Origin of the sequence: Caproiciproducens lactatisolvens, from assembly GCF_052443335.1 — a bacterium.
Lineage (GTDB): Bacteria > Bacillota > Clostridia > Oscillospirales > Acutalibacteraceae > Caproiciproducens.
The window spans coordinates 2,929,052-3,157,638 of sequence record NZ_CP195750.1 but is presented as its reverse complement, the minus strand read 5'-3'; the positions used below and the strand labels follow the sequence as shown (position 1 = coordinate 3,157,638).

Genomic DNA, 228,587 nt, shown 5'->3' with positions numbered 1-228,587 from the left:
AACGGTGCGTCTGCGGAATCACCAACATGATGCTGTCGCAGTCCCTGAAGGAACTGGAAGGAAGCGGGCTGGTACGACGGGTTCAGTACATGGAAATACCGCCGCACGTGGAATATTCCCTGAGCCGGTCGGGAGAGAGCCTGATGCCGGCGCTGAACGAGCTGGCCGCCTGGGGAACGGAGCAAATGAATATTGCAGGGACAAAAAATTCACAGGAGTGAAGAAAACGAAATGATAAAAACGGAAGAACCAAAGCTCTCGGAGCAGTTGACGGAATCGGGAAATCTGAAAGAAGCCGTTTGGCAGGCACAGGAGGAAGAACGGGACGTGAAAGGCTACCACTTCCGGAACGCGGTGCAAAACGGCACGGCGGCCTGCGGCGCCGACATTCTGAAGTGTTTTTTCGAAAACTGCCGTCTGGCGGAAAGCGGGTTTGGCAACCAGTATTTTGCGGATGTTGTTTTCAGCGGCTGCGATCTTTCCAATGCCGACTTTTCCAGGTGCCTGCTGCGCAGGGTACGGTTTGAGAACTGCAAGATGCTGGGCGTCAATTTTTCAGAGTCGTCTTTTGAAAGCGTCACCATAGAAAAATGCATCTGTACCTATGGGAATTTATCCTCGGTGAAAATGAAAGGCTGCCTCTTTGCGGAAAGCGACTTTTCAAACGCGAGTTTTCAGCTGTGCGCCTTCAAGTCGGTCGGGTTCCAGAGATGCGATCTGACCCGGTCGGAATTTCTTCACGCGCCGCTCAAAGGGATCGATTTTACAACCTGTGAAATCGCGGGAATCCTGCTCTCCGGGCCGGAGCTGCAGGGGGCGGCCGTCACTGCGGTACAGGCCTGCGACCTGTCGAGATATTTAGGATTGATTGTACGGTAAAGGGGCTCCGGATGACCGGAGTCCTTTTTCATTATATATAGCATTTTTCCGGCAGAGTTCGCGCTCTTTTTGGACGGCCTTCATATACTATATATAGTGTGGTTGCGTTGTGTCTTTCGGCGCCGGATCCAGGCAGCGAAAATAAACGAAAACCGGTTTTTCAGGCCTGGACCGCTCCTCGGCGAAAAGGCGGAATTGTATCAAAAACGACAGGTTTTGAAACACTGTTCACAATAGCCAAAAACTCAGGCGCAGAGCCGCTGATTTTAACCGATCGTTCAGAAAAACGGTGAAAAAGCGGCGAAAAAACCCAATCCTTTACAGTGTAAACAATGCTGTAATATTTGTAACAAGTTTGTAACTTTGATTTTCTTGCATTTTGCACAGAAAAGAGTTTCTTTGAAAGCGCAAGAAAAGGAATATTTGTGCGGACGCAGAAAATTAAGGCGGAATTTCCGAATATTCGCTGGAAAGGCTTTGTGCAATATCTACAAATTTGCGACCGATGATAATTTGACAATTATGCATTAGGTGAATATAATTACGCCATTAGATAGATGCTCTAAAAACTGACGCTCGGCAAGGTGGTGGGCAAGGCCCATATTTACCCCGCCGAAGCAGGGAAAAGGGTGAACAAATGCAATTTTTCACACGAAATACGGCCTGGCTGCAAAACTCGATGAAAAGAGCAGCTGCTCTGGCTATGATGATTGTGATTACAGTCAGTTCCGTGATCACGGTGGCGGCGGTAACGCGCAACGCAGTGGTCGATTATAACGGAGAAAAGAGATCCGTACAGCTGTACAGTGATGGGACAGATGAAATTCTTGCCGCGGCAAATGTCAAGCCCGGCGAAAACGATATTGTTGAACGTAGCCCCGAACCGACCCCGGACGGGAAAATCCTCATCACTGTGAGAACCGCGTTTCAGGCGGATGTCAGCGCGGACGGCGATGTAAAAACCGTTACGCTGCACTACGGCGATACGGTGGCAAAGGCGCTTTCTACGGCGGCGGTAACGCTGAAAGCAAACGATGTGGTTACTCCGGAGCCGGCTGAAAAGCTTACGCCGGAAACGGACATCCAGGTAAAAAGAAAATTTACCGTCAGCATGACCGCGGACGGGCAGACGAAATCCGTGCTCGTCGGCGAAGGCACAGTCGCCCAGGCGCTTGAGGAAGCCGGGGTTTCGCTCGGCGCGGAAGACATTGTCAATGTGGAGAGGAACGCCCCGGTCAGCGAGGGAATGAAGATTTCCGTCTCAAGGGTGACCTATAAGGAAGTTACCAGCATCCAGCCGGTCGCGTTCAAAAACAAAAACGAAAGCAGCGCCGGCCTTTATAAAGGGCAGATCAAGGTCAAGACTTCCGGCAAAGCCGGCAGCCAGTCCGTGGTTACCCGCCAGAAGCTGGTGGAAGGAAAAGTTGCCGCCAGCGAGGTCGTCAGCGCCACCGTGCTGGAACAGCCGGTCGATCAGGTGACTCTGGTCGGGACAAAGAAAAAAGCGGCGGGCGCCGCTGTGATCAACGGCAACGGAACGATCACCGACCAGAACGGAAAGACCATTTCCTATAAGAAATGCGTTTCCGGAAAATGCACCGGCTACACCGGCGGGGGAAGAACCTCGACCGGGCGGGCGGCGGCGTTCGGCCTGGTTGCGGTCAATCCGAAGATCATCCCCTACGGCAGCAGGCTTTATATCTGTTCCCCGGACGGCAAGGTCGTTTACGGTTACGCCATTGCGGCGGATACCGGCGGCGGGGTAATGGACGGACGCATTGTCGCCGACCTGTACTTCAACACGGTCGGGCAGTGCCGGCAGTTCGGAAACCGTAAAATGAATATTTATGTTCTGTAATACAGGGAGCGGGGGAAACCCCGCTCCTTTTGCTGTCCCGCGGATGTCCCCGCGCAAAACTTTTTGAAAAAGAAAGCTTGCATTCAATAGAACATATGTGTTATTATAAGGACAACAAGTAGAACATATGAACGATTTTTGGGGCCGGGGGGATAAAACGATGAATCTTTTAACGGGAACGATCATGCTGCTGGCGGCGGGCATCATGGCCAAAAAATTCAGGCCGCGGACCGAGTCCGGCCGTGCGCTGCTGGGGATGACCGCGGCGATGGGGATGATTTCTCTTCTCTCCGGTGAGGGGAACTGGCTGTTCCAAACCGTCCAGTTTGTTCTGCAGGCCGTCGTGGCCTTCTGCTGCTTTTTGCAGCTCAGGCGGGAAGCCGCCGTGCGCCGCCGCCGGATGCACAGGCATCCCCAGCATGCACAGGGCCGGCTGCGCAGGGCCGAGAAAACCTGCGCGTAGCGATTGACAGAAGTCCCGATTCATATTATGATAGAATATCATAACAGCGGGGAGCGGTTGATTTGCCTTACGTATATGCGGCGATGTGGGTTGCTGCCGGCTTGATCCTGATTTTCCGGATGAGCCGGGAAAACCGTGTTTTTTACGCGCTGGGCGCGTTCTTTCTCCTGCTGGGCGGATGGTGGTTTGCGGACGCCGCCTTCGGGGTCAACCCGTTTGCCGGGGCCTGGGGCTGGGTGCTGCGCGGGCTTACCGCGGCGGCGCTGGTGCTTGCCTGTGTGGTCTATTACAGGGAAAGCAGGAAAAGCGGGGGAGACGTCCCCGGGGACGACCCTTCCGGCCACGATGAGAAATAGCGGAAAAAGCTTCGCGGACGCGGAGCTTTTTTACTGCCAAAATGCGAATTCATGCATACAATAGAGTGCGGGGCAAATATTGAAACCGCTTTATTATAGATCGTCTGCCGGGAATCCGTTCCCGGCAGGCACTATAAAGTTTGAGGGAACCGGTTCTGAAAACGTTGAAAAAACAATTTATTTAGGGTAGAATAAAGGAAAAAGCAATGGAGGAATCAATATGCTAATAGCACCTTCGGTGCTTTCCTCGGATTTTTCACAGCTTGGAAATGAAGTAAGGAGAATGGACCTCTGCGGCGCGGACTGGATCCATCTGGATGTAATGGATGGGCATTTTGTGCCAAACCTGACTTTCGGTGCGCCGGTGATCAGGGCCGTGCGCGGATTTACGGAGAAACCTTTTGACGTGCATCTGATGATCGATGAACCGCTCCGGTATGTCCCTGATTTTATAGACGCCGGAGCGGATATCATTACTTTTCATATAGAATCGCAGTCCGACACGGAAAAAACGCTGGAAGCCATCCGCGCGGGCGGCGCAAAGCCGGCGCTGTCCGTGAAGCCCGGCACTCCCGCGCAGGCGCTGTTCCCGTATCTGGACAAGCTGTACATGGTGCTTGTCATGACGGTGGAGCCGGGGTTCGGCGGCCAGAGCTTTATGGAGGACATGATGGAAAAGATCCGGGTCCTGAAAGCCCGCAGGCCGGAGCTGCTGATTCAGGTGGACGGCGGAATCAATCCTTCCACCATCCGGACGGCCGCACGGGCGGGCGCGGATGTGTGCGTGGCGGGGACAAGCGTATTCAAGGCGGAGGATGCCGCACAGGCGATCAGGGATCTGAAAGCGGCGGCCGGGCAAAAATAGAAACGGGGGTGGCGGCGTGATACTGCAGCGCGGCGTAAAGCTGGAGCAGCAAAAATCAGCTTCGCTGAGACATAAAATAAAGGATATTCCCGTTCCGGAGGGCATTGAGGAGCCGAGGCCGCTTCCGCCGCGGAAAGGGAAGCTTGACGCCGGCGGGATTATCGCCGCCGCCGAGGCCGCCGGGATCGTCGACGAGTTCGACGGCGCGGCGCTGGACAAGAAGCTGAGGCGGCTGCGCCGCCTGAAACCGGATATGCTCGTGGCCTGCTGCTTTGACGAGGACCCCTGTACGACAAGCGCCATGGCGGCGCTGCGGGAAAATACGCACGCGATGATCGCCGGGCTGGTGCTTGCCGCGCGGGCGTGCGGCGCGGCGGAGAACAAAATCGCCGTGGCGACTTCCCGGGAGGCGCGCGTGATCCGGAAAATCAACCCGCAGGCGGATCTGATCGTTGCGGGCGAACGGTACCCGGCGCGGGTGCTCTTGAAACGGAAGCTGTACGCCTCCGGGAAAAACGCCGCGTACGTCGGCGCGCAGGCGCTCCTGGCGCTGACCGCCGCCGTGGACGAAGACGAGCCCCAGGGCTTTACCGTGGTGACGGTGGCGGGCGACGGGGTGGACCGCTGGCGGAACCTGCGGGTGCGTATCGGCACGCCGCTGAAATTTCTGCTGGACGCCTGCGAAGCGAGCGAAAAGACGAAGGTGGTCATCACCGGTTCTTCCGTTACGGGAAAAGCCGTCACCGACCTGTCCGAGCCGGTCACGGCGGCAACGCGCTGTGTGATCGCGCTGAGAAAGCCCCCCAGGAACAAGACCTATCCCTGCATCGGCTGTGAGAAATGCGAGCGGGCGTGCCCGCGCGGCATTGTGCCGTGGAAGGTCCTGAGAGAGATACAAAGCGCCAGTCCGGACCCTGTCAGGATGCTGAACGTGCAGAAATGCATCGGCTGTTCGGCCTGCGCCGTCGCCTGCCCTTCCGGAATCGATCTGCGCGCCGCCATTTCGAAGGCGGCGGCCTATAAGAAAAGCGGTGACTTCGATTGACGTTAAATGAAGCGAGAGCTCCTTTTGTAAAAAGCGAAGCCTCCGTAGCATCCATGATGCGCGACGTGCTGTTCGCGCTTGCCATGCTGCTCGTTCTGCCCGTGGTGCACTACGGGCCGCGCCCGCTCATGATGGCGGGCGTGACCATGCTGGCCTGTGCGGTCTGCGAGATCGCGTTCAGCCTGATCCAGACAAAGAGCATCAGCCTTTCCGACGGGTCCTCCCTTGTCACGGGAATGATGATCACCATGCTGATGCCGCTCAGCGCTCCCCTGTGGCTGCCCTGTGCGGCGGCCGCCTTTGCGATTCTGGCCGCGAAGATGCCGTTCGGCTCCATCGGGCATACGCCGTTTAATCCGGCGGCGTCCGGCGTCGCCTTTGCCGTGCTGTGCTGGCCGAAGGAGATGTTTTCCTATTTCGATCCGGCGGCCGCTCAGACGATTCCTCCGTATCAGGATTTTACCGCGGTGCTGGCCCCTTCGCCAGCCGCCGTTTTAAAAAGCGGGCTGAAGCCGGGCATCCTGCCGCTCGACATGCTGTGGGGCGTGTTTCCTGGCCCGCTGGGAACGACCGGAATTCTGGTGATCTGCGCCTGCGGGCTTTTCCTGTTCCTGAAACGCACGGCAAGGTGGGAGATCACGGTTTCGTTTTTGGCCGCCGCCGTGCTGATCGCGGCGTTTTTTCCCAGAATTGCGTGCAGCCCGATGACCTCTGTGAAGTACGAACTGATGTCGGGATCCCTGCTTTTCTGTTCCGTGTTCATGGTCACCGACCCGGTGACCGCCCCGCACAGGATACCGGGACGCATTTTTTACGGCGCCTTTGCCGGTTTTCTGGTAATGATGTTCCGCCGCTTCGGCGCGTTTGAACAGGGGGCCGTCTTCGCCGTCATCATTGCCAACGCCGCCGCCCCGCAGATTGATTCTCTGCTGCTGGGGGCGCTGAGACTGGGGGAGGAACCGTATGACGAATAAGAAAACTCTGCTGCGCGAAACGGGCATGATCTTTTTGAACGGGGCGTTTTTCAAAAATCCCGTTCTGGTAGGCGCGCTCGGGCTTTACCCCGTTGTTGCGGGCGGCTACAATATGAGGAACGCCGTTGAGCTGTCCCTCCTGTTCCTTTTTCTGACCCTGCCGCTGTCCCTTTTGCTCTGTCTGGTGGGGGAAATGATGCCCCTGTGGATCCGTCCGGGGCTGGTCCTGACGGTTTCCGCGGTTCTGTATCTGCCCGCCGCGTGGCTGACGGAAAAGCTGCTCCCCGGGTCGGTGACCGCCCTGGGCATGTTCGCCGCTCTGATGATCGGCAACTCCATGATCCTTTCCCGCGCGAACGATTACGCGCCCACCCATATCGGCTGGGCGGTGGCCGCGGACGCCCTGGGGTGTTCCGCCGGCTTTGCCGCGGTCATCTGCCTGAGCGCCGCCATCCGGGAGCTCTGGCTCAAGGGAAGCCTGTGGCACACCAACATGGGGGTGTACGGCACCGCCGACGCGGGCGTTTCCCTGCCGTTTTTCGGCTTCATCCTGCTGGGTTTTTTCGCCGCGTTCGTCCAGTGGGTAAATGAAAAGCGCGGTAAAAAAGGCGGTAGAAGGAGGGTGCCCCGCATATGAACACCTTTGTACAGATGCTTTTGACCGCGCTTCTGGCGGTAAGCACGGAAAATATCCTGTTTGCCGGGGGCATCGGGTTCAGCCGCGTGCTCCGCGCGGGGCGCAGGCCGAAGATGCTCGGAATGTATTCTGCCTTCGTGGCGGTTTTTACGCTGATTTCCATGGCCGCGGCTTATTTTCTCAGCCCGCTGCTTGCGGGCAGCCAGACGCTGATTGTCCTACGGCCGGCCCTGCTGGCTTTTTGCAGCGCGGCCGCCTATCTGATCGTGGCGTTTGTCCTGAAAACCTTTTCCGTACGGTTTTACAGAAAATACGGGCAGATTCTGGCTCCGGCGGCAATGAATACGGTCGTGCTCTCCATGCCGTATGTGCTGAAAAGCCTGAAGCTCGCTTTGCCGGACGCCGTCGGCTTTGCCCTCGGCACGGGCGCGGCGTTCTTTCTGGCCGCCCTCGTTTTTTCCCATACGCCGGAAATCTGCAGGAACCCGGATATGCCCAAAGCGTTCAGCGGGCTGCCCGCCGTGCTGATCTACGTTGGGATTCTGTCCATGGCCTTCGCGGGCTTTACCGGCGGAAAGCTGTTTTAGATTTGTTATGTTCAACACATCAAAAAAGCTCCCCTGACAAGCGCTGTGTCCGCGTCTGTCAGGGGAGCCTTTTTAAAGCAGGTTCAGTATTTGATCGCGCTGAAAAAGTCGTCGATCTGGTTTTTATAGGTTGTGGTCGCCTTGCCGTACACAATGGTTTTATTCATCCGCACCAGAATGTGGTTCAGCTCGCCGTTTACAAGGGTGTATTTATTATAGGAGGAGGAGTCGACGTTCTTCGCGTCGCCGTCCGTGCCGGAGGTAATGCTCGACTTGAGGTTCGTGTACATCTCCGTCGCGGTGCTTTCCGAGGAGAAGGAAAGGAACGCCAGCTCCGTGCCGGTCTCGCTTTTGACCGCGCTCAGGTATTTTTCCGCGTTTGCATTCGCGGAGGAATCCGTCACCGTAAACCCGGCCGCTTCCGCCTGCTTTTTAAATTCGTCCGCCGTAACCGGCGTGCGCGCCGAACAGCCCGTGAGCGCGAACAGAGCCGCCGCCGCAAGAACCGCGGCACATAATTTTATCAGTTTTTTCAATGTAAAACCTCCATTTATTCAGGAAAACTTAATATGATTTATTATAGTACGGGTTCCTTCCGTTTACAAGTATTACCGTATTTTCCCGAAAGATAAACACAGGCCCGTCGATAAATCCGCGCAAGCGCGAATTTGCGGGAAGCAAAAGAATTTTATTTGACGCTGCCGCAGAGGAAAAAGTGGGGATTTCCAGCGGGCTGTGCGGCCCGCGGGAGCAAAAAGAAAAAATTTTCCCAAAATCATCCTTGTCAAATCCTGCATAGCAAAGAGATTCCTGCGGATAATAAGCACAGACAACACCGCACAGGAGGTAATAAAATTGAAAGCCACAGGAATAGTCAGAAGAATTGATGATTTAGGCCGCGTTGTCATCCCAAAGGAGATACGCCGCACGCTTCGCATACGCGAAGGCGACGCGCTTGAAATTTTTACCGATACGCAGGGAGGGGTCATTTTTAAGAAATACTCGCCCGTGGGCGAGCTCTCCACCTTCGCCGGGCAGTACGCGGATGTGCTGAGCAAAGCGATCAACGCGCCTGCCATTATCTGTGACCGCGACCATGTCGTCGCGGCGGCCGGCGTTTCGCGCAAGGAATTTCTGGAGCGCCGCGTAACCCCCGAGCTTGAGGAATGCATGCAGAGCCGCACGAACTTTATCAGCAAGGGAAAGTCCGCGTTCCGGCCCGTGGAGGGTGTGGACAGGACGGCGGAAGTCGTTTATCCCATCATCGCTTCCAGCGATGTGACCGGAGCGGTGGTCCTGCTCGGAAACGACGGAGACGAGGTTCCCACGGAAAGTGAAACCAAGCTCGCGCAGGTCGCGGCATCCTTCTTGGGAAAACAGATGGAGGAATAAGCGCATTATTCACTTTTCCCCTTGCATTCGCAGTTTTGTTGTGATATTATAAATAAGTAATATTATGAAGGATGAAAGAGTGGGGCGACCCGCTCTTTTGTTTGTATTATGAGGTGAACAGGGTTGGCTTATAAGAAAAAGAACGGAAATACCGTCGAAGCGGTATGGAAGCTTGCCGCGCCGATCGCGGCCGGGCTGGGGCTTTCCGTCTGGGACGTCCGCTTCCTGAAAGAGGGAGCCGACTGGTTTCTGAGGATTTTTATTGACAAAAAGGGTGGCGTGGGCATTGAGGACTGTGAAAAAATGAGCCGCGCGATCAACGGCCCGCTTGACGAACTTGACCCGATCGACCGGTCGTACTGTCTGGAGGTCTCCTCCCCGGGGATTGACCGGGAGCTTGTGCGCGAGGAGCATTTTCAGGCGTTCCTGGGTTCCGTGGTGCGTGTGAAGCTGATCCGTCCCCTGGAGGACGGGCGGCGCGAGCTGACCGCCGTACTGGAAGATTATCGGGAGAATACCATGGTCCTTCAAACGGAGGAAGGAGTAACGATTTCACTGGCCGCCAGGGATGCCTCGTCGGTGCGGCTGGTGGATGATGATATTGTTGGAGGTATTGAGGAATGAACAGCGAAGTTTTCGAGGCCCTTGCTCTGTTGGAAAAAGAAAGGGGCATTCCGGTCGACTTTATGCTCGACAGGATCAAAAAGGCGATTGTCACAGCCTGCAAAAACAGCTACGGCAACGAGGACTGTGTGATAAACATGGATCCGGCGAAAGGGACGTTCGAAGTTTATCTGCGCAAGACCGTCGTTGAGGACATAAGCGACCAGGGAAAAGAAATTCTGTTGGAGGACGCGCGCAAAATCGACCCGAAAACGGACATCGGCGAAGTGGTCGGCGTTCAGCTGAACACCAAGGAATTCGGGCGCATCGCGGCGCAGACCGCCCGCAACATCATCCGGCAGGGCATCCGCGACGGCGAGCGCGGCCAGATGATGCAGGAGTTCCAGAGCAAGCATCAGGAGCTGGTCAGCGCTTTGGTGGAGCGGGTCGACCCCCGCACGGGCGCGGCGACGCTGATGATCGGCAAGGCCGAAGCCATTCTGCCCAAGAGCGAACAGGTCGGCGACGAAAAGCTGACGGAGGGCGACCACATCAAGGTGTACGTGGTCGACGTCAAGGAAACCGAGAAGGGCCCGCGCGCTATGATCAGCCGCGTCCACCCCGATCTGGTCAAGAGATTGTTTGAAACCGAGGTGCCGGAGATCTACGACGGCACGGTGGAGATAAAAGCGGTTTCCCGCGAAGCGGGGTCCCGCACAAAAATCGCGGTCCTGAGCCATAATCCGGACGTCGACGCCGTCGGCGCCTGCATCGGCTCCCGCGGCGCGCGCGTTTCCAATATCGTAAACGAGCTGGGCGGCGAAAAGATCGACATTGTGGAGTACAGCGAGGACCCGGCGCAGTTTATCGCCTCCGCGCTGTCGCCCGCGGACGTCCTTTCCGTCACCCCGGCGCAGGACGGCTCCCACGCCTGCCGCGTGACCGTGCCGGACAGCCAGCTCTCCCTCGCGATCGGCAACAAGGGGCAGAACGCCCGCCTTGCCGCCAAGCTGACCGGCTGGAAGATAGATATCAAGCCGGAAAGCGGCTTCTTCGGCGAGGAAGAGCAGAAGTAAATTCTTTTTGAACAGGCGGTGTATGGGATGCATGAAAGAAAAGTACCGATGCGGATGTGCTCGGGGTGCGGAGAGATGAAACCGAAAAAAGAGCTTGTGCGGGTGGTAAAATCGCCCGAACAGGAAATATCTCTTGATTTGACAGGACGCAGGCCGGGGCGCGGCGCATATGTGTGCAGGAGCATAGACTGCCTGAAAGCGGCGCGAAAGGCGAGAAGATTTGAAAAAGCCTTCTCCTGCAAAATCCCCGACGAGGTATTTGACCGTATGGAGGAGGAAATCAGCCGGAATGAATGAAAAAATCTTACATCTTCTCGGCATTGCCCGCCGGGCCGGAAGGCTTTCGCTCGGCAATGACGCGGCGATCGAATCGCTGAGGAAGGGAAGCGCCGCGCTGATACTGCTGGCGGCGGACCTTTCCCCCCGAACCGCCGGAGGCGTCCGGCGGGCGGCCGAAGAAGAAGGAACCGCGGTGGTTATCTGCGGGGCGGTAATGGACGAAATCAGCATGGCTCTTGGGAAGCGAACCGGAGTTGTAGCGGTGAATGACGCAGGGTTCGCTAAAAAGCTGCTTGAGCTTTCCCGGGCACAGGCGGCCACAGAGTAATGAGGAGGAATTTGATATATGATGATGAAATACAGGGTCCATGAGGTGGCAAAGGATTTGAACGTCCCGAATAAGGATGTCATTGATACTTTGGAGAAGTATACCGGCGAAACAAAAAAACATATGACGGCTCTCAACGAAAGCGAACTCGATCTCGTTTTTGAAACGTTTACACAGAAGAACAGCAGCGAAAGCCTTGACACGTATTTCGCTCAGGCGAACCGGAACGAGACCATCGTGGAGCCGGAAAAGCCGGATGTCATCATCCAGCCGCAGAAGCCCGCGCCCCGTCCGCCCGTACAGCAGCAGGCCAGGGCTCCGCGTCCGGCGCAGGGAGCGCAGCAGCGGCCCGGAGCTCAGGCACGCCCCGCACAGAGTGCGCAGGGCTCTGTCCCGCCGACGCGCAAGGCCGTAAAGCCGGGCAAGATTACGCCGGTCGGACCCAAGGCCCCCCAGCAGCACAAGACCCCCGCGGCACCCAGACCGCAGCAGAGCACCATGCAGAGAAGACCGCAGCCGTCCGGCGACTCCGGCAGCGCGATCAAACGCACCGAGGGCAGGATTGTCGATACGAGATCGTCCCATGTGGAGCTTGATAAATACAACGAAAAATACGACCGTCTCGCTTCCGAGAAAATCAACACGAACAATACCGTGCAGAAACAGAAGCTGACCCAGCGCAGCTCCCAGTACCGCGGCAGGCCGAGGAATTCCCGCAAGGAGACCGAGGCCGAGCGTCTGCGCCGCATCGCGCTGGAGCGCAAGGCGAAACCGATCACCATCCAGATTCCGGAGGAGATTACGGTCGGCGAGCTGGCGCTCCGCCTGAAGGCCACCGCCGCCGAGGTCATCAAGAAGCTGATGGCTCTGGGCGTGTTTGCCGCCGTCAACGACACCGTCGACTTCGACACCGCTTCCCTCGCCGCCATGGAATTCCACGCGAAGGTGGAAAAGGAAGTCGTCGTCACCATTGAGGAACAGATCATCGACGACAGCGAGGACAAGGACGACAACCTCGTGCCGCGCGCGCCCGTTGTGGTCGTCATGGGCCACGTCGACCACGGCAAGACGTCCCTTCTGGACGCCATCCGCCACGCGAACGTCACCGCCTCCGAGGCCGGCGGCATTACCCAGCACATCGGCGCGTACCAGGTAAAGCTGGGCAAGCGCGACGTCACCTTCCTGGACACCCCGGGCCACGCAGCGTTTACCACCATGCGCGCCAGAGGCGCGCAGGTAACGGATATCGCCGTTCTGGTGGTCGCCGCGGACGACGGCATCATGCCGCAGACCGTGGAGGCGATCCATCACGCCAAGGCCGCGGAGGTTTCCATCATCGTCGCGATCAACAAAATGGATAAGCCGGGCGCAAACCCGCAGCATGTCATGGAACAGCTGACGGAGTACGACCTTGTTCCGGAGGAATGGGGCGGCGACACGCCGTGCATCCCGGTTTCCGCCGTGAAAAAGACCGGCATCAAGGACCTTCTGGAAATGATCATCCTGACAGCAGACATGAAGGAGCTGAAGGCCAACCCGGACCGCGCCGCAAAGGGCACCGTCATTGAGGCAAGGCTTGACAAGGGCCGCGGCCCGATTGCGACCATGCTGGTCCAGAACGGGACGCTCCGCACCGGCGATATCATTGTCGCCGGCACCACCGTGGGCCGCGTGCGCGCCATGACGAACGCGGACGGGCAGAAGATCGAGCAGGCGGGCCCGAGCGTCCCGGTGGAGATCACCGGCCTTGACGACGTGCCGACCGGCGGCGATATCTTCAACGCCGTGTCCGACGAACGCCTCGCGAGGGAGCTGGTGGAGCAGCGCCGCACCGAGCTGAAGGAAGAGCGTTTCAACTCCCGCACCAAGGTCACCCTTGACAATCTGTTCGACCAGATGAAGCAGGGCGACATGAAGGAGCTGCAGATCATTGTAAAGGCCGATGTGCAGGGCTCCGTGGAAGCGGTCCGCCAGTCGCTGGAGAAGCTGGGCAACGAGGAAGTCCGCGTAAACGTCATTCACGGCGGCGTGGGCGCGATCAGCGAATCCGACGTCATGCTCGCTTCCGCTTCCAACGCCATTATCGTCGGCTTTAACGTACGGCCCGACCCGGTCGCCGAGGAAAACGCCAAGCGCGACGGCGTGGATATGCGTTTGTACCGCATCATCTACGACTGTATCGACGAAATCGAGTCCGCCATGAAGGGTATGCTCGCACCGAAATTCCGCGAACTGCCCCTGGGCAAGGCCGAGTGCCGCGAGGTCTATAAAATCACCAATGTGGGTACCATTGCGGGCGCCCACGTTACGACGGGCAAAATCACCCGCGTCGCACAGATCCGCGTTGTGCGCGACGGGATTGTCATCACGGAGGATAAGATCGCTTCCCTGCGCCGTTTCAAGGACGACGTGAAAGAGGTCGCCGAGGGCTACGACTGCGGCATCGGTCTCGAGCGCTTCAACGACATCAAGGAAGGGGATATCCTGGAAGCCTTTGTGATGGAGGAATACAGGGACTGATCCCGAAAGGGTAAGATACGGAGGTAGAAAATGGCCAGCCACAGAATGGGACGGACGACTGAGGATATCAAAAGGGAGCTGACGGCAATCTTCCGCGAGCTGAAAGACCCGCGGGTACAGGGGCTGATCAGTATTGTCCGGGTGGACGTCACAAGCGATTTATCTTACTGCACGGTTTTTGTCAGCGCAATGGAGGGGATGGAGCGGGCGAAGCAGGCCATTACCGGCCTGAAATCGGCGTCCGGCTTTATCCGTCACGAGCTTGGCGCGCGGCTTGCGCTCAGGCATGTGCCGGAGCTTACCTTCAAAGCGACCGACTCCATCGAATACAGCGCGAATATTTCGCGGATGCTTAACGATTTAAGAGGTGATAAAAAATGATAACCCGAAGCGAGGCGGCCGATTTTCTGCGGGAAGCCGACCATATCCTGATTTTAAGCCACCAGTATCCGGACGGCGACACCCTGGGCTCCGCCACGGCGCTTTGCCGGGGCCTGCAGAAAATGGGAAGGCACGCCATGATCCGCTGCTCCGACGAGATCGTACCGAAATACCGGTACCTTTTCAGCGGCGTGAAAGAGGAGACGTTCTCCCCCGAAACGGTCGTCGCGGTGGACATTGCCGACCTGCAACTGATCGGCGAACCGAACCAGAGCCTATACGGGGACAGGGTTGACCTCTGTATCGATCATCACCCTTCCAATTCCGATTACGCGAAGCGCACCTGTCTGGACGCGAAAGCGGCCGCCACCTGCGAGATTATTTTCGACCTGCTCAATCTGCTGGGAGTGGAAATCGATTCCGTGATCGCGGACTGCCTTTATACGGGCATTACGACGGACACCGGCTGCTTCAAATACATCAACGTGACCCCGACCACCTACCGTATTGCCGCGGACCTTGTTGAAAAAGGCGCCGACGGGCACCGGATCAACCGTGCGATGTTCGACACGAAAAGCCGCGCGCGCATCGATATGGAGCGCTGTGTCATGGATACCATCCGCTATTTTTACGACGACCGCGTTGCGGTCATTCAAATTACCAATGAGATGATCAGGAGCACCGGCGCGACAGAGGGCGACATCGAGGGACTGGCCTCCATTCCCCGCGCGATCGAGGGCGTGGTCATCGGCGTGACCATCCGCGAAAAGGCGGACGGCGGGTACAAGATTTCCCTGCGGGCACAGCCGCCGCAGAACGCTTCCGAAATCTGCGCCGTTTTCGGCGGCGGCGGACACGCGGGAGCGGCGGGATGTACCTTTAACACCACCCTGGAGGAAGCCGAGGCGCAGATTCTTGCGGAGATCGGCAGGCATCTTTAAAATACGGCAGGCGACGGGAGGGAAGCCATGAACGGGGTCATCGTGATAGACAAGCCGCAGGACTTCACCTCGTTTGACGTGGTGGCGGTGATGCGCCGCCTTTGCGGACAGAAGAAAATCGGCCACACCGGCACCCTTGACCCGATGGCCACCGGGGTTCTGCCCCTGCTTTTGGGAAAGGCGACGCGGGCGGCTTCGCTTCTGGACGACACGGACAAGGAATACCGTGCCGGTTTTCAGCTTGGGTACCGCACCGACACACAGGACATTACCGGCAGAAAGCTGCAGGAATGCGGCAAAAGGGTCCAAAAGGCCCAAATAGAAGCCGTACTGCCTTATTTCCGCGGAAATATCTGGCAGATTCCGCCGATGTACTCTGCGGTGCAGAAGAACGGACAGCGGCTTTACACCCTTGCGCGGCAGGGGATAGAGGTGGAGCGCGACAAGCGCCCGGTTACGATTTATGAGCTGATTCTGAATGAATTTGACGAAAACACCCGGAGCGGCGCGCTGACCGTGCGCTGTTCCGCGGGAACCTATATACGGACTCTCTGCGCGGATATCGGCGAAAGGCTGGGGACGTTCGGCGTGATGTCCTCGCTGAGAAGGACGCGGGCCGCCGGATTTTCGCTGAAGGACGCGGTTTCGCTGGACGAGGCGAAGCGGCTTTCCGAACAGGGAACGCTGGAGCGGAAGGTCCGGCCGACCGAAAGCCTGTTTTCCGGCCGCCCCGCGCTGCGGGTGACGGGCGCGCAGGCGCGGCGGTTCTGCAACGGCGGCGCGCTCAGTCTGGAACGCCTTCCGGGCTTGCCGGGGGACGGAACGGACGGCGCCTTTCTGCGCGTGCTCTCCCCCGAAGGAAGCTTTTTAGGGCTGGGGACTGTCGACAGGGAAAAAGCGGAGCTTTCCGTGCTGCGGCTGTTCTTTGAGGAAGGGAACTGATTTTGGCAAAAGGGACCGCGGATTTTGCAAGTCTTGATACTGGAGAAGAATACATGATGAACGTTTACTACGATTTGACGCCCGCCTCTGGCGATTCCGCCGTCGCGCTGGGCAGCTTTGACGGTTTGCATATCGGCCACAGAAAGGTGATTTCCACGGCGGTGGAGGCGAAGAAGAAGGGTCTTGTCCCAACGGTGCTCACCTTCGCGCACAATCCGCTCACCGATCTGGGCGGAAGCGCGGGCGGGGAGATCATTACGCAGGAGCAGAAAATCCGCCTGCTGGAAGAATTCGGGGTGGAACAGCTGTACATCCTGAATTTTTCGGCGGTAAAGGATTTGTCCGCGGAGGAATTCGTCGGCCAGATTCTGCAAAAGGTCTGCCGCGCGAAAAAAGTCTGCTGCGGGTTCAACTTCACGTTCGGGCGCGGCGGAAAAGGGGACAGCAGGCTGCTTTCCCTCCTCTGCGGGGAGCGCGGAATGGAAACCGCCGTGACCCATGCCGTCCTGCTGGACGGCGAACCGGTCAGCTCCACACGCATCCGCTCCATGATCGCGAACGGCGACGTGGACGAGGCGGCAAGACTTCTGGGACGGCCCTACGGGTACATCCTGCCGGTCCTGCACGGGCGTCGGCTCGGGCGGGAGCTGGGCACCCCCACGCTGAACCAGGCGGTGCCGAAGGATTTTGTCCTTCCGCGTTTCGGCGTTTATATTTCCAGAGTGTATTTCGGCGGGGAGCGGTACTGCGGCGTTACCAATGTGGGAATCAAGCCGACGGTGGGGTCGCCCGCCGTGCTGGCGGAAACCTGGCTGACCGATTACCACGGGCCCGACATCTACGGCGAGACCGTGCGGGTGGACCTGATCCGGTTCCTCCGCCCGGAGCGCAAATTTGCCGGATTGGACGAGCTGAAAGCGGAAATACTGAAAAATGGGGAGCAGGCCAGGGAATATTTTCGGAAAAACGGCGGTTTTTCCTCTGACGCATCATAAAATGATTTACAAACCAAAATCGGCATGCTATAATAATACAGCATTATGCCCCTTTCCCGGATTCAGGAGTAAGCCCCTTCGGGGAATTCACCGGCCTTTTTCTGTGACTGAGGGTTAATTGATGAAAGGGTGGAAACACTATGTTAAAAGAAGAAAAAACAGCAATTATTAAAGAGTATGCCACGCATGAGGGCGACACGGGTTCCGCGGAGGTTCAGATCGCGGTTCTCACCAAGAGAATCAACGACCTGACCGAGCATCTGAAGAGCCATCAGAAGGATCACCACTCACGCCGCGGTCTGCTGAAAATGGTTGGCTCAAGAAGGAGCCTGCTTAACTATTTGCAGAAAGTTGATATCGAGCGCTATCGTGCGATTATTGCCAAGCTCGGTATCCGCAAGTAATTACAGTTTGTTTGGGCAGGCGGTGCAAACCGCCTGCCTTTAGGCTTTTTGTGAACAACCGTAAATTTTATGGGAAGACGCGGGACTTAGCAGTGAAACGAACAGCCGGGGTCCGGATGCTGGTTTTATTGCTAAACCTGTTGCCTCCCGTATCAAATAAAATGGAGGAACAATATGTTTGAAAATTTTAAGGTTTACGAGACTGACTTTGCCGGACGCCCGCTGGTGATCGAGACCGGAAAAATGGGGCAGCTTGCGAACGGCGAGTGCCTGGTCCGCTACGGCGAGACCGTCGTCCACGTTGCGGCGACCGCGTCCCCCAAGCCCCGCGAGGGCGTGGATTTCTTTCCGCTTTCCGTTGATTTTGAGGAAAAGCTCTATTCCGTCGGCCGGATCCCGGGCTCCTACATTAAGCGCGAGGGCCGCCCGAGCGACAAGGCGATTCTGACCTCCCGCGTGATTGACCGCCCGATCCGCCCGCTGTTCCCGAAGGATATGCGCAACGATGTTTCCGTCGTCGCTACGGTGATGTCGGTCGACCACGACTGCGCGCCGGAAATCGCCGCCATGGTGGGTACCTCCATCGCGCTCAGCATTTCCGATATCCCGTGGAAGGGCCCGATCTCCGGTGTTTCCGTCGGCTATGTGGACGGGCAGTACGTGATCAACCCGACCTCGGAGCAGCGCAAGGTTTCCAAAATGGCCGTCACCGTCGCCTCCACCGATTCCCGCATCGCCATGATCGAGGCGGGCGCGGACATCGTCAGCGACGAAGTGATGTACAACGGCATTATGGCCGGGCACGAGGCCAACCAGAAGATCATTACGTTTATCAAGGGCATTCAGGCCGAAATCGGCAAAGAGAAATTTTCCTATCCCAGCAACGAGCCGGATGAGGAAATGCTCAGCGCCGTCAAAGCGTTTGCGATGGAAGAGGTCAAAATTGCGCTGGACACCGACGACAAGACCGTGCGCGACGCAAGGCTGAAGCCGGTTTATGAAAAGGTACATGAGAAATTCGACGAGATTTACCCCGATCAGGCGGCCAAGATCGACGAGTGCATGTACAAAACGCAGAAATATATTGTCCGCCGCTGGCTGCTCGACGAGAAAAAGCGTGTGGACGGCAGAGGAATGGACGACATGCGCCCGCTCGCCGCAGAGGTTGACCTTCTGCCGCGCGTACACGGGTCCGGCATGTTTACCAGAGGGCAGACGCAGGTTCTGACCGTCGTCACCCTCGGCCCCGTCAGCGACAGCCAGATGCTGGACGGCATTGACGAGGAAACAAGCAAACGCTATATCCACCAGTATAATTTCCCGTCCTACTCCGTAGGCGAGACAAAACCGAGCCGCGGCCCGGGCCGCCGCGAAATCGGCCACGGCGCGCTTGCCGAAAGGGCGCTGGTCCCGGTCATCCCGTCCGTTGAAGAGTTCCCGTACGCCTACCGCCTTGTTTCCGAGGTGCTGTCCTCCAACGGCTCCACCTCCCAGGCTTCCATCTGCGGCTCCACGCTGGCCCTGATGGCCGCCGGCGTGCCGATCAAGGCGCCTGTCGCCGGTATTTCCTGCGGGCTGATCACCGAGGGCGACCGCTGGATGACCATGGTCGACATTCAGGGGCTTGAGGACTTCTTCGGCGACATGGACTTTAAGGTTGCCGGTACGCACGAAGGCATTACCGCGATTCAGATGGACCTGAAGATCGACGGCCTTACCCCCGAAATGGTCAAGGAAGCGCTGGAGAAAACCCACCACGCAAGGGACTATATCCTTGACGAGGTCATTCTCAAGGCGATTCCGGAGCCGCGCAAGGAGCTTTCCAAGTACGCCCCCAAAATGCTGTCCACCCTGATTCCGGTTGAAAAGATCCGCGAAGTGATCGGCACCGGCGGCAAGGTGATCCAGAAAATCTGCGCCGAGTGCGACGTGAAGGTCGATGTGGAAGAGGACGGACACGTGTTCGTTTCCGGTATCGACGCCGAAAACTGCCAGCGCGCAATGACCATTATTGATACGATCGTGAACGACCCCGAGCCGGGCGCGATTTACAACGGCAAGGTGACCCGTCTGATGGACTTCGGCGCGTTTGTGGAAATTGCGCCGGGCAAAGAGGGCCTTGTGCATATTTCCCGTCTGGACGTCAAGCGCACCGAGAAGGTGACCGACGTCGTCAATGTCGGCGACGAAATCATGGTCAAGGTGCTGGAAATAGACGACAAGGGCAGGCTGAACCTTTCCCGCCGCGACGCTCTGATCGAGGTGGAAGGCCTTACCCCGGAGAATGAGATTTCCGATTCACCGCGCCGTCCCGCGCCGCGCCGCGACGACCGCCGCCGCGATGACCGCCGTGACGACCGTCCCCGCGCAAGCAACGGCTTTATCGCAAACACCAACAAGCCGCGCGAACCGAAGGACTAAGCGGAATCAATTTCATTTTATAAAGAGAACTCCCGGAGAACAATTCCGGGAGTTTTTTATTTGCAAGCCAAAAATTTTCCCGCCTGGTTCCGGGGGGAGGGACGGCCTCCGCCCGGCCAAGCATATGTTAAACTCCTCCACCAAGTGGCGGCCCCTTCAAAAATGGGGGCCGGGTTACTTTCTTTTCTACTTGAACTTATATCGGACTCCCCCAGCCGCTTCGCGGCAGCCCCCTCGGGGAGGGGGCCGAATCCCCCGCCTCCCTCTGTGAGGGAGGTGGCGCGCCCGGCGCGACGAAGGGAGTTTCGGAGCATCAGACTTCGATTGAACGTAAACTGATTGGAAGCATCGCCGTAGGCGCCTGCCGACCGCATGGTCCCGTAGGCGAGTGCCGACCGCATGGTCCAGGCGCTTTCCCGACCGGCAGGTCCGGCGCGCCGGAAGGAGTAAGTTGTTTTTAAGAATTTAACACAAAAAGAACCGGCGGAAAAAGCCAAAAAGGGGGACTCTCGCCGCCGGCCTTCCTGCGGCAAGGCACAAAAAAACGCCGTACACGGATATTCTTATCCATATACAACGCCGTCAGGTGCAAACGGATACAAATCACCCCTGTACAAAACTGCAAAGAGGCGGTATAATAATATCCGCAGTGCGCCGATTATTCGGTTGCGTATGGAGCTCACTCTCCGTATGCAGGGGGCGGGGTGGTGAGACACCCCGGTCCTGCGCTGCACTTTTATTTGTGCCTTACAAAACCGATTATAGCGCGTTTTTTCTGTTTGTGCAATAGATAATGGAAAATTAGGGAAAAATATGGGGATTGATGGGCGCGCGCCGCTTCTGCCCGAAAAAAACCCCGGATTTTTGCGGAATTTACCGTTCGTTCAAAAGATATTCCTTCAAAACCCCGGCGGATTATGATATAATTTAGGGTATAAAAATTTTAGGAGAATGGAACATGTCGGCTGTAACACAGGCAAAAAGAATCGTCGTTAAAGTGGGTACCTCCACCCTTACTTACGAAAACGGGAAACTGAACCTGCGCAGGATGGAAACGCTGTGCAAGGTGCTGACCGATCTTCAGAACGCGGGCAGGGAAATCGTCCTTGTCACCTCCGGGGCAATCGGCGTCGGCGTCGGAAAGCTCGGGCTGCCGGAACGACCGCAGGAAACGGAGAAAAAACAGGCGATCGCCGCGGTGGGCCAGTGCGAGCTGATGTTCATGTACGACAAGCTGTTCGGCGAGTACAACCAGACGGTCGCTCAGGTGCTTTTGACCGGGGACGTGGTCGCGAACGAGCACAACAAACGGAACACCCAGAACACCTTTACCGAGTTGATCAAAATGGGAATTATCCCGGTCGTCAACGAAAACGATTCCGTCGCCATCGACGAGCTGGTCGGCAACAATTTCGGCGATAACGACACGCTTTCCGCAACGGTCGCCGTGCTGACGGACGCGGACCTGCTGGTCATCCTGACGGACATTGACGGCCTATACGACGCGAACCCCCGCGTGGACCCCGAAGCAAAGCGCATCCCCTATGTGGCGCAGGTCACGGACGGGGTCCGCGCGCTGGCGGGCGGGACCGGCTCCAACCGCGGGACGGGCGGAATGAGCACCAAAGTGAGCGCGGCCGCGATCGTGAACGAGGCGGGCATCCCCTGCTGCGTGATGAGCGGCGCGGACCCGAAGACGCTGTACCAGCTTTTCGACGGTGTACAAATAGGGACACTTTTCGGCACGGGAAAGCGGTAAGATAAGAAGGGGTGATACCATGACCGTGATAGAACAAATGGGAAAAAACGCGAAGGAAGCCGCCCGCGTCCTTGCCTCGGCGGGAGCGAAGAAAAACGCCGCGCTTTCCGCGATGGCGGCGGCGATTGAAAACGGGGAAAAGGAAATCCTTTCCGCCAACGGACTGGATTTAAAAGCCGCCCGGGAAAGCGGCATGAGCGAATCCCTGCTGGACCGGCTGACGCTGAACCCCGTTAGAATCAAAGGGATGGCGGAGGGAATCCGCGGCGTTGAGGCGCAGGCTGACCCGATCGGGACGGTTGTGGGCGGCGGCGTGCGGCCCAACGGCCTGAAAATCGAGCAGGTGCGCGTACCGCTCGGCGTCATCGGCGTTATTTACGAGGCAAGGCCCAATGTCACGGCGGACGCCGCGGCGCTCTGCCTGAAGGCGGGGAACGCGGTCATCCTGCGCGGCGGCAAGGAGGCCATCCGCTCCAACACCCGCATTGCCGAAATCATGCGCGCCGCAACGGAGGAAGCCGGGCTGCCGAAAAACAGCATCCAGCTGGTACAGGACACCAGCCGCGCGTCCTCTGTGGAAATGATGCGGCTTACCGGAGCGATCGACGTGCTGATCCCGCGCGGGGGCCGGGGGCTGATTCAGTCCGTGGTCCAGAATTCCCGCGTGCCGGTGATCGAGACCGGCTCGGGCAACTGCCACGTCTATGTGGACGACTCCGCCGACATCGATATGGCGGCGAATATTATTGATAACGCGAAGACCTCGCGCCCGTCCGTCTGCAACGCGATCGAAACCGTGCTTGTCCACCGGGATATCGCCGAAAAGGCGCTGCCGGTCATCAAGGCGCGGCTCGACGAGAAGAACGTGGAAATCCGCGGCTGCGAACGGACGAGGGAAATCCTCGGCCCCGGCGTGATTCCCGCGGTGGAAGAGGACTGGGCGACCGAATATCTGGATTATATCCTCGCGGTCAAGGTGGTAGGCGGCATCGACGAGGCGATCGAGCATATCGCGCGGTACTCCAGCGGCCACAGCGAGGCGATCGTAACAAAAAGCTATGAAAACGCGCAGAAATTCACGGAGCAGGTGGATTCCGCGGCGGTGTACGTCAACGCTTCCACCCGTTTTACCGACGGGGGCGAATTCGGGCTGGGCGCGGAAATCGGCATTTCCACGCAGAAGCTGCACGCGCGCGGGCCGATGGGCGCGAATGAACTGACGTCTACGAAGTTTATTATCAGCGGCAGCGGCCAAATAAGATAGAAAACGGAGTATTTTCAGATGAGTAAAAGACAGAGAAGGAAGATAGAGGGGTTCTCGGCCGACTATCGCGGCGTGTACGGCGACAAGCCGGCGGAACAGCCGGAGACCGCGGAGCCGCCGCAGGATATTGAAATCGACGATTTCCTGCCGGAGGAGCAGCAGGACGAAGGCGAGGAGCTCTTGACCAAATGGGACGACGGGCTGGAGCCGGAGCCGGAAGAGCCGGAGGTGCCGGAAAGACCCGCCAGGACGGTACGGCGCAGGCGGCACCGCTACGGAGTGGCGGTCGGCGCGCTGGTGCTGATCCTCGCGCTGGTCGGCGTCGGGTTCATTGCCGCCGCCATCGGGAAAAGCATCTATTTCGCGGCGACCGACGACAGCAAGCTGCGCGCCTACGATTCCTTCCTCACCACCGTCGTGATGCAGGACCCGAAGCCCTTTGCGTCCCCCGACAAGGCCGACGAGGAGTTTGTCCTGAACGCTTCCCTGTGGAAAACCATCACGGAAAACAACGGGACCAATTACAACAGCTACGACGACGCGGGCAGAATCCTGGTCCCGCTCGGCGACGTGGTGGATTCCTGCCGCGCGCTGTTCGGCCCGGACTGTCAGCTTCAGCCGAAAACGCCCGCCCAGGAAACCTTCTTTGAATACAATTCGGAGGAGAACCAGTTCCACGTGGCGCTGTACTCTTCGGACAGCAGCTTTCTGCCCTATACGGAGAGCGCAAAAAAACAGGGCGACAGCACCGTTCTGCATGTCGGCTACGTTTCGCCCAGCGATACGTGGCGCACGCAGACGACCAGCACCGTCGCCGCTCCTACCCCCACCAAATATATGGATTATGTACTGAAAACCGATCCCTCTACCGGTCAGGAATATGTTTACGCCATACAGGCCCCGGAGGGCTGACGGTCACAGAACCAGATACATCAGCGCGAAAATCAGCCCGATGTCCGCCTTTTCCTCCGTCAGCAGGAGAATCAGCACCAGAATCAGCGTGCGTTCGCTGTCGCTCATCAGGCTGTCGAAAATATCCTTGACGGGGGTAAGCGGGCCGAAGGACGGTTCGTGCCCATGCTGCTGCCCGGCTGCCGGCGCGGAAACATGCTGCGGGGCCGGAGCGCTGTGCTGCTGCGGCGGTGCCGGGGAAGGTTGCGCCGCGGGTGCGGCCGGCGGACCGGGCGCGCTTTGGTTCAGCGGCGGGGCGGGTACCCGGGCCCTCGCCTGCATTTCCCGCGCCCTGCGGATCGCGTCCTGCTGCAGGCGCTGAAAATCATAAGTATAATTGTCAGCCATGATTTACACCTCAGAATATTCCGCTGCTTTTGAAAAGAGGAAGGAGCCGCATCAACTGCAAAAGCTTGATGGCTTCATCAAGCTTTTTTTGACGCTCCTCGCTGAGAAGGGGCCGCAGGGCGTGCAGAAACCTTGTGCTGTCGTCTTCCTGCCGGAAGCTGGAAAGCAGCGGCGCGATTTTCGTCATCATTTGCAGAGCCTCGGCATCGATCCCGAGCGGAGGACCGCCGTCGGGCGGCTCCGGTGGGGGAGCGTCGCCGCCTGCCGCCGGCTCCGCCGCCGCGCCGCCCAACAGGCCGCTGGCAAGCCCTTTGAGCTTATCCATGGCGCCCGGACTCTTTAACAGCTCACTGAGCATAGCGGCAAGATCGTCCATTTATTTTCCTCCCGAAAATTTCTTTAAAAGTTCCTGAGCCTGTGGTGTGCTGAGTATTTTTTCCGTAGCGGTTTTGTCGGCAAGCACATCCTGCAGCTTCTTGCGGTCCGTCGGACTAAGCTGGTTGATCAGGCTTTCCAACAGCTGTTTTTGTGAATCATTGTTTGGCATACAATCACCCCGCTATCATTGTATGATGCGGGACTTTCATATATGACGGCGGAAAGCCGCCGCCATTCGGAGGTTTTTTTAAATGCGGATTTTAGTGGTTTCAGACACGCACAGGGATGCTTACGCCCTGCGCGAGGCAATTTTAAGACAGCCCGCCGCCGAGGTGGTCATCCACCTGGGGGACGGGGCGGAGGAAGCGCAGGAAATCCAGAGCAGCTTCCCCGAAAAAATGTTTCTTCTGGTGCGCGGGAACTGCGACTGGGGTTCCACGCTGCCGGTGGACGGGGACATCACCCTTTCTGGCAAGCACATTTTCTATACTCATGGTTATACTTATAATGTTAAATACGGATTGTATACGGCAATTGAGGCGGCGCGCGGCCGCAAGGCGGACATCCTTTTGTTCGGCCATACCCATTACGCGATGACGGATTACGAGGACGGGCTGTATATCATGAATCCCGGCAGCCTGAACGGGAGCCGGGGCACTTACGGAATCCTCGATATTACGGAGAATGGCGTTGTCACAAATATCGTGAAAATCTGATTGACACTTTTCGGAACAAATGGTAATCTTAATGAGAATTATGAAATGCTGAAAGCCCTGTTCCGGCCTGCCGGGAGCGACTCCCTCCGGTGCGCCGGGCGCGCCGCCTCCCTCACGGAAGGCGGCGGGGGATCAGCCGCTTCCCCGAGGGGGCTGCCGCAAAGGCAAGCGGTGGAGTTTCTATATTTGGAAAGGAATGTTTTTCATGACGGAATATGAAAGATGGCTCAATACGAAGCTGGACGACCCCGATTTAACCGAAGAACTGAAAAAAATTCAGAATCAGCCCGAAGAGATCAACGACCGTTTCTACCGTAATCTGGAATTCGGCACCGGCGGCCTGCGCGGCGTGATCGGCGCGGGCACCAACCGGATGAATGTTTATACCGTCCGCAAGGCGACGCAGGGCCTTGCCAATTATCTGAACAAGCACGGAAAGTCGCCGTCCGTGGCGATCGCGTACGACAGCCGCATCAAATCGGACGTCTTCGCGCGCGAAAGCGCCGCGGTGCTGGCCGCGAACGGGATCCAGGCGCATATTTATCCCTGGCTTTCCCCGACCCCGACGCTTTCTTACGCGGTGCGTTATCTGCACTGTGACGCGGGCATCTGCATTACCGCCAGCCACAACCCCGCCAAATACAACGGGTACAAGGCTTACGGCAGCGACGGCTGCCAGATCGCCCTTGAAATGGCGGACGAGGTTTTAAGCGAGATCAACAGCCTCGATATTTTCGACGACGTGAAGCGCGTAAATTTCGACGATGCCGTAAAAGCCGGGACTGTCAGCTATATTCCGGACGAAGTGATCGATTCCTTCCTGGAAGAAGTGATGAAACAGCGGGTCTTTACGGAAAAATGCGAGGGTCTGAAGGTGGTCTATACGCCGCTGAACGGGACGGGGCGCGTCTGCGTCACCCGGATTCTGGACAAAATCGGCGTGAAGGACGTTGCCGTCGTGCCGGAGCAGGAATTCCCGGACGGGACCTTTGCCACCTGCCCGTTCCCGAACCCGGAAATCAAAGAGGCGCTGCAGAAGGGGCTTGACCTTTGCGAGAAGGTACAGCCCGACCTGCTGCTTGCCACCGACCCGGACTGCGACCGCTGCGGGATCGCCGTCAACCAGCACGGTAAATTCATCCTGATGAGCGGCAATGAGGTGGGTGTGCTTCTGCTCGACTTTATCGCCCGCGGCCGCCTGCAGAACGGCACCATGCCGAAAAATCCCGTGGCGGTGACCACCATTGTCAGCACCGACATGACGGCGGCTGTCGCAAAGGACTACGGAATCGAGCTGCGGCACGTGCTGACCGGGTTCAAATACATCGGCGACCAGATTGCGCTACTGGAGGAGAACGGGGAAGCCGACCGCTATATTTTCGGCTTTGAGGAGAGCTACGGCTATCTTTCCGGCGGGTATGTCCGCGACAAGGACGCTGTGGACGCCAGTATGCTGATCTGCCAGATGGCTTACGATTACAGGAAAAAGGGCATGACCCTTGTGGACGCGATGGACGCGCTTTATCAAAAATACGGCTACTACGAAAACAGCCAGGTCAGCTTCGGCTTTGAGGGCGAGGACGGGATGATCCAGATGGACCGCATCATGGAGAACCTGCGCGCAAACGCGCCGAAGGAGGCCGCCGGATGCAGGGTGAGCGGATGGAGCGACTACAAAACCTCAAAGCGGTGTGACGGCGGTACCATGAGCGATATTTTGCTGCCGAAATCCAACGTGCTGGAGTACCGGCTGGAAAACGGGAGCAAGCTGACGGTACGCCCCAGCGGGACGGAACCGAAAATCAAAATCTATATCTCGGCTATGGGCGCGGATAAGGAAAAATCGACGGCGCTGGTGGAGAAGCTGAAGGACATGGCTCCCGGTGCTTTGGGAATTGGCTGAAAAATAAATTTGAAATAAACACGAAAAAGGGTTGACAAAATCAAAGTTTCGGGATATACTAAGTAATAGTTATACAGTACGAACAATCGTGGTTCGCGCGATATATTGGAATTAGCGCCATGCATCTTGCATACTGTCCATGTGGGCGGTAAGGTCTGTATATGTTGAGAGGTTAAGGATTTTTTCCTTAACCTCTTTTTTGACGTAAAAACACTGTGTTGCCTCCCTCCGTCGCGCCGGGAGGTGTTTCTGAGTGCTCCGAGACCGATTCAATATGCAACTATCTGAGAGCGCCGCCGTAGGCGAGTGCCGACCGCATGGTCCGCGCCCGGCGCGTCGAAAGGAGTCTCCGCCTGCTTCATTAGTGCATCGCCGCAAGTAGGAATTGATCGTTAGCTCTGCCCTCAGGCCGGGCAGGCCCCTACTTTCGGTTCTTGTACGAAAGTAGGCAAAGTACGCGCAGGGGGATTTTGAATTCCCGGCGGGAGGGTTCCATAAAATCCCCCTGCACCCCCGGGGTATCCCCAAAGTGTTTTTATGTGGCACATCATCTTCGCGGTTTTCATTGACGGGGGGTACGGAAAAGTTGGCAGCCTACTCTATGAGAGGGCTGACGCGAAGCGACTGAGGGAGTAGCCGGACGAGCAAATCTTCGGCCGAACCTCAAAAAAGCCCTTTCTCTAAAAAGAGAAAGGGCTTTTGGCAAACAGAATATCAGATTCTTGCCACGCCGGTTTTACGGGCGGCTTCCGCAACGGCCTTCGCAACAGCGGCGGCCACGCTGTGGTCGAGCGCGCTCGGGATGATATACTCCGCAGAAAGCTTATCGTCGGTGACGAAGCCTGCGATCGCGTAAGCCGCGGCAATCTTCATCTCATCGTTGATATCGCTTGCGCGGACATCCAGCGCTCCGCGGAAAATGCCGGGGAAAGCCAGAACGTTGTTGATCTGGTTCGGGAAATCGCTGCGGCCGGTACCGACCACCGCGGCGCCCGCTGCGAGAGCCAGGTCGGGCATGATTTCCGGAGTCGGGTTCGCCATCGGGAACAGGATGGGGTCTTTGTTCATGCTCCTGACCATTTCCTGGGTCACACAGCCCGGAGCGGAAACGCCGATGAACACGTCCGCGCCCTTGAGCACGTCCGCAAGGCTGCCGCTGCGCTTGCCGCGGTTGGTGATCGCGGCCATTTCCTTCTTTTCGGCGTTGAGGCCCTCGCGGCCCTCGTAAATGGCGCCGCTGCGGTCGCACATGATGACGTCCTTCAGGCCGAGCGCAATCAGCAGCTTGATGATGGCAATTCCCGCCGCGCCCGCGCCGCTGGTGACGACCCGGATTTCGTCAAGCTTCTTTCCGGTGAGCTTCAGCGCGTTGAGCATGGCGGCAAGGGTAACAACCGCGGTGCCGTGCTGGTCGTCGTGGAAAATCGGAATATCGCAGCACTCTTTCAATTTTCTTTCGATTTCAAAACAGCGGGGAGCGGAGATATCCTCCAGATTGACGCCGCCAAAGCTGCCCGCGAGCAGACGGACGGTGTTGACGATGTCGTCCACTTCCTTGGAACGGACGCAGAGCGGAATCGCGTCCACGTCGCCGAAAGCCTTAAATAGGGCGCATTTGCCTTCCATAACCGGCATGCCCGCTTCCGGGCCGATGTCGCCGAGTCCGAGCACCGCGGTGCCGTCGGTGACAACCGCCACAAGGTTGGAGCGGCGGGTCAGTTCGTAACTTTGGTTGACATCCTTTTGAATTTCAAGGCAGGGCTGGGCAACGCCGGGGGTGTAAGCGAGCGACAGATCGTCGCGCGTCTTCAGCGGCGCGCGGCAGACGACCTCGATCTTGCCCTTCCATTCACGGTGAAGTCTGAGCGATTCCTTTGCGTAATCCATTTATATACATCCTTTCAAATTAGATATCGAGAGAAGCGATGGTGCTCTTCAGAATATTGGCGCTGGCGAGCAGTTTTTCCTGCTCCTCGGCGGTCAGTTCGGGCGCCTTCATGCTACTGATGCCGTGGCAGTCAAGGACGAACGGAAGGCTGAGGCAGACGTCGTCAATGCCGTAGGCGCCGTGGATCATGCCGGAAAGAGTGGTGACGGTGTTCGTATCGCGGAGAATGCACTCGCAGATACGGCGCGCGGACAGCGCGATCGCGTAGTAGGTCGCGCCCTTCAGGCTGATGACCTGTGCGCCGGAGGTGTGGACTTCGGTTTCAATCGCCGCAAGGTCCAGCTCTTTGAAATCGGGGTTTCTGTCGCTCATGCTGTTGAGATAGGTTTTCAGCGGGATGCCGCCGATGCTGGTGAGGGACCACGGCACCATGGAAGAATCGCCGTGCTCGCCGAACATATAGGCATGGATATTTTTCGGGCTGATTCCGAGCGTATGCGCAAGGCTTTCGCGCAGACGGCTGGAATCAAGCAGTGTGCCGGAGCCGAAAACGTGCGATTCCGGAAGGCCCGTTGTTTTCAGGATCGTGTAGGTGATGATGTCCACCGGGTTGCTGACAACGACATAAATCGCGTCCGGCGCATAACGCACGGCCTGTGGCATGACGCTCTTGATGATGTTGACGTTGCCCTGCGCAAGGTCGATTCTGGACTGTCCGGGTTTGCGCGCGCAGCCCAGGGTCACGATGACGATGTCGGAATCCCTGATATCCGGGTAATCGCCGGCGTAGATGTTTACCGGCGGGCACAGCGCGGTCCCCTGGATAATGTCCATGGCCTCACCCTTCGCTTTGTTCTGGTTGATGTCCACCAGAACGATCTCGGACGCCATTCCGTCCAGAGTGAGCGTATATGCGATTGTGGCGCCCACGTTTCCTGCGCCGAGGATGCTGATCTTATTCCCTTTTTTCATGACAATCCCTCCAAATATAATATTAGAATTTACAAAATGAGGCGTTTATACTCACGGCTTCAAAGAGACTGGAAATCATTGCTAATTTCTCTTAGAGACGAAAATTCAGGCCAAGTGTTAAAAAAATAACGATAAAACTTATAAAACCCCCTGGGAAAAAGGGAAAGAACCGTTTTTTAGGGGCTACGGCTCGTCGCTCATGCGGTAGCCGACGCCGACTTCCGTCAATATGTACTTGGGCTCGGCGGGATTCTGTTCGATTTTGCGGCGGATATTTGCCATATTTACGCGCAGAATCTGCCGGTCGCTTTGCGCGAAATGCCCCCACACCTGGTTGATAATGAAAGCATAGGTCAGCACGCTGCCCGCATGCTTGGCCAGCAGAGCGACGATTTTGAACTCAATCTGCGTCAGATGGACGTCCGTTCCGTCCACGGTGACAATATGTTTGTCAAAGTCGATGGACAGGCCGCCTTTCGTGAACAGGCCGCCGGGGAAATCTTCGCCGGTTTCCATTTTGATGCTGTGGCGGATAGCGGTGCGGATGCGCGCCAGCAGCTCGGATGTGCCAAAAGGCTTGGTAATATAATCGTCCGCGCCCAGATCCAGCGCCTCGACCTTTTCCGTTTCGTTTCCGCGGGCGGAGACAACGATGATCGGAATACCCGACCAGTTTCTGACCGCCTTCAAAACCTCAAGACCGTCTATGTCCGGCAGTCCCAGGTCCAGAAGGATCACGTCGGGGCAGTGGGAAGAGACCATGGAAATGGCGCAGGCGCCGGTTTCCGCTTTCAGGGTACGGTAATCGTTTGCGGTCAGGATCGTGGAGATAAAATTGCAGATTGGCGCTTCGTCCTCCACAATCAGAACGGTCGCTTTGTTAATCATCGGACTCAGTTCCTCCCAACGGCAGCATAAAGGTAAACGCCGCTCCGCCGTCTTTCCGGTTTTCGGCGGTCATTTTTCCTCCATGCGCTTTCACAATGGACATGCATATCGTCAGACCGATGCCGTTTCCCCTTGAGGAATCGCTGCTTTTGTTTTTTGCGGGGGAAGTTCCCGTAAACAGGCAGGAAAGTTCTTCCGCCGGGATCCCCTTTCCCTTGTCGCTGACACGGAAGACGGCATGGTCTCCCTCAACGAACACCTCCAGCCTGATGGGGACCGCTTTTCCCGCGTGCCGGATGGAATTTTCAAGCAGGTTGATAATGACCTGTTCAATCAGGGTGGCGTCCATGGGAACCATCAGAAATTCAGAGGGGACGGAAACATGGATTTCCGCCCGGGGGTACCGGCGCCGGATGCGCCCTACGGCTTCGGCTACGATTTCCTCTGCGGCCTCCGGGTATTTCTTCAGCGTCGCCGGCTTCTGGCTGATGCGCGTTACTGTCAGCAGATTTTCCACAATCCGGATCAGCCATTCAGCCTCCTCGTGAATGTCGGAAATCAGCTTGTCGTGGGCGGCCGGATCGATGAGGTCCCTGTTTTCGGCAATGGCCGCGCTGGCGCCGAGGATGCTGGTGAGCGGCGTTCTTAAATCGTGAGAAACCGCGCGTAAAAGGTTGGTGCGCATGGTTTCTTTTTCCGCTTCCATCATGATGCGCTGCTGCTTTTCGGCCAGCTGCCGGTGTTCCAGCGCCAGCGCGGCCTGAGAAAGCAGAAGGTCAAAAAAGGTAAGCATACCGGGTTCCGGTTTTTCTTCGTTTTCATAGACAAGGCCGGCCACCCCCAGAATTTTTTCCTGAGAGGACAGGGGCAGATACAGGCAGTCCTTCGTGGACGTTTTTACATTGGTGGTAAAAGCCTGATGCGCCGCGGACTTTTCTTCCTTGGAATCCAGCAGAATCCGGTGTTGGTCGCAGGTGCTTTTTACGGTCCCCCGCGAGGAAAGCGGGTCCGTCAGGTAGAAAATCACGCTTTGACGGGTATATCTGCAGAGATATTCCAGCGTGAGGGCCACGACCTGGTCGGAATCGCCTGCCGCAACCAGTTTTTTGCTGAATTCATAAAGATTTTCCGTCCGCTTTTCCCGCTGTTCGGAAAGACGCGCCTGTTCCTTGATCCGGGCCGTCATCGCACTTGTGACAATGGACACGGCAAGCATGCTGATAAAGGTGACAGGATAGCCGGAGATAGTAAAGTTAAATGCGTGGTAAGGATAGGTGAAGTAGTAGTTTGTGCCGATCACACCGGTGATTGCCGCAAGGATTCCCCACAGATAGCCCGCGGTGAATCTTGAAACCAGCACAACCGCAAGAACATACACAACTGCCAAATGGTCGTAACTGCCGGATAACTTTACAATCAGAAAAGAAACGGAAGTGGCGGCACCCAGCACAAAGATGCTTTTTAAAGCGTCCTTCAAAAAGCTGGCGGAGGAAACCGCGGATGAACGGGCCAAACTCCCACTCTTATTTCTAATTATAAATCACTTCCCGATTTTAATAAATTTATTAAAAAATTACGGTATACGAGTACATTATAACATACACTATGATAAAAATAAAAGACCAAATAGATAAAAAATTTTTAAATAAAAATGATTTTTATTGGTGGATTGACACGAAAATCGGACTTTTCAGGAATAAAACCGGCGGGATGCTCACCCGGAGCGGCTAAGCATGTTATAATAGAACCAAACACAAAAATCTGAGGAGGAAATCAATTTTGGACATCAAACTGATCGCACTCGACATGGACGGAACCGTTCTGAAAACGGATAAAACCGTGTCGCCAAAAACCGTTCGGATCCTGAGGGCCGCCGCCGCGCGGGGAATTGAGCTTGTGCCGGCTACGGGCCGCATGCGTAAGATGATTCCGAAGGAAATGCTTGATGTCGGTTCCATCCGGTACGCCATTACGTCCAACGGCGCCTCCGCGGTGGATCTGGAAAAAGACAGGGTGATTTACGCGAACCAGATGACGGCTGAGGAAAGCGACTGGATCATTGATTTTCTGATGCCCTATCACGTGATGGTGGAAGCTTACGCGGAAGGACATTCCTATATCGATAAACAGCACTACAGTTTGCTTTCCACCTTTCGCGACTACCCGCCGGTCCTGCGGGATATGATCCTGAAATATCAGACTTTTGTGGAAGACCTTCCCGGGTTTCTAAAGAAAAACGGTTTGTGCCTTGAAAAGATCAATATTCCCTTTATGGAGGAGGACGTCCGCCGGGAGCTGGTGGAAAAGCTGACGCAAAAAAAGGAATACGCCATTACGGCTTCCTTCGGTAACAATCTGGAAATCAACGCCGCCGCCACCAGCAAGGGTGACGCGCTGAGCCACCTGAGCGCAATGCTGGGAATTTCCCCGGAGCAGGTCATGGCTTTCGGCGACGAGCGCAACGACCTGCAGATGCTGAAATTCGCCGGCTGCGGCGTGGCGATGGGCAACGGCCACGAATCCGTCCGCCAAATCGCCGATTACGTAACGCTGACCAATGAAGAGGACGGCGTGGCACACGCGATTGAAAAGCTGCTGGATATCCACTGAACAGAAAACCCCCCGGCGCTCCGTTTTGTACGAAGGCGCCGGGGGTGCTGTTTATTTTTCGCCGGTTTTCCGCTTCTGCATATGGTAGGCGATTCTGAGCATCGGTTTTTCGGGAAGGAATCTGCCGAAGAAACGGGTGCATTTCATCAGCGTGCCGGGGACGATCACGAGCTTTCCCGCAAACATTTTCCGGATGGCGTATTCCGCGACATACCGGCTTTCCAGTCCTTTTACGCTGAATTTCACGTCGGCGACCGAATCGAATTCCGTACGGACCGGCCCGGGGCAGAGCGCGCAGATATGAACACGGCTGCCGCTGCGGCGCAGTTCCTCGTAAACGGCTTCCGTCAGGCGCAGGACATACGCCTTGGAGGCGTAATAGGAGGAAAGCAGCGGGCCCGGCTGAAAGGCGGCGGAAGAGGCGACGTTCATGATGTAGCCCGCGTCTTTCGCCTTGAAATCCTTGAGGAAAAGCTTGGTCAGGATATGCACGGCGCGGATATTGGTGTCGATCATCCGCAGCTCCTTTTTCAGGTCGGTTTTGTCGAACGCGCCGAAAACGCCCAGTCCCGCGTTGTTGATCAGGATATCGATGTTTTCGCTCCTGACCTGCTCGTAAAGCGCTGTACACTCCGACTCCACGGAAAGGTCCGCGCAGATAATCCGCGCATGGGTTTTCAGCGAGGATGCGAGCTGTTCCAGCCGGTCCCTCCGGCGGGCGGCCAGAATCAGGTCGCAGCCCCTGTCGCTCAGAATTTTTGCCATATCCCGGCCCATGCCGGAACTGGCCCCGGTGATCAAAGCTTTCATCTGGTTCTCCTTTTTTAACACCAAATACGATTACGGCATTTCCAGTCCGATATCCCGCAATTCTGGGTAAAATTGCTGTAATTTGCAAAATACGAAGAAAAAGTCGAAATGTTCACAATTTATTCATTGTTAATTCAAAATAATTGTGCTATACTACAACCGTTATCGGATATTTTTTACGCAGTACAACTTACGAATAGGAAGACCGTCAGACCGGAGCCATCCGGATTGACGGCCTTTTCCGTTTTCCGGGGTTTTTCAGTTTCGGGAAAGAAACTGCCGCAGGCAGCTCTGGAAGGCGGTCGGCAGCGTATAGGTTTGGGCCAGTTCTTCGCGGTCCGCCCAGACGAGGCCGCCGTCCGGCGCGGCACCATCCGGCGCGGCGCTTTCTGCTGTAACGAGGTAATTTGCCATATGCCACTCCCTGTGGGTGAAAATATGCTTCGACGCGGGGAGGCGCTCTATTTTTACGGGAGAAACGCCCAAAGCTTTCAACCAGTCCGCCGCCTGCTGTGGAGAAAGTCTGCCGGGGGTGTTGGGAAATTCCCAAAGCCCTGCCAGAAGGCCCTTTTCCGGCCGCTTACGCAGCGCGGCTTTCTCACCGCAGAGGATCAGAAAGACGGTTTTTTCCTCAACGGTCCGCTTCTTTTTTTCCGCCTTTACCGGCAGCTCCTGCTCAATGCCCTGCGCGTGCGCCGCGCAGAGGGCGGACAGGGGGCATTCCCCGCATTTCGGCGCGGCGTTGGGCACGCAGACGATCGCGCCCAGCTCCATCAGCGACTGGGTAAAAGCGCCGGCGCGCCCGGCGGGATAAATTTCCCGCAGCCGGCCGGCGAACCCCCGCTTGACGGAAAGGTCGCCGACGGGTTCCCGGCTGGCGGTCACGCGCGACAGAACGCGCAGGACGTTGCCGTCCACCGCCGGGGCCGGTTTGCCGTAGGCAATGGACGCGACGGCGCCCGCGGTGTACTCCCCGATGCCGGGCAGGAGCAGAAGCTCCTCCGGCTGTTCGGGCAAAACGCCGCCGTACCGCCCCACAACGGCGCGCGCCGCCTTTTGCAGGTTGCGGGCGCGGCTGTAGTAACCCAGGCCCTCCCACAGCTTCATAAGCTGCTCCTCCGGCGCGGCGGCAAGCGCGGCGACAGTGGGAAGCTCCGAAGTAAAGCGTTCAAAGTAGGGCTTTACCGCCTCCACCCGCGTCTGCTGGAGCATGATTTCCGAAACCCAGACCCGGTAGGGCGTGGGGTTGTCGCGCCACGGCAGAACGCGCGCGTTCGCGTCGTACCATGAGAGCAGCGGCTGTACAATTTTTTGCAGTTGATCATCCATGAGTCGTTTTCAATTTCCTTATCGGTTTATTTTTCCTTGATGGTGCCGCTGCGGTAAGCCTGCAGCAGCGCGGTCAGCTCTTCGATCTGGCGGCTGAGCTCGGCGCCGTTGTCGGTGTCCGCCACGGTGACGCGCTGCTTGATCGCCTCCACCACCATGACCTTCGGGGAAGTCTCGCACACGCTGCAGCCGGATTTCAGCGGCTTGTGCTCCGCCAGCGCCAGATAGCGGGAATTCGCAATGAAGGTGTAGCCCCCGATCCCGGTCTGGGACTGGTAGGATTTGGAGATGCCGCCGTCGATCATAAACAGAAGGCCTTCGCCCTTGACCGGCACTTCTCCCGCTTTCACGGGGACGTGGCCGTTGATGATGTGCGACGAGGACGGGTCAAGGCCGAATTCCCTTAACAGCATTTCGCAGGTGGAGCGGTGCTCGATATGCGTATAGTAGGGATTCATTTTCTCCCGGTGCGTTTCGGGGGCGTCGATAAAATAGCGCTCGAACGTGGACATCTTTGCTTTCCCGAACAGGGGGGACCTCGCCCCGCTCCACAGGTACCACATCAGGTCGCGCGCGTTTTCGCGCTCCGGGGAACCGGACGGCGCGAAATAGGCGGTGCGCACCATACCGTCGAGAAATTCCAGATATTCGCGTCCGGAATGGTCATGGCCGTAAAGATGGACACAGTCAAGACTGCCGTCCTCCCGGAGCGGGATGCACCCGTGGTACAGCAGGTTGGAATTGATGCGCAGGTACATGCTGCCGTGGGAATACAGGAAACGGATGTGCTTTTCCAGCCGTTCGCTGTGGCTGAACGAGGACGCGATGGTTTTCATCAGCTCGGTTTCCGCGTGGGTCAGCTCCAGCGGATGTTTGGGGTCGACCGTGGGGAAGAGCTTGTCGCGCAGGGGGTATTCTTTGCCGCCGAGCGTGACCGTCCCTTTCTCGAAGTTGATTTTATCCAGAAGAATCCGGTCGTCCATATGATATTCCGGATGCTTTTTAATGAGCTGGGCCTCTACCTTGAACTGGATGACCGCCATGGCCTTGTGCATTTTCGCCGCCAGCGGGATATCCACCGGGTCGTACTGGTTTTCGTCCAGGATATGGGGGATGAAGGCCTCGCACGGGTCGTCGTGATAGGTCTGTTCCGCAAAGATGGACAGCGCGCGCAGGTTGATGCCGTAGCCGTCCTCCAGCAGGTCGAAATTGTTGTAGCTGATGCCCAGCCGCACTACGTTGGCAACGCACGCCCAGTTTCCGGCGGCGGCGCCCATCCAGGAGATATCGTGGTTGCCCCACTGGATGTCTACGTCGTGGCAGTTGATCAGCGCGTCCATAATCGCGTCGGCGCGCGGGCCGCGGTCGAAAATATCGCCGATGATATGTAATTTGTCGATCAAAAGCTGCTGGATCAGGTTGCACAGCGCGGTAATAAATTCCTCGCTCATGTGGGTCGACACAATGGAGCGGATGATTTCGCTGTGGTAATGCGGCTTGTTGCTGCCGCCGTCCGCGTGCAGGAGCTCGTCGATGATATAGGCGAAGCTTTCAGGCAGCTTTTTGCGGACCTTGGAACGGGTGTATTTGGAGGACGCCTCCTTGCAGACCTCTACCAGACGGTAAATGGTGATGCGGCACCAGTCGTCAAACGCCGGTTCCCGCTGCTTTGCGGCGCAGTACTCCGTTTCCGGGTAATAAATCAGCCGGGCGAGCGCCGTGCGCTCCCCTTCGGACAGGGACTGCTCAAACAGCTCGTCGACCTTTTTCCGGACGACGCCGGACGCGCTTTTTAACTGGTACAGGAAAGCTTCGTGTTCTCCGTGAAGATCGCTGAAAAAATATTCGGTGCCTTTCGGCAGGCTTAGAATCGCTCTGAGGTTGATAATTTCGGATGCGGCGGCCTGTGCGTTCGGATAATCCTTGGCCAGAAGCTTTAAATAGCGCTCGTCAATCATGAAATCTGCCTCCTCATTCTTATTCGTTGGCCCATGCGCAGCGCATTGAATTGTGATTATAGCATATATCAGATGAATATTCTTGATTTTGACGCTTACTTTTATAGGATAGTATAATTTCAACAAAAAATCAATCGTAACGGCGTAAAATAATAAAGAACAAAAATTAAATTTTATGTTGTATTGTGGATAATTATACGGTATAATAATCGGAAAGCCAAAAACCAATTGAATAAACGGAGGGATCGTCCTTGTCAACCAAACCCGCAGCGGGCTATTTGCCTGATGAAAAGCCACCCTTTCTGAAACTGCTGCTGTTCGCGTTTCAGCAGATCATCGTGATGTTTCCGGCAACGGTGCTGGTCGCGCTGCTTACCGGATTCCATGTTTCCACCACGATCTTTGCAAGCGGACTTGCAACCATCGGATTTATCCTGATTACAGGAAGAAAAATCCCGCTTTTCTACGGATCGAGTTTTTCGTACATCACGGCGATCTGCTCCATCACGGGCGCACAGGCGTTTGCCGGCCCGGTGGCCGACGACAAAATCGCCGCCGCGCAGTTCGGCATCGTCCTTTCCGGACTGGTTTCCATTGCGGCCGGGATTATCATCAAGCAGTTCGGGCAGGAGGCAATCGAAAAAGTGCTTCCTCCCACCATTACGGGCAGCATTGCCATGGTGATCGGTCTTTCCCTCGCGGGCACGGCCCTGAGCAATCCCACAAACCTGCCGAACGGCGTGACCGACGCGGCAAAGGCGCTTGCGCTGAACCTGTCGTGGACCATCTGCCTTGTGACCCTGCTCGTGACCGTCCTGTTCTCCGTTTACCTGAAAGGCACCTGGGGCCAGATCCCGATTCTGCTCGGCCTTCTGACCGGATATGTTCTGGCGCTGGTTCTTGGCGGCATCTATGGAATCGCCTTCTGCGACTTCAACAAAATTCCGGAAACCAGCTCCCTGTTTTCCATCCCGGCAATCGGCTTCGCGCTCCCGCACTTCACTTTGCCGCAGGCAAGCTGGGCGGCGGTCGGGGCGATTATGCCGATTGCGATTGCCACTATTCCGGAATCCACGGCCCACCTTTATCAGCTCGATATCTACGTAAACAATCTTGCCAGGAAAAAGGGCTCTGACAAGCGGTACAATATTTCGGACAAGCTGGGGCTGAACCTGATCGGCGACGGCCTTGGCGATATGATTTCCGGTGTGGTCGGCGGGCCGGCCGGCACCAATTACGGCGAAAACCTGAGCACCATGGCGATTACCAAGAACTTTTCCACGCCAATGCTGATTGCGGCGGCCATCATCACCATGGTTATTTCCTGCTTCACCCCGCTGACCGCGGCGGTCTACTCGATTCCCAACGCGGTGATCGGCGGCATTTCCATTTACCTGTTCGGGGTCATCGCGTCGCAGGGCGTAACCATTATGATCAGCAAAAAGGTCGACATGTTCGACTCGCGCAACCTCGCGATCATCGCCACCGTCCTGACCATCGGCATCGGCGGCAGCTTCGCGTTTTCCGACGGCATGATCCCCATGTTCGGCGCGAAATTCCCGGCCATTGCCACCGCGGCGATTTTCGGAATCCTGCTGAACCTGGTTCTGAATATCGGAAAGGAAAAACCGGCGTTGGAGGAATAATCCCCTCGATAGACAGAAATAAAAGAATACCGCACAGCGGCCATGAGTACACCCTGTACTCATGGCCGCTTTTTCAGTCGCAGTTCTGTTTCAGCGAAAAATGTTTTGCACATTGCCAACAGCTTGAAAATTGACTTAAAAGAATATTAAAAAATTTAGGAAAAAGTGTAACAAAACAGGGAGGTCGGTCGTTAATGCTATAGAAGGAAAAATAAAAGCCGTTAAATGCATGGCGCGCGACACGCATTTAGAATAAATTAACTGAGAAGAGATGATTCCGATGGGTAAGGTTTGGGGTGAAAATTCCCCCACTCATTTCCGCCACATACAGACAATGATAAAAATAAAGGAGAATGGCAAACAACTATTCCAAGTTCAAGTGGGAAAGTCACTGGCGGAGTGCGTTTTTATAACTTAAATACGAGTGATAAATATTTCTTCCGCATTTCTAAGCCATATCCAGACTATCCATTTCATTTAGATTTTAAAGTTTACAGATAGAGGAAAAAGCACAAATAAAAGCCAGTAATTGTTCTGTCTTCTGACTGGGGTTACTGAATTTGGTAATCCCAGTCTTTTCTAAATATTCATTTTATTGTGGTTAGTTTACTTTAAGACTCAATCGGAGGAGTAAAATTTGGGGATATGGAAGAACGTCTATCGTTACTTTTTATCGACAGATAAATTATATTGGCTTTTAATGTTGCTTATCTCGGCATATGGACTTTTAATATTGAAAACAATACCGACACCGCCAGATAATTCCCGTAGCTATTTTACAACTCAATTCATTGCAATGGTGATTGGATATTCCGGAGCCATATTCATCACATTCTTAGACTATAAGGAAATAAGTGCTTATTGGTATGTGGTGGCGGGCTTTTGCGTTTTCTTACTTATCTTTACTTTAAAATTCGGGAAACCGGTTACAGGGGCTGACGGGGTTAATGCGAAGGCATGGATAAGCATACCGGTTATAGGTACCTTTCAGCCCAGCGAATTGACGAAGATTGGCTTTTTGATCTCTTTTTCAAAGCATTTAAATGAATTAAAGATACGCGGAAAGCTTTCGTCTTTTTTACACGTAATTCTCTTGGCGCTGCATGCCCTTATTCCGATTGCCCTCGTCCATTTACAGGGGGATGATGGAGCGGCTATCATATTTTTCTGTATGTTTCTGTTCATGGCGTTTGGAGCAGGGATTCCATTGAGATATTTCTTTGGGCTGGCATTATCATTATTCATTCTGGTACCGGTAGCCTGGAAATACATTATGTCGGATTATCAAAAAAGCCGTATATTAATTACCTACAATTTAGATTCGGATCCTCTTCATTACGGCTATCAGCAAATTCAGGCGAGGACATCCATTGGCAGCGGTGGACTTTGGGGACGTGGTCTGTTCCAAAGTCCGCGGGTAAACAATTGCTTAGTATCCGTACAGCAGAGTGATTTTATATTTTCTGCAATTGGAGAACAATTAGGCTTAATAGGTTGTTCAGGCGCGGTGCTTTTGCTTTTTTTATTTCTGTTACATACGCTGCGCATTGCGAAAAACACCAAAGATTTATTGGGCAGTTCAATCTGTATAGGATTTTTTGGGATGATTACTTCACAAATGCTTTTTAACTTAGGGATGTGTTTGGATTTGCTTCCTGTAATGGGAATTACTTTACCGTTCTTCAGCGCAGGGGGGTCTTCTGCTGCCTGCTTATATTTTGGATTTGGATTGGTGCTCAGTGTTTACATGCATCACGATAGGTTTGATTATGGAGGCTTGGCCCTGAATACCAAATAATTTCAACAAATGATCACACCGATTCTGATAACAAAAATTATAATAGGGCATATAGCCAAAAGGAGTGTCAGAAGCATAATGTTAGATAAATATCTAAATATTATTTTTATGATTATTTGGGTTATCGTATTGGTCTTAACGAATATTATCGGCAGTTACTTTGAGAAAAAAGGAAATCATAAAATGGCCTTTATTACAAAAATTATCTACTGGATACTTTCTACTGTATATATTTTATCATTAATAATAATATACAACCGGAAATAACAATAAAAGAGCCAAAGGAAGGCCTTTAAAAGTGGGAATAAAACAGTCAGATCACACAACGGCACCATGAGTACAAAGTGTACTTACGGCCGCTTTTTGTTTGTCCTCCTGTGGAATTGTTTATAAAAAATTTTGGGAAAAAGTGTAACAAAACAAGGGGGTCAGTCGTTAATGTTGTAGAGAGAAAAAGAAAGGTTCCGTCATCCCGTAAAAGGAAGTGTTGTATGAAGAAAACACGAAAGCGATCAACGGTAATAGAAATCCTTGGAATCGTTGTCCTGGCCTTAGTCGTTTGCTTCCTTATAAAAAGTTCGCAGGGAAGAGTCACTACCTCCAGTTCCATACAAGTATATCCGGAGAATTCAAGAGCATCTGTTAGCTCACAGATGCATGAGATAGAACCTGTGGTCATTAAAAATGTTGCGGAAATCAACGGCAGGAAAAACAGGCTGCTCTGTACCTTCCAGGACCGGGAAAAGGCAATGCAGTCGGTGAAGAAGCGGGACAATGAATTATTGCGGTTGATGATGAAAAAATGGAAGCTGGACGAATTGAATTCATCCAACTGGAAGGTCTATAAACATAATTTGATTCCATACACCGCCAGTCGCTTACCTGACGATTTGGGAGGAGATCAATATGAAAACCAGCGTCAGGAAATAGAGGGATTCTTGGCCATCTATGAAGACGACGAAATCAACCAGGAAACGATAAAATATATTGGCCTAACTAATTTTCTGTTAGAAACGAGGCTCGTTCCACAGGTATCTTTAGATCCTATCATTGCCAATTTTCCTTTTGATGCACCGATCGTGGAAGAAGCGCACTGATTTTTCTGAATTAATGAAGTCTCATTTCTCTCAATGAAACACTTCAAGTTTCGCGGATTTCGAGGGGGAATTTGAAAAAAGTGTGCATCGAAATAAACGAAAGAAGAGGGTGGTCCAGTGGATTTTCTTGAAAGATTCCGTAATAAGCTGGTGCACTTTTTAGTTCCACTCGTTGAGCGATTTTATCTGTTCATAGCGTTTGTATTGATGATATTGATTTTGATTGTCTGGTCTTATCCCCAACCCTACTGGCAGACCAGAGCGGGTTTAATTTGGCTCATCGTTGTAACTGTTGAAATTAGCCAGGCAGGCATAACGGAAAACAACTATCTTCCCATACAGCCCGGGAGCGGCCCTTTTTATCATATTTACCGGTTTATCGATCGGGTTTTCTTCCTCTTTTTTCTCATCTGGCTGCTTTTCCTGCTGATTCCGGAGCCGCCGCTGTGGATTACGCGCGCTTTTTCCGGTGTGTTCATCGTGGCCCTGATCCTCCGCGCTGTCGGTGACTGGAAATACCGCCCGAAAAGGCCGGAGGAATAAACGGAAGGGAGGAATGGGTAAATCATGAAATTTACGAAACATTTTACCAGGCGGGAAACAGTACCGGGGGGCGTGATACTTTGCTGCCTTGTGCTCATGGCTGCCGTTTTCTTTTTCCCCGGCGGACGTCCGGAACCGGAAAACGCGCAGTACAGCGGAAAGAACGGCAGTGTTTGCGTACAGTTCACCCGTTACCGGGACTATGACACCTTTTTGGAGAAGAAATCTCCCTATATCTGGATTTATGATTCAAGAGAGGAGCTGAAGGATGTAAAAGGGTTTATTGTGGGAGAGGTATCCCTTGACGGCCATTGGGAAAATGTGTCGCGCTGCGATATTCAGCTTGTCAGGGGAAACGGGGAGTCTGCCAACACGATTTCGTTTGTTGATATACCTGATCGAAAAGTAAATCCGAATTTTCCTTTTACAATATACGACTATTACGATCCCGGGAGGAATCTTTACAAAACCGCAATTGTCCGGTTGGAAGAGAAAGATATTGAGATTCCTGTAAATCTTGAGTAAAAGAAAAGTACCGTGCGCCCGTCTACGCGGATATCACAAAATCAGTCAGGGGGAATGTGGGAATTGAAACGTATAGAAAAGATAATCGATCATCCGGCGCTTCCATTCATAGCTTCTGCAGCCGGCGTTTTCGCAATTTTGGCACCATTTGACTGGTATGCTTTTAAGGTGGCCGCTATAGCTGTATATTTTATGATTCTGTCCCGGGACAGTATTAAAAAGCTGGTGCTCAGGATTGCCGGAAAAAGAGACGGAGAAACGGAAAGCAGCTTTCAGCTGATCTGCCGGGCGTTCTGGGGAGTTCCTCTTATCCTGGCCTTTCTTTTCAGACGGTATTATTTCTTCTTCGCAATCGCGTCGTTTGTCGTCCTTTTGATTCCGGATATTATTAAAATTGTTCGGGAAAGCAAAGCACAAAATAAATTAATGATTCAAAAAGAACAGGTGATCAATCTGCTGGTCATCACCGCCGGTATCGCTTTCCTGACTATGCTTATTTTTTTTGAACGAAAATAAGCGGCTATGAATGGTTTCGGAGGAATGTAGAAGTTGAAAAATGCAAAGGGGTACATCCTTGCGGGTATTGGGTATATCATTTTTATCATTACGGTGTATTTGACAAATGACAGGTATATTTTGAAGATCATAGGCCTGATCATCCTGAATATGACCATATGGAGAGATAATATCGGGAGATTCCTGTCTAAGCATATCACAAAAGATCATAAGCCGGAGAAATAACATTCCGCGTATTCCTCCGGAAGGATATTCTTCTCTTAATAAAGGCCACGGATACCGCAGGGTGTCCGTGGTTTTGCTCTTATAATTTCCATTTTCTGGGTGAATTTCCTTTTTTATTTGTAAAATTGCGACTGAATTGTTATAATAACAATAACTTAATTCTTGTGAATAAGAAAGGGAATGAAAAGTGCTGATTATTATACAGGAAATTCAAAACGAGGCGGACCGAAGCTTCGTAGAGGAGCTTTACCAGAAGCACGGCAGCACCATGCTGTACATAGCGCAGGGCATTTTAAAGGATCAGGCCCGCGCGGAAGACGCGGTTTCACAGGCTTTTCTTAAAATTATTGACAATTTGCAAAAATTTCACTTTGAAAACTGTAACAAAACCAGGGGGTTAGTCGTTATCATAGTGAGACATATTTCTTACGACATGCTGAAAAGCGAAAAGCGCAGGCACAGTGTTCCGCTGGAGGAGCTGGAAACAGAAGTCCCCGCAGCGGAGGACGACGCCCCGCTGGAATCGATCGTTTCCGCGGAAAGCTATCATTTTGTTATGGACTGCCTTTCCTGCCTGAACGAACATTACAGGGATGTGTTAAGACTGAAGCTGATTTATGAGTATGAGGATGAAGAAATCGCAAAAATGCTGGCAATTTCTCAGGAAAATGTCCGCGTTCGGTTTCAGCGTGCCAGAAAGGCGCTTATGCAAGAGATGAGCAGGAGGGAGAAAGGCAATGAATGAATCGGAACTGAACGTCCGGCTGTTCGACACGCTTCTGAAAGCGGCGGCAGCGGAGGATTTCCAGCGTGAACTGGACGCTCTTCCATCCGGGCAGGAGCTGAGCGGGGAGTACGCGCTCCCGGAACGGCTTACAAAAAGGATACGGGACCTTATCAGGGAAAGCGACCGCCGGAGCAGGCGGAAGAAGTTTTTGCGGCTTGCGAAACGGGCGGCGGTCATTGCCGCCATCGTCATCCCGGTTTCCCTGGGAAGCCTGCTGAGCGTGGAAGCGAGCAGGAACGCCATTTTCAATTCCGTACTGGAGTGGAAAGCGGAGCATGTGGATATCTATTTTGAGGAAACGACAAGCGGCGCTCCCGCCGAAGAATCCCCCGCCGGGGAACAGCCGGAAGTTTGGGAGCCGCAGTATCTTCCGGAAGGATTCTTTATGGCGGAGGAAAAGAATGTCGGTCCCGTCCACATAACCACTTATGAAGACGGGAAGGGCGCTTCCGTGACCTTTACACAGACGCCTTTGGACAAGGCGGGGAAAATGTCGATCGACTCCGAGCATACCACTTACCATGAAATTACCATAAAAGGGGAAAAAGCGGTCCTGTTCGAGGCAAAAGGGGCTCAGGACAGGTCCTATGTCCTTTGGCAGAGTAAAAAAACCAGCCTCGTGCTCAGCTCCACGATTTCAAAGGACGAACTGATCCGGATCGCCGAAAGTGCGGAGCAGCAATAATATATTATAATATGGGGCGATAAAATGAAAAAGCTATTAAGTGCTGCACTGGTGCTGGTAATTGTTGCAGCCGGTGTTACTGTGTATGCTTTAGGATACACAGGTAAAAGTCCTGTGAGCTCGGACGATTCAGAAAGATTAGATAAAATCGTAATAACACTTTTAATTCCTAAAATTCAAAAATCTGTTGATGATTTTTACGAGCCGTATATATCTATTGAGCCGACAGTCGCCGCCTATTTGGGAGACTCTAAAATTACAAGTATTGTCGGAGATGCAGGCAGTTCAATTTATACCGTAACAGTCGAATTAGAACCTTATGTTGGTCCCCATATTTCTGTCGGACGAGATAAAATGACATTTGAGATATCAGCAGACGGGACTGTCAACATGAAAAAATATGAGCATTTGAAAAGTTATGATTTACCTCAAAATCTTCAATCATTAATCAAAAAACCATTGCCATGAGTTGGAAGGAGAGGGCCGGAACTCTCTCCTTTACTTTCCACGGAAATCGAATGGAAAAATTGTTGTTTCATGACGCCTGACCAGAAAGAGAATCCGCATCTTCCTTTTACGATATACGACTATTACGATTCCGGGAGAAGTCTTTACAAAACCGCAATTGTCCAATTGGAAGAAAAGAAGATCGAGATTCCTGTAAATCTCGAATAAGCGAAGGGGGCCTTCCCGCTGGGTATTAGGAGGGCTAATTCGTATTGAAATCGTATTTAAGAAAAGGGCTGGTTCCGGTGGACATTCTTGAGAAATTCCGCAATGAGCTGGTGCGCTTTTTATTTTATTTATGGATGATAAATACATTACATTTATCGCAATGATAGGCATATACTTTATTAAATTTTAAGATACTTGTTTTATTAAGGGGTATTCCAGTATTTTTAGATAACATTGTTGGCCTTTGTTTTTCCCCTTCTGGGATCCATTCAAGTTGATAACGAACTCCGCCCAAATAGCCTAACTTTATATTATTTCCACAATATGGGCAAATATTATTGTTAATCATTATGTCCCTCCTCATATATTTAACCAGAGTAATTGGTGTTATTATACATTAAAAATAAAATATGTAAATAGGGAAAACTGGATTTAAAGGCTGTTGCAAAACAGCCCGAAAAAAAGTCGGAGGAGCTGCGAGGCAGATAGATATTAATTGTTATTAAAGGTGATTTCATGAAAGAAAAATTAAAATTAATTAACTGGAAAAAATTCTTTCTGAATTGGTTTGTCTTTTTCCTCGTACTTGTTTTTGCATCAGACCCTGCCCTTTTTTCTACCGCTTTTTTTATAAGGGAGATGATTGGAAGTTGTATTATTTCTTTGATAATCGTTTTCTTTAATCATAAACCTGTTGAAAAAAAATAATTTATGTATGGCTTACTCTATCAATAAAAAGGGATAATCTCTTTAAAGCCAATTGATACACTCAACTCCACGATTTCAAAGGACGAACTGATTCGGATCGCCAAAATTTCAGAGCAGCAAAAATAAATTTAAAAAAGTTAGGAAAAAAGTGTAACAAAACAGGGGGGTCCGTCGTTAATGTAGTAGAAGGAAAAATAAATGGAAAAGGAAGGTAATCTTTATGAAAACAAAACTGATGGCCCTTGTCACTGCCCTTGTTCTGCTGATTACGGTGAATGTCCCCGCGTTTGCTACGGTAAAACCCGCTTCCTCTGATTCCGATATGCATATTATGTACACCAATACCGACAGCGCGGCGGCCTACCTCGACTTTTCCGGCACGCGGGCGGACTGTTCCGCAATCGTGGAGGGGAAAAGCGGCACGACTAAAATCACCGCGACCGTTTACCTGAAACGGGTGGTCGGGTCGACCAAAACAACCGTCAAAGCTTGGACGGGGCTAAGTACCAGCGGCGAGTCGTTCTATTTCGACAATTCCTATTATGTTTCCAGCGGATATACCTATGAAGTCGAAATAAAAGCGAAAGTTTACCGCAACGGCACAGTCGAAAGCATCAGCGTTTCCTGCCAGGATTACTGCGGATAAGCTTTTTCAATGATCGGATGACTTAGGCGAAGGAGCTGCCGGCAGGTGCCGATACCTTCATCTGCCGGCGGATTCAGAATCGGATGTTTCAAAAAAAGGATTCAGCAGTTCCGGTTGCTTATTGGCCCAGCCGGGTTTCTTAGACGAGGAGAAAACATGAAAAAGTATGGTTTGCAGTTCTTTTTGGGGTTAATAATTATTTTTTTCAGTACCCCTCTGGGTTATTTTTCGGTAAATATACTGGGCAGCCTGAAAGGGAATCTGTCAGGGGAATATGTTTCTTTGTTAAATGGGTTTATTGCTTCCTATCTTATTATCGGCATTTTGATATTTGCGGTAGGATTCATTAACAAAATAAAAGCAAACAAGTGAATTTGAGTCTCCTGAAAGGGCTTGTCAATCTGTAACATCCATCCCTACGGGAAGACATTCATAAGAAATGCCGCAATGATAACGCTTTCAACACCACACTTTCAATAGACCTCCCCATCAGGCGCCGTTTTTTGGGGGAAACGGCGCCTTTCGTTATGCCCTTTTCCGCCCGGGCCGGAAGAGAAAGCCCGCTCAACAAAAAACCCGGTCCGTTTCGGTAAACAGCGGATTATGTCTGTTTTTGTTGCTTTTTTAGTCGGTCACAAAAAATCTGTTAAATTTAAATAAAAATAATTTCAAAAGATTTATATGATTATTTGCATGTACCAAATTATTCTATTGAATTAAAAGGATTTTCTGTTATAATAAATTTACAGAATTTTACATTTGAAATCCACAATGAAAGAAGGCAGCCGGGTGAGAATCAGGAAGTATCTTACTGTTTTGCTGGCTGTCTTTTCCATATTGCCGATGGTTCTGGTGATGGTGTTCAGCGTTCTCTTCTTTCAGAGCAACACTTCGCAGCTTTTACAGGCAAACGTGAAATCCACCGCCATGCAGACGGCCAACAATCTGGACCAGTTTTTCAGCCAGCGGAAAATGGCGCTGGAAGTGGCTTCCGACCTGCCGGGGGTGAAGGAGCTTCTGATTTCGTCCAACGCGGGGGCGCCGGACAGGGACCTGGAGCAGTACCGGACGATTACGGTGAACACCTTCAAAACGATGACCGACAAACAGACCATCAACGGGCAGGGGGACTCCAAGGGGAATTTCGTCAGGCGTTCCAGCCTGATTAACCGGAAAGGCGTCATTATCGCGTCCGACGACAGCCGGCTGATCGGAAAGCCGTCCTTTCTCAAGGTGGACATGCGGACCATTCCGGCGTACGGGCTGTATATTTCCGACAGGATGCACGAACCGGATTTCATTGACAGCCAGAACTATTTTGTGATTGCCGTGCCGATTTATAAGGATGGGGTCTACGAAGGCTCCATCCAGTCCTCCATCGACATGATTTATCTGGACCTCATCACCCGCCAGACCTTTATGGAAACGGGCCGGACCGTCATTCTGGACTCCGTGGGCAGCGTTGTCAGCGGAAACATACTGGGCGTAGGACAGCGGATGGACAGCGCGGACCAGATCAAGCTGGAAGGGGATCTCAGCGGAAAAAAGCTTGAAAATATCGACCTGGACCGGAACCCCAACGGCGTCATCCGCTTTTGGGCGGGCGGAATGGAAAAATTCGGCTACTATTCCCGTGTCGCCGGGAAAAGCTGGATTATTTTGAGCGCGGTCGAGACGGATGAGCTGATGAGTCCGTTTCAGAGCATGTTAAAGGTTTATTTTGCGGCGCTTTTGGTGCTGGCGGCAGCGCTGATCAGCTGCGCCTACATAGCCGCCAACCGTTTTCTCAACCCGCTCAGGGATATGTCCGCGGAATTTGTCAGGGTGGAAAAAGGGGATTACCAGACCCGGCTGCCCGCCTGTTACAAAGGGGAGTTTGCCGAAATGGCATCCGCTTTTAACCATCTGATCGAAAAAATAAAGGAGGACACCGACGTGCTCAAGGTCAGCGAGGCGCGGTATGCGCTGATTATGGAAGAAACCAATCAGGTCGTTTTTGAATGGGACATCCGTCAGAACCACATTTATCATACCGTCTACTGGACAAATAAATTTGGTTTTTCCACCGCGGCACAGGTGCCCGGCTCCGATATCCCGAATTTTGAACAGGTCCACCCCGCCGACCAGGAGATCATGTCGCAGCTTTTCCGAAAGATCAGGGCCGGGGGCCAGCCCGGTCCGACCGACGTGCGGATGAAAAACGTCGACGGCAAATACATCTGGTGCACGGTAAACATCAAGATCCTGTACGACGAAAATAAGGAGCCTTACCGCGCGATCGGCTTGATCGTGGACACCGACCACCAGAAGAAAATGATCCAGAAGCTGGAAAGCAGGTCCAGAATGGATTTGCTGACGCAGCTTTACAACAAGGTCACCACCGAGTCCATGATTGAGGAGTGCCTGAAAAAATCGGAGAAAAATACCCTTCACGGCCTGATCATCGTGGATATTGACAATTTTAAGGATATCAACGACACGCTCGGGCATATTTTCGGCGACGCGGTCCTGAAAAAGGTTTCCACAGACATCAAGCGGCTGTTCCGCGCGTCGGATATTGTGGGCCGCACCGGGGGCGACGAGTTTATTATTTTTATCAGGGACATTGATTCGGCGGACCTGCTCCGGGATAAGATGAACGATATCTGTGAAATTTTCCACTGCGCCTATACGGGCGAGGACGAGATGTATAAAATTTCGGCAAGCGTGGGCGGGGCGTTCTACCCGTACGGCGGCACATGCTTTGAGGAGCTTTACCGCCACGCGGACGAGGCGCTGTACTGTTCCAAGAAAAGCGGAAAAGACAAGTGCAGCCTGTACGAAGCAGGCGGCCTTCAGGCCGCGCTGTAGGCGGCGCACAAACAGAAGATACCGCCATGCTTTCCGGCAGGGCGGTATTTGTATATTATCCATAGTTTCAATGTTGTTATCATAACAAATTTAGATGAATAACCAAAAAACAGAGGAAAACATTGTGGATTATAATTGCATCAAAAAATTAAAAAACAGTTGTGCCTGCCGATAATTATAATGGGGAAGATACTGCGGCACATGTCCGGCTCAGACCTGAATTTATTTGAGGAGTGAGTTTTTTGAAAAACAGAGGGAAAATTCGGAAAAACAGTTTGGGGACTCTCTTGTCCGTGTTTTTTATCGGGACGCTGGCGATTGCTCTGGCCGTTGTCGTATCCATCAATTCCCTGTTTACGGGCTGGATTTTCGAGGATACCTACGAGGAGCAAAATCAAACCGCCATGCAGGGGCTGGATAATATCCTTTCCAATTATGAGGCAAACCTGAGGCAGGCGGGACAGGAACTGTCCCAGGACGCCGATTTTTTGAACGCGGTGGCCGGCGGAAACCAGTACAGTATTGTGGAATCCATGAAAAACCGGGTGAAGGCCTACAACATCAGCTATGCCTTTCTGACGGACGCGCGGGGAAACCTGCTGTACTCCACAACCACCGATTTTGACCTTCCCGACTTTTCAAAGCTCCATCACGTGCAGGAAGCCATGAAAGGGAAAAGCGTGGTTGTAAACGAGGCGGTTTCCGGCAAGACGCTCGGTATCTGCTGCGGCACGCCGGTGCAGCGGTACGGGAACCTGATCGGCATGATTTCCACCGTACAGTCGCTGGAGGACCACAACGTCATCGACCAGCTCAAGCAGTACACGGGCTGTGACTTCACGGTGTTTTATGGGGACGAGCGGGTCAACACCACCCTGATGAAGGATCAGAAGCGCCAGACGGGAACGAAAATGGACGCGGCCGTCGCGCAGAAGGTCCTGACCGAAAAGCAGAATTATACGGGAAAAATGGACGTGATGGGTACGTCCATGATGGTGAATTATGTCCCGATTCTGGGATTTGACGGAAAGGCGATCGGCGCGATGTTTACCGGGAAGAGCATTGCGGTGACGGAACAGCGCTCCATGCAGACCGTGGCCGTTTCGATCGGCGCGGCGCTGGTGGTCATGGTGATTGCCACCGTCATTTTGGGCAGGATCGTCCGCAAGCGGGTCAAAAAGCCGCTCGGTCAGGTCGTGACGCTGGCCAACAACATGGAGCACGGGGAAATCGGTATCAGCAACAAGGACGCCGTGAAGCTGACGGTCGGCACAAAGGACGAGGTCGGTCAGGTGGCCAGGGCGCTTGAAAATACGCTCGGCAGCCTGCAGATGTATATCGGGGAGATTTCCGAGGTACTGAACGCAGTTTCCAGAGGGGATCTGACGGTAAAGACGCAGATGCAGTATCTGGGCGACTTCTCCGAGATCAGGAGCGCGCTTGACCAGATCGTCGATTCGCTGAACGGGGTGTTTTCCGATATTGACCACGCGGCGGAATCCGTTTCCCTCCGTTCGGAGCAGATTTCGAGCGGGGCGGCGGCGCTTTCGCAGGGCGCTTCAGAACAGGCGGGCGCCACGGAACAGCTTTCCGCCACCATTTCCGAAATTTCCGGCCAGATACAGAAAACCGCGAAAAACGCGGCGGTCGCCAGTACCATTGCGAAGGAATCCACCACGGCGGTGGAAAAGGGCAACCGCGATATCGAACAGATGCTGTCCGCCATGAACGACATCCATTCGGCCTCGGCGGAAATCCGGAAAATCATCAAAACGATTGAGGACATCGCGTTCCAGACCAATATTCTGGCGCTGAACGCCGCCGTCGAAGCGGCAAGGGCCGGGGCGGCGGGCAAGGGCTTCTCCGTTGTCGCGGACGAGGTGCGGAATCTGGCCGGGAAGAGCGCGCAGGCCGCGGGCCAGACCGCCAAGCTGATCGAGAACACGATTTCGATGGTCAACAACGGAATGACGGTCGCGAATTCCACCGCGGAGTCCTTCCAGCACATCAGGACCCGGACAAGTGAGTCCGCCGGACTGATTTCGGAAATTTCAGAGGCGACCGGCGACGAAGCCTCCGCCGTGGAGCAGGTCACGCAGGGGATTCAGCAGATCGCGCAGGTAGTGCAGACAAATTCCGCAACCTCGGAGGAAAACGCGGCGGTCAGCCAGGACCTGTCCGCACAGGCCCGGCGTCTGCGCGCGCTTGCGGCGAAATTCCGCCTGAGAGAGGGCGCGGCGAAAAAAAGCGGCGCGGCCGTCCCGCTGAAGGCCGTCCCACCGACGGTCACCCCGCCGGAGCCTAAAGAATCCGTTAAAAGCTTTCCCGCAGTAGTTGAAAAATACAGCTGAAAGACATTTCCCAGAACGAAAGGGCCGTCATGTTGAAACATGGCGGCCCTTTCTTGAAAATTTTGGAAAATATTTACGGTTGATATTGCGCATCCCTGAAAAACGCGCTATAATCTATGTGTAAGGCACAAATAAAAAGTGCAAAGCAGGCGGAAGGTACGGGAATACCAACCGCCCTGCATACGGAGTCCAAGCTCCATACACAGCTGAATACTCAGCGCTCTGCGGTTACTATTATACCGCCTGTTCTCCATTTTGTACAGGGGGTATCTTGAGTCCGCGGCACTTTGACGACGTTGTATATGGAAATTTTTCCTGTACGGCGTTTTTTTGTGCCTTGCGGAAAAAGGCGGCGGGCCCGCGCCCCGGGATTGAGTCCCCCAGGGTGGCGCGGCCCGCCGTCTTTTGTGTTATAAAAAATTCCGATTTTCCCGTCCTGTAAGGAACGGCCTTACAGGATAGGGGGATTTTCCGGATTGTAATACGGTCCGGCAGGGGGAACCAGCCCCAGCTCCGCCGGGTCGATCTGATGGGTCTGGATCGCGCGGTCGCGCAGGAAGATGTAAAGCTCCGCCATGGTGGCCTGATAATAGGGATTCACAAATAAAATCCCCACGCCGAAGCAGACGGCCCCGAGCAGGTACCACCCGATGAAGGAAAGGCCCAGCACGAAAATCGCGCCCTTTTCGCCGTTTGTCAGGATGCGGCTGAGTTCCCTTGCCCGGCTGCCCGGCAGGTTGGGGTTATCCGCAAGGAGATACCGCACCATGGAGTATTCGAGCTGTTTAATAATGCCGGGGATAATCAGCAGCAGCGTCCACAGACCGATAAAGATTTCCGTAATGAGCATGGCGGCGGCGCTGTTGAGCCAGCCGTAGCGGAAGCTGCTGAACAGCGTGCCGAAATCCGTTGTGCCGAAGTGGTTGTGCACGTAAAACCGGCTTTCGCCGATGGAGACCGGCAGAGAAACGAAGACGTAATAAAGAAAGCCGATCAGGGAAATCAGAATTGCGGACAGGCTGAGCGCTACGGCCGTAACGGACGCGATTCCTTCGTTCCACGGCAGGTCCTCAAACCTGACCGTGAACCGTCCTGTAGACCATGAAAACCCGCCGGAAATAACCGCGGCAAGAAGCGACACGCCGAACGCGGTCCAGTACCGCCCTCCCAGCGCGATTTTCGCATTGGATTTCAGAATCCCTCTGTCCCACATAACAATGGCTCCCTTCATTCGTTAAAATATTCCGCCGGTTTTTCGGGGCGGCATCGGAAACAGACTTTCGTATCGTAAGATGCCCCGGGAAAATGCGGCGGAATCAGTACCTTTTTGATTATATGTTTTAAATCGTGAAATTAGTCAATCGGATCGTCGTTCCACGCATACATTTTGCGCAGCTCTTTGCCGACTTCCTCCAGCTGATGGCTTGCGCCGATGCGGCGGCAGGCGTTGAAGTGCGAGCGGCCGTTCTTGTTTTCCGCAATCCACTTGGAAGCGAAGGTGCCGTCCTGAATTTCGCCGAGGACCTTCTTCATTTCCTTCTTGGTCTCGTCGGTGATCAGGCGCTTGCCGGTCTCGTAGTCGCCGAACTCCGCGGTGTCGCTGATGGAGTAGCGCATCAGGCCGAAGCCGCCGCGGTAGATCAGGTCGACGATCAGCTTCATTTCGTGGATGCACTCGAAGTAGGCGTTTTCCGGAGCGTAGCCCGCTTCCACAAGGGTTTCAAAGCCGGCCTGCATCAGGGCGGTCACGCCGCCGCAAAGCACGCACTGCTCGCCGAACAGGTCGGTTTCGGTCTCGATTTTAAAGGTGGTTTCCATGATGGCCGCTCTGGCCGCGCCGAGTCCCGCGCCGTAGGCAAGGCCGATGTCCTGCGCGTGGCCGGTGTAGTCCTGCTCGACGGCGATCAGGCAGGGAACACCCTTGCCCGCGACAAACTCGCTGCGCACGGTGTGGCCCGGGCCTTTCGGGGCGATCATGAATACGTCGACATCCTTCGGCGGCTTGATCTGGCCGTAGTGAATGTTAAAGCCATGGGCAAACGCAAGCGCTTTTCCCTCCGTAAGGTAAGGGGCAATGTCCTTTTTATACATTTCCGCCTGGCGCTCATCAGGAATTAAAATCATAATAATGTCCGCGGCTTTGGTGGCCTCCGGGACACTCAAAACCTTCAAACCGGCAGCCTCGGCTTTTTCCTTGCTCTTGCTGCCTTCATACAGGCCGACCACTACATTGACTCCGCTGTCGTGCAGGTTCAGCGCATGGGCGTGGCCCTGGCTGCCGTAGCCGATAATAGCGACGGTTTTACCTTTGAGCAGATTGATGTCGCAATCTGCCTGATAATAGATTTTTGGCATGATAAATTCCTCCTTGCCTGATGGCAAAATATTAACGAAACACTTAGACGGCGCTGCCGCATAAGGGTTGGTTGGCTTGGTTCAGCTGTTCTGTTTGCGGGCGGTGGTGGGGCCTTTTTCAATGGCCAGGGTGCCAGCGCGGACGATTTCCTTGATGCCGTAGGGCTTTAACAGGCTGATGAGCGTCTGGGTGTGCTCGTCGTTGTCCGTCAGCTGGATGGTCAGCGAGGTGGTGGCCACGTCCACGATCTGGGCGTGCATCAGCTCGACGATCTTCATGATTTCGGCGCGCTGCTTTGTCTGACAGTTCACCTTGATCAGCGACAGCTCGCAGCTGATGAACATGCCGGGCTGCAGCACCTTGACCTTGATGACGGGAATCAGCTTGTTGAGCTGCTTTTCCACCTGTTCCACAATATATTCGTCGCCGTTCACCACAATGGTGATGCGGGAAATGGCGGGATCCTCGGTAATGCCGACGGCGAGGCTGTCAATGTTGAAGCCGCGGCGGGAAAACAGGCCGGACACCTTTGAGAGGACGCCGGGCTGGTTTTCAACTAAAATCGAAAGGGTGTATTTCATTTTCCTGCCCTCCCTATATCGTGGGCGCGTCGGGGTTGACCCGGCACACCAGGATAAAAGCCCTGTCGGAAGCGAACATTTCTCTGGCGAGGCGCTCCGCTTCTTCGTTGGAGGTGGCCAGCGCCGCGGGAATGCCGTAAGCTTGTGCAATCTTCACGAAATCGGGGTTGCCCTGCAGCAAGGTCATCGCGTAGCGGCTGCCGTACTTGTTGTCCTGTATTTCCTTCACCATGCCCAGCCGGTCGTTCTGCATCACGATGATCTTGATGTTGACGCTGTTCTGGCAAAGCGTACCCAGCTCGCACATGGCCATCTGGAAGGAACCGTCGCCGCAGATGCACAGCACCTGTCGGCGGGGCTTGGCCAGCTTTGCGCCGATGGCGGCGGGGAGCGCGTAGCCCATGGTCCCCAGCCCGCCGGAGGTCAGGAACCGGCCTTCCTTTACGTTGAAATTACGTGCCGCCCAGATCTGGTTCTGGCCGACGTCGGCGGTCAGGATGGCGTCCTCCTCCATCAGTGAGGAAAGCACGCGCATAAAGGAGCGTGGCTCCACAAAACCGCTGCTGTTGTCCGGTTCTCCGCCCGGGACGAATTCTTTTTTATACCGCAGTACGGCGTCGATCCACTCTTTCGGAACGGAAACGGCGCTCTGCTCGATGAAATCGCGCAGCACCAGCCGGATGTCGCCGACGATGGGGATATGGGCGGTCACATTTTTGCCGATTTCGGCGGGGTCGATATCGATATGGATAATGGTTGCCTTTTCCCCCATCTGTTCCGGCGCGGACACCGCCCGGTCGCCGACCCTCGCGCCGCAGAGGATGATCAGATCGGCCTCATGCATGGCGCGGTTGGCGTTTTTGTGGCCGTGCATCCCGATCATGCCGAGGTACAGCGGGCTGTTCATGGGGACTACGCCGATGCCCATCATGGTGGAAACCACCGGGATCCCGCTGTTCTGCGCAAAGGCGACCAGCTCGTCCCGCGCCCCGGCAAGCACGACGCCGCCGCCGCAGACAAGGACGGGGCGCTTCGCTTCGGCCATGGCGGCGAGTGCCTTTTTGATCTGCATGGCATGTCCCGTGGTGCGGGGCTTGTACCCGATGATATTCGCCTTCTGCGGGTAGACGAATTCCGGCACCTCTTCCGCCTGAATGTCCACCGGAACGTCGATCAGGACCGGTCCCGGCCGGCCGGTGGAAGCGATATGAAAGGCTTCCTTGAAAATCCGCGGAAGGTCCGCGGCGCTTTTCACCAGATAGGAGTGCTTGGTGAACGGTTCGCAGGCGCCGGTGATGTCCGCCTCCTGGAACACGTCGCGGCCCAGAAGCTCGGAACTGACCTGCCCCGTGATGACGATCAGCGGGATGGAGTCCATATAGGCCGTCGCGATGCCGGTAATCAGGTTGGTCGCTCCCGGCCCGCTGGTCGCGACGCAGACGCCGGGTTTTCCGCTTGCGCGGGCGTAGCCGCTCGCCTCGTGGGCGGCGTTCTGCTCCTCGCGCACCAGAACGTTTTTGATCGGCGAGCGATATAGGTAATCCAGGAAAGGACAGATCGCTGCTCCGGGATATCCGAAGGCGATCTGCACGTTTTCGTTTTTCAGGCATTCCGCCATGATCTCTGCTCCGCTTATCAAAAACAGTCACCTCTTATCATTGATTCGTTATAGCGGTTCGGGCCGCCGTTTTCCTCTTGCTTGCGGTCGGCAACACCTTCGGCGATGCTCCCAGGCAGTTACTCCCGGAAACTCCCTCAGTCAGGCGGAGGAAGTTTGCGTATTGTTTCCTTGCTCTCATGAGAGCAAAAAGATGAATGGATCGCTAATCCCGTCGTTCTAAGGTAATGGCGGGAGGGTTCCATAAAATCCCCCTGCCCCCCCGGGGTATTCCCAAAGTACCTTTGTGTGGCACGATACTGCTGTGGTTTTCATTGACGGAGGATACGGGAAGGCAAGTCCATTACCCGGTCTTCCAACGTCCAATGTGTTTCTAATTATTATAAGTTTTTTGCCGGTATGAGTCAAGCATTTTAGCGATTTAATTGGATGAATTACCGTTCTTTCTTTTTCAGCACGGCGGAAGAGGGGAACGACGGGCTTTTCGGGGAAGAAAGCTCCTTCTTTTTATCAGGATGCTTCGCGACGGCGCGGTACAGCAGGTAGCCCGCGGCGCTCAAAGCGCCGGTCGCCGCAAAGAGGACGGCGGCCTGTGTGTAATTGCCGCTGAAGAGCGCCCAGCCCCCGAAGGAGCAGGCCAGCAGGGACGGGGTGCGCGCAAGAGTGGAAATCAGCAGGAATCTGCCGAAATCCTGCGGTACAAGGCCGGCGGAAAACACGAACAGGCGCTTGGGCATCCCGGGGATCAGGAAAACGATCCAGTAAAAGGTATCGCGCGATTTGGGGCTGCGCAGGTAGCGGATGTGTTTCCGCTGGGCGGGGGTGAAAAACAGGCCGATCAGCCGGTGGCCGAACATCCGGGTGAAATAAAAGATGATGGTGGTGGAGATCATCACCGAACAGAGGGTCAGCAGGCTGCCCTGTACCCGCCCGAAGGCGTAGCCGCCCGCGATGGTCGTCAGCTCCAGCGGGATGGGGAGAAAGCCCTGCAGAATCTGGATGCCCAGGAACGCGGCGCGGCCCATCGCGCCCCGGCTGCGGATAAAGCTTTCAAACCGGTCGGGGTCCCGGATCAGCGACAGAAGCGGTCTGCACAGAACGACCGTGAGCCAGAGGAACAGCCCCGTGGCCGCGAGAAGCACAGCCCCGCCCAAAAGCCGGTCGCGGAACGTCGGGCCCGCCGTTTCCGGCAGGTCGGCGGCGGTTATTTCCGGCGGGGAGCCGGTTTTTTTCTTTTTTGACCCTGTTCGAAGAATCGTCACCCGGCATAGCCTCGTTTCATGGGTTCTTATGGAATAGTATACCACAAAAATATGGTAAATAGATACTCACCCCCTGCCCCCTCCCGCACACAAAGCAAGCGAAAATCGAAAGCAATCCGAATGCGGAAGGGGGTTCCGGGACGGGAGGGGGAAAAACACTTGGAGCGATACAAAAAAGCATGAAGGACGGAACCTCCGCGCTTCATGCTTTCCTGTTAAGTTATGATTCCTGTTTCATGATGCGTTTCCGGGAGCACGGTGCTCCACGCGGTCAAGGACCCGGATTAAGATAACCGAGACAACGGCGGTGATGACCGCTTCGGGAAGCATGTAGCTGCCGTTGTAGGTCAAGGAATAAATCCAGACCGGCGTGCCCTCCGGCGCGTAGCCGCCCCAGATCAGGATGCCGGACAAAAAGCTGCAGAGAAACCGCAGAAACGCAACGGCAACGGAACCGACGGCAACGCTGGCGGCCCTGTTTTTAAACGGCTTGCCGAAGAAAGCGGCGGTGCCCAGAACGGTGAACGCCAGAACATAGTCCAGCAGAACGACGGCGACGAACGCCCCGAAGGTGTTTGCCGGCGGCGCGTTGAACTGAATGGTCATCTGCAGCAGGCTGTGCGTAAACGCGGTGGAAATGCCCCACTTCAGGCCGTGCCGGTAAGAGACCAGCACCAGCGGGACCATGCTCGCGCAGGTAACGGCGCCGCCCTGCGGCAGCTCAAAAATCTTGAACATGCTCAGTACGGTGGACATGGCGATCATCAGCGCGCATTCCACAAGGATAACGGTCGTGTTCTTTCTCATAATTACCCTCCAGTCAATTATATGGAACTGAAATTGAAAAATTACCTGAAGGAAAATAAAAACGCCCTGTGATGCCACAGAGCGTTAAAAAATCATCTTTCCTACGCTGGCATTATCCAGATCAGGTTTAAGGGACATAAACGTCAGTTCGCTTCATCTCAGCCGAGGTTACTCAGCGCCCCTGTATATTCAGTTCTTGTGTCCAGCATAACCCAACATTTCCGGTTTGTCAAGGGGATTTCCGTTGGATTCAGGAATCCTTCAGAAGCATGCCTCTCAGCTCGCCGATATCGCGGGCAAAAACTTTGCCGCCTTCCGCTTGCATGTCCTCCTTGGTGCCGAAGCCGTACAGAACGCCGATAAAGTTGGTGCCGGAATTCCGTGCGCCCACCGTGTCGTACACCGTGTCGCCGACCATGACGGCGCGGTCCGGCTTCACATGACAGGCGTCCAGACAGGAGTTGATCAGGATGCTCTTGTCGCCGCTGCGCTCCGAATCGTCCGGGCCGGAAACGTGGGCGAAATATTTTGTCATGTCAAAATAGTCCAGTACGCGGCCGGTGATTCTGGCCGGCTTGGTGGTGGCGACGGCAAGCGTGGCGCCGTTCGCCCGCAGCTCCTCCAGAAAATCGATCATGCCGGGGTAGGGCTTGTTCTGGAACGCTCCGGAGACCTCGTATACTTCGCGGTAATTTTTGACCGCCTGCGCGGTCTGCTCCTGTGTCAGTCCGCAGTAATGGACAAAGCTGTGCCACTGCGGCGGGCCGATGAATTTGCGCAGGATGGAAATGTCGGGCACCGGCTGCCCCATCTTTTCAAGGGCATATTTTACCGAGCTGGTAATGCCGGGCTCGGAATTGGTCAGTGTGCCGTCCAGGTCAAAAATAATCAGATCATAAATCGGTTTCATCGTTATCCTGCCTTACTTGTTTTTTCTTGCTTCCGCTTTGGCGGCGAAGCTTTCCTTTTTCACGCTGACGCGCTCGTGGGTCCCGGTCGCGATCAGGCCGGCGTTGTCGTAGGCTTCGAGCTGAAACCGGTAGACCCTGCCTTCCGCTTCGGTCAGTTCCGCGCTGACTGTTACCTTGCAGCCCGGCGCCGTGGGGTTCAGGTGGTTCACCGTGATGACGGAGCCGACGGTGGTGTAGATGTCTTCAAGATACGTCTGGGCCAGCTGCGCCGCCGTACCCTCAAAAAAAGCGGCGATCATCGGGGTGGCAAGAACACGGACGCTGCCGCTGCCGATATTCACCGCGAGCATATCTTCGGTAACCGTGTATTCGCGGGTCAATTTTGTCTCTTTCATTGAAATTACCTCCTGTACCATGATATAATAAAAAATAAGCGGTTTCACTAAGGCCCGCTTCCGTGCGGCCTGAAACAGGGCGCGCGACATTGTTTATATTATAACATGATCCGGGGGATTTATAAAGATAGAACTTTCAGCGGTTATCCCTTTCATTCCTATGCGAAACGCCGGTTTTGACCGTGCAAATCCGAAATCGGAGGGTGAACGAATGCCAAATCAAATCAAAGGGGCAGGGCGCAGGCGGATTTATTTTATGGATGAGCTGCGCGGTTTTGCGGTTTTCTGCATGGTGTTTTACCATGGCTTTTATACGCTTGCCTACCTGTACAACCTGAAAATCGGAATGCTCCTGCTGAACTTCTTTATGCCCGCGGAGCCTTTTTACGCCGGGCTGTTTATGCTGATTTCCGGCATTTCCTCGAACCTGTCGCACTCCAACCTTGCGCGCGGGTTCAAGCTGCTGGGGGTCGCGCTTGTGGTCACCCTGGCGACCTGGTTCGTCCTTCCGGATGAGCTGATCGTGTTCGGCATCCTGCATTTTCTGGCGGTCTGCATGATTCTTTACGGGCTGCTGAAACCGGTTGCCGACCGCTTTTGCTTCTCGTGGGCGGCGGTCGCCGTCTGCGCGCTGCTGTACCTTTTGACCATGGGCATTTCAAGGGGGTACCTCGGCCTTTCGTCGGAATGGGGGGTGACGCTGTCTCCTTCGCTGTACCATACCGACTGGCTGGCGCCGCTCGGCCTTTACAGCGATACGTTCCGCAGCGCGGACTATTTCCCGCTTTTCCCGTGGATGTTTGTGTTTGCGGCGGGCACTTTTTTAGGCAAGCTTGCCGCGCAGGAGCGGTTCCCGGCGTTTATGTACCGTTCCCGCGTGCCTTTTTTTTCCTGGCTGGGACGATACGCGCTGATCATTTATGTGATTCACCAGCCGGTGATTTACGGGGTGTGCTACGCCGTTTCCGCCGTTGTGCGGTGGGTTCGGGGATGAAGGTCCCGGAAACTCCCTCCGGCGCGCCGGGCGCTCTCTTTGAAGGGCTGGCAGGCGAAGCCCGACTGGGGGAGTTTCCGTATTTTGCTATGAATTTTAAATTTTCGGAAGATGTTGGAGGATATTTATGGATTTTGCGTTATTGATCGCGGAACAGTTTCATTTACAGCAGTGGCAGGTGCAGAAGGTCATTGAGCTGATCGACGAGGGGAACACCATCCCGTTTATCGCGCGTTACCGCAAGGAGGCGCACGGCTCGCTGGACGACCAGACGCTGCGCGAGATTTCGGAGCGGCTGGAGTACCTGCGCGCGCTGCAGAAGCGCCGGGAGGAGGTCACGGACCTGATTGCCGCCGCCGAGTGCATGACGGAGGAAATTGCCGCCGCGCTGGCCGCCGCGGCCACCCTTTCCGAAATCGACGATATTTACCGGCCGTTCCGTCCCAAGCGCAAAACGCGCGCGTCCGTGGCAAAGGCGAAGGGCCTTGAGCCGCTTGCGGACGCGATTTTTGAGCAGAAAAAAGACGGCGCGTACCCGATCGACATGGCGGAAAGCTATGTGAACGCGGAGCTGGGTGTGGAAACGCCTCAGGACGCGCTTGCCGGGGCGCTCGATATCATTGCGGAGCACATTTCCGACGACGCGGGGATCCGCAAACGGCTGCGCGTGGTCGCCATGGCGCAGGGCGAGGTGGTTTCCAAAGCGGCAAAGCCGGACGAGGACTCCGTTTACGCGCAATATTACGACTTCCGCCAGCCGGCGGCGAAGATCGCCGGGCACCGCGTGCTGGCCGTCGACCGCGGGGAGCGGGAGGGCTTCCTGAAGGTAAGCGTCGAGCTGGAGCGCCTGAAAGGGTTGAATATTGTTTCCTCCGCGAGCGTGAAGGGGAACGGCCCCTGTACACAGGCTGTGCGGGAGGCCGCGGAGGACGCCTACGACCGGCTGATTTTCCCGTCCATTGAGCGCGAAATCCGCAATGCCCTGACCGAGGCCGCGGCGGAGGCCGCGATCAAGGTCTTTTCCGTCAACCTGCGCCAGCTTCTGATGCAGCCGCCGGTCAAAAACCGGGTGGCCATGGGGCTGGACCCCGGGTACCGCACGGGCTGCAAGGTCGCCGTGGTGGACCCGACCGGCCGCGTGCTGGACACCGGCGTGATTTACCCCACCCACTCCCGGGCGAAGGTGGAGGAAGCAAAAAAAGTCATTACCGATTTTATTCTGAAATATAAAGTGGAAGTCATCGCAATCGGAAACGGAACGGCGTCGAAAGAGACGGAGATGTTTGCCGCCGACGTGATCAAAACGCTGCACAGCGGCGTTTCCTATATGGTAGTCAGCGAGGCGGGCGCGTCGGTGTACTCCGCAAGCAAGCTCGCCGCGCAGGAATTTCCCGAGTTCGACGTCACCCTGCGCAGCGCGGTCTCCATCGCGCGGCGGATGCAGGACCCGCTGGCCGAGCTGGTCAAAATCGACCCCAAGGCCATCGGCGTGGGGCAGTACCAGCACGATATGCCGAAAAAGAAGCTGGACGAGGCGCTCGGCGGCGTGGTCGAGGACTGTGTGAACACCGTGGGCGTGGACCTGAACACGGCATCGCCGTCCCTGCTGGAAAAAATCGCCGGGCTTTCCGCGGCGGTCTCCAAAAATATTGTGGCTTACCGGGAGGAAAACGGCGCGTTCCACTCGCGCAGCGAGCTGAAAAAGGTGCCGAAGCTGGGGCCGAAGGCCTTTGAGCAGTGCGCGGGCTTCCTGCGCGTGGCGGAGAGCAAAAACATTCTGGACAATACCGCCGTCCACCCCGAATCGTACGACGCGGCAAAGGCGCTGCTTTCTCTGTGCGACTACGACATGGACAGCCTGAAAAAGAACGGCATCGGCGACCTGAAAAACCGGGTGGAGAAAATCGGAGCGGACAGCGCGGCCCACAGGCTCGGCATCGGGGTGCCGACGCTCAGGGACATTGTGACCGAGCTGCTGCGTCCGGGCCGCGACCCGCGCGACGAGCTGCCCGCGCCCATGCTGCGCACCGACGTGCTGAGCATGGAGGATCTGAAGCCCGGCATGGAGCTTTCCGGCACGGTGCGCAACGTGATCGATTTCGGCGCGTTTGTGGATATCGGCGTGCATCAGGACGGCCTTGTTCATATTTCGCAGATCTGCGATAAATTCATCAAGCATCCGGCCGAGGTGCTGAAGGTCGGCGACGTGGTGAAGGTGCGCGTGCTGTCCGTGGATACCGCGAAAAAGCGCATCGCGCTGACCATGAAGAGCGGGGAAATCGGCTGACGGGGGAGAAACCGCCTTGCATCGGGGAATGGAAACCTTTATAATAGGGTCATGAATAACAGAGACAAAGAGGGAATTAAAATATGAAGCTTGGCATTGTGGGGCTGCCGAATGTCGGCAAAAGCACCCTGTTCAACGCGATCACAAACGCGGGCGCGCAGTCCGCGAACTATCCGTTCTGCACCATCGAGCCCAACGTGGGCGTGGTCGCGGTGCCGGACAAACGGCTGGACAAGCTGGCGGAAATGTACCATCCGGAAAAATACACCCCCGCCACCATCGAGTTTATGGATATCGCCGGGCTGGTGCGCGGCGCGAGCAAGGGCGAGGGGCTCGGCAATAAATTCCTTGCCAATATCCGCGAGTCCGACGCGATCGTGCATGTGGTGCGGTGCTTTGTCAACGACGACATCATCCATGTGGAGGGGAGCATCGACCCGAAAAGGGATATTGAGACCATCAATCTGGAACTGATCCTCTCCGATATGGAGGTCCTTGACCGCCGGATCGACAAAACGCAGAAGATGATCAAGGCCGACAAAAAATACCAGGCGGAATACGACTTTTTCCTGCGTGTCAGGGAAACGCTCGACGCCGGAAAATCCGCGCGCAGCGTGGAGTGCACAGAGGAAGAGGCGGAGCTGCTCAACTCCGTTTCCCTTCTGACCAACAAGCCGGTCATTTACGCCGCCAATGTGAGCGAGGACGACTTTAAGGGCGGAATCGAAAACAATGAGTATTTTAAGGTGGTAAAAGAGATCGCCGACAGCGAGCACGCGGGCGTTCTGCCCATCTGCGCGGAGATCGAGGCGGAGATCAGCGGCATGGACAAGGACGAAAAGGAGCTGTTCCTTTCCGACATGGGATTGAAGGAGTCCGGCCTTGACCGCCTGATCAACGCCTGCTACAGCCTGCTGGGGCTCATTTCCTACCTGACGGCGGGCCAGCCGGAGGTGCGCGCGTGGACGATCAAAAAAGGGACCAAGGCGCCGCAGGCGGCTGGAAAAATCCACACCGATTTTGAGCGCGGCTTTATCCGCGCCGAGGTGGTCGCGTTCGACGACCTGATGGCGTGCGGCACCATGGCCGCCGCAAAGGAAAAGGGCCTTGTCCGCAGCGAAGGGAAAGAGTATGTGATGAAGGACGGGGACATCGTATTGTTCCGGTTCAACGTCTGATAAACAAGGATTCCGGCCCTTTTCTAACCCCCGCCTCCCTCTAAGAGGGAGGTGTCGCGCTCGGCGCGACGGAAGGAGTTTCGGAGCGTCTCGCTCACGGTTTAAGGTAAACTGACTGGAAGCATCGCCGTAGGCGAGTGCACCCCCGGGGTATCCCCAAAGTACCTTTGTGTGGCACGATACTGCTGTGGTTTTCATTGACGGGAGGTACGGCAACTGGGATTAAACTTCCTCAGTCAGGCTACGCCTGCCAGCCCCCTCGGGGAGGGGGCCGAATCCCAGCCTCCCTCCGTGAGGGGTTTGTTTCGGGGTGTTCCGAGACCGATTCAACATGCAACTGTCTGAGAGCATCGCCGTAGGCGCGTGCCGACCGCAGGTCCCATTTTTGGAAGAAAAATCGGATGCTTTCTTGCGTGGGGCGGATTCCTGATGTATAATTGACTCAGGCAAACAAATTCTATTCTATATGGAAATTTATCTGAAGGAGGAACTTTATCATGGAATTAAAAGGAAGTAAAACAGAAGCGAATTTATTGGCTGCATTTGCGGGTGAATCCCAGGCAAGAAACAAGTATACCTTTTACGCGTCCAAGGCGAAAAAGGACGGATACGAGCAGATCGCGGCCATTTTTGAAGAGACTGCCAACAATGAAAAAGAACACGCGAAGCTGTGGTTTAAATATCTGCATGGCGGCGAGATAGGCCCGACAACGGACAACCTGGACGACGCGGCAAGCGGCGAGCGGTATGAATGGACGGAAATGTACAAGGAATTTGCCGATGTCGCCGAGCAGGAAGGCTTCACCGAGATCGCGCAGACCATGCGCCTGATCGCGACCGTGGAAAAGAGCCACGAGGAGCGTTACCGCAAGGTCCTGCAGAATATCAAGGAAGACATCGTATTTAAAGCAGGGGAAGAGACCGTCTGGGTCTGCCGCAACTGCGGTTATATCCATATCGGCAAGAACGCGCCGGAAAAATGCCCCGCCTGCAAGCATCCGCAATCCTACTTCGAGCGCAGAGCGGTCAATTATTAATCCAAGCTTTCGAAAGGAGCGGGCCGTATGGCCCGCCCTTCATTCAAAAAGGCAAAGCATCGGAAACGGTGCTTTGCCTTTTTGGGTTGACAGCGGAAAATACGGAGTCACATATTTTATCATTTTCTTTATGAAAACTTAATGGGTTTTAAAAATAAGATTATTAAATTTCTGTGGAATGAAACGATATAAATTATAAAACATAAAAATGAATTCAAGTAGATTTGAAGGGAAAAAGATGAGAAAACATGATCACTCCACCGCCTTTGGTTTGATTTGCGGAGCTATGGTAATCGCGATCAGCGCCATATGGGGGAAAAAGGACATCAGAAGCGCACTGCTGCTTTTTTACGATGTCCCGTCGATTTTTATTGTGCTGGGCGGGTCGCTGTGCGCCATTGTGGTCGCCTTCCAATGGGATACGCTGAAAAGCGTGCCGTCCATCCTGAAAAATGCTTTTCTGGACAAACAGCTTCCCAAAAAAAAGACTATCGAATTGTTTGTGGAGCTGTCCAAACAGGCGCGCAGAACGGGAATTTTATCGCTGGAAAACAATCTGGAGAAAATTACCGACAAATACACGAAATCGGGGATCATGCTGGTCATCGACGGCACGAATGAAGAGACGATCCGAAGGATCAAGACGCTGGAAATCGACAACACCATCGAAAGGCATAAAAAATGCATCCAGCTGTTCCGGCTTTGGGCGAACCTCGCGCCGTCGTTCGGGATGCTGGGCACCTTTATGGGCCTGATTCAGATGATGGGGAATTTTCAGGATATGAGCAAGTTTTCCGCCGCGTTCGCGACCGTGCTGGTCACTTCGTTCTACGGGGTCATTCTGGCCAACCTGGTATTTTCTCCGCTTGCCAATAAGCTGGATATCAAAAATTCCGAAGAGATCAACAGAATGCAGATGGTTCTGGAGGGCATCATAGGCATCCAGACGGGAATAAGCCCCAGAATTATGGAAGATAATTTGAAGGCTTTCCTGTCGCCGTCGGAAAAGCTGGGCTACGAGCTGGTGGATATCAAAAATCTCAAGAGCCGCGGCGACGAAAAGGTAAAGAACCATGTCGCTTAAAAACAGTCTGGAAAACTCGGAGGACAACTGGCTGATTTCCTATGCCGATATGATGACGCTGCTGCTGTTCCTGTTTATTATTCTGTACGCCATGGCGGTGCAGAAGGAAGGGGCAAACCAAATACCTGCCGCTTCCGCCGCCCCGGCCGCGTCTGCCGCCGGTCAGGCCGCGGACCAGAGCAGTACGGGGGAGACGGCCGCGTATTATTATATCGACAAAAACAGCTCCGCCGCGGGAACCGCGAGCAAAAGCAGTTCGAGCAGCAAAAGCGCCGCGGCAAAAACTGCGGCGGGCAAGAGCGCCGCAAGCAAAAGCAGCAGTACGAAAAAAGTCACTACCGCGGCCAAAAACAGCGCGGGAAAGAGCAGCACCGGCAAGAAGCCCACGTATAACGAGGTGGAGTCGTTTGTGGAAAACAACAGCCTGAAAGGCACGGTGAGCGTACAGCAGGTGGAGACCGGCATCGTGTTCGACATTCAGGCCGAGGTGCTTTTTGACGAGGGAAGCTCTCAGCTCCGGCCGGAGAGCTATACGGTTCTCAACAAAATCGGCAAATATATCGGATCGCTGTCAAACGACATCATTATTGCCGGACACACCGACAACCAGCCCGTCGACACGGGAAACTACCAGTCGAACTGGGAGCTTTCCTGCGACCGCGCAACCAAGGTGCTGAGGTATTTTACGGATACGGAAAAGCTGGCCCCGCAGAGGTTCCAGGCGGTGGGGTACGGCGGATACCGGCCGATCGCGGACAACGGCACCGCCGGCGGAAGACAGCAGAACCGCAGGGTAGAGGTGATCGTCGTCGAGGTCCCGTGAACGGAAAATCAGCGGTCCGCCCCTATTTCTGTTCCAGAATCAGCTCTTTGATATTGACCAGCATTTCACGGTAGTCCAGGCGGTGCCTGACCCCGTGGGTCAGCAGCAGGCTGCGGATATAATTTTTGCCGTACCCCGCGCAGAACTCGTTTTCCTCAAGCAGCTCCAGAAGGTAATTCCGGATATAGAGAATCCCCGTTACGCTCAGATCGTCGCTGAAAAGGGGATAGCTGATGTTTGCCATGGCGCTGAGTTCTGTGGTCTTTTGCGCCTGAAACCGGGGATCATAGCCCTTCAGAAGCAGACTGATTTCGGAATCGACCGTATGATTGTAGGCGATCAGCTCCGTCTGCACGCGGGTCGCCTTCACTTTCTTTAAAAGCTGTCTGCACTCGGTAACATACTGCCTGACAAGCTCCAGCCCGCTGAAAAAAATCTGCTGCAAATCAAACGCGCGCAGCGCGGCGTACGGGTCGGGCAGAGTATTGAGGTAGGCGGTCATACAGTACAGCATGGATTCAAAAAGGGACTGCGCCGTTTCCACCGGCACCGAATTGCTTTCGTAGCCCGTGTACCGCAGAATCTCCTCGCTGAGCATGTTCAGCAGGCGGGCCTGCACATCCTGAATTTCATCCGGATTTAAAAAAGCGGCGATCGCGGCGTTACTGTTCATCCAAATCCTCCTTTTCATCCTCATCCGGCTCGTCCGGCTCTGGGTCCATATTGGTATAGTCTGCCCGGCCGAAGCGCAGATTTTCAGCCAGCTTCTGCAGCTCCCGGTTCGCCAGCAGGTCCAGCGAACCGCCGCAGCGGTTTTCAAAGGCATCCTTCATAAAAGCGATTAGCTCGTTGTCCGGAATCAGGTCGAGCGTTTCATTTTTATAGTAGTAAAACAGCTCGATCAGCTCGTGCAGGACCGGGGAATAATTCTGCTGGCTGAGGTAGGCGGAGCCGCAGAAGGCTTCGACCAGACGGCCGATGGTGGCGCTGCCGATTTCAATGCGTCCGTTTGCGCTGAGCGCTTCGGTGCGCGACTGAATCAGCGCGGAAACGTCCGTGGGGGAAAGCGTCAGACCCAGAGACTCCGTTTTTTCATTCAGGCTTAAAAGCTGGGCGGCGGCGGTCGGGTCGGAAAACAGGTCGAGAGAAAAGACGGCGGATAGGCGGCTGTCCAATCAAAAATCCCCCTTAAAAAAATATTTTTGAAAAACCTATTGACAAACAAAAATGAATGTGCTAAACTATAAACAGTATTATGAGAATAGTATATATGTTCGCCATTCAACAGTATACCATTGATTCGTAAAAGAGTCAATGGTTTTTTTATGCTCATTTTTACTGATATAAACAAAAGGAAACGGCGGGGCAAGAGATCTATTAGGGGGATCCCGTCCCGCCGTTCCTTCGGCAAGACGCAAAAAAACGCCGCACACGGATGACTCACCCATATACAACGTTCTACATCAAAGCGCACGGATATTATCAACGAACCTCTGTACAAAAACCGAAAGAGGCGGTATAATAATAACCGCAATGTGCTGATTATTCAGTTGCCTATGGAGCCTGATTCTCCGTAAGCAGGGGGCGGGGTGCTGTAACACTCCGTTCCTGCATTGCGCTTTTTATTGCGCCTTACAAGGGCATTATAGCGCGTTTTTTCCCGTAACGCAAGAGGAAATGTAAAAATATGACAGTTTATCAATGGAAAACCGGCGCCGGGAGTGTCTTCCGGCGCCGGTTCTATTACAAACCCCCCTCCCGCTGAACTCCTCTTGCGCATCACCGATTGAACTTATTGAAGAGCAGGAATGCGAAAGGGGGCGGGGACGGGCTTAGCCGAAAATCCGGCAGCGCGGTCAGTAGCGGTCCAGATCGCGCTGCAGCCGTTCCACATATCTTCCGGCATGAACGCCGTCCATCAGCGCGTGGTTTGCCTGAATGGAAAAAGGCAGGAGCGTTTTTTCACCGTCCTTAAAATATTTTCCCCAGGCGATGCGCGGAATGGAATCGTCCCTGTCCAGCGCGATGGGATGCGTCACCTGCGTAAAGGAGAACCAGGGAACGCAGGTGATGTAGAGCACGTCGTCGCGCTCTTCCTGTTCCGGATCCATAAACGTCTTTTGCGCGGCGGATCTGCGCGACGCTTTTTCCGAAAAGGAGCAGATATCTTCCGTTAAATCGACTCCTACGCACTTGAACAGGTCGCTGTCCCTGTCAAGATCGGTAAAGGAGGGGTGTACTTTGTCGTGAAGAACTACCCGTCCCCCGCGGATGCGGCAGCGGAATTCGGGTATTTCGTTCGCCGCCCGGGTCGCGGCGAAGCCCATCGCGTAGTAGAAGGAAAGGCGGCGCTCCTTCACAAAGGGCAGAAATTTTGTGATATCTAAATTCAGGCTGACGCTGAACATGGGATATTCCATTTTATAAAAATGCCGGAAATGCTCTTTCCTGGGCCATGTTTCCATATTGATGTATTCCACTTTCATCCCTGCTTCCCTAAATCCTGTTTGAAAAAATCAGCAAACCGCAGTCCCGGCTAAGGGCTGTGCCGGCTGGCGTAAAAATGCCCGGAATACGGCAAAATTCAATCCTGCCGTAAAATCGCCCGGTAGATTTCGCCTTTTTTGAAACCGGTCCCGGCGGCGGCCTGTCTGGCGGCGTCCGAGGCCGAAAGGCCGTCTTCCATATATCTCTTCGCGAAGGCGACGCCGTCCTCCAGTGTAAACGATTCCTGCTCCTTTTGGGGCGCGCCCTCGATCACCAGCACAAATTCCCCCTTCGCGCCGCCGTCGGCATAGCGCGCGGCGGCTTCGGAAAGGGTGGTGCGGATGACCTCCTCGTGAATCTTCGTCAGTTCGCGCACCAGCGCGATGCGCCGGTCGCCCCACGCCGCGAGCATGTCGCTCAGGGTGGTGGAAAGCTTGTGCGGCGCTTCGTAAAAAATCATGGTGCGGGTCTCGCTTCTGACTTCCTCCAGATGCTCCCGGCGGCTTTTCCTGCCGACGCTCAGAAAGCCCTCGAACGTAAAGCGGCCGGTCGGCAGCCCGGAAACCGCCAGCGCCGAAACGACCGCGCTCGGGCCGGGCACAACGTAAACCGGGATTCCGCGCTCCGCGCACTGGGCGACCAGAAGCTCCCCCGGGTCGGAAATGGCGGGCATCCCCGCGTCCGAAACGAGCGCGCAGGTTTCCCCCGCCTCGATGCGCGCGCAGATCACGTCCCCGCGCTCGCGTTTGTTGTGCTCAAAATAGCTGACCATCGGCTTTTTGATGCCGAAATGGTTGAGCAGCTTCAGCGTGACACGCGTGTCCTCCGCGGCGATGAAATCGGCTTCCCGCAGGGTTTCCGCCGCGCGCGGGGAAAAATCGGAGAGATTGCCGATCGGCGTGCCGACCACCATTAATTTTCCGCTCATGTTGCTGCCGCTCCTTTATTCTGTGCGTATTCGCCGTAGATTGCGGCCATTTCCCCGGAATAGCCGCCGCCGTCCTCGATCAGCAGGACGGGGTCTATCACCATGCCGGGTTTTCCGCCCCGGTTTGCCTGTAACAGGAAAAGCGACGGGGGCTTGTCCGCGCGCTGCTGCACCAGGCGCAGGCGTTTGGGCTCGAGCCCCGCGCTTCTCAGGTCCAGCAGGACGCTGCAAAGGCGCTCCGGGCGCAGGCAGCAGCAGAAGCGGCCGCCGAACCGGAGCAGGTACGCCGCGCTTCGAGCGATTTCCGCAAAGCTGCACGCAACCTCGTGCCGCGCGACGCGGCGGGATTCCTCCGGGTTTTTCAGGCCCGCGCCCTCCTCCTTGTACGGCGGGTTGCAGGCGATGAGGTCGAGCCGGTTGGCGGGCAGGGCAGAATTTTGCCGGATCGCGGTCATGTCGCAGCAGAGCAGCCTGACCGTGCCGGTCAGGCGGTTCAGCGCCACGGAGCGGCGGGCCATTTCACAGGCCTCCCGCTGAATTTCCACGCCGTAAATTTTTTTCGGTTTTGCCTTCGCGCACCAGATCAGCGGGACGGCACCGCAGCCCGTGCCGAAATCCGCGCAGGTTTCGCCTGCTTTCGGCAGGGAAAACGACGCGAGCAGAATGGTGTCGGTATTAAAGCGGTGCGCCTGTGAAACGATCACCGAAATTTCGCGCGAAAGCGGTTCAAGGTGTTCATCGGGTAAAAGCATAAGGTCCCTCGGTTATCCCTGTTTTTATAAGATTCAAAGAATGACTGGCTTTCAAGAGTTTTGGCTGATTTCAGAGGTTTATTACATAAGAAAAAAGACGGCGCGCAACAACGCTCCGCCTTTCGTCCACATGTAAAATTATTCCTGTGCAGGAGCGCCTACGGGGCAAACATCCGCGCAAGCACCGCATTCTGTGCAAAGATCAGCGTCGATAACGTACTTGCCGTCACCTTCCGAAATTGCGTTTACAGGACAGCCTGCCGCACATGCGCCGCAGGAAATGCAGTCGTCACTAATTGCATATGCCATGGGAAAACACCTCCATATAAAATTACAACATAATTCTATCATAAATAACAAAAATTGCAACCGTAATCAGGCAAAAAATAAATTTAATCTTTTTCCAGTTTTTTCAGCTCTTCCAGCTCGCTGCGGTCAATATTGACCTGTCCGCCCTTGATCAGCTTTACCTGGCACACCTTAAAGGCCTGGGGTGCGGCGTCCGGCGCGGAGTCAAGGCGCACCTGCAAAACACCGGTCAGCATGTTCAGGTCGGTAACGGTGCCCTTGCCGGCCGGCGTGGTCACGATGGAGTTTACGCTTGGGGTGGAGCGGATCAGGTCCTGATAGGCCTCCTGCTCGTATTTCAGGCAGCACATCAGGCGCCCGCAGGTGCCGGAAATTTTGACCGGGTTCAGGGAAAGGCCCTGCTCCTTGGCCATCTTGATGGAAACCGGCTGAAACCCGCCCAAAAAGGTCGAGCAGCAGAACGGCCGGCCGCAGATGCCCAGCCCGCCGAGCATTTTCGCCTCGTCGCGCACGCCGATCTGGCGCAGCTCGATTCTGGTGCGGAAAACCGACGCCAGGTCCTTGACCAGCTCGCGGAAATCCACGCGCCCGTCGGCGGTAAAATAAAACAGGATTTTGGTGTTGTCAAAGGTGTATTCCACGTCCACCAGCTTCATTTCCAGCTTGTGGGCCGCTATTTTCTTCAGGCAGATCTGAAAAGCCGTTTTTTCCTTCGCGGCGTTTTCCTCCATCTTTTTCAGGTCGTCCCTGGTGGCGACGCGGATCAGCTTTTTCAGCGGCTGCACAATGCCTTCGTCGCTGATCCGGCGGTTTTCCATCGCGATTTCGCCGCATTCAATTCCGCGGGCGGTTTCCACGATGACCATATCGCCCTGCTTCAGTGTATTCCCGTCGGGGTCAAAATAGTATATCTTGCCTACATTTTTAAAACGAACGCCAATTACTTCGGCCATGGGAACCTCCAATATCATAAAATAGGGACTATCTTCCGGCGCCGGCGCGCAGATTCGCGCACAGAGCCGTTACCAGCAGCGCCGCGTTTGCGTTCAGGTCGAGCGCGCGCTGCGCTTTCTGCACTTCGTCCAGCAGGGAAAGAAGCTTTTCGCGGGTCAGTCCCGCGCCGAGAGCCGCCGCCGCTTCCCTTTGACCGGAAAGGCAGACGTTCCCGCCCGAACGAAGCACCGCTGCGTCGCGCAGAATCAGCCCGAGCTGGGGCAGGACGGCGCGCAGCCTGTCTTTATCTTTTGAAAGATCCGCCGTCAAATACAGCAGGTCCGTTTCGTTTGCGGCGGTGATCGCCGCCGCCAGTTTTTCCATATACGCGGGGTCGGCACCTGTTTCCGCGCGCGCGCCCTCCAGCGAAAAAATCTGCGCGCGCGAGCGCACGGTGGGCAGGAGCGCCGAAGCGCTCACGGCCGTCAGCAGGAACAGCACGTTTTCGGGCGGTTCCTCAAAAACCTTTAACAGGGCGTTTTGGGAGACCTCGCTCATATTCTGTACGCCGTAAAGGGCGTAAACCTTGGTCTGCGCTTCATGGGGCCGGATGTACGCGTCCGAGCGGATCCGGCGGATTGCGTCGATGGGAAAGGCGCGCGGGTTCGCGTCGCCGTCCAGCGTGAGAATATCGGGGTGGGAACCGGCCTGCGCTTTGACGCAGCCCGGACAGCCGCCGCAGGGACGGGTTTCGCCGGAGCACACGGCGGCCCGGGCCAGCATCGCGGCAAGGGCGTTGCGCTCCTGCGCGGGACCTTCCAGAATGATCGCGTGCGCAAGCCGGCCCTCGCCGAACGAGAGCGCAAGCTGCTTTATGATTTCCTCATTGCCGGAAAATCCGCCGATACGAAGACTGGTCATACCTTCTCAAATCGGTCCACGCTTAAAACGAAAATGGTCGACCCGCCGACGGTGACTTCGACGGGAAACGAAGAATACATGCCGACGTCCATGGTTGTCGTGCTCGGGACAAGCTGGGTGCGGCGGCTGCTCTGCTTTGCAATGATGGAGATGACCTGATCGACCTTGTCATCCTCCGTGCCTACGATGAAGGTGGTGTTGCCCGCCATTAAAAAACCGCCGGTCGTTGCAAGCTTGGTAACGGAAAAACCGTCCTTGGTCAGCGCCGCGGAAACCATGCCGCTGTCGTCGTTGCTCACAATCGCAAGTACCAGTTTCATAATGAATCCCTCCACTTTTATCATTCAACGGAAAGAACAGATATCCAAATCTGATTCCAACAGCAATATTCAAAATCCGCGAAAATGTTTTCCGTTTCGCTTTTCCGCTTAATTTGTTTGATTCCTGTTTTATTATTTTAGCACTTTTATTGAAAAAAAGCCATACCCCTGTAAAAACCGGAGAACATCTTTTGTAATTTCCTCCCCGGGCATCACGACGGGGACGCCCGGCGGGCAGGGGCACGCGGCCTGCGCCGCGACTCTGCCCAGCGCGTTTTCCAGCGGAACCGTCTCCGCGGCGGAAAAAACGGCCTCGCGCAGACCGGCTTTTACAGGGGGCAGGGGAGGAAGCTCCGGCGTTACGGGAAGCGGGGACCGCGCCGGAAGCAGCTCGATTGCGTCCCTTAGACGGGCGAAATCGCTTTCCGTGTTGAACGGAGTCGCAATGAACACCACATGGGCGCCGTCGGCGTACTCCGGCTCCACGCCTGCGCCGCGGAAAATCTCCGCCGCCGCGCTACCCGAAAGGCCGATGGAGGCGGTGTCCAGCGTGATGCGCGTCGGGTCCGACGGGCCCGACGGCAAGGAAAGACCGTGTTCGAGCGCGGCGAGCCTGATTTTCTGAACGCGCTGCTGCAGGGCGGCGTATTCGCCTTTGTGCGCTTCCAGCCACGCGCGTGCCAGATCGAGCGAAGCCATTACCGCGTAGTTGGGGCTGGTGGAGCCGAAAAGAGCCATGGCGTCCTTGGCCCCGTCCGCGAACCGGCTGTCCGCGATATGGAGCCACGCGCCGCCGGTCAGCACGTTCAGCGTTTTGTGCGCGGAGCAGGCGGTCATGCTCGCGCCGAGGGCGAGCGGATGGAGCACGGGGTCGGTGAACATCAGGTGCGCGCCGTGCGCGTTGTCCACAAGAAGCGGAATATCCGCCTGTCTGCAGGCCCGCGCGATCGCAGGAATGTCCAGCAGCTCCCCGTAGTAGTTGGGGCTGGTGACATAGACGGCCTTTGCGTCCGGATTGCGTTCCACGGCGGAGATGATTTCCCCGGGCAGAGCCCAGACCGGCTGAATGTCCAGCAGCGCCATGGCGTTGACCGCGCTGCGGTGCAGCACCCGGGAGCAGACGGCCTTTCCGCCGACCGGCGCGGCGAGCCGGAGCATAGCCTGGATGCACAGGGTGCAGCCGCCCGCGGAAATGCAGGTGCGCCCGGCGTGAAACAGCTTTGCGGCCAGACGCTCGGCCTCCAGGATCGGGCCGTCCGCCTCAAACAGGCTGTCCGTGTCCGGCAGCTCCGTAAAATCCAGGGAAAATAGATCCTGCGGCAGAGAGAGGGGGTTGTTTTTATGGCCCGGCGTGTGGAACGAGGCGCGGTTTAAGCTCCTGTGGTTCACAAGCGCGGTATAAAGCGGAGTCGGCATAGACTTTTCTCCTTTAACTGAAAGGCCGCACGGCGTAAGCCGTGCGGCCTTTCCTTATTTTCCCTGATAGGTTTTGCTCGGCAAATCCGTTTCATAGATAAAATCCGCGACGGTTTTCTGGCATTTTTCAAGGTCGGGCACCAGCACGTCCGCGGGGGAACCGCCGATGGAGACCCGCTGGGAGGTATATTCGTTGTTCGCCGGAATGCGGTTCTGGCTGACGGGGTAATTCAGGTAGGTCAGCGCGTTCGTTGCCATATTCAGCACTTCGTTTTTTGTCATATTGGTGGTAACAAGGGGAAGAATATCGTACAGCGCCTGGTTGATGGTGCCGAGGTTCGCTGTTTTGAATTTGTTGACGATGCTGGAAAAAACCTTGCGCTGGCGCTCGGTGCGCTCAAAGTCGTCGCCGATGGCGCGGATACGGGAATAGTAGAGCGCCTGCTTGCCGCTCAGCAGGAAGGTGCCGGCGGACAGGTTGCGCCGGGGATCGCCGGAGTTCTGGTTGATCAGCTTCGCTTCGCCGGAGGTGATGGTCATGGTCACGCCGCCGAGCTTGTTCACAATTTTGGAGAAGGACGCGTAATCGATCAGGACAAAGCGGTCGATATCGGTGCCGAAGTTCGCTTCAATGGTGGAGACGGAAAGCTGCGGGCCGCCCGTTGAATAAGCGACGTTCAGGCGCTGGCTGCCGTGGCCGGGGATCGCGACGTACATGTCGCGCATAAAGGAGGTCAGCTTCAGCTTCTTGTGGCGGGAATCGACCGAAACCATCATCATGCTGTCGCTGCGGCCGGGGTCGTTCGGCTGGTAATCGTCCACGCCCATGACCAGAATATTGGTGATGGCGTCGTCGTGGTACAGCCCGCCCAGAACGCCCGCCTGCGCGCTGGTGTCGCCGCTGGCGGTTCCCTCCTGGAAAATCGGGGCGGTTTCCACCTTGGAAACCGGGTCCTCCAGCGGGACAAAATTGATCCTTCCAAGCATCTGGTCGGCATAAACGCAGCCGACGCCGGAAATCAGAAGGACGACACTCAAAAATAAGATCGCTATATTTCGGATGAGAGCTTTTTTACTTTTGCCCTTATTCGGGCTTTTCTTTGTTTTATTCACAACATCAGTCCTCAATCGACATTTTTTAAAGTAATAACCGCTATATTATAACCCCTTGCGGAAAAAGAATAATTTTTTAAAAGAACAATTTTGTGAACAGAATATGGAAGTTCAGTCCTGTTCATCCAGCGTCAGAGCGTAAGAGGGCAGGAATTCCGCGACGAAGCAGTCGGCCTCCGGCAGGTGGAGATCGCTTACGGTCCGGCGCAGGGAGGCTTCTGCCTTGGTAAATTCGGAATTGCCCATCCCTTTTTCCTCCATGCATTTGATGACGGCGGAAAGCTTGTCCGCGGCTTTGACAAGCGGCAGAAGCTCCCGGTCGCCCTCCTGCGCCGCGGTGAAGATCGACTCGTAGCTCGGCTTCAGGTCGTCCGGCAGAAGGCTCAGAAGCTTTTTCTGCGCGACGGTTTCGACCTCGCGGTAGGCGGAGCGGATTTTCGGGTTGAAGTATTTGACCGGCGTGGGCAGGTCGCCGGTGATGATTTCCGCCGCGTCATGGTAGAGCGCAAGCAGAGCCGCGCGCTCCGGGCTGACGTGGCCGCCGAAGCGGGTGTTGCGCAGCACGGCCAGCGCGTGGGCGATGACCGCGGTTTCAAAGCTGTGTTCGCTCAGGGTTTCGCTGCGGGTGTTGCGCATCAGCCCCCAGCGGCAGATGTATTTCATGCGCGACAGCATCGCATAAAAATGAAACATGGTATTTTCCCCTTTCATGAGAGCAATCTGACTCCCCCGGTCAGGACCTGCCGGTCCGGGTTTCGCCTGCCCGGCTCAAGGGGAGAGCTCCCTCAGTCAGGCTTTGCCTGCCAGCTCCCTCAAAGAGGGAGCCTGAAAAAGCTGAGTCCCCGGCCTCCCTCCGTGAGGGAGGTGGCGCGCCCGGCGCGACGGAGGGAGTCTCCTCCTGCTACATTAACGCATCTCCGCAAATAAGAGTTGATCGTCAGCTTCGCCCTCAGGCCGGGCGGGCCCCTACTTTCGCTCTTGTCCGAAAGTAGGCAAAGGACGCGCAGGGGGATTTTTAATTCCCGGCGGGAGGGTTCCATAAAATCCCCCTGCACCCCCAGGTATCCCCAAAGTGTCTCTGTGCGACATGATACTTCTGTGGTTTTCATTGACGAGAGTACGGAAACGGGGACGAAACTCCCTCAGTCAGGCTACGCCTGCCAGCTCCCTCAAAGAGGGAGCCTGAAACGGCGGTCCTTCTTTACGACATTATAACCAATATAATAACAAACGGTAAATATTGCAAGAAACAGTCCTGTAATTTTTAAATTCGCTTTGTTCAGACAAAACCGTGTGATATAATATGTTAATCAGGAATATGGGGGCGACGGTTTGACAGGTGTGCTGACCCGCAAAGGGAGACAAAATTATTATTGGAAGGCCCTGCTTTACGGCATGGGAATAGCTTTTCTCTTTTTCATACCTTTTATTATTTTTGATAACGGTTATTTTTTGTTTTACGGCGACTTCAACGTACAGCAGGTTCCGTTTTACCAGATGTGCCACGACGCGGTGCGCAGCGGCAATATCGGCTGGAGCTGGACAACCGACCTGGGCGCCAATTTTATCGGCTCCTATTCGTTTTACCTGCTGGGCAGCCCGTTTTTCTGGCTGACCATCCCGTTTCCCAGCTGGATGGTGCCGCACCTGATGGGCCCACTGCTGATTTTGAAATTCGGCTGCGCTTCCCTGACGGGCTTTCTCTATCTGAAAAGGTACGTCAAAAATCCGGATTACGCGGTCATCGGCGGAATGCTGTACGCGTTTTCTGGCTTTTCGGTCTACAATATCTTTTTCAACCACTTTCACGAGGCGATTATCTTTTTCCCGGTGATGCTCTGGGCGCTGGACGAATATATCTACACCCGGCGGCGCGGCATCTTCGCGGTGACGGTGTTCGCCTGCTGCTTTGTCAATTACTATTTCTTTGTGGGACAGGTTGTTTTCACACTGCTTTACGGGTTTACCCGTCTTTTGACCGGCAACTGGAAAATCACGCTCAGGGATTTCCTGCTGATTATCTGCGAGGCCGTGATCGGCGTCCTGTGCGCCGCCGTCCTGCTGGTGCCGACCATCCTGGCGGTGATCCAGAACCCGCGGGTGGACAACCCGCCCGAGGGCTGGAACGCGCTGCTCTACGACTGGAACCAGCGCTATGTCCACATTTTGGAATGCTTCTTCTTCCCGCCGGATATTCCGGCCCGGCCCAACTTCACCCCGAAGTCGGAAGCGAAGTGGGCTTCGCTCGGCGCGTGGCTGCCGCTGTTCAGCATGACCGGGGTCATCGGCTTTTTGCGTATGCACAGGGAGCACTGGCTGAAAAAGCTGCTGGGGATCCTGTTCCTGATGGCCTTTATTCCGATCCTGAATTCCGCGTTCCAGCTTTTCAATGCGTCGTATTACGCGCGCTGGTTCTATATGCTGACCCTGATGATGAGCCTTGCGACGGTGATCTCGCTCGAGAGGGAGTGCGTCGACTGGAAAAGTTCCATCAAGTGGACGACCGGCATTACGCTGGGAATCGCGCTGCCCATCGGGCTGATGGTGACCACGACGCAGCAGGACGGGCAAAAGGTGACTTCCTTCGGACTGGAGGATTACCCCACCCGTTTCTGGACGTATGTGGCGATCGCGCTTTTAAGCCTGACCCTGCTGACGATTCTCTTTAAATGGTACCGCCGCGACAAAGAACTGTTTATCCGCCGCTGTATGGGCGGGGTGGCCCTGATTTCCGTTCTGTATTCGCTGTTTTTCATCGCGCTGGGGAAAACCCAGAGCGACGACGCCCACCGGGAGCTGATTCCTTATTCCCTCAACGGCGGGAAAGACATCCGGCTGCCCGACACCAAAAACTGCCGTATCGACATTTACGACGGCATGGACAATCAGGCCATGTACTGGCAGATTCCGACGATCCAGGCGTTCCACAGCATCGTGCCGGGTTCCATTATGGATTTCTACCCGTCCATCGGCGTCCAGCGCGACGTGGGTTCGCGGCCGGAGGCCAAGTATTACGGCCTGCGCGGGCTGACCAGCTGCCGCTGGCTGTTTGACCCGGTACAGAGCGGCAAGAATTTCGCGGGGGACGAGGGAGAGGATACCCCGGCGATGCCCGGCTGGACGTTCTATGCGGCGCAGAACGGCTTCAATATTTACGAGAACGACTATTATATCCCCATGGGGTTCAGCTACGATTCCTATATTACCCGCACGGAATACGAGCAGGTGGACAAGGAAAGCCGTCACCTGCTCCTGCTGAAAACGCTGGTGCTGGAAAACGACGACGTGCAGAAGTACGCCGGGATTCTTCCCCATGACGACGATTTCCAGTCCAGTGAATTCACGCAGAGCGCTTATTTCGAGGACTGCCTGAACCGGAAGTCGGAAGCCTGTTCCTCTTTTGAGCGGGACAACAGCGGCTTTACCGCAAAAATCACCGCGGACAAGGAACGGCTCGTATTTTTCAGCGTCCCCTGGGAAGGCGGCTGGAGCGCGCAGGTCAACGGCAAACCGGCGGAAATCGCCAAGGTAAACGTCGGGTTCATGGCGGTGAAGGTGCCGGCCGGGGAGTCGGTCGTCCGCTTCGACTACGCGACGCCGGGCCTGAAGCTGGGCGCGGCGGTATCCGCGGGCGGCGCGGCGCTGTATCTGGTGTTTTATCTTGTAACCCGGGCGTATGACAAAAGGAAGCCGCGCAAACGGAAGACGTACCGGATCAAATACGAAGAGCTCCCGGCGGAAGGGCAGACACCACCGCCCGAAGCGCCGGAAACCACACAATGACGACCTTATCGGAGGAAATTATGCCTACTGTATATTTGGTGATACCCTGCTATAACGAGGAAGAGGTTTTGCCGGAAACGGTGAAACGGCTGACAATCAAAATGAATTCCATGATCAAGGCCGGGCGCGCCGACGGAAAAAGCCGGATGCTCCTTGTGGATGACGGCAGCCGCGACCGCACCTGGGAGCTGATCAGCGGGTACTGCGAAGAAAACACGCTGGTCAGCGGGATCAAGCTCGCGCACAACCGCGGCCACCAGAACGCGCTTCTGGCGGGGCTGATGACCGCGAAGGAGTACTGCGACTGCGCAATCAGCCTGGACGCCGACCTGCAGGACGACATTGAGGTGCTGGACCAGTTTGTGGACAAGTTTACCGACGGCTGCGACGTGGTCTACGGAGTGCGCAACAAGCGCGAGACGGACACGGCTTTTAAGCGCACCACCGCGCAGGGCTTTTATAAATTCATGAAGGTGCTCGGGGTGGACGTCGTCTATAACCACGCGGATTACCGGCTGATGAGCCGCCGCGCGCTGGACGCGCTGAGCGAATACAAAGAGGTCAACCTGTTCCTGCGCGGGATCGTGCCGCTTATCGGCTACCGCAGCGACTACGTGTACTACGACCGGAACGAGCGCTTTGCGGGCGAGTCGAAGTATCCGCTGAAAAAAATGCTTTCTTTCGCACTGGACGGCATCACGTCCTTCAGCGTAAAGCCGCTGAAAATGATCTCCACCCTGGGGATCGTCCTGTCCCTGCTGAGCATTCTGGGACTGATCTACGCGCTGGTTTCGTATTTTATGGGCCTTGCGGTCGCGGGCTGGACGGCGATCGTCTGTTCCATCTGGCTGCTCGGCGGCATCCAGCTGCTGTGTCTTGGCGTGGTGGGCGGCTACGTCGGCAAGATCTACAGCGAAGTCAAGGCAAGGCCGCGTTTCCGGATCGAGGAATTTAAAAAATAGCCCGGATTATACGGAAAAAAGAAGAATTTGGCCGGTAAAAAAATTGCCCCGGAAAGGAACCGGCAGTATTACCCGGGAAATTTTCAGGATATCAGAAAGCGGACAGGGTTTCCTGCCCGCTTAATATTTTAGAAGAATGCGCGTTTCCCCGGGGTTCAGGCTGATGAGCTTGGCCGAAATGCGCGGGTGCTTGAGCTGCTTGCGCACCATGTCGCGCAGCACCTGGCCGCTGTTGTAGCCGTGAATGACGCGGATTTCCGAAATGCTTTTGTCCGCGCGGGTCAAAAGCTGCTCCAGGCTGCGCTTGGCCTCGCCGGCGGTCATGCCGTGAATATCCACTTCCAGTACGCTGCCGTGTTTTGTCTGACGCATTGCTTTTCCCAACCCGCTTTTCTTATGGAATCGTCTTTATGGCTATTATACCACAGCTGCGGCGCGCCGTTGTGGCGTATTTGTAAATTGGCGAACGGGTATCCTCATCGCGTGCGATTATGATCCCATCAATCTGAAAAAAGGAAGCGTCCGGAATGTCAAAAACAGGGATGGACGATCGGGCCCTTTATGCTATAATAAAGAGAACGGGAGGGATTCGGAGTGAAAGTTGTCGATCTGAGAAACGTCTTTGCAAGCTGTAACGACGTATTAATTGAAATCAGCGATCATTTCATTTATTATGCGGAAGAGAAGAGAGAGGAAGGCCACAACAACCTCTTTATTCTGGAATATAACCGCGTCACGCGCCGTGAGCGGATCATCGCGAACTATTTTCTGAGCAATCCGGCTTTTGTACAGCATTTCTTCAGCTTTCCCGAGGACATCATCGTCGTGATGGAAAGCGGGGAAAGCGAGGCCTGGATTTTACGGATCGACAAGCGCACGGGTGCGGAAAGGAACATGGCCACGCTGAACTTTATCGGCGGGTTTTCGGACTGCACCGCTCTGGATGAAAGCCACCTGATGATTTATACCAAAGAGAACGCGCGGCACCGGGCGCTGTTTGAGGACTACAAAAAGCTGACCGGTTTTGAAAAAGTGGCGTATCTTTACGATATTGACGACGAAAAGTACTACTACGTGCGCGACCCGCGCGTCTGTACCGCGGACAGCGCCGGGCTTATCACCTACGAAGCGGACGGGCAGAGGCAGCTTCTGGTTTTGCAGCCGCACGGCGACGAGGCGGAAAAGGAGCATTGCTACCGGAACATGCGCTGGCTGGGCGACAATATCAACGACAACGTCTGGCTTTGCCCGCTGTTCGACTTTATTGTCGCCGTCAAGACCGGGGAGGAGCGCGCCCCGCTGGAGCTGATCCTGAGCGCGGGGACCCCGGGGCTGGTGCGTTTTGCGGGAATGGACGGCGGCAGCCTGTATTTCCGGGTCAAGTATTTTCCGACCGGCGACCAGAGAATCTGTGCTTACGACAAGACGACGGGGAAAAAGTCGATTGTGGCGGAGCTGAACCTGAAGGAGGACGAGGCCCCCGCCATGTTCAGCATCGACGGCAACGGCGCGCGGGTCTACCGGATTACGGAGGAAGAGGACGGTTACCGGGTGGACGGCGTGCTGAATTCCGAAATCCACACGCGGTACAGCAAGGAGCTGGGGGAGTTTTTCGCCTGTGTGGACGACCGGTTTATCCTGGCCCGCTACGTTCTTGCGGACGACAGGGATTCCTTTGAGTTCAATTCGGTATTTGACGCGCAGACGGGAACCCAGAAAAGCTATGAGTGCAGCTGCGCCGTACAGGGCGGCACCGTGGTGCTGTATTGATAAAACATAATAATTTCGGGTGATGTTTACATGACAGTCTATGAGAGAATTCGGAATTTAAGGGAAGACAGGGATCTCAAACAAAAGGATTTGGCCGGGCTGCTTTCCATTGGGCAGACCACCTATTCGGATTATGAATTGGGAAAGCTGGGTATTCCCATATCGGTTCTGGTTCAGCTGGCAGAGTATTACGGAACCAGCATAGATTATCTTGTCGGTCTGACGGACGTCGAAACGCCGTATCCAAGAAGAAAACAGAGGGAATAAACCTCACATGAAAAGGGCGCGGACAGAAGTTTCTGTCCGCGCCCTTACTTTGTTTTGGCTGTTTATTTGGACGATGCGGCGCTTGCCGCTGAGGCGGCCGCCGAAGAGGCCGGAGCGGAAGATGCCGCCGCGGAGGAAGTCTTGGTCTCAAACATGGAAGGCTTATAGGAATCGATCGCCTTCTGGTTCAGGGTAACGCTGGTGTACGCCGCCGCTTCCTTTTCGATTTCGTCGGAGTATTCCTGACCCTTCAGCTGGGCCAGAATGGAGCTGCGGGTGCTTTCGGTACCGAGCTGCCCGGCGGTTTTCTTGGTGACGTCGTTCTTCATCGCGACCATATAGGTGCCGGAGATTTCCGCCGCCTTGACCTCGCCCGGCTTCATGGAAGAGAAGAGGGAAATGAAATCCGTCGGGAAACCGGAGTTGCTGTCCAGAATTTCAGTGCCGGACTGAAGCTGGTCGGTCGTCTGTTTGGAAGAGGTTTTATAGGCGTCGGCAGCCTGCTGCATGGTCATTTTTCCGGCCTTGATGTCCGCCGCGTAACCGTTGAACTCTTTTTCCAGCGCGGCCTGCTCGGCTTCCGTGATCATCACCGTGCTGCCGTTGGCGTCGGTACTGTAAAGAGGCTTGAGGAAATAGGAATAGTCGGTGTAGTTCTTCTCAAAATAGGCTTTCAGGTCGGCGTCGGAAACTTCCTTTTTGCCGCCCTTGCCGTAGAGAGCCGTAAACACCTTCTGGTATTTGGTGTAATAGTCCGAATACGCAAGGTTGAACGAATTCTTTGAGATGCCGTATTTTTCAAGGGTGGAGCTTGCCTGCGCCCACTGGGAATCCGTGCTGGAGCTGATGGACTTCGTCTCGTCCGCGGTCAGGGAAAGGCCGAGCTCCTTCATTTTATCGTTCATCACAAAGAGCGCCTTTGTGGAATTCAGCGCTTTTTCCTTTATATAGGCTTGTGCGTCCTTGCCGTCGATCTTCTGTTCCAGAAGCGGCTTCGACGAGTCCGTCGCCAGGGATTGCGCGTTCTGGTAAGCATAATACAGATTATAGATATATACTCCGATGGGAGCGGTCAGGCTGTCGTTTTTCATCGCCCAGCTTTTGTCGCTTTTACACGCGGTCATGCCCGCGATCATGGCGACGGCCAGCACTGCGGCGACCACCTTTTTCGACTTCTTTAACATAACTACCTCCATGCGCTTGTGCGCAGCCAAATTTGAACAGGCGCCGGGCCTCGTCCGTCGACAAGACCTGATTCAAGTTTCACCAGATTATTATACTCTTATCCGTCCGGCTTGTCCAGTACGCCGCCCGGCGATTTTGTGAAGGCTGTGTGAAACCTTGGTGGAAAACCGGTGAGTTTTTGCGCGGTATGACGTCATTCCCGGATCGTGTTGAGAATTTCGGTCAGGGTGTCCAGCGGAGTGGCGCCCGGAAGGATTTTGACGCTGATGTACGGTTTCGCTCCGGCGTTCAGCATCACGCGGGAACGCATGGAGGAAATGAGGGAACCGACCTGCTTCATGTCGATGCTTGTCTTATAAAGGAGCAGAACGTCGTTCTGCTGCTTGATCTCATAAATGCCCAGCTGGGAGGCGAGGTTGCGCAGGAGCGCGACCTCGATCAGGCCGTTCACGCTCTCCGGCGGGTCGCCGAAGCGGTCGATCAGCTCGTCGGTCACGTCGAGCGCGTCCTCGCGGGTGCGGATGTCCGCGATGCGGCGGTAAATCTCCAGCCGCTGGCTGAGGTTCGCAATATAACCTTCCGGGATATGGGCCTGAATCTGCATATCCACCAGGCATTCCCGGTCGTACTCGGGCGGGGCTTCGCCCTTCTCGCGGCTGATCGCCTCCGCCAGCAGGTGCAGGTACATGTCGTAGCCGACGGCTTCCATATGGCCGTGCTGCTCGCCGCCCAGAATGTTGCCGGCGCCGCGGATTTCAAGGTCGCGCATGGCGATTTTGAAGCCGGAGCCGAATTCCGTAAACTCGCGGATGGCGGAAAGCCGCTTCTGGGCGATTTCCGTCAGCACCTTGTTGGGCGTAAAGGTCAGGTAAGCGTAGGCGCGGCGGCTGGACCGCCCCACGCGGCCCCGGATCTGATGGAGCTGGGAAAGGCCCATCCGGTCCGCGTTTTCGATGATCAGCGTGTTGGCGTTGGGCACGTCCACGCCGGTTTCAATGATCGTCGTGCAGACGAGCACGTCGATTTCGTGCTCGATCAGGCGCCGCCAGACCTCGGAAAGCTCCTGCTCGTTCATCTTGCCGTGGCCGAAGCCGATGCGCGCCTCCGGAATCTGCGCCTGCAGGCGGGCGGCGGTGCGCTCAATGGTGGCGACGTCGTTGTGCAGGTAGTAAACCTGCCCGCCGCGCCGCAGCTCGCGCCGGATGGCTTCGCTGATCAGGCCGCTGTCGTGCTCCAGCACGTAGGTCTGCACCGGGTGGCGGTCGTGCGGCGCCTCCTCGATCAGGCTCATGTCGCGGATGCCGGAGAGCGCCATGTTCAGCGTGCGCGGGATCGGCGTGGCCGAAAGGGTGAGGACGTCCACATTTTTACACAGCGCTTTGAGCTTTTCCTTCTGCGCGACGCCGAAACGCTGTTCCTCGTCGATGATGACCAGTCCCAGATCGCGGAATTTCACGTCCTTGGAAACAAGGCGGTGCGTGCCGACCACCATGTCGATCTCCCCGCGCTTCAAACGCCGCAGGATTTCCTCCTGCTGCTTCGGCGTGCGGAAGCGGGAAAGCAGCTCGATCCGGACCGGGAAGCCCTCCATGCGCTTGGTGATGGTCTGGAAGTGCTGCCACGCGAGGATGGTGGTGGGCACGAGCATGGCGCACTGCTTGGAGTCCGTAACGCACTTGAACGCGGCGCGCAGGGCGACCTCCGTTTTCCCGAAGCCCACGTCCCCGCACAGAAGCCGGTCCATGGGGGCTTCCCGCTCCATATCGCTCTTGATCTCGTCGATACAGCGGAGCTGGGCCTCCGTTTCGTCGTATTCAAAATGCGCTTCAAAATCGCGCTGCCACTCGTTGTCCTGCGGGAAGGCGTGTCCCTGTGCCTGCATGCGTTCGGCGTAGAGCTTCATCAGCTCCTTCGCCATATCCTTGACCGCCGCGCGGACCCTCGCCTTGGCCTTTTGCCATTCCGCGCCGCCCAGGCGGTGCAGCTTGACGGTCGCGTCCTCGCGCGGGCCGATGTATTTGGAAACCATGTCCAGCTGGGTCACAGGAACGTACAGGGTGTCGTTTTTGGCGTACCGCAGCTTGATATAATCCTTGACAATGCCGTGCATGTCGAGCTTGTGGATGCCCTCGAACACGCCGATACCGTGGGACGCGTGCACCACGTAGTCGCCGGGGGTCAGCTCCGCAAGGCTGTAGATTTCCTGGCTGTTCTTGCTGCGCCTGGCCTTTTTGACGGGCGCGGTGATCAGGCGGCCGTGGGTGATCAGGCCGAAAAACGCGCCGGGGTATTCCAGCCCGGCGGAAAGCGCCCCGGTGGTGACCACAACGGTCCCGCGCTGGACGGTTTCCGGGTTTTCCACGTAACCCGCGGGCAGCCCGGCCGCCTGCAGGTCGGCGGCGGTGGTCCGCGCGCTGCGCTCGCTTCCGGCGAGCACCACACAGGCCCATCTGGTCGCCATCATGTTCTGCACGTCTTCGCTCAGAAGCTGGGTGCTGCCGCCCCAGACGGAAAGCTGCCGCGCGGTCATCCCGATCAGGGTGCGCACCGGCGTTTCGTAGCTGCCGCGCACAAAGGTGTCCAGATAGATCGCCCCGCGCCGCTCGCACAGATCGAGCGCGTACGGCCAGTCCCCGCTGAAGGTGTCCAGCCCGCGGCAGAGCGTGCCTTCCTGCAGAAGGTCCATGACGTCCTCGCCCCACTGCCACAGCGTGCTGCGCATCCGCTCCTTGGACTTGACCGGCTCGCTGACGAAAAGCAGGGTGCCGGGCTCCATATAGTCGAACAGGGTCGCCGCGGCGCCGTACAGCAGGGAGATATATTTGTCCGCGCATCCGATGCGGACGCCGTTTTTTAGCTTTTCCGCCTGCTCCGTCAAAACGGCTTTGGCGGCGGGCGCCGTCTTTCCGCGCAGGGTGGACGCGTGTTTCATGATCTTGTCCGCAAGCAGCCCCGGGTTGTCGATCAGCGCTTCCACCGCGGGGGCGATGACGAGCTGCTCCGCGGTTTCCGTGCGGCGCTGGGTTTCGAGGTCGAACAGGGAAATCGTGTCGATTTCGTCGCCCCAGAACTCCACGCGCGCCGGGCTGGGCGCGTCCGGGGTGAAGATGTCCAGGATGCCGCCGCGTTGGGAGAACTGGCCCGTGCCGTCCACCTGGACGGCGCGCTCATACCCGCAGGCGGTCAGGGCGGCAAGCACCCGCTCCATGGAGACGGTATCGCCCGCCTTCAGTGTGACGGTGCGTTTTTTCAGCTCGGCGGGGGGGATGGTGTACTGGAGCGCCGCGTCCATACAGCAGACGACCGCGTCGCACGCGCCGTTCAGCGTCTGCTCCAGCACCTGCAGGCGCTGATGCTCGTACTCGTGGCTGCTGCCCGCGGTGTCGCGGAAATTGAAGTCGCGCACGGGGTAAAACAGCGGCCTCATGCCCATGGCGGCAAGGTCGTCGCACAGGCGCTGGGCCTCGTTTTCGTCGCCGGCAACAACAAAAGCCCTGCGTTTTGATTTTACGCAGAGCGAGTAAATGATATTTGCTTTATGGATTCCGGAAAGCCCGGTGACCGCCGCCGGCAGCGCAGAGGTTTTGACGGCGGCTTCAAGCTCCTGAAACTCCTTGAGGCCGCTGATGGCGTTGGTGAGAAATTTCATGAAATCTCCCTTATTCTGAAGGAATCGGAAAATCGTGCTTTTCCATTCTCTTCCTTGCTTCTCTATTATATGCGTTCGTTATGAATTATATTTGTTCATCGCTTCGGCGGCGTCTCCCCGAACCATCAGCTCCACGGAGGAGCTGGCGTGGCCGATCGCCTCGTACAGCGCCTTTCTGTCCGCTTCCGTCAATTTGGAAAGCACCCAGTCGGCAAGATCCCACTGGGGGTTCGGCTTTGCGCCCGTGCCGAGCTTGATGCGCGGGAAGCGGTCGCTCCCGCTCAGGTAGATGATGTTTTTCATGCCGTTCTGGCCGCCGTCGCTGCCCTTCATGCGGATGCGCATGCGGCCCGGCTCCAGCGAAACGTCGTCGAAAAGGACGATCACCTTTTCCGGGGGCAGCTTGTAAAAGGCCATGGCCTCGGTGACGCTCTGCCCGCTCAGGTTCATATAGGTGGAGGGCTTGAGCAGAAGAACCTTTTTCCCGCCGATCACGGCGGTGCCGGTCAGCCCCTTGAACCGGACGCGGTCGACCCGCGCCCCGGCCTTCTCCGCAATATAGTCCAGCGCCATAAAGCCCGCGTTGTGGCGCGTGCCCTCGTATTTGCCGCCGGGGTTGCCCAGACCGGCGACAATGTATTCGACCGGGCCGGCCGGCTCGGCGCTTCTTGCAAAGATGTTTTTAAACATGTTCCGTAACCTCGATCTGATATTTGGACCTGTCGGTCGGCAAGCGGACCATGCGGTCGGCAGGCGCCTACGGCGAGGCTTCCAATTAGCTTACATTAAATCGGGAGTGGATTGCTCCGAGACTCCTTTCGACGCGCCGGGCGCACCACCTCCCTCACGGAGGGAGGCAGGGGCTTGGCCTCTTTTGGCTCCCTCTTTGAGGGATCTGGCAGGCGCAGCCTGACTGAGGGAGTTTACATTTTCTCCCTTTGGTTTTCATTAGCGCATCGCCGTAGGCGCTTGCCGACCGCATGGTCTGCGCGGGAGGGAGTTTCGGAAGCATAGTGCTTTTTTGGGTTTCTTTTTCTAATCGTCAGCTTTGCCCTCAGGCCGGGCAGGCCCCTACTTTCGCGTTTGTCCGAAAGTAGGCAAAGGACGCGCAGGGGGATTTTGAATTCCCGGCGGGAGGGTTCCATAAAATCCCCCTGCACCCCCAGGGTATTCCCAAAGGGTCTTTGTGTGGCACGATACTGCTGTGGTTTTCATTGACGGGGGATACGAAAAAGCAAGGACTGCCGCGAAGCGGCTGGGAAAGTTTGCTGTAAGCCCAAGTATAGGGATGGGCTTCTCCCATCAATTTCCATAATCTTCCGTTATTTTACAATTTCTATTGCACTAAGGGAAGAAACGCGCTATAATCGGTTTGTAAGGCACAATAAAAAGTGCAGAGCAGGAACGGGGTGCACCACCACCCCGCCCCCTGCATACGGAGTCGCACCTCCATACGCAACCGAATAATCGGCGCACTGCGGATATTATTATACCGCCTCTTTGCAGTTTTGTACAGGGGTGATTTGTATCTGTTTGCACCTGACGGCGTTGTATATGGATGAAGTCATCCGTGTACGACGTTTTTTTGTGCCCTGCCGCAGGAAGGCCGGCGGCGAGAGTCCCCCTTTTTGGCTTTTTCCGCCGGTCCTTTTTGTGTTAAATCCTAAAATGAATACAACCCGGCCCCGATTTTTGAAGGGGCCGCCACTATGGTGGGGGAGTTTAACATATGCCGGGGGAGGCCGTCCCTCCCTCCGGTGCCCCGCCCGATTCAGGGCAGGGGAAAGCAATATGGCGGGATAGATTGCTCTACCCCACCCGATATTGCGTTTTTTTATTTATCAGACAAACATGGGAGAAACGGGCTTGTCTTCGTAAATCCTCTCGATTGCCTCCGCGAACAGCGGGGCGACGGGCAGAATCGTAAAGTTGTCCAGATGCTTTTCGGGAGCGAGGGGGATGGTGTCGAGCAGGACGAGCTCCTTGATGGGGCTTTCCTTAATGCGCTCGATGGCCGGGCCGGAAAGGACCGCGTGGGTCGCGCAGGCGTTGACTTCCTTCGCGCCCTTGTCCATGATGGCGCTGGCCGCGTTGCAGAGGGTCCCGGCGGTGTCGATCATATCGTCGACGAGCACGACCTTCTTGCCCTTTACGTCGCCGATGATGTTCATAACCTCGCACACGTTGGCCTTCTGGCGGCGCTTGTCCACAATCGCGAGCGGGCAGCCGATGCGGGCGGCGAAATTGCGTGCGCGGGTAACGGAGCCCAGGTCGGGGGATACGATCACGTAATCGTCGGTTTCGTCGCCGATGCGCTCTTTCAGGAAAGAGGAGAGAATCGGCGCACCGAGAAGATGATCCACGGGAATATTGAAGAAGCCCTGAATCTGGGGTGCGTGAAGATCCATGGTCAGCACGCGGTCTGCGCCTGCGGTGGTGATCAGGTCGGCGCAGAGCTTTGCCGAAATCGGGTCGCGGGCTTTTGCCTTGCGGTCCTGACGGGCGTAGCCGAAGTACGGCATGACGGCGGTAATGCGCGCCGCGGAGGCGCGTTTCATCGCGTCGGTCATAATGAGCAGCTCCATCAGGTTGTTGTTGACCGGGGCGCAGGTCGACTGGACAATAAAACAGTCGGAACCGCGGACCGATTCAAAAAGAGATAGGGAAATTTCACCGTCGCTGAAAGTGGAAACCTCGCTCTTGCCCATCGGAAGGCCCAGACACTCCGAAATCTGTTTTGCTACGCGCTGGCTGGCGTTGGCAGCAAAAATTTTGATATCCTTGCCATGAAAGTTCATTTGCATATCCCCCTGTATTCTGTTGACTCAAACTATATTCTGGTTAATAACCGAAAAAGGCGCAACGGCCTTGTTTGATGGAATCACGCTGTTTTCGCACTGCACGGAAATCAGCTGCACGCCGTCCCCCACCCGGCAGTCCGATAAAAAAGAATGCGGCCCCACAGTGCAGTTGCAGCCGATGACGGTTGCTCCGCGCAAAATGGTGCCGGGTAAGATACAGGTATCGCTGCCGATGACCACGTCCGGACCGATCATCACGCCGTCGCGGCACGGAATTTCCACTCCGTTGCGCATATGGCGGGAGAGAATTTCGTCGCGGGCGACGGAGTTCAGCGCGTTGAGCTGCAGGCAGTCGTTCGCGCCCAGCACGGCGTTTGCGTCGCTGGTGGTATGGGCTCCGGCGTTTTTGCCGTTTTCAATCAGCAGTTTGACCGCGTCGGTCAGATAATATTCACCCTGCGCATTGTCGTTCCGGATTTTGGAAAGAATATCCAGAAGGTCGTCCACACGGAACCAGTATGCGCCGGAGTTGATTTCACAGATGGAAAGGGTAGCGAAGTCCGCGTCCTTCTGCTCCACAATCGCGCTGATCAGGTGGGTTTCCGGGTCGCGCACAATGCGGCCGTACCCGGTGGGGTCGTCCAGAACGGCGGAAATGACGGTAACCGCGTTGCCGTTCTCAACGTGGTCCTTCAGTGCCTCGCCGATGACAGAGGAACCGACAAACGGCGCGTCTCCATTTAAAATCAGGGCATTTTCCCCGCGGTGGTCGCGCAGAAAGCCCTCGGCCATCATGACGGCGTGGCCGGTGCCCTTGCGCTCGGGCTGAAGGACGTGGGAAATCGGGGCAAAGGCACCGCTCTCGTTCAGAAGGGAAAGGTACCGCTCGACCTCCTCATGCATATAGCCGGTGACTACACAGATACCGGAAACTCCCGCGCCGTGCGCGGAATCAATCACCCATTGCAGCATCGGCTTGAAAAGCACCGGTGAAAGCACTTTGGGGCGGTTGGACTTCATCCGTTTCCCCTCGCCGGCGGCAAGAATTACTGCACAGCATTCCTCTGGCATGTTGTTTCCTCCGTGATTATCTATAGCATTCGCGTTTGAGCATAAAAATACATTTTAGGTTATCTCTATTATCTCATAAGAATCAGAATTTTCAAGATATAAATCAACTTTTGAGGATGATTTGTGAAAGATACTCTGTTTTTACAAAATTTAATTTGAAATATCGGGCGGTTTTATAAAAAAACATATAGTAATTTCCAACTCTTTTTGCTATAATACGTTTTGAGCGACTATTTACAAAATTACAAATTAATATAGCTCGTCAAAACAAACAATTTAATAGGAGGTACTGTTAATGAGCCACAAGTACGTTTACCTTTTCTCCGAAGGCAATGGCAAAATGAGAGAGCTTCTCGGAGGCAAAGGCGCCAACTTAGCCGAGATGACCGTTCTTGGCATGCCTGTTCCGCAGGGCTTTACGATTTCCACCGAAGCCTGTACGCAATACTATACGGACGGCCGTGAAATCAACGCCGATATTCAGGCTGAAATTTATGAATACCTTGCAAAAATGGAAAAGATCTGCGGCAAAAAGTTCGCCGATCCGGAAAATCCGCTGCTGGTTTCCGTACGTTCCGGCGCCCGCGCTTCCATGCCGGGTATGATGGATACCATCCTGAACCTCGGTCTGAACGACACCGTTGTGGAAGGGCTTGCAAAGCTGACGAACAGTCCCCGCTTTGCTTATGACTCTTACCGCCGCTTTGTACAGATGTTCTCCGACGTTGTTATGGAGCTTTCCAAAACAGAGTTTGAAAAGATCATCGACGCCCAGAAAGCGAAGAAGGGCGTAAAGCAGGACGTAGAGCTTGACGCGGACGACATGAAAGAGCTCGTTCGGAAGTTCAAGGCTTTCTATAAGGAGCAGAAGGGCGAAGACTTCCCGACCGACCCGAAAGTTCAGCTGATGGAAGCCGTCAAGGCCGTATTCCGTTCTTGGGACAACCCCCGCGCGAACGTATACCGCCGTATGAACGAAATCCCCTACGACTGGGGCACCGCCGTCAACGTACAGGCGATGGTGTTCGGCAACTCCGGAGACAAGTCCGGCACGGGCGTTGCGTTTACCCGCAACCCGGCTACGGGCGAAAAGGCTCTCTTCGGCGAGTACCTCATTAACGCACAGGGCGAAGATGTTGTTGCCGGTATCCGCACCCCGTTCCCGATCAGCCACCTCCAGCAGGATATGCCGGAAGTTTACAACCAGTTCGCTGAGATTGCAAACAACCTTGAAAAACATTATACCGACATGCAGGACATGGAGTTCACCATTGAAAACGGCAAGCTCTACATGCTCCAGACCAGAAACGGCAAGAGGACCGCGGCCGCTGCCCTGAAAGTAGCCGTCGACCTAGTTGACGAAGGCATGATCACCGAAGAAGAGGCGGTTTTGAGAGTAGAGCCGAAGCAGCTCGACTCCCTGCTTCATCCGCAGTTCGACGCTGCCGCCATTAAAAAGGCAAAGGCAATCGGCAAGGGCCTTGCGGCTTCCCCGGGCGCTGCCTGCGGCAGAGTCGTATTCTCCGCGGAGGACGCGAAGGAATGGCACGATAGGGGCGAGAAGATCGTTCTTGTCCGTCTGGAGACCTCTCCGGAAGACATCGAAGGCATGGCGGTCGCACAGGGCATCCTCACCGTACGCGGCGGCATGACCTCCCACGCGGCGGTTGTTGCGCGCGGCATGGGTACCTGCTGTGTATCCGGCTGCGGCGAAATCGTTGTCGATTATGACGCAAAGCAATTTACCCTCGCGGGCCAGACCGTGAAAGAGGGCGACTATATTTCCATCGACGGTTCCACCGGCAATATCTACGCACAAGCGATTCCGACTGCCGCCGCCAAAATTTCCGGCGACTTCGACCGCTTCATGAAGTGGGCCGACGCTGCCCGTAAGCTGGAAGTTTACACCAACGCCGACACGCCGAAGGACGCAAAGCAGGGCCGTGATTTCGGCGCTCAGGGCATCGGCCTCTGCCGTACCGAGCACATGTTCTTTGAAGGTCAGCGTATTAAGGCAATGCGTGAAATGATCGTTGCCAAGACCACCGAAGAGCGCGAAAAGGCGCTTGTCAAGCTCACTCCGTTCCAGCAGGGTGACTTTGAGGGCATCTACGAAGTGATGGAAGGCCGTCCGGTCATCATCCGCTTCCTCGATCCGCCGCTCCACGAGTTCTTGCCGACCAAGGAAGAGGACATCAAGGAAATCGCCGGCGAGCTGAACATCACCGTCGCGGACCTGAAGAACGTCATTGCGAGCCTGCACGAGTTCAACCCGATGATGGGCCACCGCGGCTGCCGTCTTGCCGTTTCCTATCCGGAGATCGCCAGAATGCAGACAACGGCCGTCATCAACGCCGCTATCGCGGTCAACAGGAAGCATCCTGAGTTCAAGACCGAGCCGCGCATCATGATTCCGCTGGTGGGCGAGCAGAAAGAGCTCAAGTTTGTAAAGGATATCGTTACGGAGACCGCCGATAAAATCATCAAGGAAGCCGGCGTATCCCTCAGATATGAGGTCGGCACCATGATCGAGATTCCGCGCGCCGCTCTGACCGCGGACGACATTGCCAAGGAAGCGGAGTTCTTCAGCTTCGGCACCAACGACCTGACCCAGATGACCTTTGGTTTCAGCCGTGACGACGCCGGCAAGTTCCTGAACTACTACTATGAGAACAAGATTTACGAGTCCGATCCGTTCGCCCACCTTGACCAGAACGGCGTAGGCAAGCTGGTGAAGATGGCGGTTGAGCTTGGCCGCAAGACCAGACCCGAGATCCACCTCGGCATCTGCGGCGAGCACGGCGGCGACCCGACTTCCGTCGAGTTCTGCCACAATGTCGGCCTGAACTACGTATCCTGCTCACCGTTCCGCGTGCCGATCGCACGTCTGGCTGCCGCGCAGGCCGCTGTAAAGGAAAAGAGAGCAAAATAAATTTCCGCGCGCTTTGACAGACATTCCCCATGCTCTCAGGAGCATGGGGAATTGTATTCAAGGGATATTTACCGGAAGGAGGCGGGTACGGTTGAACAAGAGGCAGATTAAAATCATGGTGACACTGCTGCAGCTTTTTTTGATCGGGGCGCTGTTTTTACCGGCGGGGACCATTGTCGGGGATGCCGCCGCAGGAGACACTTCGCTGAGTGTTTTTCAGATGATTAACCGCTACGCGGGCATGGGCTTTTCCGACGACGCGCTTTTCTATATGGTGATGGCTTGCGTGTTCCCGGCCGCGATTATTATTTGTATGAGGGTGCTGAAGGAAAGAAAAAATTTCGGCGCTTCCGTGGTGCTCTGCGCGCTGTACGCGACGGCGTCGGCCTGTTTTTACAGCGCGGCAAAAAGGAAAATGGTGGATTACGCGACCATGACCTGGCTGCCGTATATCATTATTCTGATTTCCCTGACCTCCATGATGCTGCTGATCTTCGGTTTTTTCCAGGCGGCGCAGGACGGAGACGGGAAGGAATCCCCCAAAAAGGAGTAATTGACAAAGGCGCCGTGATATCCTATAATATAAAAGTTGTATGCGATTTCCGCTGAAAGAGAGCCGTTTGGAGGATGCCCGCGGAAACCCGCCTTACAGCTTTATTTGTCTCCGTAGCTCAGCTTAGATAGAGCGTTCGCCTCCTAAGGCGAACTCCGAGCGGTACACAAAATTGAATATGCGCCTGTAGCTCAGCTGGATAGAGCACCGCCCTCCTAAGGCGGGGGCCATGGGTTCAAATCCCCTCAGGCGTGCCATCAAACCCAGTCCGGACAAGGGTTTCCGGCCCGAATGCTTACTCACAAGTCATGTTGTGGGTAAGCATTTTTTTATATTCTGGGAACTCGTACAGCTAAGGAAATTAAGTCGCTGTGAAGTCGATTTCGGGCTGAAAAACAGCTCAGCTAAGGTTTTTTTGGAGATTAAACTGTTTTTAGCTAAGCAAACTGATTACTTGACGGAGGCCAACAGTTTGGCGAGCAAGTCCGGATTGTCCTGAATGATACGGAGCAGCGCTTCTGTATCCTGTGATGGCTTTTCGTCTCCAGTCTTCAGGTAGTCGTCTTCCATTTGGTTTACGATGTCAACCTGATCCTCATCATAGGCTCGCTGGCCTCAGCGCAAGCCATGGCCTGCCCGACGCGATTCTTTTTGGGGACGGGGAAATCGGCATTGCCTTTGCAAAAGCGTTTGCGGCCTCTGCCAACAAAATTTCGCGGCAAAAGAATGGAAAGCTTCTGGATATCCAATCGCCGGCAGACTGGTCGAACGATAAGTCTGTGAGGAATAGGCTTGGCTCTGACATATCATTCTCGTATTGATCGCAGTTGAATCAATGGCTCAAATAGTGGATAGGTCCATATCAAATTCAACAACTCCATGGGATCAAACTTTGAAAGTCTCGCAATCCATCTCTTTCTGAGATTATTTATTATATTGTTACGTTCCGATTGACGGTCTCGTTTCGGCCATATGCGCTGTGTTTTTATAGAGAAATTTGATCCAAGAAACCAGGTTTCCTTTTAATAGAAACAAATGGAACGGAAACTGCTTGCGCGGTAGTCTATACGAACTCCGAATTTATCCGCTTCTGGGAACAAAATCTGTAAAGATATTTGAAATGGACAAAATTACGCCTTTTCGGATGAATTTCTCTATACAGATATTATTGGAAAAATATAATATATAAACAGATAAAAAGAAAATTTTAAGCATATTGTAAAATATGCAGACCAAATAGAGATGTAAAAAAGCCTTCTTATTTACAAAAAATCCCTTTGAAAAAGATTATGGAATATCCAATTTAGAAACAAATTAATTACTATCTGTGTCAAACTTTTAGTAGACAGCCTGAAATATTCTTTTCCAAATCAATGAATGAGGCTTTTCCTAAAGCTGCGGCACGAGGTGAAGAAGAGGTTGAAACAATATGGAGAGCAGTATGGAACCAAAACTTGAAATCGTCCGCCTGTGGGACAAAAATCGCTTTTCGATTCGCTATGCATTGTTTGACTTTGACGGAACAGTCAGTCTGATCCGAGAGGGCTGGCAAGATATTATGATTCCTTATTTCTGTGAGGTTCTCCGCAGTACCGCCACGCCTGAAAGCGAGGAGGCCATCAGGAAAATTGTGCTCGATTTTGTCACGGATCTCACGGGGAAGCAGACGATTTTTCAGTGCATTAAGCTGAATGAGGAGGTCGTGAAACGTGGTGGTCCGAAGCGCGAGCCTATTGTCTACAAGAAGGAGTATCTGCGCCGCCTTGAACTGCGAATAGCTAAGCGAAAGGAGCGGCTTGCCGCGGGGGAAGCGGATCCGGAGGAGTGGCTTGTCCCCGGGGTCGGTCCGTTTCTGAAGCTTCTGCGGTCGAACGGCATCAAATGCTATCTGGCAAGCGGGACGGATGAAGAGGACGTTCTGTACGAGGCGAAGCTTCTGGGACTTCAAGGAGTGTTTGACGGGGGGATCCACGGTGCCCACGACGCAATGGTGGAATGTTCAAAAGAGCTGGTCATTAATGCTATGTTGAACCGTGAACATATTCGTCCTGACGAACTTATTTCGTTCGGGGATGGCTTTGTGGAGGTGAAACTCGTTGCAAAACACGGTGGACTTGCCGTCGGCGTGGCAACGGAGGAGAGTAAGCGCCGGGGCGTCAACCAGTGGAAACGCAGCCGCCTGATCGCGGCCGGAGCGCGCGTCATCATACCGGATTTTCGGGACACCGAGGGGATATACGGAATCATACGGTAGGATTGGACGATTTGGGCACTCGGCCCGCGGGACATTCGAATATTTATGGGGGAGAGATATCAATGCCATTTGCACAGTTTGATCGTTCTCAACTGAACCTTTTGCCACTGGACCGGCGCGTCCATGATGTGAATCTGTCGGAGGTGCTGAAGAATGTTGACGACAGAATCCCGGAGTTCGATCATCCGGCGCTGCCGGTGCTGGCGGAAGCCGTCGTCAGAGCCCGCCGCAATCACGATGCCACCGTTTTAATAATGTACGGCGCACACGTCATCCGCACCGGCAATGCCATGTTTATGATCGAGCTGATGAAGAGGGGGCTCGTGACGCACTTTGCGACGAACGGAGCGGGCTCCATACACGATTTCGAACTGGCTATGATCGGCCATACCTGCGAGAGCGTGGCCCGATACGTCAGCGAGGGCCAGTTCGGCCTGTGGAAGGAAACGGGGCTGATAAACGACGCGGTCCGCGCGGGAGCAAAAGAGGGCATCGGGTGGGGAGAAGCCGTAGGAAAATATATTTGGGAAAATCGTTTTCCAAACCGTGAAAAAAGTGTGCTTGCAATGGGGTATCACCTCCATGTGCCGTGTACCGTGCATATTGGTATCGGAAACGACATCATCCATGAGCACCCCAACTGCGACGGGGCGGCCATGGGCTTCTGTTCCTATACTGATTTTCTGATTTATGCCCAAAGCGTCACAAAACTGGAAAACGGGGTGTTCCTGAACTTCGGATCGGCGGTGGCCGGACCGGAAGTTTACCTGAAGGCCCTGGCGATGGCGCGGAATGTCGCCCGTCAGCGTGGCGAAAAAATCGTTCATTTCGATACGGCGGTGTTCGACCTGATGCCGATCGAGGAAAGCGACGATTATGCCGTCACCCCGCCCAAAAGCGACCCGCGCTACTATTTCCGCCCTTGGAAGACCATTCTGGCACGCACTGTGGCCGATGGCGGCCGCAGCTTTTATGTGCGTGGGGAGCACCAGAAGACGCTGCCCAATCTTGCAAGGCAGATTCTGACACTGGATGACATGCGTGCCAAATAAGTATGATAGAGGAGGTTGGTTGGAATGGATATTGATAAAATGATTTCCGTTTTGAAAAATGTTGCACAGGTAAAAGTCGTCGTATTTGGGGACTATGCGCTTGACAAATACCTTTATATTGATCCGGAACACGACGAACCTTCGGCGGAAACCGGGGAAACCGCTTACCAGGTTCACCGTACCTCTTTGTCCGCCGGCGTCGGCGGTACCATTACGAACAATCTGCGAACACTTGGAGCCCAAGTCGTCTGTATCGGTCTTGTGGGAGACGACGGGCAGGGATACGAGCTGCTGAGATGCCTGCGCGAAACGGGCGCGGACGTTTCCCATATGGTGAGCTGCGACGTCCTGTGCACATGCACCTACATGAAACCGATGCGCAGGGGGACCGACGGAATCTACCGGGAGATGAACCGCTTCGATTTCCGCAGCTTCATTCAACGTCCGATAGAGGTCCAACGCGAGATGATGCGTCAACTGGAATCCGTCTTGGACTGGGCCGACGGCGTGATCATCACGGATCAGTTCTATCAGCGCAATATGGGTTCTGTCACGGACTGGCTGAGGGAACAGCTCAGCAAGCTGGCCGCTGAAAGGAAGGACAAGATTTTTTATGCGGATTCACGCTCGTTTGCAAACGAATACCGCAATATCATTGTAAAGTGTAACGACATCGAGTTCTTCGCGATGACCGGCGGACCAAAGCCGGACACCGGGAAGCTTAATGCTATTGTGGAAAGGGGAGAAAGACTTTACCGGAGCGGCGGGATTCCCCTGTTTGTCACCTGCGGAAAGGCGGGGATCGTTGTTTTTGACAGGACGGCAGAGCTTGTTCCGGCGTTCAAGGTCGACGGCGAAATTGATATCGTCGGTGCGGGCGATGCGGCGAACGCTGGGATTTTCCTGGGGCTCGCGCTGGGCCTGACGGCGGCCGAGGCCGCACTTCTGGCCTGCTGCGTTTCCTCGATTACCATTCAGCAGCTTGGTATGACGGGCACGGCTTCCATGCGACAGGTGACGGAACGGCTGGCGTCCCGCCGATAAACCGCGAAGGAGGGCAAATGGCGATGAATAACGGAGCCTATAGACTTTTTCATGGGCTTTACGTGGACAGGAGCCGTCTAGCCGAAATGCTGAAGGCGTTTTACACGTTGAACCACGTGAAGGTGTCCTTTTACGATACGGATTTTCATCAGCTGCAGGAATGGCCTTATCCGCAGTGTGATTTCTGTCAATTGATCCGTCGAAACGGAATCCAGGCGTGCCTGAAGAGCGACTGGGAGGCCTTTCGCCACTGCCATGCAAAAAAGAGTATTTACGCTTACCAATGTCACGCCGGACTTTTGGAAATGATCATTCCGTTAAAAATCGAAGAGATGGTTATCGGTTACATCATGTTCGGGCAAATGATCCGCGCCGAGGACGTCAACTCCACCAAACAGGCTCTCATGGAACGGCATCGGGGGTTGCCCGTGAGCGAGGACGAGCTGCTCCGCGTGATCGATCTGATTGACGTGAAGGACAAGGAGGAGCTTGAGGCGGCCACCCTGATCAGCAAGGCCTGCGTCAGCTATCTGCTGAGCGAACGGGTGGTTAGCATAGACCGGAACAATCTCGTCGATCGTATCGACGATTATATCGCGGAAAACATGTCCCAAGGGTTTACAGTCGAAGACCTGTGCGACTATCTTCAGATGAAGCGATCCTCTTTCTACTCGCTTACAAAAGAATGCCTTGGATGCGGGATCAGCACTTATATCCAGAAGAAGCGCCTGGACAGGGCGAAAACGTTGCTCAAGGAAACAAACCTCCCCATCTCTCTGCTTGCCGGACAGGTTGGGTTTAATGATTACAATTATTTCCTGCGTTGTTTTAAAAAGCAGGTTGGCATGACATGCCGTGCGTACCGTAAAAGCGTCGAGGACTATCTGCGTCCATAAACATATTGAAATTCATTTTCTGTTCTCTCTATAAATCCGAACATGCTGAAGAGAGTTCCCCCGTTATATAACGGGGGAACTTTTTGTTGGGATCTGTAAAAAAGTTCAAGATGGACAATTTTACAGTTAGGTGGATGAATTTCTCTATCATTGAAATTGTGTAAAGCCTATAATAAATTAAGAAAAATACGAAGATATTTAGCTTTATAGTAACTCGAACTAATAATGTTTTAATAAAGGGAGTGCGTATTTTGTTGACTAAATTAAAAATCGGCCTGGTTGGCAGCTCGCAGCTGAGCTTTCCCGGAGACAAGGAAGGGGCTTTTAGAAAGACTTCCGGTGATCTTGAGGGCCTGTCGGAAAAGTGGGGGTTTCAGCTTTTTGTCTACCCAAAGCAGGTGATCACGCCGGAACAAGGGTATGAAGCGCTCCATGCTTTAGAAGAGGAAAAAGTGGACTTTGTTCTGCTGCAGTGCACTAGCTTTTCGGCCGGTTTCCTAGCTCCCATCTTCGCCAGGATAAAGAATGCGCGCCTTGGCTTGTGGGCGATCCCGGAAGGAAAATCAGAAGGTGCGGTTCCGTTCAATTCGCTTTGCAGCATCAACATGTATGCTGCAATCATAGGGCATTATCTTGACGGATATGAGCTACCGGTCAAATGGTTTTACGGTAATGTCGGTGACCCGCTGTTTTCCGACCGTTTCGCGGTTACGGTACGTGCGCTGAAAGCGATCAAGGCCATGCAGCATTCCAGCGTCGCCCTGATTGGCGGCATCGCGCCGGGCTTCGATGACCTGTATGACGACGAGCGCGGTCTGATTCGTCTGTTTGACGGGATGCGCATTAACCGCCTGCATGAATACGATGAACTGAAAAAGATCGCCATACATATGGACAGCGATAAAGTACGCCGGCGCATTGAGGAAGAAACGGCGCTTGCGAAAGGGTTCCGCCATCCGACGGCGAAAAAAATGATGGAAATCAACGCTCGGTTTTCTCTTGCGTACGATCAGTTTATCGAGGAAAACGGATATGACGCCGTAGCAATCAGTTGCTGGCCAAAACTCCAGGATGACTTTCAGTACAGCGTGTGTGCAGTGGTAGGCGAACTGAACGACAAAGGCACGGTGGCTGCCTGCGAAGGAGACTTGACTTCCGCTATCAGTATGCTGCTCCTGAGGTATCTATCAGACAGCACCGCCACGTTGATGGATCTGTCTGCGTTTGACCAACAGGATGACACGATTTTGCTGTGGCATTGCGGTCCGGCCAGCCGCTGCTTCTGCGAGAGAAACGGTTTTGAGTATGGCCTGAACTATTCCGGTTCGGCGCACGAGCCGGGTGAAAAGGAAGTCAGCGGAACGGGCGTTGTTCGCGACATGGTTATGGACCCGGGCAAGATCACCATCTCCCGGCTCACCGGGGAAAGCGACAGAATGTTCTTGGCAACCGGGCAGATCATCGATACGTCCAAGCCGAGCTTCTGCGGATCCCGCGGTTGGGTGGGAGATCTTGAGATCAACCGTCGGAATGTTTCCGCACTTGATTTTTTCAATACTGTTCTTGTGCAGCGTTTCCAGCATCATTTCCCCATCGTCCGGGGCGATTTCAGCCGGGAGGTGCTTGAAGCGATGGCATGGTTAAAGCTGAAGAAGGTTGAGATTACACCTTATCAGGACTATCTTGAAAATCCCGCATGGTGGGCGGACAGGTGAAGTTAAAATATGCTTTCAACGTATATTTTGATTTAATAAATTGATCTTGAAAAGGGGAGAAAAAACATGAAAAAGTGGAGAAAAAATGTGAAAAGGGTATTTTCCGTGATTTTAGCGGCCATGCTGGCCTTGTCGGTGGCAGCTTGCAGCAGTTCCACCGAATCATCCTCCGGGGAGACGGCTTCCGGCACATTATCGGAGAGAACAGATGGGAAAAAATATGTGATCGGGGCACTGGTTTACAAGTACGACGATGTGTATTTGTCCACCGTACGCGCGGCAATGCAGCAATATGCAGACAAGGCGGGCAACATCGAACTTAAGATGTACGACGGGCAAGGTGATCAGGGAAAACAGCTGGATCAACTGGATGCCATTCTGCAGGACGGCGTCGACTGTCTGTTCGTCAACATGTGTGACCAGTCTTCCGCGCAAACCGTCATCAATCAGGTCAAGGACAAAAAGATTCCTCTTGTGTTCTTCAACCGCGAGCCGACTGATATCAGCGTCTTGAAGAATTATGATAAGGATATCTTCGTCGGCACAAAAGCTCAGGATGCCGGCATCATGCAGGGCGACATGCTGGCCCAGCTGTGGAAAGCCGACAAGAGCTTGGACCGCAACGGTGATGGAAAAGTTCAATATGTGGTATTCAAGGGAGAGGCTGACAATCTGGAAGCTATTGCCCGCACCGAATACTGTCAGTCAGAAGCGAAGGAAAAGGGTCTGAATATGGATGCCGTCGCGCCTGTACAAGTTTGCGACTGGACTGCGGAAAAAGCGATGAACGCAATGGAGGCGATCCTTTCTTCTAACAATGATATTGAAGCTGTCCTTTGCAATAATGATGACATGGCGACCGGCGCCATCTCTGCGTTGCAGAACCACGGCTACAACACCGGCAACGAAGGGGACAAAAAGATAGTTGTGCTCGGAGTAGATGGTACGGACGCCGCCAAATCCGCTATTGCCTCTGGTACGATGATGGGCACCGTGAAGCAGGATGGCGACGCGATGGCGAAAGCATGCGTCAATATTGCAGAGAATTATCTTAGTGGCAAGAGCGCACTGGAGGGCACAGGTTATCAGCTTGATGAGACGGGTGTTGCGATCCGTATCCCCTATTCTTCCTACACCGGTAAATAAGGAAGAAAATATCGAACTGATGAAGCGCAGGCGAGGATGCTTCAAGCAGGTAGCACCCTCGCCTACCCAATAATTGAGAATGAGAGATCATGGATATGGCAGAAACTTACATGCTTGAGATGACGGGGATTTGTAAAAGCTTTCCGGGCGTACAGGCTCTGGACAAAGCTCAGCTTAAGGTGCGGAAGGGCACGGTTCATGCCCTTTGCGGAGAAAACGGCGCCGGCAAGAGCACGCTGATGAAGTGCCTGTTCGGGATTTATAACAAGGATTCCGGCTCAATCAAGCTTGACGGCCGGGAAGTCGCATTTAAGGACACTAAGCATGCCATTCAGAACGGCATAGCAATGGTGCATCAAGAACTGAATCAGGTATTGCAGCGTAGCATTGCGGAAAACATCTGGCTGGGCCAGGTGCCGCGAACTCGAACCGGCTTGGTGGATCAGAAAAAGATGTACCGGGAGACAAAGAGGATTTTTGAAGATCTGGAAATCGATATTGACCCCAGAAGGAAAATCGGGACTTTGTCGGTTTCAGCGCGCCAGATGGTCGAGATTGCCCGGGCTGTTTCCAACAACATCAGGCTACTGGTCCTGGACGAGCCCACCTCGTCCTTGGCGGACGATGAAGTCAAGCAGCTGTTCCGCATCATCAATAAGTTACGCGAGCGGGGTGTCGGCATTATTTATATTTCCCACAAGATGGAGGAGGTCCTGAAGATTGCCGATGATGTCACTATTATGCGAGACGGGAAATGGATCACGACTGAAAAGGCAGAGAATCTTACGCTCGCCAAGATTATCAATTTGATGGTCGGCCGCAAAATGGACAACCGATTCCCGCCGAAGGTGAACAAACCGGGTGAAGTGATTATGTCAGTCGAGCATCTCACCAGCACTTACATGCCGGGTTGCATCGACGTTTCCTTCGACTTACGTGCGGGGGAGATTCTCGGGATCGCGGGGCTGGTTGGTTCCCGCAGAACCGAATTGCTGGAAACGGTTTTTGGCACGCGCCGCCACAGCGAAGGCACAATCAAGGTCCACGGAAGGGAAATCAGGAACAACACTTCACGGGATGCCTTGAAAAACGGTTTCGCGATGCTGACGGAGGAACGCCGCGCAAGCGGCATCTTCGGAGTGGATTCCGTGATGTTCAACTCCGTGATTGCCAACGTTCGGGCTTATCGGAAAGGCCTTTTTCTAAAGCAGCAGAAAATGAAAGAGGATACTGATTGGGTCATCAGTTCGATGAATATCAAAACTCCAAGTCAGAAAACTCATATCAAGTTTTTGTCGGGGGGCAATCAACAAAAGGTTATCATCGGGCGATGGCTACTCACAAAGCCGGAGATTCTGCTGATGGACGAGCCGACCCGGGGTATTGACGTAGGAGCTAAGTATGAAATCTACCAGTTGATCGGTGATGTAGCAAAACAGGGGAAGGCAGTTATTGTGGTGTCCTCGGAAATGTCGGAGCTCCTGGGTATTTCGGATCGGATCGCCGTGATGAGCAACGGCCATCTGGCAGGCATTCTTGATATGGAGAATGCCACGCAGGAAAGAATCATGGAACTTGCACTACACTTCATTTAAAAAGAGGTAGGGATATGGAAAAAATAAAAAAACTGGATATTGATAAACTGAAAAAAGGGCTCTTAAATAATGCGTTGCTGATTATCCTGGGCTTCATGTTAATTGTTGTGATCTGCATCAGGCCAAGCTTTATCTCCATCAACAATATCACCAATATTCTTCGTCAGGCCTCCACCCGCGGCATTCTTGCCCTGGGAATCGCCGCCGTCATCATCATTCAGGGGACCGACCTTTCGGCTGGCCGCATCCTTGGTTGCTGCGCCGCCATTTCGGCAAGTCTGCTGCAGGCGACGACTTATGCGTCCAGAATGTATCCTCAGATTACAAATGGCCTGCCGCTGTTCATTCCGCTGCTGATCAGTATTATCGTCGCGGTTCTGTTCTCCTTGCTGAACGGTTTCGGTGTGGCGTATCTGCACATGCATGCCTTCATTGTATCGCTCGGCACCCAGCTGATTGCATTCGGCAGCACCTGTATCTATATTGACAGTCAGAAGGGGGGTGCACAGCCTCTTTCCACGTTGGATCCCCGCTACTTGAATCTGGTGAAGGGTTCGTTCAATCTGGGCTTCATGCAGTTGCCTTATCTGGTGGTCTATCTGTTCATCTGCGCAGTCGTAGTTTACATTCTGTGGAATAAGACTGTATTCGGCAAAAATATGTATGCGTTCGGCGGCAATCCGGCGGCTGCCGCGGTATCTGGCATCAATACAAAGCTTACTGTGATGTTGGTGTTCCTTGTGGCAGGCGTCCTGTACGGCATATCCGCTTTTCTGGAAGCAGCGCGGATTGGCTCCGTGACCACCACGGTCGGCTTCAACTATGAATTTGATGCCATGTCGGGCTGCGTCATTGGCGGTGTTTCTTGGGCCGGTGGCGTTGGTACGATTCCGGGCGTCCTGCTGGGCGTCGTTCTGCTGCAGACCATCAACTACAGCCTCACCTACCTTAATGTCAACCCTTATTTGCAGTATATCATTAAGGGCATCATTATCATTCTTGCCGTTGCTATTGATGTGCGCAAATATCTGGAGAAGAAATGATGAAAAAAAGAGGGTACATGACCAGTGGAACGTCTGCACTGCGCGTCAAAAGCGAGAGGACCGACGGCGGCCGGACAGGACATCCGGCCGAAAGCGCACGCGACCACCTGTATTCTAAGATCGGCTTTACGGTCCGGCAGATGGATATCATCATTGCCAGCCTAATCGTTCTGCTGGCCGCGGCATTCATTGCTGGGCTATTTCTTTAATGAAGGGTTTCCCGAGCGGTGGCTGCGCATCCCTGTGGAAAGGAAGAAAAACAACATGAAGAATTATACGGATCAGATCGACGCATATTACGCCCGGCTGAAAACGACTGTCGACAAGATCGACAGAAACGAGGTCAACCGGGCGATGGAGGCTTTGAAAGAGGCGCGCGACGGCAGAAAATATGTCTTTATCATGGGAAACGGAGGCAGCGCCTCCACCGCTTCTCATTTTGCGGGGGATTTCAACAAGGGCCTGAGCCTGAACAAGGAGAAAAGGTTCCGGTTTGTATGCTTGAATGACAATGCTGCCACCGTTCTTAGCCTTGCCAACGACGTTGCCTACGATGCAGTTTTTGTAGAGCAACTGAAGGATTTCCTTTCTGAGGGCGACGTGGTGATGGCGATTTCCGGAAGCGGAGACTCGGCCAATGTAGTGCGTGCCGCGGAATATGCCAGGGAATGCGGGAATCAGGTGATTGGCCTTACGGGATACAGTGGTGGAAGGCTGATGGCTCTGTCGGATATCAGCCTGCATGTGCCAATCGACGATATGCAGGTCGTAGAGGATCTTCACTTGGTGTTCGACCATCTGATGATGTCCATTCTTTATAGGGAGGATTGAAGCCTTTCAAGAGCAATACTGGGCAGAGAAAATTATGAGGAAAAAAATATTATGTATTGACATTGGTGGCTCCAAGATCCTGACCGGCGTCATGGACGAAGAGGGCCGTGTGCTTGCGTCCCACAAAATGCTGTTTCACAATCCAACGAAAAAGCAGGTAGCTGAGGCCATCCTTGCAGAAAGCGCCGCCGTGCTGACATCCGCAGAGTGGAAAGGGGATGGAACTGAAGAAATCGATGCAATCGGTGTATCCATTCCTGGAATCGCGGATCCGGACAATGGCTTGTGGGTCTATGCTCCCTTTTCACAGATCCGGGCTTTCGACGTGCGCTCACTGCTTATGAAGCAGTACGGAAAACCGGTGTTTCTGGGGAATGATGGCAATCTGTGCACGCTGGGAGAAAAAAAGTTTGGATTGGCCAAGGATGTGTCGGATTTCATGTGGGTCACTGTCAGCAACGGCATCGGCTCTGGCGTCTTTCTCAACAATCGTATGTTCGAGGGCTTTTCCAAAGGCGCGGGGGAGCTGGGGCATGTAAAGGTCGTCGATTATGGAGCCAAATGTCCCTGTGGTTCGCGCGGTTGCTTGGAGACTTACGGAGCGGCACCCGGGATCGTGCGTCGCTATCTGGAGTTGACCGGCCGTGAGGAAAAAATGACCGCGCATGAGATCGGGGAGCTCGCGCGTGGTGGGAATAGAGAGGCGCTGAGGGTTTTCCAAGACGAAGGCTTTTACTTGGGAAAGGCGATCGCAGCCGCTGTCAATATTTTGAACGTACCGTTGGTCGTCATCGGCGGCGGTGTTGCCGGCTCCTTCGATTTGTTCGAGCCATCCCTGAAAGCTACGTTGGAGAATTTCCTATATTTGGGCGCAAATGCGGGTCTGCGGGTCGTGAAAACAGCCCTCGGCTACGAGGCGTCGTTGATCGGCGCCGGAACCTGTGCTTTGTCCGGGTTAGAGAAGGAGGGAAGTATATGAAATTTCTAAGCGTGGGGGAAATGGTTGTCGACTTTTTGCCGGGAGACGGAGAGGGCGTCTATATCAGAAGGGCGGGTGGCGCTCCGGCCAATGTGGCTATCGCCATAGCGCGCCATGGCTGCGAGGCCGGCTTTTGCGGCATGATGGGCGACGATGACTTCGGTCATTTTCTGCTGCGGACGTTAAAGGACAATCATGTTGAGCCGCTTGTCACACAGCTGACGGACATGGCTACGACAACGATGGCATTTGTCACATTGAATACCAATGGGGACCGCAGCTTTACTTTTGCCCGCAAACCCGGAGCAGACATGTTCCTGAGCAAGCAGAACATAGATCATCCTTGGTTCTGGGAGGCGGACATTGTCCATGCCGGCTCTTGCTCTCTGTCCAAGGGGGCAGCTAAGGAGACGACGATTTACGCACTGACGGAAAGTCGCCTGAGCGGAAAACTGGTCAGTTTTGACATGAACTACCGGGACCTGCTGTGGGATGGTGATGGGAAGGCCGCCGTCCGGGCTGTGATGGATATTCTTCCGTATGTGGACTTACTTAAGGTTTCCGAGGAGGAGGCAGCCATGCTGGGCGGCGAAGACGCCCTGCCGCACCTAGCGCATGAAAGCGGCATTTCAGTCATGGTGGAGACGCTGGGCGGCCGGGGTTGCCGATGTTTTTGGAATGGGAAGGTCTTGGAGCTGCCGGCGCTCCGGACCCGGTGCGTCGATGCGACCGGCGCCGGGGACGCGTTCTGGGGAGGGTTCCTCGCCACGCTGATGAAGGCGGGCGTTCACTCCCCCACGGACCTGACTGAGGGCCTGTTGTACAGCGCACTGTATTGCGGAAACATCGCCGGTTGGCTGTGCGTACAGAAAAAGGGCGCGATTGAGTCCCTGCCGACGGAGGCTGAGGTTCATCGGTACATGAAGGAGTATGATCAATGAATAAAACGATCTGGAACCAAAAATATATTCTTTCCCCATCGTTGATTTCCGTATGCAATCTATGCAGGCTGGAGGATTCGGTCTCGGAATTGGAGCGTGCGGGCGCCGAAATGCTGCATGTCGATCTCCTCGACGGGCATTTCAGCCCGAGCATGCCGCTGGGGCTCGATACGGTCCGGCAACTGCGCGCCAGGACGGAACTGCCGTTCGACGTGCATCTAATGGCGACTGAGCAGGATTTCTTTGTCAAAGAACTGCTTGACATCGGCGTGGAGCAGATCATTTTTCACGGAGAATGCGAGCCGCACATCGACTATCGGCTCGACCAGATCCGCAGTCGCGGGGTGCGGGCCGGCGTCGCGCTAAAGCCGGCCACGCCGCTTTCGACCCTGGATTATGTACTGGAGAAATGTGACACTGTGCTGTTGATGCTGATTAATCCCGGTTACGCAGGCAGCAGGGCAGAGAAGCAGGTTCCATACGCGAACCGCAAGGTTCAGGAACTGCATCGCCTTATCCAGGAGAGGGGCCTGCCTACGAAAGTGGAAATCGACGGCCGTGTCTCCCGCGAAAATATTGAGGATTTCGTCGGAAAAGGTGTGGATATCTTTGTGGTAGGCAGCACCTGCCTGAAAAAAGAAGATCTTTCTGCGTCGACGCAGGAACTGCTTGGGTTTTGCGGGTCCGTGTTGGGAGAAAGGGGAAAGCAATGAGTAACGAAGTCACGTTTAGCGGAGTGGGAGATCTGATCCTCGACGAATTGCGCGCTTCACTGGGCCATATCAATCCCGCTCAGGTGGAACGCCTGATCGAGGCAGTTCTGGATGCGGATCAGGTGTTCTTTGTGGGCGTTGGACGGGTTTTGCTGTCGTTGCAGGCCGTCGCTAAGCGCTGGGCTCACTTGGGAATCAAGACGCATTACGTGGGAGAGATTACCGAGCCCGCCATCACGCCGAAGGATCTGCTGATCGTCGGCAGTGGTAGCGGTACTACAATGTTTCCCTTAGGCATTGCACAAAAGGCGCATATGATTGGTGCAAAGGTAGTTCATATTGGGTCAAATCCGGACAGCGGGTTGAAAGACCTTGTGGAATTTATGGTAAGGATTCCCGTGCGCACGAAAGAATATCGGAATGACGAGATTGACTCGCAACAGCCCATGACATCACTTTTTGAGCAGTCGGTTCTCCTTTTGGGGGACATTGTGGCGAAAATGATTATCGAACGCAGGCACCTTGATATGAAGGAACTCTGGCGATACCATGCGAATCTGGAGTGAGGACAATGAAAAAAGAGGACATTTTGCGCCGGGTTGGCAACGTGCAGCAGATCGCGTATGCCCGGAGGGTGACTTACGACGAAGGGCGCAGTACGGGAATGCGGGCTGTGGAAGTGAAAAATGGTCCCCTCCGTTTTGTCACAATGTTGGATAAGGCGCTGGACATCTGTGAAATGGAGTATAAGGGACTGCAGATCAATTTTCTTTCGAAACCGGGGCTTATGGGGAGAAACCCATACGATACGCACGGGGCCGAGGCGCAGCGCAGTATTATGGGGGGCCTGTTTTTTACTTGCGGGTTTGAAAACATTTGCGCGCCATACACGGGTCCAGACGGCAGGGAGTACCCCATGCACGGCCGTATGCGCACGACGCCTGCGGAGCATGTGTGCGCGGATTCCGCATGGGATGGCGACGACTATGTCGTGACGGTGAGAGGAGAAATGCGGGAAGCTGAGCTGTTTGGGGAAAATCTTGTGTTGCGTCGCACGATCACCACAAGGCTGGGCGAAAGCTCGATCCGAGTTGCGGATGAAATCACGAACGAGGCGTTTCGTCCGGAACCCGTTATGCTGATGTATCATTGCAACATGGGATGGCCGTTTCTTTCAGAGAATAGCCGCCTTTTGCTGCCGACGAAAAAAGTCACGCCGCGAGACGGGGTTTCGGCCGCCTGTGCTGACACGTGGGACATAATGGGTCCTCCGAAGGACAATAAGCCAGAGAACGTGTTTCTGCACGAGCTGGCTTCTGCCGGGGATGGAGAAACTTTTGCGGCCGTTGTAAATGACGAACGGAAACTCGCGCTTGTGCTCGAGTTCAATACGGAGCAGTTTCCATTTTTCATGCAGTGGAAATCCGAGGGAAGTGGCGACTATGTTCTCGGCTTGGAGCCGTCGAATTCCTCTGTCTATGGCCGCTCGTACCATGAGAAAGCCGGTACGCTGCATTTTCTGGCTCCGCAGACTGTCGAAAAAAAGCAGCTTACGTTTCGAATTGCCGAGGGAAAGCAGGCCATCGAGGCGCTGGAAAATCGAAGGGGTTCGCTGCTTGGATTATGAGATTCCGACGTTTAGCCCGGATTCGTTCTGAGTATGGATTAATAATGAGAAAAGAGGAAAAACATGAAACGATCTGAAATTAACGCTGTAATCAGAAGGTTTGAGATGCTGCTCGATGAGCATCGTTTTGAACTGCCTCCGTTCCTGAAATTTACGCCGGCGGAGTGGGAAGATAAGGGGCATGAGTACGACGAGATCCGCGACAACATGCTTGGCTGGGACGTGACCGATTACGGGATGGGCGATTACGCGCATCTGGGGCTGGCTCTGATTACCCTGCGCAACGGAAACATTCACAATCCCAAATATACGAAAACCTATGCCGAAAAGATCATGATGTGCGACGAGGGGCAGGTGTCCCCGATGCACTTTCACTGGAACAAGATGGAGGACATCATCAACCGCGGCGGCAACAACATTGTGTTCACGCTGTACAACGCCACAAAGGACGAGCAGTTGGATACGACGGACGTGGAAATCTGTCAGGACGGCCGCCGCTACATGGTTCCGGCGGGGCAGCCGATCGTACTGCAACCCGGTGAAAGTCTTTCCCTGTATCCCTATTACTATCATGAGTTCACCATCCCGAAGGGAGGAAGCGTGCTGATCGGTGAGGTCTCCATGTGTAACGATGACAATACCGATAACCGTTTCTTAAACCCCCTCGGCCGCTTTCCCACCATCGAAGAGGATGAGCCGCCGTACCGCCTGCTCTGCAACGAATATCCGCCCGCAGCGGACTAAGCGGACTGCATTGGAAAGGGTGAAGATTCATGGAACTGAAGTCTGTTACAGATCCGGCGTTTCAAGCCTACGGGCGTGTGGTTGAAGAACTTGATTTCTCCGAGCTCATCAAAGCCCTTCAGACAACGCCTTGCCCTGCGGGCGACGTCGTTTACGTGCCGTCGGATCCCGGGCTTGAAGCACTTGACATTTACGGGAGCCTCCGAGATCAAGTCTTTGGGGAGATGCCGATCCAGCTTGGATATTGCAATGGGAACAACCATTTGCTCAATGCGCTGGAATACCACCGTTCCAGCGAGGTGAACGTCGCCGCGACGGACATGGTCCTGATTCTGGGCCGCCTTCAGGACGTCACGCCGCAGCTTACCTACGACACGGCAGAGCTTGAGCTGTTTCGCGTACCCAAAGGAAAGGCAGTGGAGCTTTACGGGACCACGCTGCACTATGCGCCGTGCAATGCCGATAGCGCGGTTTTCCGAGTGGCCGTCGTGCTGCCGCGCGGAACCAATACGGCTCTTGCAGCAAAACATACGGGCGGTGGTATGGATCGGCTGATCACTGCGAAAAACAAATGGCTCATTGCCCATCCCGACAGCGGCTTGCCGAAGGAAGTTTGGAAAGGACTTTTGGGCGAAAACATTTCCGTGAGAGCGGACAGGCTCTGGAGGAAGGCATGATGCCTCTTTTGACTGTCCAAAAAATTTTAAATTATATCTGGCTTTTCATGTATAAGGAATCAACCGAGAAGATTTGTTGTGTAAATTTAAAGTTCTCAAATATCCAAATGTCCATAGAAAGACAGTGACGCATGAATCCCTTGCAGTTTATTATAAAACTGCAAGGGATTCCGACTTTCGTAAAATGCTTACAATGCGTCTGAATTTTTTTCTTAGCTTGTCTTCAGACCTCCCAAAATTTCATAAGAACGGTCAATAACTTTAAGCCTCAATAAGTTGCGGCATATTTATGACAAGATGATGATCGGTCTTATATATATTTCACATATTTTTTAAAAATGTAGAAGGACTATTTACAATAGTGTTAATTTATTGTATTCAACTGCGGTTTCCATAAGCTTCAACATCTTATGGCTGCGCTCAATGCACTTGGCGTGATACTATGCAACCGGCCCTACATCGGAGCCCAATACCTGCTCATCGTTGTAGGTGGCATGCATCCACAGATCCAACAGAATGTCCATTTCAGAGCATTTTCCGATACTGATCAGCTCCGCTACCTTTGAAATCGGGGGGGGGAAAACCGACGTCTTTCTGGCAAGGGGCGTTATAATCCAAAATGGTGTTATGCTTTCGCCAGTCGGTAATCTTGATTTCTAATTGGTATGCTGGCATAGTAAGCCTCCCTTGTATTTAAGTGCCTTTTATGATATCATGATAAATAATTGAAATTGAACCTAAACTCATCCCCCTTTGATGTATTGTAAAACAGCTAATTTTATGCTAATAGCAATACGAAATACAATAAAATTTTTCGTGGAACACAAGATACCACGAAGAATTTAGACGTAAGAAAAAGCTGTTGATTGTTGGATTAAGAGAGCTGTCGGGGACCATGCTTTGTCTTTGAGGAAATGCCCTTCTTAATTCCTAAGCGAAAGGCCGCGCGTTCGAATCGCGCCGGGGACGCCAGCGTGCCGCTGGATCCAATTCGCGTTTGGGTCCGGCGCTTTTTCTTTACTTTGCCGCCCGGCGGCGTCTATATTCACCTAACCTGCCAAAAAAGGAGACGCTCTTTCCTGCTTGCGGGAGAGGGCCCTTTTTTATAAAAGGAGAGAGCAATGAACAATTCGCCTTACACCCAATACGGCCCTTATTATAACGTGCATCCCTATGTGGAAGCCCAGAACGGCAAGCGCGAGCTGAGGAAAACCTCCAACGCGGTCTGCTGGACCCTGCTCGCCGCCATGTTCCTGATGACCGGCTTCCTGTATGTCTGCGTGTTCTATCTTCGCACGGTGGGATATGCGCACGACTATACGAACAGCGATTTTCAGGGGTTTACGCCGGTGCTTTATTATCTTGCGACCGGGGCGGGCTATCTGGTCGGGCTGGCCGCTCCCGCGCTGGTTTTTTTCGCCGCGAGGCATATTTCCCTGAGCAGCGCGCTGCCCTTTGAGAAGGCCGGGTTTCTGAAAATTTGTGCGTGCGTTTTTTTCGGAACGGCCGTCTGTATGCTGGCGAACATTCCGGCCAACGCGGTGGTGGAAATCGAGAAATGGTTCGGCTTTTCCGGCGAGCTGCCGGAGATGCCCCTGACGGGCGATCCGCCGGTTTTATTCCTGTATTTCCTTACGATCGCGGTCATTCCGCCGCTGGTGGAGGAGCTGTTTTTCCGCGGCGTGGTGCTTCACAGCCTGAGAAAATACGGGGACGGGTTCGCGGTAGTGGGCTCCGCGATTCTTTTCGGGCTGTACCACGGCAATTTTGTGCAGATGGTGTTTGCCTTTATCGCCGGTCTGGCCATGGCTCTGGTGGTTGTCCGCACCAATTCCCTGTGGCCGTCCATCCTGATCCATTTCTTCAACAACGGGATTTCCTTCGCGGTGGAAATGTCGCAGCGCTTCGGCGGGGACCAGATGGCCGATTATGTAAACAACACGGTGGTCGGCGTTGTTTTGGCGCTGGGGGCGGCTTCCTTTGTTTATCTGCTGGTGAAGGATAAGAGGTTTTTCCACAGCGACGGGGTAAATCCGTATTTCCGGCTTTCCGCAAAGCTGAACGCGCTGTTTTTCAATCCGGGCGGTGTGGCGGTGCTGCTGTTAACGGTTCTGTCCTCGTTCCGGTATCTTTCGTAGGCTGATATGGACAGGGAGGAACGGTTTATGCGTCTGGCGCTGACTCTCGCGCGGGAAGCGGCGCAGGAGGGCGAGGTGCCGGTCGGCGCGGTGATCGTAAAAGACGGGGAAGTCATTGCCACGGGCCGCAACCGGCGCGAAAGCGGAAAAAACGCGCTCTGCCACGCGGAGCTGGAGGCTATTGACCGGGCGTGCCGCCTGCTGGGCGGGTGGCGGCTGTGGCAGTGCGAGCTGTTCGTCACGCTGGAGCCCTGCCCCATGTGCGCGGGGGCGGTCATCAACGCGCGGATTCCCAGGGTGGTTTACGGCGCGCGGGACCCGAAGGCCGGTTCCTGCGGCTCCGTCGTGAATCTGTTTGAATTGCCGTACAACCACAGTCCGGAGCTGGTGGGCGGCGTGCTTGCCGACGAATGCGCGCTGCTGCTTACGGATTTTTTTCAAAAGCTGAGGGATAAAAAATAAAGGGAGGAAGCGTTTCGCTTCCTCCTACTTTTTTCCCCGGCGATGAGGCTTCCGGGAATCCCGGAATTTTCCCGGAGCATCGTATCTCTTCTTGTTGATCTTGCCAAACGTATAGACAAGAACATAGCATCCCGCAATGATCAATAAAGGGGCAAAGCTTTCCATTTTGATTCCCGCTTTCCGCTTTGTAATCCTGCTCCTGCCCCGGCAAGCTGTTCCGGAGGCAGGAAAATTTTCCGCTCAGGTTTTCTTTTATTTTAGCATCATAGGCCTTGTTTGTAAAATCAAGAGTCTTGTCTTATTCGGTTAAAATTGCGTCTGACCGCGTCAAAAATGCTCGGCGTACGGATAGTGTTCCTGTGGAAACAAGCCCGATTCGGTGTACCGGGTTTGTCCCTGCCAGGAATCAGAATAGAACATTTGTTCTAAAATATCTTGAAAATTTGCTCCTGTTTGGATAGTATGGAATTATAGGACACGAATCCGGATGCTTGCGGTCCGCTTCGGGGAAGGAAAGGAGCAATATGGACTATAACGAATGGGGCGCGGAATATTTGAATGAGGCAGAGAGAATTAAGGAACGGCTGGCGCCGCTTCGCAGGCAGGCGCGGCAGGCGGGCAACGAGGAGGCCTCCGGGCTGTACCGCAGGATTGCCCTGCTGAACGACATGTATCTGGACTGCCTGCACACAGGCAGGTATCTGGTGAGAATCGGGGCGGAAAGATGAGAAGAAAAAGCAATTTGAGCTTGGACCTGTTCGGGGACCGGCTGAATGCCGGTCGGGAAGAGAACGACGACGGGGGAGAGCATCTGAGAATGCGCGGGGCGCTGCGGCGCGCGATGGAGGGAGAGCTGACCGAACGGCAGCGCGACTGTCTGCGGCTGCGGTATTTCGAGCAGAAAAGCGTACAGGAGGTCGCGGAAATCATTGGCGTTACGCCGCCGACCGTGTCAAAGCATCTGAAAAAAGCGCGGGAACGGCTGCGCCGGGTGGTGGGGTATTCCTTCTCGCGGTTAAATTGAGGGAAAAGTACTCCTTTCGGCACCCGGCTTCTCGAGGCCCCCTCGAGGAGGGGGCCAGATTCTGCTTTTCGTACCTCCGTCAATGAAAACCGCGAAGGCATCGTGCCACTTAAAGACACTTTGGGGATACCCGGGGGGTGCAGGGGGATTTTATGGAACCCTCCCGTCGGGAATTTAAAATCCCTCTGCACGTCCTTTGCCTACTTTCGGACAAGAACGAAAGTAGGGGCCAGCCCGGCCTGAGGGCAAAGCTGACGACTTAGAAAAAGGATGTGGGATGTAAGAAATTCCCGGGAAAACTCCCTCCGGCGCGCCGGGCGCGGACCATGCGGTCGGCAGTCGCCTACGGCGGCGCTCTCAGACAGTTGCATGTTGAATCGGTCTCGGAGCACTCCGAAACAACTCCCTCTGAGAGGGAGGCTGGGGGTCGATTTCTTAAGGCCTCCGGCTTCAAGGGCAAAGAGCGCGGCTGCACGTCTTTCGGCGGCCCGACTTGCCAAATCCGTTTGTATCGACAGGGTATCTGTGATATAATTACCAGTAAGAATTACAGGGTGGTGTAAGATGGCCAGATTTTTTAAAGGGGCGGGATTGGCGTTCCTGATTGCAGGCATTGGTCTTTTTCTTGCGGAGCTCGCGTCCTCCGACAAGGACTTCCGGGTTTTCCTCAGCGTTTTTACCGCGGAGCTTCTCGGCCTGCTGCTGATTGCCGTCGGCGACCTGATGAACAGGGTCGATGTGCTGGAGGATCAGCTGAAAATCAGCGAAGACCGCCGGGACAACGCGCCGGAAATCATGCAGATCACCTGCCCGGACTGCGGGAAGAAATGCGACATGGATTACCCGAAATGCCCGCACTGCGGGTACGGTTTCAAGCAGTGACCGGCTTTCGGGCAGAAAGGGAGGCGGTAAAATGAACAAAGACGGCAGCCGCGTCCGGTCGATTCAGATTGTTCTGTGGGGCGCTTTTGCGGCGGTGCTTTATTCTGCGGGATTCACGCGCGGAGAATGGCAGAACTGGGTATGTTCGGTCATTGTCTTTGCCTTGCTATGTTCCTACAGCTACGGAAATCGTCCGACGCACAAGCGCCTGAAAGGGATTTTTGTCGTCTTCGGGATCTTTTGTGTAGGACTCTTCCTTTTGTATCTTCTGGAAAATAAACGCTGAAAGGGCGGAGCCAAAAACGGCTCCGCCCTTACGATTATTCCGGCTGAATCGTGCCGCCGCCGACCACGAGGTCCCCATCGTAAAAGACGACGGCCTGTCCCGGAGTGACCGCGCGCTGCGCTTCTTCAAAATCCACGCGGACTCTTCCGTCCCCGAGCGGAACCAGCTTCGCCTTTGCGGGCTTCGCCTGATACCGCACCTTGGCGGTGATATCCGTTTCCTTTTCCAAGGTGTCGAACGGAATGAAATTGAGGTCCGCCGCGATCAGGGAGGACGCGTACTGGCTGCCCTCTTCCCCCAGTGTAATCCGGTTATGTACCGTGTCGATCCCGGTCACATACATGGGCTTGCCGAAGGTAACGCCCAGCCCCTTGCGCTGACCGACGGTGTAGCGGGTGATGCCGCGGTGGCGGCCGATCACGTTTCCGCTCTGGTCCACAAAATCGCCCTGCGGAGCGGTTTCCCCGGTGTAGCGCTCAATGAATCCGGCGTAATCGTTGTTTTCCACAAAGCAGATTTCCTGGCTGTCCGGCTTATGCGCGACGGGCAGCCCGGCTTCCTCCGCCATGGCGCGCGCCTCGGGCTTTGTGTATTTTCCCAGCGGCATCAGGGTGCGGCTGAGCTGTTCCTGCGTGAAGGAGTACAGCACATAACTCTGGTCCTTGCTGGCGGGCGCCTTTTTCAAAAGCCAGCGCCCCGCCGCGTCCTGTTCGATCACGGCGTAGTGGCCGGTGGCGATATAGTCAAAATCCAGCTCCTTCGCACGGCGGAGCATGGCGTCGAACTTGACGTGGCGGTTGCAGGCGATACATGGGTTGGGCGTCAGCCCCGCCGCGTACTGCGCCGCGAAATAGTCGATGACGTCCTTTTCGAAAACGTCCGTAAAATTGAGGACCAGATGGTCGATCCCGAGCTTGTAGGCAACCCTGCGTGCGTCGTCGATATCGTCCAGCGAGCAGCAGCCGCCCGCCGAGCTCTGGCACATGTATTCGTCCGGCCGCAGCCGCAGGGTGACGCCGGTAACGTCGTATCCGTCCCTGAGAAGCAGGAGCGCGGCAACGGAGCTGTCCACGCCGCCGCTCATGCCGAGCATTACTTTTTTCTTCATATTCCCGCTCAGTCCAGCGTGGGCTGGGCCTCGTCCTCGTCGTCCGCCGCTTCCTCGGCCGCCTCTTCGGACGTGTCATCCCTGTCGTTTGCCTTGTCAACAATGGGGAAATGGAGCGGAAAATCGGCGGGCGCGATCTCGTCCTCCGGTTCCGGCGCGGGGACGTCCGTGCTTTCCGCGCCGGGCTCGCCGGAACAGCCGCACGGGCAGTAATCGCAGTCGTCCGTACAGTCGGTACAGGCGTCGTCCTCGTATCCCTCGTCGGCGGTGAGCTCGTCGAGCTTGTCAAACGCCTTCTTTATGCGCTTGTCGGCGGCTTCCACCGCTTTGCACAGGGACTCGGTTTCCTCGTTCTGCGCGTCGCGCAGATTCTGAAAATAATATTTTCCCAATGCGACGTAGGCGCGCGCTTCGTTTTCCCTTTCGTTTTTAATCACGATCCTGATGCGATTTATCAGCGCGGCTTTGCGGTTTTTCTCAACAACATAGTCGACTGCTTTTGTTACCCTGCCGGTTACAGTTTCAAAAAAATTCATAGCGTACCTCCTGCCGCAATAGCGGTGTTCATGATGGGGCTTCCATGCTATTATTATAACTCAAAAGTTTGAAAAATAACAGGATTATTTAATTCTATTCCTTTTTTAAATTCGTTGTGATATAATGAACAAATACGCAAAGGCTAAGGAGGAAATAAAAATGCCATCGGTTGGAAACAGGGACGTAAGCTGCCCTCACTGCGGCGCCGTGGTAAAAACAGCGATGAGCCCCGAAATCAATGCCGGGGAAAACCCGGATCTGCGGCAGCGCATCCTGGATGAAACGCTGTTTGACTGGAAATGTCCGGAATGCGGCTATGAAGCGCAGCTTGTTTATCCTTGCCTTTATCACGACAAAGAAAATCAGTTTATGGTATATGTTGTGCCGAACAGCGGCTGCTGCCAGCTGGAACCGGTCAGTGTGGGCGAAGCTTTTCCGCAGTTTAACGGGATGGCCAAGCGGGCGGTGACCTCGCTGGCGGGACTGAAGGAAAAAGTGCTTATTTTTGAGGCCGGGCTGAACGATTTTGCGGTGGAGCTGGTCAAGCTGGCGCTCACCGACGTGGCTGGCAAAAAACACGACAGAAAGACTTCCGCCGGATACTTTTGCTACGCGGATGAAAAAGAGAACCGGGTTGTGTTTTCCTTTTTCCTGCAGGGGGAGGACGAGCCGGTTCAGCAGGGAACGCGTATGGACGTTTACCGCAAATCGCTGGAGATTGTGGAAAGCGTGGGCGCGGTTTCACGGGACGACGATTTTGTGGCGGTGGATTCCGCCGCCGCTGAAAATATTTTGCGGGTGTACCGCGGCGGGGAGGACTAAGACAGATGTGCGGATTGTGCGGATTTACCGGTGAAGTAATCGACCGCGACGCAGTGATTAAAAGCATGACGGATAAAATCACCCACAGGGGGCCGGACTCCAACGGGTTTTTTACCGATTCCGATATCTCCATGGGCTTCCGGCGCCTGAGCATCATCGACGTTGCTTCCTCGGGCGACCAGCCGATCTACAACGAGAACAAAACCTTGGTGCTTACGTTTAACGGGGAAATCTATAACTACCGGGAGCTCAGAAACATCCTCCTGGAAAAGGGGCACCGTTTTTATACCCAGACCGATTCCGAGGTGCTGATCCACGGCTTTGAGGAATGGCACGAAGACCTTCTGACCAAGCTGCGCGGGATGTTCGCGTTTGCCATCTATGACACCGTCGAAAAGAGCGTGTTTATTGCCCGCGACTATTTCGGGATCAAGCCGATGCATTACACGCAGGTCGGCGGCCATTTTGTTTACGGCTCCGAAATCAAGAGCATTCTGGAATTTCCCGGCTTTGAAAAGAAATTCAATAAAAACGCGCTGAACAATTATATCTCGTTTGAATACGCCGTTCCGCCGGAAACCTTCTTCGAGAATGTCTACTGCCTGATGCCGGCGCACTACCTCTGGTACAAGGACGGCAAGGTCGAAACCCACCGCTACTGGGAGCCGAAATTCAGCGAGGACCCCGGCATGACCCGGGAACAGGCCGTCGAGGAAATCGAAAAGGTTTTTGAGGACTCGGTCAGCGCGCACAAAATCAGCGACGTGGAAGTCGGGTGCTTCCTGTCCAGCGGCGTGGATTCCAGCTATGTTTCCACCTACTTCGCCGGGCAGAAGACCTTTACGGTCGGGTTCGACTACGGGGAAAAATACAACGAAATCGACTGGGCGAAGAACTTATCCGAAAAAATCGGCGTGGAACACCACTATAAGGTCATTTCCGCCGACGAATACTGGGGAAATATCCGCAAGGTGCAGTACCATATGGACCAGCCTCTGGCCGACGCGTCCTGCATCGCCCTCTATTTTGTCTCCAAAATGGCGAGCGAGTACGTGAAGGTGGTGCTTTCCGGCGAGGGCGCGGACGAGCTGTTCGGCGGATACAATATTTATCACGAGCCGGATGATTTTGCAGGCTACAAAAAACTGCCGCTCGGCCTGCGCAGGGCGCTGGCGGCGGTTGCGAAGGCGCTGCCGTTTTCCTTCCGGGGGAAAAGCTTCCTGATGCGCGGCGCGCTGCCGATCGAGGAAAACTTCATCGGCAACTGCAGCATGTTTACCATGGACGAAAAACGCCGTCTGCTGAAAAGCGATATTCCGGTCACCCGTCCGCAGGAGCTGACAAAGCCGTATTACGACCGCGTAAAGGACAAGGACGACGTGACCAAGATGCAGTATCTGGACATCAACGTCTGGCTGGTCGGCGACATCCTTCTGAAAGCGGACCGCATGAGCATGGCGAATTCGCTGGAGCTGCGCGTGCCGTTCCTCGACAAAGAGGTGTTCGGGGTCGCTTCCCGCATTCCGAGAAAGCTGCGGGTGAATAAGGAAAACACCAAGTACGCGATGCGCCTTGCCGCGATGAAGCATCTGCCGGACGCGACCGCGCAGAAGAAAAAGCTGGGGTTCCCGGTGCCGACGCGCGTATGGCTCAGGGATGAAAAATATTATAACCTTGTAAAGGATGCCTTTACGGGCAAAACCGCAAAGCAGTTCTTCAATACCGACGAGCTGATGAAATTCCTTGACGACCACTACAGCGGGAAGCGGGACAACAACCGCAAAATCTGGACGATTTTCGTCTTCCTCGTCTGGTACGATATTTATTTTAACGGCGGTTCCCACGAGCCGGGCGATATGCCCGCGGTCCGTTAGAACGCCGAAAAACACCGCCGGAGAGCTTCCGGCGGTGTTTTTTGCTGATTTAATTCTTTGGAATGTATATTGAAGCGATCATCCGGCGAAAATAAAACCGAGGTGAAAAACATGGATTATTTATGGGCTTTTTTGATCGGCGGAGCCATTTGCGCGATCGGCCAGGTGCTGATTGATTTTACGAAGCTGACGCCGGCCAGAATCCTTGTTTTGTTTGTCACACTGGGTGTGGCGCTGACGGGGCTGGGGCTGTACGGGCCGCTTGTGGACTTTGCGGGGGCCGGCGCTACGGTGCCGCTGACCGGTTTTGGGTATCTGATGGCGAAAGGGACGCTTGAAGCGGTCAGGGAACAGGGTTTGCTGGGCGCGTTTACCGGCGGCGTCGCGGCGAGTGCCGCGGGTATTGCGGCGGCCGTGTTCTTCGGATACGTTGCCGCCCTGTTTTCAAAGTCGGGAGATAAGAGCTAGCAAAACCTTTCTCGTTCTGAAAATCCTGTACAGGATTTTCAGGATTATCAACGGCCAGATCATCGGCATGCTTCTGTGGGAGATATGGAAGCTGTATTACCGTACGTATTTCAAAAAATATATGGTAAGGCTAAAAGCATGAAAAAAAACGGGCAGGTATCAAAACCTGCCCGTATCCTGTTACGGCACCGGAGGAAGTCCCTTACTGTATGGAACAATCCAAGTAGTGCTCAAGCTCCTCTTCATCCTTTTTCTTTTTCTCAAAGAAGAGGACGACGGCAACAACAGCCGCCGCGACGGCCGTCATAGCGGAAATAACTGTAATCAATATGGATAATGTATTACATTTTTTCAAAACGAGCACCTCCGTTTATCATGATTAGATCCTGTTTATATAATATATAATAACCAATTCTTTTTGAAAAGTCAATCAAAGCGGCAAGTTTATGGAAATTCGCCCCTGCGCTCCGGAGGATAATAAAAAAGCAGGGCGCAAGGCTCTGCTTTTGCTTTTAAACCGCGTATTCAGGGTTATGCATTTGCTGCGTTCAGCTTGCGTGCAAGAGCTGATTTCTTTCTTGCGGCTGTGTTCTTGTGCAGGATTCCCTTTGCCGCAGCCTGGTCAATCTTCTTAATCGCAACCTTAACGGCATCCGCTTTGTTGGCATCATTGGATTCTACGGCAAGGTTTGCTTTCTTTATATCAGTTTTCAGTCCGGAATGAAAGGACTTGTTGATGAGTGTTTTTGTAGCAATAACCTTTACGCGTTTTTTGGCTGATTTAATGTTAGGCATGATTCCACCTCCTTTGGTATTGTCACGTATCAATAATAATACCATCGATGGACAAAAAATGCAAGTGTTTTAAAAAAAATAGGAAAGGGCTGATTTTTATGGTATTCCGTACCGATCTTGCGCTGGAAAATACGGAACCCAGCAGGCACGTTACACGGAAAGAAAAGGACTGCACGGTCACACGGATAGACGAGGAGGGCAACACCTATGTTACGCTGGAGGTCCAGGCGATTTCCGACCATATCGACAGCGACAACAGCCTGCTGACCCTGACCGCGCAGGAGCTGTCCGCTCTGTTGCCGGAGAAGGGAAGCGTCCTGGTGGCGGGGCTTGGGAACCGCGCCATTACGCCGGACGCGCTGGGGCCGCTCGTCGCCGAAAAAATTCTGGCGACAAGGCATATCAAGGGCGAACTGGCAAAGGTGACGGGCCTGGACAGGCTGCGTCCCGTTTCCGTGGTGAGCCCCGGGGTGCTGGGCTGCACGGGGATTGAGGCCGTGGAGCTTCTGCAGGCGCTGGTCAAGGAGCTGAACCCGGACGCCGTGGTTGCGGTCGACGCGCTTGCGGCGCGCAGCCCCGCCCGGCTGGGCTGTACGGTGCAGCTTTGTTCCGCGGGGATTTCCCCCGGGGCCGGGGTGGGAAACGCAAGGCCGCGCATCGACGAAAGCACGCTCGGCGTTCCGGTGGTCAGCATGGGGATTCCGACCGTGGTGGACGCGGCCACTCTGGCGGCGGACCTGCTGGACGGCGAAACGGACGGTTCTGAGGAGAAAATCGCGCCGCGCGGCGCCCAGATGATGGTGACCCCGCGCGAAATCGACCTGATTATTTCCAGAGGCGCGAGACTGCTGAGCATGGGGATCAACGTGGCGCTGAACCCCTCTCTCAGTGTTGAGGATTTTGAAGAATTGACCTGAAGCATCATGAAATTTGTCCCGCCCGCATAAGAATGAATATCATTCAATGGGGGCAGGATATGAAAAACTGGATGCAAAAGGGAATGGGAATCTGCTCGGTTGCATTGGTGTTTGCGGCGGTCGCGTGCGTTCTGGGGCGTTTGCCCGTGCTGCAGGCAAAGGACGCGGCGTTCGCCGCGGCGGGCTTTATCATGCCCGCGGGTGCCGCCGAGGCAATGAAAGAGGATTATCTGGAAGAGGATGAAGAGGATAATGAGCACGGGAGCAGCGAGGCGCCGGTTTCTTCGGGCGTAAGCTCCGCCCCGGCTTCGTCACAAAGCAGCTCCGGTACGGGTGCAAGCTCACAGGCCGCTTCGGGCACCGCGTCAAGCGCGTCGTCGCCGCCCGTTACGCTGCCGAAGGGCGTGAAGGAAATGAGCATTTCCAATTCCGGTTCCCAATACAATAATATATGGGTAAAAAATACGAATAAAAACCATACGGTCGACATCGCTTCGGAGCTTCAGAAACAGCCGGCGGTAAAAATCGTCAAGAATTCGACGCCGCAGGTTCTGATCTACCACACCCACACGACGGAGGCTTTTCTGGGCGATACGCGCAGCCAGGACAAAGCGAAAAGCGTGGTCGCCGTGGGCGACCAGATCGCCGCGCAGCTGAAGGCCGCCGGAATCAACGTGGTGCACGACACCACCCTGCACGACTACCCGAGCTACAACGGCTCGTATGACCGCTCCAAGGTGACGATGCAGAACAACCTGAAGAAATATCCGGGCATCCAGGTCACGCTCGACATCCACCGCGACGCGATGGGCACCTCCGACGGAACAAGGATCAAGCCGACCGCGACGATCAACGGCAGGAAGGCCGCGCAGGTGATGATCATCTCCGGCTGCGACGACGACGGCACGCTCGGGTTCCCCAACTGGGAATACAATTTCAGGCTGGCCGTGCGGCTGCAGAAGTCGCTGGCGGATCTATACCCCGGTCTGGCGCGGCCCCTGAATTTCTGCGCGAGGAAGTACAATGAAAATCTGACGAAAGGCTCCCTGCTGATCGAGTTCGGCACCGAGGTCAACACCCTTGACGAGGCGGCGTACTCCGGGGAGCTGTTCGGGAAAGCGCTGGTCAACGTTCTGAACGGCCTGACATAAGCGGAAAGGAAAAGATGTTAAAAAAATGGAAAGAAAAAGGAAAAGGATTTTCTTTGCGTCGTTTTTCAGCACGCTTTGCGTCCTTGCACTGCTTTTCGGCATGGCGGAAGTCGACGCCAATTCCCGCAGAATCGGCTTTGGTGACGACAAAACCCTTCTTTACCAGATTACCGGCAAAACATGGCAGGAAACTTGCAATGTGGCGAAAGTATGGTATAATAATTTCGTATTATCATTGAGAGAGAATGCTGTGGAGGAAACGTATCATGAATCAACATAAGAAAATATGGTTTTCCGTATTCATATTGATCTTTATGTTTTCATTGTATTCCGTTACCGCCCTGGCAACTGAGATAACGCCGGAACAGGTGGAAGAAATTCTGAGCCGTCAGTCGTCCCAGGCTTCCTCACAGTCCGCCGCGGGCACCGTTTCAAGCAAGGCTGCCGTCAGCTCCAGAAGGCCGGTCACAAGCAAAAAGCCGGTATCTTCGGAAGTTTTCTCCGAAGCTTCCGGTGATGTCTCCGGCAACGTTTCCGGCGGGCTTTTCAGCAGCGGGGAGGAATCCAGCGAGATTGTTCTTCCCAGCGTGGACAGCATAGAGGAAAACAACCCGCTCAGCTCCGTGATCGTGGACACCGCGGCCAACAAGAAAATGAACTGGATCGGGATCCTTTCGTGGGTGTGTATCGCGCTGGGCATTGTCGTGGTGCTGATCGTCGTGTTCAGCAACCGCCGTCCGCCGAGAGGGGGAGGCCGTAAACGGTACCGCCGCCCGAACCGCTCGCACAAGAAACGCCTGCTGAACGACAAGTATTACCGAAATCTGAAATATTGATCATGGCGGCGCGCCGGCGAAGAAATTTCCCGGTACGCCGCTGTTTTTATGCGTGTCTTACAGCCCGGATTTCACCGGGCTTTGTTCCGCGCCTTTTATAAAAATTTCACCCTGCCGCACGGCATACTGTTCAGAATTCGTGATCTGTGTTATAATATATTATTCATTATCTTTCCGGCATTTTCAGTCTGACTGCCGGGTCGTTTTATGTTTTTTTCCGGAATTGGCCGGAAAACGGAAGCCATATTATCTTTGAGGATTAGGTGATAAATTTGTCGATACCACGCGAGAGAATACGGAATTTCAGCATTATCGCGCACATTGACCACGGGAAAAGCACGCTTGCCGACCGCATTTTGGAGCAGACGAAATCCGTCGCGCTGCGCGATATGGAAAATCAGCTGCTGGACAACATGGATCTGGAGCGCGAACGGGGCATCACCATCAAGGCGCACGCCGTTACGCTCGTTTACAGCGCGCAGGACGGGCAGGACTATGTTTTCAATCTGATCGATACCCCGGGCCATGTGGACTTTAACTACGAGGTTTCCCGTTCGCTCGCCGCCTGTGAAGGCGCGGTGCTGGTGGTGGACGCTTCCCAGGGGATCGAGGCGCAGACGCTGGCGAACACCTATCTGGCGGTGGACGCCGGGCTGGAAATCGTACCGGTCATCAATAAGATCGACCTGCCCAGCGCGCAGCCGGAAAAGGTGCGCGCGGAAATCGAGGACGTCATCGGGATTCCCGCGGACGAGGCGCCGTGCATTTCGGCAAAGCTGGGAACGAACATCGACCAGGTGATGGAGCAGATCGTCAAACACGTTCCGCCCCCGCAGGGCGACGAAAACGCGCCGCTCAAGGCGCTGATTTTTGATTCCTACTACGACGCGTACAAGGGCGTGATCATCCATGTGCGGCTGAAGGACGGGCAGGTGCGTCCGGGCGACACCATCCGGCTGATGGCGACGGGCGCGGAGTTTACCGTGGTGGAGTGCGGCTACGGCCGCGCGACCTGTCTGGAGCCGAGCGCGGGGCTCAGCGCCGGGGAAGTCGGCTATATCGCCGCTTCCATCAAGGCGGTGAAGGACGCCCGCGTGGGCGACACCGTTACGCTGGCGGGCAACCCCGCCAAAACGCCGCTGCCGGGCTACCGCTCGGTGCAGCCGATGGTTTTCTGCGGGATTTACCCCGCGGACGGCGCGCGCTATCCCGACCTGCGCGACGCGCTGGACAAGCTGCAGCTGAACGACGCGGCGCTGTCATTTGAGCCGGAGACGTCCGTTGCGCTCGGCTTCGGTTTCCGCTGCGGCTTTTTGGGCCTATTGCATATGGAGATCATTCAGGAACGGCTGGAACGCGAATACAACCTCGACATTATTACCACCGCCCCCAGCGTGGTTTACCGGATCACGAAAACCAACGGGGAAGTGATCCATATCGACAACCCGACCAATTACCCCGACCCGTCGCTGATTTCGCAGGCGGAGGAGCCGATCACCAACGCCCACATCTATACGCCGAGCGAATATGTCGGCAATATTATGGAGCTTTGCCAGGACAGGCGCGGCGTCTTCAAGGATATGAAATACATCGACACCGACCGTGTGGACATCCATTACGAGCTGCCGCTGAACGAGATCATCTACGACTTTTTCGACGCGCTGAAATCCCGTACCCGCGGCTACGCCTCGTTTGACTATGAGCTGAGCGGATACAAAAAGAGCAATCTTGTCAAGCTGGACATCATGCTCAACGGCGACGTGGTGGACGCGCTTTCCTTTATTATCCACGCCGACAAGGCGTATCCGCGCGCGCGCAAGATGGCGGAGAAGCTGTCGGAGAAAATCCCGCGCCAGCTTTTTGAGGTGCCGATCCAGGCCTGTGTGGGCGGCAGGATCATCGCGCGCGAAACGGTCAAGGCCATGCGCAAGGATGTTCTGGCCAAGTGCTACGGCGGCGACATCACGCGCAAAAAGAAGCTGCTGGAAAAACAGAAGGAAGGCAAGAAGCGCATGCGCCAGCTCGGCACGGTGGAGGTGCCGCAGGAGGCGTTTATGAGTGTGCTGAAGCTGGATGAATAACGAAAAGCCTTTCGGCCTTTATCTCCATGTGCCGTTCTGCGACGGCAAATGCCCGTACTGCGACTTTTATTCCCTGCCCGCCGGCGGGGAGAAAATGGACCGGTACACCCGGCGGGTGCTCTCGGCGCTCGGGGAGTGCGCGGGGCGGTACGGGCGGAGGGCCGACACGCTGTACTTCGGCGGCGGCACCCCGAACCTGCTCGGCGCAGAGCGGCTGTCCGCGATCCTTGCGCGCGCAAGGGAATGCTTCGGGCTGGACGGCGCGGAAATTACCGTGGAGGTCAATCCCGCGGAGGATTTGCGCGGCTTTTTGCGGGAAATCCGCGCGGCGGGGGTAAACCGCCTGTCGGTCGGCCTGCAGTCCGCAAACGGGGACGAGCTTTCGCTTCTGGGTCGGCGGCACACCGCCGCACAGGCGAAAAAAACGGTCGCTTACGCGCAGGACGCGGGTTTTGACAATCTCTCCCTCGACCTGATGCTTGCCATCCAGAAACAGACAAAGGAAAGCCTTCTGCGCTCGATTGATTTCTGCGCGGACGCGGGGATTCAACATCTTTCCGCCTATCTGTTGAAAATCGAGCCGGATACGGTTTACGGAAAAAAGAAGGAAACGCTGTGCGTTCCGGACGACGATGAGGCGGGCGACCTCTATCTGTTCGCCTGCGAAGAGCTGGAAAAGCGCGGGTTTCACCAGTACGAAATCTCCAATTTCGCGAAACCGGGCTTTGAGAGCCGCCACAACCTGAAATACTGGCGCTGTGAGGAATATCTGGGGATCGGACCGGCGGCGCATTCGTTCATGGAAGGGAAACGGTTCTATTATCCGAGAAGCCTTTCGGAGTTTCTGAACGGCGGAGAACCCGTTCCGGACGGGGAGGGCGGCGGGTTTGAGGAATACGCCATGCTCGCCCTGCGCCTGACGGAAGGGCTGACGGACGAAGGCTGCCGCGCGCGGTTCGGCACGGAGCTTCCCGCGCGGATGCTGAAAGCGGCGAAGCTTTATGAAAAGGGAGGGCTGACCGTCTGCGGGGACGGCGGGTTCCGCTTTACGCCGCGGGGATTTCTGGTTTCCAACCTGCTGACGGCGGAGATTTTGTACAGCGGGTGAATATTCGGTAAGAAAAAACACGGAGCAGCGGCGGGCGTTTCCGTGTTTTTCGTTATATTGGCGGCCGGCTCTGAACGGATTTACAAACAGCGCGCTACCATGCCGACGGGCGGCGCAGCCCGGCGGGAAGCCTGGTATTTCTGTTGCCCTTTGCGGAGTTTATCTGCATTTGTGTCAGAAAAACACTCCTGCTTAAATCGGTATTTTTCAGGTTTGCGTCGCGGAGGTCGGCCCCTAAAAAAACAGTTCTGTCTAAACTGCAGCCTTCCAGGTCGGCTGCTATCAGGAGCGACATGCTGAAGTCTTTTCGGTCAAGGTTCGTTTTTCTGAAGTTTTTTCCAAAAAAGTCGGCCTTTTGGCGTGATGCAGGGTCTTCAGCCGAAATGCTCCCGATGATTTTTTTCAATAGATTGTTCGCTTTTGATTTGTGTCCGGCAATGCCCGCTTTCAAAAGGCTGCCGTGGGGCAATTGGGTCATTTGCTGATTTTCCCTGATAAGAGCGTCAACGGCTGCCGCCGTCTTTTCATCCGAGGTCAGGGAAGCCGCTTCTATAAGGTACCACAAAATCTGGTGGAGCTGAAAAAGGACGGAAAAGGTCTGAAAGATCGTTTCCGCCCGACCGGGGTCTGTCTTCCAGTCTCCGCCGGAGGAATCAATTTGTGTCGTTTTCTGTCCCGCTCCCAGGCATTCGTAAGCAAGGCAGCCGCTCATTTTTCTGTCTTTCAAATCGGCGTGAATCCCGCAGCGGAAATCAGGCGATAAATATTGGCAGGGCGTTCCGGCGCCTTTATCGGCCGGAAAGCCGTCCGTTTTTGCGCAGTACAGCGCCACACAGCACAGGCCGCTGCATTTTTCACAGTCCGGCTCCAAATCTTTTATCAGGCAGGAGTACTTGCCGCCGAATGGATTCTGTTCCATCGTGTCTCCATTTCCAATCAAAATCAGGGTCGTTTGATATGAAATTATTCTATCATAACTTTTGAAAAATGGAAAGCAGCGTTCCTTCGCCTGCCGAAAGAACATAAATTTACGATTTCACAAAGAGTTTACAAATACTATATTGACAATGGGGTAAAGTAATGGTAAATTATTAATTAGATTTAGCACTCGAACTATTAGAGTGCTAAAATATAAAAAGGTGAGGTGAGAGGGTTGGAGTTAAGCGAACGGAAACAGAAAATTCTGGCGGCTGTCGTTGATTTATATGTTGCGACCGGCGAACCGGTGGGTTCCAAGGCGCTTTGCGACACCCTTGATTTCACCGTGTCCTCCGCGACGGTGCGCAATGAAATGAGCGACCTTGCGGAAATGGGGCTGCTGGAACAGCCGCACACCTCCGCGGGAAGAATCCCTTCCCACAAGGGCTACCGCGTCTATATCGACACGCTGATGAAAAAGCATCCGGTCTCCAGGGAAGAGCAGCGCTATATCGACAGCCTGCTGCTGCCGAGCGCGTACGACCCCGAAAAGCTGCTGGACGGCGTTGCGCGGGCGCTGGCGGGAATGACCCGGTTCGCGGCCGTTTCCACCACGCCGAGCGGAAGCTCGGCGGACATCCGCGCCATTCAGTTTGTGCAGACCAGCCGAAGGACCGCGATGGCCATTCTGATGACCTCCGCGGGCACCATGAAAAGCCGCGTTTTCCACTGCGATTTCGATATTACCCCCGAAATCCTGCGCGTGTTTTTCAGGGTGCTGAACGAAAAGCTGGTCGGGCTGCCGGTTTCCACCGTTACGCCGGCGTACATTCAGTCCCTTGCCGCGTCCCTGGGAAACATGACGATGCTGATGAGCGACGCGCTGATGGCGGTGCTGGACGTGGCGCAGGACACCATGCAGACGGAGGTCTGTCTGGACGGGGAAATGAACCTTTTGTTCTGCAGCGAGCTGGGGCAGGCGGGTATCCGCCGCATTATGGATTTCCTCTCCCGGCCGCAGGAGCTTTCCCGCCTTCTGATGCAGCAGACCAACAGCATGAAGGTGCTGATCGGTCAGGAAAGCAAGCGGCCCGAGCTGAGCGAGTCCAGCGTGGTGGTCTCCCGGTACTCGGTCGGCGGCAGGGACGCGGGCGCGATCGCCATTATCGGCCCTACGCGCATGAACTACGGGAAGATCATTTCCAATATTGAATATCTCTCCGGCTCCGTCGGAAGAATGCTGACAGAGTTATTGGATATGGAATAGAAAGGGGTCACTGTTTTGGAAAAAAACCAAAAAGAACAAGTGGATAAAAAGCAGACGAAAGCTTCCGGAACGCCTGAAAAAACCTCTGCGGGCAAGCCGGAGGAAACCTCTAAGGCAGAGAAAGCCCGCGCCGGGGAGACTGCGGCGGCGGAAAATCCGGCCGGACAGGAAAAACCGAAGGACGGCGCGCAGGCTCAGCTGGAGCAGGCGCAGGAGGAGCTGAAAAAGCAAAAAGAGCTTTTGCTCCGCACAGCCGCGGAATACGACAACTACCGCAAACGCACGGAACGCGAAAAAACGGCGGTATACGCCGACGCGACCGCCGCTGCGGTCACGGAGTTTTTACCCGTGGCGGATAACCTTGAACGGGCGCTGAAGCAGCGGGACTGCACTGTGGAGGACCTTCGCAAGGGGGTTGAAATGGTCGGCACGCAGCTGAAAGGGGCGCTCGCAAAGCTCGGCGTGACCGAGATGGGAGAAGCCGGGGAAGCCTTTGATCCGGATCTTCACAACGCGGTTTCCCACGTGGAGGACGAAAACGCCGGGGAAAACACCATTGTACAGGTGTTCCAGAAGGGCTACAAAATCGGGGATAAGATCGTGCGCCACGCGATGGTGCAGGTCGCGAACTGATTTGGTAATTTTCAAAATTTTTCATAGATTGATTTTTCAATTTCAAAACTTATTTTTTGGAGGTAAACAGTATGTCAAAGACAATAGGCATAGACTTAGGCACTACCAATTCCTGCGTTGCGGTGATCGAGGGCGGCGAGCCGGTCGTCATTGCGAACGCGGAAGGCGCCAGAACCACCCCTTCCGTTGTTGCTTTTTCCAAAACGGGCGAGCGTATGGTCGGTCAGGTTGCGAAACGTCAGGCGATTACCAATCCGGACCGCACCGTGTCTTCCATAAAAAGAGAAATGGGTTCCAACTATAAGGTCAATATCGACGGGAAAAGCTTTACTCCTCAGGAAATTTCCGCAATGATCCTTCAGAAGCTGAAGGGCGACGCGGAAGCCTATCTGGGAGAAAAGGTCACTTCCGCGGTGATCACCGTCCCGGCGTATTTCACCGACGCACAGCGCCAGGCGACAAAGGACGCCGGTAAGATCGCCGGACTGGATGTAAAGCGTATCATCAACGAACCGACGGCTGCCGCGCTTTCCTATGGCATCGACAAGGGCGAGGACCAGAAGATCATGGTTTACGACCTTGGCGGCGGTACATTCGATGTTTCCATTATTGAAATGGGCGACGGCGTGCAGGAGGTTCTGGCCACCGCGGGCAATAACCGCCTTGGCGGCGACGACTTCGACAAGCGCGTCATGGACTGGATGACTTCCTCCTTCAAGGCGGAAACCGGCATTGACCTTTCCGGCGACAAGATGGCGATGCAGAGGCTGAAGGAAGCCGCCGAAAAAGCGAAGATCGAGCTTTCCGGCATGACCTCCAGCTCGATCAACCTGCCGTTCATCACGGCGGACGCCTCCGGCCCGAAGCACCTTGACCTGACCCTGACCAGGGCGAAGTTCAACGAGCTGACCGCGGACCTTGTGGAAAAGACCATGGGCCCGGTCCGTCAGGCGCTTTCCGATTCCGGGCTGAAGATCGAGCAGATCAACAAGGTTCTGCTGGTCGGCGGTTCCTCCAGGATCCCCGCCGTGCAGGACGCTGTCAAGGGCTTTACGGGAAAAGACCCGTTCAAGGGCATCAATCCGGACGAGTGCGTCGCCATCGGCGCGGCGATTCAGGCCGGCGTGCTGGGCGGCGAGGTCGAAGGCCTGCTGCTTCTGGACGTTACCCCGCTGTCCCTCGGCGTGGAGACCATGGGCGGCGTCATGACCAAGGTCATCGAGCGCAACACCACCATCCCGACCAAGAAGAGCCAGATTTTCTCCACCGCGGCGGACGGCCAGACCCAGGTTGAGGTCAACGTCCTGCAGGGCGAGCGCGAATTCGCCCGCGACAACAAGCAGCTCGGCCTGTTCAAGCTGGACGGCATTGCCCCGGCACCGCGCGGAATCCCCCAGATCGAGGTTACCTTTGATATAGACGCCAACGGCATCGTCAACGTATCCGCCAAGGATATGGGCACCGGCAAGGAGCAGAAGATCACGATTTCCTCCAGCTCCAACATGAGCAAGGACGACATCAACAAGGCTGTTCAGGAAGCCGAGAAATTCGCGGCGGAGGATAAGAAACACCGTGAGGAAGTCGACCAGAAGAACGAAGCCGAGAATATGTGCTATGCGGTTGAAAAGCTGATCAAGGATAACGGCGACAAGATCGACGAGTCCGACAAGACCGACCTGAACGCAAAGGTCGCTTCCCTGAAAGAGGCCATCTCCGCAGGCAATGTCGACGATATGAAGGCAAAGTCGGAAGAATTGCAGAAGGCGATGTACGCGGTCAGCGAAAAGCTCTACAAGAATGCGGCGCCGCAGCAGCCGGCAGACGGCCAGCCCGTACCGCCGCAGGACGCGAACGGCGGCAACGTGTACGACGCGGAGTACAAGGATGTAAACGACGACAACAAAAAGTAATCTCCGGCTTGCTTTTTACAATGAATAACGATTCATGAAAGATGAATGACTGTGGTGGCCAGCTCTTCGTTTGGGGGAGCTGGCAATCATGGGTTGAGCGGCAATTTCAGCAATAACAGTAAAATGCATTTTGAAGGAACGCCAAGGGACTCTTCCTCCTTCATTTATTCATTTTTCATTATTTTAGGAGTGATTTGGTTTGGCTGATAAAAGGGATTATTATGAAGTAATGGGCGTGCCGAAAAATGCCACGGACGAAGAGATCAAAAAGGCTTACCGTAAGCTTGCGAAGCAGTATCACCCGGATTTAAACCCGGGGGACAAGACAGCCGAGGCAAAATTCAAAGAGGTAAACGAAGCATACGAGGTGCTTTCCGATAAGGATAAAAAAGCGCGCTACGACCAGTTCGGCCACGCGGGCGTCGATCCCAACTTCGGCGGCGGTACGGGCGGAGGGAGCCCCTTTACCGGCGACATTGATCTGGGCGACATATTCAACAGCTTTTTTGGCGGCGGTTTTGGCGGCGGCTTTGGAGGCCGTTCCGCCAGCCCGAACGCGCCGCGGCGCGGCAGCGACACCGAGGCGACGGTAAACATAAGCTTTGAGGAAGCGGCAAAGGGCTGCCGCAAAAATATATCCTACCAGAAGATAGATACCTGCAGCGACTGCGGCGGCACCGGCGCAAAGAAGGGGACCTCCGCCAAAACCTGCCCGAACTGCGGCGGAACGGGACAAGTGCGCATCAGCCAGCGCACGCCGTTCGGCGTGGTACAGACCAGCAGAAGCTGCGACCGCTGCGGCGGGACCGGAAAGGTGATCGACAATCCCTGCGGAACCTGCGGCGGGACCGGACGGATACGCCGGCAGAAAACGATTGAGGTCAACATCCCCGCCGGGATCGACAACGAGCAGATTCTCAGCGTAAGCGGACAGGGAAACGCCGGAACCAACGGCGGTCCGGGCGGCGATCTGCGCGTGTATGTCAATGTGCGGCCCCATCCCATTTTTGAGCGTCGCGGCAACGACATCTGGTGCGAGGTGCCGATTACCTATACCCAGGCGGCGCTCGGCGCGGAGGTCGTCGTGCCGACCATCGACGGCCGCGTCAGCTACCATGTGCGCGAGGGCACACAGCCCGGCGACGTATTTAAGCTGAAGGGCAAGGGCATCCCCCGGATCGGCGGGCACGGGCGCGGCGACCAGTTCGTGCGCATGACGATTGAGGTGCCGAAAAACCTGACCCAGCGGCAGAAGGAAATCCTGCAGGAGTTCGACAATGTCGCCGAGGAAAAGAACTATCAGAAGCGTAAGAATTTTATCGATAAGATCAAGGATATGTTCGGCGAATAAAATTATCAGGGGCCTGCCAGGCGGCGGGCCCTTTTTGTCGGCCTGCTTATTGCCTAACCCCCTGCCTCCCTCTTAGAGGGAGGCGGCGCGCCCGGCGCGACGGAGGGAGTTCCCCCAGGAATAACTGCCTGTGAACATCACCGTAGGCGCTTCCTGACCGGAAGGTCCGCTTCCCGACCGCATGGTCCCTCACCGGGAGTCAAAACTTTCGGACTCTGTATTGAACGGCGGATTTCCCGCATAGAATGGAAACAGGCAAAGGGAAACCGGGCTGCGGCGAAACACGCCGCGGCGGTCAGATGAGGAGGGCGGTCCTATGGAGTATTTCGGCTTGTTTTTTCTGGCGGTCATCGTGGAAGGGGTCATTACCTATATCAACCAGTTCTTTGTCAAAGGGGTCCTGAAATGGGAAATGGTCTTTTCCATCCTGCTGGGCGTATTCGTTACTGTCGCCTACGGGGTCGACATGCTGGCCATGGTGGGGATGAAAACCTCGGTTCCGCTTGTCGGCAGCATCCTGACGGGGATCCTCGTCAGCCGGGGCAGCAATTACGTGTTCGACCTGGTCAAAACCCTCACTTCCGGGCGCGGAGGCATGAAAACCTCCAAATAGAAAACAGCATGGAGTTCAGCCGGACTCCATGCTGTTTCTATTTTGGCGCAGGATTCGGATTGTTTGTCCGGCCCAAGAGATAGTCGGTGGAAGTATGGTAAAAATCGGCCAGAGTGAGAAGATGTTCCACAGGAATGGTCTGATATCCTCTTTCGTATCGGGAATAAACCGTCTGACTGATCTTTAGGAGCGCCGCGATATCCCTTTGCAGCAGATCCCTGTCGTTGCGCAAATCCTTCAGCCTTGGGAAATACAATGGCACCACACCTTCCCATAGTACTTTTCTATACTATTGACAATACCATAAGCAGGTGTTATTCTGCTTTATATAGTACTTATCAGTTCTATTTAGGGAATACGGAAAGGAAGAATGATGATGTCCGATTATCGAAAAATGTATGGCGTTTTATTCCGCGAAGTCAGCAGGGCAATTGAAATTTTACAGAGAGCGCAGTGCGAAACGGAAGAATTTTATCTGAAGGCTCCGGAGGATATCGTGGAAATCCGTGAAATCCAAAATGGAGAGACAAAAAAGCGGTAGGCCTTTATCAAGGTCCTACCGCTCGTTTCAAACAGGATTAATCATCCCTGCCGCAGCATTTTTTATATTTTTTGCCGCTGCCGCACGGGCACGGGTCGTTGCGGCCCGGCTTCTTGCCTTTGCGCACGGTGCGGTTCGTGTCGCTGCCGTCGCCGCCGCTGCTCATGGTCGGCGTGGCGACCTGCTCGCGCTTCGGTTCTTCCGCGGAACGGAGCTGGACGGTGAGCATCATGCGCGCGGTGTTTTCGCGGATGGTCGCGATCATCGCGTCGAACATGTCGAAGCCTTCCAGACGGTACTCGACCACCGGGTCGTGCTGGCCGTAGGCGCGCAGGCGGATGCCCTTCTGCAGCTCTTCCATGGCGTCGATATGGTCCATCCACTCGGAGTCGACGTTTTTCAGAAGGATGACGCGCTCGAGCTCGCGGGTGATTTCCTCTCCGAACTGCTGCTCGCGTTTTTCGTACAGCGCTTTCGCTTTTTCGATCAGCTCGTTCCTGACATAATCGGGCTCCAGCTTTTCGATCTCTTCCTTGGTGTAAACCAGATCCTCCGGGGTGAGCAGCCAGCCCATGTAGTGGTCGCGCAGGCCCTGGAAATTCCAGTCGTCGTGCAGCGCGGTTTCGGGCATGTACTGGTGTACCTGGGACTCGATGGCCTGCTCGATCATCTTGATGATCTGGTCCTTAATATTTTCTCCGTTCAGCACCTGGTCGCGCTGGCCGTAGATGATTTCACGCTGGCGGCTCATGACGTCGTCGAACTGGAGGACGTTTTTGCGGATGCCGAAGTTGCGGCCCTCGATCTTGCGCTGGGCGCCCTCAATGGTATTGCTGAGCATTTTGTTTTCGATCGGGGTGTTTTCATCCACATTCAGGCGTTCCATCAGGTTATTGATGCGCTCGCCGCCGAACAGACGCATGAGATCGTCTTCCAGCGAAATGTAGAAACGGCTCATGCCGGGGTCGCCCTGACGGCCGGAACGTCCGCGCAGCTGGTTGTCGATACGGCGGGATTCGTGGCGCTCCGTACCGATGATGTAAAGGCCGCCGGCGGCTTTGACCTCTTCCGCTTCCTGTTTGATCTGAGCCTTGTATTTTTTATCCAGCTCCGCAAAGGTCCTGCGGGCGTTTAAAATTTCTTCATCCGCTGTCTCGGAGTAGGCGGTGGACTCGCTGATGAGCTCTTCCGAGAACTGCAGGCGGCGCATTTCGGACTTCGCCATATATTCGCTGTTGCCGCCCAGCACAATGTCGGTGCCGCGTCCGGCCATGTTGGTGGCGATGGTGACGGCGCCCTTGTGGCCGGCCTGCGCGACGATTTCCGCTTCCTTGTCGTGGTATTTCGCGTTCAGCACTTCGTGCCTGACGCCGCGGCGGCGCAGCAGCGCGCTGAGCTCTTCCGACTTTTCAATGGAAATGGTGCCGACCAGAACCGGCTGCCCCTTTTCGTGATGCTCGATGATATCCTCGATGACCGCGTTGAATTTCGCTTTCTCCGTCTTATAGACAACATCCGGGAAGTCCTTGCGGACCATCGGCTTGTTGGTCGGGACCTCGACGACGTCCAGCTTGTAGATTTCACGGAATTCTTCCTCTTCCGTCATGGCGGTGCCGGTCATACCGGAAAGCTTGTCGTATAACCGGAAGAAATTCTGGAAGGTGATCGTGGCGAGCGTTTTGCTTTCATGCGCGACCTTTACGCCTTCCTTGGCCTCAATCGCCTGGTGCAGGCCCTCGTTGTAGCGGCGGCCGTACATCAGGCGGCCGGTGAACTCGTCGACGATGATGACCTCGCCGTCCTTGACGACGTAGTCGATATCCTTCTGCATGACGCCGCGCGCCTTGATCGCCTGGTTGATGTGGTGCTGGATCGTGATGTTGTCGGCGTCGGTCAGGTTGTCAAGCTTGAAATAGGCTTCGGCCTTCTTCACGCCGGACTGCGTCAGCGTGGCGGTCTTTGCCTTTTCGTCCACAATATAATCGGCGCCCTTGTACAGCTCGTCGTTGTCCTCTTTGTCGTTCAGCTCCGCGACCTTCACCATTTTCAGGGTCTGCGCTAAGTGGTCGGCCACATTGTAAAGCTCCGTGGACTTGTCGCCCTGGCCGGAAATGATCAGCGGGGTGCGGGCCTCGTCGATGAGGATGGAGTCCACTTCGTCGACGATGGCGAAGTTGTGGCCGCGCTGCACTTTGTTTTCCTTGTAAATGACCATGTTGTCGCGCAGGTAGTCGAAGCCGTACTCGTTGTTTGTGCCGTAGGTGATATCGGCGTTGTACGCCTTCTTGCGCTCGTCGTTTTCCAGATCGTGTACGATCAGGCCGACGCTCAGGCCCAGAAAGCGGTAGATTTTGCCCATCCATTCGGAGTCGCGGCGGGCAAGGTAGTCGTTGACGGTTACAACATGAACGCCTTTTCCGGACAGGGCGTTCAGGTAGGCCGGAAGGGTGGCGACCAGCGTTTTTCCTTCGCCGGTCTTCATTTCGCTGATGCGGCCCTGGTGAAGCACGATCCCGCCGATGATCTGCACCGGGAAGTGGCGCATCCCCAGAACGCGGTCCGAGGCCTCGCGGCAGACCGCGAAGGCGTCCGGCAGGATGCCGTCGAGCGTTTCCCCGTTCGACAGGCGCTCCTTCAGCGCGGGGGTCTGGGCGATCAGCTCTTCGTTGGACATCCCTTTATACTTGTCCTCCAGTGCCAGAACGGCATCACAGACTGGCTGAATGCGCTTCAGCTCGCGTTTGCTGTAATTGCCGAAAAAGGCGGTCAGAATATTACTCATAAAGTCACCTCTGAAATATCGTAGAAAATCAATTATAGATTTTGCATATAAAATCAGTATATCATACGGCTTGATAAAAATAAAGAAGAATTCATGAATATTGGCCCCGCCGGGTCAGAAGAAAAAAAGACGGCGGAACCCCGTCCGCCGTCTGCGCTGAACCGATCAGTAACTTGCCGCCCCGATGGAAGAAAGGAGCGAAACGAAAGCCGCTCCGAAAATGATGCTGAGAACAACGCCGATCAACATCACGATCAGAAAGGCGCGAGCGTAATTTTTGCGGTTGGTGTTGGCGCTGCCGCTGAACGCCCACACAAGCATCATGACGAGGCCCACCACGGGGATCGCCCCCACGAGCATCATGACCAGATAACTGCCGATGGAAAGAGGCGCGCTGTCTTCATAGACCGCAGGGTTTTGGTACGCAGAGTTCGGTTCTTGCATTTTTATCTCCCCAATATATTAGATTTGCCTTTATCGTAGCATTTTTCGACGGCTGATACAAGAATCCGACCTTTATTTTTTCATGGGAATTTATGGAAGAATTTCAGGGCGCGGGTTCCTCGGCTTCTATTTGTTAAATTATTAATTATTGGACATGTTTCTATTGATAAAAGGCAAAAAATAAACTATAATAAAACAGTATGTTTGGTTGTATGGAAATAAAACCAATACTGAAACCGAAAGGAGTACCGATATGAATTATTCCCCAGAAGTGGAAAAAATGTGTACTGTAACAAAGGGCCCAAAACACGGCCCCGCACCGATTCCTGAAGAAGGGAAATGGGTCAAGGCATATGAAATCAAGGATATTTCCGGTTTGAGCCACGGCGTGGGCTGGTGCGCGCCGCAGCAGGGCGCCTGCAAGCTGACTCTGAATGTGAAGGAAGGTATTGTACAGGAGGCTCTGGTGGAAACCATCGGCTGCTCCGGCATGACCCACTCCGCGGCGATGGCCGCCGAGATCCTGCCGGGCAAAACCCTGCTCGAGTGCCTGAACACGGACCTTGTCTGCGACGCGATCAACGTCGCCATGAGAGAAATCTTCAAGCAGCTCGCCTACGGCCGCAGCCAGACGGCGTTTTCCGAGGGCGGGCTTCCGATCGGCGCGGGTCTGGAAGACCTTGGCAAGGGGCTCCGTTCCCAGGTCGGCACCATGTACAGCACCGGCGCGAAGGGCGTCCGCTACATGGAAATGGCGGAAGGCTATGTTTTGAAAACCGCGCTGGATGAGAACAACGAGGTAATCGGTTATCAGTTTGTCAAGCTCGGCAAGATGATGGAGGATATCCGTCACGGCGTGAGCCCGGAAGAGGCTTATAAAAAGAACATCGGCCAGTACGGCCGCTTTGACAACGCGGCAAAGTATATTGACCCGCGTGAAGAATAATAAAGACCATAAAGGAGGACAAACTATATGGCTAACGATGTCATGTTTGAAGGAAAAGAAAGAAGAATGGCCAAAATAGAGAAGTGTCTTGCCGAGTATGGCCTTGCCAGCCTCGAAGACGCTCGCGACCTTTGCCTTTCCAAAGGGATCGATGTAGATAAAATTGTCAAGGGCGTACAGCCCATCGCGTTTGAGAACGCAAGCTGGGCCTATACCCTCGGCTGTGCAATCGGAGTCAAGACCGGCGTAAAGTCCGCCGCCGAGGCCGCCGAAAAGATCGGGGCCGGTCTGGAAGCGTTCTGCGTTCCCGGTTCCGTCGCCGAGCAGAGAAAAGTCGGCCTGGGCCACGGCAACCTGGGCGCCATGCTCCTGCGTGACGAGACGAAGTGCTTTGCTTTCCTGGCGGGCCACGAATCCTTTGCCGCCGCCGAAGGCGCCATCGGAATTGCCCGCACCGCGAACCGCGCCCGCAAGGAGCCGCTCCGGATTATCCTGAACGGCCTCGGCAAGGACGCCGCGTATATCATTTCAAGAGTCAACGGCTTTACCTATGTAAAGACCGATTTCGACTTCTTCAACGACGAGCTGAAGGTCGTTGAGACAAAGGCTTTCTCCGACGGTGAGCGCGCGGCGGTCAAGTGCTACGGCGCGAACGACGTCCGCGAGGGCGTTGCGATCATGCAGGCGGAGGGCGTCGACGTTTCCATCACCGGCAACTCCACCAACCCGACCCGCTTCCAGCATCTGGTCGCCGGCACCTACAAGAAGTGGGCGCAGGAAAACGGCAGGAAGTATTTCTCCGTCGCCAGCGGCGGCGGCACCGGCCGCACCCTGCATCCGGACAACATGGGCGCCGGCCCCGCTTCCTACGGACTGACGGATTCCATGGGACGCATGCACGGCGACGCTCAGTTTGCCGGCTCCTCTTCCGTCCCCGCGCACGTGGAAATGATGGGCCTGATCGGCATGGGCAACAACCCGATGGTCGGCGCTACGGTGGCCTGTGCGGTTGCGGTTTTCGAAGCGCAGAAATAATCTTTCAGAAGAAGCAACGGTTACAGGTCTGTGACCATCCAAAGCAAATGATAACAATGATTACAAGGGCATGACAGTTTTGTCATACCCTTGTTTTGTACTTCCCAAAAAACTGGTTTTGGGGTATAATAGAACCCGTTGGAACGTTCCAAGATAAGCACGACAGTGAGCGCAACAAATCAAGAGGGAGTATCGAATTACGGCTTTTCTGAATGGGGAATCAGAAAAACCGTTTGAAATATCGTCGCTTTATTTTGCAGATGGCTGTCAGTAAACGCGGGGTGCGGTTATATGCAGGTTACAAGGTACAAACAATACAAAAGAAGGCGTTTTTTTCGAAGAGTGGCCATTTGCATCTTTCTGGCGGGGGTCCTGTATCTGATCGGGCTGGGCGCCTTTGCCGCCTTCAGGGGAATCAGCCAGATGGTCCACGGCGCCGCGCGGACGCAGAGCTCCGTTCCGAAGACGGTGAGCAGCGCGCCGCCGGTCAGCAGCAGTCCGTCAAAGGCAGAGTCGGTGGCGGCCAGCCATCCGCCCGAGGTGATTTCGTCGCCCGCCGTACCGCTCAGCAGCACCCCGCAGGACGCCGTCGCTCCGGCGGGATATTTTGACGATGCGCTGTTGATCGGGGACAGCCGGACGGAAGCGCTGCGAAATTATGACGGGCTGGACAACGCGACCTACTACGCCGTAAAAGGGCTGATGGTCAGCACGATCTTCACGAAGCCGTCCATTGAAATCCACGGTAAAAAATTGCCGGTGATGCAGGCGCTTAAAGAAAAGAAATACGGGAAAATCTATATTATGCTGGGCGTAAACGAGCTTGGCTGGAGCAGCTTCAACACCTTTATTCAGGACTATCAGAAGGTCATTGACGGAATCAAAACCAGCCAGCCGGGCGCTGTGATTTACGTACAGTCCATCCTTCCGGTGACGGCGAAAAAATCCGGCACGGATAAGGTGTATAACAACCAGAAAATCGAAGCCTACAATCAAGCAATCAAAGAGATGGCCGCGAAAAGCAGGGTGCGCTATCTCGCGGTCAATACGGCGGTTTCCGATTCGGAGGGAAACCTGCCCGAAGACGCTTCGGCCGACGGAGTGCATTTGAACAGGGAATACTGCAAAAAATGGTGTGAGTACCTGCGGGCGCACACGAATGGGGAAAGGGATTAGGAAGAAAATGAAAAGAGCGGTCATGGTTATTCTGGCGGGCGCGCTGCTGTTTGCGGCGGGCTGTGCCGCGGGCGCCCCGAAGTCGGTGGACACCGGGGAGGTCGCGGAAAAACTGATATCCTCGATCCGGTTTGCGGATCAAATGTCGAAGCTCGACAGTAAAACGGCGCTCAAGCTGTACGGGCTTGACGAAAGCACCGTTTCCAAATCGGACGTTTATGAAAGCACCGGGGCCACGGCGGAGGAAGTGGCGGTTTTTGAGGCAAAGGACGAAGCTTCCGCCGGGAAGGTGGAAGAGGCCGCACAGAACAGAATAGAAGACCAGCGGGCCGGTTTTACGGATTATCAGCCGCAGGAAATGGCGAAGCTGAAATCGCCCGTTCTGGTGAAAAGCGGAAAATATGTCATCCTGTGCGTGTCGGACGACAACGCCGGAACACAGAAAATCATCGACGGCTTTCTGAAATAGCCGATTCACGAGAAGCGGACTTTGTAATAGCCTCTGTGGATGGAAGCAGAAAAAAGACCTGAGAAGACGAAAAACGTCTTTTCGGGTCTTTTTTATTTGCTTATCAGGGGGTTCCTTTCAAGGGGGAACCATTTCGGCATCCGGTCGCCGAAAAATTTAATCAGCGGCCCCATACAGAACGCGGTGATGACGGTGCCGATCCCCGCAACGCCGCCCAAAGAGGCGCCGAGGAGGACGGCCGTAACGTCGTAGCCGACGCGGCACCAGCGGTACTGCGCGTGAAGGAAGCGGGAGAGGATGAAGCCGATGCTGTCGTAGGGCGAAACGCCCAGATCGGGATACATGTAAAGCGCGGCGGTAAAAGCGAGGATGCCGATGCCCAGAAGCATGCAGGCGATCCTGAGAAAAAGCGGTGGCACGGGTGGCAGGAAAAAGGTGTAGAGCCAGCTGAAAAAATCCACCAGGAAGCCGATGGCGACCATGTTGACGATCGTGCCGAAGCCGATCTTATCGCGGGCGAAGAAGAAGGTGAAAATCAGCACAATGCTGTTCATGATCAGCTGCCATACGCCGAAGCTCATGCCGAGCAGGCGCGCCAGCCCGGTGTTCATACAGGTGCAGGGGTCCGTTCCCAGGCGGGCATATACGGAAAGGGACACGGCAAAGCCCATGATCAGGGTGCCGACGCACACCATCGCCATGCGCTTATAAAGGTCTTTCTTCATGTGTTTTTCTCACAATCCGTGTTGAAATCAGGGCTTGCGAAGCCTGGGCACAATCAGGATTGCCGCCGCCCAGAACAGCTCGTAAATCATCAGCGCGGTGACGGTCAGCTGGCCGAGCCCGGAGTAGCAGGTCAAAAACGCGACCAGCAGAAGGCCGAGAATCACCGCGACGTTCTGCAGGGCAAGCGCGATGGAGATGTTGCTGCGCTGGCGGACGCACGCCGTCAGCAGACGCATCATGGCGGTCGGACGGCCCTTTGTGGCCATAATCGCTCCGGAACGCTCCTGCGGGGAAGCGGTCATTTCGGTATAGATGCTCCCCAGCCGCTCGGGCAGCACGCGCACGGAGTGTTCGTCCAGCCCGAAGCATTCCGCGAGCAGAGCCGGGGTGATGTTCGGGTCGCAGGTGCGCACGATCAGGCTGATGCCGTTGTCCTCCATGCGCCTTAGCTCCATTGCGCGGCGGCGGTCGGAATTGTAGGAGACCACGAACATGGCGACCAGCTCTCCGCCGGAGGCCAGATAAACGATTCTCTTTCCGGTGCGGATGTATTTTTCTTCATAATCGCGCGAGGGCGGCTCAATGCTGTGGGCTTCCATCAGCTTGCGGCTGCCCACCAGAATCCTCCGTCCGGAAACCCACCCGGTAACGCCCTTGTCGTCCTCGTAGACGGTATTGTCGATTTTCGGCAGCATGTCGCGGCGGCTCTTGATGATCTGGTCGAACAGGTCGCTTAACGGCCCGCCCACCGCGCACATCAGGGCGGTGGCGTCCACAATGGCGTCGTCGATGCGCTGCCCGCCGAAGGTCTTGATCGCGTTCAGCACGACGGTGCCCTTGGGGAACAGCTCTTTCGCGTCCACCAGCACGGCGTTGACCCCGCTGAACCGGTCGATCGCCGGATAGCCGACGATCATCGCGCCGCAGCGGGCGGCGATACGGCTGACCCGGTTGACCGGAAGGTTGACGCTGAGCATATTGACAAAGGGGACGCAGACGCACGCGGCAGCCGCGAAGGCGGTCAGCGCGCTGAAAATATCCTTAAATAACAGGAGGGTAACAATGCACAGTATGAGAGAAGATACGAATCCGATGGGAGCCGCTACCTGTGAGGACTGCTCGCTTGGGTCCGGCTCATAGGAAAGGCTTAAAAACTGCTTTAAAAAATTCGTCTTTGTCTGATAGGCGACGACCGGCGCGTCCATCACGCAGCCGCTCGTCATCTGCAGCGCGATGTTATGGTCGTCAAAAAGCTGCACGGACTGTTTCTGGTCGGGCGCGGCGACAAAATGGAAATTGCGGTCGATCCGCCTGGCAAAGCTGAGCTTCCCCGCGGCGTTTAAAAACAGGGCCATGACCACAAGGATGGAGTACAGATGCAGATTCCCCGTCTGCAGGCTCTGCACGGAAAACAGCAGGGAAATATTCTGGATGAGCGCGGCGATATCCGCAACGGCAACGCCGCTGTCCGCGTTTGCCTGGAACGTGACCAGCCCCTTTAATCCGTTCAGGATGGGCGTGATGCTGAAAGCGGTGGCGGTCAGCAGGAATACAAGGTTCAGAATTATGTACGGCTGCGCTCCCGTCCAGTCCCGGACCATTTCCGGCAGCAGGGAGGAATCATCCCGCAGGATACCGGAAATCAGGAGAATCACAAAGCTGATGCCCGTAACGGCCAGCCGGAGATACAGCGTTCGGATATTGGCGCTGAGGTCGTGGAAGATGGAGGGAGCGTCCGACGGGCTTTGGTAGTCGTCCAGCTCCTCCGGTTCGCCGGGCAGGTTGTCGGTGGAGTCGTTGTCCTCCTCCTCGTTCCCGAACACGCTGAAGCTTTTCTTTTTCTCCGGTTTGGTTCCGTCCTCTTCCTCCGGCTGGAAAGAGCTTTCGAGCGCCTCTCCTTCTTCGGGGTCCATGGCCAGGGAGGGAACGGGCTCGGGGAAGGGGATGGGCTGCGGAGCTTCCTCGGAAAATTCTTCCGTCTGCTCCGCGCCTTCCTCCGGCACGCCCGCGCCGCCGGACGGTTCGACGGGAATCCGGATCGGCGGCGGAGGCTGCTTCGGCCTGGCGGGCGGATAGCCCGCCGCCGCTTCAGACAAAACTTCCTCATAATTATTCAGTTGGATAAAATGAACGGGCTTTCTGAAATTCGCCCGGTAGCCGCGGACGTTTTCCGCCGACTGCGGAACCGGCTTCCCCGGTTCCCTGACGGGGGGCGGAGGCGGGACCTCTTCCTTTACCGCCGGCGCCGCCACGGGCTCCTTGACCGGCTCTTCCGAAAGCCGGCAGCGGATGGAAGGAACGGCGTCGGGCTGGAACGGCGTCTGCGGGGTCATCGGCGGGGCCGACGGCTGGAACACCGGTTCCGGGTGAGGCTCGCGTATTTCCGGCTGCGGCGCGGGGCCGGGCGCTATCTCCGGTTTTGGCTGGGGAGCCGGGCCGGGGGCGGGCCGCGGAACGGGAGGAATCACGGTCGGAGCATACGGCTCCCCGGGTTCTTCCGGCTCCGGCGGCGGTTCTTTCGCCTTCGGGCCTTCGCCGGCCGGCTGGTCCTCGTACAGGGAAAAGATATCGCCCTCATCCAGACCGACTTGGCTCATGATTTTTTTCACACGCTTTTTGCGTTCGCTGTGAAGACGCTCGAACCGTTCGGCAACCTCGTCGTCCACCACGTCGTCGCCGGTTTCACTGAAAAGATAGGAAAAGACCGGGTCTCCCTCTTTCTTTTCCGGATGGGGCACGGGGGCCTCTATTTTCCCATATTCTTCGCGGTAGTCCTCCAGCGACCGCAGCTGGAGGCCGTAGTAAATGTCCCCGTCCTCCTCCGGCTCCGGAAAATCCCGCTTGCGGCGTTTGAAAAGTCCCCTGCCGCGGCCTTTTTTCTTTTCCGGTTCCGGCGCGGCGGGATGCTCCGGAAGAGAGGAGACTTTTGCGTCCAGAGCGATTTTTGCCTGCCGGGCAATTTCCTCCGGCGTGGCAACCGCTTTTTTTCGTCCCGGGTCAGCCTTTGCCTTTTGTTCGGTGGGCGCAGGCTCCTGTTTTCCTGTTTCCAAAGTGCGCGCTTCCGCTAAAATCTCGTCTAACGAAAATTTGTCGCGCGGAGCTTTTTGATTGTCGCCCATATTGATCGCTCCTGTATTATTTTGTCTTAATCCCACTGCGCTGGCGTACAATTTCATAACAAATGATGCCGCAGGCGACCGAAGCATTAAGCGAATTTATTTTACCCTTCATCGGCAAAGATATGACAAAATCACATTTTTCTTTTACCAGCCGCCCGACGCCCGCGCCCTCGGAGCCAATCACAACGGCGGCCGGGCCGGAATAATCCACGCCGCACCAGGGCTCTCCGTCCATATCGGCGGCGTAAATCCAGACGCCGCGCTTTTTCAGCTCGTCGATGGCGGCGGTGATGTTCGTCACCCTCGCCACCGGGACGTATTCCACCGCGCCCGCGCTGGCCTTTCCGACCGCGTAGGTCAGACCCGCCGCGCGCCGCTTGGGAATGATGACGCCGTGCGCGCCGGCGCATTCCGCCACCCGCAGAACCGCGCCCAGATTGTGCGGGTCCTCCAGCTCGTCCGCCACAATAATGAACGGGGGCTCGTTCCGCTCTTCGGCGAGCCGGAAAATATCGTCGACGGTCGCGTATTCCCTGACCGCCGCCACGGCGACCACGCCCTGATGATTGGCGTTGCCGCACAGGAAATCCAGCTTTTTGCCGTCCGCTTCCTTAATGGCGATCCCTTTCTCCTTTGCCTTGGCGATCAGCGCGCTCAGGCTGCCGGTGTGCGCCCCGCGGACAATATAAAGGCTGTCGATGCTGCGCCCGCTGCGCATGGCTTCGCTCACGGCGTTCCTTCCCGCAATAATGTCGTCGCCGCGCTGCTTTTTTTCTTCGTTCATCTATTTTTACTCCCTGTTTTTATAAAATATGGCACAATCTTCCAAAATTCGCCCGGAGTCCGGGAAAGGGCGGATTTTCTCCGCCTACTTTGAATTTCAAATTAACTATACATTTTCTATTTTAGCAGATATGGACATGCCCGTCAATGAGCGGAACTTCAAAACTTTTCCGGTGTGCTCATACTTTTCACCGTCTGTGCATAGGAAAGATTCAGGAGGTACGGCAATCATGATCGTCATAAGACATAGTATTCCGCGAATTTTCATAAAAAAACGGTTTTGGGCAGCCGCCGGCATCCTGCTGCTGGTGCTTCTTCTGATTGTTTCCGTTGTAAAAAGCTGCGCCGGGCGGAAGGAAAGCCTGAGGGAATACGCGCTGGAAACGGTGTCGGAGGATTTCAAGCCCCTGGTTTCACAGGTGCTTCTGCGTACCCCGCAGGGGGAACAGATCAACACGAGGCTGCTGTACGCCGTCTACATCACCCTGTTTGACAACAGCCGGTATCCGGACAAAAGCGATGTGAGGGAACGCCTTGTAAAATGCTTCTATAAAGAGGAAAAGGATACGCCCGTACCCCTTGAGGATACGGACGGGATTTTTGAGAGGATCGAGCTGGAATTCGGCCTTTCGGTCGACGGCGCGCAGAGAAAGTCCATTGCCGGCATGAGTACGGAGCTGACGCCCGGGTATGTCGATTCCGTGTCTTTGCTGCAAAAAAACCTGAAAAGCGGGGACGGACTGAAAAACAATATCGGCCTTGCCAATTTCGCCTGGAACGCGCTGGCCTGCAAAAGCGGCTACGTTTACGGGGCGGTCGGCCAGACGATCCGGATGCCCTTTCTGCAAAAACAGCAGCGGCGGTTCGACGGGGTGGACCGGGCGGACCTGACCGGGGAACAGATCAACGCCATCTACCTGAATTTTGGGGGAAGGCCGGGCTTCGACTGCAGCGGGCTGATCAAGGCGTACTGCTGGCTGGACGAGTCGACGGGGGAAATCTCCGCAAAGCGGCCGGACGCTTTGCCGGACTGTACGGCGGACGGCCTTTTCGAGTCGGCCGAAGTCAGGGGCGATATTTCCGCGATGCCGGATACCCCGGGGCTGGCGGTCCACAGGAGCGGCCACATCGGCGTTTATGTCGGCGGGGGCGAGGTGATCGAGGCCAGGGGGAACCGGTACGGCGTTGTAAAGACCGAGCTTGCGGGGCGCGGCTGGGAGCATTATCTGCAGGTGCCCACCCTTACCTATGTCAGGGACGGAACCTACAGGATACAGGACCGCAAGGTCGTTCTGTGCGGCGGCAAAATTGCGGATACGAAGGAATAGAGCAAGAGACCGGCTCCAATGCGGAAGCATTGGAGCCGGTCTCTCCAGATGGAAGGAATTGTGCGTGAGATGGAGATATCATCATGAAAACTTGTAATCTTATAAATTTGCCTTAAAAAAGGCCTGAATATCCCTGACTGTCTGCTCCTCGTCGGAGCCTTCCACCGTAACCGTAACCTCTTCGCCCTTTTTGGCCGCAAGGCTCATAACGGAAAACAGTTTTTTTGCATTTCCCTTTTTCCCGCTTTTGCCGATGGTGACTTCCGAGGCGTGCTTCTGTGCTTCCAGAACCAAAAGGCCGGCGGGTCTGGCATGGATCCCTTCCTTATCCTGAATGACATAGCGGAACTCTTTCATCTTTTTTCACCCCTTTATTGTTTTAAGCAGAGCGGAAACTTCTTTTCCGGTCGCAAGGTTTTCGGAAAATGCGCTGGCGCTTCCGGCGGCGATCCCGGTATGGAAGGCTTCGAGAAGGCTCCTGTTTGCCAGGTATCCCGCCAGGAAGCCGGCCACCATGGAATCCCCCGCGCCGACGGTGTTGACGACCCTGCCCTGCGGGGCCGCGCTCTGGTAAACGCCGCCTGTTTCGCTGACAAGGATTGCGCCGTCGCCGCCCAGCGACACAAGGATGTTGCACGCGCCCAGCGCCTGAAGGTCCCTGCAGGCCAGGATGATTTCTTTTTCGCCTTTCAGCGCCCGTCCGCTCAGCTCTTCGAGTTCCTCCCGGTTGGGCTTGATCAGAAACGGCCGGAATTTCAGGACATTCAGGAGAAGCTGTCCGGTGGCGTCCACCACAATGCGGATCTTTTTTTCCTGCAGCCGTTCCATGATGGTCTCATAGGTGCCGGCCGGCAGGGAGGAAGGAATGCTGCCCGCGAGAACGAGGATATCTCCGTCGGAAAGGGAGCCGAGCTGCAAAAACAGTTCGCCGACTTTTTCCGGGGGGATGGGCGGGCCGCCGCCGTTTACCGCCGTTTCGCGTCTGGAGCGGATTTTCAGGTTGATACGGGACAGTCCGCCGTCCAGCCGGATGAAATCGGTGCTGCAGCCGAAGGACCGTACGCCCCGCTCGATTTCATCCCCGGTAAATCCGGCGATGAAGCCGAGCGCCGTGCTGTCGATCCCAAGGTTTTTCAGCACAATGGAAACGTTGATTCCCTTTCCGCCGCTCAGGATTTTTTCACCGCTGCTCCGGTTGATTTCGCCCTCGCGGAAATCCGGGACATCCGTGATGTAATCGAGCGCGGGATTAAATGTTACGGTATAAATCAATGGTGTGTACCCCCGCAGTTCTGTTGATCAGTTTTCAGCCGTTCAGCCCGTAATGCGCAAACAGAATTTGTTCCGCTTCGCTGTTCCACAGGCCGCTGTGCTTTTCGCAGCTGTCCGCCAGCTTTTTGAACAGCTCATCCTTTTCGCCCAAGGCGCGGAAATCGTCGATGGCTGTCAGCGGCAGGTTGATATGGGTATAAATCAGCTTTTTGCCGCCGGGGATGGAGGGCAGGTTTTCGGTTGCGTCGGCGACGCAGTCCAGCCCGCCCACATGGGTGACCATCACCGACGGATTGATGGTTCCGGCGGCGGACAGGTCGAGCGCTTCCACAAGGTCGTCGGTGTTGCCGCCGGTGGAGCCCATGATGTGGGTGCTTATGTAATGCGTATTATACATATTGATATTGGCGGAAAACTTGTTGTCCGTCGGGCCGGCGAAGAAATTGAGGCAGCCGTCAAAGGCAAGCAGGCTGTCCGCCTGCTCTACCAGGGGACGGATGGGCGCCATGACGAGGATGTCGTCGTAGCCCTTGCCGCCGGTCAGCGCTTTCAGGCCTTCGTACTGGTCTTCAAGCTTGTTTGGATTGACGTATTTCAGCGTTACGCCCTGCGCGGCGGCCTTGGAAACCGGGACCACTTTTTCCGCGCGCGCGATGCGGTCCTCGCTGACGTCGGTCACAACGACCAGGCGGGGCTTTTTCTCAAGGCAGATGGCGTATTCCACCGCGCCGAGGCCCATGGGGCCCGCGCCGCCCATGATCAGAAGCGCGCCGTTTTCTTTGACGCCGGAGGCGTGGTCGTAATTGCGCTTATTGGTGTGGTAGTTGGAATGGAAGCCGCCGATGATACAGGACATCGGCTCGCCGAGCGAGGCCTCAAAGTAGCTGGGGCCGTGGTAGTGCAGCAGGCATCCCAGTTCCATCACCTCGTGCGGGATGATGCAGTAGGTGCAGTCCCCGCCGAAAAATTCATAGGAATAGCCGGGGGAATTGAGGCTCCCCTTGTAATTCAGGGCGGGCTGTTGGGCGAATTTTTCGCCCGGGGTGAATTCATGCTGCCACTTTGCCCCTACCTTTACAATGTCGCCGGCAAATTCATGCCCGACGATCACGGGATTCGTGTCAATATTCTGAGGGGCGCGCTTATGCTTTTTCCCCTGCTTTATTAGCTTATAGGTGGACATGCAGATACTGTCGCTGACAACCTTGACCAGTATTTCATCGTCCTTTATTTCCGGCAGCTCGAATTCCTCGAGCCGCAAATCGTCTGCTCCATACATTCTGACTGCTTTCGTCTTCATAGTGATTCCTTTCTCCGGCCCGTGCGGCCGGGAGCCAAAATTCAATCGCCGCTGAATAAACGGTAAATCTGATCGGCGTCCCCGCCTTTTACAAGGGCTTCCACCTTCTCCGGCGTATCCAGCTTCTCAACAATATTCCTTAAAATTTCCAGATGCTCGTCTCCGACCGCGGCGATGCCCACCACAAGGTAGACGGTTTCGCCGTCCCAGGGAATCCCGCCCGGATACACCAGGACCACCAGCCCGGAGGACGCGATTTCCTTTTTCACTTCGCTTTCTCCGTGGGGGATGGCAATGCTGTTGCCGATACAGGTGGAGAGCTTTTTCTCTCTCGCGAGCATGCCGTCGACGTAGGGCTTTGCGACATAGCCGCTTTCAACCAGCAGCTCTCCCGCGCGCCGGATGGCTTCCTCTTTGTTTTCGGCGCTGCAGTTCAGGATAATGTTCCGCTTCATCAGAAGCTCCGGCTTTTTTGTGCTTTTCTTAAAAAACATAATGTGTGTACCACCTTCTTTGAATGGACGGTTTCACAGGTAGAGCTCTTTGATTTTCTGTGCAAAGTAGCCCTCCAGGATCTCCTGTATTTTTGCGTAGGAAACGTCCCGGTCCCCGGATTTGAGCGCGTTCAGAAAATCTTCGTCTTCAATCAGCGCGCTGCTGAGCTTTCCCATCATCTGGCTGTTCTCCTTACCGCCGGAGCCCGTGGGGATGAGCATGACGACCGCCAGTACGGCGCTCTTTAGATATTCGCTGCAGAAGGGAGGATGGTTGGGCAGGATCACGGAAAACACCGGCTTGCTCACGCCGCCGGTCCTTGCGTGAAGCAGGGCGAACTGATAGCTGGCAACCACCTGGGAACTGATTTTCTCCCTGGCGAGGAGATCGTTGAAAATCAGTCTGCGGTTTGTGTCGCTGTCGCCGAAGCGCTGGCTTGCCTGACTGACAAGCTCCGCGAAACTGGTATTCTCATCCGTGTACGAAATCCCGAACCGGGAAAGCACGGACTGGATGTTTTCCGCCATATCCCACGTTTTGTGCAGGTGGCCGGAGGAGCTCCCGTTCTTCGTTTCAGGCGGGAGCTGACCCGTTTCCACATAGGCACAGCGGTTGATCTCTTCGCGGATCTTTTCCAGATCCTCATCCGTAGGCAGGGGGCTGACCAGCAGATACGGGTACGGAACATCCCTGAGGGGGAAGGAGGAGACAAGGATATCGATATCCGACGGGGTCCCTTCGGCCAGATCCTCCTGTGCGTATGTCTTTACCAGAACATCCGCCCTGAACGTGTTTTTGATGCGGGAGGACATCAGATAGGAAATTCCGATTCCGCTTGCGCAGACAACGCCGATGGCGACGACCTTGCGCCGGAGCTTTCTTTCTTTCAGGCGGATGACAGCCGCCCCGAAATGGGTGGCAAGGTAGCCTGTTTCCGCGTCGGGCACGGCAAAGCCGTAGCTTTCCCAGATGACCTGCGCGGCATTTTTGCTTTTCTCAAAGATATCCGGATACATGGCGCGGATCTGGTCCAGCATATTGTTCTGGATGGCCATGTTGTGCTTGAGCCGGATCAGGGTGGGGTCCAGGTGGACGATCAGCCCGCTCAGCAGGACCTCATCCGTTTTCAGCTCCTGAGCCATGTCCGGGTCGAACCGCTCGATCATCCGGTAAATCATGCGGATCAGGTCATAATGGTCGATAAAGAAATCGTCGTCCGGATTTTGGTCAATATATTTTTGTTTTGCGCTTTTGATATGAATACAGATATATGCCCTTTCCTCGTCGCAGATTTTGAACTGGAAAGAATCCTCCAGCATATCCGCGATGGTGTCGGCGAGCACATAGTCCTCAGTCGCTTTCAGTTTTTCGATGGTTTCCGGTTCCATGGAGATTGTTTTCTGCCTGATAATTCTTTCTGCCGCGATGGAAAGATAGATGACCAGCCTGAAGCGGGAGGATTCCGTGAACCGTTCCAGCTTCCTGCTTGGAATCGTTTTCAGCGCGGAGATTACCTGATTGAAAATTTTGGCATCCAACAGGGGATAAACGTCTATTTGCTCAGCCGGTTTTCCGGTTGTACCGGAAGATGCCTCCCAGTATTCCTCCCGGCCGATATTTTCATAAATAAATTGGGAAAGCGCCCGGCGGTAGGCTTCCTCGGTGCCTTCCAAAGCAACACCGTATCCCTGCCGCCGGGACAGATCCAAATCGTTTTCCCGGAACCAGCCAGCAATGACGTCCATGTCATTGCTGATGGTCCCTTCGCTGACCTTGAACAAATTTGAGTAATAGTAAAGCTTCTGTACGCTTTGATTTTTCAGGATCTCCAGAATCAGGCGTTTCCTTCTGGATTCCTTGTCCATGGGTTCCGGTTCCTCTTCACTGAGAAGCGCCTGGGCAAGTTTTTCCCTGTCCTGTTCGCTTCCTTCCAGCCGGATCCCCACCCCTGACTTTGCGTTGATTTTCAGGTGAAAGGCGCGAAGCTGGGAGTCCACGTTTTCCATATCGCGGAAAAGCGTCCGCTTGCTGGTGTTCAGCAGGGAAGCAAGCTCGCTTACAGAAACGGGCTCCGTATTTTTCAGTAAAATACGGAACAAATGATTTAAACGCGGTGTAAAAGTCATTTGTAACCCCTCCTGATACCCAATGGTACTATTTTTTGCGCGCTTCGTATACCGTGTTTATGTACGGATTGAACCCGGTTTTCTTTGCTATATTGCCGAAGCGAGGCCGTTCAGCTGATTGACCAGCTCGTCATACTCCGGTGCCGCCATAAAGTTGGTGATGGTTACGAGCTGCGCGTTCGGAACGGCTTTCTTCACTCTTTCCATCAGCTCGTGATGGGTGACGACGATCTGAACGTCGCGCGGAATGTCTTCGATCGAGGAATGGAGAACCTGAATGTCCAGACCGGCTTCCCTCAGCTTTTTACTGAGAACGGTTGCGCCCATTGCGCTGGAGCCCATGCCTGCGTCACACGCGAAGACGATTTTGCTTACGTTGACTTTACGCAGAGCGGGTGCGGCTTTTCCGGATTTTCCGGCCTTCATTGCCTTTACCTTGTCTTTGGCTTCGTCAAGGTTGTCTTCGTCCTTCGCCGTTGCCTTCAAAAGTACGAACGAAAGCGCGAAGCTGACTGCCGCGGCGCATGCCACGCCGAGAATGGTTCCAAAGAAGCCGCCCTTCGGGGTCATCAGCAGGAAAGCGATGATGCTTCCGGGGGAAGCGGCCGCGACCAGGCCCGCGCCGAGGATTCCCTCAACAAAGGAACCGGTGATGCCGCCGGCGATGACCGCAAGGATCAGGATCGGGTTCATCATGACATAGGGGAAGTAGATTTCGTGGATACCGCCGAGGAAATGGATGATCACGGCGCCGGGAGCGGAGCTCTTCGCCGTGCCCTTTCCGGCGATGCAGTACGCAAGCAGCAGCCCAAGGCCGGGGCCCGGGTTTGCTTCGAGCATAAAGAAGATGGATTTGCCGGCCTGGCCTGCCTGCTCAATCCCGAGCGGGGTCAGGATACCGTGGTTGATCGCGTTGTTGAGGAACAGGACCTTCGCGGGCTCGATGAAGATCTGCGCCAGCGGCAGCAGGCCCGCCTTTACAAAGAAATCAACGCCGGCGGCCATGCCGTTGGTCAGGGCCACGCACAGCGGGTTGATCAGCAGGAACGCGATGATCGCGAGGATGCCGCCGATGATGCCGGCCGAGAAGTTGTCGACGAGCATTTCAAAGCCCGCTTTGACCTTGCCCTGGATCGCTTTGTCAAACTGCTTGATGCAATAGCCGCCCAGAGGACCCATAATCATGACGCCGAGGAACATCGGGATGTCCGCGCCGATGATCACGCCGATCGAGGCGATGGCACCGACAACGGCACCTCTTTGTCCGCCGACCATACGGCCGCCCGTGTAGCCGATCAGGAGCGGGAGCAGATACTTCAGCATCGGGTCCACCATCGCCGCAAGCTTTTCATTCGGCGTCCAGCCGGTGGCGATAAACATTGCGGTGATAAGGCCCCAAGCAATGAAGGCCCCGATGTTCGGCATGACCATGCCGCTTAGGAATCTTCCGAAGCTTTGAACTTTTTCTTTCATTTTTACTCCGCCTTTCAACAAATAGTTCCGAAATATTTCTGCTATGATTATAAGCCGGAGCGCCATACTTTCTCAAGAGAAACAAAAACAGATTTGGCACACGGAAATGATGCCAAATTTTAATAACTTGAATTCTGTATTTTGTGCAATTTGCTGAATATAGTTTTTGCAGAGGCAAAAAATCCCTATGGAATCCCGTTTTGAAGCGCCAAAGAATTTAGGACAAGCCGCCGCCTTTTCGGCTTTTATCCAGAGAGTAACTAAAATATGCGCCGCTTTTTTCCAGGCGTGGAGCCATTTATACACACAGTATTTGCAAAAGTTTACATAACGTCGTGGAATACTCGCGATTCTCTGTTGAAAACTCGGTTGAAAATGTTAATAAGTGTGGAGACCACCCCGCTTTCCCGATTGTGAATAGGAAAATGTATACATAATTATGTCAACCCACTATTGAAAACTTTAAAAACAATCAGTATTCTAACCTTTACCTAACTGTGCTATAATCATTTTGCGACGCATGAAGACGATCAAGTGGATTTTCTTTTTCCGGAAAAGTCTTTCGACACTCCCGCGACGAAAGGCTTTTCCGCGTAACGCTTTGGAAGGGAGGACGGACCTACGGGGAAGAAAACAGACAGCCTCGACCTGGAGCAGACGCTGGACTGCGGGCAGTGCTTCCGCTGGGAAAAGCAGAAGGACGGCTCCTACACGGGCGTCGCCTCCGGCAGGATTTTAAATATTTCTGAAGAAAACCGGGAACAGGCGCTGCGGGACCCCTTCTGGCGGAATTATTTCGATCTGCCGCTCGACTACGGGAAAATCCGGGAAGACCTGGCGGCAGGCGACGCCGCGCTGGCCCGGGCGGCCAAATTCGCGCCCGGCATGCGGATCCTGAATCAGGAGCCGTGGGAGGCGCTGTGCTCCTTCATCTTTTCCCAGAACAACAATATCCCGAGAATCAAGGGAATCGTGGCACGGTTCTGCGCCGGCTTCGGCGAAAAGATCGGGGAGGGCTTTTTCGCCTTTCCGAAAGCCGAAAAAATCGCGTGCCTGCGGGAGGAAGAGCTTGCGGAAATCCGCTGCGGGTTCCGCGCGAAATACATTCTGAGCGCCGCGCGCAAGGTGGCGCAGGGAGAAGTCGACCTGGAAGCGCTCAAAACCGCGCCGCTCCCCGAAGCCCGCGAACGCCTGATGACGATTCACGGAGTGGGGCCGAAGGTGGCGGACTGCACCCTGCTGTACGGGCTGCACCGGCTGGAGGCGTTTCCGATGGATGTGTGGATGAAGCGCGCGATGCGGGTGCTGTTTCCCGGCAGGGAGCCGGAAAGCTTCGGCCGCTACGCCGGGATCGCCCAGCAGTACATCTTTCATTACAGCCGCAGCAATCCGGCGCTGTTTGAAAAGGACGCCTGACGCCGGAACGTCCGGTTCGAAGGGATTTTGCGGGTTGTTAAAATTTAATCTTTCCCTTTCCCTTTTTTTGGGATATAATAGTCTTATCATACATTGGGAGGTAATTACCATGCCATTAGTCAATACAGTAGAAATGTTCAAAAAAGCATACGCCGGGGGATACGCCGTCGGCGCGTTCAACGTCAACAACATGGAAATTGTTCAGGGTATTACCGAGGCCTGCCAGGAGCTGAAAGCACCGGTCATTCTTCAGGTTTCCGCGGGCGCGCGCAAATATGCGAACCACACCTATCTGACAAAGCTGGTCGAAGCGGCCGTGATCGAAAACCCCGATATCCCGATTGCCCTGCACCTTGACCACGGTTCTTCCTATGAGCTGTGCAAGGACTGCATTGACGGCGGATTTACCTCCGTGATGTACGACGGCTCCTCCAAGCCCTACGAGGAAAACGTGGAGGAAGCCCGCAAGGTAGCGGAATACGCGCACAAATACAACGTGACCGTCGAAGCCGAGCTGGGCAAGCTGGCCGGCGTGGAAGACGACGTAAAGGTGGAGGACGACAAGGCCCAGTTCACCGACCCGGACGAGGTGCAGGACTTTGTCAGGCGCACCGGAGTGGATTCCCTTGCGATCGCGATCGGGACAAGCCACGGCGCTTATAAGTTCAAGCCGGGCCAGAAGCCGAAGCTCCGCCTGGATATTCTGCAGGAGGTCGCCGACCGCCTGCCGGGCTTCCCGATCGTGCTGCACGGCGCTTCCTCCGTCATTCCCGAGTTCGTACAGCAGATCAACCGGTACGGCGGACAGATGCCGGACGCCATCGGCATTCCGGAGGAAATGCTCCGCGAGGCCGCGAAGATGGCGGTCTGCAAAATCAACGTGGACTCCGACCTGCGCCTTGCCATGACGGCGAGCATCCGCAAATATTTCGCGGAAAATCCGAGCCATTTTGACCCGAGACAGTACCTTGCTCCCGCACGCACGGCAATCAAGGACATGGTAGAGCATAAGATCACCACCGTTCTGGGCTGCGCGGGCAAAGCATAAAATAGTTCGTTTCCATGTAAAAAGGTCCGTCCGGTTTCCGGACGGGCTTTTTTACGTTTGCGGCCGAAAAACGCCCGTTTTGGCCGCAAACGGCGGCAAAGGCGCTTTCCGGGGCAGATTCTTGCGTGAAAATCTGAAATTTTAACAATTTGGGATTGTAATCATTGTAAAAACAAGCTATAATTATCGTAAATTTGGTTGCACAATTGTATGGTTGTAACAATCAATCCCTGAAAGGAGTATCTATATGAAACAGTATCATGCAAAGAATATTCTCAACATTGCAATTGCGGGACACAGCGGCGCCGGGAAAACCAGCATCGCGGAGGCTATGCTGTATCTGTCCGGCGCCACCGACCGTTTTGGCAAGGTCGGCGAAGGAAGCACCGTCTGCGACTTTGACCCCGAAGAGATCAAGAGAAAAATCACCGTGACGACTGCGGTGGCCCCTTTGGAATGGAAGAATCATAAAATCAATCTGATAGATGCTCCGGGCCTTTTCGATTTTGAGGGCGGCATGTGCGAGGCGGTCCGCGCGGCGGATTCCGTCCTGGTCGCCGTCTCCGGCAAAAGCGGCGTGTCCGTGGGCACGGAAAAGGCGGTGGAAGCGGCGAACAGGCGCGGCCTTGCGAAAATCTTCTTTGTCAACGGCCTGTGCGACGAAAGCGCGCGCTTCTACAAGGTGTTTGAGGATTTGAAGGCCGGCTTCGGCCCGTCCGTCTGCCCCGTTGTGGTTCCGTTTATTGAGGACGGCAAGGCGAACATATACATCAACATGCTGGAATACAAGGCCTATGATTACCAGAACGGCAAACCGGTGGAAGTGAAGATGCCGGACATGGGAACCAGGCTGGAAGGGCTGCGCACCGCGATTTACGAGGCGGTAGCGGAGACCAGCGACGAAATGTTTGAGAAATATTTTTCCGGCGAGCAGTTTACGCCGGAGGAAGTGATCGTAGGCGTCAGCAAGGGCGTGAAATCCGGCGCGATCAGCCCGGTGTTCTGCGGGGATGCGCTGCTGATGAGAGGGATGGAGCAGTTTTTGGACGGCCTGACCTGGCTGGCGCCTTCCGCGGAGGACAAAAGCGGGGAAATCGGCTCGGATGTGGACGGCAACCCGGTGGAGCTTTCGGTCAATGACGACGCCGCGGCCGCCGCGATTGTGTTCAAGACCATCGCCGACCCGTTTATCGGCAAGCTGTCCTACCTGAAGGTGGTCTCCGGGAAAGTGGCGACGGATTCCCAGCTGATCAATATGCGCACGGGAAACGTGGAGCGCATCGGCAAGACGGTCATGATGCGCGGCAAGAAGCAGGAGGACGCCCCCTGCATCGGCGCGGGCGATATCGGCGCGGTCCTGAAGCTGCAGGGCGTCAGCACGGGCGACACGCTCTGTTCTCCGGCAAGAAAGGTCACGCTGGAGGGGATCACTTACCCGAACGCCACGCTTTCCATGGCGGTGGTGCCGAAGAATAAGGGCGAAGAGGATAAGGTCGCACAGGGTATTTTCCGTCTGGTGGACGAAGATCCCACCATAAAATTCACAACCAACGCGGAAACGCATCAGATGGTGCTGTCCGGCATGGGCGAGCAGCATCTCGATATCATCATTTCCAAATTGAGGAATAAATTCGGCGTGGAGGTCACGCTGCAGAAGCCGCGCGTGCCTTACCGCGAAACCATCCGCAAGAAGGTGCAGGTGCAGGGCCGGTACAAGAAGCAGACCGGCGGACACGGGCAGTTCGGCGATATCTGGGTCGAATTTGAGCCCTGCGACAGCGAGGGCCTCGAGTTCGGCGAACGCGTCGTGGGCGGCGCGGTGCCGAAAAACTTTTTCCCCGCGGTGGAAAAGGGGCTGCGCGAGTCCATTGTGAAAGGGCCGCTCGCCGGATACCCGGTGGTCGGGTTAAAGGCGACGCTGTACGACGGCTCGTACCATCCGGTGGATTCCTCCGAAATGTCCTTCAAAATGGCGGCGAACCTCGCTTACAAAGCGGGTATGCCGATTGCGAACCCCGTGCTGCTGGAGCCGATCGGCACGCTGAAATGCACGGTGCCGGACGCCAACATGGGCGATGTGATGGGCGAGGTCAACAAGCGCCGCGGCCGCGTGCTGGGGATGAACCCGGCGGAGAACGGCAGGCAGGTCGTGGAAGCCGAGGTGCCCATGGCGGAGATGCACGATTTTACCACCTTCGTGCGCCAGTCCACCCAGGGCAGGGGGTCGTTCACCTTTGATTTCTGCCGTTATGAGGAGGCGCCGCCGCAGGTGGCCCAGAAGGTGATTGAGGAAGCGAAAGCCGCGGAAGCGCAAGAATAACAAATGCAGACAGCCGCCGGAAACGGAGGCTGTTTTTGCATTTTTTCCCGTCTCCCCGCATATTTATCTTTATACAAGGGGGCGGGAATATGTTTATTTTTTCAATTAAGGCCGGCAGAAAAAAGATACTGATCGGGCTGGCGGCAATTTTACTGGTGGTGACCGCGGCGATCGTCGTGACGAAGCTGTTTCATTCCGGACCGGTTGCTTCGGCCGGCGGGAAAAAGTATACCCTTACCGCAGGCTCGAACGACCAGCGCGTTTCCTTTTTGAAACAGTTTGGCTGGCAGGTAAACACCGAACCGATTGAAGTGAAGGACGTGGCGATTCCGGCGCAGTTCGACGACGTCTATCTCCAATATAACAATATCCAGAAAGAGCAGGGGCTTGACCTGACCCCCTACGCGGGGAAAACCTGCAAGCAGTGGATCTATGCGGTCACAAACTATCCGCAGGCGACCGATGTAAGGGCCACCCTTCTTGTTTACGACAACCGGGTGATCGGGGGCGACCTGAGCACCGTCCAGCTGGACGGCTTTATGACCGGTTTTTCCGGGGAGAAGAGCAGCAACGATTACGGGGAGCCGATCCAGGAGAATCCCAACGCGGCTTCCGGTGACCCGAACGCGGCCTCGGCGGACCCCAACACGGCTTCCGCCGCTTCTGAAATCCCGGCGAACGCCTGGCCCACGGACTGAACGGGCGGGGCCAGGTTCCTCATTGACCGGCGCGCCGCAATCGTTTAAACGAAAGGGACAGTGAAAACACGGAGGATGAGCAAATGAGCATGGAACGGCTCGACAAAATACTGGCTTCGCAGAACCTGGGCAGCCGCAGGGACGCCGGGGCGATGATTCGCCGCGGCGTTGTTGCGGTGAACGGCAGCGTGGTCAGAAAAGCCGACTATAAGGTGGACACGCAGTCCGACGAAGTGACGGTGAACGGGGAACCCCTGAATTTCCGGGAGTTCCTTTATCTGATGATGAACAAGCCCGCCGGCGTGCTCTCCGCGTCCCGGGATACGCGGGCGCGGACCGTGGTGGACCTGCTGCCGCCGGAGCAGAGGCGGCGCGGGCTTTTCCCCGCGGGTCGGCTGGACAGGGACACGGAAGGGCTGCTCATCATTACCGACGACGGAGCGTTCGCCCACCGGATGCTCGCGCCGAAAAGCCATGTGTACAAGCTCTATGAGGCGGTTCTTGCCCGCCCGGTCGTCCCGGAGGACGTCGCCGCGTTTGAAAACGGGGTGGAGCTGAAAGACAGGACGTGCCTGCCGGCGCGGCTGGAGGTTCTGGAGGACGGGGAACGCCCGCTTGTCCGCGTACAAATCCGCGAGGGGAAGTTCCACCAGGTGAAGCGGATGTTTCTGGCGCGCGGCAACGAGGTGCTGAAGCTGAAGCGGGTACAGATCGGCGGGCTGAAGCTGGATGAAAAGCTGGCTCCGGGAGCCGCGCGGGAGCTGGACAAGCGGGAGAGATCCGCCATTTTCAGCCAATCTTCGCTATCCAATATACACTAAATTCGGGACCTGTTTTTGTGTTTTATCAGATTTTCATAATTCCAAAACGCAAAGTTTGGATAAAAAACGGCTGTTAATCCCCGGTCGCATCTGTTATCATGAATTCACGAAATGAGAAACGGTTTGATTTACAGCGATCCATTATTTCCCCAAAGTGCCGATTGGTTTTTTCCCCAATGGAAATGGAAACGCTGTGGGAACCGTTGAGACGAACAGTATGAGATTCAGGAGGATTATGATGGCAAACGTTACATTAAAGCATATTTACAAGGTCTACGAAGGAGGCGTGACCGCGGTTACGGATTTCAATCTGGAAATCGCGGACAAGGAATTCATTATTCTGGTCGGTCCGTCCGGCTGCGGAAAATCCACTACCCTGCGGATGATCGCGGGACTGGAGGAAATCAGCAAGGGCGAGCTGTATATCGGGGAGACGCTTGCGAACGATATTGCGCCGAAGGACCGCGACATCGCAATGGTGTTCCAGAACTACGCGCTTTATCCCCATATGACGGTTTTTGACAATATGGCTTTCGGCCTGAAGATCCGCAAGGTGGCGAAGGAAGAAATCAAGCGCCGCGTGGAAGAGGCCGCCAAGATTCTGGACATCTCCCATCTGCTCGACAGAAAGCCGAAGGCCCTGTCCGGCGGCCAGCGCCAGCGCGTCGCCCTCGGGCGCGCCATTGTCCGCGACCCGAAGGTTTTCCTCCTGGACGAACCTCTTTCCAATCTGGACGCCAAGCTGCGCGCGCAGATGAGGACGGAAATTTCCAAGCTGCACAAAAGGCTGGGCACCACCTTCATTTATGTAACGCACGATCAGACCGAGGCCATGACCATGGGCGACCGCATCGTGGTGATGAAGGACGGCTTTATCCAGCAGGTCGACACGCCGCAGAACCTGTACGATTATCCGGTAAACGAGTTTGTGGCCGGCTTTATGGGTTCCCCGCAGATGAACTTTATCGACGCGGAGGTCGAAAACAGGGACGGCCGCTTCTTCCTGAAATTCGGCAGGTACAGCGTTGCCGTTCCCGAAGGGAAGGACAAGGACGGCGTGCTGAAGGATTACGCGGGCAAAACGGTTGTGTTCGGCATCCGCCCCGAAGACGTGCACGACGAGCCGGACTTCCTCGCAAAGGCGACGGATGGCATCGTAAAGGCCGGGGTGGAGGTAACCGAGCTGATGGGCGCGGAAACCTATCTGTACCTGAACTGCGAGAACAGCGACATTACGGCCAGGGTGGAGCCGACCTCCACCGCCAAGACGGGCGACATCATCGAGATCGCCTTTAACCTCCGGAAAATGCATCTGTTTGATAAAGATACGGAAAAGACGATTCTGAACTGACGGGTTTCCCTCACGGAAGGCGGTTTTCCCCTGACCGTCTTCCTGCAATTTTTCGCCGTCCGACAGTTTTCCGACATTCCCGGGGCCGTGTTCACACGGCCCTTTATTTTTATACAGAAAAATAAAAATATTTTTCCGCCGACAAAGAAATAAATTATGGTAAAAAAGGGGATTTTATCCCCAAATTTCTCCTGAAAATGATATTTTTTTATTTTATGTTCAATACATAGTTGAAAAATGCGTTGAATTTATGTAAAATGTATGTAGCATACTATAATATTTCAGCAGATTCCACAAGTTATATAAAGTGAGGGAGAGCTATGTCAAATAGATTATTTCAGGGAGTTATCCACCAAATGCGTGACGCAATCGACCGTACGATCGGTGTAATCGATGAGACCTCGGTTATCATAGCTTGCAGTGAGCTTGGCCGTATCGGCGAAGTGAACGACAGCATTACCGCCGAGGTTCTGGCGACGCCGGGAACTTTTGTGGTCAACGGCTATACTTTTAAGTCGTTCGGCAGCCGCCCAAGGCCGGAATACGCCGTTTTTGTTTCCGGCAGCGATCCGGAGGCCGGCCGCTACGCTTCCCTGCTGGCTGTTTCACTGAGCAGCATCAAGCAGTATTACGATGAAAAATACGACCGCAGCAACTTTATCAAGAATGTGATTCTGGATAATATCCTGCCCGGCGATATCTATTTGAAAGCCCGGGAGCTCCGCTTTAACGCTGATGTGAACCGCGTGTGTATGCTGATTAAAATTACGAACAAGTCCGATATTTCGGCTTACGATGTGGTACAGAATCTTTTCCCGGATAAAAACAAGGACTTTATCATTAATATTAACGAAAACGATATCGCGCTGGTCAAGGAAATCCGCGCCGGCATTGAGCCGAAGGATCTGGAAAAACTGGCAAGTTCCATTGTGGACACCCTTTCCAGCGAGTTCTACACCCACTGTGTGGTCGGGATCGGCACCACGGTGACCGGAATCAAGGATCTGGCCCGCTCCTTCAAGGAAGCCCAGGTCGCGCTGGAGGTCGGCAAGGTGTTCGACACGGAGAAGCCGATCGTCAGCTACGACAACCTCGGGATTGCCCGTCTGATTTACCAGCTGCCGACGACGCTGTGCGACATGTTCCTGAAAGAAGTCTTCAAGCGCGGCTCGATCGAATCGCTGGACCACGAGACCCTGTTCACCATTCAGCGCTTTTTTGAAAACAACCTGAACGTTTCCGAAACCTCCCGCAAGCTGTTTGTCCACCGGAATACGCTGGTTTACAGGCTGGAAAAGATCAAGAAGATCACCGGTCTGGATCTGCGCGAGTTTGAAGACGCCATTGTTTTCAAGGTCGCTCTGATGGTCAAGAAGTATCTTTCTTCCAACCCAGTTAAATTCTGACAGGGAAATGAAAAAAGAAATCAGAAATATTACAGATTTATTACAATTTAATTCTATTAGAGGATAATAAATCCGTCGCCCATTGGTATTATGTAAACATGCCAATGGGTTTTGGTTTTTTTGGCTTTTTATGGTGAATTTTGTGGGAAACGAATCCTTGTCCTGATCTTTCATTGACTCAATGAAAGATCAGTATGAATGAATTTGATGGAGCGATTACATTGATAGAATTTCAGAATGTAAGCAAAACATATTCCAATGGGACAAAAGCGCTCAAGGACGTGAACCTGAAAGTGGACAAGGGCGAGTTTGTCTTTATTGTCGGCTCTTCCGGTGCGGGGAAGAGCACCTTCCTCAAGCTGATTATGTGTGAGGAGAAAGCCAGCGAGGGCGAGATCACCGTCAACGGCAGAAGGCTTTCCACGCTGAGAAAGCGGGACGTGCCGTATATGCGCCGGACGATGGGGATCGTCTTTCAGGATTTCCGGCTGATCGACAATATGACGGTGTTCGACAATGTGGCGTTCGCCATGCACATCGTCGGCGCGACCAACAGGGAAATCCGCAAGCGGGTCCCGTATATCCTGAGCCTTGTCGATCTTCAGAACAAGGCGATGTGCCATCCGGCGGAGCTTTCCGGCGGGGAGCAGCAGAGGGTCGGGCTTGCGCGGGCGCTGATCAACAATCCCAAGCTGATTATCGCGGACGAGCCCACGGGCAACATTGACCCCGCCCTTTCCTTTGAAATTGTGGACCTGCTCAACGAAATCAACCGCCGCGGCACCACCATCCTGATGGTGACGCACGAGCATTCGCTGGTCAAGCACTTCCACCGCAGAGTGGTGGAAATCCACGGCGGAAGCATCGTGGCGGACACCGCTTCGCAGAAGGAGGCGCGCCATGAGGATTAACGGACTGGGGTACCTGATGAAAGAGGGTATCAAGAATATCTGGAACAACCGCACCATGAGCTTTGCTTCCGTCGGCGTGCTGATCTCGTGCCTGCTGCTGACGGGCGCGGCGGTGCTTTTTTCCTATAATATCGATTCCGCTATGAAAACGCTGGAGGGCAGCAATTCCGTCAGGGTCTATATGACGCAGGACCTGCCCACGCTTTCCGCCATCAAGGTCGGGGAGGAAATCAAAAAGCTCGATAATATTGAAACCTGTGAATTCGTGCCGAAGGACGACGCCATCCAGCAGTATATGGATATTTTGGGCGATAAGGACGGCACCATGCTGCAGGGCATGACCGGGAAGGAAAACCCGCTGCCGGACGCTTTCAAGGTTTCGTTCAAGGACCTTTCCAAGTATCAGGAAACCGCGGCGCAGATTCAGAAGATTTCCGGCGTCGCGAGCATCAACGATTATTCGGACGTGGCGCAGAAGCTGACGAATCTGGACCGGATGATCACCATGGTGGGCTTCTGGATCATCCTGCTGCTCAGCCTGGTTTCCCTGTTCATTATTTCCAATACCATCCGGGTCACCATGTTTTCGCGGCGGGTGGAGATCAGCATTATGAAGTCCGTCGGCGCGACGAACTGGTTTATACGCGTCCCGTTTATTGTGGAGGGCATGATCATCGGAGTCCTTTCGGGGCTGATTTCCAGCCTGATCCTGCTTTTGCTCTACAATAAAATGATTACCTCCATTACATCCATTATGATGTTTTCTCCCGTTGACATACAGCCCCTCGCGTGGAGCATTACCCTGGCGTTTATTCTGGCCGGAATGCTGTTCGGCGCGGTGGGCGGAGTGATTTCCATCAGCAAATATCTGAAGAAGGAAGGAGGGGAGATCGTTGGCTGGTAGAAAATGGGTCAAAGGAATGCTCGCCGTCGTTCTGGCGCTGGCGATGATTTTTGCTCCTCAGGCCGCCATGCCGGCGTCCGCCGCCAAAAGCCTGAGCCAGCTGCAGAAGGAGCAGGCCGATCTGAAGAAAAAACAGGCGGAGGTTGCCGCCAGGCTGAAGACGCTGAAAGCGGACAAGGCCCAGAAGCAGCAGTATAAAGCGGCGCTGGACACGCAGGCAAGCACCGTGCAGAGCCAGATCGACGTTTTGAATCAGCAGATCAATGCTCTGGACGCGGACATTTCCCAAAAGGAATCGCAGATCGCCGATAAACAGAAAAATATCGACGCGAACTACGAACAGCTCAAGCAAAGGCTGCGCGCGCTCTATTTGACGGGCGAGGCGTCCAACCTTGAAATTATCCTCAGCGCCAAAAACGTGGTGGACCTTGCGGATAAAACGGAGGCGATTCAGGCCATTACCACGCATGACACCAATTTGATCAATACGCTGAAGTCCGATATGGACAGCATTAAGGCGCAGAAATCGGAGATTGAGACCAACCGCAAAAGCGTTGCCGAAGCGAGGGTGGCGCTCGACACAAAGCAGGGCGAGCTCACTTCGCTGGTCAATGAAACAAAAGCGGTCATTGCGGAGATTTCCCAGAACGAATCGAGCGCCAATCAGGAAAACGCAAAGCTTGCCGAACAGCGCAAGAAGGCGGACGCCGCGATCGACCAGTGGTATAAGGATTATTACGCTTCCCAGAAGGGAACCGGCGGCAGCGGCGGGTACGTGAGCAAGGGCAACTTTGGCTGGCCTCTGCCGGGCGTTACCAATATTACCAGCGGCTACGGCTACCGGTGGGGCAGCCTGCACAAGGGAATTGACATTTCCTCCGCGGGCGTCTACGGCAAGCCGATTGTCGCGGCCGATTCGGGCAAGGTGATGATGGCGGGCTGGGGCAATTACGGCACCGGCTACGGCGGGTACGGCAACGTGGTGGCGATCGACCACGGCGGCGGGTACTCCACCCTGTACGGCCATTGCAGCAGCGTGGCGGTCAGCAAAGGGCAGACGGTGAAAAAAGGGCAGGTGATCGCCTATGTCGGCAACACCGGAGATTCGCAGGGAGCGCATCTTCATTTTGAAATCCGCGTGAACGGCGTGGCAAAGAATCCGCTGAACTGGTTCAGCAGATAGGCGGAAGGAAAATCCAGAATAAGGAATGATTGATTCGATATGAGCAGAAAGCTGACCTGGGGCGCGGCGGTTGCCCTTGTTGCCGTTACGGCCTCCATTACGGTTTCCCTCACCTACGTTTACGCGATGAAGAACTTCAACACCAAGGTCGCGGATGTCAACGCGCGCCAGGCGATGTATACCAAGCTGAGCGAGATCGACCAGAAGGCAAGGCAGGACTACATCGGAGCGGTGGACGAAACCGCTTTGAACGACGGCATCTGCGCCGGATACGTGGCCGGGTTGGGGGATTCCCAGGCAAAATATTTGTCGGCGGAGAAATATAAGGCGTATGTCAGCGGAAACAGCGGAAAGAATATCGGCGTGGGCATCAAGACCGCCCGCGACAACGACGGCAATATGGAAGTCATTGAGGTCATGCCGAATTCGCCCGCCGAAAAAAGCGGGATCAAAAAGGGCGACACCATTGTCAGCATGGATGATAAGGAGATCGTGCGCATCACCTACGGCGACGCGCTCAACAAGCTGGACGGTGTTTCCGGTTCCAAGGTGAAGTTCGGCATCCTGCGCAGGACGGAGGACGCCGGGGCTTCCGGCGGGACGGAGGCGAAAACCGAAAAGCTCAGCATTACCGTGACCCGCGCGGAGTATACCGAGCGGACGATCACTTCCTCCATGATCAACGGCAACGTGGCCTATCTGAAAATCAGCGAATTTACCGATAACAACGCGGAGCAGTTCAACACGCTGCTCGCCCAGCGCATCAAGGAAGGCGCGGCGGGCGTTGTCGTCGACCTCAGAAGCAATTCCGGCGGAAGCGTGGGCGGGATGGCAGCAATGCTGGACACCCTCCTGCCCGCGGGCAATACGGTCAGCTACAGGAACAAGGCAGGAAAGGTCACCGTGGAGCACACCTCCAACGCAAACGAGGTCAGCCTGCCCATTTCGGTGATTGTCGACCGGAACACCTTTGGCGCGGCGGAAATTTTCGCGTCCGATATCAAGGACTATAAAAAAGGACTGCTGGTCGGGGAAAAGACCGCGGGCTTCGGCACAAAGGATGAAGTGATGCCGCTTTCCGACGGGTCGGCGATTATCCTTTCCGTGGCAAATTATCTGACCCTGAACGGCAATGTCTTTAACGGCAAGGGCATTGACGCGGATGTCAGCAAAGAGCTCACCGACGCCCAGCGCGAGCTGCTGGCGAAAAATCAGCTGGCGGGCGAGCAGGACGCGCAGCTGCAGGCCGCGGTTTCCGCGCTGATCCGGCAGGGAGCGAATGTTTCCCAGGCCCCCGGCGCCGCTGCGGAGGTACCGGTGGAAAGCGGAGCCGCGACGGACTGAAGCGGTCTTGGGGATATGCGTTTGCATATCCCTGTTTTTCTGGAAAATCCGCCCGCCGGGGCGGATTTTATTGACAGAACGGTACGGTATCACTATAATGTATTTATTATAGAAAAAATCAGCAATCCTGTTTACAGTGACAGGTGAAAGTGTTCCTCCCCCGCCGAAAGCGGGGGAGGAACATGAAATTATTCTGCCATTGTGTGGGAAAACGCTGTGGAAAAACTGCAAGAAAATTGCATTGAAAAGGTGGTTTATATATGGTTAAACAGGTAATCCTGACAAAAGAAGGCCTTGAAAAGCTTGAAAACGAGCTGGAAGAGCTGAAAAGCGTCAAACGCAAGGAAGTGGCGGAGAAAATCAAGATCGCCCTTTCCTTCGGCGACTTGTCTGAAAACAGCGAATATGACGAGGCGAAAAACGATCAGGCGATCGTGGAGGCCCGCATTGCGGATATTGAGGTCATGCTGAAAAACGTCAAGGTGATCGACGAAGACGAGCTCAGCAATGAGAATATCCATATCGGCTCCAAGGTGGAGGTAAGGGTAACGAACCCCTCGACCGGAAACAGCGGCGTCGCCAACTATAAAATCGTCGGCTCGAACGAGGTCGACCCGGTGAACGGAAACATTTCCGACGAATCGCTGGTCGGGAAATCCCTTCTGGGACACGGCATCGGGGATAAAATTGAAATTGAGGTTCCCGCCGGAACGATGGAATACGAGGTTCTTACCATCTCCAAATAACGTTTTTCAGCGGGAGTGAATCTATGATTTAGGAGAGTTACAAATGAGCGAAACGATCAATGAGACGAAGGAAACCTGCCAGCCGGAGCAGGATATCAGCGAACTGCTGCAGATCCGCAGGGATAAGCTGACCGCGCTTCAGCAGGCCGGCAGGGACCCGTTTGCCATTACGGTCTGCCCGCGGGATACGACCGCGCAGGAAATCCGCCAGTCCTTTGAAAAGCTGGAAAACAGCGACGTATGCATCGCCGGCCGCATGATGAGCTGGCGCGACATGGGCAAGGCGAGTTTTCTGGATATCCACGACCGCACCGGCAGGATACAGGTTTATCTGAAAATCGACCAGGTGGGCGAGGAAAGCTATAGCGACCTGAAAAGCTACTGGGACCTGGGCGACATTGTCAGCGTAAAGGGATATGTTTTCAAAACCCGCAGGGGAGAAATTTCCGTTCACGCCAAAGAAATCAGGCTGCTCTCCAAATCGCTGCTGCCCATGCCGGAAAAATTCCACGGGCTGAAGGATACCGATCTGCGCTACCGCCAGCGCTACCTTGACCTGATCGTCAACCCCGAGGTAAAGGATACCTTTATCAAGCGCAGTGAAATCATGAGGACCATCCGCAGCTTTCTGGATGAAAAAGCCTATATCGAGGTGGAGACGCCCGTGCTCAGCAACATTGCGGGCGGCGCCGCCGCACGGCCGTTTATTACGCATCACAATACGCTGGACATCGATATGTACTTAAGGATCGCGACGGAGCTGCATCTGAAAAGGCTGATCGTCGGCGGGATGGAGCGCGTCTACGAAATCGGCCGCATTTTCCGCAACGAGGGAATGGATGTCAAACACAACCCGGAATTTACCACCATCGAGCTTTACGAAGCGTACACGGATTACCGCGGGATGATGGAAATTACCGAGAATATGATCCACGAGTGCGCCGTGAAGGCGTGCGGGTCCGATCAGATCACCTATCAGGGCGAGGACGTCAGTCTGGGCCTGCCGTTCAAGCGCCTCTCCATGAACGACGCGATCAAGGAATACGCGGGAATAGATTTTCTCTCCTTCAAGGGCGACACCGAAAAGGCGAAAGCGGTCGCGAAGGAGCTGGGGCTTGTAACCAAGGGCACCGACAAATGGGGCGATATCATGTCGCTGGCGTTTGAGGAAAAGGTAGAGGAGCATCTCTTGCAGCCGACCTTCATCTATGATTATCCGGTGGAGGTCTCTCCGCTGACCAAGCGTAAACAGGACTGCCCGGAGCTGGTGGAGCGGTTTGAGCTGTTTATTACCCGCCGTGAGCTGGCGAACGCCTACTCCGAGCTGAACGACCCGATCGACCAGCGCGGCCGTTTTATGCGCCAGATGGAGCTGCGCGCCGCGGGCGACGAAGAAGCCAATATGATCGACGAAGACTTCCTGACCGCTCTGGAGTACGGCATGCCGCCGACCGGCGGGATGGGTATGGGCATCGACCGCCTGGTCATGCTCCTGACCGACAGCGCGTCCATCCGCGACGTGCTTCTGTTCCCGACGATGAAGCCGAAGGAATAAAATTACCCCATAAGGTGCCGGTTTTTGGGCTGCTGACCGGAAATTGTGCAAATCTGTATATTAAGGATTATATCCAAAAGTAATCCTTGTGTACGACGCAATTTTGCATAAATTTATGATGCTTTTTTGTGAAAAAACAGTATTGAAAAAGGAAAAAGCCTTTGCTATACTAACAATAAGTTATTCAGTTGGACATGTCACTGGTAATGCAGGCAGGATCCGGCGGAACAAATGAGACTTTTATGCGATGGCCGCAGTAAAGGTTGAGTGTTGTTCTGTTGGGTCTTTTTCTTTTGATGTTTTGGGCCAAACAGAAAAGGAAGATGGATAAGTGTATGGAGGTTTTTAATGAAAAACTATAAGCAAACCGCAGCGGATGTTCTGCATCTGGTCGGCGGTAAAAAAAATGTGGTACAGTTGGAACACTGCTCTACCCGGCTGCGTTTTACTCTTGTGGACCCCGCAAAGGCAGATACCGCTGCGTTGAAAAAAACGCCCGGTGTTATGGGCGTGATTAGCAGTGGACCCCAGTGCCAGGTTGTCATTGGCAACGATGTGATTGAAGTATATAATGAGTTGATGAAGCTTGGTGACTTTGCTAATGGAAAAGTCGTTTCCGTTAGCAAAGGTGGAAAAAAGAACATCGGTGGTATCATTCTGGATTATATGGTCGGTATCTTCCAGCCGCTGGTTCCCGCAATTGCCGGTGCCGGCGTACTCAAGGCTATGTTGACCATCTTTACCACCTTTGGCTTGCTGACCACCGATATGGTGGCGTACAAGGTATTTGCCGGCGTGGCAGATGCCGCACTATACTATTTGCCTGTTCTGGTCGCCTTTACCACCGCAAACAAGTTCAACTGCAACAAGTTGGTGGCCGTTTCCTTGGCTGCCGCCATGATTCACCCTAACACTGCGGCGTTATTGGGCACGGAGGGCGGTGCTTATCTGTTCGGCTTCAAGCTACAAAGCATCGGCTATACCGGTCAAGTGTTCCCCTCCGTCCTGATCGTCATGTTTATGGCGTCTTTGGAGCACTGGTGCAATAAATGGTGCCCCAAGGTCATCCGCATCTTCTTTGTGCCCCTGTTGTGCCTTGCCGTCGGATTCCCGGTCGGCCTGCTGGTGCTCGGACCTTTGGGCTACAACATCGGCGCCTTGCTGACTGCCGCTATTCTGGCTTTGTATAACACTTTGGGCTGGTTGGCCGTTGCCATCGTAGCCGCAATTCTGCCCTTTATGGTCTCCTTGGGTATGCACAAGGCGCTGGTGCCCTACGCTGTCTCTTCCATCGCAAGCCCTGGCTTCGATATGCTGTACCTGCCTGCCTCTCTGGCACACAATATCGCTGAAGGCGGTGCCTGCCTGGCGGTTGCCCTGAAGACCAAGGATGAAAAACTGCGCTCCACCGCTATTTCCGCCGGTATCTCCGGTCTGTTTGGCATTACAGAGCCCGCTCTGTATGGTGTAACCTTGCAGCACAAAAAGGTGATGACTTCCGTGGTGGCCTCCAGCTTCGTCGGCGGCCTGTTCATCGGCCTGATGAAGGTCAAAGCTTTTGCTGCCGTGGGCCCCGGCATTGCCTCCATGGCAATGTACATCGATGCCGGTAACAGCATGAACTTTATCTGGGCAATTGTGGGCTTTGTTATTTCTGTTGTGGCCTCCTTCGTGCTCACCCTGATTCTGTATAGGGACGATGCAGGAGAGCCTTCTAAGGAAGCTGCACCCGGGGTTGTTACCGATTCTACCGTTTGTAGTCCTCTGCAGGGCAAGACGATTCCCCTGAGCGAAGTAAAGGACGAGGTGTTCTCCAAGGAAATTCTGGGTACCGGCATGGCGGTAGTGCCCGAAAGGGGTGAACTGTATGCCCCCGCTGATGGCACAGTTGAACAGGTGTTAGAGTCCAAGCACGCCATTTCCATGGTTACCTCCACTGGCGCCGAATTGCTGATTCATATTGGCGTAGATACTGTCAAGCTGGAAGGCAAGGGCTTTGCGCCTCAGGTAAAAAACGGTGATGCTGTGAAACAAGGCCAGCTTTTGATGAAATTTGATATTGATGCTATCAAGGCGGCGGGGTACGATGTAACTACACCCATTGTTGTGACAAACGGTGATTCCTTCATCATGACTCCGGCAGCCGAGGGTGTAGTGGCACCCGGTGTTGCCCTGATGAAACTGGAGGCTGTAAAATGAGTTTTCCCAAAGGCTTTTTCTGGGGTGGAGCCCTGGCTGCAAATCAGGTGGAAGGCGCCTGGAACGTAGACGGAAAAGGACCCAGCGTGGCGGATGTCGCCACCTATAAGCCCGGCACGGATGTGAAAGATTACAAGGCTCACGTAGCCATGAACGACGAGGTAATCGCAGTCGCTTTGGCGGACCCCAATGACACCTACTACCCCAAGCGCCGCGGTATCGATTTCTATCACCGCTATAAGGAAGACCTGACACTGTTCGCCGAGATGGGTTTTACCATGTTGCGTATTTCGATCGCATGGAGTCGCATCTTTCCAACGGGAGAAGAAACCAAGCCCAATGAAAAGGGCTTGCAGTTTTACAGCAGCCTGTTTGCGGAAATGCACCGCTTGCACATTGAACCTCTTGTGACTCTGAGCCATTACGAGATGCCCTTGGCCCTGGCCACCAAATACAACGGCTGGGCTGACCGCAGGGTGATCGAACGTTTTGTCCGCTTCTGCCACGTTTGTTTTGAGAGATACAAAAATGATGTGAAATATTGGTTGACCTTCAATGAGGTGGACAGCGTTATCCGTCATCCCTTCACGACGGCGGGCATTGTCCCCAGCCGCGTGCCTGAAGATAAGCTGCTGGAAACCTGCTATCAGGCGCTGCACCACCAGTTTGTGGCCAGCGCGCTGGTAGTCAGGGACTGCCATCAGATAATCCCCGGCAGCAAGGTAGGCTGTATGCTGACCAAGCTGACCACCTACGCCCGTACCTGCGCCCCGGAAGATGAGCTGGCGACTCAGGCGAAAAACCTGGAAAACCTGTTTTATGCCGATGTTCAAGTTTGGGGGGAATATCCGCGCCTGATCCTGAAAATGTTCGAGAGAAAGGGCATAAACCTGAAGACCGAACCGGGCGACGCCGAGATTCTAAAAACCGGCTGTGTGGATTTTGTCTCTTTCAGTTATTATATGTCGATGACGGAATCAGCAGATCCCAAAGCCGAGCGAACCCCGGGCAACACCGTGCTGGGCGTAAAGAATCCGTATCTGCCTACCAACGACTGGGGCTGGCAAGTGGATCCGAAGGGGCTGCGGTACAGCCTGATTGAGCTATATGACCGGTATCGCCTGCCGCTGATGGTCGTAGAAAACGGCATTGGCGCCAAGGATACAGTGGAAGAGGACGGCTCTATTCACGACTTTTACCGCATTGAATATTTTCGTCAGCATATCAGCGAAATGAGCAAAGCAATTGATGAAGGCGTGGAGATGCTGGGGTACACCAGTTGGGCACCCATCGACCTGATTTCTGCCTCTACCAATCAGATGAGTAAGCGGTATGGCTTCATTTATGTGGATCAGGACGATATGGGTCAGGGTTCCCTGACCCGCAGCCGCAAAGACAGCTTTGCATGGTACAAAAAGGTGATCGCAACCAACGGCGGAGATTTGACCTGACCTGTTCAGGATAAGAAAAGGAGGGGGAGACGAATGCAAATACGGAAGGTGCTGAACAGCAGCGTTGTGCTGGTGGCTGATAATGCCGGGGAAGAGTCTATTTTATTGGGCAAGGGTATTGGCTATGACCGTAAGGCCGGGGAGGAGATCGCCCGTCAGCCTTCCGACCGGGTATTTATCCCTTTGTCTAATCCGGATGCGCAGCCAATGCTAAAACTGTTTTCGACGATTCCTTCAGTGTATCTGGAACTGACGCAGGAAATTGTTGCCGATGCCGAGAAAACTTTGAACGAAAAGCTATCATCTCATATCTATCTGATGCTGACAGATCATATGCATTTTGCAGTAGAGCGGCAGCAAAAAGGATTGATTGTAACAAATCGTGTTTTTTGGGAGATTAAGCATTTCTACCGCAAGGAGTTTGATGTGGGGGTACGGGGACTCCAGCGGACGAAGGAACTTTTGAATGTTGAACTGCCGGAAGAGGAGGCGGGCAACATAGCGTTCCATATCGTGAATGCCCGCAAGGACATTGGCGCGGGTTTTGATGCCATGCAGGCTGCCAGGCTGATTAGAGATTTGGCCAACATCGTTACTTATAGCATACATTATCAGGGAGACACGGATAGTATCAATTATTCCCGCTTTATCAGCCACCTGCAATTTTTTGCGGAACGCTTTTTTTCGGCTAAGTTGATGGACAGCAAAGACGATTTCCTGTATCAACAGATGCAAAAGGCCTATCCTGAGGCTATGGCTTGTGCCGAAAAAACCAGGACCTATGTTTTGCGGAATTATAATGTGTTTCTGCCCAACGAAGAGGTTGCGTATTTGGCGCTGCATGTGGCCCGTTTGGTTGATACATCCGAAAAACACGAGCTGACAGAGCAGCCGGGCGAAGGATGAACCGATTTCCTTCGGTACGCAGTGGGACCGATGCGGCTTTATTCTTCGATAAAGCCTTTCAGCGCCGCTTCATCTAAAATTTCCACCTCCCGGTAGCGGGCGGCGGTCCAGCCCCTTTGGGCGAACCGGGTCAGGATGCGGCTGACGGTCACGCGCGACACGCCCGCGAGCCCGGCCAGATCGTCGTGGGTGGCGGACACGGTTCCGTTTTTTTCCAGGCTGAGCAGCAGCCGCGCAAGCCGCTGGTCGGCCTGCAGAAAGGTCATGGAATTGACCTGGGCGGAAAGCATGCGGATGGTCTGCGACAGATAGGTGAGCAGGTACATGGCGAGCTGCGGCTCCCGGCGGATACAGTCCATCAGGCTTTGCCGGGTGACCGTGATGATCTCGGATTTTACCAGCGTTTTGGCGCTGGAAACCCTTGGCATTCCGTCGAAAAAGGCCGCTTCGCCGAAGATGCTTCCCGGTTCCAGAACGGTGAGGGTTTTTTCCATGCCGCTTTCCGAGCTGAGGAAAATTTTTACCTTTCCGCGCTTTAAATAATAAAATTCACCGGCGGGGGCCTCCTGCCAGTAAATCATACGGTCTTTTCCGTAGCTGCGGGGCGTGTGGGATCTTTCCAACACGCCCCCTATGTTTTTCTGCGGGAAAAGCTCCATTTTCCATCCCTCCGGTTCGTTCTTTGTGCCTATCTGCGGCTGCAAAACCAAATCGGCGGTTCTCCCTGTTCCGAACGGGGGAGAACCGGTCATTTTGGGTTGATATCCAATCGATCGGCACGATAATATTTGTATAATTGTATCACATGTTACATTCTTTTTTCAAGTTTCCTGCCATAATACGATTAATGACACGGACGCAGTCCGCCGCCCGGTGCGGGAACGGTGAGAAGGCGGACGGATGATAGGAGGATATCACGATGGGAATGACGATGACGCAGAAGATTCTGGCTGCGCACGCCGGGCTGGAGCATGTGGAGGCCGGGCAGCTGATCGAGGCGAAGCTGGACCTGGTGCTCGGCAACGACATCACCTCGCCGGTGGCCATCAACGAGTTTGAAAAATGCGGGGCTTCGTCGGTTTTTGATCAGGATAAGATCGCTTTAGTGCTGGACCATTTTACGCCGAACAAGGACATCAAGGCGGCGGAGCAGTGCCGTCAGGTGCGCGGCTTCGCGGAGAAATACAGCATTACCAATTTCTTCGACGTGGGGCAGATGGGCATTGAGCACGCGCTGCTGCCGGAGCAGGGACTGGTCGGCCCGGGCGACTGCGTCATCGGCGCGGATTCCCACACCTGTACCTACGGCGCGCTCGGCGCGTTTTCCACAGGTGTCGGTTCCACCGACATGGCGGCGGGCATGATTTCCGGAAAGACATGGTTCAAGGTCCCTTCCGCCGTCCGGGTTGTGCTGAAAAACAAACCCGCCAAATGGGTCAGCGGCAAGGACGTGATCCTGCACCTGATCGGAACGATCGGGGTGGACGGCGCGCTGTACCGCTCGCTGGAATTCACCGGCGAAGGGGTGAAGGCGCTTTCGATGGACGACCGTCTCAGCATCGCCAACATGGCGATCGAGGCCGGGGCCAAGAACGGCATCTTCCCGGTGGACGAAGTGACGCTTGCCTACGAAAAGGACCGCTTCCAGCGGGAGCCGGTGGTCTACGCGGCGGACGAAGACGCCGTTTACGACGAGACCTATGAAATCGACCTGTCGCAGCTCAGGCCGACGGTTGCGTTCCCGCATCTGCCGGAGAACACCAGAGTCATCGACGACGTGGGGGAGATCAGGATCGACCAGAGCGTCATCGGCTCCTGCACCAACGGGCGGATCGAGGACCTGCGCATCGCGGCTTCCATCCTGAAGGGCAGGAAAGTGGCCAGGCACGTGCGGTGCATTGTCCTGCCGGGAACACAGGCCATTTACCTGCAGGCCCTGCGCGAAGGGCTGGCGGAAATTTTTGTGGAGGCCGGCGCCGTGTTCAGCACGCCGACCTGCGGCCCCTGCCTGGGCGGGCATATGGGGATATTGGGAAAAGGGGAACGCGCGGTTTCCACGACGAACCGCAATTTTGTGGGCCGCATGGGACATGTGGAATCGGAGGTATATCTTGCCAGCCCGGCCGTTGCCGCGGCGAGCGCCGTGGCGGGCTGTATTGCCGACCCGGATAAACTGGACTGAGGAGGGCTTGAAATGAACGCACACGGATTTGTACACAAATACGGGGACAATGTCGACACGGACGTGATTATTCCCGCGAGATACCTGAACACCGCCTCTCACGCGGAGCTGGCGTCGCACTGCATGGAGGATATCGACAGGGATTTTGTAAAGAATGTAAAAAAAGGCGACATCATTGTCGCGGCGAAAAATTTTGGCTGCGGCTCGTCGCGCGAACACGCGCCGATCGCGATTCAGGCCAGCGGGGTGTCCTGCGTGATCGCGTCCACCTTTGCCCGCATTTTTTACCGCAACGCCATCAACATCGGGCTGCCGATTCTGGAATGCGCACAGGCCGCCAAGGACATTCGGGCGGGCGACGAGGTGGAGGTCGATTTCGACACCGGCGTGATTAAAAACCTGTCCAGCGGGAAAAACTATAAGGCTCAGCCGTTTCCGCCTTTTATTCAGAATATCATCGCAAAGGGCGGATTGTTAAACAGCATCATGAAATAACGGGGCCGTAAGAATGAAATTTCGAGGGGGAGCGCTGCGGCGCTCCCTTTTTTCATGACGGAAAGCCGTGCGCCCCGAAACTGTGCGGCGGGCCCGCAATTCATATATTATTTAAAAACTTTTATAAAAAATTCATGACTTTTCGGGGGAATTCCCTTATAATCAAATATATACATTCAAATTGGAGGCAGTTCCGTTCGGAATGAAAAATCAGGCGTATTTCCTGATGCCGTCCAATTCAAAACGCTGCGGCTGCGGGGTATGAAGGAGGAAGTTAAAAATGCCGGCTGGAAAAATTTTAGTGGTTGATGACGACCAGAATATATGTGAGCTGCTGAGGCTTTATATCGAAAAGGAAGGCTTTGAGGTTGCGATCGCCAACGACGGACGCAAGGCGCTGGAGGCTTTTGACGAGGAAGCCCCCGACCTGGTTATGCTCGACATCATGCTGCCCGAACTGGACGGCTGGCAGGTCTGCCGGGAAATCCGCAAGAAATCGCAGTGCCCGATCATCATGCTTACCGCGAAGGGCGAGGTTTTTGACAAGGTGCTCGGACTGGAGCTGGGCGCGGACGACTACGTGGTGAAGCCGTTTGAGGCAAAGGAGGTCGTGGCCAGAATCAAAGCCGTGCTGCGCCGCCTGGGCAAAAACAGCGAGGAACTGGTGAAAGAGGTCAAATACGACAAGCTTTCCATCAACCTTACGAACTACGAGCTGCGGGTCAACGGCGTTCAGATCGACACGCCGCCGAAGGAAATGGAACTGATTTACCACCTTGCGAGCAACCCGAACCGCGTTTTTACGCGCGACCAGCTGCTCGACGAGGTGTGGGGCTTCGATTATTACGGCGACAGCCGGACCGTGGACGTGCACGTCAAGCGCCTGCGCGAGAAACTGGAAGGCGTCTCCGACAAGTGGGCGCTCAAAACGGTCTGGGGCGTCGGTTATAAATTTGAAGTTAAGGAATAAAAAATGCAGAAAACACTGTTTAAAAAGTATCTGCGGATTACCTCCTCGATTATTTTCATCAGCTTTCTGTTCCTGAGCTTCGTCATGCTGATTTTCTTTTCGAACTACTGGCAGACGGAAAAAAGGAACCTGCTGAGGAAGAACGCCGAGAGCGTAGCGGCAATCGCGGCGGACAGCGTTACTTCGGTGGAGGACAACGTCTATACGATCCACACCGACCGGATGAAGGCGTTTATCGCGGCCTTTTCCGACAACATCGACGCGGATATCTTTGTGACAAAGCTGAACGGCCAGATCGTGATCGCCTCCTACGACAGCACCAGCGGGATCAACGACGGCCGGAATGTCAGCGAGGAAATCATGAAAAAGGCGATCTCCGGCGGGTACAACAATCAGGGAACCATGGGCGGAATTTACAGCCAGCCTTATTACGTCGTCGGGGTGCCGATCAACGTGGTGAATATCGACGGCAGCAAGACCGCCATTGGCGCCGTGTTCACGGCTTACAATGTGCGGTCGTTCAATTCTTTCCGCGGGGAAATCCTGCGGATGTTCCTGCTGGCCGCCATCGCCGCGTTTATGGTATCCTTCTGCGCGGTGTGGCTGTTCTCCTATAAGCTGGTCCAGCCGCTGCGCAATATGGCCGCGGCGGCGCGCTCCTTCGGGGACGGAAACTTTTCCGTGCGCGTTCCGGTCACCAGCCAGGACGAAATCGGCCAGCTGGCGATCGCCTTCAACAACATGGCGAGTTCCCTCTCCACGGGCGAAAACGTAAGGCGCAATTTTATCGCAAACGTATCGCATGAGCTGAAAACGCCGATGACGACGATCGCGGGCTTTATCGACGGAATTCTGGACGGCACGATTCCGGCGGAGAAAGAGAGCCACTATTTGAATATCGTCTCGCAGGAGGTCAAAAGGCTGTCCCGGCTGGTGCGCACCATGCTGGACCTTTCCAGAATCGACAGCGGCGAGCTGAAGCTCCGCCCGGGAAGGTTTGACCTGACCAATACGATCCTGATCGCGCTTCTGTCCTTTGAAAAGGCGATTGAAGACAAGAAGCTGGAAATCCGCGGGCTGGAGGATGCGGAAAGCCTGTTTGTGGACGGCGATCCGGACATGATTCATCAGGTCGTGTATAATCTGATAGAAAACGCGGTCAAGTTTACCAATGTGGGCGGGTATATCGAGATCAGGATCCTTGACCAGCCCGACAGGACCAGCGTCGTGATCAAAAACAGCGGTCCGGGGATTGCTCCGGAGGAGCTTTCGCTGATTTTCGACCGTTTCTACAAGACCGACAAGTCCCGCAGCCAGGATAAAAACGGGATGGGCCTGGGATTGTATATCGTCCGTACGATTATTAAGCTGCACGGTGGGGAAATTAATGTCAGCAGCGTGCAGAATGAATATTGTCAGTTTGAATTCTGGCTGCCCAAAATCAGCGAGCCGCACCTGTTAAAGGACGGGTCATCCGAGCAGGTCAAAGAATAAATCATTTTCAGAAAGGGTATTTCTTATGAGTGACAGCGAGTTCGATCATAATCATAACGGGGAAAAAGACCCGTGGGATACCGGAGACATCAACCAGCCCGCGGACGAACAGCCCGCGGCGGCGGAACAGGGGAGCGACCCGGAGCGGGAGCAGCCGGAGGAACAACAGGGACAGGACGCGCCGTCTTCTGCTGGGCAGGAGGGAACGCCCGCCCCGCCAGACCCGGAGCCGGACAGCCGGAATACGGAACAGGCGCCTCCTCCTTACGGCCAGCCGCCGTATCAGGACTCGCAGAATCCGTATTCGCCCTACGGCCAGTACAACAACAACCCGTACGGCCAGTATCATCAGCCCTACGGGAACTATAACGGCCCCTACGGCGGCTATCGCCAGGATCAGTACGGTCAGCAGCCGTACTGGTCGTATCAGCCGTACGGCGGGCAGCAACCTGATCAGAACCCGCAGGAGCCGAAACCGCCCAAACGGAAAAACACCGGCCTGCGCGTGTTCCTCTGGATTCTGGGAGGGCTGACGGCGGCGTTCGTGCTGGGCTTCTGCATTTATGGCGTTCAGACGGCCGTCGGTCAGCAGAGCGGCTGGCCGCAGGGCGCAGCTTCGCAGCCGGAATATGACGACGGGGAAAAATCCGCCGATTCCGGGAGCACATCCAGCCAGGCGCAGATTCAGGGCGGAATCAAGGGCGACGGAACCAATCCGAACTCCTCCGGCATTACGATCGTGCCGGAGCCGGGTACCGGCCAGCTGAGCGCGAAGGACGTCTACAAGAAAGTGGCGGACAGCGTGGTCGGAGTGGAAACCACCGTGGCCGGCACAACGGGCAGCCAGGGCGGCGTGATCCAGGGCACCGGCATTGTGGCAAGCAAGGACGGATATATCCTGACGAACGCGCATGTGGTCAATTATTCCCGCGCGAACAAGGTAAAGGTCATCCTTCACGATAAAAAAGAATACGAGGCGACGGTCGTCGGCTACGACAAAACCTCCGACCTCGCCGTGCTGCGCATCAACGCGAGCAGCCTGAGCGCCGCGGTGTTCGGCAACGCGGACCAGCTCGAAATCGGGGACGAGGTGATCGCCATCGGCAATCCGGGCGGCATGGAGTATTCCAGCTCCCTGACGGGCGGCTACGTGTCCGCGCTGAACCGCACCATCGAAAGCCACAGCGACAACGGCATGACCTACATCCAGACCGACGCGGCCATCAATCCGGGCAACTCCGGCGGTCCGCTGGTCAATATGTACGGGCAGGTGGTCGGCATCAATTCCAATAAGATTGTCGCCACCGGCTACGAGGGAATGGGCTTTGCCATTCCCGTCAGCAAGGCGAAAACCGTCATCGACGACCTGGTCGCGCGCGGATATGTCAGCGGGCGCAGCCGTCTGGGAATTACGGCCACGACCATCACCGATATCCAGTCGCAGCTTTCCGGCTACCCGACCGGCGTGATGATCCGTGAGATCAGCTCGGAAAGCGACCTGACGAAATCCGGCGTCGCCGTGGGCGACGTGATTACCAAGGCGGACGGCCAGGCAATCGCCAGCCTGGACGATCTGTACGCGGTGCTGAACAAGCACAAGGCGGGCGACACCATCTCGCTGACTATTTTCAGAATAAGTACCGGACAGAGTGCCACTGGCAGCACCCGGACGGTGAAAACCAGGCTGCTGGAAGACAAGGGCGAAACACAGGCGAAATAATGCATAACAATGCGCCTCGACAGGGCTTTAAGAGCCGTGCCGGGGCGCTTGCTTTTTCCGGGACTAAGGCGGATTCCAATAGACCGAGGGAACGAACTCCTTTCGCCGCGACGGGCGCGGCACCTCCCTCACGGAGGGAGGCGGGGATGGGTCGTCCCGTCCATTCGTTCCGGCGGTTTAACGGTGTGTGCCGAGGAAAAACAGCGCGATGGTTCCCGGGCCGGAGTGCGCCCCGATCACCGGGCCGACGTAATTGGTCACGACGGTCTTGACGCCGAATCTGCTTTTCACCTGTTCCGCCACATAGTCGGCGTCCTCCTGGGAATCGCCGTGGCTGATGAACACGACCTGCGACGCGGGGTCGATTGCCGTTTCCTCCATATGGTCGATTAGCGCGGTGAGCGACGCGCGGCGGCCTCTGGCCTTTCCGACGTTGACCAGGTGGCCTTCGTCGTCCACATGCAGGACGGGCTTGATGTTCAGCATGGTGCCGATCAGGGCGGTCGTCGCGGAGATTCTGCCGCCGCGTTTCAGGTGGTTCAGGTCCTCCACGGTAAACCAGTGGCAGAGGTGCAGCTTGTTCTCTTCCAGCCAATCGCGCACCTCGTCGATATTTTTGCCGCCGCGCTTTTGCTGGACGGCATGGTAGATCAGCAGCCCCTGCCCCAGAGAGGCGCAGAGCGTGTCCACGGCGTATACCCGGCGCTCCGGATATTTTGCCGCCAGTTCCTTACAGGCCATCTGCGCGGCGTTGCAGGTGTTGCTCAGCCCGCTGGAAAACGCGATGCAGAGGACGTCTTTTCCGGACTGGAGAATCGGCTCCATCGCGCCGGAAAAGGCCTCCACATTCACCGCGGAGGTCGTACAGCTTTCTCCCGCGCGGATACACCGGTAAAATTCCTGAAAGGAGAGCTCGCGCCCGTCCAGATAATTGCGGTATTCCTTTTCCGCCAGATTAAAGGAGAGTGGGAGCACGGTAAGCTCTAAATCCCGGGCCATTTCCGCGGTCAGATCACAGGAGGAATCCGTTACTATGACAAAATCGTTCATACGCTTCTCCTTACCTTCTGTCATAAAATTTACTGATGAAAAATCACCAATTTCAAGAATATCCACAGCATTTCCAGTTGATTCTGAAACAAGGTTGTGTTCCTCCCCCACCGAAGGGGAGAGGAATGTGCTTTGTTTCTCAAACTGAAATATCATTGCTATAAAATTCTCTTATCATAAAATATATTCTATCATTTTCCAACTGAAATATAAGTCGAATCCGGAATTAATCCGGGAATATAATATAAAAAATAAGATTATGTAATATGGAATATTAGGTTCGGCTAACAAAAAAGGAACGGATTTCCGTTCCTTTTTTTAATGCTTTATTATGCCCTAATTTTCCTTGTTCTCCAGTATCTTGCAGGAAAGATAATAGGAAACCACGGAAAAGACCACCAGAAAAACGGGCGAAATTTTCAGCAGGAAGAGGATCTGTGCGTCGCTCGGCGCGGCAAATCGCGCCTGTTTCAAGAGGAAAGCGCCGAGTGTGGGAATCAGAACAATCACCAGCAGCGCAAGCCGCGCTTTCTGCGTTCCGAACCGGTAAAACAGCGGGATCAGAATTTCGCAGAGCAGCAGAGCCGCCCCGGAAGCGGCGTAGACAGCGGCGCCGGTTTCTTCCGACAGGCTGCCGGACAGCAGGTTCATCAAAAACGGAATCAAAGCCATTCCGCAGGTCAGCAGAAGAGTGAGAAGATATCTGGCAAAAACAAGTTTTCCCCTGGTAATCGGAAGAGTAAGCGCGTAGGTATTCCATTTTGACATTTCATCATAGGCAAAGGCGTTTGTGAGAACAATCATCGGCAGCATCGGTATCAAGGTGAGCAGCATAGAAGTGATCTGATCGGTTCCGCTCCCCGTTGCGGCAAAAAAGATGATATAGAAAGCCAGCAGGAACAGGAAAATCCGCCCCTGCCTTTTCAGGTACAAAAGATCTTTCAGCAATAATCCCGTCATGATCTGCCCCCCTTTACATAAATCAGCATGATATCGTCTATGGTGGCCGGGTCAATAACCAGGCCGGAATATTTCCGCCGGGCGGCGTCCCGGTCCGTTACCAGCGCTTCATAGCCGAAATCGGTTTTGCGCCAGCGGACAAGATCGTCCGGATCGATCCGCTGGAAATCCTTCGGGCCGCATTTCACGATCCCGTACTGATAAATCAGGTCGTCCTTGGAGCGGTCGAAAATGATCTTTCCCTCGTGGATGAAAACGACATAATCTGCTACCTTCTCAAGGTCGCCGGTAATGTGGGAGGAAAACAGGACGGCATGGGCTTCATCCTGAATGAAGTCGAGGAAAATGTCAAGGATTTCGCTGCGCACGACCGGGTCAAGACCGCTGGTCGCCTCGTCAAGGATTAAGAGGCGCGGGCGGTGCGCCAGCGCGCTGGCAATGCTCAGCTTCATCTTCATTCCCTTGGAATATTCTTTGATCATTTTGTTTTTCGGCAGCTTGAACTGGTTCAGATACCGGCTGAAGAGATCGTCGTCCCATGTCTGAAAGACCGACCGCAGGATGGAAGCGATGTCCCCGGCTTTAAATTCGCCGTGAAAGTAGCTTTCGTCGAACACCACGCCGATCTGTTCCTTGATTTTCTGTTCGTCCTTTCTGTTGTCCAATCCGAAAATCTGAACGGAGCCGCCGTCCCGCTTCATTTCATTTAAGATCAGCTTGATGGTGGTTGTTTTCCCCGCGCCGTTTTCGCCGACAAAACCGACGATGCTGCCGCTTGGGACCGTAAAGCTCACGTCCCGCAGATGAAACGACGGGTAATCCTTACAAAGATTGCTGACTTTGATGTTGTCCATAGTTACCTCCATGGCGCTGTGCCGGATTTTTTAATCGCCGTTGTACAGCAGGGTGAGTATTTCGCTGAGCTCCTCCAGCGTAATTCCGCCCGACCTTGCCACATCCACGGCGTTTTGCAGAAGATTTTCCGCTTTGCGCAGCTGCTCCTCGCGGATAAACTCCATGTTTTTCTGCGCGACAAAGCTCCCCTTGCCGGCAACCGTTTCAATAAACCCCTCCCGCTCCAGATCCTCGTAGGCGCGCTTGGTGGTAATGACGCTGATGTGCAGCTCCTTTGCCAGCAGCCGCATGGACGGCAGGGCCTCGCCCGCCTGCAGCGCGCCGGTAATGACGCTGTTTTTGATCTGTTCGGTAATCTGCTCGTAAATCGGTTTCCCGCTTGCGTTGCTGATGATGATGTCCAAATGATCACCTCGAAGCGAATCAGGCTGTCGATCAAGCCGCGCACACTTTTCCGACGCCCGACAGTTTTTCGATATGCTAATATTGTATATATCGTATATATACAATAACTCGTATATCTTCGTTTGTCAAGAAATAATTTTTGGTTTTCTTTCCTCTTTTTGGGAAATAAACGGGGGGATGTGCCGGAGGGTTGAAAGGAGGCTGAAGGTTTGGAAAGCAATTCGGAAACAGGGGAAAGAACCCGCAAACGGGTGCGCAGGGGATACGAAAGGCTGGCCTACGGCGGGATCGCGGACGCGGTGCGGCTGCTGTTTACGGAGGAGCCCGATCTGACGGCGCTGGACAAGATGGACCTGTACAACATTGCGGAAATCAAGCGGCCGAAGGGCGGCGGGATGGAGATCAAGTTTTTTGACCGGATCAAGGCCCTGCAGAGCCTGGAAGAGCTGAGCGGGACCGGCGGGGATTCCCTGCCGCTGTACCGTACCCTGCAGGAATGCGCAAGGTCCCTCGGCGGGGGCGAAGATGGAGTTTAAGACCTTTTCGAGAAAGCAGCTTCAGGCGCTTTCCTGGTGGTGCCCGGGCAGCCCGTATGAAAGCCGGGACGCGGTGATTTGCGACGGGGCGGTGCGCAGCGGAAAAACGCTCTGCCTCGGGATTTCGTTTGCCGCGTGGGCGCTCTGCCGTTTTCAGGACCGCTCGTTCGCCATCTGCGGCAAGACCATCCGCTCCCTGAAACGGAACCTGATTACCACGCTGCTGCCGGCCCTGCAGGAATCGGGCTTCCGGTGTGAGCTGAAGGCTGCGGAAAACCGGCTGGACATTTCCTGCGGAAAGCACTGTAACCGGTTCTATCTGTTCGGCGGGCGGGACGAAGGGTCCTCCGCGCTGATTCAGGGAATTACCCTTTCCGGCGTTCTGTTCGATGAGGTGGCGCTGATGCCCCGTTCGTTTGTGGAACAGGCGCTCGCGCGCTGTTCGGTGGAAGGCTCCAAATTCTGGTTCAACTGCAACCCGGAAAACCCGCAGCACTGGTTTTACCGCGAATGGATCCAAAAGGCGGAGCGGAAAAACGCGCTGTACCTGCATTTCACCATGGAGGACAACCCGTCGCTCAGCCCGCAGATCCGCGCTCGGTACCGCGGGCTTTACGCGGGGACGTTTTACGAGCGCTTCGTGCTTGGGAAATGGGTGGCGGCGCAGGGGCTTGTCTACCCGTTCATGACGGACGGGATGCTCTGCGCCGCGCCGAAGGACTGCGAAAGCTACGCCGTTTCCTGCGACTACGGCACCGTGAACCCGTCCTCGTTCGGGCTGTGGGGAAAAAAGGAAGGCGCCTGGTACCGGGTGGACGAATATTACTACGATTCGCGCGCGGCCGGCGCTTCCCGCACGGACGAGGAGCATTACGCCGGGCTGGCACAGCTCTGCGGGGAACGCGAAATTGAAAGCGTCGCCGTCGACCCTTCCGCCGCCAGCTTTATCGAGACGATCCGGCGGCACGGAAAATACCGCGTCCTGCCCGCGCAGAACGAGGTGCTCGACGGCATCCGGCAGGTCAGCGTCGCTTTGAAGCAGGGGGACGTGAAAATCTGCCGCAACTGCGCGGACGCGGTGCGGGAATTCGGCCTGTACCGCTGGAACGACGACAAAAGCCGGGACGCGCCGGTAAAAGAAAACGATCACGCGATGGACGATATCCGGTATTTTGTAACGACGCTTCTCCGCAGGGAGGACGCCTTCTTTGCAATTGCCGCGCCGCGCGGGAAAGGAGAGCAATGATAGGAAAAAGACAGAAACCGCAGCCGGTGGCCCGGGCGGTGCAGACTGCGGCGTCCGCTTCGCCCTTTCCCGCGCTGGACAGCTACGTGCCGCTGCAGACGGGTGAAAACAGGCTTTACGCCGCGCTACGCGAGGCGGTGCCGATCATCGACGCGGGCATCGATAAAATCGTCCGGCTGATCGGCGGCTTTACCGTTCGCTGCGGCGGCGGGAATACGGAGGCCCGCCTGAATTCCTTTTTACAGAACGTAAAAGTGAATTCCATGGAGGCGGGCGTGCAGAGCTTTTTAAACGACTATCTGTCGCAGCTTCTGACCTACGGCAACGCGGTGGGGGAAATGGTGGTAAGCGGCGGGGCCGTCGCCGCGCTGTACAACGCGGGGCTTGAGGACGTGGAGCTGAAAGCCGTCAGCCCGCTGCACACCGAGGTTTACCGCCGTGAGCCGGGCGGAAGCGTAAAGGTGAAATACCCGGAGCTGGTGTTCTGCTCCGCGCTGAATCCCCCGCCCGGCAGCGCGCGGGGGGTGTCCCTGCTGCACGGGCTGCCGTTCGTCAGCGGAATCCTGATCCGGATTTACAATACCGTCGGCGTGAACTGGGAACGGCTGGGAAACGTGCGCTTCGCCGTGACCTATAAACCCACAAACGACGCGGCGGACAGGGCTTACGCGAAGGAGCGCGCCCAGCAGATCGCCGGGGAGTGGAGCCGCGCGATGCGGAAGGACAGCGTGAGCGATTTTGTGGCCGTCGGGGATGTGAGCATCAAGGCGATCGGCGCGGACAACCAGATCCTGGACAGCGCTGTGCCCGTGCGCGAAATGCTGGAGCAGATCGTGGCGAAGCTGGGTCTGCCGCCGTTTCTGCTGGGACTTTCGTGGTCCTCCACCGAGAGGATGTCGAGCCAGCAGGCGGATATCCTGACCAGCGAGCTGGAAGCGTACCGCCGTATTTTGAATCCGGTCATTTCCCGTATCTGTTCCCTGTGGCTGCGGCTGAACGGACACGAACCGGATTTTACCGTCGAATGGGAGGACATCACGCTGCAGGACGAAATCGAGTCGGCGAACGCGCGGTACCTGAACGCAAAAGCGGAGCAGCTGGAAGCCGCCGCGAAAATGTGAGAAAGGAAGGATGACTTGAAAGAGGGATATGTGCTGAAAAGCAATCAAAAGCCGGACGGGGACGCGCTGGAAAAAATCAACCGCTATACCCGCAGGGAGTTTTCCGCCGAGGAGATTTACACCTTTTCGGTGGTGCTGTGCGACAACGAAATCGACCGCGACTGCGAACGATTTGCGGTGGAGGCGCTGGAAAAGCTGGCGGTGCTGTTCGTGGGGAAAACCGGGATTTTCAACCACAGCATGCAGACGCAGAACCAGACGGCGCGCATTTATGACTGCGCGGTGGAACGGGACGGCGAACGGACGACCGAAGCGGGCGAGCCGTACTGCCGCCTGGTGGCGCGGGCGTATCTGCCGAAAAGCGACAAAAACCGCGATCTGATTCTGGAGCTGGACAGCGGGATCAAAAAGGAAGTCAGCGTGGGCTGCGCGGTCAAAAAGGTCACTTGCAGCATCTGCGGCGCGGACCTGAAAAAGGGCGGCTGCGCCCATGGGAAAGGAAAAAGTTACGGCGGGAAAACCTGCTGCGCGGTTTTAAGCGAGCCGACGGACGCCTATGAATGGTCGTTTGTGGCGGTGCCCGCCCAGCGGGAGGCCGGAGTGATCAAGAACTTTTCCACCGAAAACGCGGAAGAGGTGGAAAAAACGCTCGCGCTCGCAAACGGGGAGATCACCCTGAGCGCGGAGCAGGCGCACCGGCTTTCCAAACGGCTGGAAGCGCTGAAAGAGCGGGCCGAGTGCGGGAAGCTGTACCGCGGCGAGCTGGAAAACAGCTTCGTCAAATACGCGGGCATCGCGCAGCCGGAAATCCCGGCGCGGACGGCGGCGCGCGTCGCCGCCGAAATGGAGCTCGGGGACCTGAAATGCTTTGAAAAGGCATACCGCAAAAAGGCGGAGGAGGTTCTGCCTTTGGCCCCGCAGCTTGCCGCGGCGCGCCGGGCTGGGGATCCCGGGTTCAACGCGGAATTTAGAATATAAAAAATACGGAGGAGAGAAAATGAAGATTTCTTTGAACGGTTACGGCGAACAAATGGCGACCTTTGAGGCGGAAACCGGCGTGGTTCCGGGAATTCCGGTAAAGATGACCGGGAACGGCCTTGTCGGCGCGGGTCAGGCGCAGGACGAATTCTGCGGGGTGGCGGTTTCCGTGCGCGGGGGCTTCGCGGCGGTACAGCTGCACGGCTATGTGACGGTGCCGTATTCCGGGGCCGCTCCGGCGGCCGGATACCGGTTCCTGAGCTGTGACGGGAACGGCGGGGTACAGGTACAGGCCGAAAGCACGGGCAGGAGCCTGCTTGTCACCGACGCGGATGTTACGGCGCAGACCTGCGGAATCATTCTTTAATAACGGGAGGAAAAAAGATGGCATTTTATGAATCGGTAAAACTCGAAAAAGGAATGTACGGCACACCGGGGAAAAGCTTTACGGAGGTTCTGGAAAGCCTGGACCCCACCGAAAATTACGCGGGCACCGGGCTGGAAGGGCTTGACGCTTACCAAAGACAGCTGAAACGCTTCGATATCCGCGTGAGCGGCGCGGATTCCGACCGGCTCGAAAAGTTTTTCCAGACGGCGGATTCCTCGGCGCTTTTCCCGGAGTACGTCAACCGCGCGGTGCGTCAGGGAATGGAGCTGGCGAACCTGCTGCCGAACCTCGTCGCGACGACGACCAACATCGGCTCCATGGATTACCGCACCATTACGTCCAATCCGGGCAGGGACGACAAGGCGCTCAAGCCCGTCGCGGAGGGTGCGCAGATTCCGCAGACCGTCGTCAGGACGCAGGACCATCTGGTCAGGCTGCAGAAACGCGGCAGGATGCTGGTCGCGAGCTACGAGGCGCTCCGCTTCCAGAAGCTGGACCTGTTCACCGTCACCCTGCGCCAGATCGGCGCTTACATTGCCCGCGCGCAGCTTGCGGACGCGGTGGAAGTGCTGCTGCACGGGGACGACGGCCAGTCGCCCGCCGGTACGGTGGAAACGGTCGGGGCCAAACCGGATTACGCCGATATGGTGAACCTGTGGGGCTCCCTTGCGCCGTATTCGCTCAATACCATGCTGGCTTCCACGGCGACCGTGAAGGATATCCTGTCCATCGGCGAGTTTAAGGACGCGAACGCGGGACTGAATTTTCAGGGTACCGGCAAGCTGGCCGCCCCGCTCGGCGCGAACCTTCTGCATGTGCCGGATCTGGAGGACAACCGGATCATCGGGCTCGACAAAACCTGCGCGCTGGAAATGGTGCAGGCCGGAGGGGTGCGGACCGATTACGACAAGCTGATCGACCGTCAGCTGGAGCGCGCCGCCATCACCGCGATCGCGGGGTTTGCCAAGATTTTCGACAGCGCCGTCAAGGTGCTGAGCTATCAGTCCTGAGGGCGACGATATGGTGATTGAGGATGTGGCCGAACGCTTTGCGCTGATGGCGGACTTAAACGCCGAGTCCGCCGCCCGGTTCCTGCCCCTGTGCGAGGACGCGATGACGGAAATCGGCCGCCGCGTCAAAGAGGACGTTCCCGAAGCGCAGGGGCTTCTGTGCGCGGCGGCGGCTTCGCTCGCGCTGTACCGCTGGGCGGTGACGACGGCGGGGGCCGGGGTGGAGAGCTTTTCGGCGGGGGATATCAGGGTGACGAAAAGCTGCGCCGGTGTGGAAATGGCCAGACAGGCGTGGCGGGAATCCGCCGCCGCCGCGGCCCCGTATTTAAAGGACGACGGTTTTTTATTTGAGAGGATCTGCCCATGAAGCGGAAGGAAGCGCTGGAAAGGCTCTTTCAGAAATACGGCGAAAAAGTGATCGTCCGTGACCGGGAAGTCAGCGCGATTTTACGGCCTTTGCAGTACAAAAGCGGCGCGTCCCTGAATCTGCCCACGGAATATTACGATAACCTGCATTACCTTTACACCGGCCCTGCAGGGGAACCGCTTTGTACCGGGGATGCGGTTTCCAGCGGTGCACGCAACTACGTTGTCAAGCGCGCCGACACGGCCCTGATGGCGGGGGAAGAGCTTTACGTCTGGGCGGTTCTGAAGGTGCTGGATGACGGCGCGGACCGGGAGGTGTTTCTGGAAGCGGACGGAAAACGGGCCGCGGTCGCGGACAGCTACACGGTAAAATGCGTGCAGCAGAGCCGGACGGTTTCGGCCTGGGGCGAACAGGACGCGGTTTCCACCGCGCCCGGGCGGATCAGCTATGAGCTGACCGTCCGGAACGTCCGGCCGGAAAACGGCGCGGATCTGTGCGCGCTTTCCGGCTTTTGCCTGATCGCCGCGGGAAACGGCGAAAGGACGGTCTATTCCGGGTGCAGGTGGAAAAACATCACGGCACAGGGCGGGGCGGGCAACACGCCCCGTCAAAGCATGGAGATGGTGGCCGCGGCGCGGACACAGGAAAAGGAGGGGGAAAGCGGTGGACAGTGAGCTGGACGAAATTTCGGAAGGACTGGAACGGGATTTCCGCAGGTACCCCCATCCGCTGGACACGGGGGAGGAAAACGCATGAAAATACAGCCCATGAGCTATAAAAATTATGTGTGGCCTTTTAACCCGAAGCAGGTGGAGGTCGCCTATTCCAGAAATATCCAGAACCTGAAGCTGCCCCTGTACGGGAGCGTTCTGCAGGATCTGGGCTTTGACAAGCGAGTCGTGACTGGGTCGGGGGAATTCATCGGCAGCGGATGCATGGAGGAATTCAGCCGTCTGGCGGCGGTGTTCGCCTCCGGGGAAAGCGGGCTGCTGCGCCTGCCGGGGGACACGCCGTTCCCGGCGGCGTTCGCGTCGCTGAAAATGATCGGCGAAGCCCAGCCGGACTGCGTTTCCTACAGCTTTGTCTTTGTGGAGGACGACGCCGGTCCGGAAGAGGCCTCTCTGTCCGAAACAAGCTATGTCTGCAAGGGCGGGGAAAGCCTTTGGGAAGTGGCGAACCTTTACGGGACGGACGTGGACACGCTGAAAGGCCTGAATCCGCTGATCCAGTGGCCGAACGCGCTAAAGGCCGGGCAAAAGGTGGTGCTTCCGTGACCTATGTGGGCGTAACGCCGCAGGGGGTGGGGCTTTTGCTCCCGCCCCCGGTTTCGGCAAGGCTGATTTGCGGGGAGGACGCGCCGGCGGACGGTTTCACCGGCGTGTTCCCGCTTGAAAAAAGCCTGGGGCGGCTGACAGGGCTGAAAATCTATGACCGGAACCGGAAGCTGTGCTTCGACGGAATCGTGGACGAGCAGAAGGAAAGCGTCGGCGGCGGATGGAAGCTGACGCTTTCCGCCCGCAGCCGCGCCGCGCTCCTGCTGGACAACGAGGCTGTTCCGCAGACCTACTGTATGCCGTCGCTGAAGACCGTTTTTGAAAGGCATGTGAAGCCCTACGGCTTTTCGGGCTTTATAGGCGACAGCCGGGCCTTTCACGGAACGTACACGGTGACAAAGGGAATGAGCGAGTGGCAGGCCGCCGCCGGATTCTGCACCCGGTTTTTGAAAGCGGCGCCGCGGATTGCGGGCGACACGCTCGACGCGTCCGGCGCGAAGCCGCAGGGGGAGCTGCTGTTTGACAATGCGGGCGGGATCGGGTATACCTCCGTTTCGGTGGAAAACCTGTACTGCAGCGCTCTTTCGGAGGTCCTGATAAAGTCCGGAAGCGCCGGGACTTACAGCCCGGCGGCACAGAGCGCGGAGGCGGTTTCCCTTGGAATCCGGCGCAGGAGATGCCTTGCGCAAGGCGACGCCGACGGGCTGATCCGCGCCGCGGAGAAAAAGGCGTACCGGGTGACCGCGGACTGTCCGGGGGAAATCGCGGCCGCTCTTTTTACAGCCGCAAGGATGCGGGACCCGGCGCTCGGCACGGTGGAAAAGCTGTATGTTTCACAGACGGAGTACCGCCTGAACGCAGACGGGGAAAGCACCCGGTTTACTTTGAGGAGGTGAGGAGCATGTGGCTTTCACAGCAGGTGATCGCCGCGCAGAACCGGAAAACCGCCGCACAGGTGGCGGAAGTGACCGGGGCGGCGGTGATGCAGGGGGAAAACGAATACCGGAGCATTCCGCTTTTGGGGCCGTGGGGCATCGCCTATCTGCCGCCGAACGCGGCGAAGACGGTTGTTGTCGGCACCGGTTCGGGGAACGCCTGTATCGGCGCGGTGACGGATGAAAAAGGAATCGCCCCGGGCGAGCTGCTGCTGTTTTCGTCCGGCGGAGCGAGCATTTACCTGAAAAACAGCGGAGAGGTCGTCATCAACGGACAGGTCTTTGCCGCTCGGAAGGAGGATTAGCATGGATACGGCGTTAATCGGAGGGGATTTTCTGCCCGGTTCCAACGGCCGCCCAAAGCAGATCGGCGGCGCGCGGGAGCTTTTGCAGCGCGCCGCGGTCCGTTTGACCGTACCGCTCGGCGGCTTCGTGTACGACCCTTCCCTCGGGAGCCGGCTGTATGAACTGAAGCCGGGCGGCAGCGGGCTGAACGAAAAGGCCCTTGCCATGGCGCAGGAAGCGCTCAGGGCCCTGCCGCAGGTCACGGTGGAGCGCGCCCAATGCTCGGGGGATCCGCCGGCCGCGGTGGTCACGCTGAGCTGCGGCGGGGAGAAAGCGGAAATAGAGGTGAAATTTTAGTGTACAGCTACAAGGAGATATTGACGCGGATGCAGGATGAGTTTACGTCCCTTGCCGGATACGCCCCGGACGACGCTTCGGACATCGGCATCCGTATGAAGGTGCTGGCAGGGGAGCTTTATTCGATCGGCAGCGCGGTGGACTGGCTGAAAATGCAGACGTTCGCGCAGAGCGCGCAGGGGGAGCAGCTTGAGCTGCGCGCGCAGGAGCGCGGGCTTCAGCGCAAGCAGCCGGTGGCGGCCCGGGGACGCATCGTCTTTCAGCGCGCCACAACGCTCTGGTACGACGTACCGATCCCCGCCGGAACGGTCTGCGCGGCCTTTGGCGACGAGCCGGTACGGTATGTCACGACCGAAAGCGCCCTGCTGAAAAACGGCGAGCTGAGCGTCGAGGTCCCGGCAAAAGCGGAACAGGGCGGGAAAAGCGGGAACACGCAGCCGGGCACCGTCACCGTCATGGTCACGCCGCCGCCCGCCATAGAAAGTGCGGCGAATCCGTCCGCCTTCACCGGGGGGGAGGACGGCGAAAGCGACAGCGAGCTGCGCGCCCGCCTGATGCAGAGCTACGCGAGCATTTCCAACGGCACCAACGCGGCCTTTTACCGCGAATGCGCTTTGAAGTACGACGGCGTTTACTCCGTGGGCGTGGTACCGCGCGAAAACGGAGCGGGAACGGTCGGACTCTACCTTGGCGGCAGGGGAGCCGCTCCCCTGCCGGAAATCGTCGGCCGGGTGCAGAATGATCTGAACCTGCTGCGTGAAGTGAACGTCGACGTGAAGGTTGCGGCGGCGCAGACCGTCCCGGTGGAGATCGACATTGCCGTTACCCCGGCGGACGCCGTTTCCGAACAGGATGCGAAGGCCGCCTGCGAACAGGCGGTCAGGGAATACTTTGACGAGCTGTCGGTCGGGGAGCCGGTGATTGTGACCGCGCTGGGCGTATGGGTTTTCGCGACGGGAAAGATCAAAAATTATCTCTTTAACACATCCGTGACCATGGACAGGAAGATCGGCGCGAATCAGCTTGCGGTCTGCGGCACGGTGCGGGTGGGGCATTACGCGGGGGTTGGGCAATGAAAGCTTTGGAATCGATGATCGCGAAAATGAAAGCGGCAAAGCTCTATTCGCTCAGCGGGAATACCACCGTGGACTGTGAGCTGCGGGCGTACGCGCAGGGGTTTGCCATGGTCTGCGGCGAGCTGGAAACGCTGCAGCGGGAAAGCTTTGTCGCCACCGCGTCGGATTACGGGCTGGAAAATGCGGAGAAGCTTTTGCGGATCGGCGCGCAGGGAAACGGGGAAGAACGGCGCAATGCCGTCATGAAGCGCTGCGCCGTTACGCCGAACGATTTTACCGTGAGCGATATGGAGCAGATTTTTGCGATGGAGGGCGTCGATGCCCGAATCTGCGAACGGTTCGCCGATCAATGCATTTATGTAAACTGCATGGACGCGTCGTTCACGGAAAAAAAGAAAGAAGCCGTTTTGCAGACTGCCAAAAACTACCTTCCCGCACATTTGAACGCGGAACTGGATTTTAGAAGCATTTCATGGAACAATATCGACGGTGCGGATGAAACGTTTGACACAAAAGACGCTTTTTCCTACACATGGGATGCGATCGACGGTTTCGGCGGCGGAATGGTAAAGATCTGAAGGAGGAAGCAATGCCTACAAACAATAAAACATCCCTGGGGCTGAACAGCTGGGTGGGAACCGACAAACCGATGCGCGGCGACTTTGTGGCGGACAACACGCTGCTGGATTCGCTGCTGGCTGCCCATTTCGGAAATACGCAGATGCATTTGTCGCCGGAGGACCGGACTTTGCTCACACAGGCGTTTACCGTCGGAAGCTACTATGGAAACGGAGAAGCCTCACAGGTGATCACGCTGCCGTTTGCGCCCCGATTCGTGCTGGTTTTTATGGAAGGAATGCCCGCAAACGACTATTTTCCGGGCGGCGGATATAACGAAAACAGCTTTGCGGCTGCTGCCCAGACGGGCGAAAGCAGGGGCGTTTCTCTTTCCGAAGGCAAGCTGACCGTGTACCAGACGCAAAATGCACAGGCCGGAGGAATCCTGAATAATTTAAATAGCGATACGATGAGTTATCTCTATGTCGCTTTTCGATAGAATTTGCATTATTTCGGGTTTTGAGATAAAATAATAGCGGAAAAACAGCGGATCATGCTGAAAGGGGATGGAAAAACTGGATCTGTACGAAAATGAGGAAAAACCGGAGCGCGCGCTGCTGGTGGAAGTCAATACGGGCGAATATGACGCAGAAACTTCGCTGGCGGAGCTGTACGAGCTTGTCAGCAGCGCGGGAGCGGAACCTTTCGGCGCAATCACGCAGAACCGGCCCACTTACGACAACGCTACCTGCGTCGGGTCGGGAATGATGGAGGAAATAGCGGATTTCTGTGAAAAGCAGGAAATCGACCTGCTTATTTTTGACTGTGAGCTTTCTCCTACTCAAATCCGGAATATTGAACAGATCAGCAAGGTGCGCGTCGTGGACCGCACGATGCTGATTCTGGATATTTTCGCGGCGCGCGCGAAAAGCAAGGAGGGCCGGCTCCAGGTGGAGCTGGCGCAGCTGAAGTACCTGCTGCCCCGGCTGTCCGGAAAGGGAACGTCGCTTTCCCGCCTCGGCGGCGGAATCGGCACGCGCGGCCCGGGCGAAAGCAAGCTGGAAACCGACCGGCGGCATATCCGCAGGAGGATCGACACGCTCAGGGAGCAGCTGGAAGCGGTGGAAAAGCACCGCAGCCAGATTACCCGCCGCCGTCAGAAGGACGGGGTCGTCACCGTTGCGCTGGTGGGCTACACCAACGCGGGGAAATCCACGCTAATGAATACCCTGACACAGGCCGGGGTGCTGGCGGAAGATAAGCTTTTCGCCACGCTGGACCCCACCGCCCGCTCGCTGAAGCTGCCGAACGGCGCTACGGTGATGCTGATCGACACCGTCGGGCTGGTGCGCCGCCTGCCGCATCATCTGGTACAGGCTTTCCATTCCACGCTGGAACAGGCCGCCACCGCCGACATTATCCTGAATATCTGCGACGCTTCCAGCCCGGAAGCACAGGAGCATTTGAAAATCACGAAGGACCTTTTGTCGGAGCTTGGCTGCGAGGGAAGGCCGGTGATCCCCGTGTTCAACAAATGCGACCTTCTTCCCGCGGCCAACATCATCCCGTTTATGGGCAATTCCGTACGGATCAGCGCGGCGACGGGCGCGGGGACCGATAAACTGCTCAGCGCGATCGAGGAGAATCTGCCGGTCAAAAGCAAACGGGTGAAGATGCTGCTTCCGTTTTCGCAAAGCGGCCTTGCGGCGCAGATCCGCCGCGAGGGGATGGTGGAAAACGAGGAGTACACCGACCTTGGGCTGGTGCTGACGGCACAGGTCCCGTCGACCCTGGACGGTTCCATCGGAAAATATATCATCGAATGAAAAGAGCCGGTTCCCGCAGCAGGGAACCGGCTCTTTTCCGCTTTTTGAGGGCTACGCTTTTTCCAGTACCTTTACGATTTCACCGACGAACATCTTGTGGTAGTCCTTCTGTGGATAGCACTTTCCGTCGATCGCGGGGTCGATAAAGCAGGCGGGGTCAATGGGCTGCCCGTGCAGCTTGCGGCAGATGAAAACGAGCTTTGCCTCTTCAAAATAAGGCGCGGCTTCGTCGTAAACGGACGTCAGGCCGGCGTCTTTGATCTTGTCGGTATCGCGGCCGGAGCGGCTGCCGCAGTAGTTCAGGGCCTTTCGCTGCGACTCGTCGAAGAAGCAGAGGGAATAAAAATCCTCTTTTTCGATGAATTCGAGAGTATAACGCTGCGGACGGATAAAAATAAAGGAAACGTATCGGTTCCAAAGCTCGCCCAGAGCGCCCCAGCTGGCCGTCATGGTGTTGCACTTTTCCCGGCTGCCCGCGGTAATCAGCATCCACTCCTTATCGATCTTGGTGAATGGATTAAAATTCATGGTGGTAATGTCGATTTGCTGAAACATCAAAAACACCTCCGTTAAATTGGTCCTTGTTTCTATTTTATTTTATCACGTTTGGATATATCCCACAATCAAAAATAATTTGATTTGGCTGTTTTTATCTATTAAAGATAAAATGAATATTTATGCACAAAATGCTTGAATTTCCGTATAAATAGTGTATAATAAAACACAACAAAACAAAACGGGAGGCCTATGCAATGGAAAACAAGATTAAAAAAGTAGTTCTCGCCTATTCCGGCGGATTGGATACTTCGATTATTATTCCCTGGCTGAAGGAAAATTATAACAACTGCGAGGTCGTCGCGGTCGCCGCGGACGTCGGGCAGGGCGCGGAGCTGAACGGCCTTGAGGAAAAGGCGAAAAAGACGGGCGCGTCAAAGCTCTATATCGCCGACCTGAAAAAGGCGTTCGCCGAAGATTATATCTGGCCGACGCTCAAGGCCGGGGCGGTGTACGAGAACAAATATCTGCTCGGGACCTCCTTTGCAAGGCCGCTGATCGCGAAAAGGCTGGTGGAAATCGCCCAGGCCGAGGGCGCGGACGCCATCTGCCACGGCTGCACCGGCAAGGGCAACGACCAGGTGCGGTTTGAGCTTGCCATCAAGGCGTTCGCGCCGAAGATGAAGATCATCGCCCCGTGGAGGGAGTGGTCCATCAAATCCCGCGACGAAGAGATCGACTACGCCGAGGCGCACAATATTCCGCTGAATATTACGAGGGAGACGAACTACTCCAAGGATAAAAACCTGTGGCATCTTTCCCACGAGGGACTCGATCTGGAGGACCCCGCGAACGAGCCGGCCTATCAGAAGCCGGGTTTCCTGGAGCTGGGCGTTTCACCGGAGCAGGCGCCCGACAAGCCGACCTACGTCACCCTTGCGTTTGAGAAGGGCATCCCGGTGTCCCTCAACGGCAGCAGGCTCTGCGCTGTCGACATGATCGCGCAGCTGAATCAGATCGGCGGGGAAAACGGCATCGGCATCGCGGATATCGTGGAAAACAGGCTGGTGGGCATGAAGTCCCGCGGCGTGTACGAGACCCCGGGCGGCACCATTCTGTACCATGCGCACAACAAGCTGGAAGAGCTCTGCCTTGACAGGGACACCTACCACTACAAGCAGGGTGTGGGCAATAAATTTGCGGAGCTGGTTTATTTCGGCCAGTGGTTCACCCCGCTGCGCGAGGCGCTTTCCGCCTTTGTGGAAAGCACCCAGCAGACCGTGACCGGCGAAGTGAAGCTGAAGCTGTACAAGGGCAATATTATTGACGCGGGGGTCACTTCCCCGTATTCTCTCTATGACGAGGATATTGCGACCTTCAGCGAGGATGAGGTCTACAATCAGGCGGACGCCAACGGGTTTATCAACCTGTTCGGGCTGCCGATTCAGGTACAGGCGCTGAAAAAGCAGAAAAAATAAGGGATCATCCATTTTGGGGCAGGCATACGGTCTGCCCCACATTTTCAATAAACGGAGTGTGTGTGACTTGAAGCTGTGGGCGGGAAGATTCCATAAGGAACTCGATCAGAAAACCAATGATTTTAATTCATCCATTTCCTTTGACAGCCGGATGGCAAGGGAAGATATAGAGGGCAGTATTGCCCACGCAACCATGCTCGGCGCCTGCGGAGTGATCGACGCGGCGGAGAGCGAAAAAATCTGTGCGGAGCTGAAAAAAATCCTCGCGGAGATCGAAAGCGGAACGCTTTCCATCGACGGGGAAGCCGAGGATATCCACACCTTTGTGGAGGGCGAGCTGACCGCGCGGCTGGGAGCCGCGGGCAAACGGCTGCACACCGCGCGCAGCCGGAACGACCAGGTTGCGGTGGACGTGAAGCTGTATCTGAAAAAACAGTGCGTCCTGCTGCACGGCCAGATCAAGGAGCTGATCGGCGTGCTGTGTAAAAAGGCGCTGGAAAACAGCGATGTGGTCATGCCGGGCTACACCCACATGCAGCGCGCGCAGCCCATCACCTTCGGGCATCACCTTCTGGCCTACGCGGAAATGTTCCAGCGCGACCTGTCCCGTCTGGAGGATACCGGAAAGCGCATGGACGAATGCCCGCTCGGCTCCGGCGCGCTGGCGGGGACCACTTATCCGCTGGACCGCGAAATGACCGCCTCCCTTTTGGGCTTTGCCGGGGCGACGAACAACAGCCTCGACGGCGTCTCCGACCGGGATTTCTGCATGGAGCTTGCCGCGGATATCGCCATCGCCATGGTGCACCTTTCCCGGTTTTCGGAGGAAATTATCCTCTGGTGCTCGTGGGAATTTAAATTTGTGGAGCTGGACGACGCGTTTTCCACCGGCTCCAGCATCATGCCGCAGAAAAAGAACCCCGATATCGCGGAGCTGGTCCGCGGCAAGAGCGGGCGCGCCATCGGCGACCTGACCACGCTGCTGACCATGATGAAGGGCCTTCCCCTTGCATACAACAAGGATATGCAGGAGGATAAGGAAGCGATTTTCGACGCGGCGGACACCCTGCATATGTGCCTGACCGCCTTTATCCCGATGGTGGACACCATGCGGGTGCTGCCTCAGAACATGCGGAAAGCGGCGGCGAAGGGCTTCATCAACGCGACCGACTGCGCCGATTATCTGGTTGGCAAGGGAATGCCCTTCCGCGACGCGTACAAAGTGACCGGCGAACTGGTGGCGTACTGCATTGAAAACGGGCTGACGCTCGAAACCGTGCCGCTTGAGAAGTACAAAGAATTCAGCGGGCTGTTCGACGGCGGGATCTTCGACGCGATTTCGCTGGAAAACTGCGTGAACGGCAGGAAGGTGCTGGGCGGCCCGGCTCCGGAAAATGTGCGCGCACAGGCGGAAAGAGTGCTGAAAAAGCTGGGGGTGCAGCCATGATCCGGGCGGGCGTGGTCGGCGCGACGGGCTACGCGGGCGCGGAGCTCTGCCGGCTGCTGAGCGGGCACCCGCAGGCACAGCTGGCGGCGGTCAGCTCGGTCAGCTTCGAAGGGCAGGCCCTTTCGGAGATTTACCCGGCGTACCGCGGCGTATGCGACATGGTCTGCGGCACCCAGAGCGAGGCCGTTGAAAAAAGCGACGCGGTCTTTGCCGCGCTGCCTCACGGCCTTTCACAGGAGCTTGCCGCAAAATGCTTCGCAAAAGGAAAGGTCTTTATCGACCTCGGCGCGGATTTCCGGCTGGAAAACGAGGAGGATTACCGCGAGTGGTACGGCGGGACGTTCCTGCATCCCGACCTTCATGCGCTCGCCGTTTACGCTCTGCCGGAGCTTTTCCGGGAACAGATCCGGGGCAAAAAAATCATTGCGAACCCCGGCTGCTACACCACCGCGGTACCGCTCGCACTTGCGCCGGCTTTGAAAAACGGCCTGATACAAAAGGACGGCATCATTGCCGACTGCAAAAGCGGCGTGACCGGCGCGGGCAGAAAACCGAGCCAGAACACCCATTACCCGGAACTGAACGAGGGCATGAGCGCCTATAAGGTCGCCTGCCACCGGCATACGCCGGAGATGGAGCAGAGCCTTTCCCATGTGGCGGGCGCGCCGGTAAAGCTGACCTTCGTGCCGCATCTGCTGCCGGTCAACCGGGGAATCCTCGCCACCTGCTACGCGAAGCTGGCCGCGGGAGCAACCATGGAACAGATACAAAAAGCCTATCATGACGCGTACGATTCGGAATATTTTATCCGGCTGCTGCCGCAGGGCATAGAGGCCGACATCAAAAATGTACGATATTCCAATTTCTGCGATATTTCACTCCACACCGATTCCCGTACCGGCACGCTGGTCGCCATCTCGGCAATCGACAACATGGTCAAGGGCGCGGCGGGGCAGGCGATCCAGAATATGAATCTTGCATTTGGAATAGAGGAAACAGCCGGGCTGAAAGCATTGCCCCCGGCATTTTAAGGGGATAGTGAAAATGGAATGGATCGAGGGCGGCGTTACCGCCGCACAGGGCTTTACCGCAGCGGGGATTTACAGCGGAATCCGCAAGAATAAATCAAAGCCGGATCTTGCGATGATTTATGCAAAGGTTCCGTGTTCCGCCGCGGCCGTCTATACGCAGAACTTAGTCAAGGGCGCGCCGGTTGTGGTGACGCGGAAAAATATCGCCGACGGCAAAGCGCAGGCGGTGATCTGCAATTCAGGCAACGCCAACACCTGCAACGCCGACGGCGAGGAAAAGGCGTGGAGGATGTGCGAAATCGCCGCGAAGGAGCTCGGCATTGCGCCGCAGGACGTGGTCGTCGCCTCCACCGGGGTCATCGGCCAGGTGCTGCCGATCGAACCGATCGAACAGGCGGCGCCTGAGCTGGCAAAGGCGCTTTCGCCCACCGGCTCGGGGGACGCCGCGAGGGCGATTATGACGACGGACACCGAAGTGAAAAATTTAGCGGTCAGGCTGACCATCGGCGGAAAATCCGTCCATATCGGCGGCATTGCGAAGGGCTCCGGCATGATTCATCCGAATATGGCGACCATGCTCTGCTTTCTGACCACGGACGCCGCGATTTCGGCCTGCGCGTTGAACGCCGCTTTGAAGGAAGCGGTGCACGTCAGCTTCAATATGGTCAGCGTCGACGGCGATACCTCCACCAACGACATGACCGCCGTCCTTGCCTCCGGTCTCGCCGGGAACGGGGAAATCACGGGGGATTCCGAAGATTACCGCCTTTTTGTGCAGGGCCTGACCGCCCTTTGCACCGCGCTCGCGAGAAAAGTCGCAAAGGACGGCGAGGGCGCGACCAAGCTGCTGGTCTGCCGGGTAACGGGCGCGAAAAGCGAAAAGGACGCGCGGCTGACCGCGAAAAGCGTGATCTGCTCCAGCCTGTTCAAGGCGGCGATGTTCGGAGCGGACGCGAACTGGGGGCGCGTTCTGTGCGCGATCGGCTACGCGGGCGCGGATGTGGACGTAAGCTTGGTGGACGTCACGTTTGAATCGAAGGCGGGCCGCATAGAGGTCTGTAAAAACGGCACGGGAATCGATTTTGACGAGGATGAGGCAAAGAAAATCCTGACGCAGGAGGAAATCAATGTGGATGTGGCGCTGAACGGCGGAGAGTTCCACGCCTGCGCGTTCGGCTGCGACCTCACCTACGACTATGTAAAAATCAACGGGGATTACCGGAGCTGAGGAACGCGGACGGAGGAAGGAACAGTATGGATATCAGCAATGCGGACCGGGCGCGGGTTCTGGTGCAGGCCCTGCCGTATATACAGGAATACGCGGGCAAGACGGTCGTTGTAAAATACGGCGGAAACGCCATGGTGAACGAGGACCTGAAGGACGCGGTCATGAGCGATATCGTTCTGATGCAGCTCGTCGGCATCAACGTGGTGCTGGTGCACGGCGGCGGGCCGGAAATCAGCGCGATGCTCAAAAAGATCGGCAAGGAAAGCCGTTTTGTCGGCGGGCTGCGCGTGACCGACGCGGAAACCGTGGACGTTGTGCAGATGGTGCTGGCGGGCAAGGTCAACAAGGATCTCGTCCAGCTTCTGGAACGGCACAACGGCCGGGCCATCGGCCTTTGCGGGCTGGACGGCGGCATGATGAAGGCAAAAAAGCTCGCGGCGGGGGAGGATCTCGGCTTCGTGGGCGAAATTACCGAAGTGAATACCGAAATCGTTTCCCAGACCACGGCAAACGGCTATGTGCCAATTGTGGCGACCGTAGCCGGCGGTGAAAACGGGGAAGTGTACAATATCAACGCGGACATCGCCGCGGCGCGCATCGCGGCGGAAATGGGCGCGATCAAGCTGATCCTGATGACGGACATCAAAGGGCTTCTCAGCGATAAGGAAGACGAAAGCACCCTGATTCCGGTCGTCAACGTCAGCGACGTGCCGAAGCTGCAGAATCAGGGCATCATCAGCGGGGGCATGATCCCGAAAATCGACTGCTGCGTCGAAGCCGTGCGGCGGGGCGTGAGCCGGGCGCACATCATCGACGGGCGTATCCCGCACTCCATTCTGATCGAGCTTTTTTCAGACGAGGGCATCGGCACGATGTTCTGCTGATTGATCGAACGACAAGGGAATGCCGTACGGGGAAAATGTAATCATAATAGGGGTGACAGAAATGACCTTGGAAGAAATTCAGGAACAGGACCACAGGTATCTTATGCAGACCTACAGGCGGTTTCCCGTGGCGCTTGTTTCCGGCCACGGCGCGACCGCGGTGGACTGCAACGGGAAAGAGTATATCGATTTTACAAGCGGAATCGGCGTCAATTCGCTGGGCTACTGCGACGAACGATGGACGCGGGCCGTCGCGAAACAGGCGGCGACTTTGCAGCATACCTCCAATTTATACTATCAGCCCATGCAGACAAAGCTGGCGGAAAAGCTTTGCGCCCTGACCGGGTTTTCAAAGGTCTTTTTCGGGAATTCCGGCGCGGAGGCAAACGAATGCGCGGTCAAGGTGGCGCGAAAGTACGCCGCCGACAAATACGGAAAAAACCGGTGCCGGATCGTCACCCTGCGGAATTCGTTCCACGGCCGCACCCTCACCACGCTGGCGGCAACCGGGCAGGACGCGTTCCACGAAAAATTTACCCCGCTGACACAGGGCTTTTCCTACGCGTTTCCCAACATGGACAGCGTAAAGGAAAATGTATCGGGGGACACCTGCGCGGTGATGATCGAGCTGGTGCAGGGCGAGGGCGGCGTTCTGCCGCTAAAAGACGGCTTTGTAAAGGAACTGGCCGCGTTCTGCGGGGAGCGGGATATTCTGCTCATCGTCGACGAGGTTCAGACGGGCGTCGGCCGTACGGGAAAACTGTACTGCTTCCAGAATTACGGGGTCATGCCGGATATCCTGACCAGCGCAAAGGGCCTTGGCGGAGGACTGCCGGTCGGCGCGTGCCTCTGTACCGGGCGTCTCGGCGGGGTGATGGACGCCGGTTCGCACGGCTCCACCTTCGGCGGCAACCCGGTCGTCTGCGCGGGAGCGCTCGCGGTGCTGGACGTGGTCGGGGACGGGGGCTTTTTACGGGAGGTGCGTGAAAAGGGCGCGTACCTTACGGAAAAGCTTTCCGCCATGGAGGAAATCGAGTTTGTCCGCGGGCTGGGCATGATGCTCGGCGCGAAGCTGAAAAAGGGGAGCGCCAAAGAGGCCGCGCAGAAATGCGCAGAAAGCGGCCTTCTGGTCCTGACGGCAAAAGAGCTGCTCCGCTTCCTGCCGCCGCTGACGATTGCCTATGAAGATATCGACAAGGGTCTCGCGGTCCTGCAAAAAGTGATCCGGACCCTGAAATAAAGGAAGATAGAAAAACGGTAAAATAACATTTGATTTTTAGGAGGGCAACTATGAAACATCTGCTGAAAATGCTTGACCTGACCAGCGAGGATATCACCTCCGTTCTGAACCTTGCCGACCAGCTCAAATACGAGCAGAAGCACGGCATCGAGCACCGGCATCTGGCGGGCAAAACGCTGGGAATGATCTTTGAGAAGGCTTCCACCCGGACCCGCGTTTCCTTTGAAGTCGGTATGTACCAGCTGGGCGGGCTGCCGATTTTCCTTTCCGCGAAGGATCTTCAGATCGGCCGCGGCGAGCCGGTGCAGGACACCGCCCGCGTGCTTTCCCGCTATCTGGACGGCATCATGATCCGTACCTTCAAGCAGTCGGAGGTCGAGGCGCTGGCACAAAACGGCACCATCCCGATCATCAACGGCCTGACCGACTTTTCCCACCCGTGCCAGGTGCTGGCCGACCTGATGACCATCCGCGAGTACAAGGGCAGCCTTGACGGGCTGAAGATGTGCTACATCGGCGACGGAAACAACATGATGAATTCGCTGATCGTGGGCGGCCTGAAAATGAAGATGGAGGTTGCCGTCGCCTGCCCGAAGGAATACCGGCCGGCCGCCGCGATCCTCGATTTTGCGGTCACGCATCCCGCGTTCAGCATGACCACCGACCCGAAGGAAGCCGCAAAGGGAGCCGACGTGGTGATTACCGACGTGTGGGCCTCCATGGGACAGGAGGAGGAAGCGCAAAAACGCCGCGATGCGTTCAAGGGCTTCCAGATCAATGAGGAAATCATGTCCGCCGCCAAGAGCGACGCCATTGTCCAGCATTGTCTGCCCGCGCACCGCGGCGAAGAAATCACTGCGGAAATGTTTGAAAAACATGCGAAGGAAATTTTTGACGAGGCTGAAAACCGTCTGCACGCGCAGAAAGCCGTGCTGGTCAGCCTGATGGGCGGAAAATAAGAGAGCTATTTGGTCAGCATCCCGTTGTCGGAGACCTGCAGGATCAGAATCTGTTCCTCCAGTCCGGTGGCTGCGTTGATATAGACCAGAACCTGCTCGTTATTCTGTCCGCTGCATACAAATTCATAGGTGAGCACTTCGCTCAGACCGGGGGTTGGAATCAAAGCCAGCCCTCTTTTTTTGACCGTCAGCTTTTTGCTGACGGAAGCCTGCGCCTGGTCGGCGGTGATTTTCGCGGCCAGCGTCCGGTCATGGTGGTTCATGATATAGCCCGTGGAGTTGAACAGTACGATTTCCCCGTCGTCCAGCGCAACGGAAATTTTGATCAGATCGGGGTAGTAGATAATATCGTCTTTATAATAGGCGTAGTTGATCGTGCAGATGCCGTCGTTGATGACGTAGTAGGTCTGCTTCATATCCGAAATGCCCCGGCCCTTCAAAAAGGCGGCGGCTTTTTTGGACGCGTCCTCGTAGCTGAGGTTTTCGGCGGTCACGTCGCGCGAATTCTCCATGCTGGAGACAAACCCGCCCGCCTTTGTCACACAGATGCGGATACCGCCGTTGTTTGCGGTGAAATTATAGGTGGGCAGGTTCCCCGCCGTATCCTGCGTATGCGCAAGCTTATCCTGCGTGACCCCCAGAAATTCCGCCGCGATATTCTGCGCGTTGCCCTGGGCGATCTGTTCGCGCCCCTCGGTCAGCATCGGCTTCATCTGGCTGATATGGTCGGAGAACGGGCCGTCGTAAATCAGCGAAGGGAAGTCGGTAAAGTCCTCCGAGGTTTTCTTGAACTCGCTGGAAAGCTGGTCGGACTGAATATCGGTCTTTACGTTCTGCAGGCCGGACTGCAGCGTTTTGGCGTACTTTTCCAGCTGGCTCATGGTCTTGTAGTCCTCTTCGCTAATCTTCTGTCCGGAAGAGATTTTGGTGGACAGCGTCATGGCGAAATCGCCGACCTGAGTAATGAATTTGGTCACGTTGTCCAGCGAATGGTCGGTGACCGGCAGCACCGCCAGCGCGGATTTCGCCATGCTGGATTCCCTCATCAGCTTGGCGGCCAGCCCGTTTTGCTGGGTTGACGTATTTGCGTAGGAGGCCTTGTTCAGCGCGGTCTCAATGTTGGACACGCAGCCGTTCAGGTCGCCTACGGCACGCTTGTAGTTGTATTCCAGATTCATTTTATATTTGTTTGCGGAAACATAACCCATCGCGGTCGTCGCTCCGAGCGTTACAATCAGCGCAACTACGGCGATCAGCGAAATAATTCTTTTTTTATTCATCATTTTTCACCCCATGACGGTATTTTTTACACGTGAGGCAAAAATATACAGATTTTTCGGTTTGAGGCGGAATCAACATGATATAATAATCGCAAGCGAATATGATATCCGCTTCGCCAATTTATAAAGATACCACAACGGCGCTTTGCGCCTGTGGTATCATAAAAAATCAAAGCGGGAGGGATTTTTATGGCAAAACCGGTCATCGGCTTAACGCCGCTTTACGATCCAGAGCAGGAGCGGTTCTGGATGCGCCCGAACTATCTGCGCGCCGTTGAGGAAGCGGGCGGCGTGCCGCTGGTCCTGCCGCTGACGGACGGGGAAGAGGACATTGCCGCGCTGACCGGACTGTGCGACGGATTTCTGTTTACCGGCGGGCCGGACGTACACCCCTCGCTGTTCAACGAAGAGACGCTGCGCTTCTGCGGGTCGATCGATCCGCGGCGCGACCGGTTTGAAATCCTTCTGCTGAACCGGGCAGTAAAGCTCGACAAGCCTGTGCTGGGCATCTGCAGGGGCATCCAGCTGATGAATGTGGCGCTCGGCGGCAGCCTGTATCAGGATATCCCGGCGCAGGTGCAGGGACTGCCGGTCGCCCATTACCAGAAGCCTCCCTACGATGTGGCGGTGCACGGCATTGACATCGAAAAGGAAAGCCCGCTCTGCGCCATCCTTCATAAAACGAAAATGACGGTCAACAGCATGCACCATCAGGCGGTAAAGGACCTTGCGCCGCCGCTCCGGTGCGCCGCCAGCTCGGCGGACGGATTGGCGGAGTGCGTCTGGATGCCGGAAAAGCGGTTTTTTCTGGGGGTGCAGTGGCATCCGGAGTATTTATTCGGTTCGGAGAGCGGGGACCTTTTCCGCGCTTTCCTCGGCGCCGCGAGGGAATAATGATCCTTTCCGTATGCGGCGGCGGGCCGTTTTTCTTTGCCATTACTTGCTATTTTTTGTGTGCGAAAGTATAATAGATAGTATTGCAGTACCGACATTACGGGAAAGAAACCGGAGCAGAAAATTGCTGTGACTGAAAAACAAGCCGGAGGCATTTATGGATATTCAAAAATTTTACAGTTCGATACGGGGAAAGAGAGTGGCCTTCTGCGGCATCGGCGGAAGCAACCTGCCGCTGATCAAAATCTTTGCGCGGCGCGGGGCGGCCGTAACGGCCCGCGACCGGCGGACGGAGGAAAAGCTGGGCGAAACAGCCGGCGAGCTGAAAGAGTTGGGCGTCACGCTGAAGCTGGGGGAGGGCTATCTGGAAAATCTTGACGAAGACATCATTTTCCGTACGCCCGGCATGAAATATTATCTGCCCGAGCTGAACGCGGCCCGCGAGCGCGGCGCGGCGGTCACCTCTGAAATGGAGGTTTTCTTCGACCTGTGCCCCTGTAAAATTTTCGCGGTGACCGGCAGCGACGGAAAAACCACCACCACCACCATCCTTTCGGAAATGCTCAAAGCGGCCGGAAAAACCGTCCATCTGGGCGGAAACATCGGCAATCCCCTTCTGCCTGAAATCGAAAGCATTCATCCCGACGACGTGGCGGTGGTGGAGCTTTCCAGCTTCCAGCTGATTTCCATGCGCCGCAGCCCGGACGTCGCCGTGGTGACCAACGTCACCCCGAACCATCTGGATATGCATAAGGACATGCAGGAGTATATCGACGCGAAAAAGAACATTCTTCTGCACCAGAACGCCTTCGGGCGCGCGGTGCTCAACGCCGACTATGAAATTACGGCCGGCTTCGCAAAGGACGTCCGCGGCGACAGGCTGATGTTCAGCCGGAAGGGCAGATGCGCGCGCGGCGCGTGGCTCAACGATCAAAACGAGATCATCCTGTCGCTGAACGGGAGGGACATTCCCGTGATGAGCGCCTCGGAGATCCGGATCCCCGGCGGCCACAATATTGAAAATTACCTTGCCGCCGTCTGCGCCCTGTGGGGGACCGTCGGCACGGATGTGATGGTTCAGACCGCCCGCGCCTTTTCCGGGGTGGAGCACCGCAACGAATTTGTGCGCGAGCTGGACGGCGTGAAATATTACAACGACTCCATCGGGACCACCCCGAGCCGCACGGCGAACGGAACCCTGAAGCTTTTCGACCGCAAGATCATTCTGATCGCGGGCGGCTACGACAAAAAAATCCCGTTCGACTCCTTCGGCCCCGCCGTGGCGGACAGCGTAAAGACGCTGGTGCTGATGGGCGCGACCGCGGACAAAATCGAGCGAAGCGTCAAGGCGGCGCCGAACTACCGGGAGGGCGGCCCGAAGATCGTCCGGGTGCGCTCGCTGGAAGAAGCGGTCCAGGCCTGCCGGGCCGAGGCGGTACCGGGCGACATCGTATCCCTTTCGCCGGCCTGCGCCAGCTTCGACATGTTCCCGAACTACGAAACGCGCGGAGAGGAATTCAAAAAACTGGTGGAACGGCTGTAATCCGGCTGTTTTCCCTTTACATAGATCAACACAGTAAAAAACTGACCAGTCAGGAATATAGCAGATAACGGAGTGAATACCATGGATGAACTGAAGAGGCTTGTTTTTCGCCTCTGCGCAGCTCCCGGCACGCCGGGGGACGAAAACGCCGCGGCAAAAACGGCGGTAAAAGAGCTTTCCCGATACGCACAGGCCCGCATTGACAAGATGGGCAACGTGATTGCGAAAATGGGGAAGCCCGGCGCGGAAAAGCATATTCTGCTTGACGCGCATATCGATCAGATCGGACTGATCGTGACCAATATTGATAAGCACGGATTTATCCGGGTTGGCCGCAGCGGCGGGGTGGACCGCCGCGTAATGCCGGGCAGCCCGGTCACCATTTACGGCAAGGAAGTGCTGACCGGCATCGTCTGCTGCACGCCGCCCCACCTTTCGGACGGCAGCGAGGACAGGGTGCTTCCGGTGGAAAAAATGGCGGTGGACGCGGGGCTTTCCCGGGAAGAAGCGGAAAAGCTGATCCGTCCGGGCGACCGGATTCTGTTCCGTGCCGCGCCGAAAAGCCTTCTGGGCACACGGGTAACCGCCCCCGGGCTGGACGACCGCGCGGGCGTCGCCGCGCTGGTCCGCTGCGCGCAGCTGCTTTCCGCCTGCGACCTCGGCTGTGAAGTCACCATTCTTTTCAGCAGCCGGGAGGAGGTCGGCGGTCAGGGCGCTTTGACGGGCGCCTATTCCGTCAACCCGACCCATGCGGTGATCGTGGACGTCAGCTTTGCCAAACAGCCGCATGTCCCGCCGGAAAAATGCGGGAAGCTGGGCGGCGGCCCGATGATCGGCATCGCGCCCCCGCTGGACCGTGAAATGGCCGACGGGATGATCGAAGCGGCGAAAAAGAACGGGATTCCCTATAAGCTCGACGTGATGGGCGGCTCAACGGGAACGAATTCCGACGAGATCGCGGCGACGCGCCGGGGCGTAAAGGCGGAACTGGTTTCCATCCCGCTCCGGTACATGCACACGCCGGTCGAGGTCGTCGACCTTACGGATCTGGAAGATACCGCCCGGCTGATCGCGGAATACATAAAGGGGGTGGAGTAATGGACTGGAAGCTTCTGGAGCGTCTGTGTACGGCGCGCGGCATTTCCGGACAGGAGGACGAAGTACGGAAGATCATTCTCGAGGAAATCAAGCCGTACGCCACGAGCATTGAAATTACTCCGCTCGGCAGTCTCATTGTCTTTAAAAAGGGCGCGAAACGCCCCAAAACCAAGCTGATGCTGAACGCCCATATGGACGAGGTCGGCATGATCGTCACCTATATTACGGACGACGGCCTTTTGAAGTTTGAGACCGTCGGCGGAATCGACCGCCGCGTCCTCTGCGGCAGGCCGGTCACGGTCGGCGCGGAGGTCGGCGGGGTGATCGGAGCAAAGCCGATTCATCTTTTAGAAGAGGAAGAAAAAGAAAAATCCGTACCGGTGAAGGAATTATATATCGATATCGGCGCAAAGGACCGGGAAGAAGCGGAGCGGTATGTCGCCCCCGGTGACCCGGTCACCTTCGACTCCGTTTTCGACACGTCCCACGGCATGATCAAGAGCCGCGCGCTCGACGACCGGGCCGGGTGCGCCATGATGATCCATATGATTCAGAGCGAGCTGAAATACGATCTGTATTTTGTGTTCGCCATACAGGAGGAAACCGGGCTGACGGGCTCCCGGACGGCGGCCTTTGCGGTGGAGCCGCAGGCGGCGATCGTTCTGGAAAGCACCACAGCGGCGGATGTGGCCGGGGTGGATAAAGAAAACCGGGTCTGCTGCGTTGGCGGCGGCGCGGTGATTTCCTTTATGGACAAGCGTACGATTTACGATAAGGAATACTATCAGCTGGCGTTTCAGGCGGCGAAAAAGGCCGGGGTAAGCTGCCAGCCGAAACGGGCTGTCGCGGGCGGAAACGACGCCGGCGCCATCCACGTTTCCCGCGGAGGGGTAAGAACCATTGCGGTTTCCCTCCCGTGCAGGTACCTGCACTCCGCGGTGAGCCTGATATCACAGGAGGACTTCATTTCCGCGCAGAAGCTTGTTTGTGAGCTTGCGGACAGGATTGCAGGCGAGGAACAGGATGATTAAAAAAGTAGAATATGAAGAGGCTCTTTCCCCGTTCGGCACGACGGCGTTCGGGTGTCAGATCCTTTCCACCGCACAGGCCTACGGCCTGAACGAGCCGTTTGCCCAGTTCTGGGTGCAGGAGGAAACCGGTACGCTGCTGTGCAAGCTGGACGATACGGTGATTCTGGACGCCGGGGAAGCGGATTTTGAGGAATTGGCCGATTTTATCCGCATGACGGGCGCGGACCGTTTGCTCTGCGGCTCCGGCGCGGCGCGGAAAATCGGGTTCCCGGTTACAAAGCGCGGGCAGATCATGCGGTATGACAATGCTTCGCCCGTGCAGCCGCGGTCCCTGTTTGAAGCGAACCCCAGTCTGCGCGACATTCACGCGCTTCTTTCAGCCTGTGCTTCGGAAAGCTTTACGCCGCCGGAGTTCGAGCCGTTTTATATGGATATGTCCCACCGCATCCGTCACGATACCGCCGTGACGGCGGGAATCCGTCAGGGGGACAGGCTGGTTTCCTGCGCGATCTGTTCCACCCGGACGGAACAGACGGCCGTGCTGTCGGCGGTCTGCGTAGACCCTGAACATCGAAGAAGGGGTTTGGGGCATGAAACGCTTTCCGCGGTGATTTCCCAGCTGCCGGGCAGAAGGATTTTTATTCTGCGCGCCCAGGATGAAAACGAGGATTTCTACCGCTCCTATGGCTTTTCCGGATGCGGGGAATTTTCAGAAATGAAGATTTAAGGAGGAAGTACCGATGAAAGAAAAGAGATTCAAGATCCTTTATTCGCAGGGGACGGTGGATGTGCAGAGGATTCTTGTGGACACGGAAACCGGCGTCCATTATCTGCAGACATCGTGGGGCTATGCGGGCGGGCTGACTCCGCTTTTAGACCGGGACGGCAAGCTCGTGGTCCGTTTTGCCAATGAAGAGGAATAGTTGAGGAACAAACATGCTTTACCCTTATTTCACAATCGATAAAAAGATAAAGGACGCCGCGGAAAAGGCGTCGAAAATGATTGCGCCGGTTCTGGAAAGAATCGACGGGACTACCGATTACAACCAGCAGAAGATGATGGCGGCGTTTAATCAGGCGGGGGTCAGCGAAAGCCATTTTGCGGCGTCAACCGGTTACGGCTACGGCGACCGCGGGCGTGACGCGCTGGACGCGGTTTATGCCGCGGCGCTCGGCGCTCAGGATGCGCTTGTACGCTATAATTTCGTCAGCGGCACGCACGCGCTGACGGTGGCGCTGTTCGGGGTGCTGCGCCCGGGCGACGTTATGCTCAGCGTAACGGGGATTCCCTACGACACCCTGCGCGGCGTCATCGGCCTTACCGGCGACGGCAACGGCTCTTTAAAGGAGTTTGGTATTCGGTACGAACAGCTGGAGCTGAAAGCGGACGGAACGCCTGATTATGAGGAAATCGGGCGGCGGGTCAATCCGGGAATCAGGATGGTCTATGTCCAGCGTTCGCGCGGATACAGCCTGAGGCCTTCCCTTTTTGTGGAGGATATTGAAAAAATAGCGAAGACTGTAAAAGCCAAGGCGCCGGACTGCATCGTGATGGTGGACAACTGCTACGGCGAATTTGTCCAGACGGCGGAACCGGTCGGCCGCGGGGCGGACCTGATGGCCGGTTCGCTGATAAAAAATCCGGGCGGCGGCGTCGCGCCTACCGGGGGGTATATCGCCGGACGCAGGGATCTGGTGGAAAGCTGTTCCTACCGTCTGACCACGCCGGGCACCGGCCGCGAAATCGGCGCGACCCTCGGCAACAACCGGGAGCTGTTCATGGGCGCTTTCCACGCGCCGCACGTCACCGGCGAAGCACTGAAAACCGCCTCGTTTACCGCGGCGCTGTTCAGCCTTTTCGGATACGACGTCACCCCGAAGTACGACGAACCGCGCGCCGATATCATCCAGGCCGTGCTGCTGCGAGGGGAAGAGGCGCTGATCGCTTTCTGCAAAGGGGTGCAGAAGGGCGCTCCCGTGGATTCCTTTGTGACCCCGGAGCCTTGGGATATGCCCGGCTACGACTGCAAGGTCATTATGGCCGCGGGCGCGTTCACGCTCGGCGCTTCCATTGAGCTTTCCGCGGACGCGCCCCTGCGCGAGCCTTACGCCGCGTGGATGCAGGGCGGGCTGAACTACCACAGCGGCCGTCTCGGTGCGATGCTGGCCGCCCAGTCCATGCTGGAGCAGGGGATTCTGGGCGGATAAAGGGCTTGCAAAAAAGCTGTTATTACGGTATAATAGCTTTCGCACGCGGATATGGTGGAATTGGCAGACACGCCAGATTTAGATTCTGGTGAGTAACCCTCGTGCAGGTTCAAGTCCTGTTATCCGCACCAAAACGGCGGTCCGGCCCGAAGGGCCGGACCGCCATTTTTGTACGATGACCGGTGAAAATCTGCCGGCGCAGGTCCGGAGAAATGGCTGGGGAATTTATTGCAGAAAGAAGAACTGAGGGACTCGCGGAACGCGGGCGGAATGTGCCAATACCTTCAAGTCCTGTTATCCGCACCATTGCGAATGACCCTCGAGTGGTCATAACGACAAAGGCAAGCTGATGATATGTCAGCCTGCCTTTGTTTTCTGCCATTATTAGGTTTAATTTATTAAAAAATATCTTGAAATTACCCTTATATCAAAAGTTTATGATAATATATCTTTATAAATCTAAATAATGTTGCCCTTTTCAATGCAATTCTTATCCTTTTTGGGGGTATATGTGGAGGCATATTTTTTGCCTACTAAACTTTCCAAAGGGTGAAAAGTGTGACTAGTGAAGAATTCAGAAGCAACCCGTTGTTTCTGAGAAATCAATTCAAGAGTGATGGGGTCTTTGAAATGCCAATTATTTGTCGGCAGAACATTGACCTCAAAGATGTTCAACTGATTGGTTATGACCAAATTAAACCCGGCGATAAAGCTAATGAGCAAAGTTTTGTCCACTTTTTTTTGGATGATTACAAATTTGAAGTCGTCTGGAATGATCCTGAGCCGCGTCTTGAAAAACTTAGTCAGTACAAAGGGGTATTGTCACCTCAATTTAGCGCCTATTATACCATGCCGGTATCGTTGCAAATTTACAACACATTCCGTTCGAGGTGGTGCGGTGCATACTTACAGTCTAAAGGATTTACGGTAATCCCTACCGTGTATTGGGGACAACCTCAAAGCTATTGGTATTGTTTTGATGGAATCGAAAAGAACTCCGTTGTTGCACTTTCTACATTGGGTGTAAAAAAAGAAAAGGATTTTTTTCTACAAGGCTACAACGAAATGCTCCGACGTATTGAGCCGAAAGCGGTTATTTGCTACTGTGATCCGTTTCCCGAAATGAAGGGCCATGTTATCAAGGTTGATTACTCCAAAACTAACAATCTGCCACATAAAAAGACTTTTTACGGGTTTGTGGATAATAGCTGTTACAAAGCAGGATCGACACAGTTGCTTGAGGAACCAAAAGAAGTCAACGGACATTATGTAATTAAAACAGGCGGATATGTTATCACATCCGGATTCGGCGGAGGAGGGGGAGGTAGTCGGACATGGGGCAATCGTGAAGCGCTCCCTGATCACTTTGACAGATATGGCAATGATTTTGGTGCTCCAAATGAAGAAAATTATGCACAACAGGCAAATAGGTTTTTTCAGGAGCGAGATCGCTATCAAGTGAAAACAGATATGGATGGTATTATCAGAGTTTATGATCCTGAAACAAATACTTTTGGATCATATAATTCTGATGGAACAACCAGAACTTTCTTTAAACCACGCGGCGGCCAAAAGTACTTTGATAACCAGCCTGGAGAATAAATTTAATTATTGGAGGTATAACTAATGAAGAATATCTGTCCTGTATGTAAATATGATGGACTGTTAAATCCCGCTTATGACAATCGTGGCGTAGGTTCTGATGAAGTTTGTCCCTGCTGCGGATTTCAATTTGGGTGCGACGACTTTCCAAATAAAGATGAATCTATTGCAAAATGGCGTAAACATTGGATTAGTTTAGGATGTAAATGGTTTTCAAGAAAAGCACTGCCGCCCATTGACTGGAATGCAGAAGAACAGATGAAAAGATAATTGCTTTCTATATTTATAGACCGCTTTACTTTTAATGTAATATTCGTTTGCCTGATGCCGAAAACCTTTATTTTATGCAGATTCCTGAGTTTGTCGTTATGAACACTCGTACCACTAGCAGAGCCGTCGAACTTGACGACTCTGCTTGCTCTTTCTCTTGATTTCTTCGATTTTCCCGCGTATGCTTGCTTTTTGAATAAGAAAATGCTGGAAGAGCTCGTATTGACAGTTGCTGTATTCCATGATATAATTTTTTTGAACTCAAGTCATAAGGTGATTTGAGCGTTTCATCGGAGGGCTTTATCTTAGAATTAGAGCCGGATAAGATGTCGGGAGATTCCCGGTATTTTATCCGGCTTTTTTGCTGGCCGGAAACGCGCTCGACGAGTATATTTTTTAGGAGGACCTTTGCATGCAGTCTCAACAAAACGATAAACAATTTGTTAAATATGTTATTCCAGCCGTTATCGGAATGGTGGTACAGGCTCTTTATGTTATTTTAGACGGTATTATTGTGGGACAGGGGATTGGTGAAATCGGGCTTGCCTCAGTTAATATCGCGTTTCCCTGCAGCATGGTGGTCATCGCGCTGGCTATGCTGATTGCGAGCGGCGGCGCAAATGTATATTCATTTTATAAAGGGCAGGGGGAAGCCGGCAAGGCCAACAATATCTTCAACCAATGCTTAACGCTGGCCGTTTCCATTGGGGCGGTAATAGCCTTATTAGGCTTCTTCTTCCGTCAGCCGCTGGCGGTGTTTTTTGGTGCAGACGAGATGCTGTTGCCTTCCACCGTAGCGTATTTGAAATGGATCGCGCCATTTTCACTGCTGCAAATGCTTGTTTGCCTTCTTGCGGTATTCGTCCGTAACGACGACGCCCCGCGGCTGGCCATGTTCGCGTCCGTTACCGGAGCGGTCATCAATGCCATCCTTGACGTCATTTTTATCCTTATTTTAGATTTTGGTATTGAAGCCGCAGCTATAACAAACGGGATTGGAATGCTGATAGAGCTTACATTTTATACTGCTCATTTTGCAAGAAAGCGAGGCGTTTTGCGGATTCGCGCGCCTCATTTTGATATCACCGATGTTAAACGCGTTCTCGGCAATGGGTTTGCCACTTTTCTTATGGAATTCAGCCTTCCTGCCGTCACGTTTTCCTTTAACCTGGCGATCATGCGTACGCAAGGAACGCTTGGGGTAACCGCCTACTCGATCGTCGGGTACGTTTGCTCTATAATCAACATGACGTTGATTGGTGTTACCCAGGGCGCTCAACCCCTCATGAGTTTTTACCACGGCAGCGGGGACACCATGGCTTTTGACCGGGTATACCGTCTTGGAGTCCGCACCAATCTCATTGTCCCGGCGGTATTGGTCAGCCTTTGTATTGCGTTCAGTGGCGGCATTGTAACCCTGTTTCGTGGAGGCAACCCGGAGCTGACAGCCTTGACGACTCGAATGCTCCGTCTTTACCCGATTGCGCACATCGCTATCGGTCCAACGCTCATGAATATCCTCTATTTTCAAACTACGGAGCGCAACGCATTTTCGACGTTGATCTCCTTCCTGCGTTGCATCGGCTTTGTTCAGATATTTCTGTTGCTCTCACTGTTCGTTTTCGGCGGAAAGGGGCTTTATCTCACCTTCCTTGCCGGTGAAGCGTGCCATATGTTCATTTCTCTGATTTTGGTAAGACGGGTAAAGCGAACCGAGAAAAAGGGACTTGATGAGGACACGGAACGCCGCATAACCGTCCACACTTGATCGAAGCTGCCCGCATGGAAGGACGATAGCGAAAAATGCCCGGAGACAATAAACACATGTGACTTTGCAAGGTTTATTGGTGTAAATACTGATTTGTGATTGCCCTCAAACCATTGATATTACTGGGTCCTTAAAAAATGCTGTAAGAACACTCGCACTACGAATTACCCCTCGAATGTTCATAAGGACAAAAACAGGTTGGCTTATTCCAACCTGTTTTTGTTTGTGGTACAATATGCACATACCATGAAAGGGATGGGTCAAATTAATGGAATCTACAACAGATAGATTTTGGAGCTCCTTCCAGAACAATTTTTCAAATTTAAGAATTGCAATAGAAGAGGCCTGTGAAGATTTGAATTCGCCCGGGAAAAAACAGAAAGTTTTTGATTCTTTGAATAATACAATCCATAGCTTATTGGATTATTGGGAGCGGGTAAAGAAAGACAGTAATATATCTGCTGAAACCAAAAAGAAAATGCGTGCCTTTGCTTACGCGAATAATAAACTGAAGCATGAATATGATTTGGTTTCTATTGAAGACAGAAAAGGTGGATTTTCATTTCCTATTACGTTTCCTTTAAAAATTGAAAAAGTTCGATATGAATGGTCTGATTTAGACTATATCCATAGAGAAAGTTCCAATCAGAAAAATGATTTTCAACAATATTGCCGCTTTTTAAAACAAAAGGAAATTATCAGCAGTTTAGAAGATATCTCATCGTTGATTGGACCTGATTCAAAGGATAAATAGCTGACAGATAAAAACATATACCATGTAATACCCGCTTACTCATGCCGAAAGGCCCTGTTGCGGGTTCTACAAGAACACTTAAAGGTCTCGCCGTTCTGACCACATCATCATTTGCATAACAGTAAATATGTAAGGATTACAAGCAACGTACTCAACAAGGTGCCAAGCAAATAATATTCGGCAAATGGCGGCTCTTTCGATATTTTATCATATCGGGCAACTGATTTTGCGGTTAATACCAATCCTATCGCGGCATATTGATTTACACTCAATAGCAGTACGATGATCATCCTTTCAAGTGTTCCAATAAACGCCCCGACATTTTTGATGGTTTTATCGCTGCTTCCATCTTTGCTGCCTGGCTTGTACTGGGACAATATTTTCTTAATCGTGATGTTAGCAGGCTTACAAACAATCAAAATAATACAGGACCATCTTAAAGCGGTCATACCGTTATCAGTAAATATGCTCAGAAAACTTTTCGCTTCAGGTAAAACCGCTATATTGTAATTGCAGTATTTGAAAATGATTACCGTAATTATCAGTGACAAAATGTGTATCCATTGATCCGTGCAATAAACAATTGATTCTGAGACGGAATTATCATATTTACTATAGAGATACTTAACCGAATCGATCAAAAAGTGTAAAACGGATAAGACGAAAACTGCGATAGCAATTTGCATAGACCATATTAAGATAGTGCCCACACAGAATACGGCAGCATAAAGGATACTATGAAGCACAACATACTTGTACTTGAAGATCTTCTTCTCGGAAATTGTATCGGTTTGGAGATAGAAATCTCCAAGTACATGAAGAAGTACAAAGAGGATCAATAAATTTTTATACACCGTTATCCTCCTTTATATCCGATAGAACTTTCGCAATGGTTTCTATCGCTTTTCGATAAGTGTAGTAATTTGCAGAGGATAATGCTTTTTGTACATTGGATTGATTGATGTTTAGGATTCTTGCTGTATCCTTTTGCGTACCGCCGGTTTTTAAATAGGAATTGATAATTTCGACTTGACGAGGTGTCCACGTTTCTTTTATTGTCGTTAATAATGAAAAAACGGTATTGATTAATTCGGACATATCAGGATTGCCCTGTACTTCAATTCTGACATTAACCTTTGACTCCATTTTCTTTTTTTCAGATGCCTTTAGTCCGTCGATCATTTTTCTTGCATTATAATAGGCCGGGCCATCGGCTCCCAACGGCATATTGGAATTGATATCCGTGGTTATTTCTCCAACGCCAATGCCAAACCGCAATTGAATTGGGTGCATTTCCCTTTCGATTTTGTCAATAATGAATATCGCGGAGGAACCTGCTTTTAAAAGCCCCTGAAACTCGTCACCAAGGGTTATCATGAATTTTGAAGCGATGTTGTCCCGGTACTCATGATTGATTGCATCCAATACTTCTTTGAGACGGATCTGCACAGCACGTCTGTTTTCTAACTGCTTTGAGTTTTTGATATCTCCGATTATGGCAACCAATGGATTGTAATCAAAGGAAAAGAACATTGAAAACACCTCTGTTGTTGATTATAACTTTCTTTTGGGAACACGTCAATAAAATATGCGCTTATCAGCATATATTTTATGATTATGTGCAGTTAGTAATGTTTTATTATATTATGCGCTAAAAGGGATGTTAATATACAATATGCGCTTAAATGCGCATATTGTATAGCCCTGCTGAATAATGGATGCGCCGACAATGGAATGCCCGTTGAAACGCCACTGATTCTTGGTGTAACACCGCTGATGAGGGAATAGAATACAGAACCGGCAAAGACTAACTTCGCGACGTGGTTACGCAGGTCACGGTAACTGACAGAACGATATAATAAGGATTTTCGGACGAGATCCTGCTTCTTAACTGCCTGTAAGACTTGGATATTACTGGCTTTTTCCATAAATGCTGTAAGGACACCCCACCATAATATTTTGTCTTGCAAACGCAGTCGACTTTTTTTCTTTCGTATGATAAAATATAATAAAAAATAATGTGCGATTTTCATTATTCAGAGGGGAGCATAGCATGATAAAAAATAAACGATCGAATCCATTGAGGTCCATCCTTGTTATCTATTTGGTATGCTTTGTGTTCAGGACCATTGAATATATGATTATTCGCACGGATCAAGGCATTTTCGGTGAGGCGTTTATACATAAACTGATGGGCATCATCGTGCTCATGCTGGCGCTGCGGTATTTTTCACTCAAATGGCCTGAAATAGGATTTACGGGTAAATCAGTAATAAGAAATGCGCTCTTTGGCTTGCTGCTGGGTGCGGCCGTGTTCATGGTTGCCTATGGAACCGAATTCTTCCTGCAACTGTCGGGAGGCAATAGCCCCTCGCTGCAAGCTTATGTGACCAGCTACGCGATCGACGGCAACCAGGGTAGGCAAACCGGTTTGTTGTTTTTTGCCTTTTGTATTATGGGCAACCTTATCAATGTGACTATGGAGGAAGGGATATTCCGCGGCCTGTTTGTTAAGCTGCTGGAAGTTAAATACTCTTCTCTGAAAGCGATCGTTCTTTCTTCCGTCCTCTTTGGCGTCTGGCATATCGCGGCGCCTGTGCGCAGTTTTCTGGATGGAGAAATAAGCTCAACCGGAGCGATCATGTCCGCCTTCCTGCTCATTTTGACAGCAGGAATCGCCGGAACGAAATTCTGCCTCCTGACCAAAATCACCGGATCGCTTTGGATGCCGATGGCTGACCACTTCTTCAACAATACGATTATCAATATTTTGCATGTTGTAACGATTTCCGGAGCAGATGAATTACAGGTCGTACGTATTTCGATTGCTCAGGCGGTGTCGTTCCTCATTGTTCTTTTCATCTATTGGAAAAGCGGAGCATCGCACAAACAGACGTTTCGTGCATAACCGCGTGACGGGTAACCGATTGAGGAGGCTAATATGCAAAGGAAAAAAATACTTCTGTGGGCAGTTGTTGTTTTACTGGTGATTGGGATTGTGTATGGCGGCAGATATTTTATGGAACTTAGAAATTATAGGCAGGGGATAGCAGATATCCATGTCCAAAATATAGATTTATCAGCAATCCCGGATGGGGAATATTTTGGCGACTGCGATGTCGACTTTATCCGTGTCAGAGTCCGTGTCCTGATGAAGGAGGGCAAAATGCAGGAGCTTGAATTGCTGGAACACTACAACGAGCGGGGAGAAGCGGCAAATGTATTGCCGTCCAGAATGCTGGAAGAGCAGCGCATAGATGTGGATACGATATCCGGGGCTACGTCTTCCAGCAAAGTTATCCAGCAGGCCGTGTACAATGCGTTGACGGGAAAACGTGCAGAGTAAGCGTATCTATCATTTTTACCCGGACCAGGAAAGAAATTAGGAAAGCCGCATGGATGCCGGCTCTCCTAATTTCTTTTGCGCTGAAGCTGCAACAGAAAGCCGCCCTTGTTTACGGGGCGGCAGAGAAACCAAAGGCATCAGGAAAGATTACTATTAATATGGGAATCATTGACAGCTTGTCAATATGGCTGTTAGGGATCCCGGACAGGCAGATACAAAAAGTGATCGGATTTTATAAAAGGACGGCTCCTGCCGGAAAGCAAAAGGGAACCATTTTGTACGGCCAAAAAAGATTTTGGACGAATATTATAAAATACAAGGAGTGATTTTATGGAAAAGTCAGATTTCATAACAGCACTAAAGAATATCAAATATAGAAAATCATTCGCTGACAGAAGGGGAAATATCAATGGCATCAGTATGAGGACAACTGATTTAGCCATTGAAGCCCTTGAAAAGCAGATACCGAAAAAGCCAATAGCAAATATATCCGATGTTCCTGTTCGGATCGATCATGTTATGTTCAGACCGGGGGTTGCATTTTATACTTGCTTAATCTGTGGAACGCCTACGGCACCCACACAGCAATATTGCGTTGAATGCGGCCAGCGCTTCGATTGGAGTAAAAGCGGCGGATGAGGCTTCGGAGTAATCCGAAGCCCTCATTTTTTATGATGGTGTTTGTTCTTTGCCGGTTTTAGAAAAACCACAATGCAGCCCAGTACCAGTCCGAGAAGCATTGACAGTATGAACTTCATAGATAGCACAACTCCTTTATAATTTATTGTACTCTTTTTCTTCAAAACCTTAGATACCTCCGATTGGCTTCCGGGAGTTTTTTGCTTGGATATACCGTATACCAACATGATCGATCGGCTTATTTTATCGGTGGTATTGTAAATTCCTTCGGTAAAAACGGCCCTCTCAGCTGCTTTTTGGCAGCCGGGAGGGCTTTCTGCTCTTTATTTGTTCTCCGTCAGGCTGGATACGGGTACATTGATCTTGGTAACCGGATCGTTAAGATAATGTATCACACAGCATTGATCGGGTTCATTCAGCCTTTCCATATAGACTTTATTCCCGTTATGAGTCACATTTGCCATAACAGGCGATGAGATAATTTCTCTTGCACGTTGATTATCCATAATAAACACCCCTATATTAGCATATCTTTTTTCTAATCATAAATTCACGGAAACGGCAAAGAAATTAAGCATCGTTTTATCTTATTCAAATATTATAAATCAATTGAACATAATGCCTTCACAATTACGTGATATATTTACAGTAATGATTTAGGAGGCATTTTATATGATGATAATGGCTGGTATAATTTTAGCCTTGTTGGCGATAACATATTTCAGTATAAAAAATCAGTATCGGAATTTGAATGCGGCATATGTGAAAATCCGTCCGGATGCAATGGAGCTTCTAAACGAGCGATTTGACAATGGCGAGATCAGTTATGAAGAATATCGAATATTAAGGAATCAACTGCTGAAATAGAGAGCAAATTCCTCGCCCGCTTACAGTGGCGGCGGGAGGAATTCGGGGACTGGCGCAACAGGTACGAGGCACCGCATAAAGGAAAGCCGCATCGGAAGGAAATCCGATGCGGCTCTTTTCTTGAAAGTCATTCATTTAAGGGAACCGTGTTCACTGCAGCCGCGGACATCCGCCGGCAGGCGCGCGAAATATTCAGGAGAAGTTGTTATTTCATGTTAAATGATTTATAATGAAGAAAACACTGTCCATCTGTGCACGGGGCTGCACAGCGGGTTCTCTGGAGGAAGCAATGCGGAACAAATACGATAAATATAATATTGGGAGAGAAGTCGGACGAGCCGTGCGGCGTGCCGTGCGCTCCGGCAATTTTGAAGAAATCGGCCGGGCGGTGGACAAAAGCGTCCGGAAGTTTACCGGCGAGGATGATGAAGACCTCCGCAGCGGGAACGATGCGGGTCAGCGCCCGGCTTATACCTACGGCCGGGCATCGCAGGATACGCGGGCTGCCTACCGGGAACCGTCCGTCCGTACCGCGTTCCGGAGCAGGATGCCGGGGGGAATTTCCGGCCTTGTTTATGCAATCGTCGGCGCCAGTGTGGGAATTCCGATGCTGATCGCGGACATTTCGGTCCTCATGGTAGGCGTTACCGGATATATGACTTTATCGGATTTTGCCGTGGCCTTTTCCGTTTTAATACCCATTACGCTGGCCGTTTTCGGCATGATGGGCTACGGAATCGCCCTGCGCCGCCGTGCGCGCCGCTTTGCGCGGTACCGCGAGGCGATGGGCAGCGCGGCTTTCTGCACGGTGGCCAAGCTGGCCGACACGGCCGGAGTGACGCAGGAACGCGCGAAAAAAGACCTTAAAAAGATGATCGTCAGCGGCGCATGCCCGCAGGGGCATCTGGACCGCGATGAAACCTGCTTTATGGTGGACGACAAGACGTACGGCGAGTATCTGGAAGCGGAGAGGGCCTATGCCGCCCGCACGGAAGCCGCACGGACACAAGAGGCGAAACAGGCGGACCCGAAGGAAGCGGAGCTCGCGGCCGTCAGGGAAGAGGGCAACGGGTATCTGCGGCAGATCCGCGCCGCAAACGACGCCCTGTCGGGCGAGGTGATCTCCGGAAAGCTGGACCGGCTTGAAAACGTGACGGCCCGCATTTTTGAGTGTGTGCGGAAGCATCCCGAAAAGCTGCCGGACATCCGCCGGTTTATTCGTTACTATATGCCCACGACCCTGAAGCTGGTGAAGTCTTACGAAGAGTTTGAAACACAGCCGGTACAGGGGGAAAATATTACCAGAGCCAAGGAGGAAATCGAGCGGGCGCTGGATACGGTCAACAAAGCCTTTGAAAACCTGTTGGATGCCCTGTTCGCCGACGACGCGCTTGACGTTTCCGCGGATATTTCCACGCTGGAAACCATGCTCAAACAGGAGGGCCTGACCGGCAGCGACTTTGCGAAAGAGCCGGACGAAAGCAAACTTTCTTAAAAGGAAACCGAATGATAAAGAATTATTAATTGGTATGGAGGATTTACCATGAATCAGAATGAGATCCCTGTTCCGGAGCTCACCCTTGACCCGGCTTCCGGGCAGCCCGTTTCCGCACAGACGATTCTTGAGCAGGCGGTCCCCGCGCAGGGCGCCGCGCCGGAACCGCAGCTTACTCCTGCCGAACAGAAGATGGTGGCGGATTTCGCCGCGAAGATCGACCTGACGAACAGCAACCAGATTCTCCAGTACGGCGTGGGGGCCCAGAAAAAAATGACCGACTTTTCCGAAAGCGCGCTGGAAAACGTGCGCACCAAGGATTTGGGCGAAGTCGGTAAGATGCTCTCCGGCGTAGTGGCCGAGCTGAAAAGCTTTGAGGTCGACGAGGACGATAAAGGCTTTTTCGCGCGTTTCAAGCGCGGCGGCAATAAAATCATCGCCCTGAAAGCCCGTTACGCCAAGGCGGAAACCAACGTCGACCAGATCTGCGACGTGCTGGAAGCGCATCAGGTACAGCTTTTAAAGGATATTTCCATTCTGGATAAAATGTATGAGGTCAATAAGACCTATTTCAAGGAGCTTTCCATGTATCTGCTCGCCGGAGATCAGAAGCTAAAGCAGGTGCGCTCAAACGACCTTCCCGCCCTGCAGCAGAAAGCGCAGGCATCCGGCCTGCCGGAGGACGCACAGGCGGCGAACGACCTGTCCAACATGTGCAACCGTTTTGAAAAAAAGCTGCACGATCTGGACCTGACCCGCATGGTATCCATTCAGATGGCGCCCCAGCTGCGCCTGATACAGAACAACGATCTGATTATGAGTGAAAAAATCCAGTCGACCATTGTCAACACCATTCCTCTGTGGAAAAGCCAGATGGTGCTGGCGCTGGGCGTGGAGCACTCCACACAGGCGGCCAAGGCCCAGCGCGAGGTCACGGATATGACGAACACCCTGCTGCGCAAGAATGCCGACGCGCTCAAAATGGCGACGATCGAAACGCAGAAGGAGTCCGAGCGCGGAATTGTGGACATCGAAACGCTGAAGCATACCAACGAGACGCTCATCTCCACGCTGGACGAGGTTATGCAGATCCAGAAGGACGGCCGCGAAAAACGCACGCAGGCGGAACAGGAGCTCAGAAAGCTGGAAACCGACCTGAAAAACAAGCTCCTGCAGCTGCGCTGAGCTTTTTTGAAGCCGATCAAGCCGTTCCTCCTTTTTAGCCCGCTCCGTGAGGGGCCTGGCGGGCGAAGCCTGACCGGAGAGTCTGTATGCCTGCTTCCGACATTCTCAAGGGAACCCGGTTCGCCGGGTTCCCTTTTTGCGTTCGCACAGGGGCCGGGCCGCCGTTTTTCGGTCACCGCGCCAATCGGGCCGGACGCCCCCTTTTACCCGGATTTTGTTACCTGTTGCGGGCACAAATGCGACCGGACGGCGTTTTCCCCTTTTCATCCTTCCGCAAACCCGCTATACTGTCTGCAGAGGGGGTGGTCAGGTGAAGATACGCATTGAGGTAGTCAACGATCTGGATGAGGATGAGGTGCTGATCCGCTGCGGCCGCGTGGACGACACCGTTCAGAAAATACACCGCTATGTTCTGGAACAGTCCTCCCAGAACACCAAGATCACCTTTTTTAAACAGAATCAGGAATTCTATTTTCCGCTGGACGAGGTCCTGTTCTTTGAAACGGAGGGGGAGCATATTTACGCCCACACCGCAAACGACGCTTACCGGATCAAATACCGTCTGTACGAGCTGGAGGAAATTCTTCCGAAAAACTTTGTGCGGGCGGCGAAATCCACCATCGTCAATATCCTGCAGGTGTACTCCATCACGCGGAACCTTACCGCTTCCAGTCTGGTTCAGTTTATCAACAGCCACAAACAGGTATACGTGTCGCGGTACTATTACAGCGAGCTGCGGCAGCGTTTAAACGAAAGGAGCACTTATGAAAAGTAGAAATTGGTTTTGG

Annotated in this window: 225 protein-coding genes, 2 tRNA genes, 1 pseudogene and 1 riboswitch (2 of these 229 running past the window's edge); of the genes and pseudogenes, 163 read left to right on the top strand and 65 right to left on the bottom strand. The window is 55.0% G+C overall.

Annotated elements, in window-relative coordinates; genetic code table 11:
* The 10 genes from ACRQV7_RS15575 to ACRQV7_RS15530 form a co-directional block, all read left to right on the top strand.
* On the top strand, window positions 1-221 hold the 3' portion of the coding sequence (locus ACRQV7_RS15575; protein WP_275714636.1) for a winged helix-turn-helix transcriptional regulator. The gene continues 127 nt to the left of window position 1, outside the view; 221 of the gene's 348 nt are visible here — the last part of the coding sequence; the start codon falls outside the window, past its left edge; its stop codon occupies window positions 219-221.
* Between the two features lie 10 nt (window positions 222-231).
* Window positions 232-879, top strand: coding sequence for a pentapeptide repeat-containing protein (locus ACRQV7_RS15570; protein WP_444658943.1), 648 nt, complete (start codon window positions 232-234; stop codon window positions 877-879).
* A gap of 679 nt (window positions 880-1,558) precedes the next feature.
* Window positions 1,559-2,737 (top strand): ubiquitin-like domain-containing protein, encoded by a 1,179-nt coding sequence (locus tag ACRQV7_RS15565; protein ID WP_444658942.1) that lies wholly within the window; start codon window positions 1,559-1,561, stop codon window positions 2,735-2,737.
* 160 nt (window positions 2,738-2,897) lie between these two features.
* The gene (locus ACRQV7_RS15560; RefSeq protein ID WP_444658941.1) at window positions 2,898-3,200 is read left to right on the top strand and encodes a hypothetical protein; all 303 of its coding nucleotides are present in this window, start codon (window positions 2,898-2,900) and stop codon (window positions 3,198-3,200) included.
* A gap of 62 nt (window positions 3,201-3,262) precedes the next feature.
* On the top strand, window positions 3,263-3,556 hold the full coding sequence (locus ACRQV7_RS15555; protein WP_444658940.1) for a hypothetical protein: 294 nt from the start codon (window positions 3,263-3,265) through the stop codon (window positions 3,554-3,556).
* Between the two features lie 220 nt (window positions 3,557-3,776).
* Complete coding sequence (gene rpe / locus ACRQV7_RS15550) at window positions 3,777-4,421, top strand: ribulose-phosphate 3-epimerase (RefSeq protein ID WP_444658939.1); 645 nt, start codon at window positions 3,777-3,779, stop codon at window positions 4,419-4,421.
* Between the two features lie 16 nt (window positions 4,422-4,437).
* The gene (locus ACRQV7_RS15545) at window positions 4,438-5,466 is read left to right on the top strand and encodes a 4Fe-4S dicluster domain-containing protein (protein ID WP_444658938.1); all 1,029 of its coding nucleotides are present in this window, start codon (window positions 4,438-4,440) and stop codon (window positions 5,464-5,466) included.
* A complete protein-coding gene (locus ACRQV7_RS15540; RefSeq protein ID WP_444658937.1) occupies window positions 5,463-6,440 on the top strand; it encodes an RnfABCDGE type electron transport complex subunit D in 978 nt (325 codons plus the stop codon). The genes ACRQV7_RS15545 and ACRQV7_RS15540 overlap by 4 nt, the downstream gene beginning before the upstream one ends.
* Window positions 6,430-7,077: an Rnf-Nqr domain containing protein gene (locus ACRQV7_RS15535; protein WP_444658936.1), complete on the top strand. Its 648-nt coding sequence runs from the start codon at window positions 6,430-6,432 to the stop codon at window positions 7,075-7,077. The genes ACRQV7_RS15540 and ACRQV7_RS15535 overlap by 11 nt, the downstream gene beginning before the upstream one ends.
* Window positions 7,074-7,664, top strand: a complete 591-nt coding sequence (locus tag ACRQV7_RS15530) for an Rnf-Nqr domain containing protein (protein WP_444658935.1) — start codon at window positions 7,074-7,076, stop codon at window positions 7,662-7,664. Before ACRQV7_RS15535 ends, ACRQV7_RS15530 begins: the two co-directional genes overlap by 4 nt.
* 83 nt (window positions 7,665-7,747) lie before the next feature.
* Here ACRQV7_RS15530 and ACRQV7_RS15525 read toward each other — a convergent pair whose 3' ends face one another.
* A complete protein-coding gene (locus ACRQV7_RS15525; protein WP_444658934.1) occupies window positions 7,748-8,200 on the bottom strand; it encodes a hypothetical protein in 453 nt (150 codons plus the stop codon).
* Window positions 8,201-8,519: 319 nt separating this feature from the next.
* Between ACRQV7_RS15525 and ACRQV7_RS15520 the strand changes: the two genes are divergently transcribed.
* From ACRQV7_RS15520 to ACRQV7_RS15450, 15 genes are all read left to right on the top strand, one after another.
* Window positions 8,520-9,056 carry a stage V sporulation T C-terminal domain-containing protein gene (locus tag ACRQV7_RS15520; protein ID WP_275714623.1) on the top strand — a complete coding sequence of 179 codons (537 nt, stop codon included), beginning with the start codon at window positions 8,520-8,522 and terminating at the stop codon, window positions 9,054-9,056.
* 123 nt (window positions 9,057-9,179) lie between these two features.
* Window positions 9,180-9,680, top strand: coding sequence for a ribosome maturation factor RimP (rimP, locus tag ACRQV7_RS15515; RefSeq protein WP_444658933.1), 501 nt, complete (start codon window positions 9,180-9,182; stop codon window positions 9,678-9,680).
* Entirely contained in the window at window positions 9,677-10,735 is a 1,059-nt protein-coding gene (nusA, locus tag ACRQV7_RS15510) for a transcription termination factor NusA (RefSeq protein WP_275714620.1), read from the top strand. The genes rimP and nusA overlap by 4 nt, the downstream gene beginning before the upstream one ends.
* A gap of 27 nt (window positions 10,736-10,762) precedes the next feature.
* Entirely contained in the window at window positions 10,763-11,032 is a 270-nt protein-coding gene (gene rnpM, locus ACRQV7_RS15505) for an RNase P modulator RnpM (RefSeq protein WP_275714619.1), read from the top strand.
* Window positions 11,025-11,342 (top strand): L7Ae/L30e/S12e/Gadd45 family ribosomal protein, encoded by a 318-nt coding sequence (locus ACRQV7_RS15500; RefSeq protein ID WP_444658932.1) that lies wholly within the window; start codon window positions 11,025-11,027, stop codon window positions 11,340-11,342. Before rnpM ends, ACRQV7_RS15500 begins: the two co-directional genes overlap by 8 nt.
* A gap of 18 nt (window positions 11,343-11,360) precedes the next feature.
* Window positions 11,361-13,862: a translation initiation factor IF-2 gene (infB, locus tag ACRQV7_RS15495; protein WP_444658931.1), complete on the top strand. Its 2,502-nt coding sequence runs from the start codon at window positions 11,361-11,363 to the stop codon at window positions 13,860-13,862.
* Between the two features lie 30 nt (window positions 13,863-13,892).
* Window positions 13,893-14,243 carry a 30S ribosome-binding factor RbfA gene (rbfA, locus tag ACRQV7_RS15490; protein WP_444658930.1) on the top strand — a complete coding sequence of 117 codons (351 nt, stop codon included), beginning with the start codon at window positions 13,893-13,895 and terminating at the stop codon, window positions 14,241-14,243.
* Window positions 14,240-15,184 carry a DHH family phosphoesterase gene (locus tag ACRQV7_RS15485; RefSeq protein ID WP_444658929.1) on the top strand — a complete coding sequence of 315 codons (945 nt, stop codon included), beginning with the start codon at window positions 14,240-14,242 and terminating at the stop codon, window positions 15,182-15,184. Before rbfA ends, ACRQV7_RS15485 begins: the two co-directional genes overlap by 4 nt.
* A gap of 27 nt (window positions 15,185-15,211) precedes the next feature.
* Entirely contained in the window at window positions 15,212-16,126 is a 915-nt protein-coding gene (gene truB, locus ACRQV7_RS15480) for a tRNA pseudouridine(55) synthase TruB (protein WP_444658928.1), read from the top strand.
* A gap of 53 nt (window positions 16,127-16,179) precedes the next feature.
* Complete coding sequence (gene ribF / locus ACRQV7_RS15475; protein ID WP_444658927.1) at window positions 16,180-17,121, top strand: riboflavin biosynthesis protein RibF; 942 nt, start codon at window positions 16,180-16,182, stop codon at window positions 17,119-17,121.
* A 140-nt stretch (window positions 17,122-17,261) separates the two neighbouring features.
* Window positions 17,262-17,525, top strand: a complete 264-nt coding sequence (gene rpsO / locus ACRQV7_RS15470; protein WP_444658926.1) for a 30S ribosomal protein S15 — start codon at window positions 17,262-17,264, stop codon at window positions 17,523-17,525.
* Between the two features lie 174 nt (window positions 17,526-17,699).
* Window positions 17,700-19,946, top strand: coding sequence for a polyribonucleotide nucleotidyltransferase (locus ACRQV7_RS15465; protein WP_444658925.1), 2,247 nt, complete (start codon window positions 17,700-17,702; stop codon window positions 19,944-19,946).
* Between the two features lie 958 nt (window positions 19,947-20,904).
* A complete protein-coding gene (gene proB, locus ACRQV7_RS15460; RefSeq protein ID WP_444658924.1) occupies window positions 20,905-21,705 on the top strand; it encodes a glutamate 5-kinase in 801 nt (266 codons plus the stop codon).
* A gap of 19 nt (window positions 21,706-21,724) precedes the next feature.
* Entirely contained in the window at window positions 21,725-22,969 is a 1,245-nt protein-coding gene (locus ACRQV7_RS15455; protein ID WP_444658923.1) for a glutamate-5-semialdehyde dehydrogenase, read from the top strand.
* Between the two features lie 18 nt (window positions 22,970-22,987).
* Window positions 22,988-23,881 (top strand): hypothetical protein, encoded by an 894-nt coding sequence (locus tag ACRQV7_RS15450; protein WP_275714598.1) that lies wholly within the window; start codon window positions 22,988-22,990, stop codon window positions 23,879-23,881.
* A 3-nt stretch (window positions 23,882-23,884) separates the two neighbouring features.
* Here ACRQV7_RS15450 and ACRQV7_RS15445 read toward each other — a convergent pair whose 3' ends face one another.
* The 3 genes from ACRQV7_RS15445 to ACRQV7_RS15435 are packed head-to-tail and all read right to left on the bottom strand — an operon-like array spanning window position 23,885 to window position 24,815.
* Complete coding sequence (locus tag ACRQV7_RS15445; RefSeq protein ID WP_275714596.1) at window positions 23,885-24,268, bottom strand: hypothetical protein; 384 nt, start codon at window positions 24,266-24,268, stop codon at window positions 23,885-23,887.
* Between the two features lie 10 nt (window positions 24,269-24,278).
* Window positions 24,279-24,644 carry a hypothetical protein gene (locus ACRQV7_RS15440; protein ID WP_275714594.1) on the bottom strand — a complete coding sequence of 122 codons (366 nt, stop codon included), beginning with the start codon at window positions 24,642-24,644 and terminating at the stop codon, window positions 24,279-24,281.
* Entirely contained in the window at window positions 24,645-24,815 is a 171-nt protein-coding gene (locus tag ACRQV7_RS15435) for a hypothetical protein (protein ID WP_275714592.1), read from the bottom strand.
* 82 nt (window positions 24,816-24,897) lie between these two features.
* Here ACRQV7_RS15435 and ACRQV7_RS15430 point away from each other — a divergent pair, with 82 nt between their 5' ends.
* Both ACRQV7_RS15430 and ACRQV7_RS15425 read left to right on the top strand, forming a co-directional pair.
* The gene (locus tag ACRQV7_RS15430) at window positions 24,898-25,362 is read left to right on the top strand and encodes a metallophosphoesterase family protein (protein ID WP_444658922.1); all 465 of its coding nucleotides are present in this window, start codon (window positions 24,898-24,900) and stop codon (window positions 25,360-25,362) included.
* A gap of 205 nt (window positions 25,363-25,567) precedes the next feature.
* Complete coding sequence (locus ACRQV7_RS15425) at window positions 25,568-27,265, top strand: phospho-sugar mutase (protein ID WP_444658921.1); 1,698 nt, start codon at window positions 25,568-25,570, stop codon at window positions 27,263-27,265.
* 714 nt (window positions 27,266-27,979) lie between these two features.
* Here the strand turns inward: ACRQV7_RS15425 and ACRQV7_RS15420 are convergent.
* The 4 genes from ACRQV7_RS15420 to ACRQV7_RS15405 all read right to left on the bottom strand — a co-directional run bounded on the left by ACRQV7_RS15420 (window position 27,980) and on the right by ACRQV7_RS15405 (window position 32,526).
* The gene (locus ACRQV7_RS15420; RefSeq protein WP_444658920.1) at window positions 27,980-29,152 is read right to left on the bottom strand and encodes an NAD(P)-dependent malic enzyme; all 1,173 of its coding nucleotides are present in this window, start codon (window positions 29,150-29,152) and stop codon (window positions 27,980-27,982) included.
* 19 nt (window positions 29,153-29,171) lie between these two features.
* A complete protein-coding gene (locus tag ACRQV7_RS15415) occupies window positions 29,172-30,125 on the bottom strand; it encodes an L-lactate dehydrogenase (RefSeq protein ID WP_444658919.1) in 954 nt (317 codons plus the stop codon).
* Between the two features lie 183 nt (window positions 30,126-30,308).
* Window positions 30,309-31,013 carry a response regulator gene (locus tag ACRQV7_RS15410; protein WP_444658918.1) on the bottom strand — a complete coding sequence of 235 codons (705 nt, stop codon included), beginning with the start codon at window positions 31,011-31,013 and terminating at the stop codon, window positions 30,309-30,311.
* Window positions 31,006-32,526 carry a sensor histidine kinase gene (locus ACRQV7_RS15405; protein WP_444658917.1) on the bottom strand — a complete coding sequence of 507 codons (1,521 nt, stop codon included), beginning with the start codon at window positions 32,524-32,526 and terminating at the stop codon, window positions 31,006-31,008. Before ACRQV7_RS15405 ends, ACRQV7_RS15410 begins: the two co-directional genes overlap by 8 nt.
* A gap of 266 nt (window positions 32,527-32,792) precedes the next feature.
* Here ACRQV7_RS15405 and ACRQV7_RS15400 point away from each other — a divergent pair, with 266 nt between their 5' ends.
* Entirely contained in the window at window positions 32,793-33,623 is an 831-nt protein-coding gene (locus tag ACRQV7_RS15400) for a Cof-type HAD-IIB family hydrolase (RefSeq protein WP_444658916.1), read from the top strand.
* A gap of 51 nt (window positions 33,624-33,674) precedes the next feature.
* On the opposite strand, the gene ACRQV7_RS15395 is transcribed toward ACRQV7_RS15400, so the two are convergent.
* The 3 genes from ACRQV7_RS15395 to ACRQV7_RS15385 all read right to left on the bottom strand — a co-directional run bounded on the left by ACRQV7_RS15395 (window position 33,675) and on the right by ACRQV7_RS15385 (window position 37,720).
* The gene (locus ACRQV7_RS15395; protein ID WP_444658915.1) at window positions 33,675-34,433 is read right to left on the bottom strand and encodes an SDR family NAD(P)-dependent oxidoreductase; all 759 of its coding nucleotides are present in this window, start codon (window positions 34,431-34,433) and stop codon (window positions 33,675-33,677) included.
* A 258-nt stretch (window positions 34,434-34,691) separates the two neighbouring features.
* Entirely contained in the window at window positions 34,692-35,762 is a 1,071-nt protein-coding gene (gene mutY / locus ACRQV7_RS15390; RefSeq protein ID WP_444658914.1) for an A/G-specific adenine glycosylase, read from the bottom strand.
* Window positions 35,763-35,788: 26 nt separating this feature from the next.
* Window positions 35,789-37,720 carry a fructose-1,6-bisphosphatase gene (locus ACRQV7_RS15385; RefSeq protein ID WP_444658913.1) on the bottom strand — a complete coding sequence of 644 codons (1,932 nt, stop codon included), beginning with the start codon at window positions 37,718-37,720 and terminating at the stop codon, window positions 35,789-35,791.
* Between the two features lie 251 nt (window positions 37,721-37,971).
* Between ACRQV7_RS15385 and ACRQV7_RS15380 the strand changes: the two genes are divergently transcribed.
* The 9 genes from ACRQV7_RS15380 to ACRQV7_RS15340 all read left to right on the top strand — a co-directional run bounded on the left by ACRQV7_RS15380 (window position 37,972) and on the right by ACRQV7_RS15340 (window position 46,010).
* On the top strand, window positions 37,972-39,366 hold the full coding sequence (locus ACRQV7_RS15380) for a uracil-xanthine permease family protein (protein ID WP_444658912.1): 1,395 nt from the start codon (window positions 37,972-37,974) through the stop codon (window positions 39,364-39,366).
* 637 nt (window positions 39,367-40,003) lie between these two features.
* Window positions 40,004-41,164, top strand: coding sequence for an FtsW/RodA/SpoVE family cell cycle protein (locus ACRQV7_RS15375; RefSeq protein ID WP_444658911.1), 1,161 nt, complete (start codon window positions 40,004-40,006; stop codon window positions 41,162-41,164).
* Window positions 41,165-41,655: 491 nt separating this feature from the next.
* Window positions 41,656-42,261 (top strand): hypothetical protein, encoded by a 606-nt coding sequence (locus tag ACRQV7_RS15370; protein ID WP_444658910.1) that lies wholly within the window; start codon window positions 41,656-41,658, stop codon window positions 42,259-42,261.
* Between the two features lie 117 nt (window positions 42,262-42,378).
* A complete protein-coding gene (locus ACRQV7_RS15365) occupies window positions 42,379-42,804 on the top strand; it encodes a hypothetical protein (protein WP_275714566.1) in 426 nt (141 codons plus the stop codon).
* A 24-nt stretch (window positions 42,805-42,828) separates the two neighbouring features.
* Window positions 42,829-43,329, top strand: coding sequence for a hypothetical protein (locus ACRQV7_RS15360; protein ID WP_275714564.1), 501 nt, complete (start codon window positions 42,829-42,831; stop codon window positions 43,327-43,329).
* Window positions 43,330-43,521: 192 nt separating this feature from the next.
* Complete coding sequence (locus tag ACRQV7_RS15355) at window positions 43,522-43,845, top strand: hypothetical protein (protein ID WP_444658909.1); 324 nt, start codon at window positions 43,522-43,524, stop codon at window positions 43,843-43,845.
* 412 nt (window positions 43,846-44,257) lie between these two features.
* Window positions 44,258-44,815, top strand: coding sequence for an RNA polymerase sigma factor (locus tag ACRQV7_RS15350; protein ID WP_275714560.1), 558 nt, complete (start codon window positions 44,258-44,260; stop codon window positions 44,813-44,815).
* Window positions 44,808-45,542, top strand: a complete 735-nt coding sequence (locus ACRQV7_RS15345; RefSeq protein WP_444658908.1) for a DUF4367 domain-containing protein — start codon at window positions 44,808-44,810, stop codon at window positions 45,540-45,542. Before ACRQV7_RS15350 ends, ACRQV7_RS15345 begins: the two co-directional genes overlap by 8 nt.
* Window positions 45,543-45,566: 24 nt before the next feature.
* Entirely contained in the window at window positions 45,567-46,010 is a 444-nt protein-coding gene (locus ACRQV7_RS15340) for a DUF3888 domain-containing protein (protein WP_444658907.1), read from the top strand.
* Between the two features lie 331 nt (window positions 46,011-46,341).
* On the opposite strand, the gene ACRQV7_RS15335 is transcribed toward ACRQV7_RS15340, so the two are convergent.
* Window positions 46,342-46,566, bottom strand: a complete 225-nt coding sequence (locus ACRQV7_RS15335) for a PF20097 family protein (protein WP_444658906.1) — start codon at window positions 46,564-46,566, stop codon at window positions 46,342-46,344.
* Window positions 46,567-47,145: 579 nt separating this feature from the next.
* Between ACRQV7_RS15335 and ACRQV7_RS15330 the strand changes: the two genes are divergently transcribed.
* The 4 genes from ACRQV7_RS15330 (at window position 47,146) to ACRQV7_RS15315 (ending at window position 52,772) form a co-directional block, all read left to right on the top strand.
* Window positions 47,146-47,571 carry a hypothetical protein gene (locus tag ACRQV7_RS15330; protein ID WP_275714552.1) on the top strand — a complete coding sequence of 142 codons (426 nt, stop codon included), beginning with the start codon at window positions 47,146-47,148 and terminating at the stop codon, window positions 47,569-47,571.
* Window positions 47,572-47,727: 156 nt separating this feature from the next.
* Window positions 47,728-47,943 carry a hypothetical protein gene (locus tag ACRQV7_RS15325; RefSeq protein WP_275714551.1) on the top strand — a complete coding sequence of 72 codons (216 nt, stop codon included), beginning with the start codon at window positions 47,728-47,730 and terminating at the stop codon, window positions 47,941-47,943.
* Between the two features lie 417 nt (window positions 47,944-48,360).
* The gene (locus tag ACRQV7_RS15320) at window positions 48,361-50,421 is read left to right on the top strand and encodes a diguanylate cyclase (RefSeq protein ID WP_444658905.1); all 2,061 of its coding nucleotides are present in this window, start codon (window positions 48,361-48,363) and stop codon (window positions 50,419-50,421) included.
* Window positions 50,422-50,663: 242 nt separating this feature from the next.
* Entirely contained in the window at window positions 50,664-52,772 is a 2,109-nt protein-coding gene (locus tag ACRQV7_RS15315; protein WP_444658904.1) for a methyl-accepting chemotaxis protein, read from the top strand.
* Between the two features lie 451 nt (window positions 52,773-53,223).
* On the opposite strand, the gene ACRQV7_RS15310 is transcribed toward ACRQV7_RS15315, so the two are convergent.
* From ACRQV7_RS15310 to ACRQV7_RS15275, 8 genes are all read right to left on the bottom strand, one after another.
* Window positions 53,224-53,985 carry a DUF975 family protein gene (locus ACRQV7_RS15310; protein ID WP_444658903.1) on the bottom strand — a complete coding sequence of 254 codons (762 nt, stop codon included), beginning with the start codon at window positions 53,983-53,985 and terminating at the stop codon, window positions 53,224-53,226.
* 140 nt (window positions 53,986-54,125) lie between these two features.
* Window positions 54,126-55,127 carry a ketol-acid reductoisomerase gene (gene ilvC / locus ACRQV7_RS15305; protein WP_275714545.1) on the bottom strand — a complete coding sequence of 334 codons (1,002 nt, stop codon included), beginning with the start codon at window positions 55,125-55,127 and terminating at the stop codon, window positions 54,126-54,128.
* Window positions 55,128-55,208: 81 nt separating this feature from the next.
* Window positions 55,209-55,709, bottom strand: coding sequence for an acetolactate synthase small subunit (ilvN, locus tag ACRQV7_RS15300; protein WP_275714543.1), 501 nt, complete (start codon window positions 55,707-55,709; stop codon window positions 55,209-55,211).
* A gap of 13 nt (window positions 55,710-55,722) precedes the next feature.
* Entirely contained in the window at window positions 55,723-57,348 is a 1,626-nt protein-coding gene (gene ilvB / locus ACRQV7_RS15295) for a biosynthetic-type acetolactate synthase large subunit (protein WP_444658902.1), read from the bottom strand.
* 413 nt (window positions 57,349-57,761) lie between these two features.
* Window positions 57,762-58,589 (bottom strand): TVP38/TMEM64 family protein, encoded by an 828-nt coding sequence (locus ACRQV7_RS15290; RefSeq protein ID WP_444658901.1) that lies wholly within the window; start codon window positions 58,587-58,589, stop codon window positions 57,762-57,764.
* A 234-nt stretch (window positions 58,590-58,823) separates the two neighbouring features.
* Window positions 58,824-59,396, bottom strand: coding sequence for an energy-coupled thiamine transporter ThiT (thiT, locus tag ACRQV7_RS15285; RefSeq protein WP_444658900.1), 573 nt, complete (start codon window positions 59,394-59,396; stop codon window positions 58,824-58,826).
* Between the two features lie 81 nt (window positions 59,397-59,477).
* A riboswitch (TPP riboswitch) is annotated at window positions 59,478-59,589 on the bottom strand.
* 57 nt (window positions 59,590-59,646) lie between these two features.
* Window positions 59,647-60,306: an HAD hydrolase-like protein gene (locus tag ACRQV7_RS15280; RefSeq protein ID WP_444658899.1), complete on the bottom strand. Its 660-nt coding sequence runs from the start codon at window positions 60,304-60,306 to the stop codon at window positions 59,647-59,649.
* A 12-nt stretch (window positions 60,307-60,318) separates the two neighbouring features.
* Window positions 60,319-60,702 carry a thioesterase family protein gene (locus tag ACRQV7_RS15275; RefSeq protein ID WP_275714533.1) on the bottom strand — a complete coding sequence of 128 codons (384 nt, stop codon included), beginning with the start codon at window positions 60,700-60,702 and terminating at the stop codon, window positions 60,319-60,321.
* Window positions 60,703-60,913: 211 nt separating this feature from the next.
* Here ACRQV7_RS15275 and ACRQV7_RS15270 point away from each other — a divergent pair, with 211 nt between their 5' ends.
* From ACRQV7_RS15270 to ACRQV7_RS15240, 7 genes are all read left to right on the top strand, one after another.
* Complete coding sequence (locus ACRQV7_RS15270; RefSeq protein WP_444658898.1) at window positions 60,914-61,696, top strand: heparan-alpha-glucosaminide N-acetyltransferase; 783 nt, start codon at window positions 60,914-60,916, stop codon at window positions 61,694-61,696.
* On the top strand, window positions 61,693-61,842 hold the full coding sequence (locus ACRQV7_RS15265; RefSeq protein ID WP_444658897.1) for a hypothetical protein: 150 nt from the start codon (window positions 61,693-61,695) through the stop codon (window positions 61,840-61,842). Before ACRQV7_RS15270 ends, ACRQV7_RS15265 begins: the two co-directional genes overlap by 4 nt.
* A complete protein-coding gene (locus tag ACRQV7_RS15260; RefSeq protein ID WP_444658896.1) occupies window positions 61,824-63,983 on the top strand; it encodes a Tex family protein in 2,160 nt (719 codons plus the stop codon). Before ACRQV7_RS15265 ends, ACRQV7_RS15260 begins: the two co-directional genes overlap by 19 nt.
* Before the next feature lie 83 nt (window positions 63,984-64,066).
* Window positions 64,067-65,161, top strand: a complete 1,095-nt coding sequence (gene ychF / locus ACRQV7_RS15255) for a redox-regulated ATPase YchF (protein WP_444658895.1) — start codon at window positions 64,067-64,069, stop codon at window positions 65,159-65,161.
* Window positions 65,162-65,658: 497 nt separating this feature from the next.
* On the top strand, window positions 65,659-66,198 hold the full coding sequence (gene rbr, locus ACRQV7_RS15250; protein WP_444658894.1) for a rubrerythrin: 540 nt from the start codon (window positions 65,659-65,661) through the stop codon (window positions 66,196-66,198).
* A 238-nt stretch (window positions 66,199-66,436) separates the two neighbouring features.
* The gene (locus ACRQV7_RS15245) at window positions 66,437-67,282 is read left to right on the top strand and encodes a motility protein A (protein ID WP_275714523.1); all 846 of its coding nucleotides are present in this window, start codon (window positions 66,437-66,439) and stop codon (window positions 67,280-67,282) included.
* Entirely contained in the window at window positions 67,272-68,105 is an 834-nt protein-coding gene (locus ACRQV7_RS15240; protein WP_275714521.1) for an OmpA/MotB family protein, read from the top strand. Before ACRQV7_RS15245 ends, ACRQV7_RS15240 begins: the two co-directional genes overlap by 11 nt.
* Window positions 68,106-68,127: 22 nt before the next feature.
* Here ACRQV7_RS15240 and ACRQV7_RS15235 read toward each other — a convergent pair whose 3' ends face one another.
* The 12 genes from ACRQV7_RS15235 to yfbR all read right to left on the bottom strand — a co-directional run bounded on the left by ACRQV7_RS15235 (window position 68,128) and on the right by yfbR (window position 77,977).
* Window positions 68,128-68,778: a DUF6179 domain-containing protein gene (locus ACRQV7_RS15235; protein ID WP_444658893.1), complete on the bottom strand. Its 651-nt coding sequence runs from the start codon at window positions 68,776-68,778 to the stop codon at window positions 68,128-68,130.
* A complete protein-coding gene (locus tag ACRQV7_RS15230) occupies window positions 68,768-69,280 on the bottom strand; it encodes a DUF6323 family protein (protein ID WP_444658892.1) in 513 nt (170 codons plus the stop codon). The genes ACRQV7_RS15235 and ACRQV7_RS15230 overlap by 11 nt, the downstream gene beginning before the upstream one ends.
* 681 nt (window positions 69,281-69,961) lie before the next feature.
* A complete protein-coding gene (locus ACRQV7_RS15225; RefSeq protein WP_275714515.1) occupies window positions 69,962-70,591 on the bottom strand; it encodes a chloramphenicol acetyltransferase in 630 nt (209 codons plus the stop codon).
* 98 nt (window positions 70,592-70,689) lie between these two features.
* Window positions 70,690-71,520 (bottom strand): 16S rRNA (cytidine(1402)-2'-O)-methyltransferase, encoded by an 831-nt coding sequence (rsmI, locus tag ACRQV7_RS15220; RefSeq protein ID WP_275714513.1) that lies wholly within the window; start codon window positions 71,518-71,520, stop codon window positions 70,690-70,692.
* Window positions 71,517-72,272, bottom strand: a complete 756-nt coding sequence (locus tag ACRQV7_RS15215; RefSeq protein ID WP_444658891.1) for a tRNA1(Val) (adenine(37)-N6)-methyltransferase — start codon at window positions 72,270-72,272, stop codon at window positions 71,517-71,519. Before ACRQV7_RS15215 ends, rsmI begins: the two co-directional genes overlap by 4 nt.
* A gap of 138 nt (window positions 72,273-72,410) precedes the next feature.
* Complete coding sequence (locus ACRQV7_RS15210) at window positions 72,411-72,581, bottom strand: DUF362 domain-containing protein (protein WP_081928417.1); 171 nt, start codon at window positions 72,579-72,581, stop codon at window positions 72,411-72,413.
* A gap of 83 nt (window positions 72,582-72,664) precedes the next feature.
* Entirely contained in the window at window positions 72,665-73,534 is an 870-nt protein-coding gene (locus ACRQV7_RS15205) for a PSP1 domain-containing protein (RefSeq protein ID WP_444658890.1), read from the bottom strand.
* Window positions 73,535-73,562: 28 nt separating this feature from the next.
* The gene (locus tag ACRQV7_RS15200; RefSeq protein WP_444658889.1) at window positions 73,563-74,435 is read right to left on the bottom strand and encodes an ATP-binding protein; all 873 of its coding nucleotides are present in this window, start codon (window positions 74,433-74,435) and stop codon (window positions 73,563-73,565) included.
* Complete coding sequence (locus ACRQV7_RS15195; RefSeq protein ID WP_038326145.1) at window positions 74,432-74,755, bottom strand: cyclic-di-AMP receptor; 324 nt, start codon at window positions 74,753-74,755, stop codon at window positions 74,432-74,434. The genes ACRQV7_RS15200 and ACRQV7_RS15195 overlap by 4 nt, the downstream gene beginning before the upstream one ends.
* Window positions 74,756-74,887: 132 nt before the next feature.
* The gene (locus tag ACRQV7_RS15190; RefSeq protein ID WP_444658888.1) at window positions 74,888-76,171 is read right to left on the bottom strand and encodes an aminotransferase class I/II-fold pyridoxal phosphate-dependent enzyme; all 1,284 of its coding nucleotides are present in this window, start codon (window positions 76,169-76,171) and stop codon (window positions 74,888-74,890) included.
* A 54-nt stretch (window positions 76,172-76,225) separates the two neighbouring features.
* Window positions 76,226-77,209, bottom strand: a complete 984-nt coding sequence (locus tag ACRQV7_RS15185) for an LCP family protein (protein WP_444658887.1) — start codon at window positions 77,207-77,209, stop codon at window positions 76,226-76,228.
* 186 nt (window positions 77,210-77,395) lie between these two features.
* Window positions 77,396-77,977 carry a 5'-deoxynucleotidase gene (yfbR, locus tag ACRQV7_RS15180; RefSeq protein ID WP_444658886.1) on the bottom strand — a complete coding sequence of 194 codons (582 nt, stop codon included), beginning with the start codon at window positions 77,975-77,977 and terminating at the stop codon, window positions 77,396-77,398.
* 648 nt (window positions 77,978-78,625) lie between these two features.
* On the opposite strand from yfbR, the gene ACRQV7_RS15175 reads away from it, so the two are divergent.
* Together ACRQV7_RS15175 and ACRQV7_RS15170 are read left to right on the top strand one after the other, a co-directional pair.
* Window positions 78,626-81,067, top strand: coding sequence for a YfhO family protein (locus ACRQV7_RS15175; RefSeq protein ID WP_444660303.1), 2,442 nt, complete (start codon window positions 78,626-78,628; stop codon window positions 81,065-81,067).
* Window positions 81,068-81,084: 17 nt separating this feature from the next.
* Window positions 81,085-82,029, top strand: a complete 945-nt coding sequence (locus ACRQV7_RS15170; RefSeq protein WP_444660301.1) for a glycosyltransferase family 2 protein — start codon at window positions 81,085-81,087, stop codon at window positions 82,027-82,029.
* A 120-nt stretch (window positions 82,030-82,149) separates the two neighbouring features.
* Here ACRQV7_RS15170 and ACRQV7_RS15165 read toward each other — a convergent pair whose 3' ends face one another.
* The gene (locus ACRQV7_RS15165) at window positions 82,150-82,401 is read right to left on the bottom strand and encodes a Smr/MutS family protein (protein ID WP_444658885.1); all 252 of its coding nucleotides are present in this window, start codon (window positions 82,399-82,401) and stop codon (window positions 82,150-82,152) included.
* A gap of 222 nt (window positions 82,402-82,623) precedes the next feature.
* Between ACRQV7_RS15165 and ACRQV7_RS15160 the strand changes: the two genes are divergently transcribed.
* Both ACRQV7_RS15160 and ACRQV7_RS15155 read left to right on the top strand, forming a co-directional pair.
* Window positions 82,624-83,799 (top strand): hypothetical protein, encoded by a 1,176-nt coding sequence (locus ACRQV7_RS15160; RefSeq protein WP_444658884.1) that lies wholly within the window; start codon window positions 82,624-82,626, stop codon window positions 83,797-83,799.
* A 30-nt stretch (window positions 83,800-83,829) separates the two neighbouring features.
* Window positions 83,830-84,066, top strand: coding sequence for a helix-turn-helix domain-containing protein (locus ACRQV7_RS15155; protein WP_444658883.1), 237 nt, complete (start codon window positions 83,830-83,832; stop codon window positions 84,064-84,066).
* A gap of 62 nt (window positions 84,067-84,128) precedes the next feature.
* Here ACRQV7_RS15155 and ACRQV7_RS15150 read toward each other — a convergent pair whose 3' ends face one another.
* The 5 genes from ACRQV7_RS15150 to ACRQV7_RS15130 form a co-directional block, all read right to left on the bottom strand.
* On the bottom strand, window positions 84,129-85,250 hold the full coding sequence (locus ACRQV7_RS15150) for a peptidylprolyl isomerase (protein WP_444658882.1): 1,122 nt from the start codon (window positions 85,248-85,250) through the stop codon (window positions 84,129-84,131).
* A gap of 194 nt (window positions 85,251-85,444) precedes the next feature.
* Window positions 85,445-88,900: a transcription-repair coupling factor gene (mfd, locus tag ACRQV7_RS15145; protein WP_444658881.1), complete on the bottom strand. Its 3,456-nt coding sequence runs from the start codon at window positions 88,898-88,900 to the stop codon at window positions 85,445-85,447.
* Between the two features lie 78 nt (window positions 88,901-88,978).
* Window positions 88,979-89,590 carry an aminoacyl-tRNA hydrolase gene (pth, locus tag ACRQV7_RS15140; RefSeq protein WP_444658880.1) on the bottom strand — a complete coding sequence of 204 codons (612 nt, stop codon included), beginning with the start codon at window positions 89,588-89,590 and terminating at the stop codon, window positions 88,979-88,981.
* A 1,151-nt stretch (window positions 89,591-90,741) separates the two neighbouring features.
* On the bottom strand, window positions 90,742-91,698 hold the full coding sequence (locus ACRQV7_RS15135; protein ID WP_444658879.1) for a ribose-phosphate pyrophosphokinase: 957 nt from the start codon (window positions 91,696-91,698) through the stop codon (window positions 90,742-90,744).
* 27 nt (window positions 91,699-91,725) lie between these two features.
* The gene (locus tag ACRQV7_RS15130) at window positions 91,726-92,772 is read right to left on the bottom strand and encodes a sugar phosphate nucleotidyltransferase (protein WP_444658878.1); all 1,047 of its coding nucleotides are present in this window, start codon (window positions 92,770-92,772) and stop codon (window positions 91,726-91,728) included.
* Window positions 92,773-93,067: 295 nt separating this feature from the next.
* On the opposite strand from ACRQV7_RS15130, the gene ppdK reads away from it, so the two are divergent.
* From ppdK to ACRQV7_RS15000, 26 genes are all read left to right on the top strand, one after another.
* On the top strand, window positions 93,068-95,704 hold the full coding sequence (gene ppdK / locus ACRQV7_RS15125) for a pyruvate, phosphate dikinase (protein WP_444658877.1): 2,637 nt from the start codon (window positions 93,068-93,070) through the stop codon (window positions 95,702-95,704).
* 91 nt (window positions 95,705-95,795) lie between these two features.
* Entirely contained in the window at window positions 95,796-96,257 is a 462-nt protein-coding gene (locus ACRQV7_RS15120) for a hypothetical protein (protein ID WP_444658876.1), read from the top strand.
* Between the two features lie 180 nt (window positions 96,258-96,437).
* Window positions 96,438-96,514, top strand: a tRNA-Arg gene (locus ACRQV7_RS15115).
* Window positions 96,515-97,698: 1,184 nt separating this feature from the next.
* Window positions 97,699-98,511, top strand: a complete 813-nt coding sequence (locus ACRQV7_RS15110) for an HAD family hydrolase (protein ID WP_444658875.1) — start codon at window positions 97,699-97,701, stop codon at window positions 98,509-98,511.
* Between the two features lie 62 nt (window positions 98,512-98,573).
* Window positions 98,574-99,563 (top strand): hypothetical protein, encoded by a 990-nt coding sequence (locus ACRQV7_RS15105; RefSeq protein WP_275714477.1) that lies wholly within the window; start codon window positions 98,574-98,576, stop codon window positions 99,561-99,563.
* Between the two features lie 24 nt (window positions 99,564-99,587).
* Window positions 99,588-100,607: a bifunctional heptose 7-phosphate kinase/heptose 1-phosphate adenyltransferase gene (locus ACRQV7_RS15100; RefSeq protein ID WP_444658874.1), complete on the top strand. Its 1,020-nt coding sequence runs from the start codon at window positions 99,588-99,590 to the stop codon at window positions 100,605-100,607.
* Between the two features lie 17 nt (window positions 100,608-100,624).
* Window positions 100,625-101,503, top strand: coding sequence for a PocR ligand-binding domain-containing protein (locus tag ACRQV7_RS15095; protein ID WP_275714473.1), 879 nt, complete (start codon window positions 100,625-100,627; stop codon window positions 101,501-101,503).
* Window positions 101,504-101,754: 251 nt separating this feature from the next.
* On the top strand, window positions 101,755-103,218 hold the full coding sequence (locus ACRQV7_RS15090; protein ID WP_444658873.1) for a hypothetical protein: 1,464 nt from the start codon (window positions 101,755-101,757) through the stop codon (window positions 103,216-103,218).
* A 66-nt stretch (window positions 103,219-103,284) separates the two neighbouring features.
* Window positions 103,285-104,364, top strand: a complete 1,080-nt coding sequence (locus ACRQV7_RS15085; RefSeq protein ID WP_444658872.1) for a galactose ABC transporter substrate-binding protein — start codon at window positions 103,285-103,287, stop codon at window positions 104,362-104,364.
* 95 nt (window positions 104,365-104,459) lie between these two features.
* A complete protein-coding gene (locus ACRQV7_RS15080) occupies window positions 104,460-105,959 on the top strand; it encodes a sugar ABC transporter ATP-binding protein (protein WP_444660300.1) in 1,500 nt (499 codons plus the stop codon).
* A 14-nt stretch (window positions 105,960-105,973) separates the two neighbouring features.
* Window positions 105,974-107,002 carry an ABC transporter permease subunit gene (locus ACRQV7_RS15075; RefSeq protein WP_444658871.1) on the top strand — a complete coding sequence of 343 codons (1,029 nt, stop codon included), beginning with the start codon at window positions 105,974-105,976 and terminating at the stop codon, window positions 107,000-107,002.
* The gene (locus ACRQV7_RS15070; protein WP_275714463.1) at window positions 106,999-107,211 is read left to right on the top strand and encodes a hypothetical protein; all 213 of its coding nucleotides are present in this window, start codon (window positions 106,999-107,001) and stop codon (window positions 107,209-107,211) included. The genes ACRQV7_RS15075 and ACRQV7_RS15070 overlap by 4 nt, the downstream gene beginning before the upstream one ends.
* A gap of 55 nt (window positions 107,212-107,266) precedes the next feature.
* Window positions 107,267-107,833, top strand: coding sequence for a D-sedoheptulose-7-phosphate isomerase (locus tag ACRQV7_RS15065; protein WP_275714461.1), 567 nt, complete (start codon window positions 107,267-107,269; stop codon window positions 107,831-107,833).
* A gap of 34 nt (window positions 107,834-107,867) precedes the next feature.
* Complete coding sequence (locus ACRQV7_RS15060) at window positions 107,868-108,812, top strand: ROK family protein (protein WP_275714459.1); 945 nt, start codon at window positions 107,868-107,870, stop codon at window positions 108,810-108,812.
* On the top strand, window positions 108,809-109,753 hold the full coding sequence (locus ACRQV7_RS15055) for a carbohydrate kinase family protein (RefSeq protein WP_444658870.1): 945 nt from the start codon (window positions 108,809-108,811) through the stop codon (window positions 109,751-109,753). Before ACRQV7_RS15060 ends, ACRQV7_RS15055 begins: the two co-directional genes overlap by 4 nt.
* A complete protein-coding gene (locus ACRQV7_RS15050) occupies window positions 109,750-110,466 on the top strand; it encodes a ribulose-phosphate 3-epimerase (RefSeq protein ID WP_444658869.1) in 717 nt (238 codons plus the stop codon). The genes ACRQV7_RS15055 and ACRQV7_RS15050 overlap by 4 nt, the downstream gene beginning before the upstream one ends.
* The gene (gene hxlB / locus ACRQV7_RS15045) at window positions 110,463-111,032 is read left to right on the top strand and encodes a 6-phospho-3-hexuloisomerase (RefSeq protein WP_275714453.1); all 570 of its coding nucleotides are present in this window, start codon (window positions 110,463-110,465) and stop codon (window positions 111,030-111,032) included. Before ACRQV7_RS15050 ends, hxlB begins: the two co-directional genes overlap by 4 nt.
* 5 nt (window positions 111,033-111,037) lie before the next feature.
* Window positions 111,038-112,093, top strand: a complete 1,056-nt coding sequence (locus ACRQV7_RS15040; protein WP_444658868.1) for an aldose 1-epimerase family protein — start codon at window positions 111,038-111,040, stop codon at window positions 112,091-112,093.
* Window positions 112,094-112,156: 63 nt separating this feature from the next.
* Window positions 112,157-112,837 (top strand): D-lyxose/D-mannose family sugar isomerase, encoded by a 681-nt coding sequence (locus ACRQV7_RS15035; protein ID WP_275714449.1) that lies wholly within the window; start codon window positions 112,157-112,159, stop codon window positions 112,835-112,837.
* Between the two features lie 29 nt (window positions 112,838-112,866).
* Window positions 112,867-113,514, top strand: coding sequence for a DUF4867 family protein (locus ACRQV7_RS15030; RefSeq protein WP_444658867.1), 648 nt, complete (start codon window positions 112,867-112,869; stop codon window positions 113,512-113,514).
* A 1,121-nt stretch (window positions 113,515-114,635) separates the two neighbouring features.
* Window positions 114,636-115,652, top strand: coding sequence for a lysostaphin resistance A-like protein (locus tag ACRQV7_RS15025; RefSeq protein WP_444658866.1), 1,017 nt, complete (start codon window positions 114,636-114,638; stop codon window positions 115,650-115,652).
* Between the two features lie 6 nt (window positions 115,653-115,658).
* Entirely contained in the window at window positions 115,659-116,114 is a 456-nt protein-coding gene (gene tadA / locus ACRQV7_RS15020) for a tRNA adenosine(34) deaminase TadA (RefSeq protein ID WP_275714443.1), read from the top strand.
* Between the two features lie 524 nt (window positions 116,115-116,638).
* Window positions 116,639-116,842, top strand: coding sequence for a hypothetical protein (locus ACRQV7_RS15015; protein WP_275714441.1), 204 nt, complete (start codon window positions 116,639-116,641; stop codon window positions 116,840-116,842).
* Complete coding sequence (locus tag ACRQV7_RS15010; RefSeq protein ID WP_275714439.1) at window positions 116,839-117,138, top strand: RNA polymerase sigma factor; 300 nt, start codon at window positions 116,839-116,841, stop codon at window positions 117,136-117,138. The genes ACRQV7_RS15015 and ACRQV7_RS15010 overlap by 4 nt, the downstream gene beginning before the upstream one ends.
* A gap of 564 nt (window positions 117,139-117,702) precedes the next feature.
* Window positions 117,703-118,020, top strand: a complete 318-nt coding sequence (locus tag ACRQV7_RS15005; protein ID WP_275714438.1) for a hypothetical protein — start codon at window positions 117,703-117,705, stop codon at window positions 118,018-118,020.
* Window positions 118,021-118,051: 31 nt separating this feature from the next.
* Entirely contained in the window at window positions 118,052-118,306 is a 255-nt protein-coding gene (locus tag ACRQV7_RS15000) for a hypothetical protein (RefSeq protein ID WP_275714436.1), read from the top strand.
* 34 nt (window positions 118,307-118,340) lie between these two features.
* On the opposite strand, the gene mnmA is transcribed toward ACRQV7_RS15000, so the two are convergent.
* On the bottom strand, window positions 118,341-119,414 hold the full coding sequence (gene mnmA, locus ACRQV7_RS14995) for a tRNA 2-thiouridine(34) synthase MnmA (protein WP_444658865.1): 1,074 nt from the start codon (window positions 119,412-119,414) through the stop codon (window positions 118,341-118,343).
* 8 nt (window positions 119,415-119,422) lie between these two features.
* A complete protein-coding gene (locus ACRQV7_RS14990) occupies window positions 119,423-119,950 on the bottom strand; it encodes a hypothetical protein (RefSeq protein ID WP_275714432.1) in 528 nt (175 codons plus the stop codon).
* A 160-nt stretch (window positions 119,951-120,110) separates the two neighbouring features.
* Between ACRQV7_RS14990 and ACRQV7_RS14985 the strand changes: the two genes are divergently transcribed.
* From ACRQV7_RS14985 to spoVAE, 3 genes are all read left to right on the top strand, one after another.
* On the top strand, window positions 120,111-120,773 hold the full coding sequence (locus ACRQV7_RS14985) for a CpXC domain-containing protein (RefSeq protein ID WP_275714430.1): 663 nt from the start codon (window positions 120,111-120,113) through the stop codon (window positions 120,771-120,773).
* 5 nt (window positions 120,774-120,778) lie between these two features.
* On the top strand, window positions 120,779-122,647 hold the full coding sequence (asnB, locus tag ACRQV7_RS14980; RefSeq protein WP_444658864.1) for an asparagine synthase (glutamine-hydrolyzing): 1,869 nt from the start codon (window positions 120,779-120,781) through the stop codon (window positions 122,645-122,647).
* 111 nt (window positions 122,648-122,758) lie between these two features.
* A complete protein-coding gene (spoVAE, locus tag ACRQV7_RS14975) occupies window positions 122,759-123,115 on the top strand; it encodes a stage V sporulation protein AE (protein WP_038326109.1) in 357 nt (118 codons plus the stop codon).
* Window positions 123,116-123,317: 202 nt separating this feature from the next.
* On the opposite strand, the gene ACRQV7_RS14970 is transcribed toward spoVAE, so the two are convergent.
* The gene (locus tag ACRQV7_RS14970; protein WP_170949943.1) at window positions 123,318-123,470 is read right to left on the bottom strand and encodes a hypothetical protein; all 153 of its coding nucleotides are present in this window, start codon (window positions 123,468-123,470) and stop codon (window positions 123,318-123,320) included.
* 176 nt (window positions 123,471-123,646) lie between these two features.
* Window positions 123,647-123,910, bottom strand: coding sequence for a 30S ribosomal protein S20 (gene rpsT, locus ACRQV7_RS14965; RefSeq protein WP_275714425.1), 264 nt, complete (start codon window positions 123,908-123,910; stop codon window positions 123,647-123,649).
* Window positions 123,911-124,008: 98 nt separating this feature from the next.
* Between rpsT and gpr the strand changes: the two genes are divergently transcribed.
* From gpr to hemW, 6 genes are all read left to right on the top strand, one after another.
* Window positions 124,009-124,827, top strand: a complete 819-nt coding sequence (gene gpr / locus ACRQV7_RS14960; RefSeq protein WP_275714423.1) for a GPR endopeptidase — start codon at window positions 124,009-124,011, stop codon at window positions 124,825-124,827.
* Window positions 124,828-124,886: 59 nt separating this feature from the next.
* On the top strand, window positions 124,887-125,978 hold the full coding sequence (gene spoIIP, locus ACRQV7_RS14955) for a stage II sporulation protein P (RefSeq protein ID WP_444658863.1): 1,092 nt from the start codon (window positions 124,887-124,889) through the stop codon (window positions 125,976-125,978).
* A 25-nt stretch (window positions 125,979-126,003) separates the two neighbouring features.
* A complete protein-coding gene (locus ACRQV7_RS14950; protein WP_275714419.1) occupies window positions 126,004-126,258 on the top strand; it encodes a hypothetical protein in 255 nt (84 codons plus the stop codon).
* On the top strand, window positions 126,245-126,814 hold the full coding sequence (locus tag ACRQV7_RS14945) for a hypothetical protein (protein ID WP_444658862.1): 570 nt from the start codon (window positions 126,245-126,247) through the stop codon (window positions 126,812-126,814). Before ACRQV7_RS14950 ends, ACRQV7_RS14945 begins: the two co-directional genes overlap by 14 nt.
* Window positions 126,815-127,086: 272 nt before the next feature.
* Window positions 127,087-128,895, top strand: a complete 1,809-nt coding sequence (lepA, locus tag ACRQV7_RS14940; protein ID WP_444658861.1) for a translation elongation factor 4 — start codon at window positions 127,087-127,089, stop codon at window positions 128,893-128,895.
* Window positions 128,888-130,003, top strand: coding sequence for a radical SAM family heme chaperone HemW (hemW, locus tag ACRQV7_RS14935; protein ID WP_444658860.1), 1,116 nt, complete (start codon window positions 128,888-128,890; stop codon window positions 130,001-130,003). The genes lepA and hemW overlap by 8 nt, the downstream gene beginning before the upstream one ends.
* 94 nt (window positions 130,004-130,097) lie before the next feature.
* Here hemW and ACRQV7_RS14930 read toward each other — a convergent pair whose 3' ends face one another.
* Window positions 130,098-130,922 (bottom strand): pentapeptide repeat-containing protein, encoded by an 825-nt coding sequence (locus ACRQV7_RS14930; protein WP_444658859.1) that lies wholly within the window; start codon window positions 130,920-130,922, stop codon window positions 130,098-130,100.
* A gap of 234 nt (window positions 130,923-131,156) precedes the next feature.
* On the opposite strand from ACRQV7_RS14930, the gene hrcA reads away from it, so the two are divergent.
* The 5 genes from hrcA to ACRQV7_RS14905 all read left to right on the top strand — a co-directional run bounded on the left by hrcA (window position 131,157) and on the right by ACRQV7_RS14905 (window position 136,695).
* On the top strand, window positions 131,157-132,188 hold the full coding sequence (gene hrcA / locus ACRQV7_RS14925; RefSeq protein WP_444658858.1) for a heat-inducible transcriptional repressor HrcA: 1,032 nt from the start codon (window positions 131,157-131,159) through the stop codon (window positions 132,186-132,188).
* 15 nt (window positions 132,189-132,203) lie between these two features.
* A complete protein-coding gene (gene grpE / locus ACRQV7_RS14920) occupies window positions 132,204-132,821 on the top strand; it encodes a nucleotide exchange factor GrpE (RefSeq protein WP_444658857.1) in 618 nt (205 codons plus the stop codon).
* Window positions 132,822-132,892: 71 nt separating this feature from the next.
* Entirely contained in the window at window positions 132,893-134,731 is a 1,839-nt protein-coding gene (gene dnaK / locus ACRQV7_RS14915; RefSeq protein WP_444658856.1) for a molecular chaperone DnaK, read from the top strand.
* 199 nt (window positions 134,732-134,930) lie between these two features.
* Window positions 134,931-136,082 (top strand): molecular chaperone DnaJ, encoded by a 1,152-nt coding sequence (gene dnaJ, locus ACRQV7_RS14910; protein WP_444658855.1) that lies wholly within the window; start codon window positions 134,931-134,933, stop codon window positions 136,080-136,082.
* A 316-nt stretch (window positions 136,083-136,398) separates the two neighbouring features.
* Window positions 136,399-136,695 carry a hypothetical protein gene (locus ACRQV7_RS14905; RefSeq protein ID WP_038326097.1) on the top strand — a complete coding sequence of 99 codons (297 nt, stop codon included), beginning with the start codon at window positions 136,399-136,401 and terminating at the stop codon, window positions 136,693-136,695.
* Between the two features lie 37 nt (window positions 136,696-136,732).
* Here the strand turns inward: ACRQV7_RS14905 and ACRQV7_RS14900 are convergent, their stop codons facing one another.
* Window positions 136,733-136,951: a helix-turn-helix domain-containing protein gene (locus tag ACRQV7_RS14900; protein ID WP_444658854.1), complete on the bottom strand. Its 219-nt coding sequence runs from the start codon at window positions 136,949-136,951 to the stop codon at window positions 136,733-136,735.
* 120 nt (window positions 136,952-137,071) lie between these two features.
* Between ACRQV7_RS14900 and ACRQV7_RS14895 the strand changes: the two genes are divergently transcribed.
* The gene (locus tag ACRQV7_RS14895; RefSeq protein WP_444658853.1) at window positions 137,072-137,236 is read left to right on the top strand and encodes a hypothetical protein; all 165 of its coding nucleotides are present in this window, start codon (window positions 137,072-137,074) and stop codon (window positions 137,234-137,236) included.
* Between the two features lie 37 nt (window positions 137,237-137,273).
* On the opposite strand, the gene secA is transcribed toward ACRQV7_RS14895, so the two are convergent.
* Together secA and ACRQV7_RS14885 are read right to left on the bottom strand one after the other, a co-directional pair.
* Window positions 137,274-140,018 (bottom strand): preprotein translocase subunit SecA, encoded by a 2,745-nt coding sequence (gene secA / locus ACRQV7_RS14890; RefSeq protein ID WP_444658852.1) that lies wholly within the window; start codon window positions 140,016-140,018, stop codon window positions 137,274-137,276.
* Window positions 140,019-140,183: 165 nt separating this feature from the next.
* Window positions 140,184-140,462, bottom strand: a complete 279-nt coding sequence (locus ACRQV7_RS14885; protein ID WP_275714397.1) for a hypothetical protein — start codon at window positions 140,460-140,462, stop codon at window positions 140,184-140,186.
* Window positions 140,463-140,715: 253 nt separating this feature from the next.
* Here ACRQV7_RS14885 and ACRQV7_RS14880 point away from each other — a divergent pair, with 253 nt between their 5' ends.
* The 4 genes from ACRQV7_RS14880 to ACRQV7_RS14865 all read left to right on the top strand — a co-directional run bounded on the left by ACRQV7_RS14880 (window position 140,716) and on the right by ACRQV7_RS14865 (window position 144,088).
* A complete protein-coding gene (locus tag ACRQV7_RS14880) occupies window positions 140,716-141,408 on the top strand; it encodes an iron-sulfur cluster assembly scaffold protein (protein WP_275714395.1) in 693 nt (230 codons plus the stop codon).
* Window positions 141,409-141,435: 27 nt separating this feature from the next.
* On the top strand, window positions 141,436-142,443 hold the full coding sequence (locus ACRQV7_RS14875) for a GGGtGRT protein (RefSeq protein WP_038326093.1): 1,008 nt from the start codon (window positions 141,436-141,438) through the stop codon (window positions 142,441-142,443).
* 342 nt (window positions 142,444-142,785) lie between these two features.
* Window positions 142,786-143,619 carry a GDSL-type esterase/lipase family protein gene (locus tag ACRQV7_RS14870; RefSeq protein ID WP_444658851.1) on the top strand — a complete coding sequence of 278 codons (834 nt, stop codon included), beginning with the start codon at window positions 142,786-142,788 and terminating at the stop codon, window positions 143,617-143,619.
* Window positions 143,603-144,088: a DUF4358 domain-containing protein gene (locus ACRQV7_RS14865; RefSeq protein WP_444658850.1), complete on the top strand. Its 486-nt coding sequence runs from the start codon at window positions 143,603-143,605 to the stop codon at window positions 144,086-144,088. Before ACRQV7_RS14870 ends, ACRQV7_RS14865 begins: the two co-directional genes overlap by 17 nt.
* Before the next feature lie 92 nt (window positions 144,089-144,180).
* Here the strand turns inward: ACRQV7_RS14865 and ACRQV7_RS14860 are convergent, their stop codons facing one another.
* The 3 genes from ACRQV7_RS14860 to rlmB are packed head-to-tail and all read right to left on the bottom strand — an operon-like array spanning window position 144,181 to window position 148,717.
* Entirely contained in the window at window positions 144,181-144,813 is a 633-nt protein-coding gene (locus ACRQV7_RS14860) for a YczE/YyaS/YitT family protein (RefSeq protein WP_444658849.1), read from the bottom strand.
* Window positions 144,814-144,840: 27 nt separating this feature from the next.
* Window positions 144,841-147,933 (bottom strand): hypothetical protein, encoded by a 3,093-nt coding sequence (locus ACRQV7_RS14855; protein ID WP_444658848.1) that lies wholly within the window; start codon window positions 147,931-147,933, stop codon window positions 144,841-144,843.
* Between the two features lie 16 nt (window positions 147,934-147,949).
* Complete coding sequence (gene rlmB, locus ACRQV7_RS14850; protein WP_444658847.1) at window positions 147,950-148,717, bottom strand: 23S rRNA (guanosine(2251)-2'-O)-methyltransferase RlmB; 768 nt, start codon at window positions 148,715-148,717, stop codon at window positions 147,950-147,952.
* A gap of 229 nt (window positions 148,718-148,946) precedes the next feature.
* On the opposite strand from rlmB, the gene ACRQV7_RS14845 reads away from it, so the two are divergent.
* Complete coding sequence (locus tag ACRQV7_RS14845) at window positions 148,947-150,044, top strand: hypothetical protein (protein WP_444658846.1); 1,098 nt, start codon at window positions 148,947-148,949, stop codon at window positions 150,042-150,044.
* Between the two features lie 99 nt (window positions 150,045-150,143).
* On the opposite strand, the gene ACRQV7_RS14840 is transcribed toward ACRQV7_RS14845, so the two are convergent.
* From ACRQV7_RS14840 to ACRQV7_RS14815, 6 genes are all read right to left on the bottom strand, one after another.
* The gene (locus ACRQV7_RS14840; protein ID WP_444658845.1) at window positions 150,144-150,401 is read right to left on the bottom strand and encodes an HPr family phosphocarrier protein; all 258 of its coding nucleotides are present in this window, start codon (window positions 150,399-150,401) and stop codon (window positions 150,144-150,146) included.
* Window positions 150,402-150,407: 6 nt separating this feature from the next.
* Window positions 150,408-151,316 (bottom strand): 1-phosphofructokinase, encoded by a 909-nt coding sequence (gene pfkB, locus ACRQV7_RS14835; protein WP_444658844.1) that lies wholly within the window; start codon window positions 151,314-151,316, stop codon window positions 150,408-150,410.
* A 34-nt stretch (window positions 151,317-151,350) separates the two neighbouring features.
* Window positions 151,351-152,616, bottom strand: coding sequence for a zinc-binding dehydrogenase (locus ACRQV7_RS14830; RefSeq protein WP_444658843.1), 1,266 nt, complete (start codon window positions 152,614-152,616; stop codon window positions 151,351-151,353).
* A gap of 41 nt (window positions 152,617-152,657) precedes the next feature.
* Complete coding sequence (locus tag ACRQV7_RS14825) at window positions 152,658-153,110, bottom strand: PTS sugar transporter subunit IIA (protein ID WP_444658842.1); 453 nt, start codon at window positions 153,108-153,110, stop codon at window positions 152,658-152,660.
* Window positions 153,111-153,143: 33 nt separating this feature from the next.
* Window positions 153,144-155,237: a BglG family transcription antiterminator gene (locus ACRQV7_RS14820; protein ID WP_444658841.1), complete on the bottom strand. Its 2,094-nt coding sequence runs from the start codon at window positions 155,235-155,237 to the stop codon at window positions 153,144-153,146.
* 87 nt (window positions 155,238-155,324) lie between these two features.
* Window positions 155,325-156,710, bottom strand: a complete 1,386-nt coding sequence (locus tag ACRQV7_RS14815) for a PTS mannitol transporter subunit IICB (RefSeq protein WP_444658840.1) — start codon at window positions 156,708-156,710, stop codon at window positions 155,325-155,327.
* Window positions 156,711-157,355: 645 nt separating this feature from the next.
* Here ACRQV7_RS14815 and ACRQV7_RS14810 point away from each other — a divergent pair.
* From ACRQV7_RS14810 to ACRQV7_RS14730, 17 genes and pseudogenes are all read left to right on the top strand, one after another.
* Window positions 157,356-157,619, top strand: a pseudogene (locus ACRQV7_RS14810) (DNA glycosylase); the annotation flags it as partial.
* On the top strand, window positions 157,596-158,126 hold the full coding sequence (locus ACRQV7_RS14805; RefSeq protein WP_444658839.1) for a DNA-3-methyladenine glycosylase family protein: 531 nt from the start codon (window positions 157,596-157,598) through the stop codon (window positions 158,124-158,126). The pseudogene ACRQV7_RS14810 and the gene ACRQV7_RS14805, both read left to right, overlap by 24 nt.
* Before the next feature lie 109 nt (window positions 158,127-158,235).
* Window positions 158,236-159,174 carry a class II fructose-1,6-bisphosphate aldolase gene (gene fba, locus ACRQV7_RS14800; protein WP_444658838.1) on the top strand — a complete coding sequence of 313 codons (939 nt, stop codon included), beginning with the start codon at window positions 158,236-158,238 and terminating at the stop codon, window positions 159,172-159,174.
* A gap of 247 nt (window positions 159,175-159,421) precedes the next feature.
* Window positions 159,422-161,494 (top strand): elongation factor G, encoded by a 2,073-nt coding sequence (locus tag ACRQV7_RS14795; protein WP_444658837.1) that lies wholly within the window; start codon window positions 159,422-159,424, stop codon window positions 161,492-161,494.
* An 89-nt stretch (window positions 161,495-161,583) separates the two neighbouring features.
* Window positions 161,584-162,192 (top strand): DUF4830 domain-containing protein, encoded by a 609-nt coding sequence (locus ACRQV7_RS14790; protein ID WP_444658836.1) that lies wholly within the window; start codon window positions 161,584-161,586, stop codon window positions 162,190-162,192.
* A gap of 83 nt (window positions 162,193-162,275) precedes the next feature.
* The gene (locus ACRQV7_RS14785) at window positions 162,276-163,013 is read left to right on the top strand and encodes a pseudouridine synthase (protein WP_444658835.1); all 738 of its coding nucleotides are present in this window, start codon (window positions 162,276-162,278) and stop codon (window positions 163,011-163,013) included.
* A gap of 238 nt (window positions 163,014-163,251) precedes the next feature.
* Entirely contained in the window at window positions 163,252-164,364 is a 1,113-nt protein-coding gene (locus ACRQV7_RS14780; RefSeq protein ID WP_444658834.1) for an ABC transporter ATP-binding protein, read from the top strand.
* A 320-nt stretch (window positions 164,365-164,684) separates the two neighbouring features.
* The gene (locus ACRQV7_RS14775; RefSeq protein ID WP_038326074.1) at window positions 164,685-165,770 is read left to right on the top strand and encodes a PucR family transcriptional regulator; all 1,086 of its coding nucleotides are present in this window, start codon (window positions 164,685-164,687) and stop codon (window positions 165,768-165,770) included.
* A gap of 221 nt (window positions 165,771-165,991) precedes the next feature.
* Window positions 165,992-166,681, top strand: a complete 690-nt coding sequence (gene ftsE / locus ACRQV7_RS14770) for a cell division ATP-binding protein FtsE (RefSeq protein WP_444660298.1) — start codon at window positions 165,992-165,994, stop codon at window positions 166,679-166,681.
* Window positions 166,671-167,585, top strand: a complete 915-nt coding sequence (gene ftsX, locus ACRQV7_RS14765; RefSeq protein ID WP_444658833.1) for a permease-like cell division protein FtsX — start codon at window positions 166,671-166,673, stop codon at window positions 167,583-167,585. The genes ftsE and ftsX overlap by 11 nt, the downstream gene beginning before the upstream one ends.
* Window positions 167,575-168,768 carry a murein hydrolase activator EnvC family protein gene (locus tag ACRQV7_RS14760; protein ID WP_444658832.1) on the top strand — a complete coding sequence of 398 codons (1,194 nt, stop codon included), beginning with the start codon at window positions 167,575-167,577 and terminating at the stop codon, window positions 168,766-168,768. Before ftsX ends, ACRQV7_RS14760 begins: the two co-directional genes overlap by 11 nt.
* 39 nt (window positions 168,769-168,807) lie before the next feature.
* A complete protein-coding gene (locus tag ACRQV7_RS14755; protein WP_444658831.1) occupies window positions 168,808-170,112 on the top strand; it encodes a S41 family peptidase in 1,305 nt (434 codons plus the stop codon).
* A 260-nt stretch (window positions 170,113-170,372) separates the two neighbouring features.
* Window positions 170,373-170,858, top strand: coding sequence for a transcription elongation factor GreA (greA, locus tag ACRQV7_RS14750; RefSeq protein WP_275714351.1), 486 nt, complete (start codon window positions 170,373-170,375; stop codon window positions 170,856-170,858).
* Window positions 170,859-170,901: 43 nt separating this feature from the next.
* The gene (gene lysS, locus ACRQV7_RS14745; RefSeq protein ID WP_444658830.1) at window positions 170,902-172,413 is read left to right on the top strand and encodes a lysine--tRNA ligase; all 1,512 of its coding nucleotides are present in this window, start codon (window positions 170,902-170,904) and stop codon (window positions 172,411-172,413) included.
* 348 nt (window positions 172,414-172,761) lie between these two features.
* Window positions 172,762-174,612: a beta-glucoside-specific PTS transporter subunit IIABC gene (locus ACRQV7_RS14740; protein ID WP_275714347.1), complete on the top strand. Its 1,851-nt coding sequence runs from the start codon at window positions 172,762-172,764 to the stop codon at window positions 174,610-174,612.
* Window positions 174,609-176,063 (top strand): glycoside hydrolase family 1 protein, encoded by a 1,455-nt coding sequence (locus tag ACRQV7_RS14735; protein WP_275714345.1) that lies wholly within the window; start codon window positions 174,609-174,611, stop codon window positions 176,061-176,063. Before ACRQV7_RS14740 ends, ACRQV7_RS14735 begins: the two co-directional genes overlap by 4 nt.
* Before the next feature lie 33 nt (window positions 176,064-176,096).
* On the top strand, window positions 176,097-176,969 hold the full coding sequence (locus tag ACRQV7_RS14730) for a PRD domain-containing protein (protein WP_275714342.1): 873 nt from the start codon (window positions 176,097-176,099) through the stop codon (window positions 176,967-176,969).
* A gap of 38 nt (window positions 176,970-177,007) precedes the next feature.
* On the opposite strand, the gene ACRQV7_RS14725 is transcribed toward ACRQV7_RS14730, so the two are convergent.
* Window positions 177,008-177,679: a Crp/Fnr family transcriptional regulator gene (locus ACRQV7_RS14725; RefSeq protein ID WP_444658829.1), complete on the bottom strand. Its 672-nt coding sequence runs from the start codon at window positions 177,677-177,679 to the stop codon at window positions 177,008-177,010.
* A 209-nt stretch (window positions 177,680-177,888) separates the two neighbouring features.
* On the opposite strand from ACRQV7_RS14725, the gene leuC reads away from it, so the two are divergent.
* The 5 genes from leuC to ACRQV7_RS14700 all read left to right on the top strand — a co-directional run bounded on the left by leuC (window position 177,889) and on the right by ACRQV7_RS14700 (window position 183,830).
* Entirely contained in the window at window positions 177,889-179,151 is a 1,263-nt protein-coding gene (leuC, locus tag ACRQV7_RS14720; RefSeq protein WP_444658828.1) for a 3-isopropylmalate dehydratase large subunit, read from the top strand.
* A 12-nt stretch (window positions 179,152-179,163) separates the two neighbouring features.
* The gene (gene leuD, locus ACRQV7_RS14715) at window positions 179,164-179,646 is read left to right on the top strand and encodes a 3-isopropylmalate dehydratase small subunit (RefSeq protein WP_444658827.1); all 483 of its coding nucleotides are present in this window, start codon (window positions 179,164-179,166) and stop codon (window positions 179,644-179,646) included.
* A gap of 280 nt (window positions 179,647-179,926) precedes the next feature.
* The gene (locus tag ACRQV7_RS14710; protein WP_444658826.1) at window positions 179,927-180,616 is read left to right on the top strand and encodes a response regulator transcription factor; all 690 of its coding nucleotides are present in this window, start codon (window positions 179,927-179,929) and stop codon (window positions 180,614-180,616) included.
* A 3-nt stretch (window positions 180,617-180,619) separates the two neighbouring features.
* Window positions 180,620-182,110, top strand: coding sequence for an ATP-binding protein (locus ACRQV7_RS14705; RefSeq protein ID WP_444658825.1), 1,491 nt, complete (start codon window positions 180,620-180,622; stop codon window positions 182,108-182,110).
* A 25-nt stretch (window positions 182,111-182,135) separates the two neighbouring features.
* Window positions 182,136-183,830: a trypsin-like peptidase domain-containing protein gene (locus ACRQV7_RS14700; RefSeq protein ID WP_444658824.1), complete on the top strand. Its 1,695-nt coding sequence runs from the start codon at window positions 182,136-182,138 to the stop codon at window positions 183,828-183,830.
* A 177-nt stretch (window positions 183,831-184,007) separates the two neighbouring features.
* On the opposite strand, the gene ACRQV7_RS14695 is transcribed toward ACRQV7_RS14700, so the two are convergent.
* From ACRQV7_RS14695 to ACRQV7_RS14680, 4 genes are all read right to left on the bottom strand, one after another.
* Complete coding sequence (locus tag ACRQV7_RS14695) at window positions 184,008-184,880, bottom strand: DegV family protein (RefSeq protein WP_444658823.1); 873 nt, start codon at window positions 184,878-184,880, stop codon at window positions 184,008-184,010.
* Window positions 184,881-185,216: 336 nt separating this feature from the next.
* Window positions 185,217-185,840, bottom strand: a complete 624-nt coding sequence (locus ACRQV7_RS14690) for an ABC-2 transporter permease (protein ID WP_444658822.1) — start codon at window positions 185,838-185,840, stop codon at window positions 185,217-185,219.
* Window positions 185,837-186,694, bottom strand: coding sequence for an ABC transporter ATP-binding protein (locus ACRQV7_RS14685; RefSeq protein ID WP_444658821.1), 858 nt, complete (start codon window positions 186,692-186,694; stop codon window positions 185,837-185,839). The genes ACRQV7_RS14690 and ACRQV7_RS14685 overlap by 4 nt, the downstream gene beginning before the upstream one ends.
* Window positions 186,695-186,724: 30 nt before the next feature.
* Window positions 186,725-187,099 (bottom strand): GntR family transcriptional regulator, encoded by a 375-nt coding sequence (locus tag ACRQV7_RS14680; protein ID WP_444658820.1) that lies wholly within the window; start codon window positions 187,097-187,099, stop codon window positions 186,725-186,727.
* A 210-nt stretch (window positions 187,100-187,309) separates the two neighbouring features.
* Between ACRQV7_RS14680 and ACRQV7_RS14675 the strand changes: the two genes are divergently transcribed.
* The 16 genes from ACRQV7_RS14675 (at window position 187,310) to hflX (ending at window position 199,057) form a co-directional block, all read left to right on the top strand.
* Complete coding sequence (locus ACRQV7_RS14675; protein WP_444658819.1) at window positions 187,310-187,636, top strand: hypothetical protein; 327 nt, start codon at window positions 187,310-187,312, stop codon at window positions 187,634-187,636.
* Window positions 187,626-188,882 (top strand): PBSX family phage terminase large subunit, encoded by a 1,257-nt coding sequence (locus tag ACRQV7_RS14670; protein ID WP_444658818.1) that lies wholly within the window; start codon window positions 187,626-187,628, stop codon window positions 188,880-188,882. Before ACRQV7_RS14675 ends, ACRQV7_RS14670 begins: the two co-directional genes overlap by 11 nt.
* The gene (locus ACRQV7_RS14665; protein WP_444658817.1) at window positions 188,879-190,003 is read left to right on the top strand and encodes a serine/threonine protein phosphatase; all 1,125 of its coding nucleotides are present in this window, start codon (window positions 188,879-188,881) and stop codon (window positions 190,001-190,003) included. Before ACRQV7_RS14670 ends, ACRQV7_RS14665 begins: the two co-directional genes overlap by 4 nt.
* A gap of 15 nt (window positions 190,004-190,018) precedes the next feature.
* A complete protein-coding gene (locus ACRQV7_RS14660; RefSeq protein WP_444658816.1) occupies window positions 190,019-190,981 on the top strand; it encodes a hypothetical protein in 963 nt (320 codons plus the stop codon).
* A 19-nt stretch (window positions 190,982-191,000) separates the two neighbouring features.
* Window positions 191,001-191,348: a hypothetical protein gene (locus tag ACRQV7_RS14655; protein ID WP_444658815.1), complete on the top strand. Its 348-nt coding sequence runs from the start codon at window positions 191,001-191,003 to the stop codon at window positions 191,346-191,348.
* 17 nt (window positions 191,349-191,365) lie between these two features.
* Window positions 191,366-192,379, top strand: a complete 1,014-nt coding sequence (locus ACRQV7_RS14650; protein ID WP_444658814.1) for a phage major capsid protein — start codon at window positions 191,366-191,368, stop codon at window positions 192,377-192,379.
* A gap of 10 nt (window positions 192,380-192,389) precedes the next feature.
* Window positions 192,390-192,746, top strand: coding sequence for a hypothetical protein (locus ACRQV7_RS14645; RefSeq protein ID WP_275717650.1), 357 nt, complete (start codon window positions 192,390-192,392; stop codon window positions 192,744-192,746).
* Complete coding sequence (locus ACRQV7_RS14640) at window positions 192,743-193,420, top strand: hypothetical protein (protein WP_444658813.1); 678 nt, start codon at window positions 192,743-192,745, stop codon at window positions 193,418-193,420. Before ACRQV7_RS14645 ends, ACRQV7_RS14640 begins: the two co-directional genes overlap by 4 nt.
* Window positions 193,421-193,498: 78 nt before the next feature.
* Window positions 193,499-194,020, top strand: coding sequence for a LysM peptidoglycan-binding domain-containing protein (locus ACRQV7_RS14635; RefSeq protein WP_444658812.1), 522 nt, complete (start codon window positions 193,499-193,501; stop codon window positions 194,018-194,020).
* On the top strand, window positions 194,017-194,916 hold the full coding sequence (locus tag ACRQV7_RS14630; protein ID WP_444658811.1) for a hypothetical protein: 900 nt from the start codon (window positions 194,017-194,019) through the stop codon (window positions 194,914-194,916). Before ACRQV7_RS14635 ends, ACRQV7_RS14630 begins: the two co-directional genes overlap by 4 nt.
* Before the next feature lie 5 nt (window positions 194,917-194,921).
* The gene (locus ACRQV7_RS14625; RefSeq protein ID WP_275717654.1) at window positions 194,922-195,260 is read left to right on the top strand and encodes a hypothetical protein; all 339 of its coding nucleotides are present in this window, start codon (window positions 194,922-194,924) and stop codon (window positions 195,258-195,260) included.
* A gap of 1 nt (window position 195,261) precedes the next feature.
* Complete coding sequence (locus ACRQV7_RS14620) at window positions 195,262-195,597, top strand: histidine kinase (protein ID WP_444658810.1); 336 nt, start codon at window positions 195,262-195,264, stop codon at window positions 195,595-195,597.
* 29 nt (window positions 195,598-195,626) lie between these two features.
* Complete coding sequence (locus ACRQV7_RS14615; RefSeq protein ID WP_444658809.1) at window positions 195,627-196,673, top strand: baseplate J/gp47 family protein; 1,047 nt, start codon at window positions 195,627-195,629, stop codon at window positions 196,671-196,673.
* Window positions 196,670-197,251, top strand: a complete 582-nt coding sequence (locus ACRQV7_RS14610; RefSeq protein ID WP_444658808.1) for a hypothetical protein — start codon at window positions 196,670-196,672, stop codon at window positions 197,249-197,251. Before ACRQV7_RS14615 ends, ACRQV7_RS14610 begins: the two co-directional genes overlap by 4 nt.
* Before the next feature lie 11 nt (window positions 197,252-197,262).
* Window positions 197,263-197,730 carry a hypothetical protein gene (locus ACRQV7_RS14605; protein ID WP_444658807.1) on the top strand — a complete coding sequence of 156 codons (468 nt, stop codon included), beginning with the start codon at window positions 197,263-197,265 and terminating at the stop codon, window positions 197,728-197,730.
* 67 nt (window positions 197,731-197,797) lie between these two features.
* On the top strand, window positions 197,798-199,057 hold the full coding sequence (gene hflX, locus ACRQV7_RS14600) for a GTPase HflX (RefSeq protein ID WP_444658806.1): 1,260 nt from the start codon (window positions 197,798-197,800) through the stop codon (window positions 199,055-199,057).
* A 51-nt stretch (window positions 199,058-199,108) separates the two neighbouring features.
* Here the strand turns inward: hflX and ACRQV7_RS14595 are convergent, their stop codons facing one another.
* Complete coding sequence (locus ACRQV7_RS14595; RefSeq protein ID WP_444658805.1) at window positions 199,109-199,612, bottom strand: flavin reductase family protein; 504 nt, start codon at window positions 199,610-199,612, stop codon at window positions 199,109-199,111.
* Between the two features lie 197 nt (window positions 199,613-199,809).
* Between ACRQV7_RS14595 and ACRQV7_RS14590 the strand changes: the two genes are divergently transcribed.
* The 7 genes from ACRQV7_RS14590 to argF all read left to right on the top strand — a co-directional run bounded on the left by ACRQV7_RS14590 (window position 199,810) and on the right by argF (window position 207,819).
* Entirely contained in the window at window positions 199,810-201,030 is a 1,221-nt protein-coding gene (locus ACRQV7_RS14590; protein WP_444658804.1) for an argininosuccinate synthase, read from the top strand.
* Window positions 201,031-201,097: 67 nt separating this feature from the next.
* Window positions 201,098-202,477, top strand: a complete 1,380-nt coding sequence (argH, locus tag ACRQV7_RS14585; RefSeq protein WP_444658803.1) for an argininosuccinate lyase — start codon at window positions 201,098-201,100, stop codon at window positions 202,475-202,477.
* Window positions 202,474-203,508: an N-acetyl-gamma-glutamyl-phosphate reductase gene (gene argC, locus ACRQV7_RS14580; RefSeq protein WP_444658802.1), complete on the top strand. Its 1,035-nt coding sequence runs from the start codon at window positions 202,474-202,476 to the stop codon at window positions 203,506-203,508. The genes argH and argC overlap by 4 nt, the downstream gene beginning before the upstream one ends.
* A gap of 13 nt (window positions 203,509-203,521) precedes the next feature.
* The gene (argJ, locus tag ACRQV7_RS14575; protein WP_444658801.1) at window positions 203,522-204,736 is read left to right on the top strand and encodes a bifunctional glutamate N-acetyltransferase/amino-acid acetyltransferase ArgJ; all 1,215 of its coding nucleotides are present in this window, start codon (window positions 203,522-203,524) and stop codon (window positions 204,734-204,736) included.
* A gap of 26 nt (window positions 204,737-204,762) precedes the next feature.
* Window positions 204,763-205,620, top strand: coding sequence for an acetylglutamate kinase (gene argB, locus ACRQV7_RS14570; RefSeq protein ID WP_444658800.1), 858 nt, complete (start codon window positions 204,763-204,765; stop codon window positions 205,618-205,620).
* Window positions 205,621-205,681: 61 nt separating this feature from the next.
* Entirely contained in the window at window positions 205,682-206,860 is a 1,179-nt protein-coding gene (locus ACRQV7_RS14565) for an aspartate aminotransferase family protein (protein WP_444658799.1), read from the top strand.
* A gap of 50 nt (window positions 206,861-206,910) precedes the next feature.
* Entirely contained in the window at window positions 206,911-207,819 is a 909-nt protein-coding gene (gene argF / locus ACRQV7_RS14560; RefSeq protein ID WP_444658798.1) for an ornithine carbamoyltransferase, read from the top strand.
* 5 nt (window positions 207,820-207,824) lie between these two features.
* On the opposite strand, the gene ACRQV7_RS14555 is transcribed toward argF, so the two are convergent.
* Entirely contained in the window at window positions 207,825-209,102 is a 1,278-nt protein-coding gene (locus ACRQV7_RS14555; RefSeq protein WP_444658797.1) for a PepSY1/2 domain-containing protein, read from the bottom strand.
* 186 nt (window positions 209,103-209,288) lie between these two features.
* Here ACRQV7_RS14555 and ACRQV7_RS14550 point away from each other — a divergent pair, with 186 nt between their 5' ends.
* The 12 genes from ACRQV7_RS14550 (at window position 209,289) to ACRQV7_RS14495 (ending at window position 220,267) form a co-directional block, all read left to right on the top strand.
* Window positions 209,289-209,993 (top strand): gamma-glutamyl-gamma-aminobutyrate hydrolase family protein, encoded by a 705-nt coding sequence (locus ACRQV7_RS14550; protein WP_444658796.1) that lies wholly within the window; start codon window positions 209,289-209,291, stop codon window positions 209,991-209,993.
* A gap of 157 nt (window positions 209,994-210,150) precedes the next feature.
* Complete coding sequence (gene murD / locus ACRQV7_RS14545) at window positions 210,151-211,536, top strand: UDP-N-acetylmuramoyl-L-alanine--D-glutamate ligase (protein WP_444658795.1); 1,386 nt, start codon at window positions 210,151-210,153, stop codon at window positions 211,534-211,536.
* Window positions 211,537-211,617: 81 nt separating this feature from the next.
* Window positions 211,618-212,634, top strand: coding sequence for a M20/M25/M40 family metallo-hydrolase (locus ACRQV7_RS14540; protein ID WP_444658794.1), 1,017 nt, complete (start codon window positions 211,618-211,620; stop codon window positions 212,632-212,634).
* Window positions 212,634-213,665, top strand: a complete 1,032-nt coding sequence (locus ACRQV7_RS14535; protein ID WP_444658793.1) for a M42 family metallopeptidase — start codon at window positions 212,634-212,636, stop codon at window positions 213,663-213,665. Before ACRQV7_RS14540 ends, ACRQV7_RS14535 begins: the two co-directional genes overlap by 1 nt.
* Window positions 213,658-214,392, top strand: a complete 735-nt coding sequence (locus ACRQV7_RS14530) for a GNAT family N-acetyltransferase (RefSeq protein ID WP_444658792.1) — start codon at window positions 213,658-213,660, stop codon at window positions 214,390-214,392. The genes ACRQV7_RS14535 and ACRQV7_RS14530 overlap by 8 nt, the downstream gene beginning before the upstream one ends.
* A gap of 13 nt (window positions 214,393-214,405) precedes the next feature.
* On the top strand, window positions 214,406-214,588 hold the full coding sequence (locus ACRQV7_RS14525; RefSeq protein WP_444658791.1) for a DUF6440 family protein: 183 nt from the start codon (window positions 214,406-214,408) through the stop codon (window positions 214,586-214,588).
* Between the two features lie 13 nt (window positions 214,589-214,601).
* On the top strand, window positions 214,602-215,873 hold the full coding sequence (locus ACRQV7_RS14520) for a methionine gamma-lyase family protein (protein WP_444658790.1): 1,272 nt from the start codon (window positions 214,602-214,604) through the stop codon (window positions 215,871-215,873).
* A gap of 45 nt (window positions 215,874-215,918) precedes the next feature.
* Window positions 215,919-216,004, top strand: a tRNA-Leu gene (locus ACRQV7_RS14515).
* Between the two features lie 427 nt (window positions 216,005-216,431).
* Window positions 216,432-217,475, top strand: coding sequence for a DUF4417 domain-containing protein (locus ACRQV7_RS14510; protein ID WP_444658789.1), 1,044 nt, complete (start codon window positions 216,432-216,434; stop codon window positions 217,473-217,475).
* A 24-nt stretch (window positions 217,476-217,499) separates the two neighbouring features.
* The gene (locus tag ACRQV7_RS14505) at window positions 217,500-217,745 is read left to right on the top strand and encodes a hypothetical protein (RefSeq protein WP_275717676.1); all 246 of its coding nucleotides are present in this window, start codon (window positions 217,500-217,502) and stop codon (window positions 217,743-217,745) included.
* Between the two features lie 412 nt (window positions 217,746-218,157).
* Window positions 218,158-219,513 (top strand): MATE family efflux transporter, encoded by a 1,356-nt coding sequence (locus ACRQV7_RS14500; protein WP_444658788.1) that lies wholly within the window; start codon window positions 218,158-218,160, stop codon window positions 219,511-219,513.
* Window positions 219,514-219,781: 268 nt separating this feature from the next.
* Window positions 219,782-220,267, top strand: coding sequence for a hypothetical protein (locus ACRQV7_RS14495; RefSeq protein WP_444658787.1), 486 nt, complete (start codon window positions 219,782-219,784; stop codon window positions 220,265-220,267).
* A gap of 107 nt (window positions 220,268-220,374) precedes the next feature.
* Here the strand turns inward: ACRQV7_RS14495 and ACRQV7_RS14490 are convergent, their stop codons facing one another.
* Both ACRQV7_RS14490 and ACRQV7_RS14485 read right to left on the bottom strand, forming a co-directional pair.
* Window positions 220,375-221,121 (bottom strand): DUF3307 domain-containing protein, encoded by a 747-nt coding sequence (locus tag ACRQV7_RS14490; RefSeq protein WP_444658786.1) that lies wholly within the window; start codon window positions 221,119-221,121, stop codon window positions 220,375-220,377.
* Window positions 221,114-221,800 (bottom strand): SatD family protein, encoded by a 687-nt coding sequence (locus tag ACRQV7_RS14485; protein WP_275717680.1) that lies wholly within the window; start codon window positions 221,798-221,800, stop codon window positions 221,114-221,116. The genes ACRQV7_RS14490 and ACRQV7_RS14485 overlap by 8 nt, the downstream gene beginning before the upstream one ends.
* A 520-nt stretch (window positions 221,801-222,320) precedes the next feature.
* Here ACRQV7_RS14485 and ACRQV7_RS14480 point away from each other — a divergent pair.
* The 3 genes from ACRQV7_RS14480 (at window position 222,321) to ACRQV7_RS14470 (ending at window position 224,252) form a co-directional block, all read left to right on the top strand.
* Window positions 222,321-223,175: a CPBP family intramembrane glutamic endopeptidase gene (locus ACRQV7_RS14480; RefSeq protein WP_444658785.1), complete on the top strand. Its 855-nt coding sequence runs from the start codon at window positions 222,321-222,323 to the stop codon at window positions 223,173-223,175.
* 33 nt (window positions 223,176-223,208) lie between these two features.
* Complete coding sequence (locus tag ACRQV7_RS14475) at window positions 223,209-223,613, top strand: FMN-binding protein (protein ID WP_275717682.1); 405 nt, start codon at window positions 223,209-223,211, stop codon at window positions 223,611-223,613.
* A gap of 330 nt (window positions 223,614-223,943) precedes the next feature.
* Complete coding sequence (locus tag ACRQV7_RS14470) at window positions 223,944-224,252, top strand: hypothetical protein (protein WP_444658784.1); 309 nt, start codon at window positions 223,944-223,946, stop codon at window positions 224,250-224,252.
* Window positions 224,253-224,575: 323 nt separating this feature from the next.
* Here ACRQV7_RS14470 and ACRQV7_RS14465 read toward each other — a convergent pair whose 3' ends face one another.
* On the bottom strand, window positions 224,576-224,758 hold the full coding sequence (locus ACRQV7_RS14465) for an H-type small acid-soluble spore protein (protein ID WP_444658783.1): 183 nt from the start codon (window positions 224,756-224,758) through the stop codon (window positions 224,576-224,578).
* A gap of 166 nt (window positions 224,759-224,924) precedes the next feature.
* On the opposite strand from ACRQV7_RS14465, the gene ACRQV7_RS14460 reads away from it, so the two are divergent.
* The 5 genes from ACRQV7_RS14460 to ACRQV7_RS14440 form a co-directional block, all read left to right on the top strand.
* Entirely contained in the window at window positions 224,925-225,119 is a 195-nt protein-coding gene (locus tag ACRQV7_RS14460; RefSeq protein WP_275717685.1) for a hypothetical protein, read from the top strand.
* A 289-nt stretch (window positions 225,120-225,408) separates the two neighbouring features.
* The gene (locus tag ACRQV7_RS14455) at window positions 225,409-226,614 is read left to right on the top strand and encodes a 5-bromo-4-chloroindolyl phosphate hydrolysis family protein (protein WP_275713236.1); all 1,206 of its coding nucleotides are present in this window, start codon (window positions 225,409-225,411) and stop codon (window positions 226,612-226,614) included.
* Between the two features lie 48 nt (window positions 226,615-226,662).
* Window positions 226,663-227,799, top strand: coding sequence for a toxic anion resistance protein (locus tag ACRQV7_RS14450; protein ID WP_444658782.1), 1,137 nt, complete (start codon window positions 226,663-226,665; stop codon window positions 227,797-227,799).
* Window positions 227,800-228,109: 310 nt separating this feature from the next.
* The gene (locus ACRQV7_RS14445) at window positions 228,110-228,574 is read left to right on the top strand and encodes a LytTR family DNA-binding domain-containing protein (RefSeq protein ID WP_444658781.1); all 465 of its coding nucleotides are present in this window, start codon (window positions 228,110-228,112) and stop codon (window positions 228,572-228,574) included.
* On the top strand, window positions 228,564-228,587 hold the 5' portion of the coding sequence (locus tag ACRQV7_RS14440; RefSeq protein WP_444658780.1) for a LiaF transmembrane domain-containing protein. Its footprint extends 678 nt past the window's final position; only the first 24 of its 702 coding nucleotides appear in the window; the start codon lies at window positions 228,564-228,566; the stop codon falls past the right edge of the window. The genes ACRQV7_RS14445 and ACRQV7_RS14440 overlap by 11 nt, the downstream gene beginning before the upstream one ends.

Excerpts from the sequence above, each read along its gene's own strand:
- ACRQV7_RS15010 (WP_275714439.1), top strand. The coding sequence starts at position 116,839 with ATGAGAAGAAAAAGCAATTTGAGCTTGGACCTGTTCGGGGACCGGCTG.
- ACRQV7_RS15105 (WP_275714477.1), top strand. The coding sequence starts at position 98,574 with ATGCCATTTGCACAGTTTGATCGTTCTCAACTGAACCTTTTGCCACTG.
- ACRQV7_RS14470 (WP_444658784.1), top strand. The coding sequence starts at position 223,944 with ATGGAAAAGTCAGATTTCATAACAGCACTAAAGAATATCAAATATAGA.
- ACRQV7_RS15245 (WP_275714523.1), top strand. The coding sequence starts at position 66,437 with ATGAGAAAACATGATCACTCCACCGCCTTTGGTTTGATTTGCGGAGCT.
- ychF (WP_444658895.1), top strand. The coding sequence starts at position 64,067 with ATGAAGCTTGGCATTGTGGGGCTGCCGAATGTCGGCAAAAGCACCCTG.
- ACRQV7_RS14625 (WP_275717654.1), top strand. The coding sequence starts at position 194,922 with ATGTGGCTTTCACAGCAGGTGATCGCCGCGCAGAACCGGAAAACCGCC.
- rbr (WP_444658894.1), top strand. The coding sequence starts at position 65,659 with ATGGAATTAAAAGGAAGTAAAACAGAAGCGAATTTATTGGCTGCATTT.
- ACRQV7_RS15355 (WP_444658909.1), top strand. The coding sequence starts at position 43,522 with ATGATTCTGTCCCGGGACAGTATTAAAAAGCTGGTGCTCAGGATTGCC.
- ACRQV7_RS15265 (WP_444658897.1), top strand. The coding sequence starts at position 61,693 with ATGAAGGTCCCGGAAACTCCCTCCGGCGCGCCGGGCGCTCTCTTTGAA.
- proB (WP_444658924.1), top strand. The coding sequence starts at position 20,905 with ATGTCGGCTGTAACACAGGCAAAAAGAATCGTCGTTAAAGTGGGTACC.
- ACRQV7_RS15360 (WP_275714564.1), top strand. The coding sequence starts at position 42,829 with ATGAAATTTACGAAACATTTTACCAGGCGGGAAACAGTACCGGGGGGC.
- ACRQV7_RS15060 (WP_275714459.1), top strand. The coding sequence starts at position 107,868 with ATGAGGAAAAAAATATTATGTATTGACATTGGTGGCTCCAAGATCCTG.
- ACRQV7_RS15500 (WP_444658932.1), top strand. The coding sequence starts at position 11,025 with ATGAATGAAAAAATCTTACATCTTCTCGGCATTGCCCGCCGGGCCGGA.
- mnmA (WP_444658865.1), bottom strand. The coding sequence starts at position 119,414 with ATGAAGAAAAAAGTAATGCTCGGCATGAGCGGCGGCGTGGACAGCTCC.
- infB (WP_444658931.1), top strand. The coding sequence starts at position 11,361 with ATGATGATGAAATACAGGGTCCATGAGGTGGCAAAGGATTTGAACGTC.
- ACRQV7_RS15425 (WP_444658921.1), top strand. The coding sequence starts at position 25,568 with ATGACGGAATATGAAAGATGGCTCAATACGAAGCTGGACGACCCCGAT.
- ACRQV7_RS14540 (WP_444658794.1), top strand. The coding sequence starts at position 211,618 with ATGGATGAACTGAAGAGGCTTGTTTTTCGCCTCTGCGCAGCTCCCGGC.
- thiT (WP_444658900.1), bottom strand. The coding sequence starts at position 59,396 with ATGAGAAAGAACACGACCGTTATCCTTGTGGAATGCGCGCTGATGATC.
- ACRQV7_RS14865 (WP_444658850.1), top strand. The coding sequence starts at position 143,603 with ATGGGGAAAGGGATTAGGAAGAAAATGAAAAGAGCGGTCATGGTTATT.
- ACRQV7_RS14650 (WP_444658814.1), top strand. The coding sequence starts at position 191,366 with ATGGCATTTTATGAATCGGTAAAACTCGAAAAAGGAATGTACGGCACA.
- ACRQV7_RS15310 (WP_444658903.1), bottom strand. The coding sequence starts at position 53,985 with ATGTGGGACAGAGGGATTCTGAAATCCAATGCGAAAATCGCGCTGGGA.
- ACRQV7_RS15455 (WP_444658923.1), top strand. The coding sequence starts at position 21,725 with ATGACCGTGATAGAACAAATGGGAAAAAACGCGAAGGAAGCCGCCCGC.
- ACRQV7_RS14500 (WP_444658788.1), top strand. The coding sequence starts at position 218,158 with ATGCAGTCTCAACAAAACGATAAACAATTTGTTAAATATGTTATTCCA.
- leuC (WP_444658828.1), top strand. The coding sequence starts at position 177,889 with ATGGGAATGACGATGACGCAGAAGATTCTGGCTGCGCACGCCGGGCTG.
- ACRQV7_RS15225 (WP_275714515.1), bottom strand. The coding sequence starts at position 70,591 with ATGAAAGTGGAATACATCAATATGGAAACATGGCCCAGGAAAGAGCAT.
- ACRQV7_RS14480 (WP_444658785.1), top strand. The coding sequence starts at position 222,321 with ATGATAAAAAATAAACGATCGAATCCATTGAGGTCCATCCTTGTTATC.
- ACRQV7_RS14945 (WP_444658862.1), top strand. The coding sequence starts at position 126,245 with ATGAATCAACATAAGAAAATATGGTTTTCCGTATTCATATTGATCTTT.
- ACRQV7_RS15210 (WP_081928417.1), bottom strand. The coding sequence starts at position 72,581 with ATGGCATATGCAATTAGTGACGACTGCATTTCCTGCGGCGCATGTGCG.
- ACRQV7_RS15345 (WP_444658908.1), top strand. The coding sequence starts at position 44,808 with ATGAATGAATCGGAACTGAACGTCCGGCTGTTCGACACGCTTCTGAAA.
- rpsT (WP_275714425.1), bottom strand. The coding sequence starts at position 123,910 with ATGCCTAACATTAAATCAGCCAAAAAACGCGTAAAGGTTATTGCTACA.
- leuD (WP_444658827.1), top strand. The coding sequence starts at position 179,164 with ATGAACGCACACGGATTTGTACACAAATACGGGGACAATGTCGACACG.
- ACRQV7_RS15370 (WP_444658910.1), top strand. The coding sequence starts at position 41,656 with ATGAAGAAAACACGAAAGCGATCAACGGTAATAGAAATCCTTGGAATC.
- spoVAE (WP_038326109.1), top strand. The coding sequence starts at position 122,759 with ATGGATTATTTATGGGCTTTTTTGATCGGCGGAGCCATTTGCGCGATC.
- ACRQV7_RS14860 (WP_444658849.1), bottom strand. The coding sequence starts at position 144,813 with ATGAAGAAAGACCTTTATAAGCGCATGGCGATGGTGTGCGTCGGCACC.
- ACRQV7_RS15070 (WP_275714463.1), top strand. The coding sequence starts at position 106,999 with ATGATGAAAAAAAGAGGGTACATGACCAGTGGAACGTCTGCACTGCGC.
- truB (WP_444658928.1), top strand. The coding sequence starts at position 15,212 with ATGAACGGGGTCATCGTGATAGACAAGCCGCAGGACTTCACCTCGTTT.
- ACRQV7_RS15535 (WP_444658936.1), top strand. The coding sequence starts at position 6,430 with ATGACGAATAAGAAAACTCTGCTGCGCGAAACGGGCATGATCTTTTTG.
- ACRQV7_RS14730 (WP_275714342.1), top strand. The coding sequence starts at position 176,097 with ATGCAAATACGGAAGGTGCTGAACAGCAGCGTTGTGCTGGTGGCTGAT.
- ACRQV7_RS14495 (WP_444658787.1), top strand. The coding sequence starts at position 219,782 with ATGGAATCTACAACAGATAGATTTTGGAGCTCCTTCCAGAACAATTTT.
- ACRQV7_RS14895 (WP_444658853.1), top strand. The coding sequence starts at position 137,072 with ATGTCCGATTATCGAAAAATGTATGGCGTTTTATTCCGCGAAGTCAGC.
- ACRQV7_RS14610 (WP_444658808.1), top strand. The coding sequence starts at position 196,670 with ATGAAAGCTTTGGAATCGATGATCGCGAAAATGAAAGCGGCAAAGCTC.
- ACRQV7_RS15530 (WP_444658935.1), top strand. The coding sequence starts at position 7,074 with ATGAACACCTTTGTACAGATGCTTTTGACCGCGCTTCTGGCGGTAAGC.
- lysS (WP_444658830.1), top strand. The coding sequence starts at position 170,902 with ATGAGCGAAACGATCAATGAGACGAAGGAAACCTGCCAGCCGGAGCAG.
- ACRQV7_RS15095 (WP_275714473.1), top strand. The coding sequence starts at position 100,625 with ATGGCGATGAATAACGGAGCCTATAGACTTTTTCATGGGCTTTACGTG.
- ACRQV7_RS14830 (WP_444658843.1), bottom strand. The coding sequence starts at position 152,616 with ATGAAGACGAAAGCAGTCAGAATGTATGGAGCAGACGATTTGCGGCTC.
- ACRQV7_RS15485 (WP_444658929.1), top strand. The coding sequence starts at position 14,240 with ATGATAACCCGAAGCGAGGCGGCCGATTTTCTGCGGGAAGCCGACCAT.
- hxlB (WP_275714453.1), top strand. The coding sequence starts at position 110,463 with ATGAGTAACGAAGTCACGTTTAGCGGAGTGGGAGATCTGATCCTCGAC.
- rbfA (WP_444658930.1), top strand. The coding sequence starts at position 13,893 with ATGGCCAGCCACAGAATGGGACGGACGACTGAGGATATCAAAAGGGAG.
- ACRQV7_RS14785 (WP_444658835.1), top strand. The coding sequence starts at position 162,276 with ATGAGCATGGAACGGCTCGACAAAATACTGGCTTCGCAGAACCTGGGC.
- ACRQV7_RS15570 (WP_444658943.1), top strand. The coding sequence starts at position 232 with ATGATAAAAACGGAAGAACCAAAGCTCTCGGAGCAGTTGACGGAATCG.
- ACRQV7_RS14905 (WP_038326097.1), top strand. The coding sequence starts at position 136,399 with ATGGAGTATTTCGGCTTGTTTTTTCTGGCGGTCATCGTGGAAGGGGTC.
- ACRQV7_RS15015 (WP_275714441.1), top strand. The coding sequence starts at position 116,639 with ATGGACTATAACGAATGGGGCGCGGAATATTTGAATGAGGCAGAGAGA.
- ACRQV7_RS15005 (WP_275714438.1), top strand. The coding sequence starts at position 117,703 with ATGGCCAGATTTTTTAAAGGGGCGGGATTGGCGTTCCTGATTGCAGGC.
- ACRQV7_RS14455 (WP_275713236.1), top strand. The coding sequence starts at position 225,409 with ATGCGGAACAAATACGATAAATATAATATTGGGAGAGAAGTCGGACGA.
- ACRQV7_RS14485 (WP_275717680.1), bottom strand. The coding sequence starts at position 221,800 with ATGTTCTTTTCCTTTGATTACAATCCATTGGTTGCCATAATCGGAGAT.
- ACRQV7_RS14550 (WP_444658796.1), top strand. The coding sequence starts at position 209,289 with ATGGCAAAACCGGTCATCGGCTTAACGCCGCTTTACGATCCAGAGCAG.
- secA (WP_444658852.1), bottom strand. The coding sequence starts at position 140,018 with ATGAGTAATATTCTGACCGCCTTTTTCGGCAATTACAGCAAACGCGAG.
- argF (WP_444658798.1), top strand. The coding sequence starts at position 206,911 with ATGAAACATCTGCTGAAAATGCTTGACCTGACCAGCGAGGATATCACC.
- ACRQV7_RS15440 (WP_275714594.1), bottom strand. The coding sequence starts at position 24,644 with ATGGACGATCTTGCCGCTATGCTCAGTGAGCTGTTAAAGAGTCCGGGC.
- ACRQV7_RS14820 (WP_444658841.1), bottom strand. The coding sequence starts at position 155,237 with ATGACTTTTACACCGCGTTTAAATCATTTGTTCCGTATTTTACTGAAA.
- ACRQV7_RS14645 (WP_275717650.1), top strand. The coding sequence starts at position 192,390 with ATGGTGATTGAGGATGTGGCCGAACGCTTTGCGCTGATGGCGGACTTA.
- ACRQV7_RS15420 (WP_444658920.1), bottom strand. The coding sequence starts at position 29,152 with ATGGATTACGCAAAGGAATCGCTCAGACTTCACCGTGAATGGAAGGGC.
- ACRQV7_RS14505 (WP_275717676.1), top strand. The coding sequence starts at position 217,500 with ATGAAGAATATCTGTCCTGTATGTAAATATGATGGACTGTTAAATCCC.
- nusA (WP_275714620.1), top strand. The coding sequence starts at position 9,677 with ATGAACAGCGAAGTTTTCGAGGCCCTTGCTCTGTTGGAAAAAGAAAGG.
- ACRQV7_RS14880 (WP_275714395.1), top strand. The coding sequence starts at position 140,716 with ATGAATTATTCCCCAGAAGTGGAAAAAATGTGTACTGTAACAAAGGGC.
- hflX (WP_444658806.1), top strand. The coding sequence starts at position 197,798 with ATGGAAAAACTGGATCTGTACGAAAATGAGGAAAAACCGGAGCGCGCG.
- tadA (WP_275714443.1), top strand. The coding sequence starts at position 115,659 with ATGGACAGGGAGGAACGGTTTATGCGTCTGGCGCTGACTCTCGCGCGG.
- ACRQV7_RS14640 (WP_444658813.1), top strand. The coding sequence starts at position 192,743 with ATGAAGCGGAAGGAAGCGCTGGAAAGGCTCTTTCAGAAATACGGCGAA.
- ACRQV7_RS15275 (WP_275714533.1), bottom strand. The coding sequence starts at position 60,702 with ATGAAAGAGACAAAATTGACCCGCGAATACACGGTTACCGAAGATATG.
- ACRQV7_RS14535 (WP_444658793.1), top strand. The coding sequence starts at position 212,634 with ATGGACTGGAAGCTTCTGGAGCGTCTGTGTACGGCGCGCGGCATTTCC.
- ACRQV7_RS14985 (WP_275714430.1), top strand. The coding sequence starts at position 120,111 with ATGCCATCGGTTGGAAACAGGGACGTAAGCTGCCCTCACTGCGGCGCC.
- ACRQV7_RS15065 (WP_275714461.1), top strand. The coding sequence starts at position 107,267 with ATGAAGAATTATACGGATCAGATCGACGCATATTACGCCCGGCTGAAA.
- ACRQV7_RS15430 (WP_444658922.1), top strand. The coding sequence starts at position 24,898 with ATGCGGATTTTAGTGGTTTCAGACACGCACAGGGATGCTTACGCCCTG.
- rlmB (WP_444658847.1), bottom strand. The coding sequence starts at position 148,717 with ATGAACGAAGAAAAAAAGCAGCGCGGCGACGACATTATTGCGGGAAGG.
- ACRQV7_RS14815 (WP_444658840.1), bottom strand. The coding sequence starts at position 156,710 with ATGAAAGAAAAAGTTCAAAGCTTCGGAAGATTCCTAAGCGGCATGGTC.
- ACRQV7_RS15035 (WP_275714449.1), top strand. The coding sequence starts at position 112,157 with ATGAAACGATCTGAAATTAACGCTGTAATCAGAAGGTTTGAGATGCTG.
- yfbR (WP_444658886.1), bottom strand. The coding sequence starts at position 77,977 with ATGTTTCATTTTTATGCGATGCTGTCGCGCATGAAATACATCTGCCGC.
- ACRQV7_RS15135 (WP_444658879.1), bottom strand. The coding sequence starts at position 91,698 with ATGAACTTTCATGGCAAGGATATCAAAATTTTTGCTGCCAACGCCAGC.
- ACRQV7_RS14450 (WP_444658782.1), top strand. The coding sequence starts at position 226,663 with ATGAATCAGAATGAGATCCCTGTTCCGGAGCTCACCCTTGACCCGGCT.
- gpr (WP_275714423.1), top strand. The coding sequence starts at position 124,009 with ATGGTATTCCGTACCGATCTTGCGCTGGAAAATACGGAACCCAGCAGG.
- argB (WP_444658800.1), top strand. The coding sequence starts at position 204,763 with ATGGATATCAGCAATGCGGACCGGGCGCGGGTTCTGGTGCAGGCCCTG.
- argJ (WP_444658801.1), top strand. The coding sequence starts at position 203,522 with ATGGAATGGATCGAGGGCGGCGTTACCGCCGCACAGGGCTTTACCGCA.
- ACRQV7_RS15415 (WP_444658919.1), bottom strand. The coding sequence starts at position 30,125 with ATGAAAAAAGGGAATAAGATCAGCATCCTCGGCGCAGGAAACGTGGGC.
- ACRQV7_RS14665 (WP_444658817.1), top strand. The coding sequence starts at position 188,879 with ATGATAGGAAAAAGACAGAAACCGCAGCCGGTGGCCCGGGCGGTGCAG.
- ACRQV7_RS14795 (WP_444658837.1), top strand. The coding sequence starts at position 159,422 with ATGAAACAGTATCATGCAAAGAATATTCTCAACATTGCAATTGCGGGA.
- rnpM (WP_275714619.1), top strand. The coding sequence starts at position 10,763 with ATGCATGAAAGAAAAGTACCGATGCGGATGTGCTCGGGGTGCGGAGAG.
- ACRQV7_RS14460 (WP_275717685.1), top strand. The coding sequence starts at position 224,925 with ATGATGATAATGGCTGGTATAATTTTAGCCTTGTTGGCGATAACATAT.
- ACRQV7_RS14520 (WP_444658790.1), top strand. The coding sequence starts at position 214,602 with ATGCTTTACCCTTATTTCACAATCGATAAAAAGATAAAGGACGCCGCG.
- ACRQV7_RS14530 (WP_444658792.1), top strand. The coding sequence starts at position 213,658 with ATGATTAAAAAAGTAGAATATGAAGAGGCTCTTTCCCCGTTCGGCACG.
- ACRQV7_RS14615 (WP_444658809.1), top strand. The coding sequence starts at position 195,627 with ATGCAGGATGAGTTTACGTCCCTTGCCGGATACGCCCCGGACGACGCT.
- argC (WP_444658802.1), top strand. The coding sequence starts at position 202,474 with ATGATCCGGGCGGGCGTGGTCGGCGCGACGGGCTACGCGGGCGCGGAG.
- hemW (WP_444658860.1), top strand. The coding sequence starts at position 128,888 with ATGAATAACGAAAAGCCTTTCGGCCTTTATCTCCATGTGCCGTTCTGC.
- ACRQV7_RS14525 (WP_444658791.1), top strand. The coding sequence starts at position 214,406 with ATGAAAGAAAAGAGATTCAAGATCCTTTATTCGCAGGGGACGGTGGAT.
- ACRQV7_RS15410 (WP_444658918.1), bottom strand. The coding sequence starts at position 31,013 with ATGATTAACAAAGCGACCGTTCTGATTGTGGAGGACGAAGCGCCAATC.
- ACRQV7_RS15385 (WP_444658913.1), bottom strand. The coding sequence starts at position 37,720 with ATGATTGACGAGCGCTATTTAAAGCTTCTGGCCAAGGATTATCCGAAC.
- ACRQV7_RS15050 (WP_444658869.1), top strand. The coding sequence starts at position 109,750 with ATGAATAAAACGATCTGGAACCAAAAATATATTCTTTCCCCATCGTTG.
- mfd (WP_444658881.1), bottom strand. The coding sequence starts at position 88,900 with ATGAAATTTCTCACCAACGCCATCAGCGGCCTCAAGGAGTTTCAGGAG.
- ACRQV7_RS15445 (WP_275714596.1), bottom strand. The coding sequence starts at position 24,268 with ATGGCTGACAATTATACTTATGATTTTCAGCGCCTGCAGCAGGACGCG.
- mutY (WP_444658914.1), bottom strand. The coding sequence starts at position 35,762 with ATGGATGATCAACTGCAAAAAATTGTACAGCCGCTGCTCTCATGGTAC.
- ACRQV7_RS14775 (WP_038326074.1), top strand. The coding sequence starts at position 164,685 with ATGTCAAATAGATTATTTCAGGGAGTTATCCACCAAATGCGTGACGCA.
- asnB (WP_444658864.1), top strand. The coding sequence starts at position 120,779 with ATGTGCGGATTGTGCGGATTTACCGGTGAAGTAATCGACCGCGACGCA.
- ACRQV7_RS15165 (WP_444658885.1), bottom strand. The coding sequence starts at position 82,401 with ATGCGTCAGACAAAACACGGCAGCGTACTGGAAGTGGATATTCACGGC.
- pth (WP_444658880.1), bottom strand. The coding sequence starts at position 89,590 with ATGTTTAAAAACATCTTTGCAAGAAGCGCCGAGCCGGCCGGCCCGGTC.
- ACRQV7_RS14930 (WP_444658859.1), bottom strand. The coding sequence starts at position 130,922 with ATGGAACAGAATCCATTCGGCGGCAAGTACTCCTGCCTGATAAAAGAT.
- ACRQV7_RS14875 (WP_038326093.1), top strand. The coding sequence starts at position 141,436 with ATGGCTAACGATGTCATGTTTGAAGGAAAAGAAAGAAGAATGGCCAAA.
- ACRQV7_RS14885 (WP_275714397.1), bottom strand. The coding sequence starts at position 140,462 with ATGCAAGAACCGAACTCTGCGTACCAAAACCCTGCGGTCTATGAAGAC.
- ACRQV7_RS15465 (WP_444658925.1), top strand. The coding sequence starts at position 17,700 with ATGTTTGAAAATTTTAAGGTTTACGAGACTGACTTTGCCGGACGCCCG.
- ACRQV7_RS14620 (WP_444658810.1), top strand. The coding sequence starts at position 195,262 with ATGGATACGGCGTTAATCGGAGGGGATTTTCTGCCCGGTTCCAACGGC.
- ACRQV7_RS15100 (WP_444658874.1), top strand. The coding sequence starts at position 99,588 with ATGGATATTGATAAAATGATTTCCGTTTTGAAAAATGTTGCACAGGTA.
- ACRQV7_RS15235 (WP_444658893.1), bottom strand. The coding sequence starts at position 68,778 with ATGAACAGTAACGCCGCGATCGCCGCTTTTTTAAATCCGGATGAAATT.
- ACRQV7_RS15195 (WP_038326145.1), bottom strand. The coding sequence starts at position 74,755 with ATGAAACTGGTACTTGCGATTGTGAGCAACGACGACAGCGGCATGGTT.
- ACRQV7_RS15260 (WP_444658896.1), top strand. The coding sequence starts at position 61,824 with ATGGATTTTGCGTTATTGATCGCGGAACAGTTTCATTTACAGCAGTGG.
- ACRQV7_RS14555 (WP_444658797.1), bottom strand. The coding sequence starts at position 209,102 with ATGATGAATAAAAAAAGAATTATTTCGCTGATCGCCGTAGTTGCGCTG.
- rsmI (WP_275714513.1), bottom strand. The coding sequence starts at position 71,520 with ATGAGCGGAAAATTAATGGTGGTCGGCACGCCGATCGGCAATCTCTCC.
- ACRQV7_RS15055 (WP_444658870.1), top strand. The coding sequence starts at position 108,809 with ATGAAATTTCTAAGCGTGGGGGAAATGGTTGTCGACTTTTTGCCGGGA.
- ACRQV7_RS14475 (WP_275717682.1), top strand. The coding sequence starts at position 223,209 with ATGCAAAGGAAAAAAATACTTCTGTGGGCAGTTGTTGTTTTACTGGTG.
- ACRQV7_RS14710 (WP_444658826.1), top strand. The coding sequence starts at position 179,927 with ATGCCGGCTGGAAAAATTTTAGTGGTTGATGACGACCAGAATATATGT.
- greA (WP_275714351.1), top strand. The coding sequence starts at position 170,373 with ATGGTTAAACAGGTAATCCTGACAAAAGAAGGCCTTGAAAAGCTTGAA.
- ACRQV7_RS15085 (WP_444658872.1), top strand. The coding sequence starts at position 103,285 with ATGAAAAAGTGGAGAAAAAATGTGAAAAGGGTATTTTCCGTGATTTTA.
- ilvC (WP_275714545.1), bottom strand. The coding sequence starts at position 55,127 with ATGCCAAAAATCTATTATCAGGCAGATTGCGACATCAATCTGCTCAAA.
- spoIIP (WP_444658863.1), top strand. The coding sequence starts at position 124,887 with ATGAAAAACTGGATGCAAAAGGGAATGGGAATCTGCTCGGTTGCATTG.
- ACRQV7_RS14805 (WP_444658839.1), top strand. The coding sequence starts at position 157,596 with ATGCGGATCCTGAATCAGGAGCCGTGGGAGGCGCTGTGCTCCTTCATC.
- ACRQV7_RS14700 (WP_444658824.1), top strand. The coding sequence starts at position 182,136 with ATGAGTGACAGCGAGTTCGATCATAATCATAACGGGGAAAAAGACCCG.
- rpsO (WP_444658926.1), top strand. The coding sequence starts at position 17,262 with ATGTTAAAAGAAGAAAAAACAGCAATTATTAAAGAGTATGCCACGCAT.
- ACRQV7_RS14685 (WP_444658821.1), bottom strand. The coding sequence starts at position 186,694 with ATGGACAACATCAAAGTCAGCAATCTTTGTAAGGATTACCCGTCGTTT.
- ACRQV7_RS15565 (WP_444658942.1), top strand. The coding sequence starts at position 1,559 with ATGAAAAGAGCAGCTGCTCTGGCTATGATGATTGTGATTACAGTCAGT.
- ppdK (WP_444658877.1), top strand. The coding sequence starts at position 93,068 with ATGAGCCACAAGTACGTTTACCTTTTCTCCGAAGGCAATGGCAAAATG.
- ACRQV7_RS15150 (WP_444658882.1), bottom strand. The coding sequence starts at position 85,250 with ATGTTAAAGAAGTCGAAAAAGGTGGTCGCCGCAGTGCTGGCCGTCGCC.
- ACRQV7_RS14565 (WP_444658799.1), top strand. The coding sequence starts at position 205,682 with ATGACCTTGGAAGAAATTCAGGAACAGGACCACAGGTATCTTATGCAG.
- murD (WP_444658795.1), top strand. The coding sequence starts at position 210,151 with ATGGATATTCAAAAATTTTACAGTTCGATACGGGGAAAGAGAGTGGCC.
- ACRQV7_RS15200 (WP_444658889.1), bottom strand. The coding sequence starts at position 74,435 with ATGACCAGTCTTCGTATCGGCGGATTTTCCGGCAATGAGGAAATCATA.
- ACRQV7_RS15240 (WP_275714521.1), top strand. The coding sequence starts at position 67,272 with ATGTCGCTTAAAAACAGTCTGGAAAACTCGGAGGACAACTGGCTGATT.
- ACRQV7_RS15270 (WP_444658898.1), top strand. The coding sequence starts at position 60,914 with ATGCCAAATCAAATCAAAGGGGCAGGGCGCAGGCGGATTTATTTTATG.
- ACRQV7_RS14705 (WP_444658825.1), top strand. The coding sequence starts at position 180,620 with ATGCAGAAAACACTGTTTAAAAAGTATCTGCGGATTACCTCCTCGATT.
- ACRQV7_RS15395 (WP_444658915.1), bottom strand. The coding sequence starts at position 34,433 with ATGAAAGCTTTGATCACCGGGGCCAGTTCCGGCATGGGCCGGGATATG.
- ACRQV7_RS14845 (WP_444658846.1), top strand. The coding sequence starts at position 148,947 with ATGATCGTCATAAGACATAGTATTCCGCGAATTTTCATAAAAAAACGG.
- ACRQV7_RS14465 (WP_444658783.1), bottom strand. The coding sequence starts at position 224,758 with ATGGATAATCAACGTGCAAGAGAAATTATCTCATCGCCTGTTATGGCA.
- ACRQV7_RS14740 (WP_275714347.1), top strand. The coding sequence starts at position 172,762 with ATGAAAAACTATAAGCAAACCGCAGCGGATGTTCTGCATCTGGTCGGC.
- ACRQV7_RS14655 (WP_444658815.1), top strand. The coding sequence starts at position 191,001 with ATGAAGATTTCTTTGAACGGTTACGGCGAACAAATGGCGACCTTTGAG.
- ACRQV7_RS14855 (WP_444658848.1), bottom strand. The coding sequence starts at position 147,933 with ATGGGCGACAATCAAAAAGCTCCGCGCGACAAATTTTCGTTAGACGAG.
- ACRQV7_RS15205 (WP_444658890.1), bottom strand. The coding sequence starts at position 73,534 with ATGGCCGAAGTAATTGGCGTTCGTTTTAAAAATGTAGGCAAGATATAC.
- ACRQV7_RS14595 (WP_444658805.1), bottom strand. The coding sequence starts at position 199,612 with ATGTTTCAGCAAATCGACATTACCACCATGAATTTTAATCCATTCACC.
- ilvN (WP_275714543.1), bottom strand. The coding sequence starts at position 55,709 with ATGAAATACACCCTTTCGATTTTAGTTGAAAACCAGCCCGGCGTCCTC.
- rpe (WP_444658939.1), top strand. The coding sequence starts at position 3,777 with ATGCTAATAGCACCTTCGGTGCTTTCCTCGGATTTTTCACAGCTTGGA.
- dnaK (WP_444658856.1), top strand. The coding sequence starts at position 132,893 with ATGTCAAAGACAATAGGCATAGACTTAGGCACTACCAATTCCTGCGTT.
- ACRQV7_RS15325 (WP_275714551.1), top strand. The coding sequence starts at position 47,728 with ATGAAAAAGTATGGTTTGCAGTTCTTTTTGGGGTTAATAATTATTTTT.
- ACRQV7_RS14590 (WP_444658804.1), top strand. The coding sequence starts at position 199,810 with ATGGAAAACAAGATTAAAAAAGTAGTTCTCGCCTATTCCGGCGGATTG.
- ACRQV7_RS15075 (WP_444658871.1), top strand. The coding sequence starts at position 105,974 with ATGGAAAAAATAAAAAAACTGGATATTGATAAACTGAAAAAAGGGCTC.
- ACRQV7_RS14735 (WP_275714345.1), top strand. The coding sequence starts at position 174,609 with ATGAGTTTTCCCAAAGGCTTTTTCTGGGGTGGAGCCCTGGCTGCAAAT.
- ACRQV7_RS15080 (WP_444660300.1), top strand. The coding sequence starts at position 104,460 with ATGGCAGAAACTTACATGCTTGAGATGACGGGGATTTGTAAAAGCTTT.
- ACRQV7_RS15000 (WP_275714436.1), top strand. The coding sequence starts at position 118,052 with ATGAACAAAGACGGCAGCCGCGTCCGGTCGATTCAGATTGTTCTGTGG.
- ACRQV7_RS15335 (WP_444658906.1), bottom strand. The coding sequence starts at position 46,566 with ATGATTAACAATAATATTTGCCCATATTGTGGAAATAATATAAAGTTA.
- ACRQV7_RS14825 (WP_444658842.1), bottom strand. The coding sequence starts at position 153,110 with ATGTTTTTTAAGAAAAGCACAAAAAAGCCGGAGCTTCTGATGAAGCGG.
- ACRQV7_RS14635 (WP_444658812.1), top strand. The coding sequence starts at position 193,499 with ATGAAAATACAGCCCATGAGCTATAAAAATTATGTGTGGCCTTTTAAC.
- ribF (WP_444658927.1), top strand. The coding sequence starts at position 16,180 with ATGATGAACGTTTACTACGATTTGACGCCCGCCTCTGGCGATTCCGCC.
- ACRQV7_RS15435 (WP_275714592.1), bottom strand. The coding sequence starts at position 24,815 with ATGCCAAACAATGATTCACAAAAACAGCTGTTGGAAAGCCTGATCAAC.
- ACRQV7_RS15330 (WP_275714552.1), top strand. The coding sequence starts at position 47,146 with ATGAAAACAAAACTGATGGCCCTTGTCACTGCCCTTGTTCTGCTGATT.
- ACRQV7_RS15560 (WP_444658941.1), top strand. The coding sequence starts at position 2,898 with ATGAATCTTTTAACGGGAACGATCATGCTGCTGGCGGCGGGCATCATG.
- ACRQV7_RS14605 (WP_444658807.1), top strand. The coding sequence starts at position 197,263 with ATGCCTACAAACAATAAAACATCCCTGGGGCTGAACAGCTGGGTGGGA.
- ACRQV7_RS14840 (WP_444658845.1), bottom strand. The coding sequence starts at position 150,401 with ATGAAAGAGTTCCGCTATGTCATTCAGGATAAGGAAGGGATCCATGCC.
- ACRQV7_RS14950 (WP_275714419.1), top strand. The coding sequence starts at position 126,004 with ATGGAAAGAAAAAGGAAAAGGATTTTCTTTGCGTCGTTTTTCAGCACG.
- ftsX (WP_444658833.1), top strand. The coding sequence starts at position 166,671 with ATGAGGATTAACGGACTGGGGTACCTGATGAAAGAGGGTATCAAGAAT.
- ACRQV7_RS14670 (WP_444658818.1), top strand. The coding sequence starts at position 187,626 with ATGGAGTTTAAGACCTTTTCGAGAAAGCAGCTTCAGGCGCTTTCCTGG.
- ACRQV7_RS14695 (WP_444658823.1), bottom strand. The coding sequence starts at position 184,880 with ATGAACGATTTTGTCATAGTAACGGATTCCTCCTGTGATCTGACCGCG.
- ACRQV7_RS15280 (WP_444658899.1), bottom strand. The coding sequence starts at position 60,306 with ATGAAACCGATTTATGATCTGATTATTTTTGACCTGGACGGCACACTG.
- ACRQV7_RS15025 (WP_444658866.1), top strand. The coding sequence starts at position 114,636 with ATGAACAATTCGCCTTACACCCAATACGGCCCTTATTATAACGTGCAT.
- ACRQV7_RS14755 (WP_444658831.1), top strand. The coding sequence starts at position 168,808 with ATGAGCAGAAAGCTGACCTGGGGCGCGGCGGTTGCCCTTGTTGCCGTT.
- ACRQV7_RS14690 (WP_444658822.1), bottom strand. The coding sequence starts at position 185,840 with ATGACGGGATTATTGCTGAAAGATCTTTTGTACCTGAAAAGGCAGGGG.
- ACRQV7_RS15155 (WP_444658883.1), top strand. The coding sequence starts at position 83,830 with ATGACAGTCTATGAGAGAATTCGGAATTTAAGGGAAGACAGGGATCTC.
- ACRQV7_RS15215 (WP_444658891.1), bottom strand. The coding sequence starts at position 72,272 with ATGCTTTTACCCGATGAACACCTTGAACCGCTTTCGCGCGAAATTTCG.
- ACRQV7_RS15190 (WP_444658888.1), bottom strand. The coding sequence starts at position 76,171 with ATGCCGACTCCGCTTTATACCGCGCTTGTGAACCACAGGAGCTTAAAC.
- ACRQV7_RS14990 (WP_275714432.1), bottom strand. The coding sequence starts at position 119,950 with ATGAATTTTTTTGAAACTGTAACCGGCAGGGTAACAAAAGCAGTCGAC.
- ACRQV7_RS15340 (WP_444658907.1), top strand. The coding sequence starts at position 45,567 with ATGAAAAAGCTATTAAGTGCTGCACTGGTGCTGGTAATTGTTGCAGCC.
- ACRQV7_RS15030 (WP_444658867.1), top strand. The coding sequence starts at position 112,867 with ATGGAACTGAAGTCTGTTACAGATCCGGCGTTTCAAGCCTACGGGCGT.
- ACRQV7_RS14790 (WP_444658836.1), top strand. The coding sequence starts at position 161,584 with ATGTTTATTTTTTCAATTAAGGCCGGCAGAAAAAAGATACTGATCGGG.
- ACRQV7_RS15110 (WP_444658875.1), top strand. The coding sequence starts at position 97,699 with ATGGAACCAAAACTTGAAATCGTCCGCCTGTGGGACAAAAATCGCTTT.
- ACRQV7_RS15040 (WP_444658868.1), top strand. The coding sequence starts at position 111,038 with ATGAAAAAAGAGGACATTTTGCGCCGGGTTGGCAACGTGCAGCAGATC.
- ACRQV7_RS14780 (WP_444658834.1), top strand. The coding sequence starts at position 163,252 with ATGGCAAACGTTACATTAAAGCATATTTACAAGGTCTACGAAGGAGGC.
- ACRQV7_RS15450 (WP_275714598.1), top strand. The coding sequence starts at position 22,988 with ATGAGTAAAAGACAGAGAAGGAAGATAGAGGGGTTCTCGGCCGACTAT.
- fba (WP_444658838.1), top strand. The coding sequence starts at position 158,236 with ATGCCATTAGTCAATACAGTAGAAATGTTCAAAAAAGCATACGCCGGG.
- ACRQV7_RS15130 (WP_444658878.1), bottom strand. The coding sequence starts at position 92,772 with ATGCCAGAGGAATGCTGTGCAGTAATTCTTGCCGCCGGCGAGGGGAAA.